We start from the raw sequence: 230686 nt of genomic DNA on the forward strand, positions 1-230686 counted from the left end.
AAATCAAATGATAACTGTTTGCAATTGGAAGAAAAAAGAAATTTGATTTATATAAATATACAGAAGTGGGTATGTCGCCACCTGAAAAAAGCAACTCCCTATTGAACATTGCTCCTGTAAAATAACAGCTTAATTCTAAAGTATATTTTTTTGTCTACATATAACAGGAGTATTTGGTGTTAATATGATGAACTGCACTATGATGACCATTCGATATTCATTAGCTTATCATGAATTAAAGATGTTTATTAATTGATATAAGAATTGCATAACCAGTTGATTCTAGGCTTTTGGGAGCTTCAACATGATTCCTTATATTCAGTTAAGGAGGAAGAGATGAAAAAAAAAGTAGATAAGAAAAATCTCTTTTTGTGGATACTATTGGGAGTTTATGGAATCACACTTGCTATAATTGCCGATGTCTATTTTGATTTTTTTCAAGCTAATAAACTTTTAGGTTTATTTTTAGCAGGTATTCTATTACTACTAATTTTTTTGTGCATTTTATCAGAGAGTAAAAAATACAATGGGTCCACAAAAGTAAATAAAAAAGTATTCTTTTCAGCATTATACGTTTTTATCGTTTTAATGTTGGTCATAAGTCTTACAAAAATTTAAAAGCACAAGGGAAGACTGTTTTGACGTAATAATAACTGGCTAATTGAAATAGTCCCCATTGAATTGTTATTTATAAAAAAATACAGAAGTAGGGTAAGTTGCCACCGGAAGAAATTCTAATAAACAAGGATCCTAAAATACAGCTTTATTCTAAAGTATATTTTTGTCTTCATACAGTATTAGAATTTGGTGTATGATGATGCACGCACTGCATTATAATGACCTTTTGATTGTCATCACCTTATCATGAAATAACGCTGTTTATTAACTGATATAAGAATTGCTTAACCAGGTGATTCTACGCTTTTGGGAGCTTCAACATGATTCCATAAATTCAGTTAAGGAGGAAGAGATGAAAAAAAAAGTAGATAAGAAATATATTTTATTGTGGGTACTAGCGGGAGTATATGGACTCACATTTGGTATCATTATGGATGTTTATTATGATTTTTTTCAAGCTAATAAACTCTTAGGTTTATTTTTAGCAGGTATTCTGGTTCTATTAATATTTTTGATCATTTTATCAGAGAGTAAAAAATACAATGGGTCCACAAAAGTAAATAAAAAAGTATTCATTTCAGCAGTATACGTTTTTATCGTTTTAATGTTGGTCATTAGTCTTACAAAAATTTAATAGCACAAGGGAAGACTATTTTGACGTAATAATACTGACTAATTGGAATAGTCCCAATTGAATTGTTGAAATCAATGATATCCATTTCAAATTTTAAAAAAAAGAAAGCTTTATTTATATAAAAATACAGAATTTGTATGTTGCCACCAGAAGAAATTTTTAATAAACAACGCTTCTAAAAAAACAGCTTAACTCTAAAGGCTCTTTTTTGTCTCCGTACAGTAGTATTCGGTGTTATTATGATGAACTGCACTATGATGACCTTTTTATAGTCATTACCTTATCATGAATTAAAGGTGTTTATTTACTGATAGAAGAATTGCTTAACCAGGTGATTCTACGCTTTTGGTAGCTTCAACATGATTCCTTATATTCAATTAAGGAGGAAGAGATGAAAAAAAGTAGATAAGAAAAATCTTTTATTGTGGGTAGTAATGGGAGTCTATGCACTTACACTTGCTATAATTGCCGATGTCTATTTTGATTTTTTTCAAGCTAATAAACTCTTAGGTTTATTTTTAGCAGGTATTCTATTACTACTAATTTTTTTGTGCATTTTATCAGAGAGTAAAAAAATACATGGGTCCACAAAAATAAATATAAAGGTACTTTTTTCAGCGATATACTTTTTTATCGTTATTATTTTAATCAATATTATTACAAAATTTTAACAAAATAACGTAGGAAAAAGAATGCTGATAGTCATTACTTTATAAAGAATTAGAGTTGTCAAATACTTTAATGTGAAACATTTGTATTTAAGGTTTCTGCAATAGTTCGTTTTATCAAAGCCTTTATGGTTCTGACAGCCAAATAGTAACAAAAGACTACATAAAATTTTGAAGAAAAATGATAAAATACGAGTTGGTATTGGTAGCAAGTGGAAAAATGTTCAATAAAATTGAATTTTTATAATGTTATTTCAGTTGCATTTTCTATTTTATTGAACAGATTCTCACTAGAAAAATCAGAAAATACGTGGAAGTATTTTGGGTATTGTAACATCATGCTTAGCTTGGATTCCTTTCTTAGGTATGATTATGCATATTATTACAGGTGTTCTGTTAATGGTTGATGCGTATAACACACAAAAAAGGAATAGTGAGGTATTTGAAAGTTCGACTTATTAAAGTGACTTTCATAAGAAAAATAATTAACTAAAGACTTATTCTAAAAAAAAGATACTGAATTCATTCGTATCTTTTTTTCTTTGAATGTCCCTTTTTGTTTTTAACTTCCATTATTTGATTGAAATAGAAGTAAATGTAGAAAAAATAAAAGCGTAGTAGGTGAAGGATTATGAATTTTACAATGAAAATGTTCCTATTACTAGGTTTCCTATACTTAACTGGTTGTCAATCCGCAATGGAATCTAGTGAAACTGAAAAAGAGGACCATTCTCTTACAACTAATGAAGAAATTAACGAAGAAGAAGAGTATTCAATTTTTGAGGAAGAAGTACATGATTTGGAGTTAGAAGGGGAAGAAAATCGTGATCCATATGCAAATTTACTTGAAAGAGCACCGGATGAACCGATGACGATAGAGGAACTGTTACACTATCCGACAGGTCCACTAGCTAGCAAAAATTGGCCAGAGGACAAAGAAGAAATCATGAAAAAAGTAAAAGAATTGTTACCTCCAATTGAAGAAGAAAGTACGGAAAATGAATTAGATGCTTGGTGGAAAGCACTTCGCTATTTGTTTTCTGAAGACTATCCGAATCCAGATGACTACTTCACGCAGTTTACTATTTCTAGTTTTGGCGCTGAGGATGTGATTGATGAACGATTTACATTTAAAGACCAAATCAACGTTCTAGTGATTCTAGATGTAAGTGGGAGTATGAAGAATGAAATCGACGGGAAAGCAATGATGGATATCGCAAAAGATGCGATCCGTGAATTCACCAGCAATTTACCAGAAAAAGTGAATGTCGGGTTACGAGTCTATGGGCATGAAGGGCAAAGCACAGGGGCAGATAAAAGCCAATCTTGTCAAAGCACGGAGCTCGTATTTGACATTCAACCCTTTGATAGCGATGATTTCAATCCAATCTTAAATCAATTTGAGCCAACAGGGTGGACGCCCATTGCACTATCATTAGAAGAAGCAATGAAAGACTTAGAGGCATTCCCAGGTGAGGACAATACAAACCTCGTTTATATTGTCAGTGATGGAATCGAAACATGTGATGGCGATCCAGTAGCTGCCGCCGAAGCGTTAGCGGACTCTAATATTCATCCGATTATTAATGTCATAGGCTTTAACGTTGATATAGATGGACAACGCCACCTCAGAGAAGTGGCAGAGGCTGGTGGTGGCCTTTATACAAATGCTGGTAATGAAGAACAGTTAAATATAGCGTTTGAACAAGCGGAAGAACTCTTGCGCAAGTGGGAACAGTGGCTCCTTGGTAACCAAGTCGATGTCAATAATCATCGCGCAATACTTTTAAATGAAAGTATGGGATTAGAAGCGGCATGGGGAAATTTAAATATGAGAGAAACTAGAATGCTAAGAGAAGTTTACGGAGTATTAAATTATGAAGATTATATTACATCGGACGCATGGAGCTACTTTCATTCTAAAGTAAATGAAAAGAATAGCCTTTATCAAAAATTTTCACATGAAGTTAGAGACCGATTTGTAGAAAGAATAGAACAATCCTACAACAAAACAATCGAAGAATTACAAGAAACTTATACTGAAAATATATCTAACTAATTAATGAAGGCAAAAGTCTTGAAGAAAATATTAATTTAGGAGTAAGGAGAAAACCAATGAAAAGGATAGTAATGTTTTTTTGTGTATTATCAGTCTTTATACATACAGGGTGTAGTTCAGAGGAACAATCAACAGAAGCACCTACACCTCAACCAACACAACAAGAAACAGAAGAAAAGGTAGAGCAATCGACTGAAACTGAACAAGATGTAGAAGAGCCACAATTAGATAGCGAGCAAGGGGAAATGCGGGACCCTTTCGAAAATTTATTGGAAAGGGCTCCGGAGGAACCAACAACAGTAGAGGAATTGTTGCACTATCCAACAGGTCCACTAGCTAACATGACTTGGCGAGATGACCGACAGGAAATCTTGATGAAAGTAAAAGAAGTGTTACCACCAATTGAAAAAGAGACTTCTGAGCAAGAACTCGAAGCTTGGTGGAGAGCTTTCCGCTATTTGTTTGCGCGTGAATACCCTAATCCGGATCAATATTTTACCGAGTTTACTATTTCTGGATTTGGTGGTGATGGTGTCATTGATGAACGGTACCAATTTAAAGAACAAATTAATGTGCTTGTTGTCTTAGATGTTAGTGGAAGCATGCGAAATGAAATTGATGGGAAACCGATGATGGACATCGCGAAAGAGGCAATCCAAGAGTTTACTTCAAACTTGCCAGAAAAAGCGAATGTTGGGTTACGAGTCTATGGTCATGAAGGGAAAAGTACAGGGGCAGATAAAAGCCAATCATGTCAAAGTACAGAGCTAGTTTATGATATCCAACCTTTAAAACAGTCTGAATTTGATTCGATATTACATCAATTTGAACCAACTGGTTGGACGCCAATCGCTTTGTCGTTAGAAGAAGCGATGAAAGATTTCGAGAAGTTTCCAGGAGAAGAAAATACAAACCTTGTCTATGTTGTGAGTGATGGGATAGAAACATGTGATGGAAACCCTGAGGCGGCAGCAAAAGCATTAGCAGACTCTAATATTCAACCCATTATTAATGTCATAGGCTTTAATGTTGATATGGACGGCCAACAGCATTTAAGAGAAATTGCAGAAGCAGGAAATGGTTTATATACAAATGCAGGAAATGAAGAGCAGTTAAAAGATGCATTTGAACAAGCCGAGGAACTAATCCGACAGTGGGAACAGTGGCTTAGTGGGAATAAAATTGATGCGAGAAATCAACGAGCCAGACTGTTAAATAAAGCTAGGGGATTACAGGCAACATGGACAAATGAGAACATGGGAGAAAACAGAGATCTAAGAGAAGTTAAGGTGGCATTAAGCACTGAGGGGTATATAACAAGGGAAGCATCACACTATTTTACTTCATTATTGAATGAAAAAAATAGATTATATCAAGGATTTTCAAATGAAGTTAGTGAGAGGTTTGAAGAAAGAGTAGAAGAGGCTTACGAAAAAACAATTGAAGAACTTGAAGAAACTTTCACTGAAAATACCCCAGATGAATAATGTGTGCAAAACATCACCAAACGTATCGATAGAGTTAAAAGGAGAGAGATAATGAAAAAAAGAATGTTGTTTATTTTGGTAATATCAATCTTTCTATATACAGGGTGCAGTTCAGAAGAACAATCAACAGAAGCACCTACACCTCAACCAACACAACAAGAAACAGAAGAAAACGCGGATCAACCTAATGAAAATGAACAAGATGTTGAGGAGGCTATTACAGATAGCGAGCAAGGGGAAATGCGGGATCCTTTCGAAAATTTATTAGAAAGGGCTCCAGAGGAACCAACGACAGTAGAAGAAGCCCTAAGTTATCCTGTAGGTCCATTGACAAATAACCTTAATCAACGTGACCGAGATTATCAAGCTTTAAAGGTAATGGAAATCTTACCACCGATTGAAGAGGGGGCGTCACAAGAAGAATTAGATGCGTGGTGGAGAGCATATCGATATTTGTTAGCTCATGAGTACCCCAACCCAGACCAATACTTTACCGAATTTAACATCGCAAGCTTTGGAGGGGCTGATGTGGAAGATGAGCGATATCATTTTAAAGAACAAATCAGCGATATCATTTTAAAGAACAAATCAACGTGCTTGTAATATTAGATGTCAGTGGAAGCATGAGAAATGAAATTGATGGGAAACCAATGATGGACATTGCGAAAGAGGCCATTCAAGAGTTTACTTCAAATTTGCCAGAAAAAGCGAATGTTGGGTTACGAGTCTATGGTCATGAAGGAAAAAGTACAGGGGCAGATAAAAGCCAATCATGTCAAAGTACAGAGCTAGTTTATGATATCCAACCTTTAAAACAGTCTGAATTTGATTCGATATTACATCAATTTGAACCAACTGGTTGGACGCCAATCGCTTTGTCGTTAGATGAAGCGATGAAAGATTTTGAGAAGTTTCCAGGAGAAGAAAATACAAACCTTGTTTATGTCGTCAGTGATGGAATTGAAACATGTGATGGCGATCCAGTAGCTGCCGCCAAAGCGTTATCGGAATCGAATATTCAACCGATTATTAATGTCATAGGCTTTAATGTTGATATGGACGGACAACGCCACCTCAGAGAAGTCGCAGAAGCAGGTGGTGGGATTTATACAAATGCCGGAAATGAAGAACAATTACATGCTGCGTTTAATCAAGCAGAAGAGTTAATGAAACAGTGGGAAGAATGGCTAAGCGGAGAAATGAAGGAAGCAACCGATCAACGAATTGACCTTTTAACAGATGTGTGGGCTCTAGAGGGAGTTTGGATGAATGTGAATGCAATAGAAACAAATACTTTTCAGGCAGTTCATTATGAGCTTTACGTCCTTGGTCATATTACAAAAGCAGCTACTGATTATTTTTATGTTAAGGCAACGGATAAAGATCAATTATATGATTCTTTTAGATTTGATCTTGTAGATATGTTTAAAGAAAGAGTAGAAGAGGCTTACCAAAAAACAATTGAAGAACTAGAAGAAACTTTCACTGAAAATATCACTAATGAATAATTGAATATTTTTTTATATACAATAAATATATTATGTTAACTAATATAACTTTTATTTTTTTGGTTTTCACTGTGTATATAAAGGAATATTTACTTCCCTCTATGCACAGTGAATTTGTTTTGAAAGGAAGAAAATCATTAAAAAACCAAAAAAATTGATTTATTTCATTCTGTTCTTAGTATTATATACATATTCACAATGGGAATGATAATTGCAAGTAACCCTGACTATTTCGCTCAAATATGATACTTGCAATATTCTTAACGATTACAATAGCAGTAAGCTTATTAATAATGGCTTTAATCTTTTCAAAACCAAAACTAGGAACAAAACTCAATTCGAAAGTCGTTGTATCAGCAATTTACTTCTTATTAATTGCTTTAACTGTTAACTTTGTTTTGAGATTGTAAAAAAAAAGCAAATGAAATTAATGAACAGAAAGCACCAGACACTACTAGACTCAACTCATTTTTGAATGGAACCAGATTTAAAATTAAACGTATAAATATTAGTACGTATGGAATCGTTGTTTATAGTATAATAACCATATATTAACAAAAACTTCATCTTTTATCGGTAGCGACGAATGTCCTTTATCGAGTAAACTAGTATACGGAGAGGAGTGAGAGAAATGAAATCATCAACAGTGTTAAAATGGATTTCCGGTGGATTAGAAGCATTTTTAGCCATTCCTGTTTTTGGAGCTGCGATTATTCTTGGGCTGTATTGGCTGCCACTCGCCTTTATGCTCGTTATGCATATTGTCACTTTAGTTAGTTCAGCCTCGGATAAACGAAATATTCACGGCAGTATTTTAGGAATTGTTACATCATGCCTTGGCTGGATTCCTTTTTTAGGGTGGACGATGCATGTGATTACAGCAACTTTACTTTTAGTAGACGCGTATAAAAGTCAAAAACGTGACAATGAAGTAGTTGAAAATATTAATTTTTAATGAAATGAAATTTTTTTGAAATCATGAAACCATTCCCTTCTTTTCTTCGTAAACAAATTATCTGCATGAAACTAGTAAACTAACTTTTTCATAAAAAAATCATAGTTTTTCATGTTTTGTTATGAGATTGTAATGGTAATCTATTAGATTTCATGAGAAAATAAAAGAAATCAATAGGAGGAAAGGGGGAATTATCAATGATGTTATGGTTAAAACGGGCCACTTTAGTGACTACTGCTGTCGTTACATTAGGTTTAGCATTACCAGCAGGTGTAACAAAAGCTGAGCAACTCGACATGCGGTCGGCCACGAAACCAGTAAGTGAAGTGCCTGACAAGCCGACGATATTAAAAGTTGAGCAAGGTTATGGATATAGCGACCCAGCCATTGATGGGGCGTTAACATATAAAGATTTCTTTAAAACCGAGTTTTTTCTCGAACATACATTACTTCAAGCGTATGAGCAAGGAATCGTGAAGTTTGGACCGAAAATCACCGAAAAAATTGGTGAACAGTATGAAGATTTTATTTTACCTCGATTTAAAGAAGTGCTAGAAGAAGTGACAGCGGATGTAGATACTACTGAAATAGATTTTCTTCGGATAAGCAATGACCCAGCAGCAGGAATGGGTGAAAAAATCTTGCATGTGTATGATGAAAGAGATGGAAGTGATTTCGTTCGTTTTCATGTACGGAGGGAAAATCCACCTCGACAAGGATATTGGTTTGATTTTCACTACCATTTAGCAAAAGATAATTTTGAAGAACATTATGAGTTAGGTAAAATTTATTGGGATAAAAATACTCCGCCTTTATGGCAAGCATAAGAAAAAAGTCGCTCATCTTTGAGTGGATTTTTTCTTTTTTTTCGTCTTTTTTCATCATATTGTCAAAAAATATTACAAGAAAATAAAACTTTTAATATAAAATGAGTCTAAAGACATGTTATAATAGTTTTACACTATATAAATGGAGGAAATATAATATGTGGAAAAGTTGGGTTATGGTAGGAGCTGCCTCAGTTCTATTATTATTTGTTTGGGGTGCTGTCATGGTTAGCTTTTTTTCTAACACGACTCAACAACAAGAACTGGCAGAGGAAGAAACTGTTTTAACGGAAGATGAAATTAATAATGAAAAAACAGTAGCATTGCAACCGAAAATTGAAGTTGTTGAATTTGTGGAAGTCGAAGAGAAAAAAGCGCTACCTGAAGAAGTGAATATTGCTAGTAAAAGCGAACAGAAAGCAACCTATAAAATCGACTTATCTCGCTTTGACTTTAGTGATGTTAGTTCTAAAGATGGAGTACCCATTGATAAAATTTTAACAAAAGTTGGATTAGAGGAGTAACAGTTCAAAATATGTTCGCATTCTAGATGCGCATCGTTCCCTTAGGTTTGGTACTATATAAGTATTGATGGTTCAGGAGGGAATATGATGAACAATAGCATCTTACAAAATCCAGTGATGAAGTATAGCATCCGTGTGGTTCTTGCTTACGTTGCGTTACTTGTACTCATTTTAGCAACTGCGATATTAGCGATTTTTGTGACGTTTACCTTTGTTGTGATTGATACGATTACCCATTCTGATACGTTAGGTGTATTTGCAGAGACGTATTTTGTTCCTGTATCAGAATTTTTATGGTCACTGTTTTTAAAATTAGTGCCATTTGTGTAGGTGAGTCGGAATGAATCATGATATGATATTGGTAATCGCAGGAATCGCTTTATTTTTTTTCACAGGGTTGTTAGGAATGGCAGGGATTTACTGCTTGATGAAGCAACAAATGAAAAAAGGAATTGTCTTTTTTTCCATTGGCTTTATTTGTATTATTATTTTTATCGTTTTATTTTTTGCGTTATTCTAGTACAGGCAGTCATTATCATAGGATGTAAGGAGAGATTCGGTGGTAACGGAACAACAGTTACAACAAATGATTGGTCGGTATGTGAGAGCTAGCTATAAAACCGGTTTGTATGTGGGAGAAGTTCTAGATGTTCATTCTGATAAAGTATTAGTCAAGGTTGTTTCAGTTCTTAAGCATCCTGATCAAGGAGACTTACACCAACCAAAACAAGCGGATGTTGCTTTTTTTCATCAACGGAAAGCGTTGGCTCAATATGAAAAAGTGTATGTTCCTCTTTCAACAGTGAAAGAGTATACAGATGAAATTATGGAGTATAAACAATCGTTAGACCTTGCGTTAACACGTGCGATTGAACAGCTTCAGGAAAAAAAGACGAGTTGGGCCGAAAAATCGATCGAACAACTTCAGGACTTACGACAGGATTATTCATTATAGGTCACAAAAAAAGAAGGCACCTTATGTGGGCCTTCTTTTTCTATCATAAAGAGAATTTTTATGGAAAGAGAGTGGTCCGAATGCAATTGACAGTGAAAGATATCATGGATTTTGATACGTTACTGGATGCCAAAGTGAGGACGGCAAATTCGGTTCTTCCTTCTCGCCCAGTTGAATGGGTTTCGATTACAGAAACACCTGTTGAAAATTTTGTGCGCAAGCATGAATTAGTATTAACAACAGGAATTGGTTGTTCGAATGATATGATGTTATTTGAACAATTTGTCCGTGATGTCATTGAATCTGAAGCTTCGGCATTGGCGATTGCGACAGGCCGTTATATTTTTGATCTTCCTCCTGAAATTATATGTTTAGCAGAGGAACATGATTTTCCGATTATTGAAGTGCCATGGGAAGTCCGATTTGCTGATATTACCCATGATGTGATGAAGGAATTAACAAAGCGTCAACAAACACAATCACGGAAATCAGAGGAAGTTCAACAACAATTGTTAACGATGATTTTACATGGGGAATCTTTAACGAAAGTAGCGAAATACATCGCCAAACAAATCGGCTATTCTGTTGTGATTACAGACAAAAAAGGCCATTGTAGAGGCCGAAGTGATACGAGTCGTTTATTTTTAGAGAAATGGCAAGATAATGTCGATAGGGAAGTCGTTCCTGATGAATCTTCTTTAACAGATTCTACAGCGCATCATCCATTGCATACGAAAATAAAGAAAATCATGAATGGGAAGGAGACGATGATTCAGCTACCCATTATTCAAGAATATAATCGTGTTCAAGGCTATTTATTTGTCGTAGCGGTTAATCAAAGTCCCATGCTAACGACATCAGTAGTCAATATTTTAGAGCACGGTGTGACAGCAAGTGCGTTAGCGTTTGTAAAAGAAAATGCGATTGAAGAAACAAAAATGCGACTCAGAGATGATTTTGTTTGGAGTTTAACGAAGGCACCATTGCAATCACTCGACCAAAGTAAAGAACGTGCTTCTTTATTAGGCTATGACCTTAGTGCTGATTATATTTGTATTGTTGGCTTTCCGGAAAACTTTCAGAAAATTTTTCAGAAAAAAGACTATGAATCGTATCAACAATGGGTAAATAGTATGATTCATTATATTAAAGAAGAGATGATTTACGCGGGAGAATCCCTTCATAAAAAAACGATGGTAACATACCAAGCCGAACATTTTATTATCTTTTTAGAAGTGCATGACCATCATGACGAATCGGTTCACCATTTCTTAGATTTACTTGAGCGCCGAATGACACATCTTTTACCCGAAGTCATTTTATCATATGGGATTAGTGATTTTCATCAGAATGAAGCGATGTTTACACAAAGTTATGAAAATGCTAATCTAGCTTTGAAAATCGGGCGAACTCAAAAAGGGGTCGGCTTTAGAGTCCACTATGCTGATACGAAAATGGAGCGGGCGCTTTTGTCGTTAGCAAGTAATGCCGAAATATGTATCATTGCAAAAGAAACAGTCACCCCTCTTGTAGAGTATGAATTCCATCGCGATGTGAGTTTAATTGATACAATAACTGTATTTAACGAACATCAATGTAATGTTAGTAAAACGGCTCGTGCCCTTTCGTTACACAGGCAATCTCTGTTATATCGGTTGCGTAAAATAGAGTCACTAACAGGGTTATCGTTAGTCGACCCGAATGATTTATTTTTATTAAATATGAGCTTGAAAATTTGGGGCTTACAAAAGGTAAGAGAAGAAAAGTAGTTTTCTATTTAAATAATGCCTTTCTGTTGTCCGAATTCAAGTAAACTAATGTACGGGTCCCCTTTTAATCCTAATATTTGTGCAAAGGCAGGTTCTGTTTTTATTCCTTTTGCTTTTAAGGATAGAATTTGCTCTTTTACAGCTGGGTTTGTTGTGAGAACATATTGCTCCACAAGCATATGCTCATAGGCCCGCTGTTTTTTTACGGGGATGGCTTGTCCGAATAGTTCGAAAGCAAAATTTTGAAATTGGAAGTTCACTTTTGTAACATAGGATCCATTAATTTCTTTTTGTTTAATCAAAAACGACTCCATATGTTTGTAGAAGGACGTTAGCTTCTGATAAAAAAGCTGATGATCGTGAACTTCCATGATGATGTCTAAATCAGAACTAGCCGTATAAATATCAATCGGAAATGTGCCACATAACGTCGGGGCATATTCTTTGAAGTCGTTCATCACATTTAACTTTTGAATAGCGGAATATGCTTGTTGTTGAAGGTCTGTTCCTAATTGTAATCGTTCAATCGACATGAGTAGTAAACTCCTTTCATCTGTAAAAATTTTCTGACGACACCTACTTGCGAAAACGGCAAGAGTATGGTGAAATAACGGTAATACATCATTACATATACATAAGGGGGCAATTCTATGAACATACCACATTATCCAGAAGATTTCCACGAATGTGAACGGGGAAAACGAGTAACTGATGAAGAATTAACAATTAAAATTAATGAAGAAATATCAAAGATGATTGAACATATGAAAAAGTTTGATACAACAAACCATTCTGTTTCCTTTGAGGATGTTTTGATTATTATTGACAAAATTGTTGAAGATGACCATAGTTATTTTGAAATTTCCGTATCAATGCAGCATAGCCGGGGAATTGTGACTTCATAATATTCTTTTAACTTGTACAAGCTACTCTTTCGAATGAAAAGGGTAGCTTGTTTGATTAATTGTACATAATGAGTCGGAAAGCGAGGACAACATTCGTTTATGTATTATTGATGAATCAAAAAGAGGGAGTATACATGCTAGCAATACTCCCGAAAAGAAGTAATATTGTTTTGCTTTGATTAATTTCTGACTTACACCAGTAGTGAAGAAGATTAACTGACTTTTAACAATGTATCTCCATTTTTTGACTTTAATCGTTTATCAATTCCTCTAGATAATGGGTTAAAAAATAATTTGATAGTATAGGAAGCAATGATGCATAATGCCATTGTCCATATGAATACAAGGAGAGGGCTATTTGGTAGAAAGGCCAATCCTGGGAACATCATTGTGTAGAAAAACATATGAGTTAACCAAATGTTAGTGGAATGGCTACTTATGTACTGTAATAATGCTGTTACCCATCTTTTTTTCGTCATTAAAGAAAATAAGACGATAAAGAAAATTCCGTTAACAGGAGCAATAATGGCACTTTCAACAAAACCATGAAAGATAATTAGTGAAAGAACACCCATCATACATAGTGCATTTTTGAATTTGATGTGATGTACGGTATTATAAATCTTTGTTAACCATTTGTATTTCGAAAATATAGCTCCTATGAAAAAGGAAAACTGAGAAGTTCCTATTAGGCAGAGTTGTGATTCGATTATTGTTAATGGACCAAAATCTAGAATGGATTTATAAAATTGTAAGTAACAAGCGGCATAAACGATTCCGCTTATAGGTAATAGTAGAGCAATCGGTGTATTTTTTACGATTTTAATGAGTAACGGGGAAAGAAGTACAATGATGATATAAATTTGTAGAAACCACCAAGCACCATTATAAGAATAATCAAGTAAAGTGAAATTTAACAGGAATTGCTGTAGGCTACCGAAAACGTCAATCCTTCCTATTAAAAGAGACAGGACTAAAAAAAGGAGCAACATAATCCAAAAGTTCATAAATAGTTTGAAAATTCGAATCATATTTTTGTTAATCGTCTGTTTAATGTCTCTATCAATAAACGTTAAATAAAAGGCATACCCGGTTACAAATAAATAAATGGGTCTACACGCATCGCCGAATAATCCAATATAATAAACTAATGGAATATCATTAATATAAAAACTCGTAGTGTAAAACCCTTCAATTTCCTTCCGACAAAATAAATGTAATAGGACCATTAATATAATGGCAATACCTTTAAGGATTTTTGAATCATCCTTTGTTAATTCCATAATCTCCTCCTTGTTTGCTATTGAGAACGTGTACTGTAATTATATTCTTAATAAAGGAGGAGATCAATGGATTTCTATCATTTTTGCCTATTTATTCAATTAATCCATATGAAGCAAATCTTGCTTTTACCCCTAAATACATCCATTCAACTGTCCCGTCTGTTTCCGTTCCTTCTGTATCGTTTGGTGGCGTTTCACCACTTACCCCTGCGCCAATACATTGATAAATTTTCCCATTTGTATGGATAACGTCTCCACTTTGAAATTCTGTTTCAGCAGACCAAGCAGTCTCAGTGGCATAACCGGACTTTGTACAAACCCAACCAATATAGGAGCCAGACTGCGGATTCGCATCGTAAATCCTTTCAGATTGTAAATAAAAACCTGAACGTGGCTCTGCTATAGCGTGAGTGTTAGGATTATACGCTCTCATTGTTGAAAGGTCAATTTCTGATAGGATGACGTTATTTAAACGATTATTGTAAAAGTCAAAAACGGTGCCATGTTCTTGATTATTAAATCCAAGTTGTAATGGTTGACTGCCTAAATAAGAGAACGTACTATTTTTATAGATAGCTTGTAAGCTTCTAGTTCCATGATGACTATGTGTTATTCGTTCAAAATCACTTTCTTCGTGTATGGTGATTGTCACGTTATCAAAAGTGACGGTAATCGCATCTAGTGTGTTTGATGGATTTTCGAGAAGATGCGTGAGAGTAAAATCTGCTGTTAGTTCAATCGTTGAATTCGTAATCGTCATTGACGTATGATGGGCCTCTTGGTTTATGGATTCAGGCTGAAGCAAGCTATCAATAAATGTACAATTAGAAAAGAAATTATGTTGAGATTGATTCCATACATCTCGAATGACACAATGGTCAAATTCACAATGACTAAATTCAAAGCTAGGGAGACCGTTTGTTGACACTTCTATGTTTGAAAAACGGCAGCTGTCAAAGTAGTTTGAAGTGATTTTTACTGTTTGGCTTGTCGTTCTTATATTTATAAATTGACAATTCTTTACGAGCCCTTGGAGTCTTATGTCTTTTTCACCTTCGCCATATTCAATGTAATTGATGATATTTCCTTCAAAAACAGTAAGTGAATGCGTTCTTACATTACTAGAGAAGAAAAAATTATCTTTTATTACCATTTGATAGCCTTCGTGCTGTGCTAGTAAATCGCCATAAAAATAATTATCTTTTACGGTTACGACCGCGGGTGTGTACGATGTTCCGGACATGAGCAAACAAACAGCTACTCTATCAATATAATTACCGAGTATTTGTGCGTAGGACATTCCATAAAGAATAATCGCATGTGAATCTAAATTGTATATTCGATTGTCTTTTATAATGACACTATGTGATCCGACAAGAATTCCATGAAACCCATCATAAATCACATTATTTTCAATTAAACTTTTATCACCATACCCATCTTCTTGGTTTATGGCATATCTAGTAGGGTCATTAAATGGAGGTTTTCCATCTAAAAAAGCAAGCGAGTTTTTTCCGTTTCCTCGAATGATATTATGACGAATGACATTGTAATTCCCAGCCAATGTGATTCCGCCACGATGACCATTGTAAAGTTCACAATGCTCAACAACATTATGGTGAGGATATCCTCCATATTCAAAAAATAATTGCATATCTTTATCTGGATTTGTTTCGTCCTTAAATAATAATCTCATTTTCGTAGCAGATAATGGAATTGTTACGTGGGTGTGTACTCTTCGATTTGGAACAGCACCGATAAATTGATCTTGGTCGTCATAGAAAAAAGCATCGGGATATTTATTGTTCAGCACAGTTACACGATTATAGCCTTGCCCACCTAATAAGAAAAAGGTGACATCATCTGGGATAGATAGCATCGGTGTGATTAGCGTATCAGTTGATTCGATTTCTACACCAGTCTCTTGATCTAACGAGGCTAATATAGAACCATGATTATATGCAGTTCTCTTAACGGAGGCCGAAACAAAGCTAACATTATCCCCCATAAAACCACTAATCTCACAATGAGAAACGGAGCAGTATTGACTTGAACCCGCAAATAAGATGCCATAACTTCCTTCAACTGCTCGTTCTCCTTCTTCTAGAAAACTTCGGTCGTAGCGGTCGCCTTCGATCATTCCATTTTTTATATGAGCGTGTTTGCAGTTAAAAAGCTCAATTGGAATGCCTTCAAATCGCCAAATATCTGTTGAGTCATCTCTGTCATCAAAGGGAGAACGACTTTCTGAGTCATACATCACTTTCAGCAAACTTCCATTTAAATTAAGCGTAATATAACTTTTCATTTGAATTCGATTCGGAAAGCAGAGCGAATATTGTCCCCTCGGTAAGACAACCTCATTGTAGTCATGTTGAAAGGCAAAGTCTATCGCTCTTGAGATCCCAAGGATATTTTGGTTTGCTTGTTCATAATCATGATGTTCATATGGTTTAGAGGGGAGCCCTTGGGTAATCCCATATCTTTCTATATCAATGACGTAACTTTTTGTCCCCATCCGTTCGTCGAATAATTTATCAGCAAATGTATAATCTTCCCTAATAAAAATCGCCTCTGGTACTGTAACAGGAAGAACACCACCGTCTTGATCTAATATTCTTTTGATTTTTCCATTCATATTACGCCTCCTCAATAAATGAAACATTATGCAGAAGTAAATCAGAGTTGTTTTGTAGAAGATCTTGCACAACATTTTCTGAAATTCTCGTGAAATCATAGTCCGAGTACAATATACTCGTTCCGTATTTATCGGTCGTAAACATTCGAATTCTTTGTAATATCGCTCCTGAGTGATTAAGGAATAATTGAAAATCTTTGTTTATTGTCCCTTTATCAATGATTAACATTTCAGATAAATTTGGATGGAGGGGGAGTGGAAAGTTATGAGGGGCAGAAACACCATTAAATAAAACATCTTCAAAACCAAAGTCATCTCGGATGAACCGAAGTCCATCAAATTGAGTATTGATTTTTTTTGTATTGTCTTCATTTGTTAAAATATTGTTTTCCCAGCTATTTTCGGTTGTTTTAATTTTTGATATGACGAGGAGGGCATCAAATCGAACGTTTTGTAATTGAATATAAGAGTCAGACGTTGTACTCACCTCGGCCCGATAGTTTCCTAATGTTGATATGGCTTTTGTAATCCCAACCGATCTTTTGTTTTCACTTGTTGATACAGACCTGACCGTCACTTCATAGGTTGTATTTGATTGTAATTCAGAAAGGGTGTATTCAAGATTTGTTGTCTCGCCAATAAGTGTACCGTCTACTTCAATTTCATAACGATCGACCGTATCATCAATACTCGCATGCCATGTCATGGTTATTTCTGTGTTAGCAATTTGTTTAGCATAAAGATGTCGTGGATTTGTTACGTGGTATCGGGTAATCGGTTCACCCGTATATAACTCCGTTGTCAATTGGCACTCAGCCTCATTTTGAACTTGACCTGAACCGTTCTCATTTCCCATATCATCCCTCCATCATTCAGTATGTCACCTTTCCATTTTTAAAAGATAAGAAAAATTTTGCTCTAGCAGTGAAGCTTTGAAAGCTTTCTCAAGAAGAGCGAAGGCTCCGCACTTCGCTTGAGATGAAAAGATGCTCCCGCGTTTTTCTTATCCTTGTATCAAAGATACCCCTTATATTTATTCACTTTTACATACAAATATTTATGTCTCATATAAAATTTGTAGCTCATTTTTTTCGGTTAGGAGAAAATGTGACAAAATTTTAAAAGTTGACTAATAAACAATCTGAAATTTCATACACTTTTGCGAATGTTTTTCCTTTTAGAAAAAGAATACGATAGCAGTAGAAAGAGAGAACGAAAGGAAAGGGGTGAGCGGCCCATGGTCACTTTTTCTTCAGAAGAATTTAAGCAAAGGGTAGAAAATACGAAAAAGCGGATGGACACGGCAGGAATCGACGTACTTCTTATTACAGACCCGGCAAATATGAATTATTTATCTGGATATGATGGATGGTCATTTTACGTCCATCAGATGTTAGTAGTCATTAGTGATGAAGACCAGCCAATTTGGATTGGAAGAGAGATGGATGCAAATGTAGCGAAAATGACAAGTTGGCTATTCCACGACAATATTATTCCGTATCCAGATGATTTTGTTCATTCTTCAATGAAGCACCCGATGGATTTTGTCGCAAATATTTTAAAAGAAATCGGTCAAAGTAATCGAACCATTGGAGTCGAGATGGATCAATATTATTTTACGGCTAAATGTTATGAGCGGCTTTTACATGGACTACCGAATGCGACATTTAAAGATGCCACAAATCTTGTGAACTGGGTTCGAATTATAAAGTCTGATACTGAAATTGAATATATGAAGCGAGCTTCTATCATTGTACAAAAAGCAATGGAAGCGGGTATTGATGAAATTGCAGCGGGTGTACGTGAATGTGATGTAGCTGCAAAAATATATGAAGCACAAATAAGTGGAACAAAAGATTATGGCGGAGATTACCCAGCGATCGTCCCCCTAATGCCGTCTGGAGATAAAACAGGTGCTCCTCATATGACATGGAGTGAGTGTCCGTATAAAGATGGGACGACAGTAACTCTTGAGTTAGCAGGCTGTTATCAGCGGTATCATTCCCCAATGGCGAGAACGATCAGTATTGGAAAGCCAGATGAAAAGGTGAGTGATTTAGCAAAAGTCGTCATCGAAGGAATGAATGCCACACTTGATGTCGTAAAGCCCGGTATGACTTGTGAAGAAGTTGAATCAGTGTGGCGGAAAACAATTGAAAAAAGAGGGTACAAAAAAGATTCCCGCATTGGATATTCTGTCGGTTTAAACTATCCTCCTGATTGGGGAGAGCATACGGCAAGCTTACGACAAGGAGACAAAACGATTTTACAGCCAAATATGACGTTTCATTTAATTCCAGGCATATGGTTTGAAGACTTTGGTGTGGAGCTTAGTGAATCCTTTCGTGTGACAGAAAAAGGCTGTGAAGTGTTCGGGCAGTTTCCTCGCCAGCTTTTTATTAAAGATGGGCGACTTACAAGCTGGAAAGATGATAAAGGCGCGTAACGATAAATAGGAGGGATTATGATGACGAAATCTTGGAACGAAACGCAAGCAGGCACAAAAGCAGTTTGGGCAGGAGAAAAAGACTATTTGGTTCATGGTGCAACACAAATTCCTGTTATTCCTAGTGTTGCATTCGGATATGATGACATGGATGAATGGTATGAAGTTGCTGTTGGTCGAAAAAAAGGACATATTTATGGCCGAAATACAAATCCAACGGTGCAAGCGTTTGAAGATAAAGTGAAAATTTTAGAAGGAGCGAATGCGGCGACAAGCTTTTCTACAGGGATGGCAGCAATAAGCAATACGCTTTATACGTTCCTAACGCCAGGTGATCGAGTTGTTTCCATAAAAGATACGTATGGTGGTACAAATAAAATTTTTACAGAGTTTTTGCCTAAAATGGGCATTGATGTTGTTTTATGTGATACAGGTGACCATGAAGCGATTGAAGAAGAAGTGGCGAAAGGTTGTTCGATTTTATATTTAGAGTCCCCTACAAATCCGACCGTTAAAATTACAGACATTAAACGAATGGCACAAGCAGGAAAAAAAGCTGGAGCGATTGTGGTTGTTGATAATACGTTCGCAACGCCAGTTAATCAAAATCCACTTGCATTAGGTGTCGATTTAGTCCTTCATAGTGCGACGAAATTTCTAGGTGGTCATGCGGATGCATTAGGAGGCGTTGTTTGCGGGTTAGATGAGCAATTGATTAAAAAAATCTATCATTATCGTGAAATTAACGGAGCAACGATGGACCCTTGGGCTGCGTATTTGATTGTTCGTGGAATGAAAACGTTATCGTTACGAATGAAAAAACAAGAAGAAAATGCACTAGCCCTAGCACAATATTTACAAAGTGTATCAGTAGTAGAAGGCGTCTATTATCCAGGATTAGAAACACATCCAAACCATGATATCGCAAAAGAGCAAATGAAAGGGTTTGGTGCGATGTTAAGTTTTGCAGTGAAAGGCGGAGTAGACACGGTTCGAGATTTATTACCTCGTCTACAGTTTAGTCATCGTGCTGCTAACTTAGGGGCAGTGGAGACAACGGTTGGGCCGGCAAGAACGACGAGTCATGTTGAATGTACGCCAGAAGAACGGGCAGCAATGGGAATTCCAGAAGGGCTTATTCGTGTATCTTGTGGGATAGAAGATACAACTGATATTTTAGATGACTTCAAACAAGCGTTTCAACCGATAAAACTGGAGCAATAGAAAGCTGGTGAGCTTTTTATGAAAGAAATGGAGCAACAAATTTTCGATGAAGCAAAAAAAATAGAAGCACAGCTCATTCATTGGCGCAGACATTTTCATGAATACCCGGAACTCAGTTTCAAAGAGTGGAAGACAGCTTTATGTGTTGAAGAACAGTTGAAGAGCATTCCGGGTATGATTGTTTCTCGACCGAATGCTATCATTCCAAATGTCGTTGGGAAACTAGTAAATGGAACAGGTCCGACGATCGCTATTCGTGCTGATATGGACGCTTTGCCAATTCAAGAAGAAAATGACGTCGTGTACGCTTCTAAACATCGGGGCATCATGCATGCATGTGGCCATGATGCCCACACCGCGATTGTGTTAGGGGTTGCGAAAGTCGTAGCGCAATTTCGGGATGAAATTCAAGGTACAATCATGTTTCTATTTCAAAGTGCTGAAGAAACGACAGATGAACAAAATAAATCAGGGGCATGTTATTTACTAGACGATGGTGTAATCGACGATGTTGACGCGGCAATTGCTCTTCATATGTGTCCATGGCTTCCTGTAGGACATATGCAAATCCATGAGGGCAGCAGTATGGCAAATGTCGATGTGTTTGAAGGAACGATAAGGGGAAGCGGAGGACACGGCGCCTACCCTCATGAAGGGTCAGATCCGATTTGGATGCTCCAATATGTTTTATCGTATCTTTATAGCATTCCATCAAGAAAAATATCACCGTTAGAAAAAGCCGTCGTAAGTGTTGGAGAAATTCAAGCTGGCACAAGTGATAATATCATCCCTACAAAAGTCAAGCTTCGTGGAACGATTCGAAGCTATGAACATGACATTCGCAAATGTTTAACAGAAGAAGTGACTAGGGCGTTTGCACTCGTGGCGGCGTTAGGGGGAGAGTATGATGTTCAGATTACTCGAAATGAACCGGCATTACAAAATGACTCACGACTAAATCAACTCATTGTTTCCTCCATTCATGACCTCTTCCCACAATCTCATATTCATCATCAGCCATTTGGTCTTGGCGGCGAAGACTTTGGCTATATTAGTGAACGAATTCCGAGCTCCATGTTTTTTCTAGGCTGTCAGCGTGAAAATGAAAAAAAACGAGAGTTACACACACCACAATTTGATATCGATGAACAATGTTTAGTTCAAGGAACTTCCATATTAGCGGCTACGGCATTCCGCTATTTAAATGAGGAAGGAGAGAAATAACATGAAATTGGCTTTATTAGGGTTTGGAACTGTTGGGCAAGGTTTGGCGGAAATAATAGAAAGAAAAAAAGAATCGATTCAAAAGGAGACAGGTGTCAATCTCGATATTGTGGCGATCTCCGATGTAATGAAAGGCGCTATTTATAATCCAAATGGGTTGAATGTAACGAAAACACTTGAAGCGATTAAAACAGGTGGTCACCTCTCTTATTACCCCGATGAAAAAAATCTTGTACGCGGAAAAGATAGTTTTGCGACAATTGAAGAAACAAATGCCGATGTTATCGTGGAAGTCACATATACCGATGTCAAAACAGGTCAACCTGCTATTGACCATTGTAAAACAGCGTTTCAATGTGGAAAACATGTGGTGTTAAGTAATAAAGGTCCTGTTGCGTTAGCGTTTCAATCATTAACAGAACTCGCTCAAAAGCACAATGTCCGATTTGGGATTGAAGGAACGGTGATGAGTGGAACACCAGCTTTACGAATGCCGTTAACATCGCTCATTGGAAACGATATAACTGAAATTCGTGGCATTTTAAATGGAACGACTAATTATATTTTAACGAAAATGGAGGAAGGTTTTCCATTTGAAGATGCGCTTAAAGATGCGCAAGAAAAAGGCTATGCCGAAGCAGACTCAACAAGTGATATAAAAGGATATGATGCAAAATATAAAGTCGTCATTTTAGCAAATACAGTATTAGGTTTTCCATTACAAGTCGATGATGTGGAGTGTATCGGAATTGATACTATCTCAATGGAAGATATCGAGCAAGCAAAAGAAGAAGGGTATCGTTGGAAGCTATTAGGGAAAATTACCAAACACAAATCTGGTGTTGAAGCGACAGTGAAACCAGAAAAAATAAGTGAAAATGACCCGTTAGCTTCGGCATATGGAGCAGTCAATGCGATTCAGTTTGACTGTGACTTAGCAGGTTCGATTACGTTAACAGGTGCTGGAGCAGGTCGATTGGAAACAGGCTACTCGTTACTAATCGACATTTTAAATATAGCGAGAAATCAACTGTAATGAAAGGAGGATGGCCATGTATACGAAAGTGTCAGGAAGAAAAATGTTACTTGGGGGCGAATGGGTGGACCGGGAACGAACAATTGAAGTGAGAAACCCTGAAGACAATCAATTCATAACAACAGTACCAGCAGCCTCCTCTTCTGATATGGAAAAAGCGATCGAAATCGCAAAAGAAGGAGCAAAGATGGCGTCAAACTTATCGGTTCATGAGCGAATGGACATTTTACGAAAAGCGGCTCATCTTATTGAGAAAGAAAAAGAAGCATTTGCATACACGATAGCAACAGAAGGTAGTAAAACGATAAAAGAAGCCCGAAAAGAAGTAGAGCGTTGTATTGAAACAATTCGGCTTAGTGGAGAAGAAGCACGACAAATTGGGGGCGAAACGATTGCGTTTGACCAAGCAAAAGGAAGTGAAAACCGTGTAGGCTATTTTTATCGGTTCCCAATTGGAATTATCGGAGCGATTACACCATTTAATGACCCTCTTAATTTAGTCGCACATAAAATTGGTCCAGCGATAGCGAGTGGAAATGCGATTATCGTAAAGCCAGCGAGTGTCACGCCTTTAAGTGCATTGAAGTTAGCCGAAGTTTTTTGTGAAGCGGGACTTCCGAAAAAAATCTTGTCCGTAATCACTGGGTATGGCCATGAAATTGGTGATGTGTTAGTTTGTCATCCAGATGTCCAAATGATTTCTTTTACCGGTGGTGTTGACGCAGGCTTAGCGATTACAAAAAAAGCGGGATTAAAAAAAATAAGTATGGAGCTCGGTTCAAACTCACCAGTTATTGTGTTAGAAGATGCGAATGTGGATGATGCGGTGAAAGCATGTGTTTCAGGTGCCTTTTGGGCTGCAGGACAAAACTGCTTAGGTGTACAACGGATTTTTATTGAGGAAAGTCGCTTTAAGGCGTTCTGTTCTCGATTTGTCGAACTAACAAAACGATACCATACAGGGTTAAAATTAAATGAAACGACAGACATGGGACCATTAATTACAGAAAAAGAAGCGATCCGCGTCAAAGCATTAATTGATAAAGGCATTGAAGAAGGAGCTACATTGCTTTGCGGCGGAGAAAGAAATGGTGCATTTTTACAGCCGACAGTTTTGACAGATGTTCATGAAAAAAGTGAACTTGCCACAGAAGAAATTTTTGGCCCGGTAGTCCTTTTGTTTCCTTTTACAAATCTAGATGAAGCAATTGAAAAAGCAAATGCGGTTAAATATGGCTTGCAAGCTGGTATTTTTACAGAAAATATAAAAGCGGCATTTAAAGCTGTCGCAAAACTCCACGTTGGTGGCATTTTAATCAATGATAGTAGTGATTATCGGATTGATGCGATGCCATTTGGTGGCGTGAAACAATCAGGAATTGGAAGAGAAGGGGTAAAATATTCGATTCAAGAAATGACAGAACCTAGAGTCGTTTGTTTTCAATTATAAAAATCATAAAGTGAACTTGTGTTTTATTAGACCGTAGATAAAAAAGCGGATGGGATGGGAGGGATGACGAAAGGTGTGCCTCATTCCAGGAGCAGATTTTATACAATTGATTACAGAAAAGCTCACGAATAACATCATACCTGTACTTTTATAAGTACAGGTTTTTTTGAAAGATAAGAAAGGTTTTGGTGTAGCAGTGAAGTTTTGAAGATTTATTCAAGGAGAGCGAAGGCTCCGCACTTCGCTTGAGACGAAAAGACGCTCCCGCGTTTTCTTATTGTATAGTAAGCGGCCATGAAAACCGTTATCTGTGAACATGGCTAGCGTTTTGGAACGTTGGTGGACACAGGAGCAGTTAATCATAAAATATCGTTAGGAATAGAGTAGCTTTTGCGTGAATAAGCGCTCCTGTGGTCGCCAAAAAACGGAAACCCGTATGATGTTCACAAAAAACGGCTGCTCTGACCGCAAAAATGAGAAGGTGTTTTGTCTACAGTTTAGCCTGTACTTATATAAGTACAGGTTCTTTTTTTGTAACGATGGAATGAATTTCATGTTAGGATAGAGATAGTTTGAGTGACGAAAGAAAGCTGGTGTCATCGTGAATAAGGAACAATTTATATTACTAGTCAGTATAGGGAGTTATGTCACAGCCTTCCTTTATCTCTTTTCCGTTTTTATTGAACAACAATGGCTTACGCTAACTTATAGCTTCATTGCCTTTTTTCTTGTTCTTTGTGCGATTCCGATAGTAGGAAAAATTAATCAAATGATCGCCTCGCTTTTAGTTTTGATTGGTTTTTTCATTTATTTTACTGAAGGCATATCCGTAAATGAAATCATGATCGGGTTTGGTGCGAATATTAATCTATTAACCTTATTTTTATTCGTTCCTTTTATAGGAGTATTTTTATCAAGTGCAGGTTATTTGAATAAAATAAAGCATTTGTTAGAAACGAGAAACGAAAATCATCCTTACCGTCTAAGTTCTTTATTAACAGCAACGATGGGGTCGGTATTAAATTTAGGATCGATGGCCATTGTTCATCGAATTGCAGAAGGGAGTTTTCGTTCGTTTGACCGCAGTAAATTATTGCTTGTTGTCTTGCGTTCGTTTGCTTTTTGTATGTTTTGGTCGCCATATTTTGTTAATGTTGGATTAGTGTTATCGTTGTTCCATGTCGAGTGGAAAATGATTGGTGCGCTTGGATTTTCTCTTGGGCTTGTCTACCTTCTTATTAGTGCGTTTTTCTTTTATCATATACGAATTCCACAAGATGAAGGAATCATTACAGAACCAACGACGTTAAAAGGGAACCAATCTCCATCGATCCGCCCAGTCATGTTCTTCTTTATTGGATTATTTGGGTGTTCTTTTTTATTTGATGCGTTGTCAGATGTGAATATGTTAACGATTGTTTCTATTCTTGCTTTAGCGTATCCGCTCTTATGGGCAATTACTACAAAACGTCTCCGTTTGTTTGTTCAAGATTCCGTTCAGTCGATGAAAACGTCGTTTGCGCGCTTAAAAAATGAGATTGTCATTTTTATTAGTGCTGGATTTTTTGGAGGAGCTTTATCTTATACAACGATAGGGACACAAATTTCCCAGTTTATTTTTGAACTTTCCTTTGGATCCATATTGGCCATGTCGTTTTTAGTCATTTTATTTGCGATTGCACTAGCGATGATTGGCATTCATCCTGTTGTCATTGTCATTGGAATCGGGAGTTCATTGTCTCCTGATGTTTTTGGTGTAAGTGCGGAATATATGGCGTTGTTATTACTTGTGGCATGGACATTAGCGACACAATTATCACCATTTTCTGGCTCCATATTAATGACGGCTGGGTTGGCGAATCGCTCACCGTTTTTGTTTATGAAACAAAACATATTGTTTGTGTTTACGAATGTCATTGTGTTACCGTTTATTTTATATTTATTTTTAGTTTTGCATCTTGTGTAACGAAAAGAAGGGAATTTTATGGAGACAAAAAGTTCAAATGTTAGTACATATTTGTTAGTGATGGTCGTCATGATTGCGTGGGGATTAAATGTAGTGTTTTTGAAAATATTAGTCGAGGCTTTTCCGCCGGTGACAATGACCGCTTTTCGTATTTTGACGGCTGGGGTTGTTGTAGGCTTAGTTGTGCTATGTTTTCGTAAATTTAAGAGAGTCACAAAGTCGGAATGGAAAAATATTGGGTTAGGGGCTATTTTTGGTGTTGTTGCACATCACGCTTTTCTATCCCAGGGGTTATCATTAACTACCGCTTCTAATGCGGTGTTAATTTTGGCATTACTTCCGTTAACTACATCATTATTAGCTGCTATGATGTTAAAAGATAAGCTTAGTCCATTACGAATCGTTGGTATTATTTTTGCGTTAATCGGTGTATCACTCATCATCTTGATGGGTTCATCTCAATTTGGGAAAATTGAGATAGGTGATCTTTTCATCTTGATGGCGATGTTTGTGCAAGCGTTAAGTTTTATTTATATAAAAAGAGGTACAAATACATTAGATTCTAAACAAATGACTGCCATGATGCTTCTCATTGGTTCAATTGGATTGTTTCTTGTTAGCTTTTTCTTTGAACCTCAAACCATGTCTGTCATGTATGAATCAACAACATGGCTGTTACTCGCAGTTTTTCTTTGCTCTGCCATCGGTGCTACAGCAATTGGTCATATTTTGTACAATGAAGCAATTCATAAATTAGGAGCAGGGGAGACGGCGATTTTTAATAATTTTGTTCCGTTTTTTGGGTTAATCTTTTCCGCTTTATTTTTAGGAGAAGAAATTCGATTTATTCAGCTATTTGGATTTGTTTTCATTATTATCGGTGTCCTTTTTGGAACAGGGTATGTTGATGAAAAACGCCGAAAACGACTTGCGAAAAAACAACAAGTATTCGAGAAAACAGGGTAAATAAAAAGCATCGGGACTCTTCCCGATGCTTTTTAACTCTAACTAACATAATACGTCATGGCTGGTTGAATAATGGCTTGAAGCTGTTGTACTTCTTCTTCTGTTAATGGGACGAGAGGAAGTCGAACAGAACCAACAGAAATTCCTTTTAATTCTAATGCCGCTTTTACTGGCGTTGGGTTTGGTGCGCTAAATAATGCTTTCATCGTAGGTAATAATTGTCTGTGCAATAAAGCAGCATGCTGTACATGGCCTTGTAAAAAGCTAGCTACCATATCTTGCATTTCATTTCCGATAATATGGGAAGCAACAGATACGACACCAGCGCCGCCGATAGAAAGAACTGGTAATGTTAAACTGTCATCCCCACTATATAAAGTAAAGTTGTCATCGGTTTCGGCAATAATGCGTGCCATCGCGTCTAAGTCGCCACTTGCTTCTTTAGTTGCAACTATATTTTTTATTTTCGATAAACGAACGGTTGTATCGACATCGATGTTTACAACGCTTCGACCTGGGATATTATAAATCATTATGGGAAGATCGGTTGATTCGGCAATTGCTTTAAAATGTTGATACATGCCTTCTTGAGAAGGTTTATTGTAATAAGGAGCAACAAGCATGACGGCGTCAACACCGGCTTCTTTTGCTGCTTCTGTTAGTGTAATGGACGCTTGTGTATTATTAGATCCTGTTCCAGCTATGACTGGAACTCTTCCTTGGACAACACGAACAACTTGATAAAAAAGCTGTACTTTTTCTTCCGTAGATAATGTCGGTGATTCACCTGTTGTGCCACCGACGACAATCGCATCGGTTCCGTTTGCCAATAAATGATTCACTAATTGTTCTGTTGCTTGAAAGTCGACGTGTCCGGCTTGGTCAAAAGGTGTGACCATCGCAGTGATGACTTTTCCAAAATTCATTTTCTTCACCCTCTATTCAAGATTTTTTTTCACAGATTATCTTTCACTCTGTTGTTTGAATAGAGCTTATCTTCTATTCTGCGCGAAGCAGAATACGCAAAAAAACAACAATGAGGCTCTCATTGTTGCAGGAATGATTCTTCCTTGCGTGAGATAGCCCTCCATATAGTCAGTTTTGACTATATGACAGTTCTGCACTTTTTCAGAACAGAACCAGCCTTTAGAACATGAGTTTCTATTGGCTTCGGCAAATCCCCCTTTTTCCAATCATCAACAGAGCTCATTCTCCTCCAATTAGATACTATTGGTCTTTGCGCCTCTACTCTCACTTCAAATGGTTGAAGTAAAGTAATTATCGATTTGTTGTGTCTACCTTATCAAATATAATTCATGATTGCAATGGTATTTCATAATTCTTTTTAATTTTCTCCTGATTTTCCTTGGGTATAACTAACAGTTTAAAAAATCGGCAATCCATTCAAGCTAATAAGAAAAAGGGGTGATAAGAATGAAGAAAATTGGATTTGTCGTTATCATGTCCATTGGACTTCTTTCGGCTTGTTTTAATCCAAGTGACCAACATCAGTTTTCACCACAAACACAAATGATTCCTAATGTACCGACGCAACAAGATGTGTATACAAGGGTAACGGAAGAATCCACGTATGATGTTGCCACACTTGATACGATAGCGGAAAAAGTAAAAACATTTGAAAACGTAGAAGATGTGCGAATTGTACTGTATGACGATTTCGTTCTCACAGGTGTTGTATTTAAAGAAGAACAAACCGACAAAGAACTTGTCCATCGAATACACAATGAAATTGCTGACGAAGTAGATGATGTCGATATATATGTTTTTGCCGACAATGATTCATACGACAAACTTAAGAAAGCGGACCATATATTACGAACAGGTGGAACAACAAAAGAACATCCACCACGAGGGACACAATTATTTCAAGAGTTTAATGAATATCGAGAGCAATATAAAAAACAGAACGGTCAGTAGCGAAACTGACCGTTTGTTTATAATAAGCTCGATGCGAACGAGAATTAAACTCGAAAAAATGAATGTTGGGCAATATTCAGCAGCTTGTCCAATTCTTGTGAACACTTTACGGTTAACTCAGAAGTATAGCCATATTTTTTGGCTAAGCCAATCATTTGATATCTTTTTGTTTCAATTGCTAAAACTAACATGTAAAACTCTCCACCTTTATTAATAATCGAAAAAGCACAACAAAAAATATTATAGCGAATTTTGAAAAATAATAAACAAGTTCCCCTAAAAAAGTCAGTACTTGCTAAAACTAGTGTAGTTTCGACATTTTTTATGATTCTTGTCAACAATGTCTGCATTTTTCATGAGTCGACAAAGTGAAATTACACAAACTAAAAAAAGAAAGGAGTCGTGAAAAGTGAAAAAATTAACCATTTTTTCAGTCCTATTTCTTTTAATCATTACGAGTAGTGGTTGTGTCATTGAACAAAAACAGCCATTGGGAACAAACAATAACCGGGATGAAGGTTTTAGTGGATTAGGGACAAATGAAGCGAGAGAGCTAGAAGGACCACTTTCCGATATGATGGTTCCAGATTGGGCTCCAAAAGGACGCACTGACCAAGCAGAAAACATTGCGAGAGAAAATGAATATGTACCGAAAGAACGCAATTTAGGGTTTGAAGAACAAGGAACGAATCGAGTCGGACCACGTATTTTTACGAATCGCCCTGGGACATTGCGTGATAAATATATGCTTAGCAATAAACCGCATTTAGAAAAACAATATGAGGCCAATATTGATGGGTTATCAAAAGAAGATGCGATTAAAGAGATTGTACGCTCATTTAAAGAAGTGGAAAATGTTCATGTCATTACACATGATGGGCAAACGCTTGTAGGCGTCCAATCTTCTGAACAAAATCGCAGAAAATTACATGATGATATTGAAGCAGAAATAGAGAAAGAAAACTTTGAACGTGTTCATATTGCAACAGACCGAAGAACGGTTTCTAGAATCCAAGCACTAGAACGAGGCATGAGCACTGCTGAACCATTTGAGGAAATAGGTGCTACATTTGCAGAAATTATGGATACAATTACAGAAGAATAAAAAGGAAGGGATACTCGTTTTATCTCGGAGTATCCCTATTTCCTTACTTCATTCCAACTTCTTCAATCACTCGGTTATATTCACGTTCCATCTGTTTTAAATTAATGACAACATTTTCATAATAAAGTCGATGTTGTTCAAACTCGTCACTTGCTGGTAGGTCTTGGTTTTCTATTTTTTCTTGAAAAAGATCTAATTCTATTCGAGTTGTTTCATGATTTAAATGGAGTCCTTGAAATACTTCTGGAACAGGCATTTGAAAGATGACATCACTTTTTTTCTTAATGGCCTGAAGTTCATTTTTTACAGTTTGAAGATGTTGTTGGTCCCCTTGCTCTTCATAAAAATACGGTTTCATATTTGTAATATGTCCATAAAACGTAGTTAAAAAATAGCCAAACTGATCAGCGTAAGCCACAGTCTCACCATCAACGGGTTGGCGTTCTCGGTTTTGCTCTTTAATAGAAGGCCGTTCTACGAAATCGAGTGGGTCTCCTTTTTGTTTTTCATCTTCCATACTACGGACAATATCACTTCCTTGGTCTTGGCCACAGCCAGATAAAAACGTAAGTGTTACGACGAGAGCAAACAATAATTGTACAATTTTCATAAATACCCTCTCTTTCAAGCTTTATCATTTAGTGTTAGTATGATGAATTTTTGGGTATTTATTCATTATTCCTAGTATGCTAACAATCGTTGGAACAAAAAGTGAATTTTTCATTGAGTGAATGCATCAATATCCGGTGATAATGTGAAGAGGAGTATGTTTGTTCTAATGAAGGAGGAAATCATGCGGGATTTTGTAAAACCCACTGTTGTAGTTAGCCGGTGCCTTGAATTTTCAGCATGCCGTTATAATGGAGATAAATTGTCTGATCAAACCGTTTGCCGCTTGAAGCCTTATGTCACGTTTGTTCCAGTTTGTCCTGAAATAGAAATTGGGTTAGGAACACCGAGGGAGACGATTCGACTTATTGCGGATGGTGAAGAAAAAAAGTTAATACAGCCAAAAACAGGAGTCGACTTAACAGCGGCTATGACGGAATTTTCGACCGAATTTTTACAAGAGCAAACAGATGTGGACGGATTTATTTTGAAAAACCGTTCGCCAAGTTGTGGGATTACGGATGCAAAAGTGTATCAGTCTGAAAATAAATCCGCTCATGTTGTGAAGACGGGAAGTGGTTTATTTACTACCCAAATCCTTCAAAACTATTCAGGTGTGGCGATTGAAGATGAAGGACGATTAAAAAATTTTCGTATTCGAGAACATTTCTTAACAAAGTTGTTCACGTTAGCTGAGTTTAAAAACCGAAAACGATCGATGTCAATGGATTTGTTAAATGAATTTCATAAGGAAAACAAATATTTATTTATGGCGTACAACCCTCAATTATTAAAAAAACTAGGACAAATTGTTGGGAATCAAAAGAAATTACCATTACAGTTTGTAGTAGAGCAATATGAGGAAACTCTCGTTGAATTATTTCAGAAAGCGCCAAAATACACATCAAATCTAAATGTATTTGAACATATATTCGGTTATTTTTCTGCTCATTTAACGACACAAGAGAAAGATTATTTCTTATCAGTACTTGAGAAGTATCGCGAAAAGAAATTGCCAATTAGTAGTGTTGTAAGTATTTTAAAGCTATGGGCGCATCGGTTTAACAATGAATATTTATTAAACCAAACGTTTTTTGAACCATATCCAGAAAGCTTAATTGATATTAGTGATTCGGGTAAAGGAAGAGATTACCGTTAATCATGTAGACTTAACTTTCTTCTCTTCCTTTTCTTTCGGTTCTGGAACGGGGTCAATGCCACCAGGGTGGAAAGGGTGACATTTCAATATCCGTTTTATCGTTAACCAACCGCCAATTATCACACCGTGCTTTTTAAGCGCTTCGATGCCATAATGAGAACAAGTTGGATAAAAACGACATGTTGGCGGGGTTAAAGGGGATATAAACCGCTGGTAAAAACGAAATATGCCAATAAAAAGCCATTTCATTTAAGATTCTCCTTTCTTTTTCTCAGAAAAAGCAACAGTGTTAAAATATGAGATAATTTCAACTAAGTTCTCCGCTAGTGTCAAATTCCGTTCGGATAAAATGGCTTTATGTTTATTATTGAATGATCTTGCTTCATCTTGAATTAATTTCACCCAAGCTTCCACTTGTTGTTGTTGGTCGTGCTGTAGTGTATCTTCTGCTGTAGGGCAAATGAAAGAACGACAAGTTGCATTTTTTAAAGCAGGGTGTAAAGAACATCCTTGATTTTTCTTGAAAAATTGACAAATAGAATAAGGTAATTTTCGTTCTTCTAGCTCACTATCTGATAAAGCACTGACATCAAGTGTGAAAAAAGATTCATCCACAATAGCAGGAACTTTAAATTCAAAGTCGTCAATGATAAAATTATATTGTAAATAAGGTTTGAACGACTCAAGCTTGTCTTCCTTAATCGCTTGATAAAGTTCAAACAGTGTAAATGTTGGACTGTAACTACAACAGCCAACATGGGGAATCCCGTCATGTGCGGGGGCAAAGTATCGTTCTGGACAATGAAAACAAAGAGGGGTTAGAATTTGTTTATATTGCTGTTCAAATGTAATCATAGATAACCTCTTCCTTACAAGTACTAGGCTTATTTTACATAAAATAAACAAACAATACTACAGGAGATGATGAGAATGATGAAAATGGTCAACTATTTTGGAGTAGGCTTATATGTGTTTTGTATTGCAGCATTATTGTTTCAACTAAACCTTTATAAGACAACCCAGTTAATCGAAGGCGTTATTTTTGTAACGTTAGGATTTATCATTTACTTTATTTTAACTTTTGTGTACTTTAAAGTAGGGAAAGGGAAAACCATTGTTCCAGTAACGCTTGCTGTTATCGGGGTAATATCACTTGTTGGTGCTGTATTAGTTGGAGGAGCACACTAATGGAAATTAAGGGGATTAATCATCTTTGTTTTTCTGTTTCTAATCTTGAGCGCTCGATTCATTTTTACGAAAACGTATTAAATGGAAAATTGCTAGTAAAAGGAAATACAACAGCTTATTTTGATGTGAACGGGATTTGGTTAGCTCTTAATGAGGAAGCATCAATTGATCGTAGTCACATCAACCCTAATCCATCTTATACTCATATTGCTTTTACGATTGCAGAAGCAGACTTTTCAGAATGGAAAAAACGATTAGTTGAAAATGACGTTATCATTTTACCAGGTCGTGCTCGAGATGAAAAAGATAAGCTGTCCCTTTATTTTCTTGACCCAGATGGTCATAAATTAGAACTACATACAGGTACATTAGAGGACCGGTTATCTTATTATAAAAAAGAAAAGCAGCATATGACATTTTATTAAGTGGTGTGTTGGAAAGATAGCAATGGCTCGGACATATGTTCCGTTATTGTAAGGAAAACTACTATATTTGGAATTCTTACGGACACTGGTTCCGTTGCTTTAGAAAAAATAGAGCTGATTTTCCCCTTTTTGAACATATAGCGGAACATAGGTCCGAACACAATCGGAAAAAGCGTATTTTTCATAGAATAGCGGAATAAATGACCGATATACGAAATGGGCAGTTAAAAAACACCTTTGAGAAATAAATGACACTCAAAGGTGTTTTTTTAAACTGTATATTTCAGTTTGTAGTTCTTTCTATATTAGCCTTTAATCCTAAAAAATGATTATTATTTCGGAAAACGATGTTTTTTGTCACATTTTCTTCGGATTATCTTGACTAAATGATTCAATAGTCATACTATTAAGATATTATTTTAATATAAAACATACAACAGAAAATAAGGGGGTCCGATATGAATGTAACATTGAAAAGGAAGTTGCTCTTTGCTTTTATTTTTGTTTCTTTGCTTTTTATGATTGGTAGTCTTCTTACATTTGTAAACGTATTGAAGATTAGTCAAACGAATCAAGACTTTCAAGAAGCTATGGAACTACGCTCAACTTCATTAGACATTGGAAGAAATGTAAGCCTACAAGTTAGTTCGATTCGGGGATTTTTGTTAGAAGGTACAATGGGTAATCACTTAGAAGGATTTGAACAAGCGAATGAGCAAGTAACAACACTAGCAAACTCTGGTATAGCGATGACAAATGATGCTGAAATTATTGAAAAATTTCAAATGATATTAGACATTAATACGCAAATCATTGAGCGCAGTGAAGTGGTGTTTGAGCTTGCGGCGAATGACCCTGAGGGAGCACAGCGACGAGCGGTCACAGGAGTATTTCCATTAGGACAGTCTATGGATAGAGTGACACAAGAGGTTGTTGTTGAAATTGAACAATGGCTTATGGCTGAACAAGCGGCAACAAAACAAAGTGAACAAATAGCCATGATTGTTATTGGTATAACGAGTATTATTGCGATTATCGTTGCCATTGCTTTTGGAATTGTAATCTCAAATCGAATTTCAAAGCCAATTATACAATTGTCTGCCGCGGCGGATAAAGTATCGAAAGGTGATTTAACCGTTAAAATTGATCAAAGTAAAACAAAAGATGAGATTGGCATATTAACAGACGCATTTACAAAAATGACAGAAAATTTAAAACTTGTTATCAATTCTATTAGTATGAATGCACAACAAGTATCAGCTTCTGCTGAACAATTATCTGCAAGTGCAGAAGAAACGTCAAGGGCATCAGAGGAAAGTGCATTATCTATTGAAGAAGTAGTAAAGGGTTCAGATGAACAAATGGGCGCTGCTGATAAGAGTGTACAAGCACTTCAAACAGTATCAGCAGGTGTACAAGAAATTGCTAGTAGTGCAGCTGCGATTTCAGCCAATTCAGATGGGTCATTTGCACATGCGAAAGATGGGGGACATCTTGTCGAGCAAACTGTCACTCGGATGACTTCGATTAATGAAACGGTGAATAAAATGGATGCGGTCAGCAAAGAATTGCTAGTCCAGTCTAACCAAATTGGCACGATTCTGCGTGTCATCAATGATATTGCAGACCAAACTAATCTACTAGCATTAAATGCTGCGATAGAAGCTGCTAGAGCGGGAGAACATGGGAAAGGCTTTTCTGTTGTAGCAGATGAAGTCCGAAAATTGGCAGAGCAATCTGGACAATCTGTTGTTCAAATTAACCATATCATTGAAAAAATCCAAGGCCAAACAACAGATACTGTTGATATGATGGGTGAAGTGAAAGCTGAAGTAGAATTAGGCCTATCAATTACGAAAGAAACAGAAAATAAATTTTCATTAATCATTGATTCTCTAAAAGATATTAAAGAGCAAATTGATGGAATGTCAACGACTTCACAACATATTTCAGCTCAAACCCAAGAAGCACATGCTTTAGTGGATAATATGAGATCACTATCTGAAGCTTCTTCCCAAAGTGTATTAACAGTAAGTGCAAGCTCAGAAGAAACATTAGCTGCTATGCAGGAAATTACATCGTCAGCAGAAGCTTTAACGAAGATGTCTGAAGAATTGTCTAGCATTGTAGAACAATTTAAAAAATAAAACGACATCATCATTCTCAAAAAACAAAAACGCCATGAGGAGGCTAGTCTCATGGCGTTTTTTCATTAAAGATTAGTTCATATCTTGGACAATAACTTGGAAGACAACTTCATTAGATGTTTTATTTTTAAAAGAGTAGTCGAAGTTGCTATGAAATCGAATCGCTTCAAATTGCTTTAGAAGGTGTTCTTCTTTATTAATTTGGACGGTTAATTCACCTTTCATAACCGTAATAATATGAACCGAAGTATTTGCTTGAATAACAGGTTTATAAACAGAATGAGGTTTAAAATAATAGCGAAACATTTCTGAACCGTCTATTGAAAACATTTGTTCTGTTACAAGCACATCATCCACACTCATTAGCGGTTGTTTATCTGTGATTTTAGCTAAAATGATTTCATCTTCATGTGTTAAGAGAGAAGAAAGAGGAACTGATAACGCACTGGAAATTTTCCAGATAACTGACAAGGAAGGGTTTGCGTCTCCGCGTTCAATATTTCCTAATGTTAGTTTGCTGACGTTTGTAATTTTTGCTAATTCTTCTAAGCTTAAATATTTACTTTGTCTTAGCCGACGTAAACGTTGGCCTAATGTAATTTTTAAATGTTTTTCATGGTTATCTGCTAATTGTGACATGCTAATCTCCTCATTTAAACATTCTGTTTCTACGGATTTTATAATATAATTTGAATACAAGGACTGGAGGTAAACATGAAAGGGATTTTATTAGGTATTTTAGCGTCTGTATTTTTTGCATTTACATTTATTTTTAATCGGTCAATGGAACTTTCTGGTGGGAGCTGGATATGGAGTTCATCATTGCGATTTTTATTCATGATTCCCTTTTTCTTTATTATCGTACTTTGGAGGGGAAACCTTAAGGGTTTATACCAAGAAATTAAAACCAACCCACTACAATGGGTTTTATGGAGTTTTGTTGGTTTTGTATTATTTTATGCCCCAATTACTTTTGCAGCAGCATATGGACCAGGGTGGTTACTCTCTGGTACATGGCAATTTACGATTATTGCAGGGATTTTAATTGTTCCGCTGTTTTTTCGAGAAGGTAACGGGATTCGGGCAAAAATTCCGATGAAATCATTAAAAATCTCGTTATTGATTTTTCTTGGAATCCTCTTAATACAACTCCACCATGTCCAAAGTGTTTCTATGACGATGGTATTGTTAGGGTTTCTACCAGTTATTGTAGCTGCCTTTGCGTATCCGTTAGGCAATCGTAAAATGATGGAAGTGTGTGGTGGACGATTAGATGTTTTCCAAAGAATACTAGGAATGTTACTTGCTTCACTTCCGTTTTGGTTAGTATTAAGTGGAATTGGCATAGCTACAGTAGGTTTACCAAGTCAAACTCAAGTCACACAAACCTTTATTGTTGGGTTGTGTTCTGGTGTTATTGCGACGACTTTGTTCTTTTTTGCGACAGATTTAGTTAGAAATGCTCCTGAAAAATTAGCTGCCGTGGAAGCAACGCAATCAACACAAGTGATTTTTGTAATTATTGGAGAAATGCTTCTTCTGTCTACACCACTTCCTAATTGGTTAGCATGGGGAGGGATTCTTATCATTATGATTGGGATGATATTCCATAGTCTTTCTTCAGCAAAAAGTGTAAATATAAAACAAAACAAACAACTAAAATCAAGTTAAACAGGAAGAAAGGAAATCATCTGAGATTTCCTTTCTTCCATAATTATAGTGGACTTTTATTTAGTAAAAAAAAGCCCTGTCGTATGCTGGATTTTTTGTAAAGTAAATAAACAAATAGGAGCAATGATTGTTACTAGACCAATTACGGTAAAGGCTGCACCCCAATGGAAGTGGTCAAGAACAACACCAAAAACGATTGGAGAAAAAATGGTGACAGTAAAACCGAACACAGATTGTACACCAAGTGCTATCGCAACAGAATCTGGGTCGGACACTTCAGTAATGGCGACATTGTAAATTGGTGAGTCTGCAACAATCGTAAATCCGTAAAGAAGAGCAATAAGAACCATGAGCCAAATCGGGGCTTGAAGCAACCATCCGATCGATAATGAACAAAAAATACTAATGAGTAAAAAGATGTTTGCGGCTTTAATTCGTCCGATAGCATCCGATAAACGGCCTCCATAATAAGTAGCAAACCCTCCAACCATAATGACAATAGCACCAAAAACATTGCCATATCGTATGGCACTTGAAGTCTCAAAACCTTGCGTGATGAGATAATAAACGAGAAATGGACCAATCCATGCCCACATCGCATACAGTTCCCAACAATGACCTGCATATCCACCGTTAACGAGCAAATTAGGCTTGCGAAACACTTTTTTTATTTTCGATAATCGTAACGGTTCACCACTTGAAGCAAATGCTTCTTGCGGTAATGCTAAAAAAGAAACAAGGATAGCAGCAAATAAGCAAAGAAGCGAAGTAACAGTAATGACACCATTCCACCCGACAGAATCTAAAAGCAAACCTGAAACAAGTAAAGAGGAGCCAGAGCCAACTACAAGTGCACCAACATAAATGCCAATCGCTTTGCCGCGTTGTTTTGGAGGAAAGATACTAGACAAGATTCGCATCCCAGGCACATAAATACCGGCAATGCCGATTCCTGATAATGTTCGCAATAACAACGCACTCCAAAACCCTGATGCAAAAAAACTAAAGCACAATCCAGAGAGTCCTGCTAAAATAGCCCCAAAGACAAACGAATATTTTGGATTATATTTATCACTTAACATACTATAGGCAATAATAGCGACAACATAGCCGACATGAAAAAAAGCAATGATAATACCAGATTGAGTCGGTGTTAGTTGCCATTCTTGTTCAACGACAGGGAGAACGGCAGAAAAGTTAAACCACACTTGCATCGCTAAAAATTGGGCAATGGAAAGGGTCCAAAGAATTTTTGTTTTTGTAATGGGAAAAACATCCTTTCTTATTGCAAAAGATTTCCTCTCCTATTATAATCGTTTTCAACACATTAAGGGAGAGTGTCGCTTATGAAAATGGAAGAAATCTATAATGATTTACCGACGATTGAAACTCCGAGACTACGATTAAGAAAATTAACTTTAGGAGACGCGGAAAATATGTTCTCTTATTGTTCAAATGAAGAGGTCGCAAAGTATGTGACATGGGACCGTCATGAGACAATTGATCATACTATTGATTTTATTATGTTTGTGCTTGAACAATATCAATCTCAAAAAATAGCACCTTGGGCGATCGAGGTAAAAGAAACGAACGAAATGGTTGGAACGATCGATTTTGTTTCATGGTCGATACATCATAACCATGCCGAAATTGGCTATGCACTCTCCCAACAATATTGGGGAAAAGGAATGATACCGGAAGCGGCAACAGCTTTATTAACGTTCGGTTTTGAAAATATGAACTTGGAGCGAATAGAGGCACGGTGTTTTGTTGAGAACACCGCTTCTGCAAAGGTAATGGAGAAGATAGGTATGACTCGAGAAGGAACGATGAAAAAGAAAATGTTTACAAAAGGAAAATTTTGGGATGTTCATTGTTATGCGATTCTAAGAGAACAATTTTACAGACTATAATCTCTCCTTTTTTTATAGTATACTTTTTTGTATTATGTTTTGTTTTGTGTAAAGTCACAGGAGATGAAAAGATGAACAAACGAGAAGACGTACAACCATTTTTAAAATGGGCTGGTGGAAAACGACAATTAATTCCGGTTTTATCTGAGCTTGCTCCAAAAGAGTTTAATCGTTATTTTGAACCATTTGTCGGTGCAGGTGCCATGCTTTTTCACTTTAAACCCGAAGCAGCCTTTATTAATGATGTGAATGAAGAATTGATCAATGTTTATGAAATGATAAGAGATGATATTGATGAATTGCTTGAAAGCCTAGAAAAACATCAAAATGATTCAGATTATTTTTATCATATCCGTTCGCTTGATCGACAGGATGGATTTCAAAAGTTATCCAAAATAGAGCGGGCCTCTCGCATTATTTATTTAAATAAAACATGTTTTAACGGATTATTCCGTGTGAACTCAAAAGGTCAATTTAATGTTCCTTTTGGTAAATATAAAAATCCAAATATAAAAAATGAACCCGTTCTCCGAGCTGTTCATCAATATTTAAATGAAAATGATGTTTTTATTTCAAATGAGGATTTTTCTACAGTAGTGCTACGAGAAGCGACTGAAGGGGATTTTGTTTATTTCGACCCACCATATGATCCTGTATCCACAACCTCTTCTTTTACAAGTTATGCATTAGAAGGCTTTGGAAAAGAAGAGCAACGACGATTGCGCGATGTTGTTGTCGAACTCGCCAACCGGGGCTGTTATGTAATGGTTTCTAATTCTTATACGGACTTTATTTGTGAATTATATGATCAGTTTACAATTAAAGCGGTTAAAGCAACGAGAGCAATTAATTCAAAAGCAGCAGGACGTGGGAAAATTGACGAGGCGGTGATCTTAACGTATGACAAAAAATGATCGCGCATGGGAAACATTATTTTCACGTCATCAAATTTTACACGATATTCAAACAAATGGGTATTCCCGGATAACAGCGGATATGATTCGAGAAGAACGAGAACCACGGTTAATGTGTAAATTTGACCACGAGTCAAACTTACCGAAACTGTTTCAACAACATGGGTTATCAATTTTACCGATTTCACGCTCTGAATATATCATTGGTCCGTTTTCGATATTTGAGGATGTATCTTATGAGACACAAACACCGATAAAGGTCACACTACCTTCCTATGTAGATACAGTTAACACGACTGACTTATACTCAGAAAGTGCTACCCTTCATGCGGCGTTTGTGAGTGGAATGTTTCATCAAGTATTAGGATTATCTCAAGATGCCCCTTTATTACAAACGGTTTCTGGACGAATGGGCTCAAAACAGTTTGATTATGAAGTAGCTGTTCGTGAAGGTACGTTTCCGATTGAAGTGGTAGGATCACAAATCGAAATTGATGGTGGATATGAGGGTGAAAAAGATTTTATCATTGTAGAAGCAAAAAAAGAAGCGGTTCGTGATTTTAATATTCGTCAGCTTTTTTATCCATATCGCGTATGGTCAAAGCGGACAAATAAAAAAATTACTCCGGTATTTTTTACGCATTCCAATGATATTTTTACTTTTTTTGTGTATGAGTTTCGAAATGCAAATGTTTTTAATTCGATTCGTCTCGTTAAGCAAATGAACTTTATGATTGATGGCGAAGCAATATCAATTCAAGACATTATTGAAGTAGCAAAACAAACTAAAGCTGATAAAGAAACGTATGAAATACCATTTCCTCAAGCAGATAGTTTTGAACGAGTCGTTGATTTGTTAAGTTTATTATATGAACAATCATTAACAAAAGATATGATTACGGAAAACTATGATTTTACAGCGAGGCAATCGGACTATTATACAAACATCGGTCGGTATTTACGGTTAATTGAAAAAGAAACGAAACAAGGTCAAATTCAATACAAGTTAAGTTCATTAGGTGAATCAATAATGGGGTTGCCATATAAACAAAAGTATTTAGAACTTACTCGATGTTTGTTTAAAAAAACAGTCTTCCAACGTGTTTTTTTAGAATGGGTTCCGACGATGGCGATTTCAAAAGACCGAATCGTGACAATAATGCAAGAAGAAAAGGTTGGGATATTAGCAGAATCAACTTTGTATCGTCGAGCACAAACGGTTATCAAGTGGATGGATTGGGTAAAGAGGTTATGTGAACGATAGAAAGAATAGGCCAACAGCCTATTCTTTTGTTTTACATCGTTGCAAAAATAAAAATTGAGAAAAAGAAAAGGAGTAAAATAATAGTAAAAATAGAGAGGATAATCCCAACAATACTACAAACTCGTCCTGCTATTGCTAAATTACGACCTTTCTCTCCTGTTAGCTCTAGTTCTTTTATACTTCTATTTGCAAGGAAAATACCAAAGATGCCTAAAATTAGTCCAAATCCTGACAGTAGTATAGATAAAATCCCTAGTATTAGGGCAGTGATGGCTTTCCCATTGGTAGGCATATGTTCATTCATATTCATTCCCCCTATAACTACTTTATGATAGCCAGCTGAATTCACATCAAAATAATACCATAAAATTGCAATTAGTGGACGAGTAGTCAAAAAAAAACGGAATAATTTTTTATTGTATAAAATGGTGTGGATACAAGGGTCTTTGTTTTTGTTTTTCTTCAAGCTTATGTATAATGGGAAAAAAACGTGGAGTGAACATCATGAAAGTTTTATTAATTCGGCACGGGAAATCTGAAAAAAGTGGTGGGGGACAAATCGATATCCCTTTATCTGAAAAAGGACTGTTACAAGCGCAAAAAGTGAGTCAATATTTAGCAAAACATCAACCGATTGATCGCATTTATTCAAGTCCATTAACAAGAGCATTGCATACAGCACAAGCGATAGGAGAAACAACAGGAACACCAGTTCAAGTAGATGTTCAAATGATGGAACGAACGAGTGGTATATTTGATGGATATACAAATGAAGAACGGGAAGAGAGATATCCGTCAGAATGGTTATATTTTTCTAATCATAGAGCCGAAGCGGCACCTAATGGGGAGTCGTTATTTCATTTAGATGAAAGAGTATCTCAAGTGATGGATCGAGTCGTTGATGCGAGTTCAAACGATACGATTGCGATAGTGAGTCATGGCGAGTGGATTAATTTATTTTTGCATAAAGTACTTGAAGTGCCATTGTATCATTACCCTATGTTTAAAGTGAAACCAGCAAGTGTTTCGCTATTATCATTTAAGAAAACAGGTCAAAAGGTTGTGCATTATCTCAATCGAGTGTATTAGGTGAGAAATGAAAGTGTATTGGGATTATACGAAAGATGATTGGTTGAAAAAAAAATCCAGCTCTAGTCCAGATGGCTGTTACGTTTTGTGAAAAAGAAAACATTAAAAAGTGGTCTCAAGATGGATATTTAGGTGTTGAGATGGAATGTGGAACGACGTTTGCTGTTTGTGCAAGCTTTACCAAGAGAGCGATTGGGTTATTTCAAGTCTCAGACCAGATCATTCATGGAGATTCGGTTCTTTATTCGAACGAAGAAAAAGACTTTATTAAAAGTGCCACAAATGAGGTTATTAGAAGACTAGCCTTGCATCTTACAGCAAAAGGATAACGAAGCAATTTGAATGTTACATTACGGACATATATTCCGCTATTTTTTGGAAAAACACACTATTTGTATTGTGCATGGACATATGTTCCGTTATTTGATGAAAATAGGAGTGGGAGTACTTATTTTTCTTAAAGTAACGGAACGAGTGTCCGATAGCTTTTGAAAAACATGGTTTTCAACTAAAATAACGGAACATATGTCCGAAAACCAACAACAAGTAAGCTGTCGATGTTAATCTCGACAGCTTACTTGTTGTTGGATTTTCCTTATTTCCTCGTCGTAACTTCAAAAATGGCAAATTTTAAATAATCACCTTCATCGGCCCCTAATAATTTTGGATGGTCATAACCTGCTCCGTCCCAATGAATTTGTCTTAAGATTTTTTTTGCATCAAATGCAGCATCAGTAAGCATGTCCATAAACATATGAGGATGGACGTGATACGAACAACTAGCCGTAACAAAATAGCCACCTTCTCTTACAAGTTTAAGTCCGTTTAAATTAATATCTTTATAACCACGTAGAGCTTTTTTAACTGCGTGTTTTGACTTTGCAAAGGCAGGAGGATCTACAATAACGACATCCCATTTCTTCTCTTCTTGAACACAATCACGTAAATAATCAAAAGCATTGGCAACGACAAAATCAACATTAGAAAAATCATTTAACGCTGCATTTTTTTTTGCCGTTTCGATAGCGTGTTCAGAAATGTCAACGGCTGTTACATGCTTTGCCCCGTATTTACATGCATTAAGCATAAATGAGCCGGTATGGGTAAAACAATCAAGAACCTCAGCATCTTCAGTAATGAGCGGTTGAATGGCTGCTCGGTTTTGACGCTGGTCAAAAAAGAATCCTGTTTTCTGGCCATTTTCAATATCGACAATGTAACGAACACCGTTTTCAACAATTTCAATTTCTGTAGGCGATTCACCATACCAAAATCCTTTTTCTTGTTCTAAACCCTCGAGCTCTCGAACATACACATCATTGCGGAGGTAAATTGCTTTTGGTTGAAAGACTTCTAATAATCCTTCCAATAACGATTCTTTTTGCACTTCCATGCCAAGAGCCATAATTTGTACTACGAGAACATCCTCATATTTATCAACAACAAACCCTGGTAGAAAATCAGCTTCCCCATATATCGCTCTACAAGAGGTAACATTAGGGATAAAACGTTGGCGATGTGCCCACGCTTGCTTAATTCGTTGAACAAAAAAAGAGGAGTCAATTTGTTCATCTTCTTGATGAGTTAAAACTCGAACCATCATTTGAGAGTTTGGATTAATGAAGCCTCTTGCTAAAAAAACATGATTATGGTTGTACACATCTACAATGTCACCAGGGGTAAAATCACCAATGACTTCATCGATTTCACTTTGGAAAACCCAAGGATGTCCTTGTTCTACTCGTTTCTTTCGTTTTCTATGTAAAATTACTTTTGCCTTCAATTTCGTCAGCTCCATTTCATTCGTATACCGTTTCTATAATACAGAACAATGAATGGAGAATCAATCGTTACACAACGATCGATAACCAGAAAAGGTGATAAAGGAAAATAACCGTATAAAGACTAACGGCGACCATAACCATCATTTGAATTTTTTTCTTTTGAAAAACATATGGTAAGAGAATAAATAAAAGCAGTGGTAAAGCAAGTTTAACAGTGTAAAAAACAAGAGTACTCGTGTCATAAATAATGGCCATGATCGGATTTGCTTCTTCAATGCCAAAGAAACGGATGCCGATATCTGTAAAAAAAGCATCGCAAAAACAGAGAAAGAGTAGGAATGCACTTAACAACATTATTTTTTTCTGTTTCGTTTTAATAAGACCACCTCAACTTCTAACAGTTAGTATGGATAAATTAATAACATTTAAAACATTTTAGTTTACGGGTCTTTTAAGTATTGTACAAACAGAAAAGAGCGGTTTATAAGTGACAAATGTTTTGTTTATAAATGTTCAATATATTGAAATAACACAGATTTGGTCGACGTTATGAGCATATAGAAGGAGGGAAATGGAGAGGATCATAATTTTATAAAAATATAAAGAAAAAATCTTGGGTGTGAAGTCATAATAAGAAGAAAAAATTTTGGAATTGAGCTAAAAAAACGAAGGGATGTAGGCCTTTTCGTAGTGAAATATATATAGTAGTTAACATAAAAAAAGAAACATGACATAATTAGGATTTTATAACTAGGAAAAAAATAGGGTATATTCTGTCCGTGAATGGTCATACTATCAAATGTCAAAGACAAGAACATTCACCTTTTATAAAGGTTATCCAACCGATATTTGATGTTCTTTATAATATGTGAATACCATTTAATAAAAGGGTTGCATATTATTAATATTTATTTTGGAGGTAATATAACGTGAAAGCACAAGGTTCAGTAAAATGGTTTAATGCAGAAAAAGGATTTGGATTTATTGAGGTAGAAGGCGGTAACGATGTATTCGTTCACTTTAGTGCGATTACTGGAGATGGTTTTAAATCATTAGATGAGGGACAGCAAGTTGAATTCGATATTGTCGAAGGAAACCGAGGTCCACAAGCTGAAAACGTAGTTAAGCTTTAATTCTCAATAAATAAAAACTGCCGATAAGGCAGTTTTTTTCATGATAAAAATATAAAAATTTTGGTCTAGCAGCGAAGCTTTGAAAGCTTATTCTAAAAAGATTTTTATTAAAAACCCATTTTCGTGTCTTCTGTTTCCCACTCTTGTGATTTACTTTTTTTGTTCGCTGATTTTAGTTCTTCGCAAATGCGGTGAAGGTCGACTGTATTTTCATAATGCCATTCAAGAACGACCGCGGTATACAGTTCATTCAATTGCGCAAACGAAAACCCATCAGTTAATAAAGAGGCTTCTGTAATTTGTTCTAAAGATAGCACTTGATTTAATTCCTTTTTCAACAAATAATCAAAGCGCATTTGCTCATTCGGTAATTTGATTTCATAAGCCCGGTCAAACCGACCAGCCCGGTTGATGAGAGCGGGGTCAATTCTTTCAGGATAATTTGTAGTGCCGATAATGAAAATTCCCTCTTTTGATGTGGCCCCGTCTAATGTATTTAAGAAAAATGAGCGAACTTCACGAGGCATGGAATCAATATCTTCTATAATTAAAGCCATCGGTGCCATTTTTGCTATAGCTGAGAAAACTTCCTGGATAGAATAGCTCGATGTGAACTCAGTAATTTGCCAGTATGCAACTGGTGCTGTAATGCTATTTGCGATCGATTTCACTAATGTTGTTTTTCCGTTTCCAGGTTTACCATAAAGTAAAATACCTCTTTTATAAGGTATATTAAATTTTGTGAAAAATTCTCCACTATTTAGGAAAAACTCATCAATCGATCGATAAATTTGTTGCTTCATATGTTCTTCAAGAAACACATCGTCTCTTGTCACTAACGTCGTAATTTTTTCTTTTTTGCTTTCAACACCATTTTCAGTATCTAAAAAAACAGTGACATGATTTTTAATATAGTCTCTTTTTCGTTTTAAAATATATTGTAAATATTGTTGTAGTGTAGTATTGTCTTTTGAAAAAATAAAATCATGAGTTACATCGCCATGCGCCTGAAAAATAGGGATTCGCACTAATGCAGTGGCAAAGTTCGGATAATAATAAAGACTGTTTATTAGTCTTGGTTTTATAATTAGTTCTAATGCTTTATCGGTATGGTTAGATGAAATTGTAGCGGTTTCAATCGTATCAAAAACAGGTGCTACTAACTCGACTTGAGTTTGATCTTCGAGTAAATCCTCTTCTAATATTTCCCACATTTCATTTGATGTTTCATCATCCGCATACATTGTAAATTCAAAGCCGGTTTCTTTCAACAACACTTCTTTAATTTTATGAACCGCAAACGCGTAATCACGGTACCGATTATACGGTTGATCGTCTAAAAAATGGATTAATGGTCGTTTTGACATTGATGTCCCTCACTTTTATGACAGTAGTTAAGAATATTTTACTGCAAGATAGTCAATACGGATAGTTTTTTTTCAACAATATTTCAATAAAATGGTTGCAAATGATACATTTGTTCAAGATAATGTAAGAAAACTGAGGAAATGAGCTGGTTACATGTCTTATCAATATATTGTTGGGACTTATGCGAAAAAAGAAGAAGAGGGCATATTCGTATACAATATTGACCCTTCAACAGGAAAAATGACATTCGTACAATCTATTTCAGGTATTGATCATCCATCATATGTTTTGGTAAATCACAACCAATCTCTCGTTTATGCAGTTAGTGAAACAGAAGAAGGAGAAATCGTCTCTTATCAATTGCAAAAAAACACGGGGGAGTTAATAGAGCTTGACCGAACGTCTACAAAAGGTACTTCTCCTTGTTTTATAAGTGAAAATGATAAAGACCCAAACTTTCTCCAAATTGCAAACTATGGGGGAAGTATATGTACGGTTTCAGTAGATGAACAGAACGGAAGATTTGAAAACATAAATTCTGTTCCACATACGGGAAAAAGTGTGAATAAAGATAGACAAGAAGGCCCACATCCGCATTCGATTGTGTCTATACCGAACACAAACTATGTGTTAGTCCCAGATTTAGGGGCAGATTGTCTTGTTGTATACGAAAAAAAAGGGAAGCGTCTTTTTTATTATAACAGCATTGCAGTTTCTCCTGGGGCAGGACCGAGACACTGTGCTTTTCATCCAAAGCTTCCTGTCGTATATGTAATGGAAGAATTAACCTCGACGATATCAATTTTTACATATGATGAAAATGGACAGTTTCAACTTATAAACAAGGTTTCAACGTTACCGAAGGATTGTAAAACTGAGAATACAGGGGCAGAAATTAAAGTGGATCGAGATGGTCATTTTTTATATGCTTCAAACCGTGGTCACAATAGCATTGCTTCGTTTTCTATTGCTAAAGACGGCTCTTTAATGAATATTGGGTATACAAATACTAAAGGTGAAACTCCTCGTCATTTTTCGATTACACCAGATAACAGGTTTGTCCTTGTTGCTAACCAAGATAGTGATTGTATTGTTGTGTTTAAAAAAGAAGAAAGTGGTTTGCTTCAGCACACACAGTATCGCTATCAAGTGAAGAAACCTGTTTGTTTACAGCCTTACTTTTTATAAATCAAAAGCAGACCATCTATTATGGATGGGGCTGCTTTTGACATTTAAGAAAGAAAAAATTTGCTCTAGCAGTGAAGTTTTGAAAGCTAATTCTAGAAGAGCGAAGGCTGCGCGCTTCGTTTGAAAAGAAAAGATGCTCCCGAGTTTTTCTTTAACGGAGGGCGTTTGAATTGTGTGTGATAGGCTTCTATTGGACAAAACAATAGTAAAATCGGAGAGAAGTGTCTAATAGGAAGGTTCTATTAGACAAAACGAGTGCAAAACCGGGAAGAAGTGTCTAATAGAAGGATTCTATCAGCTTTGATTGTTTAGTGTGTCATGAAAAGGAAAAGAAACCTTTTGATGTTGTAAGAGATACTGATTTATGGACGGTGGCGACCCGATGACACCACCACCAATTCTTTCCTGTGAAACTTGTGGAGAAGAAATTGATCCTGAGTATAAAGGGTACATGGATGACAGTACAGGCTTTCAGGTTTCCAGGAAACAAAAAAGGACGGAGTGAGGTAGGTTTCCTCACTCCGTTTTTCTTATTGAAGATAAGAGAGTATAAAAATTTTGGTGTAGCAGTGAAGCTTTGAAAGCTATTTCAAGAAGAGCGAAGGCTGCGCACCTGCGCGTTTCACCCCAGGAAGAGCACTTGGGGTTCACTGTCAAAAGCGGGCAGGGCTCCGCACTTCGCTTGAAAGAAAAAACGCTCAGCGTTTTTCTTATTTAATGGCTTCTTCAGCTAAAAGGTTTATCGTTGCATCATCCATCGGTGGATTATGAAGTCCAGCTCTTACATCTCGGTAATATTGTTGCAGGGGATTTTGTTGTGAGAGACTTCTTGCTCCGACAATTCGCATCGCCTTATCAACAATGGAAAGAGCGGCATTTGTTGCCGTATGTTTAACAGCAGCTAACTCAGGAATGAGCACTTCTTTCTTATCACTTTCCATGAATAACCGGGCAACGGAATATAAAAGATGTCTCGCTTGTTTTGTTTCGAGTTCCATTTCTCCAATCAATCGTTTTATATTTGGCAATTCACTAATAGGGTGTGTAAGGCTGTTTGGTGTATATGATTTGGCAAATTGAACCGCATAGTTTTTTGCGGCTTGTGCAATACCAAGATAACAAGCAGGAATATGAAGTAACCACCCGTTTGCTTTTTTTCTCCTTTTAGGTGTGACAAATTCTAACAGATACTTTTTAGCAATTCTCACATTGTGTAGTACTAAATCTTCACTGCCAGTTCCTTGCATCGCAATGCTATCCCATGTTTCTTCGATGGTCACTCCTTTAGTATCGCGATGAATTAAAAACTCTCCAATTTCTTCCGACCCTTCGATTGAAGCAGATACGAGAAAATAATCTAGAACAGGAGCCATTGTTGTAAATGTCTTTCTTCCATTAATGACCCAATAATCATCGTATTCCACAGCCGTTGTTTCTGGCTTTCCTCCTCTTGTTGGGCTTCCTGTAGCCGCTTCACTCGCGGCGCGATTTAACAGGGCACCGTTGTTAACCGCGTCCATCACTTCATCTAATACTTCTTCATTCCAATGATTTTCTTCATGAATATCGAGAATAATACCAAGGTGCCAACCGATTGAAAGTGCAGTAGAGCCACATCCTTGTGCCAGTTGTTCTTGTAAGAGTAAGAACTGATAAAGATCAGCTTCTTCACCACCCCATTTTGAAGGCAATGTTAAAGAAGTATATCTTATTTTTTGTAAATATTTAATGTTGTCATATGGGAATTGCTTCGTTGTTGACACATCCTTTTGTGTCAGAATTTGTTCAGATATTTTTATCATAGAAGCTAACTTAAACTTTTCGCGGTCATTCCTTGCAAACATGTAGTCCCCACCTTACGCATTGATTTGCTTTATAGTATATCAAAAATAATAAAGAACACATGAGAAATTAGCATGGAAGAAAAATAGAAAAATAAAGCTTCCTACACATAATAAAGTTGAACTTATCAATGCAACGAGCATAATTTGCTTTCCAGAATGGATCACGGTTTTACTTTGAATCGATAAGCCTAACCCAGCCATTGCAAATGCAATAAATAACGAGGAAAGCGTCGTAAATATTGGAATTAATACAGATGGTAATACACCAACTGTGTGCAGGATACTCATGAATAAAAAACCAAAAATAAACCAAGGGAATGGAGGCTTCCAATAAAATGTTGAGTTTGCTATTGTCGTTTTTTTCGAACGAAAATAGAAAAAAGCGATAATAAATGTGACTGGGATTAAAAATAACACCCTCGTTAGTTTTGTCACGATGGCGATATCACTCGCTTCTAGTCCAGCAGGTGCTGCTGCTGCAAGTACATGTGCGACTTCATGTAATGTGATTCCCGAAAAAACAGCAAATAAAGAAGAAGGGATAGGAAATAGTGAGTAAAGAACAGTATAAATGACTGAGAAAAAAGTACCTACAAGCGCAACGGTTGCTGCACTAATGGCGATATCTTCATGTTTTGCTTTAATTTGTGGGGCAACAGCCATAACAGCTGCTGCCCCACAAATCGCTGTACCGCAAGCTGTTAAAAGACTTAGTGTCTTATTAATTTGAAAAATCCTAGCCAAACCATATACAAACACTAAACTAATGATGACATAAATAGTTGCTAGGAGAAACAGTAGTTTCCCTGCATCATAAATGTCAAATAGGTTAATTCTCACCCCGAGAAAAACAATTCCGACTTGTAAAAAGATTTTCGTTAGTTTGGAAACCGTTTGAATACTTTCGGTCGAAAGCGTTTTGACGTAACGATATACCATTCCTAATAAAAGGGCCAAGACTAACATACCGATAGTTGAAAAAACAGGTAGCTTCGCCAAGAAAAAAGCCATAGCACTAATGGGAATAATGATAAAGATTATTTTTATATATTCTTTCGTTGAAATCATAAGTTTAACACACCTTACAAATTAGAATAATTCTACTTTATCGAAGTTTTTTTAATTAGTGAAATATATTATAATAATTGTTATCATTAAGAAAACTAATTATAGAGGTGCCATAATGCATTATGACGCGTTAAATACATTTGTCACTGTAGTTGAAATGCAGCATTTTACAAAAGCAGCACAAAAACTACGAATTTCACAACCTAGTGTAAGTTTACATATTAAAAATCTAGAAGAAGAATTTCAAACGACATTATTTATTCGTACACCAAAAAAAGTAAGTGTCACTCCAACGGGTAAAATTGTGTATGAACGAGCCAAGCAAATGATAAGTATATATGAACAAATGAAACGAGAGATCGCTGAATATCATCATGAAGTCCAAGGAGAATTAAAAATCGGGGCAAGCTTTACAATTGGGGAATATATTTTGCCTGCCATTGCAGCTACATTACATAAAGAATTTCCTAAACTTCAGCTCAATATCGTGATTGGCAATACCGAAGAAGTAGTATCGCAAGTACGAATGTTTCAAGTTGATATTGGATTAATTGAAGGACAAACAAGTGAAAAAGAAATTCATATTGAACCGTTTATGGAAGACGAACTAGGAATTGTCTGTCATCCATCCCATCCGTTAGCGAAAAAGAAAAACATTACGATCGAACAATTACAAGAAGAAACATGGGTGTTGCGAGAAAAAGGATCAGGGACGAGAGAATTCATGGAGCACGTCATCCGTTCAAATGGGATAAAAGTTCAGTCGCTATTAACGATTAGTAGTAATCACGGTGTGAAAGAAGCCGTCATGAACGGGGTTGGCCTTACCTTTTTATCCAATTGTGTTGTAAATAAAGAAATCGAAAATGGTAGTTTAGTTAAAATTGATTTTAATCACGCTCGATTTCAAAGGATGTTTTCTTATATTTATTCTCCAGCCATGCTTGAAAATAAAGCTGTACAATTATTTTTAAAACAATTACATAAATGGAGGTAATTTGAAACCTATTTAGTTCATACTCGTATATAATCAAGTAGAAGAAAAATGGTAAATGTAGGAGGAGAAATAATATGTCAGAAGTACATCAGTCTCATCAACTGGATGAGGACATTAAGAAACCATCGATTTTTGGTGTTATTGTAAACCCTGGGGAACAGTTTACAAGAATTAAGCACCAACCGAAAATAGTAGTCCCTTTTTTTATTGTCTTCTTCCTTTATGGAATTGCAGGTGCCATTGCGGCAATTGGTACGGATTTCAGATTATTAATTCCTGATGCTCCAGCCGAAGAGCTAGACCTTTTGTTGCAAATGGAGCCTTTTATTAGAGCTATTATGTTTGTTGGAATATTGGCTGTGCCTATTGTCGGAACGTTAATTGTCTCATTTTTATTATGGATTGTTGGAAAAATCGTTCATAGTGAAGCGGGGTTTGCTCATTTTGTTTCTATGAATCTATTTATTATGTTCGTAGCTGGTTTAGGAGTTTTATTTAATTCAATCATTGCCACTATGTTTGGTATGAACCCTGAGCATATCGTGACGAGTCTAAGTACAGTTCTACAACTAGAAGGAGCTTTAGGTGTGTTATTAAGTGGAATAGAAGTGTTTACGATTTGGGGTATTATTTTAACGGCGATTGGGTTAAAACGTACAGCTGATTTTAATGGGGCTCTTGCTTGGTCGATTGCGATTGCATTTACGCTCATTCCACTGTTGCTTAGTGCTGCACTTGTGACTGTTGGGGGAGGTATGTTTTAACATATGAATAAAAAGAAAATCGGGATCATCGTTGGTGTCGTTGTGTTAATTTCAACGCTGACATTTTTTGGTGTGTACCGTTCGTTAGCAGATCAAGCCGTCAGTGTTGAAGTCGAGTCGCCGCAATTGCAAACTATTTCTTCTGAAGTGATGATCCCAGGTACGGTAGAGTTGGAGCACCAACAAATTGTTTCTTTTTCACCTGAAAAAGGAAGCGATTATAAAGTGCTAGTCGATGTGGATGAGACTGTTGAAGAAGGAACACCGTTAGTGGAATTTCCCAATACTCAATACGGCTATGAACTTGAACAAATCAACATTCAAATTGAATCTGGTTATCTTCGTATCAATCAAGTGGAGAAACAGTTAGAGGCTGTAAAAGAACGAAAAAAAGAGCTTGAAAAAGAAGTTGGAAAAGAAGAAGCGGAAAAAGCGGTTCGAGCAGAAGAAGACCAATTAATACTAGAACGACGAATGGCTAATTTAGACTTGCGACAAATTCTTCTTCAAAAAGAAGCGCTTGAAGAAAGAGAAGAGGATCATATTGTCACGAGCACGGGAGAAGGAACAGTGTTATCGATTAATGAAGCAGCATCCGTCTCTACCTTTGAAGGAAATGAAACGATCGTTCACATTGCAAATAAAAATAGTGTCATAATTACAGGACATCTTTCAGAATACGATTCAGTCCAAGTCAAAGAAGGATTACGTGTCAATATATCGTCCGATGCGATCATTGAGGAGAACTGGAGTGGTGTTATTGATTCGGTTTCTTATTTTCCGAAGTCTACTGAACCGCTAGATGGGGGAGCGGCTGTTCAATATCCATTTCAAGTTGCCATTGAAGAAGGTCCTGTTTCAGTATTAAAGCCTGGTATGCAAATGATCATGCAAGTTGTCATGGAAGAAAAGGAAGCAGTAACGATTGATATGTCCGCCATTGTACAAGAAGATGGAGAAGATTATGTGTATGTTTATGAGAATGGCATTATTAGAAAAGTACCTGTTACGTTAGGGATTGCCGATGGAAACCGAATGGAAGTAAATGGATTATCGGAAGAAGATCGAGTCGTCGTTAATCCAACAAATCGACTTGTTGATGGAATGGAAGTGAGTCTTCATGATTAAACTTCAATCGATTACGAAAACGTATAAATTAGGAGCACAAGATGTTCCAGTATTGAAGGATATTTCGTTACAAGTCAATCATGGTGATTTCTTGGCCATTATGGGACCATCGGGGTCAGGGAAATCAACATTAATGAATATAATTGGGTGTTTGGACCGCGCAACAACTGGCACTTATGAATTGGACGGAGAAAATATAACATCATATAATGAATTTCAATTATCAAAAATCCGAAATCAATCGATTGGGTTTGTGTTTCAACAATTTCAATTATTGCCACGATTAACCGCACTCAAAAATGTTGAATTACCAATGGTTTATGCCGGTGTAAAAAAAGCAGAACGTCAAGAAAGAGCGTTAGAAGCTTTAGAAAAAGTTGGATTGCAAGACCGAGTCCATCATCTTCCGAATGCTTTATCTGGTGGACAAAAACAACGTGTAGCCATAGCAAGAGCGTTAGTGAATAAGCCGAGTATGATTTTAGCTGATGAACCAACAGGAGCACTAGATACGAAAACGAGCGCGCAAATTATGGATTTATTGACCCAACTAAATGAGGAAGGTACAACGATATTAATCGTTACGCATGAACAGGAAGTGGCTGACTATACAAAATCAACGATTGTCGTTCGAGATGGTGTTATTGTTGAACAACAAAATGGGCAAGGGTTATCGATATGAGTATACTCGAAAATATTTTCATGGCATTACAGTCCATTAAAGCTCATAAAATGCGGTCAGTATTAACGATGCTAGGGGTTATTATTGGTGTTGCGGCTGTCATTATCGTCGTGGCTATCGGACAAGGTGGAGAAGCGATGCTAACAGCGGAGCTCGCTGGAGAAGATAATACGATCGAAGTCTTTTATGTTCCGACTGATGACGATATGATGGATCCTAATTTTTCTTATAGTTCTGTATTTACATTGGAAGATATTAAAAACTTGCAAGAGATTCCTGAAGTGAAAAATGTCGTCACATCAAGTTATGAGTTTAGTCCGGTACGATACAGGACAGAGTCATTTGATGCTCGGGTCACGGGTGTAAATGAAGGCTATTTACAAGTGTATTCTTTTGAATTGGCAGAAGGTGTTTCTTTTACACAAGCTGATTTTTTTGGAGCTAGAAGAACAGCAATCATTTCAAAAACTGTAGAAGAAGAATTATTTCCGGATGAAGAAAGTGCGGTAGGTCAGATCATTCGAATCGGTCAGCAACCAGTTGAGGTGATTGGTGTCCTTGAACCTCCTTCTGGGATGTTTGCTTTTGGTTCAAATGAAGTTTTTTTACCATGGTCGACATGGAGAGCAATATTTATGAAGAGTGATGTAAGTCAACTTACATTACAAGCCAATCATCATGAAAATTTACAAGTCGTCGGTGAAAAAGCAGCAGAAATGTTAAACCGAACAAATAATAAAGAAGATGCTTATCAAGTGATGAATTATGAAGAATTAGCTGATATGATCGGTTCGATAACGGGAATTATGACGATGATTATTGGTGGTATCGCTGGTATCTCCCTGTTAGTTGGTGGAATTGGTGTGATGAACATTATGCTTGTGTCTGTCACAGAAAGAACGAGAGAAATCGGGATAAGAAAAGCATTAGGTGCAACAAAAGGGCAAATTCTTTTTCAATTTCTCGTCGAATCCGTCATTTTGACTTTAATTGGGGGAATGATCGGAATTTTGCTTGGGATTGGAATATCCTCATTAGTTTCGTTTTTTGCCGGCTGGCCATCTTTAGTTTCTGTACCGGTTATCATCGGTGGCCTATTATTTTCCATGTTCATTGGCATTATCTTTGGTTTATTACCTGCTAGTAAAGCGGCCAAGCTTGACCCGATTGATTCTCTTCGTTATGAATAATCAAAAAGTAAAGTGGTAAAAAAAGTTGTCTTCTTTCTTTACGAATGTTTTTTTCTCTTTGAGAAAAAAATAATCTCGGAAGGAGGGATGACATCATGACTCAAAATCAACAACCGAAACCAGATGACAGAAGTGACAATGTAGAAAAACTTCAAGAAATGGTTCAAAACACTATAGAAAATATTGAGGAATCAGAGGAAACGTTAAAATATACTGATTCTGAACAAGAGCGTCAAAATATCGAGGCGAAAAACGCTCGCCGCGAAGATTCAATTCAAGCGATGAGAGCTGAAATAAAAGATGAGGCTCATGACCGACAACAATAATCAATATGAGAAACGGATTGATGTTCTTAGTTGAACATGGAATCCGTTTTTTTTGTGTTCTTTTGCATTTGTTGATTTTTTTCAAGAATAAAATTTAATTTGAAACAAAACCTACGGATAGAATTGGCATGCTTTTTCTGGTGTAGAGAATTTCAAAATTCGGAAAAAGCCAATTGAAAAGAATAAGAAAAGGAGAAAACAATGATTACAAAAACAAAAAAACTTGCAATTTCTATGTTGATGTTTACGTTGCTTTTTTCGGGTTTACATTTGGCAAATGTAAATGCAGCGCCAGTAGAAAGAGTACCAAATGCTGGAGTAGCGATTAATGGAACAATGGTGAACGGAATTAATCCGATTCGAATTGATGGTGTTTATTTTCTACCCTTTGTTGATATTGCCAATATTCTAGGTTACAAACATATTCAATTTGAATCTGCGACAAAAACATACCAAACAACAGATGGATCAACAACGGTTCGCATTACAATGGGGGGCACAAGAGCAAGGAGAGGGGATGAGTTTTTAAATATTCCACCTCCACGTTGGATAAATGAAACGGCTTATGTTTCTTTAGATGCAGCGAGTGCCATTTTCAATGCAAATATTACATTTAAAGCGGAAAATGGTTCGATTCAAGTTCGAAAGCCAGCAAGTCATTATAAAGTTCAACCGGGTGATTCACTTTGGTTCATTGCTCAAGCTCACCATACAACCGTAGCGGCATTACGAGAAGCTAATAATTTAACAACTGATATTATTCGTCCAGGCCAATTATTAGTATTACCAGGACGTGCTCAAACACGAGAAGAAGAACCTGTAAGAGATCGGAATCCAGTACCTAATCCTCCTGCTACACCGCGAGCTCAATTACAAACAAATATTATCAATGAAGCACAGAAATATATAGGTGCCGGATATAAGTTTGGAGCAACATTAGCGGAAGCGCCACGACTTTTTGACTGTTCTTCTTATACTCAATTTGTGTTTGCGCAACATGGAATTACAATACCTAGAAATTCTCGTCAGCAGGCAAGTATCGGAACACCTGTGACAAATCTAGAAGCGGGAGATTTATTATTTTTCACGGATTCAGAACTCTATTCTGATGGACGTATTGGTCATGTTGGGATATATATGGGCAATGGGAATATGATTCATGCTTCTTCATCTAGAGGCGTTCATATTGTTACGAACGTTATGCAAAATCGTTACTGGAGCCGCAATTATGTGTTTGCTAAACGAGTGATAAATTAAAGGAGTGAAAAGCATCTACGTCATAGCTACGTTAGATGCTTTTCCATTTTAAAATGGCTAAGGCATGTTTATATGTTTATAATAGAGAGTAACATCGTCCAAAATGGGGGAGAAAGTATGGATTATAAAGAAGAGCAACAATTTAACGAGATTTATGAGGAAGAAATGAATGAAATTAACGCGCAACTTGATAAAGAAATAGTCTTTGCGCTCATTGGTGATGTGAATGCCGGTAAGTCGTCAACCGTCAACCAGTTACTTGGAGAAATCGTTGCTCCTGTGGGGGCACAACCTGGTGAGACCGTCATGGTGAAAAAATATAAATATAAAGATAAAATCGTTTTTGTTGATACACCAGGGTTAGATGATATAGAAACAAACCATTCCGAACAAACACTTTCTTTTTATAAAGAAGCCGACATCGTCTTGTTTTTCTTAAACGCTGCAGGAACAGTTTTTTCTGAAGGTGAAAAAAAGTTATTTGATATTATAACAAAGGTAAACAAGAAAGTGCTTATTGTTTTAAATAAAATTGATGCGGCTGATGATATTCCATTACTCGTAAAGTATGTTCAAGACCATACGAATTATCAGTATAAAGTTATTCCGATTTCGTCTAGAACGAATGAAAATATGGACATGCTCAGAAACGCCATTTTAGATATTCTCCACGAGGAAAAAAAAGATATTTTATTCGCTAAGCATTTAAAAGAAAAAGGAAAAACCGCGAATAAATGGATTATAGCTGCTGCAAGCTCGGCCTCTGCTGTAGGTGCATTGCCATTACCCGGTTCTGATATTGTACCGATAACTAGCATTCAAGTCGGTCTTATGGTGCGTTTAGCGACATTATATGATAAACCAATAACAAAAAAACGGGCAAAAGAAATGGCCATTGCGTCTGTCACAGGCAACATTGGTCAAAGTCTCTTTCGCCAAGTTATAAAATTGTTTCCAGGTGCTGGTTCTGTTGTAGGTGCCAGTGTAGCTGGAAGTGTAACGCTTGCCCTTGGATATGGAATTAAATACGCTTACGAACAAGATATAGAACTTGATGTGAAAAGCCTATCACTTATATTAGAAAAGCTAAAACAAAAAAAGCTGCCGCAAGCTTAGTAAATTTTTTAAATGCTACGTGTTATTAATGGAGAGGTGGTATGATATTCACGTATACCATCTTACATATTAATAACACGTAATACACCTAATATGACTGTTCCGACACTTAAACAAGTTCCAATCATCCATTTTATCATTGTAATTTGAATTTGTTTTGTAACATTATTGACATCTGTTTCGGTCATAAATCGTTTTGACTGTAGTGTGGAATAGATGATTGACTCGACATCTTCTTTGGAGACAAAGTCATCAGATTTATTTTGTTCGTTAATAATAACTTTTACTGCATTGACATCCGGTTTGGAGTCGATTCTAGCTTCAAGTGAGTTTAAATCATTTCTTAATTCTTCAAGTCTAACTTTCAATGCTTTTATCTCTTCTTCTCTTGAAGGATACATACTCCCCACCCCTTTTTTACTTGACATAATACAGTATATTTTTTTTTCTTTTTTCCGTGTGGACACCAGAACTACATATAATAAATGAAAATATATAAATTATAAGCATGAAAAAAAGAAAAATAAATAAACTTTATGAAAAGGCTTACATTTTCTGAATTTTCTTATATTATAATAGTAAGCAAAGAATATGCTGATAAAGAGGTGGTTAAAACATGCAAACGAAAAAATATCATCACTTATCAATACATGTAGAAAAAAAACAGTTAGATCAATTGATTCGAAATGTGTTAGCCGATGATTTTCGTATTTTTTGGGGATTTAACAGTGGTAAAATGATTTTAAATATTTATAACACAACATCAAACAATCAGTTATCATTTCTACGTCATAAAGGGTATTTAGAATTGACATATGCTGAACTTAATTGCCAAGATATTTTATCGCATTTAAATCATCAAATTAGCTTCTTATATAAAGTAGAGCAAGAACATGAAGAAAATCAAAAGCAACAACATAATGAGGTGTATGAACGAATTGATTTTTATTTATCGGAATTGCACGACTGTATGAATAAAGATGATCAAAAACGTGTGACAGAAATTAAAGAAAAATTGCTGATATTACATGAACAACTAGAAAAAGTAACATAATGAAAGAGGTACAAAAGTTCAATATGAATTTTTGTACCTCTTTTTTTACTTTTATTCCCTGCTATAGTTCTTCGTTTTAACATCATAATAAAAGCAAAAAGGAGATTTAAAAACATGAAAAAACAATGGTTAGGTTTAGTATTTTGCAGCTTCCTTTTCTTGCTCATCGGATGTAATGGTGATCAAGCATTGGATGCAGATAATGATGGAGTTATTGAAGGGGACCGTGTTCGTTATGGACAAATCTCGAGCGAAGCAACAGATTTATCAAGTGACGATTTTCCTCACACAAAAGCAGTACAAATTCAACATGCGAAATATGATTTTACGGTTTCCAATGATGCATCAAACCAAATTACTGTTCAATTGCCAGACCGTCAAATTCAATTAACAAAAGAACAGATTGCACAAAGGCTTCCTGGGAATATTTCACAACGCTTACCGGATGGTGATAGAAACTTAACACCTGAAGATATAGCAAGACTATTGCCAGAAAGATTATCTACAGAAGAAATCACAACAAGGTTACGCCAAAATCGTGCACAACCAGAAGAAGGAGCGCAACAACCAACAGATCAACAAAGGGAGGCACAACCAGCAGAGCACCCACAAAAAGAACAGGTTGAACAAACACCAACAGAAACTGAACAAGTACCTGAGCAACAGCAAGGGGAAGGACAAGAAATTTCTGCAATTGAAAGGCAAGTCATCGATTTAACAAATGCAGAAAGAAGACGTAATGGATTATCAGATTTACAAGCGGATACGAGTTTAAGCCATGTAGCCCGCCAAAAATCAAAGGATATGCAAGCAAATAATTACTTCTCTCATACAAGTCCGACATATGGTTCTCCTTTTGATATGATGAGAGATTTTGGGATTGAATATCGAGGAGCAGCGGAAAACATTGCGCAAGGACAAAGGTCAGCCGAAGAAGTTGTACAAGCTTGGATGAATAGTGAAGGACATCGAGCCAATATCATGAACGGGAATTTCACTCATATTGGTGTCGGTTATACAGAAAACGGACATTACTGGACACAAATGTTCATTACTAAATAAAAAAACAGACTATCGATTGATATGATGAAATCGATAGTCTGTTTTTTTTTTTTTGCTGGGCCAGTTTTAACGGAATATATGTCCGGAAAGTTTCACCCTTAAATTAAAAAAATTTCACGTACCGTATTAGGATTTTTTCTAAACATGATAATTACAAATGAATGTCTAGGGAAAATAGATGGATGTTGGTTTGTTATTCCTTTATTTTATGTTTCATTTTTTATTCGCTTTTGTGTATTCTTTTGATTTTGCCATTGCTCAAAAAAAGCTCATCATTCTACATTGACATAATGATATATGTATCACGTAAAAGATAAAGAAATTTGCTTTTATATCGATGATTAAGAATAATTTGGCCAAGTTAATAAAAAATAACGAGGAAAATAGAAAAAGGGAGATGACAATGTGAAAGCAAATGCTTATCAAATTAGTCTTGTTGTGCTTTTCATGATGGTTAGTTTTATTCCAACTGTATATGGAATCGAACAAGAAACAACAGATGTGGAACAACAGTGGTGGTGGAAGGATGACAAAAACAGTTCAAATCGCCAAAACGAGGAATTACCACAACCAGAAGGGGGTTCAGAATATACAGGAAGATTGAGAAATCCTGTATCAAATATCATACTACAACAAAAATACCCTGATACGGTTGTATTACGTGGGGATACAACTCAATTACAAGTTGCCTTAACATTTGACGATGGACCAGATCCGCGATTTACCCCGCAGGTATTAGATATTCTTAACCAATATAATGTTCCAGCAACTTTCTTTGTAATGGGAGCCAGAGCAGAAGTTTATCCTGATATAGTAAGAAGAATGGTGGAGGAAGGCCATATTGTCGGAAATCATACATATTGGCATCCGAATTTAGTTGAACAAGCCGATGTAGCTGTTCTTGAACGAGAAGTAAACCAAACTGAAGATTTATTAGAAAATATGATTGGTTATAGAACGAAATTGTTTCGTGCTCCATATGGGTTTTTATATGAGGAATTAGTCGAAAAGTTAGCTGAAATGAATTATTCAGTTATTGGCTGGTCTGTGGATTCGTTAGATTGGCGTGAATTACCATCCCAAGATACAGCTTTTAATGTATTGAGTAATGTTGAACCGGGTTCGATTATTTTAATGCATGATGGTGGAGATTGGGATGCAGACCGTACGAGTACAATTGAAGCGTTACATCAAATTATTCCAGCTTTACAGCAACAGGGGTTTGAGTTTGTTACTGTTCCCGAGTTAGTAGGAATTCCTTACCAAAAATAAATGTGAGCTATAAAACATTCATTTTTCATAATTACTATATAATCATCAAATTGTGTATTTTTTTTGAACAAAATGTTGTATAGTAGATGCAAGAGTATGTGAATGGATGGTGGTACTTTGAGTACATTACCTAACAGCAATATATCAATTGAATTAGACACAACAGACTTGATTATCATCATCGATCGTAATGGTTGGATAAAATTTTGTTCGACTGTCTTAAAAAGTATTTTTGGATATCAATCTGACAATTTTCCTTATAAAAATTTTTATGATTGGCTGCACCCAATGAATACGGATGCTTTTCGTGAATTAATAAAAGACGCGGAATCAAAATTTCATTCAATTGAAACAAATTGTAAAAGTAAACATCATAATGGAAATTGGTTACCACTAAACATAAAAATGACGCCGTTACAAACTGAATGTGGCAAAGTTAGCGATTTTGTATTGTTTGTTCAAAATCAATCTACAGATTCGATTTTTGAAGAACAGTTAAAACATTCGTTAAAAGAATTAATTGATATTAAACAAGCATTAGATGAATCTTCTATCATTGCAATTACTGACCCGAGAGGTAAAATCATTTATGTGAACGATAAGTTTTGTGAAATCTCACAATATACAAGAGATGAACTTATTGGAAAAGATCATAAAATTATTAATTCAGGTTTTCACAATAAAGATTTTTTCAAACAGCTTTACCGAACAATTGGGACAGGTAATGTCTGGAAAGGCGAAATCCAAAATAGAGCAAAAGACGGTTCATTATATTGGGTTCACACGACAATCGTCCCATTTTTAAATGATAAAGGAAAACCGTACCAATATGTATCAATACGAACAGACATTACAGATCGGAAAAAAGCAGAAGAAATGGTGATGCGTTCGAAAGAGTTGGCGATTATTGGTGAGCTGTCTGCCGGAATTGCACACGAAATTAGAAATCCGCTCACTATGCTAAAAGGGTATACAGAGTTTTTGAAAGATGAAACAAAAGAACAAGAAAACCTTGAATACTTCGACATTTTGCTAGAAGAAATTGACCGGATTGATTTTATTGTTGGTGAATTCATGGCGTTAGCAAAACCTAAAGCTGCTGAGTTTATGAAGAAAAATGTGAACACGATAGTCAAACAGATTACTTTATTCTTAAAGTCTGAGGCCAAATATAATAAAGTATCTATATCTATTGAGGAATCTCCTGAGCCGTTATTTATACACTGTGATGAAAATCGATTGAAGCAAGTTTTTTTAAATATCATGAAAAATGGGATGGAATCAATGCCAAAAGGTGGGCATTTATATGTTTCCATAAAGAAAGAAAATAATCATGCTGTTGTTACGATTCGCGATGAAGGAGTCGGGATTCCTCCTGAACAATTAAAAAAATTAAGTGAACCTTTTTTCTCGACAAAGAAAAAGGGGAATGGCTTAGGTTTAATGGTCAGTTATAAAATTATCGATGAACATCAGGGGACAGTTCAAGTAGAAAGCGAAGTCGATAAGGGAACTACATTTATAATTTCATTGCCAGTAATTAATTGAAAATGAAAAGAACGGCTCAAATGGTAGAGTCGTTCTTTTCATTTTTAATTTAATTTTATCAAATTAATAAAGAGTAAACGGAGTAACTATAAAGGTAGCGGTATAAAGTCCAGGAGTATACGTTTTTTTTATACAAAAGACTGCAAGATGTGAAATGCGGTAGGAAAACAAGCAAAAATAATACATACAAAACTGCGCTCTAAGTACTTCTTATGAAAAAAAGAAGAAAAGGAGAATAAGAAGTTTTAACCGAATAGTTTATAATAGAAAACAATAGCGAGTGGAGAATGGTATGGAACTATTTGTTAACGAAATAAAAGATTTAATATTAAATGCTTTTTTCATTTTTACCTTTTTGTTTGTATTTGTGAATTTTATTCAAAATAGAAAACATAGTGATATCATTTTATTTATGGTGTCTTCCCTTCTTATTATCATGTGTATGGTTTTTCCTATTACGTTAAGTGGAGATCATATTTTTGATATGCGTCATGTACCTTTTATTATAGGTGCTTTGTACGGTGGAAGAAAATACGCGGTTGCGTTATTCGTTGTTTTGACGGTTTTTCGTTTTTATATAGGCGGTGTCGGAGCGTATGGATCGTTTATAAATAACGGACTATTATTAGGGGTTCTATGGTTTGTTATTCCTTACTTTAAAAATACTGACATTGTCATCCGACGAGTATTTTTATCATTTTTAGCTTCTAGTTTTGGGTTGTTGTTTGTGTTTTTATCGTTCATACTGGTTTATCCTTTTATTTTGTATCCTGTTTTTCTTAATGAGGATTTTATCTTTCATTCTGGTTTTATAATCCCATTAGTCATTCTTTTTATCATTCAATCTTTATCGATTTTATTTTTTGTTTCCTTTATCGAAAGAGAAAGATGGAACAAACATATTCAAAAAGAATTTAATCGAATTGAAAAAAATAACACAGTGAGTGAAATTGCAGCAAGTATTTCTCACGAAGTTCGAAATCCATTAACAGTTACAAGGGGATTTCTGCAATTATTAAACGATGCAACGCTAACAGAGGATCAAAAAAAGAACTATATCGCTCATTCAATTGAAGAACTTGACCGTGCATCTACTATTATTACAAACTATTTAACCTATGCTAAACCTTCGTCATTACAAAATCATACGCTCGATGTATGCAAAGAAATTACATATATAATGAATATATTAAAACCATTTGCCACAATTAGAAATGTAGAAATGTTTATGAAGACAAGTGTCAATTCATGCTATGTCAACGGCAACGCGCAGCAATTTCAGCAATGTCTTATTAATATTATTAAAAATGGAATTGAAGCTATGCAAACGGGTGGGAAAATTTTTATTGACATGTATTGTGTCGAGCGTGACGTCGTAATTAATATACAGGATACGGGAAATGGGATGACCGACGAGCAAGTGAGAAAACTAGGAACTCCATATTTTTCAACAAAAGAAGAAGGAACTGGGTTAGGTGTTATGGTTGCTTTTAATATTATAAAAACATTAGATGGTCAGATTAAAGTGAAAAGTACAGTAGGCGAAGGTACTAGTTTTCTAATTGCACTACCATTAGCAGGACATAAGGTTGATAAAAAGTAGAATGTTTTTGTCGTGCTGTAAAAATATAGGTATTTAATGAATTATAAATGAGTCCATTTATTCTTTTTATATTAAATATAGTTCAATTAATGTTCTGGATAATGGAAATAAATAGTCATATAATAACGGTTAGTGCTTCAAATGTTGCTTTAAAACGGAAACTAATTCCTAATATTCTATTATTTTTTCAAAACCCTTTAATTAAGTAAAGGGTTTTTGTCGTTTCATCACTAAAATAGACTTAAAACCTAGTATAAGTTAGCTATTTTCTTTGTTTTTTTATTGTTTTATTTAGTGAGAATGATATATTTTTGTTCTGTGAGGACCTATTTTTGTCAAAAATTGCATATTTTACTCGATTATTAAGATATAATGACCTTGCTTTTGAATGTTAGGCAAGAGTAGGGGGATAAGAGAATGTCGAGCGAAATAAAAGAAGTAGACGTACAACAAGCAAGTTTTGTTCCGCGTTCCAGAAGAAGAAAAAAGAAAAAAAGACCAAATCTGCTATTCTCAGTAATCGTTGTTATTGTTACAACGATTAGTATTGGCTTAGCCACAACAACAATCATTGATGCTGTACAAGCTGACAAACAACCAAGTACTACGGTGGTTGATAATGAAAAAGGAGAGGAAATCGAAATAGAAGAAGCTATATCAAAACCTATAAGACAATCTTCTAATCATCAATTACTCAATCATAAACAGGTTATTCAAAAAAGTAATGAACTTTCACCTAATGAAACAAATACAGCTACTGAAAATAATAAAAATGAAGAAGAAAAACAACAGGGAAAAGAAAAAGTAGAACATAGCAATAATAAAGCTGAAAAAGAAAAAACAAAACCAAAAGAAAAACAACAACCGGTTGAAGAAGTTCAAGCAAATAAAGTTGTTGTTCATGAAGTAAAAGCAAAAGAAACATTGGAATCTATTACATTAGCTTATTTCAACTCAGCTGATAAACAAAAGAAAATTGCCAATTTTAATAATATTCAAAATCCAGAAAAAGAAATTCAAACAGGGATGAAATTAAATATTCCAGACCCGCAATTCCGTACGGAACATGATGTAGTGAAAGGTGAAACATTATTAAACATAACAAACCAGTATTATGGAACTACCGATTACGTTGTATCGTTGGCACTACATAATGGAATGAATAATCCCGATGATTTAAAGTATGGAATGAGATTGAAAATTCCACATCCTTCTGAACTAAAGAAAAATGAACAGTTACCTCAACAATCAGTTAAGCAAACAGAGAACACCGGTAAAGTAGGCTATAGTGTTACAGTCAACAAATCTAGTAATCAACTCGTCGTTTACAACAATAACGAAGTAATAAAAAGTTTTTCGGTAGGAACGGGCAAAGACCCTTCTTTTACTCCTGAAGGTGAATTTAAGATTATTAATAAAATCGAAAAACCGTGGTATAGTACAAAAAGCATTCCAGGTGGTGATCCTCAAAATCCACTAGGAAGTCATTGGCTTGGTTTAAATGTTCCAGGAACAAGTGGAACAACGTACGGGATCCATGGGACGAATGAACCGGGCTCTATTGGCGGTCATGTGAGTTTAGGGTGTATACGAATGCATAATGCTGATGTGCAATGGTTATATTCTAATTTACCAGTTGAAACACCTGTACTTATTGTTAGCAATTAATACAATATAAGAATAGAAGGTTGTCTCGAAAGATATCTTTTTCTTTCTGAGACAACCTTTTTTTGAAAGATAAAAATTTTGGTGTAACAGTGAAGCTTTGAAAGCAAAGAAAAGACGCTCCGCGTTTTTCTTATAGTGTTTTTAATTATGAACAAAACTTTGTATATTGGCTATACAAACTAGGATTATTATTGGTATAATTTATTTACTGAAAGCGATTTCACTATTGCTATGGAAGAATGAAAACCGATGACTTGAAGGTAGAAAGGGTTGACGCCTGTGAAAATACGGAGAAAATACAACAATCTTCGTAATCAAATCCTTGTCGTATATTTAGTAGCCATGGTCATCGTTTTAATGTTTGTTAGTCTGACCACATATAGCATTGTGTCTGAGCTAATAAAAGATAAAGCCGAAAAACAAATTCAACAAACAGCATTACAAGCCACAGGTCGAATTGACTCATTATATCAGCAACTAAAGACGGTAAGTATCCAAGCTGCGACAGATTCAAAGGTACAACAAATTCTCTTCAATCATACTAAGGGAGAAATGCCTAGTTTTAAAGAAAAGCAAACCCTAATGGATATAGTGAATAAAATTCAATCTTATACAAGTGGAGTCACTTCAATCGAAGTGTATACAAATGATTATAAAAAGCTTATACCTCTTGATGATGTTCAATTAACGAACCGAATCGATGAGCATTGGATAGAAGAAGCTGAACGTGCAAAAGGGGGGCTTGTCTGGATCGGAAACGATCCAAATCTACCTAACCATTTTTTAGCTATCCGGCAAGTTCGATTAATAAATGAATCTTTTAAAGATGGTGGTTATTTACTAATGCAAATTGACCCTCATTATTTTGCGATACATAATGAGAGAAAGTCCAATAAAGATGAATTTATGATTTTGCGAGATAAAAATGAACGTCCGATTACCTCTAGTTACCCTGGTGATATTGATGTTATTTTTTCGTATGAAGGTTCAATTATCCCTTTACATGAAAATGATTATATAAAAGTAAGACAAACGTCTAGTGAAACTGGTTGGGAGTTGGTCATTTTAACTCCTATTGATGCCTTGTTAGAAGGGGTGTCTGATTTGCGGACAGCTACATTTATATCAGGAGTGTTTGGTTTTTTCTTATTTCTCGTTATTTCTTACTTTTTATCCACTATGATTACTCGTCCGATTTTCAAACTAACAAGAGCGATGAAAAAGAGAAGAAAAGGAGAGTTGTTACTAAATTTAGAACACTCTTCAACGTTAGAGATTAATGAATTAAATACGACGTATAATCAAATGGTTGAGGAGATTAATCATTTAATTCAAGTTGTTTATGAAAAAGAAATTATTCGTAGCCGGACAGAATTAAAAGCTCTCCAATCCCAAATTAACCCTCATTTTCTTTATAACACGTTAAACGCAATATATTGGTCTTTAGATGCTAAAGGGGATCAAAAACTAGCAGAATTAATTATCACAATGTCTGATTTATTTCGGTATACAATTGACAATGATATGGAAAATGAGTGGGTTACATTACAAGAAGAAATCTCTCATATTGAAAAATATATGGAAATTATGAACTTTAGATTAGATTGCTTTACATGGGATATTCATATTCCAAATGTGTATGAAACTGTGAAAATTCCAAAGCTATTAATTCAACCTCTTATTGAAAATGCGATTATTCATGGGGTAGCCAACAAAGTTGGAAAAGGAAAGATCACAATGACTGTCCAAAAATCAAAGGATGCAAACACATTGCAACTTTTTGTTACAGATGATGGTAAAGGAATGGAACAATCGAAAGTAGAGGAAATCAATAAACATATGAGTTCGGGCATTACTATGGATTCAAGTGGAAGTGGTATTGGTCTTTCTAATGTTTATAAACGTTTGAAGCTTTATTATACAGACGTAGAGATACAACCGCTTATCATTTCTAGTGAGAAAAATATAGGGACTTGTTGTACTTTTGAATTACCGCTAAACGGAGGTGTTGGTGATGAATAAATCAATCTTAATTGTTGATGATGAACCGCTCACTCTACAAGGAATAAAAAAAACATTAGAGTCATGGTCTAATGGACAGTATGAAATCATTACTGCACCGAATGCAACAATGGCGATGGAATGGATCGATAAAAAAAAGGTCCACTTACTAATTACTGACATATGTATGCCAGAAATTACTGGATTACATATGTTAAAGCTACTAAAACAAAAAGGCTTGTTTCCTGTTACATTAATCGTTTGTGCTCACTCTGACTTTTCGTATGCGCAAGAGGCGATCGAACTTGGAGTTATTAACTATTTACTAAAGCCGATTTCAAAACAAAAATTAGTAGAGGAAGTAGAGAAGGCATTACAAGTTGAAGAAAAAAATGAAAAATTAACGATTATTGAAAAAGTGATGGATGCACAATTACTTCACTTAAAATTAAATGATCAATCGGATAAGCCTGTGAGCAAGGCTATGCAATATGTAAATGCAAATGTGAATAAACCAATTAACCTAAAAGAAGTAGCTCAACATGTTCATTTAAATCCGAGTTATTTTAGTGCTCTTTTTAAAGAGCAAACAAATCTAACCTTTAGTGAGTATGTAACGAGGATACGAATACAAAAAGCCAAAAATTTATTATTAACTTCGGATTTATCAATAGAAGAGGTGGCAGAAGCAGTAGGGTATAGCTCAGCTAAATATTTGATAAAAATCTTTCGAGAATATGAAGGTGTGACTCCTAGCAAATACAAACGAAAATAAAGATAACATCCAAAAATAGTGGAATTTTACCTAATCATTGTTACCTTACTCCTTAACCAAACTATTGATACACTTTACTTGTAAGGAAAAATAATAAACATTCAATTAGGGGGGCTTTTAGAATGACAAAAAAGAAAGCGCATTCATTATTAGGGATTCTTGTCTTATTTATGGCAATGGTCCTGATTGGTTGCTCAAGTTCAGAAGGAAATACGACCGAAGAGAATTCAGAAGGAAATAATCAAGAGCCGACTTCGAAAACTGAAGAGGAAGTGGTCGTTAACTTTATGCACTTATGGCCAGAGGGAAGTTCGAAGCAACACCATATGATCGTTGAAGACATCATTGCTGAATATGAAGGTAATAATCCTAATGTAAAAGTAAAAACTGAAATTCTGTCAAATGAACAATACAAAGAGAAATTAAAAATATTAGCTGCTTCAAATGAGTTACCAGATGTTGGGATGACATGGGCTGCAGGATTCCTTGAGCCATATGTCGATGGAAATAAGTTTGCTTCTCTTGATGATTTGATTTCAGGAGAGCTTGGAGAGTCCTTTATTGCTGGAACGACAGAAGCATATGCTTTAAACGGGACAACTTACGGTTTACCGTTAGAGCTTAATATTGCGCCAATTTATTATAATAAACAAATTTTTGCTGATAATAATGTAGAAGTTCCTGAAACATATGAAGAATTTGTAAGCGTTGTCAAAACACTTGCTGAAAATGGCGTTACACCGATTACATTAGGAAATAAAGACAGATGGACCGGTTCAATGTGGTATATGTACTTGGCTGACAGAATCGGTGGACCAGAAACATTAACTAATGCAATTAACAGAACTGGAACATTTGAAGATCCTGCGTTAATTCAAGCTGCAGAAGAAATCCAAAACTTAGTAAAGTTGGATGGGTTCCTTAAAGGGTTTAATGGTCTTTCAAATGACGAAGCAAAAGGTCCATTTATGAATGAGCAAGCGGCTATGTATTTAATGGGATCATGGGAGTTGCCAAACTACACAACAAATGAAGATGTACCGCAAGAATTTAAAGATAATATTGGATTCTTTAAATTCCCTCCAGTAGAAGGTGGTAAGGGAGACATTAATAGTTTTGTTGGTGGACCTGGTGTTGGGTTGTTTGTATCAGAAGATTCAAAGGTAAAAGAGGAAGCTAAAGCATTCGTTCAGTTTTTTGTTGAAAAATGGGGCGAACGTTCAGTTACTGATGCTGGTGTTATTCCTGCGACGAAAGTAGATACATCTTCAGTAGATTTACCTCAAATGTATATTGATGTGTTAAATGAGTTAAGCAATGCGAGTAATATTACGTTATATGCTGACGTACAGATGAGTCCTACAGTAGCACAAGAGCATTTAAATTTAATTCAATCATTATTTGGAGAACAAATTAGTCCAGAAGATTATGCAAAAAAACATGAGGAAGCACTATCAAGTGAAGAATAAGCAAATCTGCTAGCTCAAAGACCCCGCTAATAAAAGGCGGGGTCTTTCGTCTGTCTTTGGTTGAGGCTTAGTCTCAGCTATTGGACATCGATTCCGGTATTTTGATAAAAAGTTAGATTTTTCGAATGCTATCGGACACTGGTTCCGTTACTGTAGAAAAACAAGGTGATTTTGTTGTTTTATTGATAAAGTAACGGAACATATGTCCGTAAGAAATCGTAAAAAGCTTATTTTACATGGAATAGCGGAATAGATGTCCGTAACGATTATGAATACGACAATTAGTACATTCTCATTGGCAATAGAGACGAGAAAACCATTCACATGCGATTGAAAAGAAGTAAATATGAAAATAGTAACACGAATACGAAGTTCTTCGTTGTAAAAGTTGTGCGTTGATACGCTTTTTGTGTAACCAATATTATCTTTTTAATAAGTCTTTTATTTTTGCAGGAATCGAATGGAAGTAAACCGAAAATTAATTATTATCCAAATTTAATAGGGGGCCGGGATAAACGGATGAAGCTGTTTTCACTTTTTATTAAAGGACTACTCTTCTTTTTGTTGCTTTGTTTATATGGATGCAATCATAAAGAATTGAATGCGCTTACACATACATCTGAAATTATTCTAGCAACAACAACAAGCACTCAAGACAGTGGGTTATTAGATGAACTAATCCCTATTTTTGAAGAAGAATCGGGAGTAACTGTAAAAACGATTGCAGTTGGTACCGGTCAAGCGTTAGCCATGGCAGAACGGGGCGAAGCAGATGTGTTATTGACTCACGCTCCGGAAGCTGAAGAAAAACTGGTGAAAAGTGAAGATGTCATCAATCGAAAACGGGTGATGTACAATGATTTTGTCATTGTTGGTCCTCAAAGTGACCCAGCCGAAAGTAACAGAACATCACCTATAGCTGCTTTACAATCGATAGCTGATTCCGGAGCTCCATTTATCTCGAGGGGAGATGACTCAGGTACACATCAAAAAGAAATAGAATTGTGGGAAAAGGCTTCTATTGTTCCAAATACTGAAAAATGGTATATCGAAACAGGACAAGGAATGGGAAGCACACTACAGGTTGCTGCTGAAAAAGAAGGGTATACGTTAACAGACCGGGCTACTTTTTTATCACATCAACGAACGATGGAGCATATGCTTATCCATGTTGAAGGTGAAGAATTGCTCATGAATATTTATCATGTCATGCAAGTGAATGCCGATAAACATATATATGCAAATGAGGAAGAAGCAAAGCAATTCGTTGACTTTCTAGTAAGGAAAGATACACAACAAAGAATAAAACAGTTTGGGATTGAACAATACGGTCAATCATTGTTTTTCCCGTATACTGAATAAGCTTGTGGTGGTGTAACATGGACTTATTTTTTGAAGGGTTTCAAAAAGCGGTTGAAATGATAGTACAGGGAGATAAAGAAATCCTTCATATCACCTTAACTACATTAAGAGTATGTTTTACAGCTATTATTATTAGTACATGTATTGGCTTACCATTAGGTGTGTTTTTAGGTTTGACGCACTTTCCAGGGAGAAGAATCATATTAGTTCTAGTTAATATCGGAATGGGGTTACCGCCGGTTGTCGCTGGGTTATACATCACGATGTTATTATGGCGTTCAGGTCCATTAGGTCAGTTCAGTTTTTTATATACGGTTGAGGCGATAATCGCGGCTCAAGTGCTCGTTTCGTTACCGATTGTCATTGGATTAACGTCTGCCGCTTTTCAACAAATCGATCCTAAAATGCTCTTACAAATTAAAGCGATGGGTGCGACAAAACTGCAAATGGTCATTCTCCTTCTAAAAGAATTGAAACTGGCGATTTTAGCTGCGGTTATGGCTGGTTTTGGACGTGTCCTTGCAGAAGTAGGGGCAGCGATGATGGTAGGAGGGAATATAAAAGGAGAAACTAGAATTTTGACTACTGCGATGGTAATGGAAGTGTCTAAAGGAAATTTTGAAATTGCGATTGCCCTCTCGTTTATCTTGATGGCATTAGCCTTCCTTATTACATTTATTCTGACATCATTACAGCAAAGGAGTGCGTAATTTGAAAATTCTTGAGTTACATCAAATTAAAGTGGAGACGAAAAAAGATTGTTTATTACATATCGAATATTTTCCTTTAGATCAAGGGGATATCATTGGTGTTATTGGTCCTAATGGAGCTGGAAAAAGTACACTTGTGAAAGTCATGTCATTTCTACAAACACCAAGTCATGGGACGGTTTTTTATAAAGGAAAACAAAAACAAGCTTCGACTGTACCACTTCAATTACGACGAAAATTTGCCATTGTGATGCAACAATCACTATTGTTCAATAAAACAGTATATGATAATGTCGCGCTTGGATTACGGTTTCGCAACAAACCGAAAAAGGATATAGAGGAAGATGTATATTTTTGGTTGGAAAAATTTAATATTTTGCATTTAGCGAAAAAGAATGCGAAAACGTTATCAGGTGGGGAAGCCCAACGTGTGAACTTAGCAAGAGCCTTGATTTTATCTCCCGAAGTTTTGTTTCTAGATGAACCGTTCTCCGCATTAGATTTTCCAACTAAGGCAGTTTTACTAAGAGAACTAAAGGATATTTTACAGGAAACAAAGACGACCACTGTCTTTGTTAGTCATGACTTAATCGAAATTAAACACCTTACAAAAAAACTATGTGTACTTGTTGATGGAAAGATGAAACAATTCGGTAGTACTCATGACGTTTTACATTCACCAAACCGACAATCCACTCCTTTTCTTGAAAAATGGAAAGAGCTCTATTCTTTTTAATTTCCAATGAATTGAGAATAAAGCTTTTTTGCTAATCCTTCGTTTTGTGTTCCTTTTATTAGTAATCTACCATCTTGAAACAAAGTAAGTTGATAGTCTTCATAATAAAGCTTTATTAGAAAAGGGGTACGAATGACACGACCTAATTTTCTCCATCTTTGCTCCCACAAAGGAAAATTGATGTTCAATTCGGTCGTCGGAGTAATTTGAATACTATCTTTGCCACATAACTGTGCGAAATAATAGTTTTCACCTTTATTTTCGAGAAAAGGAAATTCGTTTTCTACACAACAAGGACAATTTGGATTTCGCTCAACGGGTAATTGGTCATAATCAAACTCCCATATGTCAAGCTGAGTTAAATGGACATTCACAAGGTCGTATTGCTTAGTCATTATTTTTAAAGCTTCTGTTGCTTGGTAAGTCCCGATTATATGAACTAGTGGTCCAAGTACTCCAACCGTATCACATGTTTCTCCGTGACTTTGATAGTTTCCTGGAAACAAGCAAACAAGACATGGAGTTTTCGTTGGAATGATGGAGCAAAACATTCCTCTTGATTGAATGGCCCCTCCATAGACCCAAGGGATATTATGTTTAATACTTACTTCATTAATAAGAAATCGGGTTTCCATATTATCTGTGGCATCAATAATAATATCACTTTTCTCCACTAATGATTCAATCGTATTGGCATTTACGTCTTGAATAAAAGGATGAATGGTTGTGGCACAGTTAATTTGTTCTAACTTATTTTTCGCTGCAATAACTTTCGGAATATGATCAATCACGTCTTGTTCATCAAATAACAGCTGTCTTTGTAAATTACTTTCTTCTACAAAATCACGATCAACGAGGCGTAGTGTGCCAATTCCTGCTCTTGTTAAGTGACTTGCAATGACCGTCCCTAATGCACCAACTCCAATTAACGTAACGGTTTTTCCAACGAATGGGGAGGATAAAAGCCAATCCATAAATAATTACTCCTTTTTAGAATAATTGGAAAATTCGACTAGTAATATTAGTATGAGAATATCATAATTCCTTCTTTATAACCATTATTATAACAATATTCTAAATATTGAAGGAATTGATAAGTTTTTGTAGAAATACAAAACAAAATTAGTGAAGGAGGGATATTGTGAAACTAGGTGGTTACAAAAACAAAGAAGCTTGGGTAGATTTGTCGAAAGGTTCAATTGAATACAAAAAAATCAACGAAGAAGATGCAAAAAAATATGTGGGAGCAAGAGGATTAGGTGTGAAGTACTTAATGGATCATCAAATCTATAACGTTGACCCACTTTCTCCAGAAAATATGCTATGCATCATGACTGGACCCTTAACAGGGACTAGAATTCATATGAGTGGACGTTTATGTACCGTAACACGCTCTCCGTTAACTGGCACAATTACAGATTCCCATATGGGAGGCTGGACTGCCGCACGTTTAAAGTGGGCAGGATTTGATAATTTAATTTTTACAGGTAAAAGTACAACCCCTGTTTATTTGTATGTGGAAGATGGCGAAGCACAAATCCGAGATGCATCTGAACTTTGGGGTAAAGGGGTAAGATCTACGGTAACAACCCTGCAAGAAAGATATGGAAAAGATACAAGTGTGATGGCGATTGGACCAGCTGGTGAAAACTTAGTCAAATATGCAAGTTGGATTAATGAACATGACCGTTCTGCTGGACGTGGGGGGACAGGAACTGTCGCTGGTTCCAAAAATTTAAAAGCTATCGTCATTAAAGCCGCGCAAAAAGGCAATATGCCAGAACCCGCTCAACCAGATAAATATCCAGCCGCCATTAAAAATGGATTAAAAGCGATTATGGAAGGGGCACTTACTGCTCCGAAAAAAGGTGGATTATCTGTATACGGAACAAATGTACTGATGAATATTGTAAATGAAGTTGGTGCACTTCCATCAAAGAACTCGCAAGTCACAACGTGGGATACGGCTGATCAGATCAGTGGTGAAAGCGTTAACATGGAGCTGAAAGTTGCAGACCCTACGTGTCACGCCTGTCCTGTTGCCTGTAAAATCGAGGTTGAAGTGAAAGAGGGTAAATATAAAACTAGAGTTGAAAGTTTTGAGTATGAATCCGCTTGGGCGTTAGGTCCAAATTGTGGCCATTCCAATAAAGAAGCGGTCGCGTTTCTCATTAATCTTTGTAATGAATACGGAATGGATACAATAGAACTCGGTAATGCGTTTTCAACTGCAATGGAAGCTTATGAGAAAGGATTAACTGAAGACCGGTTAGTCTGGGGTGATGTCGATACGATGATTGCTTGGGTTGAAAAAATCGTTAACCGTGAAGATATTGGCGATATTTTAGCTGATGGACCTGGGCATGCAGCAAAACACTTCGGTGATGTGAATATGGCAATGGTTGTGAAAAACCAAGCAATACCAGCTTATGACCCTCGTGGAATTCAAGGAATTGGTTTAGGTTTTGCGACGAGTAATCGTGGAGCCTGTCATTTGCGGGGATATACAGTAGCAAGTGAAATTGCTGGCATTCCCGAGCCGACAAACCGACTCGAACCAGAAGGAAAAGGCGAACTATTAAAAATATTCCAAGACATTCATGCTTTTTCTGATTCGTTAGATTTATGTAAGTTCTCGGCATTTGCAGAAAATCCAGATCATTACGCAGAACAGTATTCTGCTGTCGTTGGGATTGATGTAACTGGAGATGACATTTTAAAGATTGGCGAGCGGGTTTATAATTTAGAACGATATTTTAATAACTTAGCAGGGTTTGATGGCACAACAGATACATTGCCACAACGATTTTTAACAGAGCCAGCTCAAGGCGGTTCTGAAGGGGAAGTTAGTCATCTCGCCTTGATGTTAAAAGAATACTATGCTGCTAGAGGGTGGGAAGATGGAACGGTTCCCCCTGAAAAATTAAAAGAGTTAGATATTCCGCCTGCTGAGATTGGTGCTTAATGAAAGAATCGTGAGCAACGTTCATAACGCCCTCCTTTTAAAGAGAGGGCGTTATGCTACATCGTAACGGACAGTTATTCCGCTATTTTCATAGATTAAGGATCTTTTTCATTTCTTACGGACATACTTTCCTTTATTGAACCAAAAGGAGAGAGAGCTCACTGTATATTTCAACTATAGCGGAACAGATGTCCGTTAGCCTTTGAAAAATGACGGATTCTAATGAAATAGCGGAACAAAAGTCCGTAAAAGGAGCGTCAGCCACCAGCTCGAAAGGTTTTTAAACGAAATTTCTTTAAAATCGTTTCAAGAACATCTTTGTCATCTGACCAAAATGTAACAAAAACAACAGGAATATCAGATTGGAAGAATCGAATTGTTTTTTCTTTTGAAACGGTACATGTCCATGATGGACCTTGATAATGGTTAGGCTTTGATTCTTTTCCATGAAGCTGATAAATATAGTCGATAATATTTTGTCGATGGATGCCTCTTATTTCAAGTTGTTTCGTTGGCATATGTCGTTAGCCTCCGGCCACTGGTGGAAAAAGAGCAATTTTATCTTTTTTACTTACTGTCGTTTGAAGACCTTCTAAATACATAATGTTTTTTCCGTTAATAAAGACATGGTTCATCGGTTTTAATTCGTATTGTTCCGTAAATAGTTCATCTTTCATCTTCGGAAATAGGGTGATTAATTGTTTTAAAACAGCTAGGATGGAATCTCCATCTGTAGCGTTCACAGTGACAATCTTAGCCCCACATATTTCACGAAAGTTAGCGAAAACTTTAATTTCCAATGCATTCACCTCTTTTTTTCTCTATTAACTATGACTATAATGAATTTCTATTAATATTTCAATGATTTAGAATTTTATAAAAACTTATGGCCGAATAACGATTATACTAAATGAGCAAGGAGGTTCTTTCTATGTTATTTTATGATGTCAAAACAGTAGAAGAAACAAAACAAATCATGAAAGACACTGTTTTTCCGATCAGAGATATTATTTCAGTTTCTTTAGACGAGGCATTTGGATATATAGTAGCTGAGGACATAGTGGCAAAAGAAAATGTTCCAAGTTTTGCTCGTTCCACTGTGGATGGCTATGCGGTTTGTGCAAAAGATACATTTGGGTCATCAGAGTCTATGCCTTCGTTTTTAACGATTACACATGAAATTCAAATGGGAGAAGAAGTAACAATTCCTCTTCATCGTGGTGAAGCGATGTATATTCCAACAGGAGGAATGGTCCCAACAGGCTGTGATAGTATAATCATGGTTGAACATTGTGAAAACATAGACGGTTTATTAAATACTTATAAACAAGTAGCACTAGGAGAGAATATTATTTCTGTTGGTGAAGATGTGAAAGAAACAGATATCATAATTCAAAAAGGGTCGAGAATTCGCGCGCAAGAATTAGGGATATTAGGGGCTGTAGGAACCCGTTTTGTTTCTGTGTATCGCAAAGTGAAAGTCGGCTATTTATCTTCAGGTGATGAAATTATGCCGTATAATACAAAGCATTTACAAATTGGACAAGTAAGAGACATCAATGCCTTAACAATAACAGCACTAACAAAGGAATGGGGGGCTGATGTCATTTATGGGGGCATTGTCTCGGATAACTATGAATCTTTTTTTTCGAAAGCAAAAGAATTATTTGACCAAGTTGACCTACTAGTGTTATCTGGAGGAAGTTCGGTGGGAACAAAGGATTACACTACTGATGTTATACAAGCATTAGGAAGCCCGGGTGTGTTAGTGAATGGTGTATCAGTGAAACCTGGTAAACCGACGATTTTTGGAGTAGCACATAAAAAGCCGGTACTTGGATTACCTGGACATCCGGCATCAGCCGTCATTATTTACAAATTATTTGGACAGCTCCTTCTTCAAAGATTAAATGGTTCAAGAGAAAGAGAATTACCGACTGAAATAAAAGCAACGATAACCCAAAACCTCCCATCAAGCCCAGGACGATCAGATTATATTCGCGTGCGATTAGAAAAGCAAGAAGAGAAATGGATCGCTTACCCTGTGTTAGGGAAATCAGGACTCATATCTACATTGGTAGACAGTGATGGAGTTGTGGAAATTCCTTCTGAAAAAGAAGGTATAACAGAAGGTGAAGTAGCTTCTGTTTATTTATTTCGATAGGAGGTCATTCTTTTGCAAGAACAAATAAAAAGAATCATTTACTTAGAGGATAAACCAAGAGAACAGGCATTAGTAGAATTATTAAATAATTTTCAATATAAGAGAGACGTGGAATGGATTCCAACAGTAGAAGCGAGGGGACGTGTGACTGCAGAGCCTATATACGCTGCACTTTCCATGCCACATTTTCATGCTTCTGCGATGGACGGAATTGCAGTTCATGCTGAAACGACATACGGAGCTCATGAAAAAAATCCGAAACAGCTCATTGAAGGAATCGATTTTCATTATGTCGATACAGGCGACCCGATTCCAGATGAGTATAATGCTGTCATTATGATTGAGCATGTTCAAGAGCGTGGAAATAAGACAATCGAAATTATTGAACCTGCTGCGCCATGGCAACATATTCGTCCTGTCGGTGAAGATGTCGTAAGTGGTGAAATGTTATTTTCGCAAGGCCATACATTACGTCCTGTTGATTTAGGGGCACTGCTTGCTGGAGGAATGACGACGGTTGCGGTTGTCAAAAAGCCAATCGTTGCGATTATTCCAACCGGAAATGAACTTGTTGAACCTACATTACATGTGAAAAAAGGAGATATCATCGATTTTAACAGTACTGTTTTTCATAGTTATATTGAACAATGGGGAGGAACTGCTTTTCATAAAGGGATTATAAAAGATAATCCTGAGTTACTAAAAAAAGCGATATTGGAAGCTGTAGACATGGCAGACATTGTTATCGTAAATGCGGGGTCCTCTGCAGGGTCAGAAGATTATACGGTTCATATGATAGCGGAGCTTGGAGAAGTCTTTACTCATGGCGTAGCGACCCGTCCCGGAAAACCTGTTGTGTTAGGAAAAGTAAAAGATACGATTGTTATCGGGTTACCTGGCTATCCCGTTTCCGCTTATTTAACATTAGAGTGGTTTGTTCAACCACTGATTTGTGAGTATTTAGGTGTACAAGTGCCAAAGCGTGAGACATTGAGTGTTCAATTAGGAAGAAGGATTGTTTCTACGATGGGGTCAGAAGACTTTATTCGAATGAATATTGGATATGTAAATGGACGTTATATTGCAAATCCATTAAACCGAGGAGCAGGTGTCACGATGTCACTCGTTCGTGCGGATGGTCTACTCGTTGTTCCAAGTCAAAGTTTAGGGTTTGAGCAAGGAACTTCAGTTGAAGTTGAATTATATAAGCCGGTCGAGCAAATTAAAAAAGCGATATTATTTTCTGGAAGTCATGACCTTTCCCTTGATGTGCTCGCATCTTTTATAAAGGAAGACGATATACGAAACGAAGTTATATCGTCTCATACAGGAAGCATGGCGGGCATCATGGCAATAAAAAAAGGAGAAACCCATATCGCTGGTGTTCATTTACTTGATAGCGATACGGGCGAGTATAATATTCCATTTATTAAAAAATATTTAAAGCAAGACAATGTAGTCGTCGTTAAGTTTTTGCAAAGAGAGCAAGGGTGGATTGTACAAAAAGGAAATCCAAAACACATTCAATCCATTGAAGATATTGTTCGTCACAATTTGTTATATGTGAATCGCCAACGAGGAGCAGGGACACGGTTGCTGTTTGATTTTTTTCTTCAAACGATGAATATCCAGCCTGATTCCATCCATGGCTATAACCGAGAAATGTATACTCATCTAAGTATTGCAGCTGCAGTAAAAGGAGGCTCAGCTGATACTGGCCTCGGCGTTTATTCAGCGGCGAAAGCATTACAGCTTGATTTTATTCCTGTTGCTTATGAATCTTATGACCTTATTATGACGAAGGCTTTTTATGAGAGTGAACAAGGACAAATCTTACTACGTGTAATGAAGTCTGATTCATTTCGTCAAAAGCTGGAATCATTAGGAGGGTACCGCTTTGAGAATATCGGTGAAGTTATTTACGAAACGAGCGGGTAGTTGAGCGACTGTTTTCTAGCGTTATTAATCACTAAATGTGAACGTTTGTTCGAATGAATTTTCTTTTTTTCACGAGTTAGCCATCACTTTCTTCTCCGTTTACTTTAAAAAAGACCAAGAAAAAGATAAAGTATAGGTAAGAATGTTATGATGCTTGGAGTAAAAGGAGAGAAATATAGTATGGAAGAGAGAAAACCAATTGATGTAGAACAAGCGATACATAAAATTATGGAACGAACGAAACAAGGTGAAACAGAAATGGTTTCAATAGATGAGGCAATGGGGCGATATTTAGCTGAAGATGTTGTCGCAGATCATCCTGTCCCTTCTTTTGACCGCTCTTCGTTTGATGGTTTTGCAATTATTGCAGAAGAGACAACGAATGCTTCTTTTCAAGAGCCAATCTCATGTAAAGTTGTTGGCAGGATTGGTGCGGGTGATGTGACAGATACAATCGTTCAAAAAGGTGAAGCGATTCGAATTATGACAGGTGCACAAATGCCAAAAGGGGCAAATGCCATAGTTGCGTTAGAAATTGCAAAAGAAGAGCAAAAAAACGATGAAACATGGATTACCGTCAATCGTCCGATTGAAAAAGGGACAAATGTTGCGTTTGTCGGTGAAGACATTCAAAAAGATGTAGTTATCGTTCATAAAGGACGCCGAATAGCTGCAGGTGAGTTATCGATATTGGCGACGTTTGGATATGCCAAAGTGAAAGTATATAAACGTCCAGTAATCGGTGTTTTCGTTACAGGAACAGAGTTATTATCAGTGGATGAGCCATTAGTACCAGGGAAAATAAGAAATAGTAATTCATACATGTTGCTCGGTCAAATCGTAAGCGTAGGAGCGATCCCGAAGTATTATGGGATATTGCCAGATGATTATGAATTATGTTACACGTCTGTTGTTCAAGCTCTTGAAGAAGTGGATTACCTTGTGACGACAGGAGGCGCCTCTGTCGGTGATTTTGATTTTGTCCAAGATATTTTACGTGAGCTACAGGCAACAGTTTTATTTAATAAAGTAGCGATGCGACCAGGTAGTGTAACAACGGTAGCGACATGGAAAGAGAAATGGATTTTTGGATTGTCTGGAAACCCGGCCGCTTGTTATGTCGGTTTTGAACTTTTTGCAAGACCTGTTTTAAAAACAGCGTTAGGAGCTGAAATGGTGCATTTGCCTCGCTCAAAGGCAATATTAGAGCATGACATTACGATGGGTAACCCATTTGCGCGTTTTACAAGAGCAAAAGCTGAGATTCGCGGCAGTGATATTTTTGTTTCTTCAGTCGGACGAGATAAATCAGATATTATTTCTGCTTTAGTCGAAGCTAACGCCTTTTTATTCATTCCAGCTAGAACAAAATCTATAAGCAAAGGTGAAGAAGTGACGATATTGTGGTTAGAACAAGGATTGGAAAGAGCAATTGAACAATCACAGTAAACAGAGGAGACTTAGTAAATGGAAAACTTTTTAATAACGGATGAACCGATAATCATTGATGATGTCGTTCAAAAAGTGGCAGACCGAAATGCCGGAGCGATTAATACGTTTATTGGAACGGTTAGAGAATTAACAAAAGGAAAGAAAACATTATATTTGCAATACGAAGCATATGTACCAATGGCAGAAAAAAAACTAGCACAAATTGGCGAAGAAATTCAACAAAAATGGCCGGAAGCGAAAACGGCTATTACGCATCGAATTGGCCGATTAGATATTAGTGAAATTGCCGTTGTTATTGCTGTATCAACCCCGCACCGTGCGGATTCTTTTGAAGCATCAAGATATGCGATTGAACGAATCAAAGAAATTGTTCCTATCTGGAAAAAAGAACATTGGGAAGATGGAGAAATGTGGATTGGAGATCAAAAAGAACAAGTAGCCTATCCTAGCGGGAAGCCAGAGGAGTTGAAACATGATTAACGTATTATTTTTTGCCGGATTAGCAGAAAAAACAGGACAGCATGAAGTGGAGATTGCCGGTGTCGACATGACAGTGAATGATGTAATCGAACAAATTACGAAACAATTCCCTGCAATTGAAGCAGAACTTGCGAATTCAATGATTGCTGTAAATGAAGAATTAGTAGAACGAACTACCATTGTTAAAGAAAATGATACGGTTGCCTTTATCCCTCCTGTTAGCGGAGGATAATGTCCATGATTGAACGATACTCCCGGCAAGTATTCTATCGTCATATTGGTGAAGAGGGACAACGAAAGATTTGTCATAGTCATGTTGCGATTATTGGTTTAGGTTCGACCGGTTCTGTTGTGGCCAATCATCTAGCTAGAGCTGGAGTTGGTCGAATCACACTTTTTGATCCTGATTACGTGCGACCAATAGATTTACAACATAATTTGCTATTTAGCAAAGAAGATGTTCAGAACCGGCAATTAAAAGTAGTTTCCGCCAAACATAGCCTTAGCATGATTAACTCTACAATTTCGATTAAAGGCATTGAATCAAAGCTTTCCATCGAAACTTTACTTCATGAAGCTGATGATGTCTCCATACTTGTAGTTGGAAACACGAATCCAGAAGTTATTTGCGTTAGTAATGAATTTTGTTTTCTAAAGAATATTCCGTTAGTATTTGGGGGGATTATCGATGGGAAAGGCAGGAAAATGACTATTTTTCCCGGAGAAACGACTTGTCTTAATTGTGTACTTCATGAGTATCAGTGGAACGACTCGAAACAAAATGACTTTGTAACTTCAGATCTTATCGGGTCGTATCAAGCGATGGATGTTATTAAGTTCTTAGTTGAAAAAAATGCTGTTATTCGGAAACAGATTTTAACAATAGACCCTCTCAATAATATTCATGAAGAAATGTCCATTAATGAACTACAAGATCGGTGCGTAGATTGTGCATCAAAACATGGTTAATAGTATAACTCAACTTTCGCGGGCTAAAATGGGCAGGGTAGATCTTGATGTAGTGTATCTTTCTACTCCTTCTGATTCTCATTTAGACTACAATAAACGCCTTTGAATGTTTTTTACATTAAAAAGGCGTTATTGTATATTCTCTTAACGACAGTTCAGAAGGGCTTTATTCTTGGCACCTATTGAACTTAATTTAAGATAAAGAAAATTCGACTATAGTGAAAGTTTCAATCGTAATTTTTTGAGACATGACCCTATGTGAATCAATACTTTTAAATCTTCAAGACATCGATTCAATTGAAAAACCGAATGGGAAAGACCTCATTTATTCCTTTGGATTAATGACAATTTCTACTCTACGGTTTCGTTCTTGTCCTTCTTTATCCTCATTCGAAGCAATTGGTTTAGTTAGTCCATACCCTTTGGTTGTCATAGAAAGATGGCTCAAGTCCCCATACTCATTTAAATAGGCTTCCACAGTAGCTGCTCTTTGCTCTGATAGATCCATATTGTAATTGGGATCTCCTTGGTTATCGGTATGACCATTAATTTCAATTACTGTACCTTTATCAAGTCCTTGTAGGAGTTCAATCAGTTCGTTTAGAACATCCTGTGCTTCTTGCTTTAATTCACTTTTATCAAAGCCAAAAAGAACATCATCTGGCACTTGTACTTTAACTTCTTCATCTTCCGTTGTAATTTCAGCTTCATTTGGCACATTTATTTGTGGTAACTCTGGCGCAAAAGTAATTTCAATTTTTTGTGCACCATCTTCATGTGCGACCACATAGTCTCCTGATAAGTGTTCAAAATTTTCACCGTAGACTTCACGCACAGTGTTCCTAGGATTGTGTTGAAAATCCCCTCTGCTATGGATATAAATAAAGCCTTCTTCTGTGATATCCCGATACGCTACTCGAAGTAAGAATGTTCCATCAGGAAGAACGAATGTTAGATTTCTAAAAGTATCTTGAGGTTGAAGTCTAGTTGGATTAGAATAATAACCACCTTCTAGTTTTGTACCTTCCAATAAGTTTGATTTGCCTTTAACATAAAAAAAACGGTGGTCGTTTGTAATGTCAATGTCAATCCAAATTTCGGTTTCTCCATAATCATCAGGTAAAGGCTCCCAATTTGGAGCTGTTATTTCATATTCTGTAACATCGTCCCCAATAAAAACATGTACTGGCGCATATATTCTTTGCATGACACCATTCCTATATTGATATTGATGTACAAAAGGACCAGTGAAGTTCTCTCCATATTCACCGTAAACAGCTAATATTTCATCGTCTTGACGACTACCGCTACGCGTATGAACTTCAACTAATACTTCAATATCACTTTGGTCATATACTTCCAGAAAGTCTCGATGAGAAAATTCGGAAAAAAGAAAGTTCATCGCAAATGTACCATCAGCATTTACCGTAGTGAGTTCGTGTTTATTTGTTCTTGTAGACCCTCTTTTTGTATCAGAAAAAGGACTATGAAACAACCTCCCCATCAAAACGGTTCCTTCTTAAGATTGGTAGTACCTTGTACACGAATACGGTCTTCTTCAATGAAAACTTTGCCTTCGAGTGATATCTCTTCATCTATCACTTCTTTAGATTCATTCTCAAGAGCTTCCATTACAACTGTTCCCTCATCGTCAGCGGTAATCTCTTCCACTATCTTTTCCACAGTTTGCTCCTGTTCAGTTGTAGCAACAATGTTTTCATTATCACTTGAGCAAGCAACTAAAAGGCTAGTAAAAAATACGAGGTACATACAAAAACAAGTCTGACTATTTAACATTTCATCCTCCTAAACATTCTTATTCATTGTTATTTTTAGTAATAACAATCTCTACTAGTCGGTTCTGTTCGTGCTCTTTAAACCTTTTGGTAAATTCAACCATATTGATTATACACAATAATTATTATAAAAAAATCAATACTCTTGATAAAGATAAATTCCATTCAAAAGACCTAACGGACTGCATTTCATTAGAATTAATGAAGTTTTCTTTGTAATACAAGTTGATAGGACTATTGTTCGTATTCAACTTTCAGAGTTCAAAATGAGTATTGTAGTTTCAGTGTTTCGCAAGTGTTTTCTTAGCAATAATATACGAATGTTGAAGATTTTTTAATATGTAGGAAAGCATAAAAATTTGGTATAGTATAACAGTGAATCTTAGAAAGTTCATTTTAGAAGAGCGAAGGCTTTCGCACCTGTGTGTTTCTCCTCAAGAAGAGCACTTATGGGTTCACTATCAAAAGTGGGCAGGGCTCCGACCTTTGCTTGAAAAGAAAAGAGTCAAGTGACACATTCAACACTTGGGTCGGGTTTATTGCGGTTAGCGATTTTGTTGTTTATGATAAGTAAGCGGCCATGAAAACCTTTATCTGTGAACATTGCTAGCGTTTTGGAATGTTGGTGGACACAGGAGCAGTTAATCATAATATATAGCTAGGGATAGAGTTGCATTTTCGTGAATAAGCGCGCCTGTGGCCGCTAAAAAACGGAAACCAGTATTATGTTCACAAATAACGGCTGCTCTGACCGCAAAAATGAGACATGGGATGTGCACTTATGGGTTCACTGTCAAAAGCGGGCAGGGCTCCGCACGAAAAGGCGCTCCGCGTTTTTTTTAGGAACTTAATTGATAGAAGACATGTCCGTGATACCGAAGATATTACAATGAATATTTAAGATTAGAAAGTTGAGTTATACTAAAAAGACGAACAGGAAGTACGTCTTTTTTAGCGAGAATGGTATATAGTAAACGGTTTAAGGGGTTGTGATCGTGTTGGTACAACAAATTAAATTAAATGAAAAAGTAATCAATGCCACGCAATATAATTATGAGAAAAAAGATAATCGAATCACAATTTCGTTTGGGTTTGATGTGAAAAGTGAAGACTATCACGATGTCACAACATTGTTGTATGAACAGACGTTTGATGTTTATCTTATAGAAGAAAATATTAGTTTCCGAGGGTCAATTATTCAATACTCTACATCACTGACTAATTTATATAAATCCGGTGAAATCGGGAAGTTTACTTTATGTTTACAGGAAGCACCAACTGAAGAGGCGGAGGACAAATTGTGAAGCTAAGTATATTAGATCAATGTCCCATTTTTGATCGACAAACTGCGAAAGATGCGTTGTATGAAGCGTGTAAGCTAGCGCAACAAGCAGAACAATTAGGGTATGCAAGGTATTGGGTCGCGGAACATCATGATTTACGTGGATTAGCCTGTCCGGCTCCTGAAGTCTTGTTAGCCTTTATCGGAGCTCATACATCAAAAATTCGCATCGGAGCAGGGGCGATTTTATTACCTCATTATAAACCTTATAAAGTTGCTGAGCTTTTTAATATGTTAGCCACGCTTTTTCCGAATCGAATCGACCTTGGAATTGGTCGTGCTCCTGGTGGCTCAGCAGAAGCAACAAATGCTTTATCGGACCGATTTTTACAACAAGTATGGGACATGCCTAAACTCATAACTGAACTTCTTCTTTTTTTGGACAATGAGGCATTTGCTGAACATGATTATTCCAGTTTGTCAGCATCTCCTGTTCCCGATATTTCACCTGTTCCATGGCTATTAGGGACTAGTAAAAAGAGTGCGATATTAGCAGCTGAAAAAGGACTCGCATATAATTTCGGATTATTTATGAGTGACAAGGACGTACAGGAATGTATTGAACTTTATAAAAATCGATTTCGACCAAGGAAAGAAGGGGAAAAACAACAACTCCTTTTAACGGTGTCCGTTATTTGTGCTCATACGAAAGCGGAAGCAGAAGCAATTGCGACGAGGTCGTTACAGTTTGCCTCGCAAAATGTGAACACAAGTCAAAAAGAGCTAGAAGCGAAAAAGGAAAAAATGGTGATTGGTGACCCGGTGTTTGTGAAAGAAAAACTACAAAAGCTAGTGGAACAATATCAAGCAGATGAAGTGATGATTGTGACGAATACAGATAATCCATTGGACCGATTACAGTCATTCCAATTGCTTGCTAACGAATGTTTTGTAAAATGAAAAGGGAGCATTCCCTTTGCTGCTCGGACATTTGTTCCGCAAATTTCACAAAAGACAATATTTTGTTAATGCTTACGGACATCTGTAGTTATGTCTACCAAATAGAGTGGTTTTCTCACTCTTTCTCGTCAAATAGCGGAACGTATGTCCGTAAAAACTAAAAAAGACACGTATTTCAATGAAATAGCGGAAAAAATGTCCGATAAGATTAAGTACACGACATCCATTCCGCTATTCCTCTTTTCTTAAGACTTGAATATAGACGATACAATTTCGTAAGAACGAATCCGTTCAGTTTGGTCATACACATGGGTATTGATAATCATTTCGTCTGCTTCGGTTTCATTCAAAAATTGTTGTAGCTTTGTTTTTACAGTTGACGCATCGCCAGCAACAGAATAAGTGAGCATCTTTTCTACTAACGTTTGTTCATGTACATTCCACACTGTATCCATCTGCTCAACAGGCGGTTGGAGTTTTCCAGATTTTCCACGAATGATATTTAAAAAGGCTTGCTCTTGGGAAGAAGCTAACCATTTTGCTTTTTCTCCTGTATCTGCAGCTATAACGTTCACACCAATCATGACATAAGGTTTGTCCAATACGTCAGATGGTCTGAAGTTATCACGATATAATTGGAGTGCGGGAAGTAAATACTCTGGAGCAAAATGACTCGCAAACGCAAATGGTAGACCGAGTTGTCCCGCTAATCTTGCACTAAACCCACTTGAACCTAATAACCAAATGGGGATCGATAGTCCTTCTCCTGGAATGGCACGAACACGTTTAGGTTCCGTACTGAAAAAATCTCGCAACTCTTCAAGTTGTTCTGGAAAATCACTACCGTCACTGCGATGGTTTCTTCGTAATGCATGTGCAGTAATTTGATCAGTACCTGGTGCACGTCCTAAACCTAAATCAATACGTCCAGGATACATCGACTCCAATGTTCCAAATTGTTCTGCGATGACTAACGGCGCATGATTTGGTAACATAATCCCACCTGAGCCGACACGAATCTTTGATGTTCCCCCAGCAATATAACCGATAACAACAGAAGTAGCCGAACTTGCGATGCCAGGCATATTGTGGTGTTCAGCAAGCCAATATCGATGATAACCCAATTGATCAACCGCTTTTGCTAATTTCAAACTGTCTTGAAAAGAATCTGCCGCTGTATGACCTTCTAATATAGGAGCAAGGTCAAGTACGGAATATTTTGTTTGTTGTAATGTTTTATTCATGAAAATCCTCCTTATGAAGGTAAGCCCTCAACATAGAAAGTAGTATAACAGGTTCTTGAAATCAACGCATAAATGATGCTTATTAATTTTATCTTTTTACCTTTGCAGTATAACTTTATAGTTCATAATTTTTGATTGATTGGGGAGATTAACGGATAAGGAGGCGATAAAAATGCTTACGCAATATTTGAACAAAATCATTCGTTTTGTTCGGTTACTACGATTCCAAATCATGAGCTTTTTATTCCTCTTTAGACTTAGTCCTAGTCGTTAGAAAAGTCGAATAACTGGACTCTTTACGAGTCCAGTTATTATTTATTATTGGCTAAAGCTTGGCGATCAGAAGCCATAGGTGGCTGTTCCATCCATCCATTTTTTATTAACAGATTCGCCCCGTCTTCAGCATATAAACCGATTTCAGCCATGATTTTTAAATACTGTGCCATTAAATCGCGTCGTTGACATGATGATAAGGCAGCCCCGTAATATCCAACCGTAACAGAAACTAAAGAGACAATATGAAATAACATTAATTTATCAGAAAAAGGCGCCATCGTTGAATTGGTTACTTCAGAAATTAATGTTGCAGGAGATGAAAGGTGGTCCTTTTCTAAAAAGCCATTAAAGATGCCAATATGTTTTGTACAAATTTTTTCGCCACGTTGAAAATACTCCCGAAGCTCTTTTGATTTAGTAACTTGACTAAAGCCAATTTCTAGCACACTTTTTACAATCGTTTTTTGGTTGTTATAATATAAGTTTCCAATTTCAATTCCGTTTAATGGTCTTCTATGAAACCAACCAGATAAATAATGTTGGTCTTTTACGAAGTCAACAGTATCAGGCCGATGTATGGTGGGAGGGCGACTATAAATCCCTTTTTTTAACATGACATCGACAATTTTATCGTAAAGTTCCATTGCTTCTTTTCCACATTCTTTATAATAATTTCTTTGGTCTTCACGAGCAGATGTTCCTAAAGATAAAGAATAGGCGTTTAAGCCGTGAAGAGTCATCGCATAAAGGTAAGAAATCATAAATATTTCTGAAAATAAAGGTGGTGCATTAAGATTTACATCATTTTCATTAAACCCTATTGGGACCGGATAATCTTCCGCTTGAAGCTTCTTTTTTATATCCCGTACATGGGAAGTAGAAAGGGAAAGAGCATGGTCAAAAATCGCTCCAATTTCTGAATCGTTACATGTTTGTTGAAAATAGGACAGTACACAAATTGACATGCTATCGTTTACATACTGTGTCCATAAAGCAGAAATTTCTGGACCTGTTAACCGTGTAACATGTTGTGAGTTACTCATAACAACCTCCATAGTTTTTTTCAATATATATAGAATACACATCAACATACATAAATTATTAATGGTAAAATTATGTAAGGTATCGGTAAAATGAGAGAGGTGTTATAGTTGGAATATTTTTTCCACTACAATTGGCAAATAAGAGAAGAGTGGTTTGAATGGTGCGAGTCTTTATCAGAAGAAGAGCTTTTGCTAGAACGTGAAGGTGGTGTAAAAAGTTTTTTATATACATTTTTTCACATTATAGACGTGGAGTATAGCTGGCTTCGTGGCGTCTTGGGGAAATCAGATATAGCTTATACATTTACGGATTACAATACGTTAGAAAAAATAAAAATATTATCTCATCAAACACAAAAAGAAATATTACAATGGATGCCTCTACTAGCTTCAGTCGATAGAGCAAATAAAGTAAAAGTTCCATGGGATGAAAATCTGTATACAAAAGATGAAATTCTTCACCACGTCATCGCTCATGAAATACACCATATTGGCCAATTATCAGTTTGGGCAAGACAAATGGAATGTAAGCCTGTTTCTTCCAACTTTATTGGAAGAAACATTATGATGAAGCTAGAGCAAAAAAACTAGCTTTCGGATGAAATAAAAGGAATAGATTGGTACAAATCAAAAACTAGAAAAACAAACAAACATTCGCTACAATAGAAACAAGTAAGTAGCGGGAGGAAAACAATGTTTGGAAAGAAAACATTACAAGAACTTATTAATCAATTAAAGAACGATGATAGATTTAAAGAGAATATTTCATATTGGCACCAAACAGCTCCGACTGAAGCGAAATATTCATTGTTTCCAGATGAGGTAGATGAAAGAATTAAACAAGCTTTATTAAATAGAGGTATTACATCCCTTTATAGCCATCAACGTACAGCGTTTGATATGGCTTATAAAAAAAAGAACTTCGTTGCTGTTACACCGACAGCCTCTGGTAAAACATTGTGCTACAATTTGCCGGTTTTACAAGAAATTATAGAACGAGAAGAAAGCCGAGCGTTATACCTTTTTCCAACGAAAGCCTTAGCTCAAGATCAAAAAAGTGAGTTAAATGAAATGATTGAAGAAGTGGGTCTTGATGTAAAATGCTATACGTATGATGGAGATACAGCTCCGACAATCCGCCAAGCGGTAAGGAAGGCTGGACATGTTGTCATTACAAATCCAGATATGTTACATTCAGCGATTTTACCGCATCATACGAAGTGGGTCGCTTTTTTTGAAAATCTAAAATACGTGGTTATTGATGAGCTTCATACATATCGTGGTGTATTTGGGAGTCATGTTGCGAATGTCATAAGAAGATTAAAGCGAATTGCGGCATATTATGGTAGTTATCCTACTTTTATATGTACATCGGCGACAATCGCAAATCCGAAACAATTAGCTACAGAGCTAACAGGAGAACCGATGGAACTTATTAATAACAATGGAGCCCCACGAGGAAAAAAACATTTTGTTTTTTATAATCCTCCTATCGTAAATAAACCACTTCATATTCGGAAAAGTGGAACCGTTGAAGTGAATGACTTAGCTAAATTATTTTTAAAAGAACAAATCCAAACGATTGTTTTTGCGAAAAGTCGAGTTCGAGTAGAAATTATCCTCCGACATTTACAAGAAATTGTAAAAAAAGAGTTAGGAACAAAATCCATTCGTGGCTATCGAGGCGGCTACTTACCGAAACAAAGACGAGAAATCGAACGAGGCTTGCGACGAGGTGAAATTATAGGGGTTGTTAGCACGAATGCACTTGAGCTTGGTGTGGATATTGGTCAACTTCAAGTTTGTATTATGAATGGATACCCAGGGTCTATTGCGAGCGCATGGCAACAAGCTGGACGAGCTGGTCGAAGACAAGATGAATCTTTAATCATTATGGTTGCAAATTCAGCACCGATTGACCAATATGTCATTTCGCACCCAGAATACTTTTTTGAAAGATCACCAGAATCAGCGAGAATTAATCCAAACAATTTAATTATATTAGTTGACCATTTAAAATGCGCTTCCTATGAACTTCCTTTTAAGCAAGGAGAGTTGTTTGGTGGCGAAGAAATTGATGAAATACTAGAGTTTTTAGCTGACGAACAAGTGCTTCACCATAAAGGGTCCACTTTTTATTGGATGAATGACTCGTTTCCCGCTCATAACATAAGTTTGCGTTCCGCTTCACAGGAAAATGTCATTATCATTGACCAAACCGACGTTGCTAATATTAAAGTAATCGGAGAAATGGACCGATTTAGTGCGATGACATTGCTTCATGATGAAGCGATTTATTTACACGAGGGAGTCCAACATCAAGTTGAGTTATTAGATTGGGACGAAAAAAAAGCGTTTGTTAGGCAAGTGGAAATTGACTACTTTACAGACGCAAACTTAGCTGTTCAACTTAAAGTGTTAGAAGAAGATAAATCAGCTACACAGTCTAACGCATCACTTGGCTATGGGGATGTCATGGTCAATGCGATGGCGACCATTTTTAAAAAAATTAAACTATCGACTTTTGAAACGATTGGTTCAGGACCGATTCATCTTCCAGAAGAAGAGCTGCATACGAATGCGATGTGGATATCTTTTCCAGAATGCTTGGTATCTGAAGTGGGTAAAGAATCATTGGAACAAGCATTAACGGGGTTAGCGAATGTAATTCAGCATGTTGCACCTGTTTTCGTCATGTGTGATAGTCGTGACCTTCACGTTGTGCCACAAATTAAAGCGGTTCATTCTGAAAGGCCTACGATTTTCATTTATGACCGTTATCCTGGTGGGATTGGGTTAAGTGAGACCGTGTATAAACATTTTGATCTCATCCTTGAACGCGCAATGACCATTATTAATCGGTGTCCATGTGAAAAAGGATGTCCATCTTGCGTGGGGACGTTATTTGATTATCGTAAAAATCCAAAAACTGAAGTGAAACGTTTGATGAGATTCGTAAATAAAGGGTGAGTGCTGTGTCACTTAAAGGGAAATTATCACGATTAAAAAAAGATTTGGGGATATCTGAACACATAAGGAATGATGAACAACTCCAACGAGGAAGTGACGAGCTTTCTACGATACCATTTATCGAAAAGTGGGATAAGTTAGAAAGTAAACCTGCTTATTATGAATCGATGTATTGTATGATTCGCGAAAAGAACATCCCAATCCATCAAAATCATGGGCGTTATTCGTTTGTGCAACTCCATCCTGTAATGGAAAAGTGGAATGAACTTCGGACAAATCATCCTTTATCTGCTGCTTGTCGGAAGCAAAGCGACTTATTGTTTTTTGATACAGAAACAACAGGGCTAAGCAGCGGAGCCGGAAATTCAATTTTTCTACTTGGCTATAGTCAAGTCCAAGAACATTCTGTTGTGGTAAAGCAATATTTTCTACCTGGCCCGGAACATGAAGTTGCTTTTTATCATCATTTTTTAACGGATGTTTCTGACTTTTCAAATCTTGTGACTTATAACGGTAAAGCATTTGATTGGCCACAAGTAAAAACAAGACATACATTTGTTCGAAATGAAGTCCCGAAATTACCTTTATTTGGTCATTTTGATTTGCTTCATGGGGCACGACGGTTATGGAAAAATACGCTACCATCATGTAAATTATCTGTTGTTGAAAAAGAAATTTTACAATTTCAACGAATAGAAGATACACCTGGTTATTTAGCACCGATGCTATATTTTGATTTTATACATGAACAAGACCCTGACTTTATCGAGGGTGTACTAGAACATAATGAATGGGATGTCTTATCCTTAATTACGTTATATATTCATCTTTCAATTTGTTTGCAAGAATACGACTCGTTTTCCCTTCATCCAATAGAAAAGTTTGAAATCGCGCGTTGGTATGAGGCTGTTGGGGAACAATCTATTGCGCTCTTTTTATATAAATCCGTTTTAGAATCTGAAACAAGTGTTCAATATGACGCTGTATTACCATTAGCTAAACTATATAAAAAGAATCAGCAGTACCAAAAAGCGGTACATGTGTTAGAACACGCCATGACAACTGCTGCGTTTCCTAAGTATGGCTGGTGCCATGAATTGGCCATGTTATATGAACATCAATGGAAAGATGTAGAAAAAGCGTTACATTATGCAAAACAAGCTATGGAATTAGTGAAGAAAAGTAAAACTAAGAAAAGTGACCAGGAGCTACTCCAGCTTATGAAAAGAATTGAAAGGCTAACGAGAAAGCTTCAGCAATCGTCCTAACGAAATTGTGTTTTATACTTCCGCAGTTATTTCCAAGGGAAGCGCAAATTTAGCGGTGTTTCGTGGTTAAGTTCGAATTTCTTAGCGGAATATATTCGAAATACGTCGAAGGATGAAAGAAAATAAAAGAATTGTCGAAAATTGAAATTGAAAGTACAATAACAAGTAGGAATAATGAAAAATTAAAAAAGTGGAGATGACGATGGCCAAATACGTATTTTATTTATTTTTCATCATGATTGGTCTCACGTATTTTATCATGACAGGGATTAATTCTATGTCATAAAGGAATGTTATGCAGTCAGTTACCTGTAATGAAACCGTATATTTTAAAAAAAGACGTGAAAATTAGGTGAATCCACTAGTACATGATATGCCCTTCTAACATAGGTTAATATTGAATAACTTATAAGGAGGAATTATCACATGTGGCAAAAACCATGTACTCAAATTATGCCAGCTGTAGTACACCCAACAAAATGTAACGTAAGACAAAAGTGTTGCGAGTATATTGTACCAAACATTCATCCTAGTCATACAACTAACTTAACACATCACAATTATAAACATGTTCACACATTCCCTCACACGGAATCATTCCAACAAACGGTATCTCACCAAAATGTAATTGCACCACCAACTGCAGTACCAGGTGCAGGATTTGGTCCTGCTGGAGCACCAGGAGTAGCAGGTGCAGGATTTGCTGGACCTCGTCCACGTCGTCCATTCTTTTAATCCTCAAAACGGGTAAGCTGCTTATGCAGCTTGCTCTTACATAGGAAAGGTTGAAAATGATGACTAAAGTGTTAGCAGTAACTGGATATAAAGCACATGAGTTAGGAATTTTTGATGATAAACATAAAGGGATTTCTTACATTAAGAAAGCATTTGAAAAACGGATCATGTCATTTATTGATGAAGGGCTAGAATGGGTCATTATAAGTGGACAACTTGGTGTTGAGCTTTGGGTTGCAGAAGTCGTACTTCAGATAAAAAATCAGTATCCGATCCAACTTGGGATATTAACGCCTTTTTTAAACCAAGAAAAAAATTGGAATGAATCTAAACAACAATTATATAACTATATTATGGCAAACGCGGATTTTGTTGATAGCATTTCAAAAAAAGAATATGAAAACCCGATTCAACTACGGTTGAAAAATAAATACATTATTGAAAAAACCGAAGCTCTTCTGGTTCTATATAACGATGAAAATCCCGGGTCTCCCCGATTTTATATTGATGAAGCAATGAAAAAACAAGCAAGAAATCCATCTTATGAAATATATTATATAACACCGGAAGATATTGAAGATTTAGTGAGAGAAGAACTATATGAAAGCCCATCTGATTGGTAGTTATAAAGATCGAAATTGACAATTACCCGATATTCTGAAAAAATATACTAATAACGAATTTTTTCGCTATATGGACGAGGTGAATAAAATGGCAAATCAAACGATAAGATTAACAGCGAAAGACATTTTAGAAAAAGAATTTAAAACTAGTATAAAAGGATATAACCAAGATGATGTTGATAAATTTCTAGATACAATTATACAAGACTATGAACAATTTCAAAGTAAACTAGAAACATTAGAAAAGGAAAATCAACAACTTCGACGGGAAATGAAGAAATTATCTGAAACATCAACTAGACAAGTGACTCCTGCCGTTGGTAGTACAAATTATGATATTTTACAACGTTTATCCAATTTGGAAAAAAAGGTGTTTGGTAGTAAACTGTTTGATTAAGAAATCTTTTTCCGATAGGAGCGTTATGATTGATTGAAGTCTACATTGATGGAGCTAGTGCTGGAAATCCAGGTCCTTCCGGGGCTGGTATCTTTATGAACTATAAAAACGGTCAAGTCGAGCGTCATTCTATTTATCTTGGGGAAATGTCAAACCATGAAGCTGAATACATGGCATTAATTCATGCACTTACAATATGTGTAGAAAACGGTATTCGTGCAGCTTCTTTTCGGACAGACTCAAAACTCATTGATGATGCTGTTGAAAAACGGTTTGTCAAAAAAGAAAAATACAAATCTTTACATGAAAATGCGATGCGTTTAATTGACCAATTGGATTTGTTTTTTATGAAGTGGATTCCTAGCAATCAAAATAAAAATGCCGATGAGCTTGCACGACTTGCGATTAGGAAAAATCAGCAAACCTAACCTAATATTGTTACTTGATTATCTTCCGTAAAGATTATACAATTGTATTTGTCTCAGATGACATCCAATAACGTTTAGGTAGTCGCTACAGCAATGTAGAGGAAAGTCCATGCTCGCACGGTCTGCGATGACCGTAGTGTTCGTGCCTAGCGAAGTCATAAGCTAGGGTAATCTGGTTTTTTACTGGATTAACGGCGAAGTAAGCACCTACGTCTTTTGATATGGTGTGATGCTTCTGAAAAGTGCCACAGTGACGTAGTCTGTTTGGAAACGAACAGAGTGGAACGAGGTAAACCCCTCGAGCGAGAAACCCAAACTATGGTAGGGGCACCTTCTCAAAGGAACTGAACGGAGAGAAGGACAAGACATATGTCTTGTAGATAGATGATTACCACCGGAGTACGAGGCTCATCACCGTTTGAAGTACGAAGGAACAGAACATGGCTTATCAAACGTTTTGGCGATGACAAATGAATTTGAGCAAAATGAAAATCCCATCATTGGGATTTTTTTTTATAAGAAAAAATCTGAAAGCTTATTCTAGGAGAGTGAAGGCTGCGCACTTCGCTTGAAACAAAAAGACGCTCATCCGTTTTTCTTTATGTTTCGTTTGTGATTCTTTCAACTAAGCTCTATAATGAGAACTAGACATTTTTACAATAAGGGGATTTGGGTTATGGCAGTGACATTAATTGCAACGGCTACAATGGGATTAGAAGCCCTTGTTGCGCGTGAAGTTAAAGATTTAGGATATGAGAATGTAAAAGTAGAAAATGGTAAAGTTGAATTTACAGCAGATGAATCAGCGATTTGTCGCAGCAATTTATGGCTTCGTACCGCCGACAGAGTGAAATTAAAAATTGCGGAATTTGAAGCTTTTACGTTTGATGAACTATTTGAAAAAACAAAAGCATTACCTTGGGCTGATTTTATTCCAGAAAATGCAGAATTTCCTGTAATCGGTCGTTCGGTAAAATCAAAATTATTTAGTGTGTCAGATTGTCAGGCCATCGTTAAAAAAGCAGTCGTGGAAAGTTTGAAAAAAAAATATAAAACAAATTGGTTTAGTGAAGATGGTCCTTTATACCGAATTGAAGTGGCTCTGCATAAAGATGTTGCGACGTTAACAATTGATACGAGCGGAACAGGCTTACATAAACGTGGTTATCGGTATTTACATAATGAAGCTCCACTAAAAGAAACGTTAGCCGCAGCATTAATTATGCTAACAAATTGGAATGCTGACAAGCCGTTTATTGATCCCTTTTGTGGGTCTGGAACGCTTCCTATTGAAGCTGCTATGATTGGACAAAACATTGCTCCTGGATTTAACCGTGATTTTGTAGCGGAGCAATGGGGATTTATCGGGAAAGCGAAATGGGATAAGGCTCGAGAAGAAATTGAGGATGTCGCTAACTATGATCAACCGTTGTCGATTTTTGGTACTGATATTGACCATCGTATGATTGAGCTTGCAAAAAACAATGCAACTGAAGCGGGTTTTGGAGATTTGCTTACATTTAAACAAATGCAAGTTACCGACCTACGCACAAAGCAAGAATATGGGGTTTTAGTTGGCAATCCTCCTTATGGTGAACGGTTAGGTGAACGAGAAGAAGTTGAACAAATGTATAAAAAGATGGGTGAGCTGTTTAAAGAGGAGCTTGCAACATGGTCGATTTATATTTTAACATCTAATGAAAAGTTTGAAACCTTATATGGCAAGCCTGCATCCAAAAGGCGGAAATTGTACAACGGGAACCTAAAAACAGATTACTACCAATTTTTTGGTCCAAGACCACCGAAAAATGAAGCATAAGCTAAGGTAAAAGTCCATGGATAATCTACCATGGGCTTCTTATATGTACAATAATAATATTATGTTAACTTGTATGAGTGTATATAAACTTAAAATCGCGAACAAAATAACATTGTTTCATTTTAAATTTGGAGGGAATTAGGAATGTCAAACTACCAATATGAATCCGGTTATAACGATATTAAGCAAGTGGAAATGGCAATAAAAGCTGCACAACGGATGGTTGGTCAAGCAACAATGAGCATGGATGAGGAGCAATTACAAGCAGCAACTGATGCATTAGAACAAGCAAAACAACAATATCATCATGCAGCCGCGCATCAAACAGGTGTGGATGAAGCCTTTTTTGAAATGTCTTCGGAGCTACTTGACCGAATCGACCACCAGTTACTAGAAGCAAAAAAATAAAAAGAAATAGTCCCATTAGATTGGCTTCTATTGGGACTATTTTAAGTATGTTACTCTTTTTTGTCTGGATGATCAATATTAGTCCAGTTCGGATTATCGAACGTCATTAAGTTAATGTCTTCGTTATAATCAATTGTCATTCCATCGATATACCAAAAATCATCCTCATTGACGAAAAATAAAATGCCTTCCTGAACAATGGTATAGGAAGTAGGTTGAGGGACATCTTTTTGGACACCGACTGAAAAGCCACCAGAACCAACTCCTCCTACACGAACAAATAAGCGGAGGGCATCATCTTTTTGTAAAGGAATTTCATTTATATAAAAGTTAGCTGCTCGCTTCGTTATTGTTAATTTCATTTACTGTAAACACCTCCGAAAAAAAGCTTATCTTTATCTTATCAAAAAAAAAGAAAAAATGATAAAATAGAAAAGGTTAATTATTTCAAGTGTCGAAATAATTAACAGGACAGTTATTGAAGGGATGAGAAAAATGACAAATATGGAACAAAAATTTATGGATTATGTTAAAAAGATTCAGAATTATACGGAAGCTGTTATGCTTATGGCGTGGGATTCAAGAACAGGAGCTCCGAAAAAAGGAGTTGAACAACGTGCAGAAGTAATTGGGACCTTATCATCAGAAGTTTTTGCGATGAATACATCTGACGAAATGAAAAGTTACATAGATGCTCTTTCTGGAAAAGAGGATATATCAGAATTAACAAAACAAACATTAGCAGAATGTAAAAAAGTATATGAACGCGATAAGAAAATACCCGAAAACGAATTTAAAGAATTTATTATTTTGCGAGCTAATGCCGAATCAGCTTGGGAAGATGCGAAAAAGAACGCTGACTTTGCGAGCTTCCAGCCTTATTTAGAAAAAATCGTGGACTTTCAACGAAAATTTGTTGAGTATCGTGGGTATGAAGGTAATAAATACAATACATTATTAGATGATTATGAGCCTGGTATTACAGTTGAAATTTTAGATGATGTCTTTGGTAAATTGAGAAATGAGTTAATTCCTTTAGTCGAAGCAGTAAAAAGTTCTACAAATAAACCAGAAACTGATTTCCTCTTTAAGCATTTTCCTAAAGACAAGCAGCGTCAATTTAGCTTAGATATTTTAAAACAATTAAAATATGATTTTGATGCCGGTCGTCTTGATGAAACAGTTCATCCTTTTGCGATTGGATTAAACCCTAATGATGTAAGGGTAACGACAAAATATGATGAAAATGATTTCCGTACAGCTATTTTTGGAACAATTCACGAATGTGGACATGCTTTATATGAGCAAAACATCTCAACAGATTTGATTGGTACTCCTTTATGTAGTGGGACATCAATGGGGATTCATGAGTCTCAATCGTTGTTCTTTGAAAATATTGTCGGTCGTCACCCGTCATTTTGGAAGAAAAACTATGAGTTGTTACAATCTTATGCACCAGAACAGTTTGGTGATGTAAGCTTTGATGATTTTTATCGTGGTATAAACGTGGCAGGACCATCCCTCATTCGAATTGAAGCTGATGAAATGACATACGCACTTCACATCATCTTGCGTTATGAAATTGAAAAAGGCTTAATCAATAACGAAATTCAAGTAAAAGACTTGCCACAAATTTGGAACGATAAGATGGAAGAGTATTTAGGGGTTAGACCTTCACATGATGGAGAAGGTGTTCTTCAAGATGTTCACTGGTCAGGTGGTTCTTTTGGTTATTTCCCTTCGTATGCATTAGGGTATATTTATTCTGCGCAATTAAAACATGCAATGGACAAAGATATTCCAAACTTTGGAGAGCTTCTAGAAGAAGGAAACTTAACACCAATTACAGAATGGTTAACAAAACATGTTCACCAATTCGGGAAAACTAAACAACCAGTTGAAATCTTAAAAGATGTTACAGGAGAAGGTATTAATCCAAGCTATTTAGTGAACAATCTTCGTGAAAAATATAGCAAATTATATCAATTTTAAGATAGTCTAAGAACAAGCCCTGGCAAAGTACAACGGTACTTTGCCAGGGCTTTTTTTAAAAGATAAGCATGAATACTTTAGTATACCAGTGAAGCTTTGAAAGCCACTTCTTGAAAGAAAAGACGCTACGCGTTTTTCTTATGGGACAACTAAATATGTGTTTTTTATTGGACATATATTCCGCTATTTTTGGAAATTTAATGACTTTGACTGCTGTTACGGACATTTGTTCCGTTATGCCTCAAAATCTAAGTTCGTTTGGTTAGGTAACTAGTCAAATAGCGGAACGTATGTCCGAACTAGATGAGGAAAACGGCAAATATCACATAAATAGCGGAATATATGTAAGTAAGCGCTTTGTTGTTAAAGCAAAAGTGCAACGAATCATCTGTTACAACTTATATTTAGGTAAGGGGGTGAGTCATGAGAAAAATGGCCTTACTTATTCTTATTATTGTCGTATTACTTTTAGTTAGCTATACTGAACAAACATCAGTTGAGAAAACAAATTAGTTTTAATATGGTCAGGCACAGCCTTTAGGTGAGGCGGATAACCTTTTGTACGATTATAATGAAAATGAAGAAGAATTACTAGATGAAGTACTTGATACTTTGGGTTGACGCGTACGTGGTAAAAGAAGAATCATGACCTTCATTGAAAATCATATAAAAAATTAGAATTCTGATTTGACGTTTTTCTATAATTTTTCACATGAATCGACTCGCATTCTCCTGTATGATGAATAAAGGAGGGTGAATTATGTCAAATCAAACAAAAAAAACATCAAGAACACGCAAAATAACTTGGATATTCCGAGGTCTTATTATTCTCCTTATACCAGTAGTTGCTGTTGTGTATTTTTTACTTCCTTCTTCAGAGCAAGTGTTTCTGACACAGACAGAAAACCGTTTAATTTATAAGGGTGAAATCTATGAAAATATGATACTAATGAAAGAGAATACACCATATATTTCGGTAGAGTTTATAAAAGCAGAGATTGATTCAGCGCTTCTTTTTGATGAAAAAAGTGAATCGATTATTATTACAACACGAGAAAATGTCGTTCAAATACCAGAAGAAGAATTAGAAATATTTATTAATGAAGAACCATTTACGTTTGAAGTTCCTACGGTAGTTTCTGAAAATGGAAAATCTTATATAAATCTAGAGCCATTGCAATCGGTTTATCCCTTTTCTGTAATCGTAGAACAACCTGAAACTGTGTTTTTATTTGCTGATGGGGATATGGTGACATCTGGTCAAATAAAAGACGGGCTTTCTATAAGTGAGTCTAGACTTCGAACAGGTTTGAGTTTACGGACTCCATTTACAGCGGAAGTTAAAGCCGGAGAAACGGTATTTCTGGAACATGAAGAGGATAAATATGCTTTTGTAAGAAAAATGAATGGTGATGGCGGATTTATCTTAAATAAGCATATTGAATCTTTAGAGGAAAAAGAAATTGTTGTTGAGATTGAGCCTCGTGAACAACAGGAAAAACCTTTAATTGAAAAGCCAATTAATTTAACGTGGGAAGCGATTTATACAAAAACACCAACCCCTGATCAATTGCCTGATTTACAAGGGGTTAATGTTGTGTCACCGACATGGTTTAAATTAAAAAATGAAAAAGGCGATGTGTCAAACCTTGGTACATTAGAATATACGAAATGGGCAAAAAACAATGATAAACAAGTATGGGCCTTATTTTCTAATGATTTTGACCCTGATTTAACTCATGAAGCGCTTAAAGATTTTGAAACGAGACAGACGATTATCCGTCAACTGCTGCAATACAGTCAAATGTATGAACTGGATGGCATTAATTTTGATTTTGAAAATGTATATTTACAAGATGGTGAACTCGTTACCCAATTTATGAGAGAAATCACACCGTACCTTCATCAACTTGGACTCATCGTTTCCATGGATATTACATTTATTTCAACGAGTGAAATGTGGTCAATGTTTTATAATCGTGAGGCGTTATCGGAAATTGTTGATTACATGATTGTCATGGCGTATGACGAACATTGGGCAAGTTCCCCTGTAGCAGGAAGTGTTGCAAGTATTCCTTGGGTAGACCGTAACACAAACAGGATTCTTGAAGAAATTCCAAATGAAAAATTAATATTAGGTATCCCATTTTATGCACGGCTTTGGCAAGAAGAAGAAACGGATGGTGGCAATATTGAAGTTTCTTCTCGGGCACTATCCATGGACCAAACGGCTGCATGGCTGAAAGAGCACAACATTTCTTATAATTATGATGAGTCAAGCAAACAAAATTATGCTGAATATTATGATAAGGAAGAAGGAATTACGTATAAACTGTGGCTTGAGGACTTCCATTCCATTGAAGAACGCGTAAACATAATGGAACAATATGATTTGCCTGGAGTAGCAAGTTGGGCTCGAAATTTCGCAAATGACGCAGCATGGGAACATCTCGCTTCCCTTCTGTCAAATGAAAAGGAGACGGAGAAATAACCAAGGCGCTGGCTTTGGTTATTTTTTTCAATTGCTATAAATCCGTGATGTAATTGGAGCTGTTCATTTTGCGAAAAATTGGTACTGTATTTTCAAAATAGAAACATGCTCTGGGGATCATAATAAGTTTCGTCTTCCCATTTAGGGTCGAGACATTAAGCAGACAAAGGAGGTGCATTACCATTAATGGGATGTTAATCTTCCTACTCTTTCTGCTTATCGCTGTGGTTGTAGGGGTAAGTTTCTTGGCTAGAACTCGTTCTGAACCAGAACCGGTTTTTGTTGCAGAAGAATTATCACGAAATTACGGAGACCAATTTAAGGAGGAATTTGCTATGGAAAGAGACTATGAAGAACTAATTGAACGTGAAGCTGCTGAAGAAGTTGATGAGGAAATTGGTGAAGAGTTATATCCATTGAAAAATCATTTAGAGACGATGCAATCCACTTTAAATCAGTTACAATCTTCTCAAATGAACAATAACCAAAGCTCTTCAATGCAAATGCAAAATCCGCAACAAGCAAATCAACTTTTACAGCAAATGCAACAATTTAGTTCACAAGCGCAACAACAACAACAAAAAACTTTCCAGCAACTTCAACAATCGATCCAACAAGCGACACAAATGCTTGGAAATGTTGGTCAAACGCTACAGTCTTTCAACGTGTTAAATCAAATGACGCAACAAATTAACCAATCTCAACAACAGTTGCAACAACAACAACAGCAACAACAACAGCAACAACAACAATTACAACAGTTGCAACAAACTCAACAACAGGGACAGTCTCAAATGGGTCAGAACCAGAATAACCAGTCAAGCGACTATCAATCTTACCAATAATCACAGGGAAGCTGTTGACGCCACTGTCAACAGCTTCTTATTTATTTGTCAATAGTGCCAAATTTTGAATAATGCAATCGAAATGTTTAGTTTCTAGTGACATCGGATAAAACTAGGTAGAACAAAAACGGAATGTTCAGTGTAAAATGGTAAAGGAAAAGAAGGGAATTCACAGTCTCTTGTTGAATGTTAGTAAAATAGAACGATTGTTGTTATAGGAGGAAAAGAAGATGACGATTGAAAATCCATCTAGAGAAGAAATTAAAGATATCTTAAAAAAAGCGAAGCGAATAGCGGTTGTTGGATTGTCGGCTAATCCTGATCGTACGTCTTATATGGTTTCAGAAGCAATGCAAAATGCAGGTTACGAAATTATTCCTGTAAACCCAAGTGTTGACGAAGTTTTAGGAGTAAAAGCTGTCAAAACCCTTCAAGAAATCGACGGACATGTCGATATTGTAAATGTATTCAGAAAAAGTGAACATTTACTCGAAGTTGCAAAAGACACTGTAACGATTAAAGCAGATGTGTATTGGGCGCAACTCGGATTAGAAAATGAAGAAGCATATGCGTACTTACAGGAGCATGGGATTAAAACAATTATGGACCGTTGTATAAAAGTTGAACATGCAATGACTAAATAATGAACTTTGTCCTTAGCATATCTTCATGTTAAGGACTTTTTTCGTCAATGATTTATGATAAAATATGGCTTTGCTTTCTGAATTATTTGGTTAAAAGCTCTGTTGTTAAAAATGCCTAATTTTAAAGTTTGACGAAAAAACGGTTGCTAAATCGAAATATAAAGATAAAATGTAAAAGAAGCGATGTAGAGAGAAAAACGTGATTAGATAATTAAACGTTAGGGAAAGGAGTCGCAATTTTGGCTACAAAACAAACATTCGACTACAATGATGATGCGATTCAAGTATTAGAGGGACTTGAGGCGGTTAGAAAGCGCCCGGGGATGTATATTGGTTCAACTGATAGTCGTGGTTTACATCACCTCGTCTATGAAATTGTCGATAATGCCGTTGATGAAGCATTAGCAGGTCATGGCAATCATATAACTGTCACTATACATAATGATAACAGCATTAGTGTATCTGACCAAGGCCGTGGTATGCCTACGGGAATGCATAGTACAGGAAAACCGACACCGGAAGTAATTTTAACGGTGTTACATGCTGGTGGGAAGTTCGGACAAGGGGGATATGCGACAAGTGGAGGATTACATGGTGTAGGTGCTTCCGTTGTTAATGCATTGTCTGAATGGCTCGTCGTTGAAATCAAACGAGATGGAAAAGTATATAAGCAACGTTTTGAACAAGGTGGAAAGCCTGTTACAACACTTGAGGTAACGGGAAACAGTCGAAAAACAGGAACTACCCTTCATTTTAAACCAGACCCGTCAATTTTTAGTGTGACAACGTATAATTTTGAAACATTATCAGAACGGCTTCGTGAAGCGGCGTTTTTATTAAAAGGATTAGAAATTGAGTTGGTCGATAAACGAAAAGATAAAGAACAACAAGAATCTTTCTGTTTTGAAACCGGAATCGAAGCATTTGTTGATTATTTGAATGAAGATAAAGAAACCCTTCATCCAGTTGTTTCTTTAAGCGGGGAACAAAATGGAATTGAGATGGAGTTTGCTTTCCAATGGAATGATGGTTACACGGAAAACGTACTATCTTTTGTTAATAATGTCCGTACAAAAGATGGTGGTACTCATGAATCAGGTGCAAAATCTGCAGTTACACGAGCGGTGAATGAGTATGCAAGGAAAATTAAACTGTTAAAAGATAAAGATAAAAATTTAGACGGATCAGACATTCGTGAAGGATTTACAGCGATTGTTTCGGTACGTGTACCAGAAGAAAAACTTCAGTTTGAAGGCCAAACAAAAGGGAAACTTGGGACACCAGAAGCAAGATCTGCTGTTGATGCGATTGTCTCTGAAAAGTTGAGCTTCTTTTTTGAAGAAAATCCAGACATGAGCGCGATGCTAATTAAAAAGGCAGTTAAAGCCGCACAAGCGAGAGAAGCGGCAAGAAAAGCAAGGGAAGAAGCGCGAAGTGGCAAGAAAAACAAACGAAAAGATGTGTTATTAAGTGGAAAACTAACACCTGCTCAATCGAAAAATCCGAGTCGTAATGAACTTTATTTAGTTGAGGGTGACTCAGCAGGTGGGTCAGCAAAACAAGGTCGTGACCGGAAATTCCAAGCGGTTTTACCGCTTCGAGGAAAAGTCATCAATACCGAAAAAGCAAAAATCGATGATATTATGAAAAACGAAGAAATTCGTACGATTATTCATGCGATTGGTGCCGGGGTAGGTGCTGATTTTACCATTGAAGATATCAATTATGATAAAGTCGTTATCATGACAGATGCAGATACAGATGGAGCACATATTCAAGTATTGTTGCTAACCTTCTTTTATCGGTATATGAAACCGTTAATTGAAGCGGGGAAAGTGTATATTGCCTTACCACCTCTTTATAAAATTAGTAAAGGATCAGGGAAAAAAGAAATTATTGAATATGCATGGGATGAACGTGGCCTTCAAGAAGCGATTAATAAAGTTGGGAAAGGCTATACATTGCAACGCTACAAAGGTCTTGGTGAAATGAATGCGACCCAATTGTGGGAAACGACAATGGATCCAGAAACAAGAACGCTTATTCGTGTGAAAATAGACGATATTGCAAGAGCAGAAAGACGAGTCTCTACTCTTATGGGAGATAAGGTTGAACCTAGACGTAAATGGATTGAATCACATGTAGCGTTTGGGTTGGAAGAAGACTCCAATATTCTTGAAAACGAAAATCTAATCGTAACGGAGGAGGAATAATACATGACACAGTCAGAACGTTACTTAGATCTTCCTTTAGAAGAAGTCATTGGTGATCGTTTTGGTCGCTATAGTAAATACATTATCCAAGACCGAGCACTTCCAGATGCTCGGGATGGGTTAAAGCCTGTACAACGGAGAATATTATATGCCATGTTTAGCGACGGAAATGTCGCGGACAAGCCATTCCGTAAAGCCGCAAAAACAGTCGGTAATGTTATCGGTAATTACCATCCACATGGTGATTCTTCTGTTTATGAAGCTATGATTCGAATGAGTCAAGATTGGAAAGTTCGGAATGTCTTAATTGAAATGCATGGGAACAATGGTTCGATTGATGGTGACCCACCAGCAGCGATGCGTTATACAGAGGCACGGTTATCAGCGATTTCTTCTGAATTACTCCGAGATATTGATAAAGAAACGGTTGAGTTTATACCGAATTTTGATGATACACAAAATGAACCTGTTGTTCTTCCTGCGATGTTTCCGAATTTACTTGTCAATGGTTCAACAGGGATTTCCGCTGGTTATGCGACAGATATTCCCCCACATCATTTAGGTGAAGTCATTGATGCGGCCATTTTACAAATGGAGAAGCCAGACTGTACGGTTTCAGATATTATGAAATATGTAAAAGGTCCAGACTTCCCAACCGGTGGCATTGCGCAAGGGATTGATGGTATTCGACAAGCGTATGAAACAGGAAAAGGAAAAGTTGTACTCCGAGCGAAAGCAGAAATCGAAGACATCAAAGGTGGAAGACAACAAATTATTATTACTGAAATTCCATATGAAATTGTTAAAGCGAATCTTGTGAAAAAGATGGATGAATTACGTTTTGATAAAAAAGTAGATGGCATTGCAGAAGTTCGTGATGATACGGACCGTACAGGGTTAAGAATTGTTGTGGAACTTAAAAAAGAAGCTGATGCAAACGCGATTTTAAATTATTTATATAAAAATACAGACCTTCAAGTCACATATAGCTTTAATATGGTTGCGATTTTAAATCGGACACCACAACTTGTCGGCATTAAAAAGCTGTTAGAGGCTTATGTAGGTCATCGTAAAGAAGTCGTGACAAAACGAACGGAATATGAACTCCGTAAAGCGAAAGAACGTGAACATATTGTCGAGGGTCTTATTAAAGCGATTTCGATTTTAGACGAGGTGATTGAAACCATTCGCGCCTCAAATGATAAGCGCGATGCAAAAAACAACCTCATCAATAAATTTGATTTCACTGAAGCGCAAGCAGAGGCGATCGTCACCTTACAGTTATACCGCTTAACAAATACTGATATTACAACACTGCAACAAGAAGCGGATGAATTAAAGAAGAAAATTCAAGAGTTAGAAGCTATTTTACAAAGTGAAGCCATTTTAATTAAAGTGATTAAAAAAGAATTACTGGATATTAAAAAGCGTTTTGCTGATGAGCGAAGAACTGTCATTGAAGATGAGATTGAAGAAATCAAAATTAATTTAGAGGTTCTTGTTCCATCTGAAGATGTTATTGTATCTGTTACAAAAGACGGCTATGTAAAACGAACGAGTATTCGCTCGTTTACCGCTTCAAATGGAGAAGACCCAGGAATGAAAGAAGATGATTATCTCCTTGGTCAATTTGAAACAAATACAACGGATACATTATTAGTCTTTACGAAACAAGGAAACTACCTACATTTGCCTGTGCATCAACTACCTGATATACGGTGGAAAGACAATGGGCAACATGTAGCGAACTTAGTTAGTATTGATCGTGATGATGAAATCCTTTCAGCTATGACGGTCTCAGAGTTTAGTGATAATGAGTTTTTGCTTTTCATTACAAAATATGGCATGGTCAAACGGTCACAGCTTTCGCTTTACAAAGCACAGCGGTTTACCAAACCTTTAGTGGCTGTAAAAGTGAAAGAAGATGATGAAGTTGTCAATGTCATCAGAACGTCTGGAAACAGTGAGATTATTTTAGCAACACATACGGGTTATGGATTATGGTTTAGTGAAGAAGAAATTAATGTGGTCGGTCAGCGAGCAGCTGGTGTTAAAGGCATTAATTTAAAGGCTGAAGATTTTGTTGTTAATGGCCATTCTTTTAGTCTTGATGATGATGTGAATTTATTTGTTCTTACTCAACGTGGTGCGGCCAAGAAAATGTCAATTACAGAGTTTGATAAATCAACAAGAGCAAAGCGTGGGTTAATTATGTTACGTGAATTAAAATCAAACCCACATCGTATCGTTGGATTTGAACTTGTTCATGAAAAAGATACGTTTGTCATTGATACTAAAACACAAACTGAGGAAACAGTAGTTCCGTTTGAGTTGAAGAAAAGTGACCGTTATAGTAACGGCTCCTTTATTTTAGATGCTGCTAAAGATGGGGAAGTTATAGGACTACGTCGGAAGATTCAAAATAAAGACGAATAATAAACAATTTTAGCATTTGGGCTGTCGAGGTTTTCTTGACAGCTCTTATTCATGCATACAAGTATTCCACTAAATATGATATATCAAGAGAATCAGTTACAAAATTCATCAAATAGCTGAACATATGTCCGATAGTCCATTTCAAGACGAGTTTTTAGTGAAATAGCAGACTACATATCTTTAACTAACAATCGCTATAATTTTATTATGTTAACTAAGTAAAGTTCATATTATTGGCAATAGATTAGAAAAACTTCCTTTGAATCCTTTCAAACGATATGGTAAATTATTAGAGAAAGATAGAAAAAAGATCTCGGAAAAGGTGGGAGAAGAGTTGGAACTGGAAAAATTACAACAGTTTTTTAATACAAAGGTGTCAGAGGCAAAAGTTCAATTTGAACGAACGATTGATTGTAAACATACAGAATTTGATAATTTGTATCCGTATATGAGCGAGCAACCTCAATTTTTCTGGTACAAACGATATGTAGCGTGGCAAGAATTGCTTACGATCATAACTCTTGCTGATGAATTAGGAATCGAATGGAAAGCAGCCTTTTTAGAGAAACAAGTTGGATATATTGAAGATAAAGTGTTAGATGCAAAAGTGCTTGATAACTGGTATGAACAAATTGAGTCAGAAGAGCACTCTGAACGTACAAATTAATTATGAATCCTTCCCAATTCATGTTGAGTTGGGATTTTTCTTTGTGGAAATATATATAAGATGTTCTATATTTATTACTAATCCTATTTTATCAATAGTAGTCGTTTTGCTTAAAAAAAATGGAAAAAACACAGTTCAATAGAATGAATTTTTACAATATTTAAAAAAATAGCAGAAAAATATGTTATAGTAGTTTGCGAAAACGTTTTCATCATGTAAACTACCTTGTTTTAAAGGAAGGGGTGAAAAAAAGGAATTTTTTTTAACCAACAGTGCAAGCGATTGCGCAAAAAAAGAAATGGGGATGAGAAATGAACGTTGTAAAAAATCGAGTGTCAATGTGTTTGTTTTTTGTATTGGTTTTAGTTGTTTCATCAATAATGCCTTATGTACAACCAAGTAATCTTTCTTCTGTACAAGCAGCAGAACAATCAGACAATTTTACTTGGGATAATGCTACTGTGTATTTTGCGATGACGGATCGTTTTTACGATGGCAATCCTTCAAACAACAATTCATATGGCAGGCCACAACAAGATGCATGGGGGCAAAATATAGGGACATTCCATGGTGGTGACCTTCAAGGGTTAACTGACAAATTAAATGAAGGATATTTTACCGATTTAGGGATTAATGCGATTTGGATTACCGCACCGTATGAGCAAATACACGGATGGGTTGGCGGTGGGTCAGATGGTGATTTTGCCCATTATGCTTTTCATGGGTATTATGCCCTTGATTACACGACAGTGGACCAAAACATGGGAACTGTAGAAGAAATGCGAGAATTTGTTGATACCGCACATGAAAATGGAATCCGAGTTGTCCTTGATGTTGTAATGAACCATCCTGGCTACAATACATTAAAAGATATGGAGCAATACGGATTTGGTACGCAACAATTAAATTCATCTTGGACACCTGGACAAGGCCAAACTTGGCATAGCCACCATGAACAAATTGATTATAATAATGCGAATGCATGGAGAAATTGGTGGGGAGATTGGATTAGAGCTGATATTGGTGGGTACGAGAAATGTGGTAACAGTGAAATTACAATGTGTTTAGCTGGTTTACCTGACTTCCGTACCGAGTTAACTCATAGTATCGGCTTACCTCCATTATTGCAAACAAAATGGCAACAAGAGTCAAGTGGATTTGACAATTGGATTGTACCTGCTGCTAGCGATTTACGACAAGACTTAGGGATTGCTCCTGCTGATTACATTGTAAAATGGCTATCCGCTTGGGTGGAAGAATTTGGTATAGATGGATTCCGTGTCGATACGGCCAAGCATGTTGAAATGGATCGTTGGGACCAATTGAAACAAGCCGCAAATGAAGCGCTCTGGACATGGAGAGACAACAATCCAGATAAACCGGGTGCAAATTGGGATGATGACTTTTGGATGGTTGCAGAAGTATGGGGCCACGGTGTAGGAAGAAGTTCATACTTTGATAACGGTTTTGATTCTGTCATCAACTTTACATTCCAAGGTGAACATGGCAATGGTCCAGCATATAGTTTAGCGACAATGGAATCAACGTTTTCTCGTTATGCGCGCGAAATAAATACTGACCCTACATTTAATGTATTAAGTTATATATCGCAACATGATACGATGTTGTATCCTAGAAATCGTCTCCTTGATGGTGGAACATATTTAATGTTGTTACCTGGGGCCGTTCAAGTATTTTATGGAGATGAAACAGCTCGTCCGTTTGGTCCAACAGGCTCTGATTCTCATCAAGGTACCCGTTCTTCAATGAATTGGGATTCGGTTAATGAACAAGTTCTTGAACATTGGCAAAAGATGGGGCAATTTCGTAATAATCATGTTTCGATAGGAGCAGGAAAACACCAACAAATCGGAAGCAGTCCATATACATTTAGTCGTGTACATGATGAAGATCGAGTCGTTGTTTCTGTAGGTGCAAATGGTTCTACTACAATTGATGTCTCGTCTGTATTCGCTAACGGAGTGGAATTACGGGACTTTTATACAGGGCAAACAGCAACTGTTTCAAATGGTCAAGTAACATTTGAAGCACACGCTAACGGAGTTATTTTAATAGAAGAGCTTCAATCTGAACTTCCGATTCTTTCTGCAAATCCAGGTGGTGGGGAATTTGATGCAGAGGAAATTGATGTGGAATTAACGGTTTCTGGAGCGGAACAAGGTTATTATACGATTGATGGTTCTGACGCAAGAGGAGAAGGGATTGCCTTTTCTGACGGAGATGTGATTTCCATTGGTTCTGATTTAGCTGTTGATGAATCACTCACATTGAAATTATTTGCTGAAAATGAACTAGGAATTGCAACAGAAGAATATACATTTACAAAAACACCACCATATGTAAGCGTTTCAGCGACGCCTCCTGGTGGAACATTCACAACAGAGTCTGTTGAAATCAAATTAAAGTCAACAAATACAACGGATGCTTATTATAGTATTGATGGTAGTAATCCAAAGGATGACGGTATTTCATTTGAGGATGGGGAAACCATTGTTATCGGTGAGGATGCCATTCATGGAGATGAGATAACATTAAGGCTTTGGGGTCAAAACGGATACGGTGAAACAGAAGAACAGTATACGTATACAAAAATTGAAGGGTTAACGATTCACTTCAAAAAACCATCTTCTTGGGGCGAACCACAATTATATTACTATGGTACAAATCCAACTGTAACTGAACCAACATGGGCCAACGCTCCGAATATGAAACATACTGGTGGGGATTGGTATAAGTATACCATTAGTGGTGTTGAAGAAGCCTTTGTTATTTTTAAAGACAATCAAGGAAATCAAACACCAGGTCAAAGTCAACCAGGGTTTTTCCGTGATAAAGAAGGATGGTATGACGGCTCTTGGCATAATCAAAATCCAGAAGAGCCAACAAAACCTGCCTCCCCTAGGAATATAACCGTTCATGAGGTCACTGCCGCAACCGCGATTATTTCATGGGATGCTGTAAGTGGTGCTGTCGAAGGCTACCGGTTATATGATGAAGATAATAATGTTGTACAAGAAACAACAAACGAATCGATTACACTAGAAGATCTCACTTCGGAAACAGACTATTCTTTTTACGTAACGGCTTTTAATTCGATTGGGGAATCAAATCGAAGTGAAAAAATTTCGTTCACGACAAAAGGAACAAACATGGGAGAAAATGAAGTGACTATCTATTATAATGGATTTGAGTCTCCTTACATTCATTATAAACGAGTGGGAGGAACGTGGACGACACCGCCTGGAGAAGCTTTGTCTCCTTCTGATAAGCCTGGATTTTCAAAAATTACAATTAATGTAGGTGATGCTGAAGGAATCGTCGCTGCCTTTAATAATGGTCATGGTCAATGGGATAATAATCAAGGACAGGATTATACGTTTGGTTTAGGAACATTCACCGTAATGAACGGTAAAATTAGTGAAGGCGAACCTTCGAATCAGTTCACTCTAATTTATTACCAAACAGGATGGTCGAATCCGCATATTCATTATGCTATCAACGGTGGTCAATGGACACAGTCTCCTGGTGTCAGAATGCAGCGCTCTTCTGAATACACAGGCTATTCTGTTGTAACGATCGATGTAGGTTCGCAAAATGGTCTTACGGCTGTTTTTAATAATGGAAGTGGTCAATGGGATAATAACCAAGGTCGAAACTATCAATTTGGGACAGGTGTTTACACACTATCCTCTGGTCGAATCGTAGACGGAACACCGAAATAACTGAAACAAACCGCCTCCTCATTTCGAGGAGGCTTAAGATTATATTTGACAAAAAGATGAAAACTAAGTAACATGGAGATGAAATGGTATGTATAGCAACTATTTGTGAGGGATGAAGATGCTGTCTTTGCAGGAATATATTAGCATTAAACTACATAAAGTTGATTTGAAATTAACCGGTTACATTAAAGCTAAGTTGGAACCGTTTAATATTGCACCAGAACAAAACTTAATTATGATGTTGTTGTGGGAGCAAGACGGCCTTACTCAGTCTCAAATCGCAGCAAAATTAAATAAAGATAAAACGAATATTGCAAGAATGGCTTCTAATCTCGAACAAAAAGGTTTTATTACAAGACAAGCCTGTCCTCATGACAAGCGTTCGATTAAGTTATTTGTCACCGAAAAAGGGGAGGACCTAGGTAAAAAAGTAATTCCAGTCGCTGAACAGTTTAATGAATTAGTGAGTGGTGGATTTACAAAAAAAGAACTGGAAGAATTAGATCGGTTACTTACAAAAATAAGTTATAACCTAGATTAGTATTTTTATTTATAATAGTTGCTATATCAACTATTAATTGTTAACAACGAGAAGGGTTTAACCTTCTTGTTGATATATAATCTTTAAATTTTTTCGGGAGGTTATCGTTTATGTATGATATCGCAATCATTGGTGCTGGTCCAGCTGGTGCAAGTGCCGCTATTTTTGCTGCAAAAGCAGGAAAAAAAACAGTTCTTTTTGATCATGGGAAAAGTATGACAAGTCGCGCTTGGGTTGAAAATCACTATGGAGTTACTGAAATCAGTGGTCCTGACTTACTAGAAACAGGGAAAAATCAAGCGACTAGTCTTGGTGCAGAATTAGTGACTGATGCCGTTGTTTCGGTTGAAAAAACTGATAAGGGTTTTGTTGTAAAATCAGAAAATCAACAATTCGAAGCTAAACATGTTTTATTTGCTTCAGGTGTATTATCTGATGTAGCTGAAAACGCAGGAGTTAAATTAGTACCAGGTACAGAACCAAGAATTAAAACGATTATTGAAGTTGATAATGATGGAAAAACAAATGTTGATGGCATTTGGGCAGCTGGTACCGTCGCTGGTGTTAGTGTACATACGATTGTAACAGCAGGTCATGGTGCGGCTGTTGCTATTAATATCATCAGTGAATTAAATGGCGAGCGTTATGTCGATCATGACGTATTAAAAGCATAAATTGAACTTGTGGGACAACAATATTACTTTGTTGTCCTTATTTTTTTGTTTTGTCTCACTATTTAAGTAAACTTTTGATTATGAGATAAAAACTTTGCTTTTTAACAACTTCCTATAATATATATTATGTTAACTTCTTTAAAGGAAATGAAAAGAGGGTTAGTTTTGAACGTTCTCTTTTATTTAATAAGACAAAAAAGTGTGTACAAATTTTGATTAATCCCTCGTCTACTACCCTTCTAATATATAGTCCTTAAAATATTGCAGAGGTCTTGTTGCACCATCTTTAAGTCTACTTGTAAAAACCGTTACCAATTGATAGTCTGGTGCTACAATAATATATTGTCCTTCATGACCAATCGCCAAAAAAATTCTACCTACTTGATTGTTGGATGTTAGGTTCCACCAATGATATGCGTATGAATAATTACCATCAATTTTGACCTTTGAACTTGTAGATTCCTCAATCCAATGATATGGAACGATTTGTTTGGATTTCCATACTCCGTTTTTTAAATATAGCGTACCAATTTTTAATATATCAACCGTTTTCATCGTTAATCCGAATCCACCAATGGCTATACCTTGAGCATCACGGTTCCACTTATAATCTGTTATTCCAAGAGGTGTAAATAAATGCTTTTTAGAGAAAACTTCTGTATTTAATCCGGTAGTCTTTTGTATGATTGCACTTAATAAGTGTGAAGAACCACAGCTGTAGACCATTTCATTTCCCGGAGGATGATCAATGTCCTGCTGGAGTACAAAATTGATCCAATTTTTGCTGGGAATCATACCATTATTACCCGGCCAGTGTAATCCTGAAGTCATTGTCAGCAGATGCTTAATTGTAATTCTCTCATTTTCTTTATCTTTGTTAAATTCCGGAAAGTAATGAATGATTGGAGTGTCAACATTTTCGATAAACCCTTTGTCAATTGCAATTCCAATCAGTGCTGATAAGATACTTTTTGTAACAGAATATATTTTATGTTGTTTTTCTTTCATTTTTTTGTTTCGATAATATTCAAAAATCACGGTATTATTCTTCTGTACAAGGACACTATCAATTTTGTCTTTTTTTATGACTTCTTCAAAATCGGTTAAAGATATCATTCTCTTGGGGATCCCCCTTATATATTTATCCAAAATCTCTTTTCTTCTTTTATAATTTCAAATCCAATGGATTGATATAGTTTTAATGCAGATTCATTTTTTGTTTCAACGAGAAGCTGCATGTAATCAAGATTGCATTTTTGTAAATGACGGATTCCTTCAGTTATTAAATGTTTTGCAAGACCATGACTTCTCCAATCCAGCTTAACAAGAACATTTTCTATTGTGCCGTATTCTCATCTTACCAAAATCAGAGTGTTTGGCTTGAGTTTTTTCTCTAATAACGGAACATGATATGCGTTCTTGTCTCCCATACTGTTTCCATTTTACAAAAATCACTGATGTCCTAATAGAATAAAAAAAGCTCCTATCTAGGAACCTCGAAAATGAATTGATCAATTGTTATTATGTATCCATTTGGACTTTCAGTTTCTTTGTTTTAAAGCACTTATTCAACAGCATCCTTTTTAGTTTTCAAACTATATGCTATGAACGTCTTCTAATTTCATTTACTATTCTCATAGTTTCATTGATTTTTTTTTCGCGCTTCTCTTTTTTCTTTTTAAAACATCATCCATAGTAGGTTGCGGCACAGTTCTTGGCCACTTCTTTAAATCCACTACTTTTTTCATTCGCTCACTTTCCCCACATTTGATTAGTACAAGTACGGTATTCCAAAAAGAAACAACAATATGTATAAAGCTTATGCTGCCCCCCGTCGGTACAGTAGGGAAATATCAAACTGTGTATTAAGAATCTTTATTATGATTTTTAATAACCAAAAATAATATCAATACAACGACTATCATTGAAAAGACCGCGGGAAATATAGTATTTTCCCCAAATAAATTTTCTAATACAATATCAAACGTTGGAACACCTAATGCATAAAGTAAGGGTATTATAAAAAGAGCCACCACAATTCCTGCAAAGAATGTGAACCAGTAATTTTTTTTCTTTTTATCCATCAAATTCCTCCTCTATTTGTAATTTTATCTTAAAATGTTCTTTGTAATTTAAACAAGAAATAACGTTTATAACGTAAATCTAGATAATCTAAGTGTATCATATGTTTCCAGACTCTTTATTAAATTTCCTGTATTTATCAAGTCATTCTTAGTATAAGTCATTCTTAGTATATTGAATGGATTCTAATAATAGAAAACAAGCAAGGTAAAATATTTGCAACTGAAAAAGTATGGATATTTATCAATTCAAGTCTTTTGGCAAATTCGTACAAAGGCTCTCTATATCAGTTGTGCTCACGTTCATTAGCCTTGCAAATATATCCACAATTGATGAAGAATATTAATCAAGGTTCACTCTGATTTAATAATATAGAAAGTATGTATAAATTTCACATTTGTCTTTATGAAATGAGCAAAAAATTAGAGGGGGTAGTATTTAAGCTACTTGTTATTTAGAAATTGAAAATTGAATCACTTTTTATACTTTGTGGTTATTGAACATTTTACTCCCACTGGTTTTACAACAGCCGCACCGCCATCATTTAACGGTTCTGGACTTCTTGGTTGATTCGTTTTTTTACATCCTTGTGAGGTTTGTTTTGGTTGCCGGTGGAAGTCTTTTGAAAAATCAGCCCAAGTATCTTTAGAATAGGTCCGAAGAAATCGTAAAGTACTCCAAAGAGTCTTTCTCTTTTTTTATGTACAAAACTAAACAGTAGGCTGTCATGGCAAATAAAATTTGATTCCCAATCCCTTACGTCTTAGTGCTTTGTGTTTTCTTCAAATTTTGACGTTTTAATTTGAACCTTATAGCTTAAAAATATTGTGATTCCACCTAGTGAAATGAAGCGAAAGCCACTCGACTCCTGCGGGAAAGAGAGGATAGGCGAGACCCCACAGGCGTTAGCCGAGGAGGCTCGCCACCTCCTTAGCGAGCGCGAGTGGCTGTAGCGCAATGGAACGGATATGTTATTTGTGCTAACTAGAAGCTAGGTAAGATTTAAACCTGTGGATATATTTGCAACGCCAGTGAGCTACGTTCCGTTATCTTACCAAAATCCAAGGTATGTGACATGAATTTTCCCCTAATAACGGAACAGATGTCCGCTGCGAATTTATTGTTACTTAAATTCAATAGGAATTGGCACGGTTTTTATGTCATCGTCTTTTTTTATCCGAATTTCTAATGTATTGTCTTTATGGTATGCTGTTGCTTCGTAAATGGAAATGCCGCTTGGTAGCTTTATCTTTTGTTCTTCTCCCGTTTCAAGGTGACGTACAAGGATACTGTTTCCATGTAAAAAGAATCTTAGTTGGTCCGCCTGTTTTTTAGAAACGGAAATAAGTAAAATGATATGGTCAATGGTTTCGAATGTTTCTGGTTGTATTTTTGCAATTGCCTGCCTTTTAGTATTAACTGTGTTGTTACGATTCTCATTAACACTTGATTGCTTTGTTTGAGACGAGTACGCAGTAGGTACCCTCTCCTCTTCTTTCTCTTCCTTTCCCAGTTCTTCATCGTCAATATGGATTACGTTATTTGGAACCGAATTTTAATAATATGTTCTACATATTGGTTAATCCACGACATATCCATATTATTTAAAGTCACTGTTTCTTTATCGACGCCAAACCGTTGTAGAACTTCCTTACGAAAATGATCCCAATGGAAAAGCGGCTCTTGTTTCTCCATTTATGTCCTCTCCTTTAAAAAAATGATAATAAAGCATCATTAATTCTAATAAGCTATTAATAGATATTTACGCTAAAGGGGTGTATTTGGTGAATGTAAAGCTAAATGATATTACCATTAATCATATTTCTAATTCATCGGGGTTCTTTTATGGCAATGACAATACACAAATTAACTTTACTCATCAAGCCGCCGATAAAGAAGGCTTAGGTTCTGTTTCAGGTGATTCCAATCTTGTTTTGAAAAGTCATTTCAGTGTAAAGCCGCTACATCAATCCACTAATTTTAAAGAGTAATGTATGTTCGCCTTTCGCAAAAAAAATCGTGAAAAGGACTTACTGTTAGTTCAAGCAATTGAACAATTATCGGAGCGCCTTGACAGTATTGAAATGACAATGAACGAATCTAAAAATCGTAAATTAGTGGAAACGATTCATATTGAAAAGGTCGTACTAGATAAGCCGACTTTGGAGCAACTAACATTAAAGCTGGAAAGTCTTGATATCGAAGAGTTAAGCGGTGCATTAAATATAGGAAACAATTTTGGAATAACCGTTGATAAAAAAGAAAAAGAAGAAGAACCTCTCCTTCAATTTCAAACATCCAAAAAACAAACTGATAAGTCAAAGAATGAACAAGGAGTGATGAGCGTTAATAAAACAAAAAAAGGATATAGCTTTACATTTGATACGGAAACCAGCTAAGGAGGAATTTGATGTCTATTTTATCCCCTAATATCGAAATTGGAACTTTACGTATAGGTACAATCGAGGGTGCCTCTTGTTTAAACATAGGAAACAATTTTCCGATAAATTTCCGGAGTCAAAAAAAACACACGCAAGGATTTGGCACGATTGGTGGCGATCAAAATAAATTGGAACATGCTAAAGCCGTTGTGATTGACTCAGATGTACTGGAAGCAATGAATATTCCTGAAAGTGAAATTCCAAGTTGGGTTAAAGACTTAGCAGCTAAAACGACCTAATCTGTAACGATACTGTTGTTATTTACAATGAAATTATTATTTCCCGATATCGTTCCTAAGCCTGTTTTCGTTTGACTAGTTGTAGTGAATGTATGCTGGACATTGCTTCCAATAAAAACTCCTGAGCAATTCGAAAGATTCATGACATTTACATTATTGAGGACAATGGTGTTTCCTTTCATCGTATCCTCCTATTTGTTATAGAACTTGGTTTTGTAGTGATGGTTGAATATCTGGATCGGCACTTGGATTATCGACTCCATCCGGATCATTTACGATTCCAAGGTTTCCAGAAATAATATTCCCTTGACCATTTGATGCGATAATTTGATTTAGTTTTTGGGGAGAGTTCCAACCTGTAGCATTATTTGTACCAAAAAATATCCCACTACCACTTTGGAATTGCCCAACATTTATCCCGTTAAATAATACGTTTACGGCCATGAATTAAAACCTCCATTCAAGATGCCAGCCAGACAAACAACATTTTTTTCACTTAGGCTATCTTATTCTTGTAGTGGGCATTGTGTGAATTAGTTATCTTCAAGTAATATAGAATCTTCTAGTTTCTTCGCAATATCATAGGCTCCATCTGATTGATTGCAACAAACGACGACAATGCTATTTTGTTCCGGATAATATGCCGAATGAAAGCTCACTCCAGGATCATAGCCCATCACATGATACTTGATGATGTCACCTCGATGTTTTTTAATCCACACGCCATAGCCATAATAGTCTTCTTCCCCATCTTCATCTTTTACATGATAAGTGAGCAAACGTTGCGTTTGTTTCTCATTTAACAATTTATGCTGTATTAAACCTTCCCATATCATAACCATATCCTCTGTTGTGACAAATGCTCCTCCATCCGCCCCACCTTTTACAGGGACTGAATATATATTTGTCCGCCATGTTCCATCCGGATTGTCGATATAACCGAGAGCTGTGTTTGTTGGGAGTGCATCTAATTCAAAATATCCTGAGTCTTTCATGTTCAGTTTTTTAAAGATATGCTCAGTAACGTATTCGGTAAAAGGCATTTGTGTCACTTGTTCGACAACTAACCCAAGTAATATAAAACCAGCATTATTATAATGGAATCGCTCCCCGACTCTTCCCTTCATTTTTTTATTTTGAAAAAGAGGTAAAAAATCAGTTAGCTTTCGCAAGTGATACATCGGCGTGTCGACCCATAATTGTTCAAAATCATCCATTTCCTCTTCATCAAAATAATCAGCAATACCAGACGTATGTGTGAGCAAATGATGGATGGTGATTTCGTTATCAAAATGGGGAAAATTGAAATGGAGACAATCGCTCAGTCTTGTTGTAAAGCTAAGTTTTTTATTTTGTACGAGTTGGCAGATGGCAATTGCCGTAAATAATTTACACCCAGATGCAATGCCAAACCGCGTATTTGTTTGGTTTTCTCTTTTATCTGAACGATTTGCATAACCATTACTATATTGATGTGATTTATTGTATTCTTTTACAATGACTGAACCGGAAAATGTTTTATCTTTGGTCATCGTATTTTTGAAATCTTTTTCTATATTCTTTGTCATTTTTATCACCTCGGTATAAAGTCAAATGGATTATTTGATTCTTCATTTTCTAATCGTAATCGATATAAATTTAATATCCGGTATTGTTCTTCTGTCATAGCTGTTTTGTCCCAATACATATGCATTAAATTATATTCGAACACTTCTTTTAATTTAAATAACAGCGGAAAATAACAGAACATATTTGTAGGAATGTCATGTTCCTGAGTATAGCCTTCAAGCAACGCTTCCCATATAGACTTGCTATAGTCATTCATATTTTGATTGCCGTAAAATGAGAATTCAAGAGCTGAATATATTGGAATGACTAAGTCATATATATAAAAGTGTTTTTCGCAATCTTGAAAATCAATAAATGATACACCGAGTTCCCGTGTAACAAGAGTGTTTTCCAACCAAATGTCCCCATGGATTAAGCCATAATTGTCCTGATTTTTTGGGATGTTTTGGATTTCTTGAACGACATCGGCACAGATTTTATGGATAGTTGTTTCTTCCTTTGGTATATACTTTGAAAACTGATATTCCTCATGTTTAAACCAGTCTTTAAGGTGTGTGACAGGATATTGGTGCTCGTAATTCAAAGTGACTCGGTGCAGTTTTCCAATTTCTTTTCCTACTTTTTTAAAAACTTGGGCATTCCACTTTGACTTAGGAAGATGAATACCAGGAGCTGCTTGAAATAAAACGATACCTACTTCTTTATCTAGCCAACCTTGTTCAATTTGGTGATAGTCGTTCGATAAGACAACAGGAGCAACACCTACTCCTTCTTTTAACAAATACTGAGTCCACTGTAATTCTTCCTCTTGTTCTTCTAATGTTCGATAATTCGTGACACGGGCAAAATAAACGTGCTGTCCTCCTTTACACTTGTACATCTCATTTGTTACTTGTTCGATTTTTTCGATATGAACAGAATATTTTTCATTTATCATATGTTGGATTTGTTGTAGCTTCTTCGTCATTATGTTTCACCTTATTTCATGGTTTCTTTTTTTACTTTACCATGTTGACAGGTGTGTTTGTTGCTCAAAAATAGATGTGATTTGTTTTTGAGCAGTAAGAGTTTGATTAGGAGATTTATGTTAAAATAAAAGGAACTTATGTCGACTTTAGAAAAGATGTTAAAATGGTTTGAAGGGGGTAAAAAGTGGATTTATTACTTTGGATTACGGTTAGCTTTATCATAATCGGATTTGTTACTCTCGTGTTGATGAAAAAAAGGATGGAATGTAAGTTAGTGCTTATCAAAGAAGATCCGGAAAATAACGAACAGGCAGCTACATCGATTATTAGGTGGATTAGGGTAACTACAGTTTGGGGTACAGTAAGTATTTTTCTTATTGTGTGGTGTTTTCATGTGATCTGAATTCATCGACCTTTTGTTTTTGTCTATGTAGCTTATTGATGTGAACACAAAAAGGCACAAAGTTATCGTGCCTTTTTGTGTTCTTATATCTTTTTTCCTAACCGAATAATTCGTTGGATACTTTTTTCAGAAAGAAAATAACGTTTGGCTAAGTCTGAAACAGAAAGTCCACTAGAGTACTCTTGAAAAATAGCTTTATTTCTGTTCTGTAATTGGCTTTTTGTTCCGTTTTTTTCTCCCCATGCTTTTTTGTTTGTTTCTTTTCTTGGTATATAAAGTGGTTTCCCGTCAACGTATTGCTGAATTAATTGAATCACTTCTTCTGGTAAAACATCTTCTGCATTCAAATAACTCATCATCTTTGCTCCTTTCGATTTTAGAAATCTTAGTAGAGCAAAGATATTAATTCATGACGTCACCTGTTCATACGATTCACACTAGCAAAATCATCGTTCATTCCTCCCTTTTTAGACTAAAAGTCTGCTAAATTCATTATGGTATGTTTTGAATATCGTCTTGAAAGTGGTCCAACAGCTCAGGGCGATATGTCCTTGGGCCAGCTTGATGTTTCACTTTATTCCATAATAAGGCGGCTACTTTCATTTTATTTTTATAAACCTTTGTTCGATTGTCCTTGTTAAAGTCTTTCACAAATTGATTCCACTCGTATGTTTTTTCTTCCGCATTTTGTTTTTTGTCTGTGACAGTTGACCCTGCTTCATATACTTTTAGTAAATCAGCAACAGTCATCTCGTAATCTCCCGTTCTTTCTGCTTCTCTTAAGGCTGCAGCCATTTCTTTCGTAAAGGAGAACGTAGAGACTTGGTAATACTGTTTAAAAAACTCACGTGCTTGCTTGTTAAATTTAAACCCATCTGGAATTAGTTTGGTCTGTAAAGTAAGGGTAGATGATTTTTTATTTTTTCGAACTTTCGTATTCTTGTTCCTCATATCAGTAGTTTTTTTTCCGTTAAGAAAATCAATAATTCTACTTTCAAGTTCCGCTTTCGTTCCTTCGGGGGGAAGTTCGTGTTGTTTACAAATCGTTATTAATTCGTCTTTATACCAATAGTATTGAGTAAATTGTTCGACTGGCATCCTTCTTGAAAAATCTGGTCTCTCCAAAACATCACCACTTTTATAAACCTTTATCTACCATAATTATATAGAGGTTAAGCTACTACTTTCAACCTTATATTACCATTATGTAGCTTTTTTACAAATAAAAATAAGTCGAGGCGATGTTTCTATGTCAAATGGTTTTGCATCATAGTTTCCAAGAATAGCTTCAATGGCAAACCCATTTTGCTGTAACATTTTCCTAAGTTCAACAATAGAATAAAGTTTGATGATTTCCTTATACTTTCTTTCACCAACTTCGTCCATAATTACAATTGACTTTTGGACAAATCCATCGATGATTTTTCGGTGTTGAATAATTTGCGTAGCCCCAATCGTATCTTTTGAAAACGGGGTAAGGTAAGATTGTACATATGTAGAATTTAAATAATCAAAGATAAAGTAACCTCCTGGGATTAATGCTTGATATACCCCTTGAATCACCTTTTCGTTCTCATCATCCGTATTAAAATATCCGAAACTAGTAAACATATTAACGATTAAATCCATTTCTTCGGTGAATGGTAGATTTCTCATGTCGCATCTCATATATTGGATCGGTTCATTTAAAGAAAGTGCAATGGCTTCTTGCAGAAGAGGAGCAGATAAATCTACCCCTGTCACTCTCCAGCCTCTTTGGGCTAAATAACGAGTATGTCGTCCATAACCACAACATAAATCAAGGACAACCATGTTTTGTTTTAAAGGAACGAATGGGAGGAGCTTTTCTAACTCACTACTCGCCTTCTCATTCCGATGTTTATATATCATTAAGTAATCTGTTTGAAAATGTTCTTCATACCATAGAGTCATGTTTACTCCCCTTTCTTATAAAGTATGATTGTTATGAAGAAATCAATTGTTCAAATTGTTGTTCAAACCAACGTTGGTCTAACTCTTTCCCTATAATAACCATTTCACTTTGACGTTTCTCATCATGATTCCATTCTCGATCGAGTGTACCTGCAAACAACATATGTACCCCTTGGAATACCACTCTATTGTTTACATTCTCAATTTGAAGGATCCCTTTATAGCGATACATATTAGGCCCGTAGTCTTGTAAAATCGAACCCATCCATCTTTCTACTTTTTCTAGATTTAACGGCTTGTCCGTCCGCAAAACAAAGGATTTCACGTGGTCATCATGGTGATGGTGGTGATCGTCAAGAAAGTTTGGTGCAATTTCAAGTTTTGTATGTAAATCAAAGGAGTATAAGTTTAATATGTCATCTAAGTTAACTTCTCCATAATTTGTTGACACGATTTTGGCAGAATGGTTTATTCTTTTTAAACGAGTGCTTAATTCGCTAAGTGATTTTTCTGTCACTAAATCGGCTTTATTTAATAATAAAATGTCAGCAAAGGCTACTTGTTCTTGAGCTTCATGTGAGTGATCCAATTGCTTTTGGGCATGGTAGGAATCAACAACAGTAAGAATGGAATCCAATTCATACGTTTCGGCCAAATCAGGCTCAACAAAAAAGGTTTGTGCGACTGGACCGGGATCAGCAAGTCCTGTCGTTTCGATGATGACTCGCTCAAAATCAAATTGTTTTTCAAGTAATTCATAAAGGATACGAATTAAGTCACCTCTTACGTTACAACAAATACACCCATTATTCATTTCAAAAATTTCTTCTTCAGCACCAACGACGAGTTGATTATCAATCCTCACATCTCCAAATTCATTTACGATTACCGCAATTTTATGACCATGGTTTTCTCGTAAAATATAATTCAACAAAGTGGTTTTTCCAGCACCTAGAAAACCAGTTAGAACAGTAACAGGTATTCTTTTCTTTTCTGACATGATAGATATTCTCCTTTGTAATAGAATTTCATCTATATTATAATCGTAATGATTACGATTTAAACAACAAAAAATAAATGTAAATATTATAAATCGGAATCATTCTTAATTATATCACCAGTTGGAAGGAGTAACAATGAAAATGGAACAATTACCATCAAAAGCGGAACGATATAAGAGATTCGGTTCTGTCTCGCCTATTCTAGGAGAAAAGCCAGTAGTTAAAGAAAAAATGGTTGACCTTCAAAATATACCAAACGATTTTCTTTTCGCACTTGACCAGGTAGGGGTCAGCAAAATAAAACACCCTATTATTGTTTGTTCAGATTATTCCCCTATTGAACAAACATCGATCGGCTCCTTTTCCCTCACAACAAACTTACCTAAGATGAGCAAAGGAATTAATATGAGTCGATTACCTGAATTGCTACATCATTATTATGAAAAAGGCCTTAAGATGGACTTTGATACGCTCTACTCGTTTTGTCATGAGATGACACTGAAAATGGAACAACAGCAAGCTCATATTTCCGTTGAATTTCCATGGTTTTATGAACGTAAAAGCCCAGCATTACATAAAGTCGGTTTGTCTCATGCTCAAATTGGAATGAGTGTTCATTATGAGGAAGGAAAAGGTTTTTCTCATGAGGTAGAATTGCTTGTGGCGATTACAACCCTATGTCCATGTTCAAAAGAAATCAGTGAGTATAGTGCACACAACCAGCGGGGCTTTGTCAAAATGAAGACACAGTTTTTTGATCCGACTGAACTTAAACAAGATTGGAAAGTCATCTTGCTTGAAGCGGCGGAATCCAATGCGAGCTCTGTTTTATTTCCAGTTTTAAAAAGACCGGATGAAAAGGCTGTAACGGAAAAAGCTTATGAAAACCCTCGTTTTGTTGAAGATATTGTTCGATTAGTTGCGGCTGATTTATATGAGAACGAAACAATCCAAGCCTTTACAGTCGAGTGTCGAAATGAAGAATCCATTCATATGCATGATGCGATAGCGTCATTTTCCTATAATAAAAACAGCTGATGGATTTCCTTCAGCTGTTTCTTGTCGTATTCACCGTTGTTATGGACACTTGTTCCGCTAGTTTCATAATTTTTGCTGTTTGTCGACTGCTACCGGACATCTGTTCCGTTAATGTAACAAAATAGTGTTCCTAAAGCTATTTTTGTTGAAATAGCGGAATAGACGTCCGATAGAAATGAAAAACCGTCGTTTTAGAAGAGATAGCGGAACGTATGTCCGTAACGTCACCGGTCTTTTTGTTTTTAATTCTCGTGATAAACATGACTGTTATTTTTACTATCTAACTGACCTTGTATCGCTGATTTTTTAACATGGCTAAAATGAACCCACTCTAAATCTTGGATAAAACGGTGATTATAAGGGTTAGGATAAGCTTTCGAAAAGACGATGCGCTTTATTCCTGCTTGCGCTAGTAATTTCGTACACGTTTCACATGGTTCATGAGTAACATAAGCTGTTCCCCCGACCACATCTTCTCTTGCATGTAACAACGCATTTTGTTCAGCATGAATCGTTCGGATGCACCGGCCTTGTTCATTTAAGCATTGCTCGTCATGTGTACAATGTTCATGACCATGAATAGACCCGTTATACCCTGTTGCAACGATTCGATTATCTTTCGTTAACACACACCCGACTTGGGCTCGACAGCAAGTAGATCTTTCGGCTAGTACAGTTGCTACTTCTAAAAATGTTTCATCCCAACTCGGTCTCATTGAAGCTTCTTCCTTTCCACCTTCAGTTTTTCAAGTGATGATAGAATGTCGTCTTTGTCCATGTTTTCGCCAATAAAAACGAGTACGGGGTCACAATAACTTGGCCATTTTTCAAACAATGCACTCTCATACGAATAGTTAAATAAAAAAACATCATGTTGACCTTCAAGCTGCACAAACCCCTTCACCCTAAATATATTCGGCCCGAGCGATTGGATAAAATCTAAAAATGATTGTTTTTCAAGCGGATAAGGAAGCTTAACCGTAAAAGTATGTATATGCAACTGGTCATGAACATGAGCTTTTTCCAATGGTTCATTTAATCTTCTTGTTCTTGAAAGAAGGGTTTCTAATGTGGATAACTCTTGTTCTGAGCGAGAAAGCAATACAGCGTTTGGATTCGTTGCTTTTAAGCTTTCGAAGACACTATGGTGTTGCTCTTCATGAACTAGGTCTGTTTTGTTGATAATTATAACATCAGCATATTGGACTTGAGCTTTTAACAGTTTTTTCAGTTTAATACTCATCTTTTGTTCATACCACTGAATTGCATTAACAACTGTGATGACAGCTTTAATCCACAAATTGGAGGTTAATAGCGGATGTGTACAAGCGTCCATTACGTCTACTGGATGCGCGGCCCCTGTTGTTTCTATAAAGATAACGTCTAATGTATACTCTTCTACTAGTGTTTCTAACTGTTTGCTCAATTCACCTTGAAGAGTACAACAAACACAGCCATTCGCCATTTCTTTCATAGGAGTCCCTTCTGGAATTGAAAATGAATCAATACTCGTTTCTCCTAATTCGTTCATAACGACTCCAACTTTATGTCCAAGTGCTTGTTCTTTTTGGATCAGTGATTGTAAGATTGTCGTTTTTCCACTTCCTAAAAACCCGTTTAGTATAATAATAGCCGTTTGTTTCCTTGTCATTTCTTTCAGTCCAATCTATAAATCGTAATCATTATTATTTATATAGTAATGGAATTCATTCGTTATGTAAACCATCAAATGTTCTTTTGTATTTTACGGAAGAAAAACAACAACCATACTCCGGTTGAAAGCAAACCGCCAACAAATAAGAAAAACCAATGTGAAACGAAGCCATAATAAGAACTAGTAATAGAAGCGAACATTAGTTCTGAACCCCATGTAAAAGGAACAAGATAAGTAAAAGCGGTCCAAGGTCCATCAAACATATAATTGATAACAGGTGCCCCTAATAAAATATTAATCAGTTTTGCATACGCAATCCCCTCCACTTTATTTTGACAGAATGTCGCTAAGAACATCGTAAGTAACGGCCCATAACAAGAAAATAAGAATAATGCTATTAAATAGATTCCAACATGGAGTTCCAGCCCATTTACAAGTAAAAACGATAAAATGACCGTTATGATACTTGACAGCAAGAGCGGAAAAACTATTCGATATACGATATAACCGATTTTTTTCAAAGGGGTAATTTCGATATATTGAAAAATTCCATCATCTTTTTCATCTAATAATAAAAACCCTGTAAGCATCCCAACCATCATCGGTGCCATGGCGATACTCATGATTATAATAAAAGATAAATGGTCAGTTAGTGAAAAATGAGTGATCTTTTCTAGCTGACTATCAATAAAAGGAATTCCATAATGAACAAGGAAAAACATATAAAGAGGAATGGTTAAAACAAGCAACATAAAAGGGTCACGGAATATGTTTTTTATATCACCTAACAAAAATATTTTCACGTTATACGGTTGCTTATGATGAAATAGCTTCATAGTGAGATCCTCCTATTTCCACCAGTATTGAGTAAAATATATCGGCTAAACTGCTGATACGCAACAAAAAAAGAAAGTAGTCCCCACATCGTTAATAGACAAACATGGAAAACATAACTTGCATTATACAAAGAAGTCGATTTTCCGATGGATGCTTCAATTAACCATAAAGCAGAATAACTTGGAAAGACCTCAAATAATTTAAAAGAAACCCAATTCACATATTGTAAGAGAGGGATAAACATGATAAGCATAAATAAAATGGCTCTAACTAAAAAGGAATTAAGAGAATGAGTATGAATCGATATCGCTAACCCGCATGAGGTAAAGAAAAAGCTTGCTAGACAGATAGCCATTGTTAATGAGACAAAAGAGATTGAATGATTCAAAGAGAAATAAGCTATACACATACTTGTCACCCACGCGATGACAGTAAGAGACAAAATTTTGCTACATAAATACATGGATAGCCGGATAGGAGTAATAAAAAGATATTCGATAATTTGTTGATTTCGCTCTAACATGATAATCGTTCCGACGAAAAAGAATCCTAGTGTACTAGGGTCAGTTAATAGGACAATCGCACTCCAAAAATCTCGATACTCGGCTGGGATGATCAGTAAAATGCCAATATAGATAACGGTGACAAAAGCATAAATATAATAAAAACCATGTTTAATCTGAAAGTGAATATCGTGTTTTAACAACCGGAAGTTCATTGCAATGTCCTCCCCGTTAATTCGAGAAAGATATCTTCTAACGTTTTTTCCTCTGAATGAATGGCCAAGATTTCATTTTGAGTTAATAGTTGTGTAAACCTATTGTTTTTTCCGAGATGTTTTAGTTCAAATGTTTCATCTACAATTTTATTATGCTCCGTATGTGTGACTGTTACATAAGTAGCTGGATATTGTCGTTTTAATTGTGCAGGTGACGCGATTACTTTAATTTCCCCGTCTACGACAAATGCAACACGGTCACAAAGACTATCTGCTACAGCCATATTATGAGTCGTTATTATAATCGTCTTCCCTGCTTCTTTTTGCTCGACGATTAATTGTTTCACTTTATTAATATTAGCCGGATCTAATCCCGACGTTGGTTCATCTAAAAACACGATGTCGGGTTGATGTAAAAATGCACGACACACATTTAATCTCATTTTCATCCCTTTAGAAAAGGCTGAAACACGTGTATCGGCAAATGGTTGAAGGTCAAGTTTATCAAGTAAGCTATAAATTTCGTTTTCATTGTTCTTATAAAATGATTGAAAAAATTTCAAATTTTCAACTGCTGTGAATTTTTGATAAAAATTTGGCATTTCAAATGCGACGCCAAGTCGTTGATAAAAGGATGAATCAGCTTGTTTTACAGTTTGATTCAGCACTTGAACATCTCCTTCATAGTCCTTTAAAACACCAATTAATATTTTTTGAAGTGTGCTTTTTCCAGCACCAGACGGCCCAAGGAAGCCAAATATCTCCCCTTTTGTAACGGTTAAGTTTACATCTTTTAATGTCGGGTTTATCTGGTTAGGGTAGGTGAAATTCAAATGCCGAACATCAATCATCACTTGCCTCCTTAAAGATTTTATATGCAATTGCTTCAGCCATAAACAAAAGTGTGTCCATATATACCGCTTCTCCAATTTCTTTTTTGTGTAAAGGTAACAAGAATAAGGCACGTAATGCACCAGAAACAACATCAAAATTAATGGACATATGTACTTTCCCAGCTTGTTGTAAATGTTGTAACAATGGTGTGAGGCTAATCGTATCTTCTTGGCCATGAGTGTCAAGAACTTCTTTCGGTAGCTTGCGAACGACATATTCATATTCATCCGTTGAATATAACCGGTATAGCAATGGGTATGATTGAATTTGTTTTACCGCATATACGATGACATTAGCAAATTGGGATGGCCCCATTTCTTCAAGATTTGAAAACTGGGACATAACCTCTTGCTTTATTTCAAGTTCATCCTCTTCTAATAAAACAAAATATAAGAGCTCCTTTGATTCGAAAAATTTATAAAAAGACCCTTGAGCAATGCCGACCTTTTCTGTTATCTCCTTAATGCTTGTTTTTTTTACACCTGTTTGTGAAAACAGTTCTCTTGCAACAACTTTTATTTTTTCAATAATTTGCTTTTGTTCCATTTCATCAAAGCCTCGTGGCATTTCGACTCCTCCATCATTATGAACTTATGAACATTTTTATTAATTATTCATACGTTCATAATAGTGTGAGAGTAAATAATTGTCAATAAAATTATTCGTCCTCTTTTTTTCTTTTGGTCATACTAAACGTGAAAAATATGATGAAAAGAGGTTTTTTGAATGAGAGATATTTTACAGCAAGTGAAAGAAGATTTAGAAAAGGCGTATGATAACCCTGAATCTATTGATTTAGAACAAAGTATCCAATCTCTGCAACAGGCAAAAGAACAATTCGGAGATAAAGGAACATTAATTGAAGACGTTATCCATTCATTAGAGCAAGCGAAAAATGCGAAAGACCAACGAATGCAAGCAGGAGATATTTCTTCAGCGGGGGCATTTGGAGAAGCGTATAATGGTCTTCAACAAGCGATTAAGTCGTTTCAATAAAAAGTGGGAATATTGCTGTCGACTTTCACATCGACAGCTTTTTCAATGCGGTATGGACATTCATTCCGCTATTTTTAAAAAAAAATAACGACTTGCAAAAGTATCGGACATTTGTTCCGTTATAGTATAAATTTTCATATCTTTTGTTGTCGATTTGGTCAAATAGCGGAACGTATGTCCTATAAAGTCGGAAAAACATCTAGTTTTTAAGAAATAGAGGAATAAATGTCCGTTACGAAAAAAAAGCCCTCAATTAGAGGGCTTTTTAATTAAAAGTTACGAAATTGACCGAATTGGTTTTGATTTCTAATTTGTTGTGTATTCGAGCCAGAAAATCCAGGTTGGAAGTTCGGTTGTTGATTGATCTGACCAAATTGAGCTTGTTGTTGTTGTGGTTGATATTGTGATTGTGCCGATTGCGCATTCTGTTGTCTTACATGCTGAATATCAGTACCAGCAAAAGATGTTTGCGCACCAGGGTAAGAACCGAAATTGTGTTGTTGGTTTTGTTGGATTTGTTGTTGATAGCCAAAATAAGGCTGAGCCGATTGCGCGTTTTGTTGTCTTACTTGCTGCACGTTTGTTCCTGAAAAGTTCGGTTGCCCTTGGCCGACAAAGTTTTGCTGAGAGTTAAAACTTTGTTGTCCAAACGGTTGGCCGTATTGTCCTTGAGCGGATTGGGCATTTTGTTGCCTTACTTGTTGAATGTTAGTTCCCGCCATTGTTTGTTGATTTGATTGTGAAATAGGTTGCTGGAATCCATATTGTTGTTGAATTCCACCGAATTGCGTTTGTGCATTTTGCTGTCTGACATGGTTTACATCGGTATTTGCAAACCCTTGTTGAAACGCAGATTGTTGTCCATAAAATTGATTTTGATTATAGTTTGTCATATAACACACCTCCTACCGCTTACTATTTACCAACAATAAAATAATATTTATTGTATTTTTACGGTAGGAGGAAAAATCTATTGAAAAATACGATCAAAGGCTTGCCACGGCATTAATGCACAATTATGACGAGCTTTTAGTTGATGAACACCTTTTAAAGCAATCGCATCTCCAAGATCTATCGATTCTGGCTCAATTCCTTTCCGAATCATCGTTTCCATTGCTTCACGTAACTGAAAAGCTTCTTCTAGAGTAACGCCTTTAAGTCGTGTGGTCATCATCGAACATGAAGCCATACTAATACTGCAACCCTCGCCAACAAATGAAATATCACGGATGGTATTTTCCTCACTTACGTTCACATATAATGTCATGACATCACCACATGTTGGGTTTTTATAATGTTTGACGAGTGTATTGTTTCCATTTGTTTTTCGATGGTTTCGTTTTGATTTTGCATGGTCCAACACTACGCTGTGATATAGATTGTCGAGCATATTTTCCCTCCTAGTCTGTTTATGCCTGTTGTCTTTGTACATCCCATGTAAACGGGTCTTCAAACGAAATCCAATCCTCAATGATTTCTGAATCCGTTAGTAAACACTCATCTAACTCTTTTATGATTTTGTCTTTTTCGAGTTCAGTTCCAATAAAAACTAACTTTGTATGGCGATCACCGTATTGTGGATCCCACTGTTGTTTAATATGAGGGTTTTGTTTTAAAATTTGTTGTTTTTCTTTTTCTGGTAAACTAGCTACCCAATACGAAATCGGCTCAAGAGAAACAGATGGCCCCGCTTGTGATAAGAGTAAAGCAAGATTGTTGCGAGTTGCACACCAAACAATACCTTTCGCTCGTACAATGTTTTTTGGCATCGACTGAAGCCACCGTTGAAATCTGACAGAATGAAACGGCTCTCTTCGACTATAAACAAAAGAGGAAATTCCGTATTCTTCTGTTTCAGGGGTGTGTTCTTTATGGCCACCCCCTTCTAATTCTCGCAGCCAACCGGCAGATTGACTTGCCTCGTGAAAATTAAATAAGTGGGTATTTAAAATTTCTTTCGATTCAACCTTTCCGTTTGAAGTTCGTATAAATTTAGCAGAGGGCTGTAGCTTCCTTAAGACTTGTTCTAATTTAGTGATTTCTTCTTCAGTGACTAAATCACATTTATTAATGACAATCACATCACAAAATTCAATTTGGTCAATCAATAAATCAGCAATTTCTCTCGTATCTTCATCACCAAGTGCTTCTTTTCTGTCTAGCAATGATTCTCCCGATTGAAAATCATGCCAAAACCGATTCGCGTCAACAACCGTAACCATCGTATCCAAACGACAGAATTGAGTTAAGTCGATGTTGAGTTCTTCATCTATGTATGAAAACGTTTGGGCAACAGGAACAGGTTCGCTTATTCCGGTTGATTCGATCACGATATAATCAATATTGCCGGCTTTCGCTAATTTTTCTACTTCGATAAGCAAGTCCTCTCTTAATGTGCAGCAAATACATCCATTTGACATTTCGACTAATTTTTCTTCCGTTCTTGAAAAATCTCCCCCCTGCTCAATTAAATCAGCGTCAATATTAATTTCACTCATGTCATTGACAATTACCGCCACCTTTAGCCCGTCGCGATTTTGTAACAAATGATTTAGTACCGTTGTTTTTCCTGAGCCTAAATACCCGCTTAATACTGTAATTGGAATGATGCTCATTTTTATTTCCTCCTTATAAATCGTAATGATTACTATTTGTGTATTGTAACGAGGATTTTTCATTCTGTCAAAGAATTATTTTCTAAAATAAAAAAGCCCCACGTAAAACGAATATCGTTCACGTGGGGCTTAAAACATAAAAACTAAGCAAGAAAGAGTGCAAAAGTGACTCCTATGACTCCGAGTAAAGCTAAAACATATACAGGTTTGTTTGGCATATGTCCGTCGCGCTCCATTGCTTTTCCAAACATATAAAAGACTAATGGATGAACTAAAAATGGCATAGAAAAGATAAATGGGATTAGCAAGGCTGCTTCTGTACCAAACATCTCTCCTTGTATAGCTGCAAATAAGCCAAAATGAGAAATCGCTGACGTTTGGGCCATCGTTGTGTATTCAAATGACATTGTACTTAGACTTAATAACATCAGTCCGCCAAATACCGCGCAAATTTGCCAGCCAAAAGAAAATTGCATTAAAGCTTTGACTTCTTTTCTATCATCATCATTTGCTTTTCGTAAATTAAATAGAGCAAGAGCTGTCAGTCCAACACCAATGGCAACAATAATCGCAGTAGGTCCTATCCAAAGTGAGCCTCGTTCCGCACTTATCGCTAACACTGAAAATACAAATACATGGCCGAAAAATGGGATGTTAATCATAATCGGGGCACGTTTTGCAGCGATACTCCCAAAGTCACCTGCCGTACAAGCTCCGGTTAACCCTGAGTGTGATAAGGAACCCGCCATTCCTGGAGCTAAATTCCGCGCATGTGAGGTTCGTGCAATGAGCATCACGAGGGCAATTCCACCAAACATCCATAATAATTGACCGAAAAACCCGTACGCTAAAACAGCGTTCATTCCTTCAATCGCAAAAGCATCGCCAATGCGGGAGCCACCGACCATGAAATTAGCAGCTAACACAACTGGGATTCCTGCAAATAAAAGAGCTCGTATTGTTGGGCCAAATGTCCAGTTATAAAAAATTGCTCCGAGTGCGGCTGAAATCATCATCGCAAAGAAGATTTGCGGAAGCGCAATAACGGAACTGATTGCTTGTGCAATATGATAAGAAAGGTATAAAACAACAATAATGAGTGCAAGCTCTAGAAGCCCTTTCCGTATATATTGATGTTTATTTTTGATTTGTGCGCGATTATCAATCAGAATAACAGCAAAGACAATTCCGATATAAGCAATCAGTGGATTATAAGCAGCTAAACCTTCTGCTCCTTGCCCATGCAAAATCATTCGAACAAATGCTTCAATCCCTAATAATAAGAAAAAAGCACGAATGATAAAAATAAATTGAGTACGGCTTGTCCCTAAAATAGTTTCTTCATCGCAAGGAACAACAATATCATCAACTTCTAATTTTTTGTTTCCTAAAATTTTGCGAAGCTCTTGTCCCCCAACGAAAAATGAGACAATTAACGCAATAATCGTAGTTCTCGCCATAAAATCAACAAAAGGAAACTCAACGAGACCTGGTGATGCAATTCCAACATTCACGAGTATAAAGCCGAGCAAAAGCCCAAAAATAACGATGATTAGAATTGGTGAAAACCTAGTTCCTGCAACAACGGTTCGTGAAATTAACACCATTGGTATGAGGAAAAATAATAAAATCCAAAATTGGTTTAACACTTGCAAGTGCGTAATTTGTTCAATAATTTCCAACGTTCTATCCCCTTATTCAAATATACTGATAAAGTGTACCTTAAGTATGGAAAAGAGTAAATGGATGTAAGCCTATACATCTAGTACACAGAATAGTAAATGATTTCAGAACACTTACTATTTATGGTATACGATTATTAGGATAAACACATAGTGGACACTTTATGACGAAAAAGAGAAGGTGTTTGTCACACCTTCTCTTTTATCGTTCGTTTACTATGAACTCTTCTTGTACAGGTTCAGATGAATACAATTGGATGCAATTACGACCATGATGTTTTGCCTCGTAAAGTGCTTTATCGGCTTGTTGGATTAGGGTTGTTAATAAAAGAGGTGGTTGGTCAAAAGAAAAGCTTTCCGTCGTTATTCCAAAACTTGAAGTAACCCGGATGGCGTCGTTATTTATCGTGATTGTTGCTTCATATACTTGGCTACGAATGTCATTTGCGATTAAGCTAGCATCTAGCACCGACGTATTTGGTAAACAGATAATAAACTCTTCTCCACCGTATCTGCCAATAATGTCAGTATCACGTAAGCAAGTTTTGGCTGCATGAATAACTTCCACTAACACTTTATCGCCAGCTTCATGGCCGTACGTATCATTGACCATTTTAAAGTGATCGATATCAAACATAATAAAAGAAACGGTCCCCTCTTGTTCTTTCAAAGTGGTGATGGTTTGCTCGGCTTCTTTCATAAAAAATGTCCTGTTTAAAATTTGGGTTAAGCCATCCATACTTGCTAATATCGTTAATTGCTCTTCTAATTTTACACGTTCTGTAACATCAATAAATGAAATAACTCGACCAACAAACGATTTATGATTACGATAAACAGGGGTAAATCGAATATGGTAATGGTGAGTAGTTCCTGTTTGCACTGAATGATAATCAGAGTCTTTATCAGACATTATAATAGTCTTTAATTCAAGTTGATGTTGTAACACTTCAGCAATGGACCGCCCAAGTACATGATTTCCTAAAGAAGGAATAATCTGTTTCATTGCTTGATTATAGTCGATAATCCTATAGTGTTGATTAATGACGATAACCCCTTCTTGCATATTTTCAAAAACAGTTTCACGAGCTATAGGAACAACATTAAACATTTGCAAGGAAAGAATAGCAGCTCCATGAAATAAAAAAGCAACACTCATTGAAATCGGGCCTGTGTCAATCCCATATGGGCTAGTGCCAGTTAAATAAAAAATACTTCCGATGACCGGAATTACAAGTCCGATGATCATTAGGAAAATTTGCATTTTAAATCGGAATCGAACTTTTTTCATATGAATAAGCAATATACATAAGCTTGCGGCTATACATACATAAAGGAAAATCGAATGGACGTAAAACCAAAGCCCTCCTTCTAACACTAAAAGCGGAAAAGGTCCATCTGTTGAAACGGTAACTGAAGTATAGTAATAGTGGTGCAAGTCGTTTGTGAAATGAAAAAAGATCGTTAGTTGCGGTATGAAATATAAAAAAAATAAGAGAATTGGAGGCAGTTTTCGACCGACATACTCTACACACATGAGCAAAATAAATACGGGAATAAAAGGCAAAGCTAAATACTCAACTTTTAACCATAACTTCATCGCATCTAGCGTTGTACTATTTAATTCAAGAACATAGGAAAATGAAAAAATAGCACACATTAGAGTAGCAAAGATATAATATCTTCCACCTGGCGCAGATTTAAATGTAAATAAAGCATACATACATAAAAATAAACAAAGTAAACTTCCAAATACTCCAACAACCGTAAATATGAATAATTGCTCAGCCATACCATCTACTCCATATAGTAAAAAAGTTTTAAGTCTTTTCATTATAATGGTAATCAGATATGCCGACTAGCTTTTTTTTGGAGGGAAAGACGGAGGAAGTCGGTAGTGTTTCCTTTCTAATAAAAAAGCTAGGATACGAACTGTGTATGCTTTAAGCACACTTTCGTTACGTCCTAGCTTTATAAAATCCTATTTATTTTGCTAAATGGAATATTTGTAACACATCTTCTTCTTTTAATTTCACGAAGTTTCCTAGTTCCCATCGTTCTGTTGCTTTTTTTGCCATTTCCTTAAAATGCGTTTCATCAATCTCAACCTCTGTTAGTGTAATCGGCATACCGATAGATTGTAGAAATTGCTCGAATCGTTTTATTCCTTCTCTTGCTGTTTTTTCGATATCATATAAATCAATTTCGACATCCCAAACACGGTTAGCAAATTGGGCAAAACGATTGATGTCATGTTGATACACATATTTCATCCAAGCTGGAAAAACAATCGCAAGTCCTGCTCCATGAGCAATGTCATATATGCCACTAATTTCATGTTCAATATCATGGCTAGCCCAATCACCGATTCTCCCAGTACTTAATAAGTCATTATGAGCGATTGTACCAGACCACATAATCTCAGCACGGGCATGATAGTTCGTAGGGTCCTCTAACGCCGTTTTCGCATTTGAAATAATCGTACGTAATGTCGACTCACATAATCGGTCTGTTAAATCTACATGCGTTTCATTTGTAAAATAACGTTCTAATATATGAGCGATCATATCAGTAATCCCACATGCTGTTTGGTATGGCGGTAATGTATATGTAAGCTCAGGATTTAATATCGCAAACACCGGTCGCATCGAAGGATGACCCATTGCTCGTTTATATAAGCCATCTTCATTTGTAATGACTGTTCCTGCACTACTTTCACTTCCTGCAGCTGGAATCGTTAAAATCACTCCAATTGGTAAACAATCACTCACATGGGCTTCTCCTGTGAAAAAGTCCCATACGTCGCCATCATATTTCACCCCAGCTGCTATCGCTTTGGCAGAATCGATGACGCTTCCTCCTCCAACTGCGAGGATAAAGGGAATATCATGTTCTTTACAAAGTGAAATCCCTTCTCTTACTAGGCTGACCCTTGGATTTGGAACAACGCCACCCAATTCAAATATTTCGATCCCTTGTTCAGTTAATGAAGCCACAACTTTGTCATACAGCCCACTCTTCTTTATACTTCCACCGCCATAATGAAGTAATAATTTTTTCCCGAACGGAACAGACTCTTGTCCTACTTTATGTTCTGTATCTTTACCAAAAATAATTTTTGTAGCATTTTGGAACTCAAAATTTTGCATGATTATGCCTCCTTTCTCTCATCTTAGTCTGAATAAAATAGAAACGCAAGTGATTGCAATTTGAGTGATAGCAAGACTGTTTATTGGAATCAATTACTCGTCTTGAATTAGTAAAGTCAGGTGATACTACGGGAGAAAGGAGGATTTCACATGACAAATATAATGGATGGAATGGATGCTGTACGTTTCCGTTCGGGGAATCCGATTACAGGTAAACGTAAAACACAACAAAATAGAAACAAGAAAAAAATGCCACTCGTTTTAAAAAAATTAAAAAATGGTTCATAAAAGAGATTGCTCTATAAGGCAAGGTGCTTTATAGAGTCATATTTCAACGTATGGAGGTTGGACACTTGAAAAATGAATTCGTGCAACATATAAAAGATAATGCCATTCGCTTTGACTCGATCGATGATTTACAACCTATGCTAGAAAAAGCAAGTGAAGCCCAATTTGTATTGTTAGGTGAAGCAACCCATGGTACGTCTGAATTTTATAGATTGCGAACGGAAATATCGAAATGGTTAATTGAAAAGAAAGGTTTTCAATTTATAGCTGTAGAAGGTGACTGGCCTGCCTGTTATGAAGCAAACCGCTACATAAAAGGGTATAGTTCAGTAGATAATGCTAGAGATGCATTACAACAGTTTAATCGTTGGCCAACTTGGATGTGGGCAAATGAAGAAGTGGCTGAGTTATTAACATGGCTTCGATCTTATAATGATTCCATTCAAAAAGCAAAAGTTGGATTTTATGGAATTGACATTTATAGTTTGTGGGAATCAATGCAAGCGGTCGTTCAACATTTGGAAGAAATCGGCTCTCCTGTTGCTGCCGATGCGAGAAAAGCTTTTCATTGTTTTGAACCTTTTCACCGAGAGCCACAACTGTATGGCGTATCCGCTTCCCTATATGGAGAAGATTGCTTAGAAGAACTTTTACAGCTTTTAGATGAGCTCCAAAAAGCAAAACACAACTTTCCAAAAGACAATGAAGCAACGTTAAACTTACAAGTGAATTCAATCGTAGCTGATAACGCAGAACATTATTACCGCGCCATGGTGACAAATGATAATGAATCATGGAATATTCGTGATCGTCATATGGTTCAGGCTTTGGATGAAATTTTAACCTTTTACCGGAAAGGAAAAGGAATCATTTGGGAACATAACACCCATATTGGTGATGCAAGGGCAACAGATATGGTGGCAGATGGTATGGTCAATGTCGGACAACTCGCTCGGGAACGGTATGGACGAGAAAACGTCTATTCAATTGGGTTTGGTACGTATGAAGGAACCGTAATAGCGGCTGACCGTTGGGGAGAACCAATGAAAGTTATGGCTGTTCCAAAAGCTAGCCCCCATAGTTGGGAAGCATATTTACATGAAGCAGGTGCATTTAATAAATTTATACATTTTCATGATAAAAATGAGGCATTGTTTTCCAATACAATGGGTCATAGGGCGATTGGCGTCACATACAATCCCCATTATGAGCAATATGGAAATTACGTCCCTTCTCAACTATCTAAACGATATGATGGATTTATTCATGTCGAAAAAACAACAGCACTCCATCCATTAGTGAAGTCGAACACAATGTTGTAGAAAAAAACATAACATAAGAAGACCGTAGAACAATATTCTACGGTCTCATATTTTTTTACTTTGATGTTTGTTGTGTATTTTTAGTCTTTTCTTCATTTTCTAAACCTTTGTCACTAAAATCCATTATCACTATGTAAGCCATCGCTAATTGGCCCACCTTGTATTTCCATTTTAGTGTTGTTCCGCTTTTTTTGTTCCAATTTTCACGCTCCCTCTTTACTTCGTTTCCCCAGGATTTTCATCCCAAGACATTGTAATGACTCGAGTCGCTTCTCCTTCTTTTATCTCTTCTTCAGTTGCTTTTTGACTTAACTCTTCGTCATTATCAATGCCTGGTGCAATTGTCGGTTTATTCTTTTCCTTTTCTTTCATGTTCTCACCTCTTTGTCTGCTTGGAATCCTATTTTATTGTTGACTATCTTTTGAAGAATTATTTTGAGTTTGTTTGTTATTTTTTAACTGGTCCCTAATGACGAAAAACATCACTATAGCAATGACAAGTTGTAAAAACAATCCTAAACTAGCCCAAGAGTGAATTTTAAATTCATATATATCATTTTTATCTTCAAATAATAGTAACGATAACATGCCCATTAATAATGTAAGTGGAATTAATGTTACTTTATTTTTACTATTCGTTATCATATTCACAGTCCGGTTTAAACCATATAACATTAGAGCCAACTTTGAAAAAATAGTTGGAAAATATAAAGAAACAAGGAAAAAATCTAAACGGTCCAAAAATTCTGTAAGTCGGATTTGCTGAACAAGTGTGTAACTTGGGTACGTTGTGAAGCGAACAATTTCAGGGCTAATCACTGCTGTTTGACTAAAAATTAAAACAAACAATAAAAATAACCCTAATCCCCCACCTAAAATTAAGGACATTTTTGATTTTTGATAAGACTTTGTCGTATTCAAAATTAAAAACACAATAATAATTTCCCCAATCCAAGCAAAGCCAATAAAGCTAGACTGAAGTAAAGAAGGAATCACATGAAATCCCATAACTGGTTCAAAATTAGATAAACTCATTTCTTCAAGCAAAGAGATAGGAATAAAGATAATCACGATAATAAATAACACATAAATGATTTCATTAAACCGAGCAATGACTTCAATACCTGCCCATGCTATATATAAACTCGTTCCGATAAATAGCATCGTTACAACAAATGTTGGTGTTAACGGTAAAAGCGTTGTATCGACAAAACCAGTTAAAATACGAATATCTCGAATTAAAATATGAGCTATGAAAATAAACATTAACAGAGCAAAGCCTTTTATTTTCCAGCTTTTCGAATCGAAATCGAGCACTTGTAATTTTTGTATGCCAAACATACCAATGCTAACGATAATAACAACATAAACAAATAGGATAAGAGGTACAACCCAAGTGTTTTGTAATGACAAATCCGTTAACGATTGTGGCAACACAACTAAGCTACTAGCAATTGTCATATTAGCGGCTAAAAATCCAAGTTGTCGATGTGAAATATGAACTTTCATCTTCCAATCACCCAACTCGTAAACGCACCAAATGTTTGCAGTATGAAGTCTATGTACAAGTTCAAGCCGATCTTGAACTCAAGAAAAACTGCTACGGTCGCTGTTACAATGGAAAAAGTGATATAAAGTTTTTTTAGTTTGCTATCTTTTTTTATCACGTCGAATTGAAGTATATAAGTTGCAATTAAAACACACCAAATAAATATAACTTGCAACACTCGCCATCACTCTCCTACACCAATCCCTTTAGTCGTTAGACCTGTCCATTCGATATCACTGTTAACGTGCACTTCATATTCCAAATCTGGTAAGTTTTCACGCCAACTGTCCTTCCATTCGTTATGCCAGCGTTCTCTTTCTCTTCGTTTAAGTAGCCAGCCAAACCCAAATGAATCCATGTTCCGTGCAAAGGTTTCTTCAAGAATCGAATTTACTTCTGCTTTCACATCTTCTTTTATTTTCTCATTCACCCGTTCCAATGAATTATGTTCTTCGAAGTTGATTTCCGTTTCATTTTCAATAATCGACCCAGTCAAATCGATTGTCACGATAAAGACAGGTTTGTCATTTTCAATCTTGTACGAAAGATTTCCTGATTGTTGTTTTATACGCGTATTAATCGATTCAGTTTCTGTCCAATCAATGGCATATGATTTCCCTTCCATTTTTCCCAAAATCCATTTAATCGCTTTAGTTTGATTCTCATCTGTAAAAAACTCAACTTTATCATCTTTAAACATCGCTACTTTATTTATCCCTATTTGTTCTTCTATTAATTCAGGGTCAGGGCTTAAGTTGTCGACAAGAGATAACACAGGTAAAAAAGGGTCACTTCCTTTTTGTTGAAATTCAATAAGGAAGTCTCGTAACGTAATTTCAAAATGATTGACACCGAGCTCTCGAATTGCCTCTGACGTTAAGTTTTCTAGATGGGGCTTCGCTGCAAGTATTTTATTTGCATCACCTTCAGCCACAAATAGTTGAGTCGCTAATCGAGCTTCCCTTGTTCTAGTTAACACGTCTAATGTTTTTCTTACTCCTTCTCTAGCTAATCCTTCACCAAATACGGCGACACGACGATGTCCAAAAATTAATTGTCTTGATAAACGTTGTTGAAGCTCAGCATTGGCTTCGCGAACATTCCGTCCAACTCCAGCATCTAAAAGAAACATCGCCCCGCCTGAGGTACCACCTCCACCTTCGCTTCCAGTCCCACCCATTTCACCAGGTAATGGTATTTGTGTTGTGACTATATATTCCGTTTCATTTAATTTGTCATATGTAGTTGCAGTTACAATGGCAATATCGTTTATTTCTTTTCGGTCCCAACAACCAGTAGAAAAAAGTAGTAATAAAAGGCTTGCAATGACAGACCATTTTTGTTTCATAATTTCCTCCTATAAATTAGGATGGTTGTTCTGGCGACGGTTTTAAATCTTGTTTTTGTCGCTGTTGATTTTCTTTTACAAATTCTTTCTCCCTTGTATCCGACATCCACTTAGGAACTCTTACAAAGACATCTTTTAGCCTAGAAAACCTCATAGGGGCAAGCGGTTCAAAATAAGGAACACCGAATGACCGTAACTTACATAAATGAGTAATTAACAAAATCATTCCGATAACGATTCCAAACATTCCAAACATCGCTCCTAAAACCATTAATGGAAAGCGAAGTAAGCGTATCGAAATGGCTAAGCTAAATTTAGGAATCGTAAACGATGCAATTCCTGTTAAAGATACAATTATAACCATTGGGGCAGAGACGATGCCTGCTTCTACTGCCGCTGTTCCAATAACAAGGGCACCAAGAATACTGACGGCTTGTCCGATCGTTTTAGGTAAACGAACACCAGCTTCTCGTAAAGCTTCAAATGAAATTTCCATAATTAACGCTTCAACGATAGCTGGAAAAGGAATCGCTTCACGACTAGCAGCAATACTTAACAGTAAATTTGTCGGAATCATTTCTTGATGATAAGTTGTTATGGCCACATATAAAGCAGGCAATAATAACGCGACTCCTAAAAAAAACAATCTGATAAATCTAAGAAATATAGCAATATAAAATCGTTCATAATAATCTTCACTCGCTTGAAACTGTTGCCAAAAAGTTGCAGGAATAATCATGCAAAACGGTGTGCCATCACACAAAATCGCAATCCGACCTTCTAGTAGATTAGCGGCGACCGTATCAGGTCTTTCTGTGATTTGGATTTGCGGAAACAAACTCCAAGGTTCGTCTTCAATCAGTTCCTCAATATAACCAGACTCTAAGACCGCATCAATTTTTATTCGGTCAAGACGGTTATTTAACTCGGCTAATACCTTTTTATCTGTGAGCCCATCAATATAGGCAATATTGATACTTGTTTTTGTTTGTTCTCCGATTTTTCTTGATACGATTTTAAAGTCAGTCGTTTTAATTTTCCGCCGTAACAGCGAAGTATTGACTCTTATATTTTCGATAAAACCTTCACGGGGCCCACGTATGGCCGTTTCTGATTCAGGTTCTGAAATCGCTCGCGTCTCAAATCCTGAAACAGGATAAATAATTGCTTTATCATATTGGTCTATCAACAATACCGCATTACCGTCTAAAATATCTTTGGTAATGTTATCGATGACATTATTTTCAGATACATCCGCTACCGCGGTAATTTGTTGTTTAATTTTTCGCCATGTAACATTGTCATACGAATTTTGGTGTTGAAGTTCTTCGATAATATGAGCTTGCATATCTTCGGTATTAACTAACCCATCAATAAAAAGTAGATAGCCAACTCGGTCATCTAGCTTCACTTTTCGATATACAAGATCTGAACAATCGGAGAAGGCCGCTTTAAAAGTGGCAATATTCGTTCCAATATCTCTAGATAATTGTTCTTTTTGTTTTGTTCGATTCATAGTAAAACCCCTTTTCTGACTGCTCCTAATTTTCCCTCGTTTCCCTTCTTTATTCTTGTTCATCAAAGTTTGCAAAATTATTAACTATGAATTACATTTGTTAAATGGATGGATAAAAACAAAAAAACACATCTAGTAAAAATACTAGACGTGTTTTTTTATTTGCTTTCATTTGCAGGGTTTAAAGAAGTCTCAGCCATATCAGCTAGGTCTTGTGCATTTTTACTCATTTCTTGAATGGTTGCTGTAAATTCTTGAATGGCACCCGCTTGATTATCTGTTAATTTATTAATATCCGTAAAGGATACATTAAGCTGTTGTAGCAATTGTTGAATAGTATTTGTAATCTCATTAATTTGATTTACATTTTCTTTGGAGTTAGTTGCTAGCTTTCGAATTTCATTGGCGACAACAGAAAAACCTTTCCCAGCATCGCCAGCACGAGATGCTTCAATCGCGGCGTTTAAGCCGAGTAAATTACTTTGGTCTGAAATGCCTTTAACAACAGAAGAAATTTGACCAATTTGCTCAGCACTCGTACTGACATTTTTCATTTGTGTTGAAACATCTGTTACTTGTTCCGCTAGAATCGAAACAGAATCACTAATATCTTCAATCGAAGCTGCTGTTTGTTCAACAATAGCTGAGAAGCTTTCAGCCATTTCAAATAATTTATTCGCTTTTTCAAGACTCGACCCTAACCCGATTCCTCCAATCACCTTGCCTTTTTCATCATGTATAGGAATAGCACGGGCAATTAAAGGAAATCCGAATATTTCTTTTGGAACAAGCGCTGTTTTTTCAGTATTTCTCCGAATTGCTTCTGTAATAATATCCCCTTCAGCAAGTGGATCACCAGGTTTCACATTTAACGAAAATGTTTTACCGGGAATATTAATGAGTAATTTTTCTGTATCATATACTCCAACTGTAATATCATCTTGCACGAGCTTATTTAAAAATGGTGCAACTTGCACAAACGCTTCGAGGATATTATTTTTTTCTACTTGTATATTTGTCATTTGAACACCTTACCTTATCATTTTAATATGGGAATCTTCGTTGTCCATAATGGATAGAAATCCATTTAAATGTTGTAAACTCATCTAAACTCCATTCGCCATTTAAGCGACCGATTCCAGATTGTTTCTCTCCACCAAATGCAATAATCGGCTCATCATTTATGGTGATATCATTTACATGAATCATACCCGTATGAACTTTTTTCGCCATTTCTACGCCTCGCTCTATATTAGCTGTATGAATGGCACCGCTTAGACCAAAGCGTGTATCATTTGCAAGTTCAATTGCTTCCTCTTCCTTTTCAAACGGCATAATACAAACGACCGGTCCAAAAAGCTCTTCTTGTGCGATTGTCATCGTTGGTGTGACATCTGTAAAAATTGTTGGTTCGACTAATCGGCCTTCTATTTTTCCTTTTAATGCTATTTTTGCACCTGATTCAATTCCTGTTTCAACTAGATGTCTAAGTGCATCCGCTTGTCGATTATTGATAACTGGACCAATAACAGTGTTTGGATCTTTCGGGTCTCCGACTTTAAGTGAAGCAACTTTTTGTACAAATTTTTCAACAAACTTATCATACACTGGCTTTTGGACTAAAATTCGATTAGCCGACATACAAATTTGTCCCTGGTGTGTAAAGCGACTAAAAGCAGCCGCATTAACAGCGTAATCTATATCCGCATCATCCATAATGATAAATGCACTGTTCCCACCTAGTTCTAATAAAGGCTTTTTAAAATGTTTCATTGCAACTTGTCCGATATAACTACCGACTTTTGTAGACCCTGTAAAAGAGATAATTCTTGGAATTGGATGTTCAACAAAAGCATCGCCAATTTCACTAATATCTGTAATGACTACATTTAATAAACCTTTAGGTAAACCAGCTTCTTCAAAAATTTTCCCTATTAAAGTTCCACCTGTAACAGGAGTATCTTCATGTGGTTTTAATACAACACCATTTCCTGCACCGAGAGCTGGAGCAACGGATTTCATAGATAAGAAGAAAGGGAAATTAAAAGGACTAATGACCCCAACAACACCTATAGGTGAACGGTACAAGCGATTTTCTTTGTTATCTTCAACCGATGGTAATATTTTACCTTCCATACGAAGTGGGAATGTTGCGGCTTCCTTAATCATATTTTTCACTAACCATATTTCAAAGTTGGCTTTCACCCGAGTTCCGCCTAACTCTTCCATAATAATTGTGACAATCGCTTCTTCATTTTCTTCAATATAGCGAACGGCATTTTCTAAAATATCACGTTTCTTGTAGGCATTGACTTTATCCCATTTAGCTTTCGCTTCAAATGCTGATTGATACGCCAAGTCTACATCTTCAGTTGTGGCGATATTTACAGTTGCCAATACTTCATCATTATAAGGATTTATATTTTGAAGTTTATTTGAACTCTTTCCTTGTCTCCATTCTCCATTTATAAATTGTTTGTTTAATGTACTAAAGTTTAACATAGATGACCTCCGCGTTTTAAAAGACTAATTAACCAATACTAACGAACTACACTTAAAAATTTTAACATAAAACAAAAAGAAGATAAATACATTTTTTAGAATTCACATAAAAGGAGATATATAGTAAGGTGAAGATAGACCTAGGTATTTAAAATGAAAAAACGTATTGGATAGGATATATCCAATACGTTTTTAGTCGTTTACGGATTTGTAGACCAGAGCCCTGCTGATTTAATAAAGACCCTCGGGTGCAGTTTTAATTGCGCAACGATAAACTCCGCTAAATCTTCTGGTTGCATGACTTTTTCAGGATTACCGTCTGTTAAGTTTTCTTTAAAGGCAAGTTCTGTCGCTACTGTACTTGGTGTAAGTGCGGTAACACGGATATTATGCTTGCGTACTTCAAGGGCAAGGGATTCCGTAAGTCCTAGTAAGCCAAATTTAGATGCACTATACGCACTTGTAACTGGTGCCCCTTTTTGTCCGGCAGTGGAGGAAATATTAATAATATCCCCACCATTTTTTTCGATAAGTTGTGGAAGAACTGTTCGAGTAACATAATAGACACCCATTAAATTAATATCAATGATGTTTTTCCACTGTTCTGGTGTTAATTCAAGAAATCCTCCAAATGTTCCGGTTCCTGCATTATTTATAACGATATCAAAAGCGCCTAGCTCTGCAGTTACCTTTTCAATCGCACCCTCTACTTGTTCAAGTGATGAAACGTCTGCTGTCGCGTACGCCACTTTAGCGCCTAATGCTTTAATTTCATCAGCGACTGCTTGTAAATCACTTTCTGTTCGAGCAAGTAAAGCAACATGAACGCCTTCTTTAGCTAATGCGATCGCTGTTGCTTTTCCAATTCCTTTACCTGCACCTGTGACAAGAGCTGTTTTTCCACTAATTGTTTGTCCCATAAGAAAATCACCCTTTCTTTTCATCCATATACTAACATTATGTATGATGAGGATTTTATCATACAAAACCGAAATACGAATGTCAAAAGAGATGCTTATGAAGTTTTTCTACTCTTCCCCATATTTAATTTTATATATTTTCGTCATGGCTTGAACACGGTCAGTCACGTTCAATTTTTTAAATATGTTTGTCACGTGATTTTTTACGGTATGGACACTAATCGTTAACGTATCTGCCACTTCTTGATTATTTAATCCATCTAGAATAAGTTTTAATATTTCTTTTTCCCTTGATGTTAATGCTGTCAGTTTTGTGATTACACTCGATAAGTCAGATAACTTTTCGATTTCTTTTTCACTGATGTCCTTTGTTCCTTCTGTTGCTATTATAGATTTGTCTATCATCTTCACTTTTGAAGGTTCTACTACTGTATTTAAAGAATTGATTGTATTAATCTCGTTGGTAATGTTTCGTGTGTGTTGTGGATTCATTTTAATCAAACCGGCAATCATTTCAATGGTAACAATGGTTTCATTGATGAAAGTATCGTTTACTAATTCTACTGACAGTAAGCCGTATAAAGAACCTTCATAATATAGAGGTTGATGAATCCATTGTTTATCCACGTTTCGTGAAAAAGTCGTGTTTTTTTTGAGCTCGTCTAAAACTTTTTCATGAGAGAGAGCTAAATCATCATTAATACGACCACGGTAGATTCGTTCGCCAGACAAAAATGTAAAACAACAAAAATGACCTTTAGTTAAAGTTGAACAAAAATCAACTATTTTATAGATAAAACCTTTCAAGTCAGACGAATGTATATATACATCGATTAAGTCAACCCAACTATCGAAAACAATTTGTTTGTATTCTGCGTTTGAAATCTTAGATAAGGTTGTAATTTTATCAGAAAAGAAAGTTGGAAGTAGCTTTAAAATGTTGCGTTCGTATGTGGAAAAATCCCTCATAACCGATGTCCCGCAAAAAAATAGTCCGACGACTACGCCTTCATTAAAAATCGGAGCGCAATAGATCACTTTTGGTTTTACTTGATGACGTAGAAAAAAGTTAATTTTATGTTCATCGCCATTATTCGTCCAGTGAATTTCTTTTCCAGTAATAATGGCATTTCCTAGAAGCCCTTCTCCAATGTAAAATGATTTTCCTTCCAACAATGGAGCATTAGGTCCTTTTATCGTATTAATAGAATACATGCCTTCTGTATTTTCGGTCGCATACCCAAAGAAATCATAGTCTAATAAAGGAACAAGTTGTTTACCAATATTTGAAATATATTCATTAATATTAACAATGCCAGCTGCTCTTTTCGCAGATAAAAACGTTTCGATTAAAGTTTGTTCAATCTTTTCTTTTTTCTCTTGGTCAGTCAGTAAAGAAAGAAATTCATGTAACGATGCAAGTTTTTTTAATGAAAATTCTTGTTGCTCAACAAGAGTTTGATTCATTTTTGTACTGTGAATTAGCGTATTCTCATTAAAAGGACCTGCTAAAAGAAACAATTGGTTTTGAATAAATGGTGTTACAAAATAACGGTATTCTCCATCTAGTCCATTTGCAATTGTCGGCTTTTTAATATATTTGGCAATAGCAATGAACTCCTCTATTTTATCTAAAGAGGTTTCATGAGAGTGTGAGCCACCAAATTCTTTGATACCGTTACGGTTTATTCCATAAATAGGAAGATTCAGAACGGTAGAATATGTTTCGATTAATTCGTTCATTTGATGTTTCATGTAAAGAAGCCTCCAAAACCTAATTGTTATCCTATATATCGGGATGTTTAGCATATAATTGACTGGAAACAGAAAGAAAAAGAGTCGTGCCAAATGTCACACCTTTATCCTTGGCATTTGGCCGCGAAGGAAATCGCTCATTTCGACTCAAAATACTGTTCTGCTTCTTCTAACGTCTGAAATAAACTCATAAACGTATCAAACTTTACGATTTCAAATATTTCACTTATAGGTGGCTGAATGCCAGCTATAACAAGCTCTTTATCGTTTTTCTTTGCGTTCATCGCAGCATGAGCAATAATACCTAAAGCTGAACTATTTAAATACACAACATTGCTTAAATCGATAATAATGTAAGGTTTGACATCAGTAACGACACCTTCAACTAATTGTCTGAATTTTTCTGTATTTTTTATCGTAATCTCTTTTTTTACATGGACGATATTCGCTTTTTCTTTTTGAATGACGATCATAGTTATACCCCATTTTCTTTTATAATCAACAACTCTACATCCTCTTTGTCTTTGCGGATTTCGACTAAGTCTACAAATTGTTGGATAAGAAATAACCCTCTCCCACGAATTCCTGTATTTACCTCTTCTTGTTGAGCAAGTGTAAATTCGCCACCCTTTTGTTTCACACTCAACTCAAAGCGGTTGCTTTTTACTTTCCACTTGACTTTAAAAAAGGAAATATTTTGGTGCTGACAATATTCCAAAGCATTTGTACATGCTTCCTCTGTTACAAGCTGTAGTTTTAAAATCATAGTGGTAGGAAAGCCATATTTTTTTGCTAAGTTAGCAGTGCAGTGCATTGCCTCGATGATTTGTTGTTCTGTTTTTATCTTTTTCTCTATAATAGTCAAAAGCCCCACTCCTACCATCCTTACTTCTATACGATGTCCATCATCCTGTCAAACATCAGATGAAGTGGTACTTGTTTATCTACAAGCCCCGCTTCAACAACAACCTTTGGCATTCCGTATACAATACAGGTTTCCTCAGATTCGGCTAATATAGTACCACCATGTGATTTTACCGATTTACATCCGCGCAAGCCATCATCCCCCATTCCTGTCAGAATAACTGTTAGAAGTTGGTCTTTTGTTTGGTGTGAGACAGAAAGTAAAGTGACATCAACGGACGGTTTATATAATGTCTCAATGACGGAGGATATTTTTAATTTAATGGTATAACAATCTTTATCTAATTTTTGTATTGTTGTTTGCAACCCTGCTGGCGCAATGTAAACTGTCCCTTTCTGAAGGATTTCATTATGTTCAGCTTCTTTTACATGTAATTGACATAAATTGTTAAAACGTTCAGCTAATGGTTTTGTAAACCCTGGAGGCATATGTTGAACGACAACAATAGGGATATCAAAATCGGCAGGGAATCTTGTTAAAATGGTTTGAAGAGCAGATGGCCCACCTGTTGAACTTCCAATTAAAATCAATTGTTTTTTTAAAGACCTTTGCTTTTTTGTTAATGTCGTCTCCATCGTTTTTTCTGTTCTTACAATCGGCTTAGGAAGCTTGGCTTTAGCCGCGATAAATAATCGCTCATAAAAGTCTTTTTTTATCTCGATGTTTTTTTCTTGAATTAACGATTCTTTTATAACGAAGTCAACCGCCCCTAATTCAAATGCTTCGAGTGTCGATTCCGCCCCATTGCTTAACATGACTACAGGTATTGGAAATTCTGTCATGATGACTTGTAATGTTTCTAAGCCATCAAGTTCTGGCATTTCAATATCTAATGTAATAATATCAGGCTGCAATCTTTTTATTTTTTCAATGGCATCAATGCCATTCCGTGCTTTTCCAATAACATAAAAGTTTGGGTTTTCTTCAATAATGACCCCAATTGTTTTTCGCATGAAAGCGGAGTCATCCACAACCAACACACCATATTTTTCTTTCATTCATGTTACCCCTTTCGATAATAGAAGGTTCCATTTGTGCTGATTGTTTCAAAACCAATTCCCATTGTAGATATATTTTCAGCATGCCCTAAAAATAGAAGTCCTCCTTGTTTTAATGAGTGGTAAAAAGAGGTGGCGACCTTCTTAATCGTTTCCGTATCAAAATATATAAGGACATTTCTGCAAAAAATCACATCAAACTGTTGTTGTTGTTTCATGCTATTTTCATCAAGTAAATTTAAATATTGAAAAGAAATTCTCTCTTTAATATGATCAGCAACTGTATAGTCAGTTTCATTTTCAATAAAATAGTCTTGTAACCACCTTTGTGGGATGCGGCGGAATGAGAGTGAGCTTTTACTATATTTCCCTTTATTTGCAATTTGTAAAACGCGCTTATTAATATCAGTTGCTACAATCTGAATTTGATGTAAAGGAAATACGGCTGAATCCAAACTCGTCATCGCTAATGAATACGGTTCCTCTCCCGTTGAACAAGCAGCACTCCAAATTTTAATTGGGCGTTCTTCTTTTACTAATGTAGGGAGAACCACTTCTTGAAATACAGAAAGTTGCTTATCTTCTCGATAGAAATACGTTTCATTAATCGTTAGCAGTTCTACAATAATATCCCACTCTTTTGGGGTGTTTTCTATAAATTGCATATAATTCCATAATGACATATTCATTTCCTGTAAACGTTTTGCTATTTTAGTTTGCAATGAAGGTAAGTTTTGCAAATAATTTAAACCGCAATACTGATAGACAAGTTGTCCAAATTGGTTAAGTGCAAAGTTTTCCATATCACTTCTTCCTTTATTTCGTAAATTTTTGGAGGAGGCCGTGACTTTGTCCCAGCCTCACTCATTCTTTTACCTATTTAATCGCATGAATATAAGTTTCTAGTTGTGATTTCTTATCTTTCATCTTTTTCGCTATGCTAGCAAAAGCTTCTACTTCTTTGTTGCTTCTCGTAAACAAATGATTCACTTCTCGAATCGACATTTCGATGTTTCGAACTTCATCTTCTTGTACTTTAGTCGCATCTGTGACTTCATCAGCTTGCCGTTTGACAGACTCAATAAGTTTTACAACTGCTTCACTATCTGATGTTAACGCTTTTGTTGATCCTGTTACATTTGTCATTTGTCTTGCGATATTACTAATGCTTTTTACAACTTCTTCAACCCCAACTGTTTGCTCTTTCGTTGATTGTGTTACAATATCAGCTTGGTTTGTTATATCTGATACCATATTCACGATTGAACCAGCTTCTTTCGCTTGTTGCTCAACAGCTTGGTTAAGTTGTAACATTTGTTCTTTTGTTTTCTTAATTTCAGAGGCAATTTCTTCTGCCCCTGCTGCTTGCTCAACAGTTGCTGTAGAAACTAATTCTGCTTGATGTGTTACACTATCAACAGCTTTTACGATTTCTTCGGCTTGTTTTGCTTGTTCTGTTGTTGCAACAGTCATTTGTTTTACTTGCTCGCGGGAATCTTCTACGCCGCTAATAATTTCTTCTACACTTGTCGCCTGTTCAATGACCGAATTTGTTACTTGACTTGCTTGTGATGTCACATTTTCAACAGCTTTTACAATTTGTTGAGCTTGTTTTGTTTGCTCTTCTGTTGCAACTGTAATTTGCTTGACTTGCTCTCTTGCATTGACAACACCTTTTATCACTTCTTTGGCACTTGCACGTTGTTCTTCTGTTGCTTGAGAAACTTGTTCCGCTTGTGACGTTACATTGGCCATGGAAGAAACAATGCTTTCAGACTGCTTTGCTTGTTCTGATGTTGCTGCTGTAATTTGTTTGACTTGTTCTCTTGCATTAACAACACTTTTTATAATATCTTCCACACCAGCCGCTTGTTCTTTCATCGCTTGGGTCACTTGGTTTGTTTGATTAACCATGCTAGCTACGTCACCAATAATGGATTGTGCTTGTTTCGCCTGTTCCGTTGTCGCAACGGTCATTTGTTTCACTTGTTCTCTCGCGTTTTGAATGCCAACGATAATTTCGTCAGCAGCTACCGTTTGTTCTTTCGTAGCTGTCGTGACAAGCTCGGCTTGTTTTGTGACATTCGAAACGAGTTCTACAACATTTGTTGCTTGTTTCGCTTGTTCTGTTGTCGCAACGGTGATTTGTTTGACTTGTTCTCTTGCATTTGTAACGCCTTTAATAATTTCTTCGACACCAGCCGCTTGTTCTTTTACTGCTTGTGTGACTTGTTCTACTTGAACTGTCATATTTTCAACAGAGGAAACAATTTGTTGGGATTGTGTTGCTTGTTCCGTTGTCGCATCTGTAATTTGTTTGACTTGTTCTCTTGCGTTAATAACGCCTTTAATAATTTCTTCCACACCAGCCGCTTGTTCAACTGTCGCTGCAGTTACTTGTTCTGCTTGATTTGTGACATTTTCAACTGATTTTACAATCGTTTGTGACTGTTTCGCTTGTTCCGTAGTTGCTGTTGTAATTTGAGACATTTCTGTCGTTATATTTTCAACACCTAATACAATTTGAGTAATGGCTTCACTTGCTCGGTCTGAAAGTTTATACCCGTGTTCTACTTTTTGTTCGCCTACTTCAATCGCTTTAATCGCATCAAATGTCTCTGCTTGAATTCCTTTAATAAGTCCTGCAATTTCTTTAGTTGCAGACGCTGTACGCTCAGCTAATTTTCGAACTTCATCAGCAACGACACTAAACCCTTTTCCATGTTCCCCTGCTCTTGCGGCTTCAATCGCTGCATTTAAAGCAAGTAGATTTGTTTGTTCTGCTATGTCATCAATGACTTCAATAATACTTCCAATTTCATCAGAGCTTTTTCCTAAACTTTGCATCACTGTTGATGCTTGTTGTACGACTTCTCCAATTTCCTTCATTCCGTCTACGGATTCCATAACGGATTCTTTTCCTTTTTGTGCATCGACTGCAACGGTTGTCGTTAACTTATTTACATTTTCCGCATTCCCGGCGACTTGTTGAATGGAAGCGGCCATTTCTTGAATAGAGCCATTTGTCTCTTTTGCTGATTTTGTTAGGCTTTCTGCGTTAACAGATACTCCTTTGACCGATTTTCCCATTTGTTCGATGGAAGCTGATACTTGCTCAATCGAACTTGCTGTGTTTTGTGCATTTCCAGCGACTTGTTGAATGGAAGCGGCCATTTCTTGAATCGAAGCTGATACTTCAATAGACGACAAATTTAATGAATCCGCGTTTGTAGCTACTCCTTTTACTTGACTGCCCATTTCTTCAATGGCTGCAGACACTTCTTCAACAGAACCAGCAGTGCTACTAGAATTCGCTGCGACTTGTTGAATGGAAGCCGCCATTTCTTGAATAACATCATTTGTTTCTCTCGCTGATTCGGTTAAGCTTTCGGCATTGGTAGAAACTCCTTTAATAGAACTGCCCATTTCTTCAATGGAAACAGATATTTGTTCCACTGAACCAGCGGTACTTTGAGCATTTCCAGCAACTTGTTGAATGGAAGCGGCTAATTCTTCGATAGAAGCACTTGTGTTTTCAACAGAGACAGCCAATGTTTCGGCATTGCCTGCAACTCCTTTTACTTGGCTGCCCATTTCTTCAATGGCGGCAGAGACTTCTTCGATAGAGCCTGATGTACTAACGGCGTTTTTTGCAACTTGTTCGATTGAAGCGGCCATTTCCTGCATATTTTCATTTGTTTCTACTGCTGAAACTGTTAAACTTTCTGCATTTTTTACGACTTGTTCAATGGAAGCAGCCATTTCTTCGATGGCAGCGGATACTTCTTCTACAGATGCTGTAGTACTTTTTGCATTACCAGCGACTTGTTGAATCGAGGCCGCCATTTCTTGCATTGCATTACTAGTTTCTTTCGCCGAGGAAGTTAAACTTTCTGTATTTTTCGATACGTCTTTAATCGAACTTGCCATTTCTTGAATAGAAGCAGAAATTTGTTCAACTGATGCTGCTGCTTTGCCTGAGTTTCCAGCGACTTGTTGGATGGAAGCGGCCATTTCTTGGATCGCTTCACTTGTCGTTTTCGCCGAAGATGTCAAGCTTTCTGCATTTGTCGCCACACCTACAATTGATTTACTCATTTGTTCCATTGCGGCTGTAATGTTTTCAATTGATAAAGAAGTATTCGTTGAATTTCCTGACACTTGTTGAATGGAAGCGGCCATTTCTTGAATGGAGCTTGAAGCACTTTTCGCCGAAGATGTTAAACTTTCTGCATTACCAGCAACTCCTTTTATTTGTCCAGCCATTTCTTCCATTGCAGCAGTAATTTCTTCTATTGATGCTGAACTACTAGTTACATTTGTATCTAAACCGGTAATAGACTTTAAGATTCCTTCCAATGAAAGGAAAGAGCGACTTGTAGTTTCTCGCAAACTTTCTGCATTTTTTACTACACCTGAAATAGACTTTGAAAGAGATGACATCATAGAACCTGTTTGTTCAAGCGAAGATGCTTGAAGATCATTCCCTTTTGACATTTGGTTAATCACTTCTAGAATATGGAGAAGTTCTTGATCTAACTCGTTTGTTGTTTGTAATAACGGACCTTTTTCAACTTTTGATCTAGTAAAAAAACTCATAATTTTTTCCTCCCAATTTGTATTCTCATATTGTTTATACTTCAATTTTTTCTTCGATGAGTTGTTTATGAACTTGGTTATGAATTTCATCAAATTCTAATATTAAAACAACACGATTATTCAATCGACTTATTCCTTTTATTAAGTTTGCCTCGTTGTACTGGTTCTCTTTTGGTGGTGTTTCGATCGATTGTTTATTTGTTTTTAACACTTGAGACACTTCATCCACGAGGAATCCAATGTCTTGTCCTTTATTTTCAACAACGATGACACGTGATTTTTTCGTTAATGGTTGTAACGGTAAGTTGAATCGTTTTCGTAAGTCAAATACAGGTAACATTCTTCCTCGTAAATTAATAATTCCAAGTAAATCTTCACTTGCATTTACGACTTTTGTAATCGTTGGAACAGAAACGATATCTTTTGCACGATGAATTTCAATTCCATATTCTTCGGTATCGAGTTTAAAAGTAACAAATTGCTGTTCTTCATCTGTTTCCGTTTTTCTTATATTTTCAGTACTTTCAAGATCCTGTGTTCCTTGTTCTCTTACAATAAACGAAACATCGAGAATTAAAGCGACACTACCATCCCCCATTATTGTTGCACCAGCAATGTAAGCTGGGGAACCAATATAAGGACCAAGTGATTTAATAACAACCTCTTGATTTCCTATCGTTTTATCTGCAATAATCCCAATTCGTTTATCTGCTATTCCGACAACAATGACAAACTCTCGCTTTTTCGTTTCATCATGAGAATCTTGGTCGGTTATGCCTAGTTTTTCTTTCATTCTGATTAAAGGGAGAACTCGTCCCCTCACAAGCCCAACTTCCTGTTCTTTAATTGTTTGAATATCGACTTTATTAAGACGGATGATTTCCAACACGTTGACAAGTGGAATAGCAAATGTCTTATGGCCAAACTTGACGAGTAGTGAGCGAATAATCGCTAATGTAAGTGGTAGTTTAATCGTAAATGTTGTTCCTACACCTACCGTTGAGTCGATATCGATAATTCCATTCAACTTTTCAATATGTGCTCGAACAATGTCCATTCCGACACCTCGACCAGAAATATCCGTAACTTTTTCTGCTGTTGATATTCCAGACTTGAAAATAAGGAATATCGCATCTTTCTCATTTAATTTACTAGCTTCTTCTTCTGTAATAACGCCTTTTTCAATGGCAGTTTGTTTAATTTTATCTGGGTCGATCCCTTTCCCGTCATCACTAATCGAAATGACAATATGGTTTTCCTCATGTGCGGCACGAAGCTGAATTTTTCCTTTTGGTGGCTTTCCTTGTCGTTGCCTTATTTCATGTGGCTCTATTCCATGGTCAATCGAGTTTCGCAATAAATGAATAATCGGGTCGCTAATCTCTTCGATTAATGTACGATCTAATTCGGTTTCTTTCCCTGTCATGATAAAGTCGATTTCTTTGTTTGCCTTTTGAGCTGTATCTCTAACCATTCTTGGGAACCTGTTAAAAAGTTGTTCAATTGGCAACATTCTCGTTTTCATCATCCCCTCTTGCAGCTCGGTAATGACTCGACTTAAATGGTTCGTTACTTCATCAAGAACTTCAATATCATCTTCGTGTTTTGTATGTCGGTCGGATAATCGCCCTCTTACATCAACAAGTCTTGTTTGATCAATGACAAGTTCACCGACTAAATTCATTAAATGCTCTAGTTTATCTACATCAACGCGCACGGTTGGATTGATTTTTGTTTTTCCACTTTCCAGTTTTTCTGTACTCTCTACTCTCGTTTCTTCTTGTTCGTTTCCTGTAGCTTCATGAGTATTCTCTATAATTGGATGGGATAGGTTTTCTTCTGTTATTTGATTAATGTTCACGGACTTTATATCTGAAATTTGATTGATGATTTGCATAACTTCTTGCTTTGTTTGCATCGTTAAAAGGATAAAACGCATTTTCCCATCAAAATGTTGGTTGTTCTCGATATCGTCAACAGAAGGGGTGGAAGCGATAATCTCTCCCGCTTCTTTTAAGTTATTATGAATGAGTAAGGCACGTACGTTTTTCATTAACGCATCATTTACAAGAGAAATCGATATTTCTAATGAGTTATGTCCTAACTCAAACCCACTTAAAATCACATTTTTTTCGATTTCATTAAATGGGTAAGTTAACTGATCTTCTTTCCTTCGTTTCTTTTTTTGTTTTGGTCCCACTTGGTCATCAGTGAAGACGGTTAATTTTGCGATATTCGGTTCAATCTTTATCGATTCTAATTCGCCGTTGATTATCGCTTCTTTCATGACTTTAATAAAATCGATACTTTCAAATATGACGTTAATAAGCTCTTGACTTACGTCTAGTTTTGATTGGCGCACTTGCTCAAACACATTTTCTAAATGATGTGTAAATTCTTTCATCTGCTCAAATCCCATGGAAGCAGATGAACCTTTTAATGTATGAGCAGCTCGAAATATGTTTTGAATCGTTTTTTCATTTTTCGGTTCTTTCTCTAGAGTAAGAATTTCTGAGTTTAAGACTTGAAGTTGCTCTTCGACTTCATCTAGAAAAACACCAAGGTAAGCTGATAAATCAAAATCGGTCATAATGCACCTCCTATCCTATTTGTTGCTTTTCATATAAAACCTTTTCGAGGTTTAAAATTCCAATGACTTGTCCATCTTCCTTTGCGAACCCCATAAAAATATCTTCATCTAGCTTTTGACCTGGTGTCGGCTCTACATTTGTTTCATCAAACTTTGTTACCATTCGAACTTCCTCTACCATCAGTCCAATATTTTCGTTTTTTCCTTGGACAATGACTACTCTGTTTTTCTTATGTTTAGTTGGTATCGGTAAATTAAAACGCTTATGCAAGCTGACAACAGGAATAATTGATCCTCTTAGATTGATGACACCTTCAATCATTTCGTCAATCCCTGGAATAGTTGTTATTGTAGGTACTCTAAGAATTTCAACAACTTCTTTAATAGACAATGAGTACAATTGTTGATTGACGGAAAACACTACAAATTGAACTCCACCTATGTCGGTAGTGACTATCAATTTGAACGCCTCCTTTACGATAGTATTTTTCTTTTGTATATATGTATTGTGAAGTAAACAAATAAAAAAAACTATCGTAAATGATTCCTAAGACCTATACGTTCAACATGGTCCAAGATAGTTTTGAGGTACTATTTAACTAGTGAATAAATTGACAACTTCTAGGAATGGATTCCTTTACTCCTTTGTATAGATAAAGTGAATATAACAATGAAAAAAACTGCTATACCCCTACTATGTTCCTATGTGTTTTTAGTGCCCTAACAAATCATATTTTCCTACATAAGAATAGAATGAGGAATTTTTTATGAAGGGGGTCAACATGAGAGCATTTAACTATACAGCATTAGGTGATTCATTAACTGTAGGAATAGGAGCTTATCTTTCAGCAGGATTTGTAGAACGTTTTGCAAAAATGTTGGAAAGAACAATAGCATTCCCCGTCTTAACCGAAAAATATGCCAAAAATGGCTTAACATCACAAGAGCTTGTTACTATGATTCAATCATATGAAATTACAAATAAATTGCCCTTTTCAGATGTAATTACGATTTCAATTGGAGGAAATGATTTAATTGCTGCAAATAAAGCTTTTACTCAAACAAGCGACCCACATTATTTTGTAGAAGCTTTAGAACAATTCCAAAGAAATGTTAGTTTTATTAAAGAGCATATTGAGGCAGTCCAATCTGTTCAAAGACATTCCAAAGCGCAAATTCGATTTATTGGATTATACAATCCTTATCGTAATTTGCCCCATAGTGATTATTGGGTTCAGCAATTTAATAGTGTATTACAATCTATGTCTTCCCCAACTGTTCAAATTGTTACGATATACCCTGCTTTTAAACAATACGGGTCAAAGGTATTATCCTTTGGGGGAATTCATCCAAATGGAAAGGGCCATCAACTCATCGCAAATGAACTGATGCGATCATTGTCATGACTAAATAGCTGACTCCATTGAGTCAGTTATTTTGCATGTCCGAATGAAAATATAAAACGAAAGCTAGTGACGAAGTTTCACTTCCTACAAAAAAAGCTGACTCAATCGAGTCAGCTTTCTCTTCTTAATCTTTAAAAGAACGGACGTGGCCTTACACCTGGTTGAGCGAAGCCGTGGTGACCATATCCACCAAATCCTGCTCCTGGAAATGCGCCGTGTCCTGCAAACCCTGCTCCTGGATGACCAGCAAAGCCACCGTGCCCTGCTCCAAAACCAGGTCCATACATAGGTGCACCACCGAATCCAGGACCAAAACCAGGACCGAATCCACCTGGACCAGATAAAAGACCGCCACCTAAAAATCCTAATCCTGCACCAAGTAATCCTGCACTTAATGGGCTAAATCCAGCTCCAGCAAATCTTGCTTGGTCTGCTGGTACGTGATAGTCATATCCATACATTTGTAAATCTCCTCCTATAGCGAATTATGCCATAATGGCGTTATTAATTTTGTTTACATTGTAGCCTATGGGAAAATAACTACTTTTGTAATAGACAAACGCCTTTATTTGCATAATTAATGAAAGAGCCTATACAAGTACAAATAAATCGGGACATGGGTATATTTTATTGAGATATTATATCTCGATATCAACACCAATACTGTCAATTCGTCCTACTTCTTTAATAAAAGAAGCAACAGCTTGATGGTCTGGATTCGAAATGTAATGTTGTAATGCTTCTTCATTTTCAAAGCGGACCGATAAGACAACTTGGTAGTCCTTACTTTTCTCTTGCAAATTAAGACCAGCATGGATTTCAATAATGCCAGGAAGAGTATGTAAGGCTTTAAAACGAGTGATTACTTCATGCAATTGTTCTTTTGTTGTTGTTTCAGCAAATTTAATTAAAACTGTGCGGTTTATCATTTGTGGAACCTCTTTTCATTATAGTTTCGACAATATTCTATCTTAGATTGCAAGAGGTTGCAAAGAAAACCCTCAAACACTATGTTTGAGGGTGAATTTTATGACTCGTTCGCTTGTTCTTTTGCAATCGAAACAACATTTTCTTTTCCGTCAGCTTGATTCGTTTTCATGAAACTTTCTCCACGGAAATAACCGTTTTCTTCTATAATAATTGTCTTCATCTCTGCCGTACCATTTAATCGACCCGTTTCAAAAATATGAATTTTTTCCTCGATGTTCACATTTCCTTTTACTTCTCCGGCAATTAATAAGTTTCGTGCTGATATTGAATGTTCAACATAGCCACCTTTTCCTATCGTAACGTCACCTGTACATTTAATTTCTCCAAGGACTTTTCCATCAATCCGTATACTTGATTGAATTTGCAACGTCCCTTCCACAATTGTATCCGCACCAATAATGGTTGATAATTCATTCACTTTTTTTTCATCTTTTTGTTGTTTTGAAAACATGATGACTTGCCACCTCTTTTCTTTTATTTATCTTTTTCATGAAAAGTCATATAGTCGTACGGGTCGATCACTTCTCCATTGCGGCGAATTTCATAGTGAAGGTGAACACCGGTACTTCGCCCAGTCGTCCCCATTCCAGCAATCGTATCCCCTTTTGTTACTTCATCTCCGACTTCAACATCAATTCGGTTTAAATGTGCATACAATGTCTCATATGTATCATCATGTTTTATCCGAACGACTAGTCCATAACCACCATCACGTCCAGCATATGTCACTTTTCCATCTGCTGCGGCAAATATAGCTGTATTTAAAGGTGCTGCAATATCTGTGCCTGAATGAAAAGCGGTCCATCTTGTAAAAGGGTCTTTCCTATTTCCAAACTGTGATGTGATTCTTCCATCTGCTGCCGGAAACAATGTCGGTACGGTCCTTAACTGTTCTTGATACTCTAATAATCGGTCATAAGTATCTTCAAAATTAGCGATCAAATCTGGGAGTTCTTGTTTAATTTCAATGAGACGACTAGATGTTTCTGTTGGATTTTTCGTATCGATATCATACTTTATGCCACCACTACCGCCATTTTGCGTTGTGTCTGAAGAACCAGGCATATCTAAATTTAGTTCACTAAGCTGTTCTTCAAACTCTTTAAATTGTTCAATTGATGATTGAACCGCTAAAGCGTCTTTTTCCAACTGATTATATTGTTGTTGTATGAGTGCAATTTCTTCGTCTTTTGCTTGAATCGTTTGGTCTTTCGATTCAAGTTCCCCTGTTAATTGTGCTTTTTGGTGTGTCATCAGCCCGATACTCGAACTTAAACCAATAATGGTAAAAATAAGGATGATAGGGCATGCGATAGTAACATAGACTAATAGTTTTGTTATACTAAACTGTTTAACAGGTGCTAGTGGATCAGCTGTCACGGTAATTGTCCATGCTTTTTTTTGTTTCTTTTTCAATGTATTCCTTCTTTTACTACGGAGTAAAAGAATTAACCTCCTTCCCTACGCACAAAATAGTCGTTATGAAACCATAACGACAGAAATCTTCTTTATTCTATCAAAAAAATCATAATACAACAAAATCAGTTTTTGGAAATAAATATAGGACTCATTTCTTATAAGTGTGATCAGTATGACTTACGAGAAAAGAAATTGTGAGAAAAGATGTAGAAATTACGAAATAAAGTTGGTCAATAACAAAAAATTCCTAATCTTAATCGAGTTGGTATGTATAGTTTAACAAAATAATTAGTGATAAAAGACTAGCAGTTATTTTATAATTCTCAAGAAAATTGTCATTTTAAGCCGTTGTTTCTATCTTACAATTGTTTCAGACATAGTCTACTATTTCACACATATAGTATATAAAAGATTTGTAATATGGAGGGGCATGATGTGAGAAATCAAACAAGCTATACGATTACGTTTATAACGATTCGAAATACGATCGTGTCTTTTGTAGTTGGGATGGTTTTTATCTTTGTTATAACCGGGTTTATCGCTACAAATGCTTACTCTAGTTCGATGAACAATGCTTCTTCAAATATATCTGGTGAGCTATTAACGTACGTGTTATCATTTGAAAACTCCTATTTTGGACAAGCGCTACCAGAACAATTTGAACCCCCTTCCACGTTAACTCTTGGATTTGAACTAGCTACAAATATAAAGCCTGATGATATTCGAACATTAATTGGAAATGAGATTCCTGGTCTTTCAACTTTTAATACACGAATCATTGTTGCTGGGGAAGGAACCGATATTACAAATATGCCGATAGAATCACCACCGGCGTTAGAAGTGTTAATGGAAGAACGAGAAGCGTCCATGATAGATTTGGAGGAATTAGAGAAGTTAAAACCGAAAGAAACAGTGCAAGAAAAAGGACATCAACAAGTGTTTATCCATCATACTCATAGTTGGGAATCCTTTCTTCCTCATCTTCCTGGCGTGAAAAACCCTGACCGTGCAACACATAATGAAATGAATATTACGTTAGTGGGCGAACGACTTGGAGAAGAGCTAGAAGCTAGTGGTATTCCTACCATTGTAGACAAAACAGACATGACGTCAAAGCTTCACAGTCGAAATATGAAATCTGTTCAATCGTACCGTTTATCTCGTGAAATTGTAGAAGAAGCCATTACAGAAAATAATGATATTATGTTTATATTTGACTTACATCGAGATTCATTAAGAAAAGATAAAACAACGGTCACGATAAATGGCGAGAAATATGCAAGAATATTATTTGTCATTGGTGAAAGTCATGAAAATTATGAGTTAAATGAACAGTTTGCGAAGGAATTACATGATAAACTTGAAAAGAAATACCCTGGCCTTAGTCGCGGTGTTTTTGGAAAAGATAAAACGACAGGAAACGGTGTATACAATCAAGACTTGGCCGAATCCTCAATTTTAATTGAATTTGGTGGTGTTGATAATTCTCTAGAGGAAAATTATCGTGCGACAGCAGCTTTTGCGGAAGTGTTTAGTGAAGTGTACTGGGAGCAACAACAAAACTAACAAATAAAGCGTGAGAAGTTCAAAAGAATGTTTCTTATGAACTTCTCAAATCCCTTACCGATACCGTTCTTCTTTAAATGGATTTGCTGTCATTGAATAACCTAACTCTTCCCAAAAGCCGGCTTCATCTTCTTTCATAAACCGAATACCAGATACCCATTTCGTTCCTTTCCATAAATAAAAAGAGGCTGGTGGTATAAAACGAAGTGGGTAACCATGTTTTGGGCTAATATCTTGCCATGGGTGATTATCATCTTTCCACCGATAAACAAACAACGCATCATCACCTAAAAGTGGAGCGATTGGCAAATTCGCTGAGTAGCCAAAACGGTCACCATTGTAATAGCCAAATATTTGAATAAAGTTTACATTTTCCTTTACGTTCACAAGATTGAACAACTCTTTAAATGCAATTCCTTCAAATGTTGTTCCGAACTTTGACCATGTTGTCACACAATGCATATCAATGGTCGATATTGTTTTTGGTAATGTCATTATTTCGCTATAGGATAATGTTTTCTCCTCTTCTACTTCACCAAACAACTTGAAATCCCAAGTTTCTTCATTAAATTTATAAACATCTCCTTGATGAAGGACTGGCCAGCTCTCTGTTTCAAATTGCCCTGGCGGCAATGTTTTTTTCATATGTATGAAACCTCCTTTTTCCTGTTGTTCTCTTTCCATCATAATGATTTTTCATAACAGTAGAAACCGTTTTCTTTCCCTTGATAATGCATTTCTCCTACGTTAGTGTAGCCATTTTTAAGAAAAAGTTGTTGCGCTTTTTTGTTGAGTGAGTACGTATCAATTTTCATATATTGAACCCCTATTGATTTTGCGTAGTTTTCAGCAAACTGAATAAGTAAAGTGGCAAGTCCACCTTTACGAGAAGATGGGTTTACACATAACCGATGAAAAACAACCGCTTTCCGGTTCGGATATGTCCATGATATCGCATTGTATTCCTCAGCTTCGTTTTGGTCAATTGTAATTGAACCAACAATTTGTCGCTCTTCTTCTTTTACATATAAGGACCCTTGTTCAAGATCCTGTTGAAATATTTGAGAAGTTGGGTACTGCTCATTCCACTGGTCATTCCCTTCTTCCTTCATGACAATAATCGTATCGTTTACTATTTGTAAAATATGAACCAAATCATCTTTATTTGCTTTTCTTATCATTTGTTTCCCTCCAGTTAAAGCTACCTTGATTATAGCAAATGCTATTAAAAAAAGGTTGTATACTGTTTTCCTGGACATAGGAAAAAAATATGATATAAAATAAAGAGTAAACAAACAATAATACATCTACATAATAATATAATATCAAGTTTACGTGCCGTCACGTTTTCACCGTCCACTATCAAATGAAAATAGGTGATTTTTATGTGGTTAACCGTAAAAGAAAAACAATATTTGGCTCATTTATTAGCAAAACAAAAAAAGAAATTGTTTTTATCAAAACAAGAAAAAGAAACGATTCATACATTACAGCAAAAATTCAAACAAACAACAGCAAATCAAACGGTCAATGAAATTAAAAAGCCGAAACTATAACTCTTTTGATTTTTAAAGACAAAACCGCCTTTAAAGTCAATTCTTCAAAGGCGGTTTGTTAATATATAAGAAAGCATAGTAATTTTGGTATAGGAATGAAGCTTTGAAAGCTTATTCTAGAAGAGCGAAACTATAAAATAGTCGACTTGTGTATAACATTGCTCTAATAAATTCTAAGAATCAATTAGGGATTTGGAGTACTATGAGACAAGTTAGAAAAGGCGCAAGTAAATCATTCAACACTTGGGTCGGGTTTATCGTGTTAGCGATTTTGTTGTAGATGGTAAGTAAGCGGCCATGAAAACCGTTATTTGTGAACATTGCTAGCGTTTTGGAACGTTGGTGGACACAGGAGCAGTTAATCATAATATTACGCTAGGAAGAGAGTGGCTTTTGCGTCAATAAGCGCTCCTGTGGCCGCTAAAAAACGGAAACCCGTATCATGTTCACAAATAACGGCTGCTCTGACCGCAAAAACGAGATATGTTCGCGTGTCCCAACCTTGAATTTGTTCTTTTTATTGTTACATTTTCCTAAACTGTTGGAGGTGCTTTTTTGCGTCTTCAATAAAAGGGTCTTTCGTCTCTTCAAGTAGAATATTGATATATGGTTTTTTTTCATTTAACCAGGAGAATATATATTCGTAATTTAACAATCCTTTACCGACGGGAACACCTTTGATTGTATCGTTTTCAATAACAAAATCTTTCGCGTGTAAGATGATCATCCGATCGCCAAATAAATCAAACACTTCATCAATAACTTCTTCCTGGTTTTTATAGTTAGAAACCGTTAAATAATTGACAGGGTCGTAAATGACTTGAAGATTATGAGAAGGAATGGCATCTAATAATCGTCGCATCGCCCGAGGTGAATGAATAGGGTGACAAACTCCCCCTTCAATTCCAACAATAACTCCGAATTTTTCAGCTTCCTTCACTAGTTCTTGAACACTTGCCACAACCTTTTGGAACACCTCATCCGTAAAATTCTTTTCTGTGTATTGAATATCAGCAAACACATTGCCTGTCTCTGTTCCAACGATACTACAACCGAAGTCTCTTGCGAATCTAAGATGCTCTTTAAACCGTAATAGACTATTGTTTCGTTCTTTTTCATCTGGATGGATTATATTAATATAGCAACCTAATACGGCAATTTGTATATGATGCTGTAAAAAAGTTTGTCCGATATAATGGGCCAAACCTGGGCTTAAACTTCCAACGCTTGTGTTTATGGATGGAAAAGATTTTGCTAACGCTAGTTGAATACTTGAAAACCCTTTTTTTTCGATTATTTTAGCTAATTCCTCGACATTTTGACTGTCAATATCATGTGCTCGAATCCCTATATTCATTTGCTCACCTTACCTTTATTAAAGACTTGGTTTTGTGTTTTTAGTGTAGTTTGAAAAAACAGGAACGGTCAACATAAACAGTGATAAATTAGTAATAATAAAAGGATTTTGTTGAAATTCAAAAAAGAGCTGACCCATAAGGTCATGCTCTCGTTATCATTAATCGTAATCAACATAAATGATTTCTCCTGTATAGGCATCCACATAGATTTCAACATCATCATTACTGTTCTCAATTTCTACCTCATATACGAGTTTGCCATGTTTCGTTTCTAGTTCAATATCATCAATATATCCATTCCCTATATGTTGTAACGCAAGCTCCCCTGCTTTTTTGGCTGTGATCTTTTCAGAATGAGGAGATCCATTTGACGCAGATTTATTATTTTCACCGGATTGGTCATTATTTTTCACGGTGTTTCTCTCATTTTTACGAGTAAAATCATCATCGGTATAAACCACTTCACCTGTCATCGCATCAATATAAACGTCAATATCATCATCTTTAAACTCTAGCTCAATTTCATACACGTAGCGGCCAAACTTAATCTCTAATTCAATGTCATCCACCACTCCTCCACTAACAAATTCTATTGCTAATGATATGGCTTTCTCTGGAGAGATTTTCATATTGCTAAGAACGGGTGTTTTCATTAGATTATCGTCAATGGATAAAATTTCGCCAGTGTACGCATCAATTTCAAAATCAAAGTCGTCATCATGATATTTTACTTCGACCTCATAATATAGACGTCCATCATCTTTCTCCAATTCTACTTCTTCTACTTTTCCATTTAATACATCTAATGCAATTTGAATCGCTTCATCCTTTGACAGAATGCTCTCAGAATCATTTTTATTTTCCATTTGTGATTGCATTTCTGGTACGCTAGCATTTGAAGCTGTGACCATTTGTTCACGAATTTGAATGGGATTCCCAGATGCAAATGTGACGGCAGCCCCGCCTAGTACAAATAGTCCTGTCATGACAATAATGGATTTTTTCATTTTTGTCTCCTCCTTGTTTTTTGATTACAGTTATATCTTATACAAGAAAGATGAAAACCCCATTAAAGGAAAATGAGAATTTGATGAGAAAACAAAGAAATATTTCTTAATCCCATTCAATTCCAATAACTTCCCCTGTCAATGCGTCAATATAAATATTGGCTTCTATATCTAACTCATCATTTTCAATTTCAACTTCATATACGAGTCGTCCCTCTTTTTCTTCTAGTTCAACATCATCAACTTCTCCTTGCACGTGGTGTAACGCAATGTCAATCGCTTGTTCTCGTCCAATGGGTTCGGTATTTTTGATTGTGTCTTCTTTTGTACTAACAGAATAAAGTAATACATCCCCTGTAATCGCGTCAATTTCATATTGACCTATTCCATCAGGTTGATTGACTTTAACAACATATATTTGTTGTCCGCTTTCTTCCTTTGTTACAAGGTTAATAATTTCAGAATTTGGCCCGATTAGCTCTCTTACAATCTCTTTAGCTTCTTCAACATTTAGCGGAGAATGCTCAGCACTTGGTTGTTCTATTCTCTCGTCAGTTGCTGATATTTGTGTCATTGATTGAATAAAACCAGTGACAGCATCTAACACAATGGAATATGTACCAAATGCGGATTGTAATTCAACTTCATAAATAGGAGAATCATCATCATGAACAGGATGTATAGTAGACACATATCCAGAAAAGCGGTCTTCGAGTATCATTTTTACTTCTTCTTCTGCTAATACGGGATCGTCTGAACGAGAAAAAAAAGAAAAAAGCAATATAATGAGGACACTAATACTTACGATAAAGGCAATAACATACAATTTTTTCATCTCTACTCACCTTCTCCTCGGGGGAATACAACAATAAACGTAGTGCCTTTTCCTTCTTCACTTTCTACCGTTATCGTTCCTTTATGAGCAGCAACAATCGATTTTGCAATGGATAAGCCAAGACCAGATCCACCTGTTTTCCTACTCCTCGCTTTATCTACTCGGAAAAATCGTTCAAAAATATGAGGGACATCTGATTTGGGTATTCCAACACCGAAATCACTCACAGATAGTTCTACTTTATCTTTAATTGCGCTAATATACACTTCAACTTCTTTGTCACTATACTTTAAACCATTTTCTAAGAGGATAAAAAGCAGTTGGTTAATTTTCCCTTCATCTCCTATAAAGGATGGTACATTTTTTTCCTTATACACGAAAATGTTACGCTGATATGCGGTGGCTAATCGATTGGCAGTTTCTTCTGCTAGTATATTTAAATTAATTTGTTTTAGATTTATATTAGTTTCATTTTCGCCTGTTGCAAGTGCCAGCATTTGATTTGTCATGTCTTTCATTCGCTGTGCTTCAGAATGGATCGCATGTACTGCTTCTTCTAACACATCAGCTTTTTTCATCCCCCATCTTTTTAATAACTTGGCATAGCTTTCAATGACGGTTAATGGTGTTTTCAACTCATGTGAAGCATCCGACACAAATTGCTGTTGTTTTTCAAAGTTTTCTTTTAATAAATCCATCATATGATTAAATGAAATCCCCATTTCGTCTAGCTCATCTTTTGATGTTTTATTTACTTCGATTTTTTTGAATTCACCACTCTGTTGTATGTCATTCATCGTTTGAACTAACGCTTTAATAGGAAGTAGTATAAATCGACTTAACGCTTGACCAGCGAAAAACGAAGGAACGATAATACACAATGAAGCAATAACAAGAATATATTGTAATCGACTAACTGTTTCTTCATAAATAACCATTGGCTCATTTATTTCTAATGTCACAATTGAACCGTCCACCCAAATCATGGGAGTACGAGCGACTGCATAATGATTTCCTTGAAATTCAATTTTTTTTATTTCATCTTTGATGGCATACTGCGTTGCTATATTATTTAAAGGGATTTGTTTCGTTAACGAAACAACCGTTTGGTCTTGTTCATTAATAATTCGAAGCATCCCATCATTTGGCACAAAAGCTCGTAGAAATTCATTCGGATTTGTATTTTCGACATTCTCAAGTTGAATCGATTCGACAATGGCATGTGTGCTTGCTACTGTACGATCCAATTCTGCTTTTGTTGTATAACTTTCGAAAATAAAATAAATACTTGTGTTGACGATAATTAATAATAAAAGTAAGAAAAAGGTTGAAACAAAAGAAATTCGATGCGAAAGCTTCATGATTCAAGCTCCTTTAGTACATATCCTACCCCTCGCACTGTTTGAATGTATGGTGATGTAAACGGTTTGTCGATCTTTTGTCGTAAATAACGAATATATACATCAACGACATTTGTGTCGCCAACATAGTCAAATCCCCATACTTTATCAACAATTTGTTCTCGCGTTAGCACCTGATTTGGGTGTTGAAGCAAATAAATCAGAAGGTCAAATTCCCTTGGTGTTAATTCAATTTTCACTCCATTACGCTGAACATCTCTTGACCCAATAGTTACTTGTAAGTCTTGAAATGATAGGAGTTTCGTTTCGTTACTTTCTTGTTCTTTTCGAACAGAAAGCCGTATACTTGTGCGAATTCTTGCTAGTAATTCTTCAATTTCAAATGGTTTTGTCACATAATCATTTGCGCCTTGATCAAGTCCTGTAACTTTATCAACAACTGTATTTCTTGCCGTCAGCATAATAACAGGGGTAAGATCACCAGCACCTCTTAACCTTCGCAAAACCTCCATACCACTTAATTGAGGTAACATTACGTCTAGTAATACTAAGTCCCAAGTTTCTTTTTGAAGCTTTTGCCACGCTTCTATCCCATTTTCTGCAATGTCAGTTTCATAGCCTTCATATTCAAGCTCTAGTTTAACGACCCGAGCAATATTAACCTCATCTTCTATAATTAAAATCCGTTCTTTACCCATTGTAAACATGTCATCCCTTCTGTCTTTTACAATATTACTATTACATGATTTTTAAAAAGAGTAAATAAATATGGTTAACAAAAAATATAGGAAAACGAGGGAGTGTCTTTTCGTTACGCGCAAGTGCGCAGCCTTTGCTCTTCTAGATTAAATTTTCAAAGCTTCACTGCTATTATATTTTTATACTTCCATGTATGTAAAAAAACGAACTAGGCCCTGACCTAGTTCGTTTTTCCATTATTCTTATAGAATATCTAATTCTACTAATAATGCGAGTAATACTTGAAGCAGGAGTTGAAGGTTTAATGCTACTTGTGTGTCAGTAGTTGTTACTTCTACGCCTTGGGAATTATCGATTACAATTTTTTGTGATGTTTCTTGACGTGTTTTTGTATATTGCATCAATTCTTGAATAATTGATTCTGCTTTTGAACTGTCTGCTACAGTAATGCTAATAACAACAGCTATCGCAGCTTGGAGTGAAGCTTGTAGAGATATCGCAGCTTTTGTATCTGTTGTGCTAACAGTAACATCTGAAGAGTTCATAATATGAATTAATTCTTCAGAAATTTGAATTTCTTTATTTGCTTGTAGTGCATCTTGCTCGACTTGGTTATTCATTGAAAAATCCTCCTTTAGCCGTGATACTTTACCCTATGTATTTTAATTACACGATGATTGGACAGTTGCACTACTTTTGAAATATTTTTAAAGAAAAAACCACTTCACAAAATTCGTAAAGTGGTTAACACGATTAAATAGGCCAGTCTTCTAACGTATAGGCCATTTCCCAAAACATATATTCATATTTACTGCTTGTTATAAAAATAGATTCCATTTGCCGTTTTTCTTCTTCTGATGCTTGTTCTGCATACGCATCCATTCGTTCAATTTGCTCTTTCACTAAGGAGCCAAACCATTCATTTCCATATGTATCTATCCATTTTTGATAAATCGGAACACCAGGACTAGAACCTTTAAACTTTTCACCAATTTCCCAGTATAACCAATAACATGGGAGAATGGCTGCAAGGACATCCCCAAGCGAACCTTTGTATGCTGCTGAAAACAGATGATTTGTATAAGCGAGTGCGGTAGGTGCAGGGTTGTCAACTACAATGACTCCATCTTTTGAAATGCCTAATTCTTTTGCAAACCCTTCATGAAGCATATGCTCTGCTTCATATGAGGTAGTAGCATGATAAGCCATTCGACTCGTCGTATAAAAATCTTTTGCTTTTGCAGCACCTATCGATTGTACTTGAGCAAATTTCGAGAGATAATATGAATCTTGCTGCACATAATAGCGAAAACATTCAATAGGTAAAGACCCATCTGCAACACCAGTCACAAATGGATGGGAAAAACTACCCTCCCATATTGAATCAACTTTTTTTCGTAAATGCTCAGAAAATTTCATCGCTAACCATCCTTTCCGTAATCATGGTAAAGAGACTCCATTAATTGTCCTTTTAATCGTAAATAGTTAGAAGACAATAATACCTTCTTCTCTCGTGGTCGTGGCAAATCTACTTTAAATTCTGCTAAAACATTTGTTGGTTTAGGGGATAATACATAGATGCGATCGGACAAATAAATGGCTTCATCGATACTATGTGTTATAAATAAAATTGTCCGTTTCATAGTCATCCAAATATTCAAAAGCCATTCTTGCATTTTTTCTCTTGTTAAAGCATCGAGTGCTCCAAAGGGTTCATCAAGTAATAATAAATCTTTTTTATGAAAAAATGTTCGCAATAACGCGGCTCGCTGTTTCATTCCCCCAGATAATACTTCTGGATAATGATGCTCATACCCTTGTAGACCAAACAATGAAAATAGCGACAATGCTTCTTTTTCAGCTTCTTTTCGATTTTCTTTTGCTAAAGTTGAGCCGAGTAACACATTTTCAAGTACAGTTTTCCACGGAAACAACAAATCTTTTTGCATCATATAGCTACAATGATTTCTTTCCCCATTAATATTTTTATTATCAAGTAAGACCTCACCGCTATCAGGTGTTTCTAGTCCAGCAATAATATTAAATAACGTACTTTTCCCACAACCGCTCGGACCAATTAAACTAACAAATTCTCCTTTTTGAATGTCAAACGACAAATCATGAATAATTTTAGAAAAATAAGGTCCATTTTGAAACGAATAATGAAGATGATTGATTGATACGTACATAAGTCTCACCCTCGTTTATGGAAGAAATTGTGTTGTCATTGCATCTTTCGCATCGACTTGTTCTTCAATTACACCATGTTCTAACATCCACTCAGAGAAATTATTCCAAATTGTTTCCGATTGAATCCCCCATTTTTCTGCATCCCCTTTGTATTTTTGACTTAACCATTTTTGAGAAGCAATAATGAGCTCTTCATTTGCTTCTGGAGTAGCTTCAATTAAAATCGCTGCTGCTTCTTCTGGGTCAGCAATGGCAAAGTCATATCCTTTACTAACTGCTCGTAAAAACTTCTCAACTAACTCTGGTTTGTTTTCAATTACAGCTTCACTAGTCATAATAACAGGAGCATAATAATTAAAAACAGGATCAATGTCTGTTAAATAAATCATATGAATGTCTTCGTTGCGAGTTTCAGCCTCTACACCAGTCCATCCGTAATAAATCCATTGAAAATCAATGTCTCTTTTCGTATTTACAAAAAAATCTGCTGTTCCCACCGTTATATTATTTACAGTAGACGGATCGGCACCTTCAGCTTCCATTAATGTTGAAATCATTGCTTCTTCTAAAGGAGATCCCCATCCACCGTATGTTTTACCTTCGAAATCTGCCGGTGACATAATCCCTTTTTCTACTGGGGACGCAAACCCAGAAGTGTGATCTTGAATAACTGCAGCAACAGAGACAATAGGAATTCCTGTTGAACGAGCTACCGTCAACTCATCTTGTGAGCTGATCCCAAACTCTGCTTTTCCGGACGCGACAACTTGTGAAGCGCTTTCCATCGCAGGTTCAATAATCGTTACATTTAATCCTTCTTCTTCAAAAAAACCTTTTTCTTTGGCAACATAAAGTCCGGTATGATTTGTGTTCGGTACCCAATCTAATATAAAGGTAACATCGACTTGTTCTTCTGCTTCCTTTCCCCCACCATTACAAGCCGTACTAATGGCTAAAACAAAGACTAAAATCATCACTACAATCCACTTTTTATTCATCTCTACTACTCCGTTTCTTATATTGTTTGTATTTCCATGGCATCGCAAGTCGACTGATTAGGAGGACAACTAAAAAGAGCAGGCAACTCAGTAACGAAATTAATGCGATAATGACGAACACTTTGTCAGTGGCAAATGCACTTTGTGCTTTCACTAAATAAATTCCTAATCCTTTACTTGCTCCTACCCATTCTGATATAACAGCGGCTAACACACTATATGTCGCACCAATTCGCAGTCCAGTAAATAAATATGGTAAAGCGGAAGGAAATCGAACATTTGTAAATACTTGCCACTGGGTCCCGCCCATAGAGCGAACAAGTCGAATCATATCTTTGTCACTTGACTGTAACCCCTCAATGACGTTGACGACGACAGGGAAAAATGTTACGAGTGCTACAACTAAAACTTTTGGTAATAAGCCATATCCAAACCAAATAATAAGCAAAGGAGCTATCGCTATGATTGGAATGGTTTGGGAAAATAACAAAATCGGATAAATGCTTTTTCGTAAAAGTGGAGACCAATCTAGGAAAAATGCCAAGATGAGGGCAAATGATATGCCTAATAAAAAACCTAAAACCGCTTCTATTGTTGTCATCCATATATGTTCAGGATAAGTGTGCATCGATTGAATAAACGTTTGAATAATGCTGCTTGGGGCAGGAAGAATCCACATCTCAATTCCCCATATTTTAACAGCTAGTTCCCAAATGATGAGACTTAGCAAGATGGCAACAATGGAAGGTAAAACAACGGTCCCCCCTTTTTTTAACATGTTCATCTTTGACATCCTTTCAGCACATAAAAAAAGACTACATGACAACGGCATGTAGACATACATTTTAATAGATTTGTATATCCTCCCTCCGCTGGCATTATCCAGATCAGGTTATCGGGTCGATATCTTCATCAGGATATCCTCTCAGCCAACCTCATAGCTCCCCATGACTTTTCTAATTTAGTAAAGAATACCATAGCTAATTCATAGGAACAATACTTTGTTTGAATGTTAGAGGGAATTTAACGAAAAAATATCATTTGAACAAGTAAAAAAAATCGAATAATATTAAAGAAGAATAGAAGAGTTAGAGTCAGTAGACGAAGGAGTACACAATCGATGAAAAAACAATTTGCCGTCATTGGTTTAGGACGTTTTGGGAGCAGTGTTTGTAAGGAGTTATATAAATTAGGGAATGAAGTACTAGCCATTGATATGAATGATGAACGTGTAAATGCCATTACAAAACATGCTACACATGCAGTTATTGCAAACGCTACAGATGAAAACGCATTAAATTCGCTTGGGATTCGAAACTTTGATAATGTCGTTGTTGCGATAGGAGATAATATTCAATCTAGTATTTTATGTACGTTATTATTAAAAGAAATGGGAATATCACAAGTATGGGTGAAAGCCCAAAATCACTATCACCATCGTGTTCTTGAAAAAATAGGAGCAGACCGAATCGTTCACCCAGAAAAAGATATGGGCATTCGCATTGCTCAGCATCTCGTTTCCGAAAAAATAATCGATTATATTGAGCTATCTGATGAATATAGCATAGTAGAACTGATTGCATCAGATAAAGTAGCAAACCGCTCTATTATTGATTTAAACATCCGGGCAATTTATGGATGTACAATCTTAGCGATTAAGCGAAATGAAACGATTAATATCACCCCATTACCACATGAGATTATTGAAAAAAATGATATTTTAATAATGATTGGACATAAAAACGATTTAAAGCGGTTTGAAGATGGTGGATTATAAAGGGGAAGATCCTTTTTAAAAGATAAGAAAAAATTTAGGATAGCAGTGAAGCGTTGAAAGCTATTTCAAGAAGAGCGAAGGCTCCGCACTCGCTTTTAAAGATTGGCCGATGGACAGACTGGTTGGTAACTCTTACGGACATAGGTTCCGCTATTTTAAGAAAAAATAGCGTTTGTTACATCCTAAAGGACATACGTTCCGTTATATGAGCAGAAACGAGGGATTTCGTTGCTGTTTTTAGTTACATAACGGAACGTATGTCCGTTATGTGAAGTGCGGAAAGATAAATCCATGAGAAAACTTGTTTTTTGTTAAGATATAAGAAAGCATAAAAATTTTTGGCCTAACAGTGAAGCTTTGAAAGCTTATTCTACAAAAAAATGAGATGTTCAAACAAATTTTCATCATTTGAACATCTCAGAAAGTTTACCATTATTCCTTTTTGTCTTCTTCCTTTTCTTTTTGTTGTTCAGCTGCTGGCTCGGACTTTGGTTTCATTGGTCTTCCGAACATAAGTGCATCCCAAGGGTCCATAACGACTTTTTCTTCTTTCTGAACTTGTTGTTCTTGCTTATCAGTCATTTTTTCTCCTCCTGGTTTATAATTTCGTAATATCCTATTCTTCTAATCTTGAATGTGTGTGGGCATATGAATAAAATCCATTGCTCATTAACATTACTTTACAATTAACACAGGACACTGAACATGTTTCGCTACTTTATGACTTACACTTCCTAAAACCATACTTTGAAAACGATTTAAGCCACGGCTTCCAACAACAACACAATCGTAAGCGCTTTCATTTACGTAGTTCACGAGCTTTTTACAAGGGTCACCATACAAAATGGTTACTTTATAATGTATATTTGACTTTTTAAAAAGTTGAATTGTTGTTTCTAGTTTTTCTTTTCTGTTTTTTTCAATTTCAAGTGGATTGTTATGATGCAAAACATCCGCTTTTGACGTAGACTCATCGACTACATAAACAATGTCAACGATAGCACTTTCATACCTCTTTAATAACTCAATTGCTTTTTCAGCTGCACGAAATGAGTGTGTTGAACCATCCGCTGCTAAGACAACATGTTTGAACATAACAATCCCCCATTCATAATTTCTTGTATTATTTTTACTATATTCCCGTTTCCACGGAAAAGTTCCTGTTTATTGCAAAAAAAAACGCCACAAATAAGTGACGTATTTTGTATAAAAATTTTGGTATAGCAGCGAAGTTTTGAAAGAAAGACGCTTCCGCGTTTTTCTTTAATGACCAGATGCTTTTGAGAGTCCGCCAATCTTATCCATTAATTTTGAGCTTTCTTTATTTAATCCTATAAATTCAACTTTTACTTTGTTTTGCGCGAATTTATACTCGATTTTATCAATTGCTCCAACTGCTGAATCATCCCATAGGTGAGCTAACGTTAAATCAATTTTTACATGTTGAACAGTCGTATCTTTGAAATCAATTTCTTCTAAGAAATCTGTAACGGAAGCAAAGAATAATTGTCCCTCTACTCGATAAACATGTGTATGATCTGTTACGGTTTTTACCACTTTCACCTTTGAAATTTTAGCGGCAAAGAAAATGGCACTTAACACAACACCAGCAAGAACACCTTTTGCCAAATCATGTGTAATTACAACGGTCCCAACTGTCACAACCATAACGGTAGCATCGGTTCTCGGGATTTTATGAATGTTTTTTAATGAATTCCAATCAAATGTACCGATTGCAACCATAATCATGACACCTGCTAGGGCAGCCATTGGGATTTGGACAACGATATTCCCTAAAACCAAAATTAAAAACATTAAAAATGCGCCAGCTACTAATGCAGATAGTCGACCACGACCACCAGACTTAACATTAATAACCGATTGGCCAATCATTGCACACCCTGCCATACCTCCAAAAAACCCAGTCACAACGTTGGCGATTCCTTGACCACGACTTTCTTTATTTTTATCACTTTCTGTATCTGTCATATCATCAACAATCGATGCCGTTAACAGAGACTCTAAAATTCCAACAATCGCAAGAGCTAACGAGTATGGAAAAATAATCATAAGCGTTTCAAATGTGAGTGGAATAGAAGGAATCATAAAAATTGGTAGTGTCTGAGTTAGTGTACCCATGTCACCTACTGTGCGAATGCCGATATTACCGAAAATAACAATTGCCGTGACTACGATAATCGCAACTAAAGTCGACGGTACGGCCTTTGTAAATCGCGGTAAAATATAAATGATTGCTAGCGTTAATGCAACTAAAGCGTACATAATCCATGTTTCATCAACAAAATGTTGCAACTGTGATGTGAAAATTAAAATCGCTAAGGCGTTAACAAAGCCAACCATTACAGAACGTGGAATAAACTTCATGTATCGAGCGAGTTTAAACACGCCAAATAATATTTGTAAGATTCCACATAAAATGGTAGCTGCTAATAAGTATTGTAATCCATGGTCAGCAACTAACGTAATCATGAGTAACGCCATCGCTCCAGTTGCAGCAGAAATCATTCCTGGTCTTCCACCGACAAAAGCAATAACAACGGCAATACAAAATGAGGCGTATAATCCGACCATTGGATCTACTCCAGCAATAATTGAGAAAGCAATCGCTTCAGGAATTAACGCTAAGGCGACTACGATTCCAGCAAGCACATCTCCTCTTACATTGCTGAACCACTCTTGTTTAATTTTTTGAACGTTCAATGTTGCACCTCTTCCTATAAATTTTTTAATGTTGACTTTCGACTCTCACGAAAGTCAGGACCGTTTTTCACTATTTTGCATTGTAGCATGAAATTAAACATAGGAAAATTCGCATGTAAGCGTATATCATTCTTGTTTTTCTTCTTAATACTAGTCATTTCTCTTATTTAATACTTTTTTCACAATATAGACAAATATATGATTAATTTTTTGCGAAATAATTGTTAAGGGTGTAGATATACCTATATAAAGGACTAATAACCGTCCTCCCTAAAGAGAGGACGGTTTTAGTAGTTATGTGTCCATAAAAAAAGTTTTACTACCTTTTTTGTAAGATAAGAAAGTATAAAAATTTTGGTATAGCAGTGAAGCTTTGAAAGCTATTTCAAGAAGAGCGAAGGCTGCGCACCTGCGTGTTTCACCCCAAGAAGAGCACTTGGGGTTCACTTTCAAAAGCGGGCAGGGCTCCGCACTTCGCTTGAAAGAAAAGACGCTCCCGCGTTTTTCTTAGTCAATTTGTAACAGCTTCTTTTTATGACACTTGAGTTATCTTTTCTTTACTTCTATTTGGTTTATTTGAAATAAAAGCAAAAATCATACCAATAAATGGGAATAACATCATCAAATATAAAATTTCTTGATAACTAGAAAAATAATCATAGGCTAAGGCAAACGGTAATGGACCAAAAGCAGACCCGATGACCATCACAGTCATCGATGCTCCTTTAATACTGCCAATATTTGCTCGACCAAAAAAATTCGGCCATACTATCCCAAGACTTATCGCCTCAAATCCACCAACAATGCCACGAGCAATTCCAAAAATGATTGCCCCTGTATACGAGTCGGTGTAAACAAGAATAACCATAATTCCGATTTGACCAAGAAATGATAAAGCTATCATATAGTTTACTTTCATTCGTTCTACTAAAAACCCTGCTAAAAATGTAACCGGGAAAGAAACAATAGCCATAATACTTAACACAAAGGCTGCTTGTGTTCTTTCAATCCCGCTTTCAGCAAGAATGGGTACAAAATGAAATACAATACCTGTATTCACCATGGATGGCACAGATACGCAAAATAATAAAAGCCAAAACTGTTTTGTTTTCATTGCTTCTTGCATCGTCCATCGTTCTTCTGAAACATCGTTCGAGTTTTTACTGTCAAGTGTTTCCTTAACCGCATTATCTGGTAATAACCCAACATCTTCAGGCTTATTTCTTATAAAAAAATACGCTAAAGGAACGAATAGAAAAAATAGAAAAGCAGCCCATACTAGCCAAGACATTTGCCAACCAACTTGGTCAATTAACCAAGCATTAAAAGGTGGTAAAGCAGCAGCACTTAAAAAGCTTCCAAATGCCATAAAGCTTAGAGCACGTCCTCGTTTACTAACAAACCATTGCGGGACTAAAGTTCCTGGAATTAATGTCATTGAACCTTGACCAAAAAGTCTGAGCATAAACAAACCAAAAAATAACATAACAGGTCCTAACAAAAAACTATTAAACACACAAGTGATTCCTAATATAACGGCAATAATGACGGTCATTTTTCGCTGTCCATACTTATCTACGAGTCTGCCAACAAGAAATAATAGAAAACCAGCCAATAATGTAGCAAATAAATACATTGTTGAAACAAGTGTACTACTCCAACCAAAATGTTCAAGATAAGCATCAATAAAGATGGAAATAGAATATGTTTGGCCTGGTCCAGAGAAAAACACCCCCATAGCTGCAATAGCAACAATGACCCAACCATAATAAAAGCGGGTTTGCACTGGGAGTTTATTATTATGTATCACATTTTCCACTCCTTCATGATGTTGTATATTTGATTATTTTACCATGTATAAGAAACAAAAAGAAATTATTTCACTTTTCGAAATAATAAAAAGGACACCGTTAAGGTCTCCTTTTTATATAAGGCAAACAAGTATCTTTCAACTACTATGAGTGAAGACCAAGTGTTTTTATTAAAGAAAATTTACAAATCAGACAATAGCGAGATAATGTGGTCCTCGATTTCTTTTCCATCCGTCTCTTTTAACTGGTTAATTAAGATGGAGAAAATAAGCTTTTCTTCATTTCGGGTAGTAACATAACCAGAAAGTGAGCTTACCGTTGATAATGTTCCGGTTTTCGCAAATACATTTCCTTTTGTTTGGCCATGTTTCATTCGGTCAGAAAGAGTTCCGCCTATAGTTTCATCTTCAAGCCCTGCCACTGGTAATGTGTGAAAAAAAACGTCAAACCACTCTTCTTTCTGAATCACATAAAGAAGGTTCGTTATTTCATTTGCTGGAATCCCGTTAACATGAGAAAGTCCTGATCCATCTCTTAAAATCATTGTGTTTGAATTTATCCCGAAAGATTCGAGTGTTTCATGAACAACATCGATTCCATTTTCCCAATTCCCCTCCCCTCTTTTTACCTTCCCTAACTCTTTAATAAGCATTTCCGAAATTCCATTATTACTATGTTTCATTAAAGACGTAACAATGCTAGATAAAGGTGGTGAAGTTTGCCGAAGAATAACAAGTGAATGAGTAGGAGTTTTCCCTTTTTTAACTTCCCCTTTTACTGAAATCCCTTGTAATTCTAATTGTTCTTTTAATAATAAACCGGTCATATAAGTTGGATCCCAAATGGCGATTTGTATTTGCTCGTTTTCGTTCGCCAGTCCAATTTCTCCCTTAACAATAATCGTATCTGAACCGTGATTTCGCTGTACTGTTATTCCTTTGTTTTTGCTTGTATCTACTGTTATTGTTTCGTTTATTATCGGAGGATATGATGCTCTAGGTTCGCTTTTTACGATTGCTTTTTTACCGACTTTTTTGTTTGGACTAATATCAATAAAAATAGTGCCAATATCCAAATCACTATTTGGTGTGAATGTTAATGCTGAAATACTAGGTGCATATTTCATCTCTTCGTCAGACCATGGTAAGTCTACGGGATATCGGACTGAGTCATAAGAGGTATCATCGACAATTAGATCTCCCTTTACTACTTCAATACCAGACATTTTAACTTTGCGGGCCATTTCTTCTAACACTTCTATTGTAATAGTTGGATCTCCATTTCCTTTTACATATAAGTGGCCATCAAGTGTGTTTTTTTTCATTCGTCCGTCTGTTTGAATCAATGTCTGAAATGTATAACCTTTACCGAGTTGATGGAGCCCGCTAGCCACGGTTAATAATTTCATGTTTGATGCAGGTCTCATTCTTGTATCCCCAAAATAGTTATATAATAGCTTTCCATCTTCACTATCGCGTATGCTAATACTCGCAATAGCACCGTTAGAAGTGATTTCTTTATCAATCATTTCGTTTATTTTCTTCTCAAGCTCCCATACGTTTTCAATAGCAGAAACGGATTGAAAAGAGGAACCAAATAAAAATATGAAAATGAATAGTAATTGGGTAAAAAATTTATTCATTGTATCCTTCCTTTCCATCCTATGAATTTTTACTGTGTCCCATTTTGGGGTAAAGTACTATGAAAACATTAATTTTACGATTTTCGCAAATTTTCAGAGTGTTACCTATTTTCTATCTCTTTATGCACATGATGAAGTATAATGAGAAGAGTAAACATACGAAGGAGGGTTATAGATGAGAATAAGCAATTTATATCAAGACATTTCTAACATCATCTACGTTAATGAAAACCATTCATTAAAAGAGGCATTAACAACACTCGAACAGTCAGGGTACCGCTGTATTCCAATTCTTGATAGAAAGGCAGAACGTTTTTTAGGAAACATTTACAAATCACAAATATATGAGTACATGGTTAAAGAAAACGGGGATTTATCTTTGCCAGTAACTACGTTAGCGAAAGATCAAAATGCGATTATTCATAAAAATTCATCTTTTTATGAAGCCTTTCTAACAGTCAAACGCCTTCCCTACTTAACAATTTTAGATGAAAAAGAACACTTTGTTGGGATTTTCACACATAGCCGAATCATGGAAATATTAGAAGATAGTTGGGGTGTTGGACAAGGAAGCTATACATTATCAATTATTTGTATGGAATATAAAGGGGCTTTAAATAAAGTAACAGGAATTATTAATAAATATACGGACATAAAAAGTCTCCTCACTTTAGACAATCAAAAAACTGTGTCCCGTCGAATTGTCGTTACTTTACCTAAAGATGTAGATGAAACCCTTTGTAAAAAAATAATTAAAAATCTAAATAAAAGCGGATTTCGTGTGTTTGATATTGAGGATGTATCTGAACTGGAAATGTAAAAACACGTTGGGTCAAAGATGCATCTTTGACCCAACGTGTTTATTTTAACATATAAAAAAGCAAACAAATTTTGGAATAGCAGTGAAGCTTTGAAAGCTATTCCAAGAAGAGCGAATGCTCCGCACTTTGCTTGAAAGAAAAGACGCTCCCGCGTTTTTCTTATTTTAATAATTTCATATCGAATGATGGAACGAACCCTTTCTCTTGGGCACGTCCTAATAATGAATAAATCGCTTCATATCCTTCTTCTCCTAAATTAGCAGTAAATGAATTCACATATAATTGAATGTGATTCTTTGCCACCTCCTCAGACATTTCTTGAGCATGGTCTAATATATACGGTTTCGAAATGTCAGGATTAGCCCAAGCATATTCGACAGATTGCTGAATCGTTGTAGTTAACGCCTGTAAATCAAGTGAACGCCGAGCAATAATTGCCCCTAATGGAATCGGGAATCCCGTATCTGTCTCCCACCAGTTTCCGAGGTCACATATCATGTCTAATTCATATTGCTGGTATGTAAAGCGTGCTTCATGAATAACTAAACCGGCGTCAATGATTCCGTCTCGTACCGCAGGCATAATTTCGTGAAACGGCATGACTATAATTTCCCCAACACCGCCAGGGACATTTTCTTCAGCCCATAACCGAAACAATAAATAGGCTGTTGACCGTTCGCTAGGAACAGCCACTCTTTTTTTTGAAAGGGCACTGGCCCCAAACGACGAGTCGGTTTTTCTTGTTAAAACAAGCGGACCACACCCTCGCCCTAAGGCTCCGCCGCAAGGAAGTAGCGCATACTCTTTCAAAACCCATGGTAATGCCGCATAGGATATTTTTAACACATCTAACTCATTTGGTTTCGTCGCCAAATGATTCGTAATATCGATATCTGCATAAGTCACATTCACTTTAGGTGCGTCAGGAAGCAATCCGTGTACCCAAGCGTGGAATACAAATGTATCGTTTGGACAAGGGGAAAACGCGATATTTATTGTCATGTATACAACTCCTTTAATACAGAACTAACTTTCGTCAGTTGCTGTAATGCTTCTTTAATTTTCCAGTCCTCTTTATTGCGAGGACCGACTTGATTCGAAATGGCGCGAATTTCTAACATTGGCACTCTAAGGATGTTAGCTGCAGTTGCTACACCAAACCCTTCCATCGCTTCTGCAACCGCGGAAGGAAATCGTTTTTTTAGTTTTTCACTTGTTTCTTTAGTTCCTGTCGTTGTAGATACCGTTAAAATCGGACCTAACCGAGTTGCATATCGCTTATCATCTAGTCCATTTTTTATGATGGAGCGATGATGAGGATCAGACGTAAACATACTTGCTCCGAAACCAAGCTCTTCTAGGGTTAGAAACCCATCTTTTGTTTCTGAACCTAAATCTCCAGCGATAATCGATGTGCCAATCACGATATCCCCTATTTCGGCTTCATGCACAAAGCCACCAGCAATTCCTACATTTATAAGTAAATCATAATTTTGGCTCATTAATAATCGTGCTGTATGTACAGCAGCTTGCATTGGACCAACGCCAACGATCTCAACGGAAACTTGATTCGAATGACCTAAGCCACTTAGAATAGCTTGCTTTTCTGCTTCAACAGATGTTACAAGTAAAATTTTTTGACTAAGCATAAAAAAACCCCTTTATTCTCCTTAAAAACACTTTATATTTTAACACAATGACTTCAACGTGAGAATAATTTGAGTTTCTCCTATAAGCATGGTTTATATATTTTTTACATCGTTTTACACTTTCGTTTTTTTACCATATGGTGATATATTTATCGTAATCTTTGAAATGAGGGTGAGAAAAGTGAGAAGAAATCGTTTTATTTTAAGCTTTTTATTGCTTTTAATATTCATTCACTTTTCCAATATTCATAGCCTTGAGCGATTTCACCAAACCTATATGCATGAGCATTGGCTTCTTCCTTCTCCAGAAATCGACGATGGGAACCAGTTATATAGTTCAAAACAAATAGTTAGTTCATTACTGTTCCTTTCATTTTTTGCCTTGCTTATTGTAGAAAAGTGGAATCGGTATATAAAAGCTCAAGCAAGTATTCTACTTTTAAAGTCTTTTTTACTATCAATCTTTTACCAATCTAATAACATGTTGTCTTTTCATTTTTCCTCATATAAAACATGAATTGGTAAAGGAGGAGAATGAAGATGATATGGCTTCGAATCATTATGATTGGCTTATTATCAACGAGTGCGATTAGTATTTTTTTATTTCAAGCAATTGAATTTACAAATGCAATCGTTGGTCTTTATAAAACAAAATAGACGGGTATTCACCACTTCCCTTTTATTATCAAATTGCGATTTCAAAGTTGTGAATATTAAGTCAAGAAAGATTCTTTATTCACAAAGTAAAGAGGGACCATTGGTCCCTCTTTTTTATTAAGAAGAAAGTATAAAAAATTTAGGTGTAGCAATGAAGTATTGAAAGCTATTTCAAGAAGAGCGAAGGCTCCGCACTTCGCTAGAATCGAAAAGACGCTCCCGCGTTTTTCTTATGTTAAATAATTTTCTTTTCCTTCTCAACCCTGTCATCAATCGCATTTTGTGCGTAATAAATTTCGGATTGCAAGTATTCCTTGTGCCTTTTTGTTTGTTCATCATCCCATTGGAATTCTTCTTTCATATAGGCAATAACCGCTTCTTTCCACTGTAGTACCCAATCAATATTGAAGAATAACGCTGCCGTACGCCGGTTGAAAAAATCGATAGGACTTGATGCCATTTCTTCTTCGATAGCGTATGTTAATTGAGCAAATACTGTTGGAGTTAATGGCTGTTCTGTTTCATTTGCCTGTTGTATTCGTACAAAGATCGAATCAACATTAGACCCGTATAAAGAGACTAATCGCTCTGCTTCACTTTCTGTTAATCCAATGGAAATCCCTTCTTTTGTTTTCTCCTTTTTAAATTTTTCAAACGAAGGTCCAACATCTCCACCAGAAAGAATGATTTGGTCTGTTGTACAACGTTGTTCATTTCCTAATTCTTTCGCTACATAATCAACAATCCGCTCCGCCATTTTTCGATAGCCCGTTAATTTACCGCCTGCAATCGAAATTAAACCGGAATTTGAAAAGAAGATCTCATCTTTTCTCGAAATTTCTGATGCGCTTTTTCCTTCTTCATGAATAAGTGGGCGTAAACCTACCCAACTCGATTCAATATCGGTTTTTGTAAGGTTAATTGACGGAAACATATAATTGACAGCATCAATAATATAATCACGATCTTTTTTTGTCACTCGTGGGTGGGCGATGTCACCTTCATAAAATGTGTCTGTTGTTCCTACATATGTTTTCCCTTGCCTTGGAATGGCAAAGACCATTCGTCCGTCATGTTCAGTATCAAAATATACAGCTTGTTTTAACGGAAATCGTTTTCCATCGATAACAAGGTGGATACCTTTAGTTAGATGAAGATATTTTTGTTTTTTAGATTTATCTTTTTCTCTTAACGTATCAACCCATGGTCCTGCCGCATTTACTATTTTTTTCGCGTAAATCTCATGTTCTAAATTGTTTAAAGTATCCAATACTTTAACACCGACAACTTGATTATCACGGTAAATAAAATCAAGTGCTTTTACATAATTAATTGCTAAAGTTCCACGTGCCACCGCCTCTTTGATCACTTCCAATGTCAACCGAGCATCATCGGTTCGATACTCGACATATATTCCGCCACCTTTTAATTTATCTTCGCGAATTAATGGTTCCTTTTGTAACGTTTCTTCTCTTGAAAGCATTTTTCTTCGTTCGTGTTTATGAACACCAGCAAGTGCATCATATACTTTTAACCCGATCGATGTTGCTGTTTTCCCAAAGGTCCCTCCTTTAATCATTGGGAGTAACATCCACTCTGGTGTTGTAACATGTGGTGCATTTCGATAAACAATCGCTCGTTCTTTTCCGACTTCTGATACTAGCTTAATTTCAAACTGCTTTAAATATCGAAGTCCCCCATGAACTAATTTTGTTGAGCGACTAGACGTTCCTGCTGCAAAGTCTTGCATGTCAATGACTCCAGTTTTTAACCCTCGTACTTGCGCATCTAGTGCTATACCAGCACCAGTAATTCCACCACCGATTACTAATAAATCGAGTTCATTTGATTTCATCTCTTCCAAATATGTTGAACGCTGTTTGCTTGAAAATCGTTGTTTCATGATGAACATCCTCTCTCATTTAAAATCCCATGTGGATACAAAAAGAGACCACAACATCTCAAAATGAAATTCAGTTTGAGTGCTGTGGTCTCTCATATGCTCCGGACCAATTATTAACCTACCTTTATTATACTTGATTTATATAATTAATCAATAAAAAAATTAGTATTAACATGCATTACTGCATTACTAGTCATATAATAACGGGGCATATGTCATATTTTTAGTCATATCTAGTCATAAATCCAAAAATTTTACTAACGAATATAACCATCACATGATAGAATAATAGTATTATTTACCGAAAAATGTCGTTTAATGAAGAATGAAAAAGGAGAAAGACACCGATGAATATGAAAATGCCAACGATATTTAAACCAGTTGAAAAACCGCCACGACCAAAGCGCTATATTCCCGTCAGTCAAAAGTTTACGTACAGTCATATTGTTGCGATGATATGGATGATAACTTCCATCGCCATATCATTGCCGTGGGTTTATCAATTAGGGGCTTATATCACCGTTCCTATTGCCCTACTAATAATCGCAGGAATTGCTTATATCCCTGGATATTTTAATGCGTTTATGGTTTCAAGTTTGTTGTTTGATAAACAGCCTGTTATTAAAGAATCATTTCCAACCGAGCCAATTACGATTTTAATTGCTTGTTATAATGAAGAAAAAGGAATTGAAATGACGTTAGAATATATAAAAAAACAAGATTACACTGGTGATGTTCGAGTCATTGTCATTGATAATAATTCATCAGATAAGACAGCAGAAATTGCAATGTCAGCCGGGGTTGAACTTGAAATGAATGTTAAAGTTATTCAAGAACCAAACCCTGGAAAGCATCATGCATTAAACACAGCGCTCAACTACGTCGACACAGATTTAGTCATTACATTAGATGCTGATACACTACTTCAAAAATCAGCTGTACGAAAAATTGTAGGAAGAATGATTAGTTCCCCTTCCGATGTTTGTGCTGTGGCAGGTACAGTTTTAGTCCGCAATAGTCGAGGGAAATTTTTGGCAAAAATGCAAGAGTGGGATTATTTCTTAGGTATTGCAAGCATTAAACGCCTTCAAGGGTTATTTCAAGGAACTCTTGTTGCTCAAGGTGCTTTCTCGATTTATGAAACGAATGCTGTACGGTTAGTGAATGGTTGGCCAGATGCTATCGGCGAAGATATCGTGTTAACTTGGCGCCTGCTTTCAAATAATCGAAAAGTATATTTTGAACCAATGGCGGTTGCTTTTACAGAAGTTCCAGAATCATTTCGTCACTTTTTCAGGCAGCGTAGTCGTTGGGCAAGAGGGATGGTCGAAGCATTAAAAGTCGTAAAACCATGGCAGCAATCTTCTCCTTATACAAAGTATTTAACTGGTGCAAATTTAGTAATGCCATACTTAGATATTGTGTACACATTAATATGGATTCCAGGATTAGTATTAGCGTTGTTTGGTTACTATTGGATTGTTGGAGCTTATACTCTCCTCGTTTTACCTTTAGCAATGCTAGTTAATTATATTTTGTATCGCTACCAAAAACATGTATTTGAAGAATTGAACCTGTATATTAGAAAAAATATATTAGGCTTTATAGCGTTTGTGTTGTTTTATCAAATCTTGATGAGTCCAATATCAGTTTGGGGCTATTGTCAGGAAGTATTTAAACTAAAACGAATATGGAAATAAGAAAAAAAGGAGTCCGACGATACAAAGTCAGGACTCCTTTTTTCTTATCGAAACTTAATGAATCATTTTCTTGCAATGTGGGCATAAGCATTTGTCCGGGTTACGAGCAACAATGACCCCACAATGTGTACAAGCATTTGGTTTTGGTGTCGCAAGCTCTTTTGGACCACCGAATAACCTGTAATCTGGCCTCATGACATGACCGAGAGCAAAGTAAACACAAACTGCCGGGATTAGTGAAGCAATCAGAATTGCAATTGTAAATGCCAATTCACTCTTCCTCCCTGCTGACCTTATATCGTTAGTATCTATAGTATACCTAAATTACAGTTGTTGTGCCATTCGCTACTCTATAGAAAAAGTTGTTTCGTATACGATGCCAAGATGACGATATGTAATCATAACTTCGTATATGGTTTCGTTGTGGATTAATGTTAATCCGTAAATCGTGTCATCTTCTGTTATAGTTCCAGCTTCGATATGATTAAAATGTTCAGCTGCGATTGTATTTGGTTTAATTGTGACCTCAGACAAATCTTTAAACGTATATTCGGTTTCTTCCTGACCCTCAAATTGTTCAGGAATCATAAATCCTTTAGGATGGTAACTCTCTTGAATTTTCATTTGGGCTGGCGTAACATTGTGATTGACGAAGACTTCCTCTATTTTAATCTGGCCGAATGAACTTTTATTGCCGAGTCTTATAAGCTGTACATCTCCATCTAACGAAGAACCATTTTGAATCGTTTCTAATGGTGGGTTTAATTTTAAAAATAAGAAAATGCTTGCGACTATGATAAGTAAAATGATAATGAAAATCATTACTTTTTTCAAAACAATTCCTCCTCAATTTCTCCAAGTTGATGTTTTTTCCTTTTATATTACCATATAAAATGGTAATTTCCTTAAAATCCCACAAATTTTCCTGTTTTAAAATAATGTCCTACGATTTTTGAGGTAAATTATAATAAAAACACCTACCAAATAAAAAACGATAGGTGTTTGTGCACTATTTATTATTACAGTCTTTTGGCCATATTGCGAGCGATCCAAACTCCGGCCGCTCCTGCTTGAGCAAGTCCTCTCGTAATTCCTGCTCCATCACCACCACAATATAATCCTTGAATTTCCGTTTCAAATTCCTCTGTTAGTTTCGGTCTGGCTGAGTAGAATTTTGCTTCAACACCATAAAATAAAGTATGTTCTGAAGCTAGTCCTGGCGTCACTTTATCTAACGCTTCGACCATTTCAACAAGGCTTTTCATCGTATTGTAAGGAAGCACAAGGCCTAAATCACCTGGAACCGCTTCTTTTAATGTCGGCTCTAGGAAACCCTCTTGAATTCGCTTCTCCGTTGAACGTCTTCCTTTCATAATATCACCAAATTTTTGAACGATAACGCCGCCGTTTGATAAATCATTGGCACGTTTACAAATTTCTCTAGCATATTCATTTGGTTTATCAAATGGTTCTGTAAATTTATGAGAAACAAGTAAGGCGAAATTTGTATTTTTTGATCCTAACGCAGGGTCTTTATAAGAGTGTCCATTCGCTGCCATAATGCCACTATGGTTTTCTACTACAACATGGCCAGAGGGATTGCTACAAAATGTTCTGACTTGTGTCCCGACAGATGTGTTAAAAATGAATTTTCCTTCATATAAATGTTCATTGATTTCTCTCATGACAACATCTGATGTTTCTACACGTACCCCAACATCCACTTGATTATTGTACATTTTTAATTTTCTCTTTTTGAGAATGTTCGTTAGCCATGCTGAGCCGTCTCTTCCTGGTGCAATCATGACATAATCACTGAAAACCTCGGTTTCGTTTTTTAAGGCGATTCCATATATTTTATGCTTTCCGTCGATTTTTTCCGTTAAAATATCTTTTACTTCTGTTTTGTACATCATGTCGATTTTATCTTTTAAATATTCATAAATCGATTTTAAAATTTCTAAGTTTTGTTCTGTTCCTAAGTGACGAACTTCTGCTCGCAATAATTTTAACCCTGCTCCATACCCTTTTTGTTCAATTTCTCTTACCTTTTCCGTTGTAGGGTCTGTAATGGTATTTGTTGCGCCATGTTTTAAATTGATCTCATCGACATATCGGATTAATTCGACGACTTTGGATGGTTGTAAATAATCGGTCATCCAACCGCCAAATTCTGTAGTAATATTAAATTTTCCATCACTATATGCCCCAGCCCCACCAAAACCATTGGTGATCGAACAGGCAGGCAAACAGCCAGCAAAGTCTTTTTTACCTGCTGGAGGTGGACAAAATTGAATTTTCTCTTCTAAGATCGGACAATTTCTTCGGTAAATATCGTGTCCTTTATCTATAAGTAACACTTTTGCATTTGGTTTTTTTTCTAATAGTTCATAACTAGCGAAAATCCCAGCTGGACCAGCTCCAACAATAATAGCATCATATTTGTTCATTTTAATTCCCCCATGAATGTTGATCTACTTTTGGACAGCAAAAAACCTAACGTAAACGGAGCATTCCTGTCCCGTTCGTAGTTAGGAATTATCGGTTCCTTCTAGAGACCCTCAAACCTTATTATTGAGGATATACGAACTATCACAATTTTTTATTATAAACGAAATTTTATAAGTGTCAATATCAATTTATGGTTTTTATTCGTGTTTTATATTGATATTTTGTAAAAAAGTAAAAAATCTCACTGCGATAACATTAAAATCCGAACATTGGTGCATTTTGATTTAATTCTCATTCCTATATGGTATGATGAAAGAAAAATGTGGAAGTGAAAACATGGCTAGTCAATATTCTGTTATTCGTTGTTCATATGAGAATTTTTCTATACGAAAAGATGAAGAATTCGTATTGATTCATGAATTAAAGGTGCATCTTTATGTAAATGGCGAAAAACTAACAATTACTTATAGCTTGATAAAGGAAGATAAATGCTGGGGGTTTACAGATGCATTTGATTGTGACAATCAAGCTAGGCCTGGAATCCTATCGTTTTCTGAAATTGAAGATTTACTTCTTTATGAACCAAATATAAAACGAATGAAGGAAGAAATTGAAATGAGGTTGTATAATCGAACACTGCCGCTTACAAAAATATACGAGCCACAGAATTATTCTCCATATGACTTTGTCGATTTTCAAAACAAATGCAAACACATTGCGCAATCTTATAAACTACCCTATACGGTGCTCACGTTTGAACAATTAGGTTATACAAGTTTTAATACAGTCAAACTTCACTTTCGCAAAGGTCCACTTTATCTTTTATGTAACCATTATCGTGTTGCTTTCGTAAAGGACCTTGACAATTATCCGTTTGTATTCTTTGACGATAGTGAACTTGCTAAATGTTTCGGTCTGCCATATGAAGTATTATCTGTCCAATTTTTAAATCAACCTTTGAACATAGAGGATATTGTTACAGGGGTTGAGGAGTTTGATGTGGAGTATTATGTTTCTCATTTTTTACCGAAAACAAATGGAGAGTTTTTATTTAATTTTTGGGATTAACGTCTTATTAGTAAAAAGAAGTTTGAGCTTTTCAAAAGCCCAAACTTCTTTTTTAAAAGATAAATAAGTATAGAATTTTTGGTCTAGCACCGAAGCTTTCAAAGCTTATTCAAGAAGAGCGAAGGCTGCGCACCTGAGCATTTCACCCCAAGAAGAGTACTTGTGGTTCACTGTCAAAAGTGGGCAGGGCTCCGCACTTCGCTTGAAACGAAAAGACGCTCCGCGTTTTTCTTATTTTTTTAGTAATACTTGTTCTTCCAAACGTTTCCACACTAACTCAACAAACTGTTTACACTTCACTTTGTCAGTTTCTTGTAGGAGCAATTCTACTTTTAGTGTGACGGCTAAATTTGTTTTGGCATGTAACAAATCCTTGAAACGATCAACAGCTCCACAAAAATGAGGATAAAAGCGGTCACCGGTCCCTGCTATTCCGGTCACTAGCCTTTTTCTTTCCTGTTTGTTTAATTCCTCAAATAACGGCACCATTTCTTTCGGAATATCGCCGTTTCCCCATGTATATGTTCCAATAACAATAACATCATAAAAATCAAGGAAAGAAAAAGTAAATTGCTGAATTGGAAAGATATCAACATGCTGAAATTTCTTGTGACATTCTTTGGATATCTCTTCGACCAAATCTTTCGTATTCCCTGTCACGGAACTATAGATGATCGCAATCTTCATTATAAACTCCTATAGCTCATCAAAGCCATTTGATTGGGTTACTTTTGTATAGGTTCTTGATTTTTGTTCAAAGAAATCAGATTTTGTTTCATTAATCATTTCATCACTAAAAACATGGATCCACGGCATTGGATTTTCTTTTTCTTCAAATAAATTACTTAAACCTAGTTGACGTAGACGTTTGTTCGCCAAATATTCAACATATTGTTCAAACTCTTCTAATTCAATGCCGTCAATATCAGCGAGTATATAGTGAGCCCATTCTTTTTCCAATTGAACAGCTTCATGAATGCAGTCGTATACATATTGAATATTTTCCTCATTGTTTAACTCAGGGTTTTCACTTAATAGAATTCGCACAAACTGACACACAAAATAAGCATGCTGCATTTCATCACGTTGAATATAACTAATCATCGTACTTGTTTTTAACATTTTTTGTTGGCGCGCTAAGTTATAGAAAAACGCAAAACCAGCATAAAAATAAATTCCTTCTAAATTAATAGAGTTAATCGCTAGTTTAAACAAGTGTTGTGGTGTTGGGCTCTGTCTGAATTGTTCATATGCATCTAAAATTAATTGATTTCTTTTTTGAACAATTGGATCTTCTTTCGCTTGATTAAAACGGTCATTTTGCTCTCGTAGTGGAACAAGAGAACTCAAAATGTAAGAATACGACTCATTATGCACAGCTTCTTGTTGAGCAATGACCGCAAAAATGGCTTTAAAACTAGAATCAGTAACATAATCCATTGCTTGCGTCATAGTAGGTGTTTGTAAGCTATCTAAAGAAGCGAGCTGAGTATTAATCCGCAAAAATACATCTTGTTCTTTTTCTGATAAATGGTCCCATTGTTTAATATCATCTTGCATATTAATCTCCTGGGCTTTCCAAAAATTTGATAGTAATGTTTGATATAAATCATACATTTGCGGATAAGCAATATCGTTCCAATTTAACAATCCTGATGATTGTCCATTAATGATACCTGTTGATTTATTTGGAAACTCTGGGTTGAGTAATTTAATTTTAGATAATGGTGCTTGAATATTCATGGAGAACCTCCCTATATTAACTATGGCATGCTTCACACTCTTCAATTTCGGTTTGAGAAGTGCTTCTGACGTAATATGTTGTTTTTAGTTTATGCTTCCAAGACTCTAAGTGGAGATGTAACAAGTCTTTTGCTTTTATATCATGGCGAACATATAAGTTAAAACTAATCGCTTGGTCGATATGACGTTGTCTTGCTGCGTTTTGTTTAATACTCCATACTTGATCAAGCTCATGTCTTGCCCTGCGATAATAATTATACGTAATATGGTTTAAGTCAGGAGCTGTTACTTTAAACTTAAAGTTTTTCTTTTCTTCTGCATATTCAACCGCGTACAACGGGTCAATTCCATCTGTTGATCCCCCGATTTTTGCAGTCGATGAATTTGGTGCAACCGCCATTAACCAGCCATTTCGAATGCCGTGGGTTTGGATATCTTGTTGTAACTGTTGCCATCTTTCTGATGTGTAATGTTTTCTTTTAAAGTAGTCACCGGTTTGCCATTCTGATCCTTCAAAGGCACGATAAGCCCCTTTTTCTTTCGCTATCGTCATAGATGCTTGTATCGTATAATACGCAATGTTTTCATAAAGATCATCGGCATATTGAACAGCTTCGTCTGATTCCCAATGAATGTTTTCGAGTGCTAAAAGATGATGCCATCCAAATGTCCCTAATCCGACTGCTCGATATTTTTGATTTGTGACTTGAGCTTGTCCTACTGGAATTGTATTTAAGTCAATGACATTATCTAACATACGAACTTGAATTTTAATTACTCTTTCTAGTACTTGAGAACGGACTGTTTTTGGTAAATTAATAGAAGATAAATTACAAACAACAAAATCGCCTGGTTTTCGAACGATAACTAAGTTTCCATCCTCATCCTCATATTCTTTTGTAATCATCGTAGAAGACATGTTTTGAGCAATTTCTGTACAAAGATTACTACAATAAATCGAAGTTCTTCCGACACCACGCAAATGTTTATTTGGATTTTGGCGGTTAACTTCATCTCGGTAGAACATGTATGGTGTACCTGTTTCAAGTTGTGCTACCATAATTCGGGCCATAATATCCATAGCTCGATATGTTTTACGTGGCAATAGCGGATGATTGACCGCTTCCTCGTATTTTTCTGTAAAATATTTACGATCTTCTTCATCATAAAAGTCTTCAAGTCCTAATAACTGACCATTTTCATCTTTCCATCCCATTACTTGTTTCACTTGATGTGGACAAAAGGTGTGCCATTGACCGATACTTCTTCCTTGCTCATCAACCTCTTCTAATTTGTGCATGAATAAGTCAGGTATAGAAACCCCGGTAAAAATATCATGGGCTTTTCTTCGTTCATCCCCATTATTTGTTTTTAAGTCAAGAAATCCGTTCATAATATCTTTATGGAATAAATCAAGATAAATCGCGATGGCCCCTTGTCGTTGTCCAAGCTGGTCAACGCTTACTGCTGTATCATTAATTAAACGAATCCATGGAACAACACCAGAAGAATTGCCTTTAAACTTTTTAATATCGGACCCTAACGCACGGACTTTTCCGTAGTAAATTCCAATGCCACCACCGTCTTTACTTAGTCTAGCAATATCCCAATTGTTTAAATAAATCCCATCAAGCGAATCATCAACTGTATCAATGAAACATGATGAGAGTTGGCCAAAGGATTTTCCTGCATTTGATAATGTTGGTGTAGCGACAGTCATATATAAATGACTTAAAGCCCAGTATGCTTCTTTTACAAGTTTTAATCGTTTCGCTTTTTCTTCTTGTTGCATTAACGTCATCGCTATTATCATAAAACGCTCTTGTGGAAGCTCAAACACATTACGATCATGATCAGTGGCTAAATAACGGTCTGCTAACAAAAATAATCCTATGTAATTAAATAACTCATCTCGATCTGGGCAAATTTCTAATCCTAATTCTACGATTTCTTCTTTTGTATATGCAGCCATTAGTTCAGGAGAATAAATCCCGGCTTCGGTTAAATGTTGAAGCAATGGATAGAAATCGCCATACTTCATTGTCCATTCATAGTGTCTATTTTCTGCAGCCTTTTTATATAAATCTTGTAAATATAATCGTGCAGCCATAAACGTCCAATTTGGCTCATCCATTGCAATTTTATTCAATGCGTAAAACAAAGCTTGTTGATTTTTGTCTTTTGTTGTACCATTTATTTCCTTTACCTTTTCAATCATTTTTGTTGCATCAAGCTTATAAACCTCTGCTGCTTCTTCGATTGCATGAACGACAAATTGAAGTTCAGATTGAACTTGTGTACTCATGTGAATCCCCCTTAAAATAAAAAAATCCGCTCATGATTTGAGCGGATGAAACGATAACACCTAAAAGTGAATTTAGAATAAATTCAATTCTCAAGTAGCCACCGTTTCATCTTCCCAATCCCCGAGAAAGGTGAAACATTCTTAAATAAGATAGGTCTCCTGACTTATGCTTCATCCTACTATAAGACCTTCCCGTATTAGGACCTATATGACTATGTCCTTTTTACAGTGGATTTCTTATTTCGTCAGCATTTACAGTTGCGGGGGCAGTTCTGGATTTGCACCAGATTCCCTATTAAGCACTACGGCATCTTATTTAAGGTAAAATACTATATACAGTTGGTCACTGTTTAATTAGTTTCCATATATTGATTAGATTACCTATTATATTATCTGAATCTTTGAAAATGATCAAGACAAGATTCAACAATTTTTTCATTGACATTTTGAAAGTTTCATTTTTATTAGAAGGACATCAGATTTGAATCCGATGTCCTTTATTTGTAATGTGGATAATAATCATAGTCATCATCGTAATCATAGTACTTTCGACGGTACTTTTTTCCGTGGCAATGGTCGCATATTGCATATTCAAAATCTAGGCTTAATTTTTTCCCACACTGCCTACATTCTTTTTTTAATGTAGAAATATCATTTTTTAATCGCTCATGGACCTCATCACTTATTTCGGTACGGACTCTTTCCCAATACAATGCTTCTGTCCCCCGATTTAAACGATATAAAAACAATAAATGAAGACCGACTGCTTTATAGGCCAGTTCAGCTTCTTCTAAATTACTCCTCTTTATTATCGGTTCTGGTAATTCTTTCCCTTTAATAATGGCCATCATCGTTTCACGCCATTGTTTCATTAATTTTGGTTCCTTTGTTGAAAATGGCAGATGCAAAAACCCATACAAATCAAGCATAGAAAGACGAGCTTCGATTTCGGTATCTTTTATTGTAGCATAGAGTTCCCGTTCTTCCGCTAAACTAGCTTTTTTTGTTCCGTGCGGGCTTTCAAATTTCTGCCATAAGTCAAAGAATACACCTAAATTTCGTGAATACTTTTGAAAGCGTTCGAATACCGCTGTTGTGGGTGCGATCGCAAATGAGGAAATTAGTGTATCCTCTTTTTCAAGTAATCGTTTCATTAATTTAATTTCTTTTGTGAAAGCGACTTTTCCCACATTATAAATTCCTTTTCTTCCTGCTCGACCTGCAATTTGTTTGATTTCTTGTGAAGATAAACGGCGTTTTCGTACACCGTCAAATTTTTCATTTTCTAAAAATACGATGCGGCGAATCGGTAAGTTTAACCCCATTCCAATGGCATCTGTTGCGACAATGACATTGGTTTCACCTGATATAAAACGATGCATTTGTTTTTTTCTTGTTTCAGGAGGCATACTTCCATAAATCATACTGACGGAATATCCATTTTGTTGGAGCTTTGAGGCCGTTTCTAACACTTTTCTTCTCGAAAAACAAACGAGGGCATCGCCTTTACTCGTATGTTTCATACTAAATTCTTTTCCTTCCACTTGTAAAGGAATGTCTCGATAATAATGGTGGATCGTTATGTCAGAGTCCCCTAAAAGCTGTAAAATCATTGATTCTGAACTACGACTTCCTATGATGTGTACTTCCTTTGCGTTTGCTTTTGTAATCGCCTTATACCATGAAAATCCACGGTCCTTATCTGCAATCATTTGTGCTTCATCGATAACAACAACTTCGTAATAATCTTTTTCATAAAACATTTCAACCGTACAAGATAAATGGGAAGCTGTTTCAACTTCCTTTTCTTCTTCCCCTGTTTTTAATCCACAAGACACGCCGTCTTGTTTTAATTTATCGTAGACCTCTAACGCTAACAATCGTAAAGGAGCTAAGTATATTCCTGTCTCAGCCGACTTCATTTTCTCCAGAGCATGATGTGTTTTCCCTGTATTTGTTTCACCGATATGCAAAATATATTGGATTTTCCTTCCGATATTTGGCCGATATTCTCTGCCGAAAATATCATCAATCATTCTTTCTTCTTCTATTTTTTTCTTCTCGATCTCCGCAAGTTCTTGTGCTTTTCTTTGTTCTCTTGTTTCTACCTGTTCTTCGTACATTGATTTATGTACGGTGACTTCAAATGGAACTGCTGAAATGAATAATAAATCAGAGATATATTCATTTTCAATTTCTGTAAAGAAATCAGCACAAAGGTCATTGATCCTATCGGAGAGGAAGGAGGTAATTTTCGAATCACTTAACGGTTTCCCAAATACATTTTCAAATTGATGGAAAAGAAATTCAGGTAAGTCCTCTTTGATTTTATGAACCACAATTTCCGCTGTAAGTTCATAGATAATTCGTTCGTATTTATAGTAATAGGTCTCATATTCCCAATCGAATAATTTATGAACAACACCAGTTAGTTCATAAAAAAAAGTAGAAAGTGTTGTGTAGTTACTCGAATTAAAATTCCCTTCTGGCGTTAGTTTTTCTTCAATTTGAAAAGCATCAATTAATTTATATTTCGTGTTCTGTTTTAAATCAGCCGCAAGTAAACAAGCAACTTTATATCTTAGCTGTAAATAAAACAATTCTATATTATCTTGAATAATATGTTCGCCTTGTTTTTCAATTTCAAACTGAATTTCCCATTTTCTTTGCCGTTCTCGCTCTTCTTCTTGTTTACTTAAATATTTTAAACGAACTTTTTCATAACGTTCTTTCCATTCTTCTCCGTCTTGTGAGAATCGTTGATTGACCCATGAAAAAACATCAAACGGACAATAGTCTCGAATTTCATTTCGAAAAAGTCGGTTGATTAATTTTTTATCGACACCTTCGACAACATAACCCTTCTTTTTTAAAAAGTCTTTTTTTATTAATTTAGGTATACTGTTTGTCGCTTTGTTTAACCAGACATTCACCCATATTTGTTCCAAATACATTTTTCTATCGGTTATATATTGTTCAAAAGATGGCATTTCCGCTTTTGTTTCAAAATATGAATCGAGGTCTTCATGGATTTTCTTCTTCGTTTGTTCTACAACTTGAGGATAAAGAGCAGTAATTTTGTCCATGACGCCCTCCTTTCCCTAATATCCATTAGTTTTTCCTGTTCTGTATTTTTTTATGATGTGTATGGTGTTGATTTCATTGTACCTTCCTCTACACATTCGCTATAATTAATTCATTACCTTCTTGAGGAGAGTTATTATGGATGAAAAAAAGATTGAAAAACAAGTTATCGAATCTTATCAACAAGATGAACAGATGATGATACTTATCTTTTCGCAATGGTGTATTAACAATAATCTCAACCCTGTGAACGTGTATGAAAAAGCATATCCTACGCAAGGAAAAAATCAAATCTTAACCCAAGTATTGGAACTTACTGTACCAAAGGAAGAAGCTGGTCTTATTCATGATGATACATTATTAAATGTGTTAAGTCTTTTTGGAAACGAAGACTTGGCGTTTGTGGTTAGTGGAGAGATTGAAAAAAGAAACAAAAACTAGCATTTGGTTTTCATACCTTCAGTTTCCATTGCGCACTTCTAAACCGTCGTGATACGATGTGAATATAAAGAAATGCTTATATTGTTTCTTGCCATAGGGACAATCTTCAAACGAAATTTTTCCTGCGATGTACGATGTTCTTTATGTCTTAAACCGATACGAATGAATAGGGAGTTACTCGTCTAGGCACAACAACACGCCTTTGTATAAGAGAAGGACGTTGAAAGGCTAAGAAAGGACACCCACCTACGAGAGTAGGTTTTAAGACATCTTGAATACCGGCAAAGTGGGTCTACATATAAAAAACCTCTCAACAAAATGAGAGGTTTTTTAACATATAGAGGCTCCGCGTTTTTCTTATTTAAACCGAAACACGATTTCTTCCTTGTTGTTTGGAATGGATCAATAAATTGTCAGCTAATACACAAGCTTTTTCAACCGGAGTTTCATCTTTATAAGATAAATAATACATTCCAAACGATGCGCTATATTCAATTTCTACCGTTTGTTCTTCATATTCCACAACAGCCCTTGTTTTATTTAAGTCCTTCCGGATGGTTTCTAATAAATCCAAGCAAGTCGTATCAGAACGGTGTTTTAAGAATATCGTAAATTCTTCCCCACCAGTCCGACATAGGACATCAGATTCTGTTAAATACGATGATAAAAATTCGACATAGTGTTTAATAACTTGATCTCCTACACTATGGTTATATGAATCATTTATCTTTTTAAAATGGTCAATATCAGTAATTACAACACCAATGTTTTGGCGGTTTTCATTTAAATGTTGAATTTCCTTTTCTAAAAAATTGCGATTATATGCCAACGTTAATTGGTCATGATATGCTTTTTGTTCAAAAATATCTCGTTCCACTTTGTTTTTAATGTTTTGTATATTCATGTTATAGGAGTTGTTAATGAGGAAGTTTAACAAAAATATAAAGATAACCATAATCCAATCTTGAACAAAAATAAAGTGGATAAAAAGAATATTTGAAATGGCTGCCATTAGTCGCGATGACCAATTCCCTGCTTGTATTACTCCAATGAGCTCATCTCTTGTTCGTATTTGTCCCCCTAAGACAAATAAGATAACTATAAATGAAGTCGATACCAAACCTGATACATACATTAAACAAAACATAAATAAGAAATACCAAATGGATAAGGGATGCAGAGAGTCTGGAACAAATGTTAAAAAAACGAAAAGGGCTCCTGAGTTATATATAACAGAAGTAGATATATTATACAAAAAGGCCCACCACGTATGTGGTTCACTCATTTTTTTATGCTTTCGGTATAAGACAGTACCAAGCTCATTTAACGTTTCTAGTAGAAATAAACCAAAAGGACCAGCAAAAACTGAAAATGAAAATCCATAATTCGCCGTACTAATCATTGACGTTTGGTCATGCATCCGAATAATAATCGTTAAACGGTTATATAAAAACATAAACATGGCATACAAAAAGAGGAGTAAAAAGATATGGAACTCAAAAGGGAAGATGTGAAAAGTGGAAATAGCGATAACGACCCCAATGATAAATAAGCTAAAGATGTAGACTTTCTGCACCGTTTTCATTATTACCCTCCCCCTTTTCCATCAATTGTTTTCTATTATGGCACTAATAAATCACTGACGACACGGTTTTTGCCTTGTTTTTTTGCTAAGTACAATAAGTTATCAGCTTGAACACAAGCTTTTTCAAAGCGAATGGCACGACTACGCGTATAAAAATAGAAACCAAATGAAGCAGAATACGAGATGTTTACGATCTGTTCCTCGAAATGAACAGGCACAATTGTATTTTCTAATGTTTTTTGAATCTCGTTCACTACGTCAAGACATTCGCTACGAGACATTTTCTTTAATAAAATCGTAAATTCCTCTCCCCCTGTTCGAATCAAAATATCATCATCATCAAGAAAGGAGGAAAGAAACTGAACATAATGTTGAATGACTTGATCACCTACACTGTGATTGTAAGAATCATTCACTTTTTTAAAATTATCAATATCAGTCACAACGATTCCAATATCCTCCACAGATTCTTGCCATAAATTGAGATTAGACTGGAAGTAATTTCGGTTGTATGCTCCTGTTAACTTATCTGTATAAGCCATTTCTTCAAATAAATCTCGTTCAACTTTATTTTTAATCGTTTGAACACTCGTATTAAACGAAGAATTAATTAAAAAATTAAATATAAATAAACAAAAAAGCATTAACCACTGTTCATTTATTATAAAATGAATGAACAAAACATTAGATATAGCCGTCATAAGCCGAGGAAGCCATTTTCCCATAAATGTAAAATGAATCGCTTCTTTAAAAGTTGTGAATTCATTTCCGAATAGAAGGTATACGGCAATAAACCCCATTGCCATTATCCCGGTCACATATAATAAAACACCCATAAACAGAAAATAATATATAGAATGTGGTGACAGTACTGTTGGAACGAGTAAAAAGTAAAAATAAAGAGCAATTGAGTTAAATAGCACACTTGAGCCAACATTATATACTGTATCCCACCATGGATTTGGTTCATATATTTTCTTTTTCTGTTTATAAATCGTTTGGCATATTTCCTTTAATGATTCCAACAATAATAAGCCAATTGGCCCAGCAAATACACCGAAGGAAAAACTATAGTTTGCGACAGTGACAACGGAAATATTGCCTTGTTGAAAGATAATATGTAAGTTCGTATATAAAAACATAAAAAACAGATAAGAAAACAGTAAAATCCAAATTGTTTTCGAAAATGGAAACAACGGAATTGTATAAAAGGAAATGATAATAGATATAGATAAAAGAGAGAGTGTATAAAGTTTTTGTAATGAATTTAATGTCATCGTACTCTCCCTAATCTTCTTCAAATTGACGAACCGATACTCTATTTCTTCCTTCTTCCTTCGATTGAAATAGGAGATTATCGGCTTGTACACAAGCTTTTTCAATCGAGATTTTATCAGCTTTCCGGTAATAAAATAACCCGAATGAAGCGGTGTACGTTAAACTGACTTTCTTTTCCTCATACTCTACATTAATTGATGTTTTTTCAAGTTGAGAACGAATTTTCTCTACTAATTCTTCGCATTGTTCAGGGGTACGATGTTTTAAAAATAAAGTGAATTCTTCTCCACCTGTCCGAATTAATACATCATCATTTTGAATGAATTTCTTAAGAAAGTGAACATAATGTTTTATGACTTGGTCTCCAACACTATGGTTAAAGCTATCATTAATTCGTTTAAATCGGTCTATGTCTGTAACAACAATCCCAATATTTTCTTTATCTTGGTGTTGTTTCGTTATTTCTTTTTCTAAATAGTTACGATTAAACGAACCAGTTAGTTGATCAGTGTACGCCATTTTTTCAAACATATCTCGTTCGACTTTATTTTTGACACTCTCTACATTTGTGTTATAAGAAGATGTAATTAAGAAATTTAAAATAAAAATCGATACGACCATATACCAATATTCAAGAGAAATAAAATGCATAATAAAAATAATAGAAATGGACGTCATCATTCTTGAAGTGACTTTCCCCATTTTGATTAACTGAAGTGCTTCTTGCAATGTTTGGATATCTTTCCCCAAATATAAATAAAACGCAGCTAAACACATCGAAAGAATACCTGCAATATAGATTAAAAGAAAGATTAAAATGAAATATACCCATGAATGTGGGTTAATCACAGTAGGTACTAATAAATAGTATAAAAATAATGCTAAAGAGTTATATAGAACGCTTGTGCCTATATTGTAAAACGTCGTCCACCATAAATTTGGTTCTTCATCTCTTTTTATTTTATTATACACCGTTAATGATAATTTCGTTATGAGTTCTAACAGTAACAAACCTGATGGTCCAGCAAAAACACCATAGGCAAAACTATAGTTTACTGATGATACAACGGACGTGTTGTTTTTCTTTAAGATTATATTTTGCAATCTTGAAAACAAAAAGATAAAAAAACTAAATAAACATAATAAGAAAAGGTTTGAGGAATTCAAAGGAAATAAATGAATGTTAGCAATTCCAATTGCACTAGCTATTAGTAGAACGGTAACCACGAATATTTTTTGTGATGTTTGCAAAATAACAATTCCCCTCCCTTACATTAAAATCAGTAAAGTGAAAATACATATTCATCTTTAAAAAACTAATACTAATATACTACAAAAATTGCTTCCCGTGTACCATATTTTGAAAATACATACAATTTAAAAGTTTAGGACTTATTTTTTACCCTTTTAACTAGTTTCATTTTTTCTTTAACATTTGGGGAAGCTACGAACAAAAGGAGGAATGTAGCGCTATGCTCGAACAAATGAAAAACCTTACAAAACATATTGGGGAAGAAATCCAACACTTTCTTGCACATCGTCACGATAAAAAGATTGACGTTCGAGAAATGATTTGGCTTATGCACGTTATGGGTGAACATCGTCAGCATACATTATTAGGATTGACGTTTAATCAGTACAAATTAACGATCGACGATTTTACAGTTAAAATGGAAACAAAAGGACTAAATGATGAAGAAATAACAGAAATTGATGTTTACAGTAAAGAGGAACAACTGTATTCTTATCGCTTATACGATGAATCTCCCCTTCAAGACTCGATTAGTTTACCTGAAGCGACATGGGAATCCATTCGAATGGATGTCAGACGCCTACAACATTAATGATTGTTAAATATAGAGGCGGAAAACCTTATTTGTAAGGTCTCCGCCTCTGTCTTTGTTTTTTAGACAAATCATTACTGTAGTTAAACTCTATAGATGAACAAAACCTGAAATCGTTTTAACTGCCGCGCCACCTATTTTCACCGTTGGTTGATTTCCGTTGTTTTCAATTGTAACGTGACAGTATCCAGGTCTTCCGACTTTATGTCCTTGAGCAATGATGTACGAATTTCGGTTTACTTGTTCGAAGGCTTCTAGTGCTAAATATCCAGCTAATGCGCCGTTAGCTGAACCAGTAAATGGATCTTCATCGATTCCGACAGCAGGAGCAAAGTCTCGAGTATACAATAAACATCCTTCAATATCACAATCAAACGTAAATAAGTGCGTGGTAATAATGTTCTTGTTTTCATTATGCTTCCTAAGTAACGAAAAATTTGGAACAGCATTTTCAATGGCTTTTCTCGTTTTTACAGGTACAAGCAAATGCCAGTTACCAGTGCTAGCTAATTTTATCGGTATCGTTTGGTCAAAGTCTGTTTTTTGCAGCCCAAGAATCGAAGCTAATTCATCGATGTCAATTTTTAAATCCTTTGTTTTCGGTTTGGCTTGCGTCATATAAGCTTGTAGTAGCTTTTGATCTTCAAATGTGAACTCAACAGGAACAATTCCAATATTGGTTTCAAAACGAACAGATTCTTTTTGCCACTCTGTTTCTGTTGCGACTATCCAAGCCGCGGCTAACGTAGCATGTCCACAAAAATCGATTTCGGTTTGCGGAGTAAAATATAAAATACGAAAATCTGCGTTTCCATTTGTTGTAGGCATTAAAAAAGCGGTTTCTGATAAATGGACTTCACGTGCAATTTGTTGCATTTGATTTTTTGTTAATGTTGTCGCCTCTGGTACTACACCAGCTGGATTTCCACTGAACTTTTCTTCTGTAAATGCATCTACATGAAAGACTTTCATTTTCTCACCTTCTGTTAGAAAATATAGGAAAAGCAACGTCTGAAACGTTGCTTTTATTTAAATCAAAATGTTACGATTGTTCGTTTCATTAGCGATTGCTGGCATTTTGTTAAGGCAATCATATTTTTTACTATTTTCTCAGAAGAATAAACGGGCTGTTCATTGTTGATGACACTTTGAGAAAAATGCTCAATTTGTAACTTGTATTGGTCACCTGCAATTTCTTCTGTACGACTAGTATCTTGCGTAGTTACAATGATTTTGCCGATATGGTCGTTTTTATCTGGTCGGAATGCATCAGTAACATGAATTGTTCCATTTGATCCAATGACAGCATAATCATTTATTGGATGTTGTTGAAAACTACTATCGAAAGTCGCCATGACATTGTTTGGAAAACGGATGATTCCGTGAGCGCTTAGATCGACTTTTTGTTCAGAAAAAACACCATCACAATAAACATCAATTGGCTCTTCACCTAATAGGTTTCGGAATGTATGAATGCAATAACAACCAACATCAAATAAGCTTCCTCCTCCTAGCTCTGGATTTAAACGAATATTGTCTTGGGATAAATCCATTGTAAAACTAAATGTCGATGTTAAACGTTGTACCGTTCCAATTTCACCTGAAGCGATAATTTCCTTTACTCTTTCATGTTGTGGATGAAACTGATACATAAACGCTTCCATAAATAAAACACCGTTATCATTACAAGCTTGAACCATCGCTTCAACATCTTCAACTGTAATCGCAGCTGGTTTTTCACATAAAACATGCTTTTTATGCTCCGCTGCTTTAATAACCCATTCTTTATGTAATGCATTTGGTAAAGGAATATACACAACTTGTATTTCTTCATCTTGTAATAAATCATCATAAGTTCGGTATACTTTTGGGATCGAAAATTTATCAGCGGTTTCTTTTACTTGGTCTCCTCGACTCGCAATCGCTGAGATTTCCGCATTTTCTGCTCTTAATATCGCAGGCAATATTTCTTTTTTTGCAATCCCTGCATTTCCTAATACGCCCCATTTAATCATAACAACATCTCCCTTTATTCATCATTTACATCTTATCCAAATGATTAATTAGCCTTTTCCGGTGGGCCGAAATCGAACCCAAATGTTTCAACAGTTACCGTTTTCATTCGTTGGTCTTGTAGTGGTTTATCTTGTGGTGAACGTTCAACAGAAACAATATTGTCCACGGTTTCCATACCATCAATAACTCGTCCAAACCCAGCGTAATCTCCATCTAAGTGAGGCGAATGTTTTACCATAATAAAAAACTGTGACCCCGCAGAATCGTTTGCCCGCGATCGTGCCATTGAGATGACTCCTCGTTCGTGGACAAGAGGATTTTCAAAACCATTAGAAGCAAATTCTCCTTTAATGCCGTATCCAGGTCCTCCTGTACCGTTTCCAATTGGGTCTCCACCTTGTATCATAAAACCAGGAATGACACGGTGAAAAATAAGCCCATCGTAAAAGTTTTCTTCAATTAATGAAATAAAATTCTTTACTGTATTTGGTGCGACTTCAGGATATAATTCAATCGTTATGACTTCATCATTTTCCATTGTTATCGTCACGATTGGATTTTCTCCATCAAACTCGAAAGAACTTTGATTATCTTCAGCTATTTCTCCACCTGTACCACAACCTGAAAGTGTAAAAATCAACAGTACAAGTAAGGATGCAAATTTTCTGTACCCTATCATTAATTCAATCCCCTTTCATTATTCAATGTTATAATTCTACACGAAACCGTATGTCCCTGCTAGAATCAAGCTTAACAAAAAAAAAGCAGCTCATAATGGCTGCTTCAATTGTATAGATCCTACTGTTTCTAAATGGTGTGAAAAGGCTTGTAATGACTCTACAGTATAAATATCTTCTTCAAACAACGGGATTTTTATTATTTTTTGGGTAGAAAATGTGTCTTCAATTTGCTTTATATATTCTTTTTCAATGGTCCGCCGTTTTTTTAAGAAGTCACCATCAGCATTGACTGGCAAAACTTTATTTACAATGATCGTATCAATATGAATATTATTCTTTGCTAATAGCGTAACAGCTTTTTCTGTTTCAACTATCGGAAGTCTTTCAGGGAGTAACACAAAAACATAACTTGTTATATTTTGGTCTAATAAAACCGTTCTTACGTTTGAAAACTTTTCTTTTCGCTTTTGTAATACATCATAGATTGGATCTTCAATCGGTTCACCATCATTTAATAAATGGGTGTAATTTTCATTGATTTTTCTTCTCTTTTTTATCATGCCATCAATCCAAACACTCATAAGCTCTGGCAAAGATAATAAACGAATCGTATGTCCGGTTGGAGCGGTATCAAAAATAATTTTATCGAAATGTTGCTGTTCCTCTAAAATGATTTCGGTCATCGCATCGAATAAAGCCGCTTCATCCGCACCTGGTGTCGCAGCGGCAGTGTCAATTTGGCGGTACACTTCTTCTAGTAACGTTGATTTAACTAAACCTCTGAGATTGTCTTTGACTGAATTTATATATTTTTTTGTTTCATACTCTGGGTTGATTTCAAAAACATATAAATTTTCTTTCATTTTCTTTTTTTCTTTTCCAAGTGAAATATGAAATAAATCACCGATATTATGAGCAGGATCTGTAGAAATTAATAATGTTTTACATTGTTTTTCAGCACACAATAACGCAAACGCTGCCGCTGTTGAAGATTTCCCTACCCCTCCTTTTCCACCAATAAAATAGATCTTCTTTTCTTTGTCGAAAGTCATATATATTCACCCTCTATTTTTGTTAGCAACACCTGACTCCCGCTAATGGAGATTTTTCCATGCCCATCCGTAAATGCCATTCGTGAAAATGTTCAATAATATAAGGATATAACTCTAACGTATAATAAAATGCAGGATTAGGAATTCCGAGCATATCTGAATAAACTAATAAAAGAAACAAATCATCTTCATCTTGTAACTCCCGATAAATCTCGGCTTTATGTGGTACTTTAATCATTTCATCATAAAGTTCAAATAATCGTTTGAGTGTGAATTTCGTCATTAACATCCTCTCTTTTTAGTGTTTTTTATCAAACTTTACAAATAGTTATGCACTTTTGTCGATATCGTCATAGTCCCGGTTATTCGCCAATGTAGAAAACGAGACGAGAAGAATCCAAATGGCAAATACTAAAATTATTGAACCAAATACAAAAAGTAAAATATTAGCTTCCCCTCCAGACAATCCGGACCAATCAAAGATAACTTGTTTTCCCATTGCCCATAGCGTCATTGCTAATATAAATAGCATAGGTAGGAGTGTTGGAAGGAAGTTCCGTTTTTGTATTTTTAACCAAATCGTAATTAAGAGAAGGGTAATACCAGCTAATAATTGATTTGCCGTTCCAAATAGAGGCCATAACAGATATCCACCTGAACCAAACCCATTCGGACCTTCTGGTAAAAGGACCAATGCTGCACTAGAAACAACAGCAATAGATGTTGCGACATGTGTTTTAGAAATGGCCGGGATTTTATATTCTGTTCCTAGTTCTGCAATAATATATCGCATTAAACGAACAGATGTATCTAATGTCGTAGCGGCAAAACTTACGACGATCACAGCAACAATTGTAGAAGCGATATCAGCTGGAATAGCTAATCCAGTCGCAAGTTGCCCCGCAGCCGCAATGAAATTTCCAAGACCACCTGAGCTTGCAGCGCCGAAGCTATTATAAGTTGCTAAAAAATCACCAGAAGTAGCAAAAAACGTGGAAACGGCAATAATCACTATTAAGGCAAGAGCCCCTTCTCCTACAGCCCCTAAATAACCGACGAAACGAGCATCTGTTTCTTTATTCAATTGTTTTGACGTCGTTCCTGAGGAAACGAGCCCATGGAATCCAGAAATGGCTCCACATGCAATCGTTATAAACAATAACGGAAACCAGGAAGTATCTGTTGTTCCATTTGTCATTGGCGCTGTCACTTGTGGATTGGATAATAATAAACCTAAGTATAAAATGAGTAAGCCAACAACTAATTGATGAGAGTTAATATAGTCACGTGGTTGTAATAGCTTCCACACAGGTAAAGTTGAGGCGATATACACATAGACCATCAAAATCATAATCCAAACGAAAAATGCCATGGCAACTCCATCTAAACCAAAAGCAACAACATTCCCTTCCCCACCAAAATAACTGACAAGGTCAATTTGTAGAGCAGGAACGCGGCTTGCAATAATCGCTGTCGCATACATAACAACCAACGCAACTACGGATGGTAACAACATACTTCCTTGTTTTTTATAAACATGATACCCAATCCAAATAGCGAGTGGGATTTGAATAAATACAGCTAATACAGCTGATGGGAATAAAATGAATAAATTAGAGATAACCCACGCAAATACAGCGTTAACCATTAGAACTAAAATTAATATGATAAATAAAAATAAAAGCTTGGCATTTCGACCAATGAGACGATGAGCCAAAGTCCCAACCGATTGCCCTTTGTTTCTAACAGATAACACAAGCGCTCCAAAATCATGAACACCAGCAGCAAAAACAGTCCCTAATAATACCCATAATAATGCAGGTAACCAGCCCCAATAGACAGCAATGGCTGGACCAACGATAGGAGCAGCTCCAGCAACAGAAGTAAAGTGGTGACCCCATAAGACGAATTTATTCGTTGGAACAAAATCTTTCCCATCTTTGTATTGATGGGCAGGTGTAACAAAATCTGGATCAAGTCGGTATATTTTTTCTGCGATAAATTTTGAATAATACCGATACCCTAATATAAATACCGCAATACCAATGACAACCAGTAAAATCCCACTCATGTTATTTTCACTCCTTCCAAATGTTAGGGAACTCCTATTTCATTGTAAATGATTCTGAAAAGTCCGACTATAGAAATCGCTTACAAAATAAAAATCTATACTTTATCACCTGAACTATAGTACTATCTCTTCAAAAGAAAACAACGCCTACCATATTGGAAAGGCGTTGTTTTCTTTTGAATGATAGTCTTATTTAAAGATAAGAAAGCATAAAAGTTTTGGTCTGGCAGTGAAGTTTTGAAAGTTGATTCTAGAAGAGCGAAGGCTCCGCAACTGCGCGTTTCAACCCAGGAAGAGCACTTGGGGTTCACTATCAAAAGCGGGCAGGCCTCCGCACTTCGCTTGAAAGAAAAGACGCTACGGTTTTTCTTATCCTACATGAAGAGCGTCAAATTGTGCTTGAACAAGATGATAGTATCGTCCTTTTTGTTTCATAAGTTCGTCATGGTTTCCTTGTTCCATAATTTCACCATGATCTAACACAATAATATTATCTGCCTCACGGATCGTTGATAAACGGTGGGCGATCATAATAGCTGTACGCCCTTTTAACAAAGTGTTTAATGCTTTTTGAATAATTTGCTCTGTTTCTGTATCAATGCTTGCCGTTGCTTCGTCTAATATTAAAATTTGCGGGTCGGCCAACAATGCACGAGCAAACGACAATAGTTGTCTTTCTCCGACCGATAATATATTACCTCTCTCTTCGACTTCTGTTTGATAGCCATTTTTTAAGCGGGTAATAAATTGGCTTGCCCCAACCATTTCTGCAGCTTGAATGACTTCCTCATCCGTCGCATCCGGACGACCAAACCGTATATTTTCCATAATTGTCCCTGAAAAAATAAACGTATCTTGAAGAACGATGCTCACTTGCGATCGGATACTATCCAAAGTGATATCTCTTAAATCTTGGCCATCGATTTTTACTTTCCCACTCGTCGGATCATAAAATCTAGTAATCAAGTTCACAATCGTTGTTTTCCCAGAGCCTGTATGTCCCACTAAAGCAACCGTCTCCCCAGCTTTCATTTCTAGATTAATATTGTTTAAAGCTTTTCGATTTTCATCATAAGCAAACTCAACATTTTCAAACTGAATATGACCGGTAATTTTTTGTAAATCGACAGCATTCTTTTTTTCTGGAACTGAAGGCTTTTCATCTAGAAATTCAAATATTCTTTCTGAAGACGCCATACCAACAAGAAGTTGATTGTACACTTGGCCTAAACGAGAAATCGGCTCCCAAAACATCCCTAAATAAAATGCGAATGTGACAAAGATTCCAACATTAATATTGCCTGTTTGAATTAAATGGACGCCATACCAAATTAAAATAACCGTACCAAATGCATTGGACATCTCGACAAACGGTCGAAACAAAGCATTTTGCTGAGTCGCAATTCGCCAAGCTTGGAAGTTTTTTTCATTCATATCATTAAAGAAACTCATGTTTTCTTTTTCTTGCGTATACGATTGAGTAACTCGGATCCCTTGGATACTCTCATTTAAATGCGAATTAATATGAGATTGTATCACCCTCACATTTTGCCATGACCGTCGAATTTTTCTTCGTAGTTTCGTAGAGATAAAAAACATAACCGGAAGAATGACCATAATAGCTAATGTGAGCTCGGGGCTATAGAAAAACAAGATGACAATAATACCAATGAGCAATAAAATATCCATTAATAAATTGATAACTCCATTGGTAAATAAATCTTGAAGCGAATTTACGTCATTTGTTATTCGAACTAAAATCGAACCAGCTGATCTTTGGTCAAAAAAGCGGTGTGATAGCCGTTGAATGTGTTTAAATAAGCTTTGGCGTAAATCATATATGACATTTTGACCTAGCTTATTCATCCAACGAATTCGAAATGTATTTGCAATCCAAGATAATATATACAATGCAGCAATAAGCAATACGACATTTCGCAAGCTATCTAGATTTCGTTCATAAATGACATTATTTAAAGCATAAACCCCGATTAATATTGGTGTAATTAAGCGAACGACTGTTGAAATGACCATCGCAATAATCGCCAAGGGTAATAAATTTGTTCGATATGGTTTTAAATAACTAAACAATCGCATCATTTGTAGCCAGTTAAACGGCTTTTCAATTGCTGAATCAACGGAATAGTGGAACCGATGTCTTGGCTTTTCCTTCTTTATCATTGGCTCACCCCCGCTACAACATGTTGGTCTTGAAATTGAATATCATAAATTCTTCGATACGTGCCATTGTCATTTGTAATTAATTGTTTATGTGTGCCTCGTTCAGTAATTTCCCCTTTATCTAACACTAATATTTCGTCTGCGTGTTTTAAAGAAGAAATCCGATGAGCGATAATAAACGTTGTACGACCTTTCATCACTTCACGAAATGCTGCTTGGATTTTTCCTTCTGTTTTCATATCAACCGCACTTGTTGCATCATCTAAAATAAGAATGCTAGGGTTGATTAAAATCGAACGTGCAATCGCAATTCGTTGCTTTTGACCACCTGATAACCCCATTCCTCTTTCTCCAAGTATCGTATCATAGCCATCATCTAGTTCCATGATAAATTCATGTGCTTGCGCCCTCTTAGCAGCTTTTATAATGTCTTCTAAAGAAGCATTTGGATTTCCGTATGCAATATTGTCACGAATAGAAGAAGAGAATAAAAATGATTCTTGAAGGACAACACCTATATTTTGGCGAAGCGAATTCAATGAGTAGTGTTTAATATCTTGACCATCAATTAATATTTGGCCATCATTTGGTTCATAAAATCGCGAAATAAGCTGAGTTATACTCGTTTTCCCGGAACCCGTTGCCCCAATTAATCCAATAATCTTACCTGGAGGTGCATCAAACGAAATATTATTTAACGCTACTTCTTCTTCTTCATCATATTGATGTGTTACATTCTTAAATGTAACATGACCTTGTAAGCGAGGAAAATCAAGAGCATCTTTGCGATCTTGGATGTCTTCTTGTTCATCCAGTAATTCTAACAATCTTTCTCCAGAGGCTTTCGACTGGGAAAAAGTATTAATGATAAAGCCTAAATTCATTAATGGTCCGATGATATACCATACTAATGAGAAAAACGCGACAAGTTGGCCAGGTTGAAGTGCACCTTGTATGACTAACCAACCACCATACCCTAATAATACAACGACACAGATTTGCCCAATGAGTTCCATTATTGGGAAATATCGTGCCCATATATTTGAAGTATGAATAAAACGATCTTTATAATCTTTGTTTTTATCAACAAACTTATCAATCTCAAAATCTTCTCGTGACAACGATTTAACTGTATTCATACCACTTATGTTTTCTTGTACTTTCGTTGTTAATCTTCCAAACGATTTTCTGATTTGGGTAAAAGCAGGATGGACTTTTTTGTCAAAACGATACACGGTAATAATTAAAAAAGGCATAGAAGCTAATGTGACTAATGCTAAAGGGACACTGTAAAACATCATGATTCCAAAACTAAACCCAACTAATAAGATCAAATTAAAAAGTTGGGCAAATCCGAATGATAAAAAGAACCGGAACCCTTCTACATCAGCTGTTAATCGAGACATTAAGTCCCCGGTTTTTGCGTTATCATAATAACGAAAAGGCAAGTACTGTAGTTTTTTATATAACGCATTCCGTAGTTCATAGACGGCCCGTACGCCAAATAAATCTCCTAAAAACTGATGCGAATATGTAGCAAACCCTTTTATTATCATTAATGCAATGAAACCAAAAGCAATATAAGGAATAATGTGGTATTGCCCGTCAATGACGGCATAATCAATTGTAATTTGCAATATGATTGGATAGATTACGGTAATAGCCGTTACGAGTAACAAAAATAAAATGGATCCAAAAAAATATTTTCTGTAAGGCCAATAAAACTCTTTGAGCCTTTTAAATGTATTCATCCAACTCCCCCTTTAATTTATAGTTCCCACCTTTTTTAGGGAATAGTAATAATATATCGGTTTTCGAAATAAATTTCTACAACTTTTTAATGAATAACTTTGTAAAAACAATGATATTTAACTGAAACCGTCTAATATGTAAAGAAAATACGATTATATTTAAAAATTACGCCCATTCCCAAAATCTTTCCTTCGATTTGAATAGTTTATGTTGATATTGCTTGGATATATAACAACAAAAAAAAGATAAAGTAGCCTTAGTGGAAACTTGTCCATCAAAATGCCATAAATTACAAAGCAATAACACTTGACCTCTTCCTTACATATACGGTATAAATAGAGTTGGATTTTATATACAACAAAATAATACTATCAACTCGATTTAGTTTGGGGAGCGAAAAGCATTAGTACATTGTGTGAGGCTGACAACCTTTGATCACTTTAGAAAGGGCTTTTTGCCGAAATAGAAAAGACGTCATGCTTTTTTATTGGGGTTGTCCTTAATAGGGCCAACACTGTCATTACAATAGTAATGGAGAACGTACTGATCGTGTCTACAAATGAAACAGAGTTATGATAGTCATCCTATCTTAGCTCTGTTTTTTTGTCATTTTGTTGTCATTTTAAGGAGGAAATTTTTTTGGAAGGTACAATTTATTCTTTAATCCCCCCGGTTGTAGCGATCGTTATGGTGCTATTAACGAGAAAGGTCTTACTTTCATTAGGGGTTGGAATCATATCTGCAGCACTATTACTAGAACAGTTCTCACCAATCGAATCATTACAAACACTCGTTAATTCTTTTTATACTATTTTCGTATCAGACGGGGCAATAAATACATGGAACGTTTATATTCTTTTGTTTTTATTACTTTTAGGAATGATTACGGCCTTTATTACTGTTATTGGTGGGAGTCGTGCCTTTGGAGAATGGGCTCTTCGTCGTGTGAAAACAAGAGTTGGCGCACAAATTGTTACAGCAATATTGGGGGTCATTATTTTTATTGATGATTATTTTAATGCTTTAGCAGTAGGACAAGTTAGTCGTCCTTTAACAGATCGGCACAATGTTTCTCGGGCTAAGCTAGCATACATTATCGATTCCACATCAGCCCCTATTTGTGTTGTTTCACCAATATCAAGTTGGGGTGCCTATATTATCGGAATTATTGGTACGATATTAACCTATCATCACATTAGCGACTATAGTTCATTTACCGCTTTTATTCAAATGATTCCAATGAACTATTATGTTATTCTTTCGATTTTGTTTGTTTTTGTCACAGCTACATGTAATATTAATATCGGTCCAATGAAAAAACATGAACTGCGAGCAATTCAAACAGGACAAACGTTTTCAACCGAACGAGGCAAGGTTCCAGGAGAATTAAAAGAAGATTTACCAGTAAGTCAAACAGGTTCTGTACTTGGCCTAATCGTACCAATTATGACATTAATTGTAGCAACCGTTACATCAATGATTTACTTAGGCTATCAAGAATCAGGTAGTGGGGCTACGATTCTTGATGTGTTTGCGAATACGGACCCAGCTGCTGCACTCTTGTACGGAGGAATTGTCACAGTTGTTATCACGTTTCTATTCTTTGTATATGAGGTCTCTGTAAAAAAAGCACTTCCTTTTCAAGTGTCATCGAAGGCGTCATGGCAAGGCATTCAATCGATGTTACCAGCTATATACATTTTAATTTTAGCTTGGATGATCGTTGATTTAATTGACCAACTTGAAACGGGAACCTTTTTAGCATCAATTATTGAACAGTCTAACTTTTCTGTTGCTTTGCTTCCTGTAATTTTATTTATCCTAGCAGGAATAATGGCTTTTTCAACCGGAACTTCTTGGGGAACATTCGGTTTAATGTTGCCGATCGCAGGACAAATTATGGTTATTGTTGAACCAAGCTTATTACTTCCTTCACTAGCAGCTGTTTTAGCTGGTGCAGTATTTGGAGATCATTGCTCTCCTATCTCAGATACGACGATATTATCTTCTACTGGGGCTGGTTGTCACCATATTGACCATGTTGTCACTCAATTACCTTATGCGATTATTGCTGCTATATTATCAAGTGTTGGCTATATTGTTCTTGGTGTCACAGGTTCTGTATGGTTTGGTTTAATCATATCACTCCTACTCTTTGGTCTTATTATAGGATTTCTCATTCGTTATTCTAAACATTCATAATGAACACACATTAAGTTCATATCATAATTTGAAAAACCGAGTTCAATTTTATGGATTGAATTCGGTTTTTTGTTTAAAGATAAGGATGTAGCGGTGAAGCTTTGAAAGCTATTTCAATAAGAGCGAAGGCTCCGCACTTCGCTTGAAAGAAAAGACGCTCCGAGTTTATTGCATTAAACGAAGTTGCTTATTAATGAATAAAATCGTTTCTTTATCTGATGTTGTTGGTAAACAAAAAGATTCTTTGTAACTTTCAGGACCTTTTCCTGTAATTAAAATATAATCGTCACCTTTTGCATTTTCTAACGCAGATTGGATCGCTAACGTTCGGTCCGGAATAATACGACCTTTTCCATTCCCATATTGCTTTTGGTACATTTCTAATAAAGAAATCATCTCTTTTTGTTTCACACCATTTAAATCATCAAATGTTAAAATATACTCTCCACTCCATTTTGAGGAAATTTCAAGCATTTCTGCGCGCTTTGTCGGATCGCTATTTCCTCTAAATCCAAAGATATGGGTTATTTTTTTTGCGCCTACGGAATGAAGGGTTTGAAAACAGTGTGTAAGTGCATCTGGTGTATGAGCATAATCGATAACCATTGTTACACCATTACCCAGAGGATACATTTCAAATCTGCCTGGTACTCCTGGAAAGGAGCGTAGGCTTTGAATGATTTTTTGACTTTTAACTCCCATTCGTTTCGCAGTGACAAAAGATAATGAAGCATTCCATGCATTATGAACACCTGTTAAAGGGACATTAACTTTATACGAGTCAGCACCATCGTGTAATTCAAAATCGGTAGAAAATTCTACATTAACATTTTGAACATTCATATTATCCACTTCATTGTAACCGACAGAGTACACGTTCTTTTCTTCATTGATTAATTTATCAATTAATCTTGTTCCCCATTCACTTGATGTACTTATAATCGCTTCACCAGTTGGAGCTAGAAAATCAAAAAGTTTGGATTTCGCTTCAAAATAACGATAAATGGAACCGTGATAATTTAAGTGATCATGACTTAAGTTTGTGAATAAGGCATAATGAAATTCAAGCCCTTCTACCCTACCTTGTTCTAGACCGTGAGAGGACACTTCAATAATGATGACGTCATCATGGCTTTCAGAAATCAACTTGTGTAATGTTAATGTATCTGGAGTTGTATTCTCAGAGGCAAAGCTTATGCCATTGATAATGTGTGATACAGTACCTATTAACGAACAGCGGAAGCCTGCTTCTTCCAATATATGACGTAACATATATGTCGTTGTTGTTTTTCCGTTTGTTCCTGTAACACCTATTAAAACAGGCTTTCTTTCATTTTTGTAGAATTGTTTGGCCAATTGTGTCAATGCTAACCGACTGCTTTGAACTTGAATATATGGTACGTTAAGATTCCTTAATGGTTTTTCTCCGATAATAGCAACCGCTCCTGCTTTTATTACATCATTTATATAATCATGACCATCGTGTTCATGACCTGAGATTGCAACAAACACGGATTGGTCCGTAACTTTTTTGGAGTGAAACTGGATATTTAATATAGATATATCTTCAAGATCGTCAGGTTTATGTATGATATGTAAAGGTTCTAACAAAGAGAAAAGCTTCATATTGAACTCCTTTAAATGAGATAAAAAGGGTAGAAAACATATACTTCTTGTATTCTGCCCTTTTCCTAAAAGATATATAATCCAATCATGAAATAACTTTTTTATAAGGAGTTATACTATGCGAAAAAAGCTGAGACAATAGGTGTTTACAACACACCTATTGTCTCAGCTACTTACTTTTACTTCTTTTATTATTTTCTTCGTTCGAAATGTTTTCGTAATCCTTCTCCAAACATCTGTAGTGAAAATATTGTGTAGGCAATCATAAAGGCTGGAAATAATGGAATCCAAATATCCGAACGTAAATATTGACGCGTGTCAGCTAACATTGTCGGCCATATTTCAAGATTATTTCGAACAACGATTCCTACCGATTCATCGTATAGCCAATCTTGTGATAAAAACATCGATAAAAATCCAAGTTGTCCTAATAATAACATCACCTTAGCAGCATCTAAGAAAAACATTATAATGACATGGGATCTAACATGCCGCCAATAATAAAATCTTCCCACTGTCAATTTAGAACTCCCATTCACAATAGCACCTTCCATATAGCTAGATTCATATATTTGACGGACGTGATTTTGTACAGCCACGGCAATGGCTCCACATTCTAATAATGCAATCAAGACGACAGAAAGTAAAAGTCTGTGTTCGGCCACTAAAACCATCGGTAAATTTAACACTAAAATGGCAATAAATAAAATTGGAACCATTGAAAAAAAACTATTAAATCCATGGATAATGGAATGACTGATCCCTTTTCGTTTATAAGCAAGTATTCCTAAAGGAACAGCAAATACAAAACGAATGAGAGAAATAACAAAAACGATAAGAAGCGTATTAAGCCCACCCTTTACTAGATAAGTAAAAATGTCCCTTCCATTCTGATCTGTACCAAGCCAAAATTGTTCAGATGGAGGATATGGTGGAATAAGGATTTGACCGTCATCTTTTAATATGTATTCTAACCGTTCCTCTTCTGGCTGAAGGATCGGATCGACAAAACTTAATAAACAAAAACAAAAGAGTAACCCTAGCAAAACTATGGCAATTTTTAATTGATTATTCATGTTGTCCTCCTTTCAATAAAGGAGAAAAATGCATAAATAACTTACAAAGCAAATGAATGAGGGCAACAAAACTAATAAATACGGCTAACAATGCAATAACAAGCTCAGGCTCAAACATCATTTCATTAAAAGGTGTCCGATTTCGGCCACCAGTAATTTGTGCCTCAGCAAATCCTAACGCTTGATAAAGTCGATAGGCGCCACCTCTAAAATACATTAAATATTCAATGATAACAAGGTTTGACATAACATATAAAAATATCGTAGGAATATGTGGTATAACATGAATTAACCCGTTTGTGAATTGATGTTTCCACAGGACAAAGAAATTAGACAACCCTTTACTTCTAGCCGTTGTAAGATAAGGTAATCCCTCTTCTAACATTAAAGATGAACTAACAATTCTCGCCATATACATCATTGGAAATATAGAAAGTAAAGAACTAGCTAATAAGAAGTGATGCCAACTTTCATTTCCGAATAAACTAATGTTTGGTAATCCTAAACTAATCAACCATAACATAATAAGCTGAAATACAATAACGACAAAAAAGTCTGGAAAAGATTGAAGAGTAAATGTTGTCGGACCTCCTAACATTCGCACTTTACTTTTTCTAACTATAAAGTCGAAAAAACCTTTCGCTGTCCCAAAAACAATGGCAAATAAAAAAGCAATAGCGATGACAATTGAACTCCGACCACCATACATCATAACTTCTTCAAAAACAGATGTTCCAAATCTAGTTTTTCCTAACGTATGTTCAAAAAACACCATATTCAAATAATTCTTAATATTTTCCATATAGAATTCATAAGGAATCGAATAAGATGTAATTAGCTCATATTCGCTATACTCTACTTCGATTGTTCTTGGTAGTAATGCGAATAAAATGATGACAACCATCGCTAGGAACCAAACGAATAATGTTTTTAATATTTCTTTTGCAATGACCAAAATTATCCCTCTTTTTCTAATTCTTTCATCCATTCTACCATAGATTAACAGTTTTAGATGATAGATGTTTAATTATGAGAGAATATGAAATACAAAAAAGAGTCCCACAATTAGGACTCGTGATCAAGAGATACGGTTACTTTACTTGTTAAGCCACCTTGCTTTCCAATAATAAACGTTATTTCTTCTGAATGCTCTGTAGCGATAAGCAATGATCCGATAATTGGTTTCCCAAACTCTACTTTATCTGTTAAATGTAACAACTGTAAAGTCGTTTCCTCCTTATGGTCACCTACTATTTCTTCCAATTTCCCACCATCAATAAGAGTAGAATTTAGTTTTTCTTCGTCATGAACAACTTCTACATGAAAAACGTTTGCAAGCGAATACTTGTCCGATGTAGTAATATGATGCTTTGTAAAGTAAGGTGTTAATTCGAAGTCTAATAGAAAAAAAGTCTGTTCTTCTTTGTTTTCTATAGGAGCATCAATTTCATCTAGAGAGTGGATTGTCATATCGACATAACCTAATATACTATAATAGCTTGCGCCTTCTCTAAGACGAATGGTCCGATCAAGAGAATCTCTTTCTTCTTTTGTGAGAAGTTTTGTTTCTCCTGTTGCTACCGCTTCTTCAATCTCTTCAATTAACTCGATTTGCTCCTCTGTATAATATGAAAGCCTTGGATCTTTATCTTCTTTTTTCTCTTCTAGTGAACTTGTTTGCTTACTGCACGCTGTCATAATGACTACACTACACAACAAAATCACGATTCCTTTTTTCAACATTGACCCCATCCTTACGATTAAAAATAATGCATAGTTCATCTTATTGAGTAAGGATGGAAAATATGTACAATTTATAATATGATGGTAGCCAATGAAAATACTTTTAACGGCCAGTACTCGAGTGTTCTATTTCAATTAGATATAACAATAAATCTAATTAGGATAAAATTAATGCGAGGATTTGACAAGAAACAGCAACAAATATGAGCGCAATTGGATAAGCAGCGGCATAGGCAATGGCCGCATCTTCGGTATCAACTAGTTGGTTACAGGCACCTAGGCCAGGAGTGCTCGTTAACCCTCCACAAATGGACCCTAAAGAATGGATAATACTTAAACGGAATAATTTCCGAGCAAGGAAAAATGCAAGCAACATTGGAACGATAGTAATGATTGCACCTCCTAATATTAAGCCTATTCCTTGATTTGCAATGACATCTACTATCCCACTGCCAGCAGTTGTTCCCGCACCGGCTAAAAATAAAACCATTCCGACATCACGAATGACTCGATTTGATGGTTGAAAAAAACGTGCTTTAATAGGTCCAATTTTCCCAAAATGGCCAATAATTATCGCAATAAACAATGGGCCTCCAGCGACACCAAGCGTCATACTTCCTAGACCAGGAATATAAATCGGAATTTTTCCAATCAATATACCAATTAACAAAATCAAACTTAAAGAAAAAATATGAACGTTTGTTTCTGATAATTGTTTGGCTCCAAAAAGTTTTCTGACTTCTTCCATTCTTTCTTTACTACCGACAATCGTTAGAACATCACCTCGTTCTAATCGCCATGTTGGGCTTTGACTAAATTCATAGCCATCACGTTCCATACGTGTAACCGTTACATCATAATTTTCTCTTAAATGAATGTCACGAAGGCTTTTTCCGATTAAATCATGTGAATCGACAACAATCCGATGCAATTTTAAATTTTCCCTTATATTGACACCATTTTTGGCCAGAAATCCAACATAATCTTTAAATTGAATTAACTCAGATGGATAACCAACTGCCACTAATTGATCGCCTTTAAGAAGAACGGTATCATTTCTCCCTAAGAAATTTCGATTCCCACGAATGACCCGACTAATAACGACTGGACTTTTTACTTCTGTTTGCAATTCTTTGATTGTTTTTTTATGGACGAGATCATTAGCAACTTCGATCGGCATCGTTTGAAGAGAACCTTTTGGTTTAATTGTTTTTTCTGAACGCTTTAAATCAGCTTTTAAATCTACTTTTAGAATTCTAGGAAGAAGTTGAACAAATAAAACTACCGCGATTACCCCAAACGGATAGGCTATACCATATCCAACAGAAACAAGTGGGTCGTTTGTTGCTTCAATCGCAGCTGCTAAACCAGGGGTGCTCGTTAAAGCTCCTGTCATTAAACCAATACTTAATGGAGCAGATAGATCAAAAAGATAAGCAACTATTACCGTTGTGACAGATGCAACAACTACAATAAAAAGGCCTATGATAGCAAAGATAAGACCACTACTTTTTAACATTCGGAAAAATCTAGGACCTGCTTGTAAACCGACGGAAACGATAAAAAGACTTAAACCTAAATTTTGAACAACAGTAGGAACTTGATATCCTAAATGACCAAAAATCATCCCTACCAGTAAAACACCTGAAGCCCCAATATTTAACCCTTTAAACTTTAGCTGTCCAATAAAAGAACCAATAAATAAAATGATAAAAATAAGAATTAAAGGGTCACTTAAAAATACACTCATAACAAAAGACTCCCTTCAAAAATAAAAAAACATAAATAAGAAAAACGCGAAGCGTCTTTTCTTTTAAAGCGAAGTGCGGAGCCCTGCACTCTTTTGACAGCAGTGAACCCCAAGTGCTCTTCTTGGGGTGAAACGCGCAGGTGCGCAGCCTTCGCTCTTCTAGAATAAGATTTCAAAGCTTCACTGCTACACCAAAATTTTTCTTTCTTATCTTTTAACAAATGGATGTCCTTAGGGAGAAGGACATCCTGTTTGTTATTGACAGTTACAAAGTAATATACACGTTTTCGTTTGAAATTTCGACTTCAAATGTACGAATTGATCCTTCATCAGGTGTTTGTACTTCACCTGTTTTTAACGATATTTTCCAATCATAGAGTGGACAAAATACAAATTCTCCACTTACGAGACCTTCAGAAATGATACCACCTTTTGGATGTGGACTTCTGTTTTCAAGAGCATATACTCTATTATTATCTAGCCGAAAAATAGCAATCTCCTCATCACCAATTTTTATTGATTGACCAATTTCGACTGGAAAAGAACGAAGTGACCCGATATTAATTTTCGTTTTCGTCATCATGAAAGCCCCTCCTATTAAAATGAAAATTCACGTTTTGTATAGTATTGTTCACGAATATCTTGTTGTGTAATTGCTTTTTCCCAAGGTTCTTCATATCGTTGTAATGTTTCATTTAAACGTTCGTTTAATTCTTTGCACATTTCTTCATTGCTTAGTACTTCTTTAATATGGTCTAAGCCTATTCGCTCCATCCAAGTGGATGTTCTTTCTAAATAATGTGCCGTTTCACGATAATATTGAAGATAAGCACTGACAATAAACATAAGCTCAGTTTCAGTCTGCACCTTGCATAACATGTCTCCCGCACGTAAATCTGTACCACCGTTTCCACCTATATAAAGTTCCCAACCACCTTCAACTCCAACAACTCCAACGTCTTTTATTCCAGACTCGGCACAATTTCGCGGACAAGCAGATACGCCCATTTTAACTTTATGTGGGGTATCTAACCGTTCAAACCTCTTTTCTAACTCAATCCCTAAACTCATTGAGTCTTGTGTACCAAAACGGCAAAACGTTGATCCAACACATGTTTTTACTGTTCGTAATGTTTTGCCGTACGCGTAACCCGAAGGCATATTTAACTCTTCCCATACTGAAGGAAGTTGATCTTTAGTTAAACCAAATAAACCAATACGCTGCCCACCTGTTAATTTTACAAGAGGGACTTCATATTTCTCGGCGACGTCAGCTAGTTTACGTAAGTCTTTTGCACTTGTTACCCCACCATACATTCTTGGAACAACTGAATACGTTCCATCCTTTTGAATGTTGGCGTGCATTTTTTCATTCACAAGACGTGAATTTCTGTCGTCTACATAATTTGGATACAACATACCTAAATAATAATTAATTGCTGGGCGACATTTCGAACATCCTTGTTCTTGACTCCAATTGAGTACATTCATCACTTCTTTAAGAGTTGTTAACCCTTTTTCTTTTATTTCAACTAATAGTTCTTCACGGCTTAGTGTTGTACAACTACAAATCGTTTCTTTTTCGTTTGCCCCCTTAAACTCATCACCTAATGTATATTCTAATAAATCTGCAATTACCGGTTTACAACGTCCACAAGAACGTCCGGCATTTGTACAACCACCAATTTCAGCTACTGTCGTTACTCCTTTTGTATGAATCGCTTCAACAATTGTTTCTTTTGTAATACCGTTACAGCCACACACGATTTCATCATTTGGCATAGAAGCGATGTCTTGAGGCTCATCGTCACCTTGAGCTTGTAAAAAAGCAATTGATGTTAAATCAGAGATATTTTCTTTTTGAAGAAGCATTCGATATAACCTAGAACTATCTTTTGTATCTCCGTATAAAACAATGCCAACAATGTGTTGATCTCGAACGAGTACTTTTTTATAAATTCCTTCCCACTCATTATGAACTTTAATCGCTTTAGTAGAGGTGTCCTCGTATATTTCACCTGCTGAAAACAAGTCAATACCTGCCACTTTTAATTGGGTTCCTAATATTGAGCCCTCGTAACCGTTCGTTTTGACCCCACAAAGACGTTGAGCTAATACTTTTCCTTGCTCATATAAAGGAGCAACAAGTCCATATACAATTTCACGATGCTCGCAGCATTCACCAACCGCATAAATATGTGGAACATTCGTTTCTAGTAAATCATTAACGACAATACCGCGATTGACAGTTATAGGTGTGCCGAGTGCCACATTTACATTTGGCACAATCCCAGCAGCCATGACGACTAGGTCTGTAGAAATAGATGTGCCATCACTGAATGTAATTCCTGTGACTCTGTCATGACCTGTAATTTCTGTTGTTTGTTTTTGCATGAGAAATTGCAGTCCTTGCTCCTCAAGCTCTTCTTTTAACATTGAACTAGCGACTGGATCTAATTGTTTTTCCATCAAGTGTTCCATAAGATGAACAACATGAACGTCCATCCCTAAATGAGCTAGCCCTTTTGCCGCTTCTAAACCTAGTAATCCTCCACCAATGACAACTGCTCTTTTATAATGTTGGGCTGTTTCCATCATCGTCTCACAATCAGCAATATCACGAAACCCAATGACTCCTTTTTTATCTGCTCCTGGGATTGGTAAGATAAACGGAACAGAACCTGTAGCAATGATTAACTCATCATAACAAACGGTTTCTCCAGTAGATGTAGATATCGTTTGCGTAGTCGGTTCAATTCCAGTTACTTCGACACCTGTATATAAATGAATATTATTTTCTTCATACCATAACCAATGGTTCATAATTGTATCTTCAAAATCAGTTTCCCCTTGTAACACATTCGATAATTGTATTCGATTATAGTTAGGATGTGGTTCTTTCCCAATAATAATAATGTCATATAGGTTTGGATTCATGTTTAAGATTTCTTCTACTACTCGAACTCCTGCCATTCCATTTCCGATCATGACGAGTTTTTTCTTCATCGTTGTTCCCTCCACTTGCTCACCGTTTCACATGGGAGCTTGCTTTATTTGTGTTTCTCTATACATTTATTGTAATCATGACTTGGCACTATCGTTGTGATTTTTGTCACAGTTCGCATTTCTTTTTGTTCGAAAGTCATAATTTTGACACAACCTTAATTTCACCTTTGTTTTACGACTTCGACATTTTTCTGATGACTTATCCTCTTATTTTTTCATCTGTTTTCTTAATGGTATTCCTGTTATATCAAGGTTTTTCACTTTTGTGTCCTTTTTGTGAAGTTGGAAAATAGTTTTTTTCTACGTTGTGATCATTGTCACACTCATTTTTTTTTCATGATTGTATGATGAGGTTGTAAACAACTTAGTAGTCTAAAAACTACAACACTGGAGGAATTACAATGGCACGAATAAAGGAATGGAATCCTGAAGATGAAGTATTTTGGGAAAAAGAAGGAAAACGTCATGCAAGAAGGAATTTATGGATCTCAGTACCTACATTAATGTTAGCATTCATCGTCTGGCAAATATGGTCAGTTGTAGCCGTACGATTAAACGATATTGGCTTCCAATTCACGGCAGAACAATTATTTACATTAGCTGCAATGCCAGGTCTAGTCGGTGCATCCTTACGTTTTATTTACACATTTGCTGTAGGGAAATTTGGTGGTCGGAACTGGGTCGTGTTTTCAACAGGGGTACTTGCGATACCGGCAATCGGTATTGGATTTGCGGTTCAAAATCCAGATACACCATACTCTGTCATGTTATTATTAGCTGCTCTTTGTGGTTTAGGTGGCGGAAACTTTTCATCAGCTTTAGCTAATATTAGTTTCTTTTATCCGAAAAAAGAAAAAGGAACGGCCCTAGGTATTAATGGTGGTTTAGGTAATATGGGGGTATCAGTCGTTCAGTTTGTTACTCCACTAGTCATTACAATTGGAACATTTGCTTTTATCGGTGGCGAAGGTCAAGTATTACCAGACGGTTCGCAAATTTGGTTACAAAACGCTGCTTTTGTATGGGTATTACCCATAATCATTATGACGATCGTTGCTTATTTTGGAATGGATAACTTACCAACAGCAAAACAGTCAGTTAAAGACCAATTTGTCATTGTAAAAAGAAAACATACTTGGATTATGACCATTTTATATGTAGCAACATTCGGTTCATTTATTGGGTATGCAGCCGCATTTCCACTATTACTAAAATCTCAGTTTCCTGAGTATGTTTCTCTCGCATTTTTAGGAGCTTTTCTAGCTGCTGCTTTCCGCCCTGCTGGTGGTTGGCTATCAGATAAATTTGGCGGAGCTTTAGTAACGACCGTTGTTCTTATCGTTATGGGCCTAGGCGCCTTCTCTGTTATTTTCTTTATTGGACAACAAGCATTCTTAGGCTTCCTAATTTCATTTTTAATTTTATTTATTGCTGCAGGAATGGGTTCTGGTTCCACATTCCAAATGATACCAATTATATTCCCTGTTAAAGAAGCAGCTCCTGTTTTAGGATTTACAGCAGCTTTTGCAGCTTACGGCTCATTCTTTATTCCGAAACTTTTTGGTTGGTCTGTTTCTACAACAGGAACTCCAATAACAGCCCTTTACTACTTTATTGGATTTTATGTTATTTCAATCGCTTTAAACTGGTATTATTATCAACGAAAAAACGCAGAAGTAAAGTGTTAATCATGAAACGACCGGAAAACTTATCCGGTCGTTTTTAACGCTCTTATAGACAGGTGAGCCCTTAATATTACAAAAAGTCACGTTTCTCAAACGCTATAGGACATATGTTCCGTTATATAGAGAAAATCCTAATCATTCTCGATTTTACAGTCTAATAACCGTAAGACTCATTTGGAGGTTATTCCCACGGTTTTCTTGTTGTCATAAACTCGGCTAATTCCCTACTCTTTTTTCTTCTTTCCTTTCTAACCGTAGCTCTTTCAGCTCCTGTTTCGAACAATTTTTTCTCCTCTTCTGTTTCTGGAATGATTCCTGGAACTTGAACAGGTTTCCCTTTTTTGTCCATAGCGACAAAAGTTAGAAACGCTGTTGCTGCTATTTTTCTTTCCTCCGTATTTAAATCTTCCGCTATAACTTTTACAAATACTTCCATTGAAGTTGTTCCTGTCCATGAAACAAATGCTTCTAAGCAAACTGAATCTGTTTGCAATATCGGATGTAAGAAATCAACCGAATCTGTTGAGGCCGTAACAACTTCTGTCCGACAGTGTCTCCTAGCAGAAATCGATGCCACTTCATCCATATTTCGCATTAAAATTCCACCAAATAAACTTGCATGATTGTTTGTGTCATTTGGTAACACTAAATGAGTCTTTACGACTCGAGATTGTTTTGTATATTTTGCATTCACAGATCTCGTACTCCCTTTTTTCATAATCTATCTACCATTATAAGCAAAAAATATCTTGAAAGGAAATCCAACAAAAATAATACATAATCACCATTAGAAATTCAAACAATATTCACCGTAGGAGGATGCTTATGAAAACTAATTCAGGTGAACAAAAAGAAAAGCCGTTAAAGTGGTGGCAATTATCATTACTTGGTGTAGCCTGTACAATTGGTACAGGGTTTTTTCTAGGATCAAGTATCGCCATTAGTATTGCTGGACCATCTGTTATTTTTGCTTTTATCATCGCCGGGTTAGGGACTTATTTTGTTTTTGAAGCTCTCGCAAAACTAACAGTCGCCGATCCACAAAAGGGGTCGTTTCGTTCCTATGCAAAAAAAGCATATGGCCGATGGGCTGGATTTAGTAGTGGTTGGGTGTATTGGTTGTCTGAAATGTTAATTATCGGAAGCCAAATGACAGCCCTTTCTATATTCACTCAATTTTGGTTTCCAAATGTACCATTATGGGTATTAGCAAGTATTTATTCGGTTCTTGCAGTTATTGTTATATTAATGGGACCAAAAGGGTTTGACCGTGTAGAAAACTTGCTTGCTGTTCTTAAAATTGCGGCTATTTTAATGTTTATCATCTTAGCCATTTTAGCACTAGTAGGTGTATTTGGTGGTGGGAATAACCAAGTTTCGGTTCCAACAACCTATTCTCAACTCTTCCCTCAAGGGGTAACTGGGTTTTTCCCTTCCCTAATTTATGGGTTTTATGGTTATGCTGGAATTGAAATTATGGGTCTACTTGCCGTACGTTTAAATAAAATGGAGGAAGTCCATAAGTCAGGTAAGGTCATGTTATCTGTCTTAACATTAATTTATGTTACTTCTGTTGGGTTAGCGTTAATAATGGTGTCATGGAATACATTTAATACAGAAAACAGCCCGTTTGTTACAGCGCTTGAAAATTATAATATTGATTTTATACCACATATCTTTAATGGCGTATTTATTATCGCCGGATTTTCTACAATGGTTGCTTCGTTTTTTGCTGTCATTCGTATTTTAGTGACTTTAGCAGAAGACCGTGATGCCCCTCGTTTTTTTTCAAAACGAGTCGCAAATAAGTTTGCAGTCCCAGCGATTTTGTTAACAATGGGGGGTATTATTGTTTCTATTGTATTATCTGTCGTGATGCCTGACCGAATTTATGAGTATATTACAACAGCTGCAGGGCTTATGCTTTTATATAATTGGTTTTTTATTTTAGGGTCATACGGTCGGTTATTGGATGTAACAGGGTTTGATAATGTAAAGCGCTGGTTTGGATTTTTGCTTGTCTTCCTTGGTGTTGGTGGAACAGTATTTCACCAAACAAGTCGTCCGGGGTTTTATGTAAGTTTGCTTTTTGTTATCGTTATTGCGGTAATTACGTTAATCATGCGTCACTTTTGGAAGAAAGCAAAAAAGGAAGAGGCGAAAACCCCTTCCGTTTTTACGAAAATAAAACGCTAGCTGCTTCAATTCCAAAATAAACACCAAAGCCGATTAACGATATCCCAGATAAAATTGAAATCGTGCGTAATAATCGAGTCGATAAGTACTTCCGCAACGTACTTGCAAGTGTGGCCATTGTAA

Annotated in this window: 221 protein-coding genes, 2 other RNA genes, 1 pseudogene and 5 riboswitches (1 of these 229 cut by a window edge); of the genes and pseudogenes, 105 read left to right on the forward strand and 119 right to left on the reverse strand. The window is 36.0% G+C overall.

What is annotated here, in order from left to right; genetic code table 11:
• Positions 1-336: 336 nt before the first annotated feature.
• The 13 genes from T323_RS0102200 to T323_RS0102265 all read left to right on the forward strand — a co-directional run bounded on the left by T323_RS0102200 (position 337) and on the right by T323_RS0102265 (position 12004).
• Positions 337-618: a hypothetical protein gene (locus tag T323_RS0102200; RefSeq protein ID WP_026671831.1), complete on the forward strand. Its 282-nt coding sequence runs from the start codon at positions 337-339 to the stop codon at positions 616-618.
• A gap of 352 nt (positions 619-970) precedes the next feature.
• Positions 971-1252: a hypothetical protein gene (locus tag T323_RS0102205; RefSeq protein WP_026671832.1), complete on the forward strand. Its 282-nt coding sequence runs from the start codon at positions 971-973 to the stop codon at positions 1250-1252.
• Between the two features lie 1299 nt (positions 1253-2551).
• Positions 2552-3979: a vWA domain-containing protein gene (locus tag T323_RS25690; protein ID WP_051556307.1), complete on the forward strand. Its 1428-nt coding sequence runs from the start codon at positions 2552-2554 to the stop codon at positions 3977-3979.
• 56 nt (positions 3980-4035) lie between these two features.
• A complete protein-coding gene (locus tag T323_RS25695) occupies positions 4036-5466 on the forward strand; it encodes a VWA domain-containing protein (protein WP_051556308.1) in 1431 nt (476 codons plus the stop codon).
• 51 nt (positions 5467-5517) lie between these two features.
• Positions 5518-6069 (forward strand): YajG family lipoprotein, encoded by a 552-nt coding sequence (locus T323_RS27735; protein WP_051556309.1) that lies wholly within the window; start codon positions 5518-5520, stop codon positions 6067-6069.
• Positions 6060-6974 (forward strand): VWA domain-containing protein, encoded by a 915-nt coding sequence (locus tag T323_RS25700; RefSeq protein ID WP_051556310.1) that lies wholly within the window; start codon positions 6060-6062, stop codon positions 6972-6974. The genes T323_RS27735 and T323_RS25700 overlap by 10 nt, the downstream gene beginning before the upstream one ends.
• 631 nt (positions 6975-7605) lie before the next feature.
• A complete protein-coding gene (locus tag T323_RS25705; RefSeq protein WP_035177429.1) occupies positions 7606-7929 on the forward strand; it encodes a hypothetical protein in 324 nt (107 codons plus the stop codon).
• Between the two features lie 197 nt (positions 7930-8126).
• Positions 8127-8756: a YpjP family protein gene (locus tag T323_RS0102240; RefSeq protein WP_026671834.1), complete on the forward strand. Its 630-nt coding sequence runs from the start codon at positions 8127-8129 to the stop codon at positions 8754-8756.
• Positions 8757-8914: 158 nt separating this feature from the next.
• Positions 8915-9280 carry a hypothetical protein gene (locus T323_RS0102245; RefSeq protein WP_026671835.1) on the forward strand — a complete coding sequence of 122 codons (366 nt, stop codon included), beginning with the start codon at positions 8915-8917 and terminating at the stop codon, positions 9278-9280.
• Positions 9281-9367: 87 nt separating this feature from the next.
• Positions 9368-9610: a hypothetical protein gene (locus T323_RS0102250; protein WP_245613669.1), complete on the forward strand. Its 243-nt coding sequence runs from the start codon at positions 9368-9370 to the stop codon at positions 9608-9610.
• Between the two features lie 10 nt (positions 9611-9620).
• Positions 9621-9800 carry a hypothetical protein gene (locus tag T323_RS0102255; protein WP_026671837.1) on the forward strand — a complete coding sequence of 60 codons (180 nt, stop codon included), beginning with the start codon at positions 9621-9623 and terminating at the stop codon, positions 9798-9800.
• A gap of 39 nt (positions 9801-9839) precedes the next feature.
• Positions 9840-10235 carry a kinase-associated lipoprotein KapB gene (gene kapB, locus T323_RS0102260; protein ID WP_245613670.1) on the forward strand — a complete coding sequence of 132 codons (396 nt, stop codon included), beginning with the start codon at positions 9840-9842 and terminating at the stop codon, positions 10233-10235.
• Positions 10236-10315: 80 nt separating this feature from the next.
• Positions 10316-12004: a PucR family transcriptional regulator gene (locus T323_RS0102265; protein WP_026671839.1), complete on the forward strand. Its 1689-nt coding sequence runs from the start codon at positions 10316-10318 to the stop codon at positions 12002-12004.
• Positions 12005-12012: 8 nt separating this feature from the next.
• Here the strand turns inward: T323_RS0102265 and T323_RS0102270 are convergent, their stop codons facing one another.
• Positions 12013-12537 (reverse strand): DUF4269 domain-containing protein, encoded by a 525-nt coding sequence (locus T323_RS0102270; protein ID WP_026671840.1) that lies wholly within the window; start codon positions 12535-12537, stop codon positions 12013-12015.
• A 117-nt stretch (positions 12538-12654) separates the two neighbouring features.
• On the opposite strand from T323_RS0102270, the gene T323_RS0102275 reads away from it, so the two are divergent.
• Positions 12655-12909, forward strand: a complete 255-nt coding sequence (locus tag T323_RS0102275) for a hypothetical protein (protein ID WP_026671841.1) — start codon at positions 12655-12657, stop codon at positions 12907-12909.
• Positions 12910-13121: 212 nt separating this feature from the next.
• Here the strand turns inward: T323_RS0102275 and T323_RS0102280 are convergent, their stop codons facing one another.
• The 3 genes from T323_RS0102280 to T323_RS0102290 form a co-directional block, all read right to left on the reverse strand.
• Positions 13122-14192 (reverse strand): acyltransferase family protein, encoded by a 1071-nt coding sequence (locus tag T323_RS0102280; RefSeq protein ID WP_026671842.1) that lies wholly within the window; start codon positions 14190-14192, stop codon positions 13122-13124.
• Between the two features lie 91 nt (positions 14193-14283).
• Positions 14284-16830, reverse strand: a complete 2547-nt coding sequence (locus tag T323_RS0102285; RefSeq protein WP_026671843.1) for a right-handed parallel beta-helix repeat-containing protein — start codon at positions 16828-16830, stop codon at positions 14284-14286.
• 1 nt (position 16831) lies between these two features.
• Positions 16832-17686, reverse strand: coding sequence for a fibronectin type III domain-containing protein (locus tag T323_RS0102290; protein ID WP_026671844.1), 855 nt, complete (start codon positions 17684-17686; stop codon positions 16832-16834).
• Between the two features lie 381 nt (positions 17687-18067).
• Here T323_RS0102290 and T323_RS0102295 point away from each other — a divergent pair, with 381 nt between their 5' ends.
• The 7 genes from T323_RS0102295 to T323_RS25715 all read left to right on the forward strand — a co-directional run bounded on the left by T323_RS0102295 (position 18068) and on the right by T323_RS25715 (position 27142).
• Positions 18068-19276, forward strand: coding sequence for a M24 family metallopeptidase (locus T323_RS0102295; RefSeq protein ID WP_026671845.1), 1209 nt, complete (start codon positions 18068-18070; stop codon positions 19274-19276).
• A 21-nt stretch (positions 19277-19297) separates the two neighbouring features.
• On the forward strand, positions 19298-20500 hold the full coding sequence (locus tag T323_RS0102300; protein WP_026671846.1) for a cystathionine gamma-synthase family protein: 1203 nt from the start codon (positions 19298-19300) through the stop codon (positions 20498-20500).
• 18 nt (positions 20501-20518) lie between these two features.
• Complete coding sequence (locus tag T323_RS0102305) at positions 20519-21724, forward strand: M20 metallopeptidase family protein (RefSeq protein ID WP_026671847.1); 1206 nt, start codon at positions 20519-20521, stop codon at positions 21722-21724.
• A gap of 1 nt (position 21725) precedes the next feature.
• Positions 21726-22760 carry a homoserine dehydrogenase gene (locus T323_RS0102310; protein ID WP_035177434.1) on the forward strand — a complete coding sequence of 345 codons (1035 nt, stop codon included), beginning with the start codon at positions 21726-21728 and terminating at the stop codon, positions 22758-22760.
• Positions 22761-22776: 16 nt separating this feature from the next.
• Positions 22777-24210, forward strand: coding sequence for an aldehyde dehydrogenase family protein (locus T323_RS0102315; RefSeq protein WP_026671849.1), 1434 nt, complete (start codon positions 22777-22779; stop codon positions 24208-24210).
• Positions 24211-24811: 601 nt separating this feature from the next.
• Complete coding sequence (locus T323_RS25710; RefSeq protein WP_051556311.1) at positions 24812-26176, forward strand: transporter permease; 1365 nt, start codon at positions 24812-24814, stop codon at positions 26174-26176.
• 18 nt (positions 26177-26194) lie between these two features.
• A complete protein-coding gene (locus T323_RS25715; protein ID WP_035177437.1) occupies positions 26195-27142 on the forward strand; it encodes a DMT family transporter in 948 nt (315 codons plus the stop codon).
• A 38-nt stretch (positions 27143-27180) separates the two neighbouring features.
• Here T323_RS25715 and dapA read toward each other — a convergent pair whose 3' ends face one another.
• On the reverse strand, positions 27181-28068 hold the full coding sequence (dapA, locus tag T323_RS0102330) for a 4-hydroxy-tetrahydrodipicolinate synthase (protein ID WP_026671850.1): 888 nt from the start codon (positions 28066-28068) through the stop codon (positions 27181-27183).
• Between the two features lie 146 nt (positions 28069-28214).
• Positions 28215-28398, reverse strand: a riboswitch (Lysine riboswitch).
• A gap of 178 nt (positions 28399-28576) precedes the next feature.
• On the opposite strand from dapA, the gene T323_RS29095 reads away from it, so the two are divergent.
• On the forward strand, positions 28577-29080 hold the full coding sequence (locus tag T323_RS29095) for a YhcN/YlaJ family sporulation lipoprotein (protein WP_026671851.1): 504 nt from the start codon (positions 28577-28579) through the stop codon (positions 29078-29080).
• 44 nt (positions 29081-29124) lie between these two features.
• On the opposite strand, the gene T323_RS28250 is transcribed toward T323_RS29095, so the two are convergent.
• The gene (locus T323_RS28250; RefSeq protein ID WP_084309045.1) at positions 29125-29271 is read right to left on the reverse strand and encodes an aspartyl-phosphate phosphatase Spo0E family protein; all 147 of its coding nucleotides are present in this window, start codon (positions 29269-29271) and stop codon (positions 29125-29127) included.
• Positions 29272-29489: 218 nt separating this feature from the next.
• Here T323_RS28250 and T323_RS0102350 point away from each other — a divergent pair, with 218 nt between their 5' ends.
• A complete protein-coding gene (locus T323_RS0102350; RefSeq protein ID WP_026671852.1) occupies positions 29490-30185 on the forward strand; it encodes a YhcN/YlaJ family sporulation lipoprotein in 696 nt (231 codons plus the stop codon).
• A gap of 43 nt (positions 30186-30228) precedes the next feature.
• Here T323_RS0102350 and T323_RS0102355 read toward each other — a convergent pair whose 3' ends face one another.
• The gene (locus tag T323_RS0102355; RefSeq protein WP_026671853.1) at positions 30229-30795 is read right to left on the reverse strand and encodes a hypothetical protein; all 567 of its coding nucleotides are present in this window, start codon (positions 30793-30795) and stop codon (positions 30229-30231) included.
• Positions 30796-30978: 183 nt separating this feature from the next.
• Here T323_RS0102355 and T323_RS0102360 point away from each other — a divergent pair, with 183 nt between their 5' ends.
• Entirely contained in the window at positions 30979-31953 is a 975-nt protein-coding gene (locus T323_RS0102360) for a YbgA family protein (protein ID WP_026671854.1), read from the forward strand.
• Here T323_RS0102360 and yidD read toward each other — a convergent pair whose 3' ends face one another.
• Complete coding sequence (yidD, locus tag T323_RS0102365; protein ID WP_026671855.1) at positions 31954-32202, reverse strand: membrane protein insertion efficiency factor YidD; 249 nt, start codon at positions 32200-32202, stop codon at positions 31954-31956.
• Positions 32203-32808, reverse strand: a complete 606-nt coding sequence (locus T323_RS0102370; RefSeq protein ID WP_026671856.1) for a hypothetical protein — start codon at positions 32806-32808, stop codon at positions 32203-32205.
• 75 nt (positions 32809-32883) lie between these two features.
• Here T323_RS0102370 and T323_RS0102375 point away from each other — a divergent pair, with 75 nt between their 5' ends.
• The 3 genes from T323_RS0102375 to T323_RS0102385 all read left to right on the forward strand — a co-directional run bounded on the left by T323_RS0102375 (position 32884) and on the right by T323_RS0102385 (position 35713).
• On the forward strand, positions 32884-33141 hold the full coding sequence (locus tag T323_RS0102375) for a hypothetical protein (RefSeq protein WP_026671857.1): 258 nt from the start codon (positions 32884-32886) through the stop codon (positions 33139-33141).
• Entirely contained in the window at positions 33141-33566 is a 426-nt protein-coding gene (fosB, locus tag T323_RS0102380) for a metallothiol transferase FosB (RefSeq protein ID WP_026671858.1), read from the forward strand. The genes T323_RS0102375 and fosB overlap by 1 nt, the downstream gene beginning before the upstream one ends.
• Before the next feature lie 458 nt (positions 33567-34024).
• Entirely contained in the window at positions 34025-35713 is a 1689-nt protein-coding gene (locus tag T323_RS0102385) for a methyl-accepting chemotaxis protein (protein WP_026671859.1), read from the forward strand.
• Between the two features lie 72 nt (positions 35714-35785).
• Here the strand turns inward: T323_RS0102385 and T323_RS25720 are convergent, their stop codons facing one another.
• On the reverse strand, positions 35786-36352 hold the full coding sequence (locus T323_RS25720; RefSeq protein ID WP_051556312.1) for a helix-turn-helix domain-containing protein: 567 nt from the start codon (positions 36350-36352) through the stop codon (positions 35786-35788).
• A gap of 75 nt (positions 36353-36427) precedes the next feature.
• Between T323_RS25720 and T323_RS0102395 the strand changes: the two genes are divergently transcribed.
• Positions 36428-37384, forward strand: coding sequence for a DMT family transporter (locus T323_RS0102395; protein ID WP_026671860.1), 957 nt, complete (start codon positions 36428-36430; stop codon positions 37382-37384).
• A 56-nt stretch (positions 37385-37440) separates the two neighbouring features.
• Here the strand turns inward: T323_RS0102395 and T323_RS0102400 are convergent, their stop codons facing one another.
• On the reverse strand, positions 37441-38670 hold the full coding sequence (locus T323_RS0102400) for an MFS transporter (protein WP_308417641.1): 1230 nt from the start codon (positions 38668-38670) through the stop codon (positions 37441-37443).
• A gap of 60 nt (positions 38671-38730) precedes the next feature.
• On the opposite strand from T323_RS0102400, the gene T323_RS0102405 reads away from it, so the two are divergent.
• From T323_RS0102405 to T323_RS0102415, 3 genes are all read left to right on the forward strand, one after another.
• Complete coding sequence (locus T323_RS0102405) at positions 38731-39297, forward strand: GNAT family N-acetyltransferase (RefSeq protein WP_026671862.1); 567 nt, start codon at positions 38731-38733, stop codon at positions 39295-39297.
• A 71-nt stretch (positions 39298-39368) separates the two neighbouring features.
• The gene (locus T323_RS0102410; RefSeq protein WP_026671863.1) at positions 39369-40211 is read left to right on the forward strand and encodes a DNA adenine methylase; all 843 of its coding nucleotides are present in this window, start codon (positions 39369-39371) and stop codon (positions 40209-40211) included.
• Complete coding sequence (locus tag T323_RS0102415) at positions 40198-41475, forward strand: type II restriction enzyme (RefSeq protein WP_026671864.1); 1278 nt, start codon at positions 40198-40200, stop codon at positions 41473-41475. The genes T323_RS0102410 and T323_RS0102415 overlap by 14 nt, the downstream gene beginning before the upstream one ends.
• 31 nt (positions 41476-41506) lie before the next feature.
• Here the strand turns inward: T323_RS0102415 and T323_RS25725 are convergent, their stop codons facing one another.
• Positions 41507-41779, reverse strand: coding sequence for a DUF4190 domain-containing protein (locus T323_RS25725; RefSeq protein WP_035177442.1), 273 nt, complete (start codon positions 41777-41779; stop codon positions 41507-41509).
• Positions 41780-41979: 200 nt separating this feature from the next.
• Between T323_RS25725 and T323_RS0102425 the strand changes: the two genes are divergently transcribed.
• Both T323_RS0102425 and T323_RS0102430 read left to right on the forward strand, forming a co-directional pair.
• A complete protein-coding gene (locus T323_RS0102425; protein ID WP_026671865.1) occupies positions 41980-42564 on the forward strand; it encodes a histidine phosphatase family protein in 585 nt (194 codons plus the stop codon).
• A gap of 71 nt (positions 42565-42635) precedes the next feature.
• Positions 42636-42893 carry a phosphorylase family protein gene (locus T323_RS0102430; protein WP_026671866.1) on the forward strand — a complete coding sequence of 86 codons (258 nt, stop codon included), beginning with the start codon at positions 42636-42638 and terminating at the stop codon, positions 42891-42893.
• A 266-nt stretch (positions 42894-43159) separates the two neighbouring features.
• Here T323_RS0102430 and T323_RS0102435 read toward each other — a convergent pair whose 3' ends face one another.
• Positions 43160-44347 carry a class I SAM-dependent rRNA methyltransferase gene (locus T323_RS0102435; RefSeq protein WP_245613671.1) on the reverse strand — a complete coding sequence of 396 codons (1188 nt, stop codon included), beginning with the start codon at positions 44345-44347 and terminating at the stop codon, positions 43160-43162.
• Between the two features lie 67 nt (positions 44348-44414).
• Positions 44415-44699: a DUF5658 family protein gene (locus tag T323_RS25730; RefSeq protein WP_218971028.1), complete on the reverse strand. Its 285-nt coding sequence runs from the start codon at positions 44697-44699 to the stop codon at positions 44415-44417.
• Between the two features lie 578 nt (positions 44700-45277).
• Between T323_RS25730 and cspD the strand changes: the two genes are divergently transcribed.
• The gene (gene cspD, locus T323_RS0102445) at positions 45278-45481 is read left to right on the forward strand and encodes a cold-shock protein CspD (RefSeq protein ID WP_026671868.1); all 204 of its coding nucleotides are present in this window, start codon (positions 45278-45280) and stop codon (positions 45479-45481) included.
• A gap of 107 nt (positions 45482-45588) precedes the next feature.
• On the opposite strand, the gene T323_RS0102450 is transcribed toward cspD, so the two are convergent.
• Positions 45589-46848, reverse strand: a complete 1260-nt coding sequence (locus T323_RS0102450) for an ATP-binding protein (protein ID WP_026671869.1) — start codon at positions 46846-46848, stop codon at positions 45589-45591.
• A 154-nt stretch (positions 46849-47002) separates the two neighbouring features.
• Between T323_RS0102450 and T323_RS25735 the strand changes: the two genes are divergently transcribed.
• Positions 47003-48037: a lactonase family protein gene (locus T323_RS25735; RefSeq protein WP_051556315.1), complete on the forward strand. Its 1035-nt coding sequence runs from the start codon at positions 47003-47005 to the stop codon at positions 48035-48037.
• Between the two features lie 710 nt (positions 48038-48747).
• Here T323_RS25735 and T323_RS0102465 read toward each other — a convergent pair.
• Positions 48748-49881, reverse strand: a complete 1134-nt coding sequence (locus tag T323_RS0102465) for an acyl-CoA dehydrogenase family protein (RefSeq protein WP_026671870.1) — start codon at positions 49879-49881, stop codon at positions 48748-48750.
• A 39-nt stretch (positions 49882-49920) separates the two neighbouring features.
• Positions 49921-50949 carry a YeiH family protein gene (locus tag T323_RS25740; RefSeq protein WP_051556316.1) on the reverse strand — a complete coding sequence of 343 codons (1029 nt, stop codon included), beginning with the start codon at positions 50947-50949 and terminating at the stop codon, positions 49921-49923.
• 115 nt (positions 50950-51064) lie between these two features.
• Here T323_RS25740 and T323_RS0102475 point away from each other — a divergent pair, with 115 nt between their 5' ends.
• From T323_RS0102475 to T323_RS0102510, 8 genes are all read left to right on the forward strand, one after another.
• Positions 51065-51946: a selenium metabolism-associated LysR family transcriptional regulator gene (locus T323_RS0102475; RefSeq protein WP_026671871.1), complete on the forward strand. Its 882-nt coding sequence runs from the start codon at positions 51065-51067 to the stop codon at positions 51944-51946.
• Positions 51947-52020: 74 nt separating this feature from the next.
• On the forward strand, positions 52021-52710 hold the full coding sequence (gene yknW / locus T323_RS0102480) for a YknW family membrane protein (protein ID WP_026671872.1): 690 nt from the start codon (positions 52021-52023) through the stop codon (positions 52708-52710).
• Positions 52711-52713: 3 nt separating this feature from the next.
• On the forward strand, positions 52714-53838 hold the full coding sequence (locus T323_RS0102485; RefSeq protein WP_026671873.1) for an efflux RND transporter periplasmic adaptor subunit: 1125 nt from the start codon (positions 52714-52716) through the stop codon (positions 53836-53838).
• Positions 53831-54520 (forward strand): ABC transporter ATP-binding protein, encoded by a 690-nt coding sequence (locus tag T323_RS0102490; RefSeq protein WP_026671874.1) that lies wholly within the window; start codon positions 53831-53833, stop codon positions 54518-54520. The genes T323_RS0102485 and T323_RS0102490 overlap by 8 nt, the downstream gene beginning before the upstream one ends.
• Positions 54517-55710 (forward strand): ABC transporter permease, encoded by a 1194-nt coding sequence (locus T323_RS0102495; protein WP_026671875.1) that lies wholly within the window; start codon positions 54517-54519, stop codon positions 55708-55710. The genes T323_RS0102490 and T323_RS0102495 overlap by 4 nt, the downstream gene beginning before the upstream one ends.
• A 95-nt stretch (positions 55711-55805) precedes the next feature.
• Positions 55806-56036, forward strand: coding sequence for a small acid-soluble spore protein Tlp (gene tlp / locus T323_RS0102500; RefSeq protein ID WP_026671876.1), 231 nt, complete (start codon positions 55806-55808; stop codon positions 56034-56036).
• 201 nt (positions 56037-56237) lie between these two features.
• Positions 56238-57293 (forward strand): C40 family peptidase, encoded by a 1056-nt coding sequence (locus tag T323_RS0102505; protein WP_035177447.1) that lies wholly within the window; start codon positions 56238-56240, stop codon positions 57291-57293.
• Between the two features lie 117 nt (positions 57294-57410).
• Positions 57411-58409 carry a GTPase gene (locus tag T323_RS0102510; protein ID WP_026671878.1) on the forward strand — a complete coding sequence of 333 codons (999 nt, stop codon included), beginning with the start codon at positions 57411-57413 and terminating at the stop codon, positions 58407-58409.
• Positions 58410-58471: 62 nt separating this feature from the next.
• Here the strand turns inward: T323_RS0102510 and T323_RS0102515 are convergent, their stop codons facing one another.
• Positions 58472-58810: a hypothetical protein gene (locus tag T323_RS0102515; RefSeq protein ID WP_026671879.1), complete on the reverse strand. Its 339-nt coding sequence runs from the start codon at positions 58808-58810 to the stop codon at positions 58472-58474.
• A 215-nt stretch (positions 58811-59025) separates the two neighbouring features.
• On the opposite strand from T323_RS0102515, the gene T323_RS0102520 reads away from it, so the two are divergent.
• From T323_RS0102520 to T323_RS25745, 4 genes are all read left to right on the forward strand, one after another.
• Positions 59026-59463, forward strand: a complete 438-nt coding sequence (locus tag T323_RS0102520; protein ID WP_026671880.1) for a hypothetical protein — start codon at positions 59026-59028, stop codon at positions 59461-59463.
• Positions 59464-59577: 114 nt separating this feature from the next.
• Positions 59578-60525 (forward strand): CAP domain-containing protein, encoded by a 948-nt coding sequence (locus T323_RS0102525; RefSeq protein WP_051556317.1) that lies wholly within the window; start codon positions 59578-59580, stop codon positions 60523-60525.
• 405 nt (positions 60526-60930) lie between these two features.
• On the forward strand, positions 60931-61797 hold the full coding sequence (locus T323_RS0102535; protein WP_026671882.1) for a polysaccharide deacetylase family protein: 867 nt from the start codon (positions 60931-60933) through the stop codon (positions 61795-61797).
• Between the two features lie 102 nt (positions 61798-61899).
• Entirely contained in the window at positions 61900-63345 is a 1446-nt protein-coding gene (locus T323_RS25745; protein WP_051556318.1) for a PAS domain S-box protein, read from the forward strand.
• A gap of 63 nt (positions 63346-63408) precedes the next feature.
• Here T323_RS25745 and T323_RS29710 read toward each other — a convergent pair whose 3' ends face one another.
• Complete coding sequence (locus T323_RS29710) at positions 63409-63531, reverse strand: HXXEE domain-containing protein (protein WP_156942372.1); 123 nt, start codon at positions 63529-63531, stop codon at positions 63409-63411.
• A 106-nt stretch (positions 63532-63637) separates the two neighbouring features.
• Here T323_RS29710 and T323_RS27740 point away from each other — a divergent pair, with 106 nt between their 5' ends.
• The 8 genes from T323_RS27740 (at position 63638) to T323_RS25760 (ending at position 73669) form a co-directional block, all read left to right on the forward strand.
• Positions 63638-64948 carry an ATP-binding protein gene (locus T323_RS27740; protein ID WP_026671883.1) on the forward strand — a complete coding sequence of 437 codons (1311 nt, stop codon included), beginning with the start codon at positions 63638-63640 and terminating at the stop codon, positions 64946-64948.
• Between the two features lie 417 nt (positions 64949-65365).
• A complete protein-coding gene (locus T323_RS27745; protein WP_051556319.1) occupies positions 65366-66616 on the forward strand; it encodes a L,D-transpeptidase family protein in 1251 nt (416 codons plus the stop codon).
• 279 nt (positions 66617-66895) lie between these two features.
• Positions 66896-68638 carry a sensor histidine kinase gene (locus T323_RS0102560; protein WP_026671884.1) on the forward strand — a complete coding sequence of 581 codons (1743 nt, stop codon included), beginning with the start codon at positions 66896-66898 and terminating at the stop codon, positions 68636-68638.
• Positions 68631-69392, forward strand: a complete 762-nt coding sequence (locus tag T323_RS0102565; protein ID WP_035177451.1) for a response regulator transcription factor — start codon at positions 68631-68633, stop codon at positions 69390-69392. Before T323_RS0102560 ends, T323_RS0102565 begins: the two co-directional genes overlap by 8 nt.
• A gap of 122 nt (positions 69393-69514) precedes the next feature.
• A complete protein-coding gene (locus T323_RS0102570; RefSeq protein WP_026671886.1) occupies positions 69515-70861 on the forward strand; it encodes an extracellular solute-binding protein in 1347 nt (448 codons plus the stop codon).
• A gap of 519 nt (positions 70862-71380) precedes the next feature.
• Positions 71381-72223: an ABC transporter substrate-binding protein gene (locus T323_RS0102575; protein WP_026671887.1), complete on the forward strand. Its 843-nt coding sequence runs from the start codon at positions 71381-71383 to the stop codon at positions 72221-72223.
• Positions 72224-72240: 17 nt separating this feature from the next.
• Complete coding sequence (locus T323_RS0102580) at positions 72241-72933, forward strand: ABC transporter permease (RefSeq protein ID WP_026671888.1); 693 nt, start codon at positions 72241-72243, stop codon at positions 72931-72933.
• 1 nt (position 72934) lies between these two features.
• Entirely contained in the window at positions 72935-73669 is a 735-nt protein-coding gene (locus T323_RS25760) for an ATP-binding cassette domain-containing protein (protein ID WP_373279314.1), read from the forward strand.
• Here the strand turns inward: T323_RS25760 and T323_RS25765 are convergent.
• Positions 73666-74643 carry a ThiF family adenylyltransferase gene (locus T323_RS25765; RefSeq protein WP_051556320.1) on the reverse strand — a complete coding sequence of 326 codons (978 nt, stop codon included), beginning with the start codon at positions 74641-74643 and terminating at the stop codon, positions 73666-73668. The two genes, T323_RS25760 and T323_RS25765, sit on opposite strands and share 4 nt — an antisense overlap.
• Positions 74644-74810: 167 nt before the next feature.
• On the opposite strand from T323_RS25765, the gene T323_RS0102595 reads away from it, so the two are divergent.
• A complete protein-coding gene (locus tag T323_RS0102595) occupies positions 74811-76634 on the forward strand; it encodes an aldehyde ferredoxin oxidoreductase family protein (protein ID WP_026671889.1) in 1824 nt (607 codons plus the stop codon).
• Positions 76635-76891: 257 nt separating this feature from the next.
• On the opposite strand, the gene T323_RS0102600 is transcribed toward T323_RS0102595, so the two are convergent.
• Positions 76892-77152 carry a MoaD-like domain-containing protein gene (locus tag T323_RS0102600; RefSeq protein WP_026671890.1) on the reverse strand — a complete coding sequence of 87 codons (261 nt, stop codon included), beginning with the start codon at positions 77150-77152 and terminating at the stop codon, positions 76892-76894.
• Between the two features lie 6 nt (positions 77153-77158).
• Positions 77159-77434: a ubiquitin-like small modifier protein 1 gene (locus tag T323_RS0102605; protein WP_026671891.1), complete on the reverse strand. Its 276-nt coding sequence runs from the start codon at positions 77432-77434 to the stop codon at positions 77159-77161.
• 131 nt (positions 77435-77565) lie between these two features.
• Here T323_RS0102605 and T323_RS0102610 point away from each other — a divergent pair, with 131 nt between their 5' ends.
• The 6 genes from T323_RS0102610 to T323_RS25770 all read left to right on the forward strand — a co-directional run bounded on the left by T323_RS0102610 (position 77566) and on the right by T323_RS25770 (position 83637).
• Positions 77566-78798 (forward strand): molybdopterin molybdotransferase MoeA, encoded by a 1233-nt coding sequence (locus tag T323_RS0102610; protein ID WP_026671892.1) that lies wholly within the window; start codon positions 77566-77568, stop codon positions 78796-78798.
• A gap of 12 nt (positions 78799-78810) precedes the next feature.
• Positions 78811-80736: a molybdopterin biosynthesis protein gene (locus T323_RS0102615; protein WP_505579016.1), complete on the forward strand. Its 1926-nt coding sequence runs from the start codon at positions 78811-78813 to the stop codon at positions 80734-80736.
• A 180-nt stretch (positions 80737-80916) separates the two neighbouring features.
• The gene (locus tag T323_RS0102620; RefSeq protein WP_035177455.1) at positions 80917-82185 is read left to right on the forward strand and encodes a molybdopterin molybdotransferase MoeA; all 1269 of its coding nucleotides are present in this window, start codon (positions 80917-80919) and stop codon (positions 82183-82185) included.
• A gap of 18 nt (positions 82186-82203) precedes the next feature.
• Positions 82204-82668 (forward strand): molybdenum cofactor biosynthesis protein MoaE, encoded by a 465-nt coding sequence (locus T323_RS0102625; RefSeq protein WP_026671895.1) that lies wholly within the window; start codon positions 82204-82206, stop codon positions 82666-82668.
• Positions 82661-82900 (forward strand): molybdopterin converting factor subunit 1, encoded by a 240-nt coding sequence (moaD, locus tag T323_RS0102630; RefSeq protein WP_026671896.1) that lies wholly within the window; start codon positions 82661-82663, stop codon positions 82898-82900. The genes T323_RS0102625 and moaD overlap by 8 nt, the downstream gene beginning before the upstream one ends.
• Before the next feature lie 5 nt (positions 82901-82905).
• Complete coding sequence (locus T323_RS25770) at positions 82906-83637, forward strand: ThiF family adenylyltransferase (protein WP_051556321.1); 732 nt, start codon at positions 82906-82908, stop codon at positions 83635-83637.
• Between the two features lie 325 nt (positions 83638-83962).
• Here the strand turns inward: T323_RS25770 and T323_RS27750 are convergent, their stop codons facing one another.
• Positions 83963-85141 carry an OmpA family protein gene (locus tag T323_RS27750; protein WP_051556322.1) on the reverse strand — a complete coding sequence of 393 codons (1179 nt, stop codon included), beginning with the start codon at positions 85139-85141 and terminating at the stop codon, positions 83963-83965.
• Positions 85141-85434 (reverse strand): hypothetical protein, encoded by a 294-nt coding sequence (locus tag T323_RS0102645; protein ID WP_026671897.1) that lies wholly within the window; start codon positions 85432-85434, stop codon positions 85141-85143. Before T323_RS0102645 ends, T323_RS27750 begins: the two co-directional genes overlap by 1 nt.
• A 994-nt stretch (positions 85435-86428) precedes the next feature.
• On the opposite strand from T323_RS0102645, the gene T323_RS0102650 reads away from it, so the two are divergent.
• Both T323_RS0102650 and T323_RS0102655 read left to right on the forward strand, forming a co-directional pair.
• Positions 86429-86737 carry a DUF3219 family protein gene (locus T323_RS0102650; RefSeq protein WP_051556323.1) on the forward strand — a complete coding sequence of 103 codons (309 nt, stop codon included), beginning with the start codon at positions 86429-86431 and terminating at the stop codon, positions 86735-86737.
• Positions 86734-87675, forward strand: coding sequence for an LLM class flavin-dependent oxidoreductase (locus T323_RS0102655; protein WP_026671899.1), 942 nt, complete (start codon positions 86734-86736; stop codon positions 87673-87675). Before T323_RS0102650 ends, T323_RS0102655 begins: the two co-directional genes overlap by 4 nt.
• A 245-nt stretch (positions 87676-87920) precedes the next feature.
• On the opposite strand, the gene T323_RS0102660 is transcribed toward T323_RS0102655, so the two are convergent.
• Together T323_RS0102660 and T323_RS0102665 are read right to left on the reverse strand one after the other, a co-directional pair.
• Positions 87921-88919 carry an LLM class flavin-dependent oxidoreductase gene (locus tag T323_RS0102660; RefSeq protein ID WP_026671900.1) on the reverse strand — a complete coding sequence of 333 codons (999 nt, stop codon included), beginning with the start codon at positions 88917-88919 and terminating at the stop codon, positions 87921-87923.
• Positions 88920-89230: 311 nt separating this feature from the next.
• The gene (locus T323_RS0102665; RefSeq protein ID WP_026671901.1) at positions 89231-90238 is read right to left on the reverse strand and encodes a DUF3231 family protein; all 1008 of its coding nucleotides are present in this window, start codon (positions 90236-90238) and stop codon (positions 89231-89233) included.
• 108 nt (positions 90239-90346) lie between these two features.
• Between T323_RS0102665 and T323_RS0102670 the strand changes: the two genes are divergently transcribed.
• The 10 genes from T323_RS0102670 (at position 90347) to T323_RS0102715 (ending at position 98886) form a co-directional block, all read left to right on the forward strand.
• Complete coding sequence (locus T323_RS0102670; RefSeq protein WP_026671902.1) at positions 90347-90829, forward strand: DinB family protein; 483 nt, start codon at positions 90347-90349, stop codon at positions 90827-90829.
• A 102-nt stretch (positions 90830-90931) separates the two neighbouring features.
• Complete coding sequence (locus T323_RS0102675; RefSeq protein WP_026671903.1) at positions 90932-93208, forward strand: DEAD/DEAH box helicase; 2277 nt, start codon at positions 90932-90934, stop codon at positions 93206-93208.
• 5 nt (positions 93209-93213) lie between these two features.
• On the forward strand, positions 93214-94476 hold the full coding sequence (locus T323_RS0102680; protein WP_026671904.1) for a ribonuclease H-like domain-containing protein: 1263 nt from the start codon (positions 93214-93216) through the stop codon (positions 94474-94476).
• Positions 94477-94902: 426 nt separating this feature from the next.
• Complete coding sequence (locus T323_RS0102685) at positions 94903-95211, forward strand: spore coat protein (protein ID WP_026671905.1); 309 nt, start codon at positions 94903-94905, stop codon at positions 95209-95211.
• A gap of 59 nt (positions 95212-95270) precedes the next feature.
• On the forward strand, positions 95271-95834 hold the full coding sequence (locus T323_RS0102690; RefSeq protein WP_035177568.1) for an SLOG family protein: 564 nt from the start codon (positions 95271-95273) through the stop codon (positions 95832-95834).
• Positions 95835-95922: 88 nt separating this feature from the next.
• Positions 95923-96231 (forward strand): cell division regulator GpsB, encoded by a 309-nt coding sequence (gene gpsB / locus T323_RS0102695; RefSeq protein ID WP_026671907.1) that lies wholly within the window; start codon positions 95923-95925, stop codon positions 96229-96231.
• A 29-nt stretch (positions 96232-96260) separates the two neighbouring features.
• Positions 96261-96659, forward strand: a complete 399-nt coding sequence (locus tag T323_RS0102700; protein ID WP_026671908.1) for a reverse transcriptase-like protein — start codon at positions 96261-96263, stop codon at positions 96657-96659.
• Positions 96660-96729: 70 nt separating this feature from the next.
• An RNA gene (gene rnpB, locus T323_RS28255) (RNase P RNA component class B) lies at positions 96730-97112 on the forward strand.
• A 223-nt stretch (positions 97113-97335) separates the two neighbouring features.
• Positions 97336-98478 (forward strand): THUMP domain-containing class I SAM-dependent RNA methyltransferase, encoded by a 1143-nt coding sequence (locus T323_RS0102710; RefSeq protein WP_035177459.1) that lies wholly within the window; start codon positions 97336-97338, stop codon positions 98476-98478.
• A gap of 144 nt (positions 98479-98622) precedes the next feature.
• Positions 98623-98886: a DUF2564 family protein gene (locus tag T323_RS0102715; RefSeq protein ID WP_026671910.1), complete on the forward strand. Its 264-nt coding sequence runs from the start codon at positions 98623-98625 to the stop codon at positions 98884-98886.
• A gap of 50 nt (positions 98887-98936) precedes the next feature.
• Here T323_RS0102715 and T323_RS0102720 read toward each other — a convergent pair whose 3' ends face one another.
• A complete protein-coding gene (locus T323_RS0102720; RefSeq protein WP_026671911.1) occupies positions 98937-99248 on the reverse strand; it encodes an iron-sulfur cluster biosynthesis family protein in 312 nt (103 codons plus the stop codon).
• 133 nt (positions 99249-99381) lie between these two features.
• Between T323_RS0102720 and T323_RS0102725 the strand changes: the two genes are divergently transcribed.
• The 10 genes from T323_RS0102725 to T323_RS0102775 all read left to right on the forward strand — a co-directional run bounded on the left by T323_RS0102725 (position 99382) and on the right by T323_RS0102775 (position 115132).
• Positions 99382-100878 (forward strand): carboxypeptidase M32, encoded by a 1497-nt coding sequence (locus T323_RS0102725; RefSeq protein WP_373279315.1) that lies wholly within the window; start codon positions 99382-99384, stop codon positions 100876-100878.
• A gap of 760 nt (positions 100879-101638) precedes the next feature.
• A complete protein-coding gene (locus T323_RS0102735; protein ID WP_026671913.1) occupies positions 101639-103369 on the forward strand; it encodes a glycosyl hydrolase family 18 protein in 1731 nt (576 codons plus the stop codon).
• Positions 103370-103614: 245 nt separating this feature from the next.
• Complete coding sequence (locus tag T323_RS25780; protein WP_051556324.1) at positions 103615-104214, forward strand: hypothetical protein; 600 nt, start codon at positions 103615-103617, stop codon at positions 104212-104214.
• Between the two features lie 230 nt (positions 104215-104444).
• Positions 104445-104858 (forward strand): CoA-binding protein, encoded by a 414-nt coding sequence (locus tag T323_RS0102745; RefSeq protein ID WP_026671914.1) that lies wholly within the window; start codon positions 104445-104447, stop codon positions 104856-104858.
• 239 nt (positions 104859-105097) lie between these two features.
• The gene (gene parE / locus T323_RS0102750; RefSeq protein WP_026671915.1) at positions 105098-107071 is read left to right on the forward strand and encodes a DNA topoisomerase IV subunit B; all 1974 of its coding nucleotides are present in this window, start codon (positions 105098-105100) and stop codon (positions 107069-107071) included.
• A gap of 3 nt (positions 107072-107074) precedes the next feature.
• Positions 107075-109507 carry a DNA topoisomerase IV subunit A gene (gene parC, locus T323_RS0102755; protein ID WP_026671916.1) on the forward strand — a complete coding sequence of 811 codons (2433 nt, stop codon included), beginning with the start codon at positions 107075-107077 and terminating at the stop codon, positions 109505-109507.
• A 334-nt stretch (positions 109508-109841) separates the two neighbouring features.
• Complete coding sequence (locus T323_RS0102760; protein WP_026671917.1) at positions 109842-110174, forward strand: hypothetical protein; 333 nt, start codon at positions 109842-109844, stop codon at positions 110172-110174.
• A gap of 311 nt (positions 110175-110485) precedes the next feature.
• Positions 110486-113917, forward strand: coding sequence for a carbohydrate binding domain-containing protein (locus T323_RS27755; protein WP_051556325.1), 3432 nt, complete (start codon positions 110486-110488; stop codon positions 113915-113917).
• A 118-nt stretch (positions 113918-114035) separates the two neighbouring features.
• Entirely contained in the window at positions 114036-114458 is a 423-nt protein-coding gene (locus tag T323_RS0102770; RefSeq protein WP_308417639.1) for a MarR family winged helix-turn-helix transcriptional regulator, read from the forward strand.
• A gap of 110 nt (positions 114459-114568) precedes the next feature.
• Positions 114569-115132: an FAD-dependent oxidoreductase gene (locus T323_RS0102775; RefSeq protein ID WP_026671919.1), complete on the forward strand. Its 564-nt coding sequence runs from the start codon at positions 114569-114571 to the stop codon at positions 115130-115132.
• A gap of 231 nt (positions 115133-115363) precedes the next feature.
• Here the strand turns inward: T323_RS0102775 and T323_RS0102780 are convergent, their stop codons facing one another.
• The 6 genes and pseudogenes from T323_RS0102780 to T323_RS28685 form a co-directional block, all read right to left on the reverse strand.
• Positions 115364-116248: a serine hydrolase domain-containing protein gene (locus T323_RS0102780; protein WP_035177462.1), complete on the reverse strand. Its 885-nt coding sequence runs from the start codon at positions 116246-116248 to the stop codon at positions 115364-115366.
• A 17-nt stretch (positions 116249-116265) separates the two neighbouring features.
• Positions 116266-116472, reverse strand: coding sequence for a GNAT family N-acetyltransferase (locus tag T323_RS29715; RefSeq protein WP_084309053.1), 207 nt, complete (start codon positions 116470-116472; stop codon positions 116266-116268).
• 525 nt (positions 116473-116997) lie between these two features.
• Complete coding sequence (locus T323_RS0102790) at positions 116998-117216, reverse strand: hypothetical protein (RefSeq protein ID WP_026671921.1); 219 nt, start codon at positions 117214-117216, stop codon at positions 116998-117000.
• Positions 117217-117282: 66 nt separating this feature from the next.
• Positions 117283-117424, reverse strand: a pseudogene (locus T323_RS29350) (IS1595 family transposase); the annotation flags it as partial.
• A 913-nt stretch (positions 117425-118337) separates the two neighbouring features.
• On the reverse strand, positions 118338-118748 hold the full coding sequence (locus T323_RS29840; protein ID WP_505579017.1) for a hypothetical protein: 411 nt from the start codon (positions 118746-118748) through the stop codon (positions 118338-118340).
• On the reverse strand, positions 118748-118909 hold the full coding sequence (locus T323_RS28685) for a hypothetical protein (protein WP_156942377.1): 162 nt from the start codon (positions 118907-118909) through the stop codon (positions 118748-118750). The genes T323_RS29840 and T323_RS28685 overlap by 1 nt, the downstream gene beginning before the upstream one ends.
• Positions 118910-118998: 89 nt before the next feature.
• On the opposite strand from T323_RS28685, the gene T323_RS0102800 reads away from it, so the two are divergent.
• The 3 genes from T323_RS0102800 to T323_RS0102810 are packed head-to-tail and all read left to right on the forward strand — an operon-like array spanning position 118999 to position 119894.
• The gene (locus tag T323_RS0102800; RefSeq protein ID WP_026671922.1) at positions 118999-119205 is read left to right on the forward strand and encodes a hypothetical protein; all 207 of its coding nucleotides are present in this window, start codon (positions 118999-119001) and stop codon (positions 119203-119205) included.
• 3 nt (positions 119206-119208) lie between these two features.
• Positions 119209-119613, forward strand: coding sequence for a hypothetical protein (locus T323_RS0102805; protein ID WP_026671923.1), 405 nt, complete (start codon positions 119209-119211; stop codon positions 119611-119613).
• An 11-nt stretch (positions 119614-119624) separates the two neighbouring features.
• Positions 119625-119894 (forward strand): hypothetical protein, encoded by a 270-nt coding sequence (locus T323_RS0102810; RefSeq protein ID WP_026671924.1) that lies wholly within the window; start codon positions 119625-119627, stop codon positions 119892-119894.
• Here the strand turns inward: T323_RS0102810 and T323_RS0102815 are convergent.
• The 4 genes from T323_RS0102815 to T323_RS0102835 all read right to left on the reverse strand — a co-directional run bounded on the left by T323_RS0102815 (position 119891) and on the right by T323_RS0102835 (position 122430).
• Positions 119891-120076 (reverse strand): hypothetical protein, encoded by a 186-nt coding sequence (locus T323_RS0102815; protein WP_026671925.1) that lies wholly within the window; start codon positions 120074-120076, stop codon positions 119891-119893. The two genes, T323_RS0102810 and T323_RS0102815, sit on opposite strands and share 4 nt — an antisense overlap.
• 16 nt (positions 120077-120092) lie before the next feature.
• The gene (locus T323_RS25790; protein WP_035177465.1) at positions 120093-120338 is read right to left on the reverse strand and encodes a hypothetical protein; all 246 of its coding nucleotides are present in this window, start codon (positions 120336-120338) and stop codon (positions 120093-120095) included.
• 89 nt (positions 120339-120427) lie between these two features.
• On the reverse strand, positions 120428-121462 hold the full coding sequence (locus T323_RS0102830) for a serine hydrolase domain-containing protein (RefSeq protein WP_026671926.1): 1035 nt from the start codon (positions 121460-121462) through the stop codon (positions 120428-120430).
• A 5-nt stretch (positions 121463-121467) separates the two neighbouring features.
• Positions 121468-122430 carry a phosphotransferase enzyme family protein gene (locus T323_RS0102835; RefSeq protein WP_026671927.1) on the reverse strand — a complete coding sequence of 321 codons (963 nt, stop codon included), beginning with the start codon at positions 122428-122430 and terminating at the stop codon, positions 121468-121470.
• Between the two features lie 185 nt (positions 122431-122615).
• Here T323_RS0102835 and T323_RS0102840 point away from each other — a divergent pair, with 185 nt between their 5' ends.
• Complete coding sequence (locus T323_RS0102840) at positions 122616-122834, forward strand: hypothetical protein (protein ID WP_026671928.1); 219 nt, start codon at positions 122616-122618, stop codon at positions 122832-122834.
• 83 nt (positions 122835-122917) lie between these two features.
• Here the strand turns inward: T323_RS0102840 and T323_RS0102845 are convergent, their stop codons facing one another.
• The 4 genes from T323_RS0102845 to T323_RS0102860 form a co-directional block, all read right to left on the reverse strand.
• The gene (locus T323_RS0102845; RefSeq protein WP_026671929.1) at positions 122918-123190 is read right to left on the reverse strand and encodes a CD3324 family protein; all 273 of its coding nucleotides are present in this window, start codon (positions 123188-123190) and stop codon (positions 122918-122920) included.
• Positions 123191-123326: 136 nt separating this feature from the next.
• Positions 123327-123959, reverse strand: coding sequence for an SAP domain-containing protein (locus T323_RS0102850; protein WP_026671930.1), 633 nt, complete (start codon positions 123957-123959; stop codon positions 123327-123329).
• Positions 123960-124037: 78 nt separating this feature from the next.
• On the reverse strand, positions 124038-124766 hold the full coding sequence (locus T323_RS0102855; protein ID WP_026671931.1) for a class I SAM-dependent methyltransferase: 729 nt from the start codon (positions 124764-124766) through the stop codon (positions 124038-124040).
• 31 nt (positions 124767-124797) lie between these two features.
• Positions 124798-125766: a CobW family GTP-binding protein gene (locus tag T323_RS0102860; protein WP_026671932.1), complete on the reverse strand. Its 969-nt coding sequence runs from the start codon at positions 125764-125766 to the stop codon at positions 124798-124800.
• Positions 125767-125902: 136 nt separating this feature from the next.
• On the opposite strand from T323_RS0102860, the gene folE2 reads away from it, so the two are divergent.
• Positions 125903-126805, forward strand: coding sequence for a GTP cyclohydrolase FolE2 (folE2, locus tag T323_RS0102865; RefSeq protein ID WP_373279317.1), 903 nt, complete (start codon positions 125903-125905; stop codon positions 126803-126805).
• Between the two features lie 242 nt (positions 126806-127047).
• Here folE2 and T323_RS25795 read toward each other — a convergent pair whose 3' ends face one another.
• From T323_RS25795 to T323_RS0102895, 6 genes are all read right to left on the reverse strand, one after another.
• The gene (locus T323_RS25795; protein WP_084309055.1) at positions 127048-127521 is read right to left on the reverse strand and encodes a deoxycytidylate deaminase; all 474 of its coding nucleotides are present in this window, start codon (positions 127519-127521) and stop codon (positions 127048-127050) included.
• Positions 127518-128456, reverse strand: a complete 939-nt coding sequence (locus tag T323_RS0102875; RefSeq protein ID WP_035177468.1) for a CobW family GTP-binding protein — start codon at positions 128454-128456, stop codon at positions 127518-127520. The genes T323_RS25795 and T323_RS0102875 overlap by 4 nt, the downstream gene beginning before the upstream one ends.
• 74 nt (positions 128457-128530) lie before the next feature.
• Positions 128531-129295, reverse strand: coding sequence for an Rv2686c family ABC transporter permease subunit (locus tag T323_RS0102880; protein ID WP_026671935.1), 765 nt, complete (start codon positions 129293-129295; stop codon positions 128531-128533).
• Positions 129292-130014, reverse strand: coding sequence for a fluoroquinolone export ABC transporter permease subunit (locus T323_RS0102885; protein ID WP_026671936.1), 723 nt, complete (start codon positions 130012-130014; stop codon positions 129292-129294). Before T323_RS0102885 ends, T323_RS0102880 begins: the two co-directional genes overlap by 4 nt.
• Positions 130011-130865 (reverse strand): ABC transporter ATP-binding protein, encoded by an 855-nt coding sequence (locus T323_RS0102890; RefSeq protein ID WP_026671937.1) that lies wholly within the window; start codon positions 130863-130865, stop codon positions 130011-130013. The genes T323_RS0102885 and T323_RS0102890 overlap by 4 nt, the downstream gene beginning before the upstream one ends.
• Entirely contained in the window at positions 130858-131475 is a 618-nt protein-coding gene (locus tag T323_RS0102895) for a TetR/AcrR family transcriptional regulator (protein ID WP_026671938.1), read from the reverse strand. The genes T323_RS0102890 and T323_RS0102895 overlap by 8 nt, the downstream gene beginning before the upstream one ends.
• A 159-nt stretch (positions 131476-131634) precedes the next feature.
• Between T323_RS0102895 and T323_RS0102900 the strand changes: the two genes are divergently transcribed.
• Positions 131635-131904 carry a hypothetical protein gene (locus T323_RS0102900; RefSeq protein ID WP_026671939.1) on the forward strand — a complete coding sequence of 90 codons (270 nt, stop codon included), beginning with the start codon at positions 131635-131637 and terminating at the stop codon, positions 131902-131904.
• Between the two features lie 269 nt (positions 131905-132173).
• Here T323_RS0102900 and T323_RS29355 read toward each other — a convergent pair whose 3' ends face one another.
• The 6 genes from T323_RS29355 to T323_RS0102930 form a co-directional block, all read right to left on the reverse strand.
• Positions 132174-132797 carry a hypothetical protein gene (locus T323_RS29355; protein WP_051556326.1) on the reverse strand — a complete coding sequence of 208 codons (624 nt, stop codon included), beginning with the start codon at positions 132795-132797 and terminating at the stop codon, positions 132174-132176.
• A gap of 77 nt (positions 132798-132874) precedes the next feature.
• Positions 132875-133294 carry a Fe-S cluster assembly sulfur transfer protein SufU gene (gene sufU / locus T323_RS0102910; protein WP_026671940.1) on the reverse strand — a complete coding sequence of 140 codons (420 nt, stop codon included), beginning with the start codon at positions 133292-133294 and terminating at the stop codon, positions 132875-132877.
• A 19-nt stretch (positions 133295-133313) separates the two neighbouring features.
• A complete protein-coding gene (locus T323_RS0102915; protein ID WP_026671941.1) occupies positions 133314-134519 on the reverse strand; it encodes a GTP-binding protein in 1206 nt (401 codons plus the stop codon).
• 143 nt (positions 134520-134662) lie between these two features.
• Positions 134663-136201, reverse strand: a complete 1539-nt coding sequence (locus tag T323_RS0102920) for a hypothetical protein (RefSeq protein WP_026671942.1) — start codon at positions 136199-136201, stop codon at positions 134663-134665.
• Between the two features lie 202 nt (positions 136202-136403).
• Positions 136404-137993, reverse strand: a complete 1590-nt coding sequence (locus T323_RS0102925; RefSeq protein WP_026671943.1) for a histidine kinase N-terminal 7TM domain-containing diguanylate cyclase — start codon at positions 137991-137993, stop codon at positions 136404-136406.
• A 193-nt stretch (positions 137994-138186) separates the two neighbouring features.
• Complete coding sequence (locus tag T323_RS0102930; RefSeq protein WP_026671944.1) at positions 138187-139350, reverse strand: iron-containing alcohol dehydrogenase; 1164 nt, start codon at positions 139348-139350, stop codon at positions 138187-138189.
• 150 nt (positions 139351-139500) lie between these two features.
• Here T323_RS0102930 and T323_RS28690 point away from each other — a divergent pair, with 150 nt between their 5' ends.
• Both T323_RS28690 and T323_RS0102940 read left to right on the forward strand, forming a co-directional pair.
• Positions 139501-139638: a hypothetical protein gene (locus tag T323_RS28690; protein WP_156942378.1), complete on the forward strand. Its 138-nt coding sequence runs from the start codon at positions 139501-139503 to the stop codon at positions 139636-139638.
• A 50-nt stretch (positions 139639-139688) separates the two neighbouring features.
• A complete protein-coding gene (locus T323_RS0102940) occupies positions 139689-140960 on the forward strand; it encodes an erythromycin esterase family protein (RefSeq protein WP_035177475.1) in 1272 nt (423 codons plus the stop codon).
• Positions 140961-141176: 216 nt separating this feature from the next.
• On the opposite strand, the gene T323_RS29100 is transcribed toward T323_RS0102940, so the two are convergent.
• The 15 genes from T323_RS29100 to T323_RS0103025 all read right to left on the reverse strand — a co-directional run bounded on the left by T323_RS29100 (position 141177) and on the right by T323_RS0103025 (position 160122).
• A complete protein-coding gene (locus T323_RS29100; protein WP_169737867.1) occupies positions 141177-141332 on the reverse strand; it encodes a hypothetical protein in 156 nt (51 codons plus the stop codon).
• Positions 141333-141365: 33 nt separating this feature from the next.
• Positions 141366-142469, reverse strand: a complete 1104-nt coding sequence (locus T323_RS0102955) for a GerAB/ArcD/ProY family transporter (protein WP_026671946.1) — start codon at positions 142467-142469, stop codon at positions 141366-141368.
• A 224-nt stretch (positions 142470-142693) separates the two neighbouring features.
• On the reverse strand, positions 142694-143857 hold the full coding sequence (locus T323_RS27765; protein ID WP_051556327.1) for a Ger(x)C family spore germination protein: 1164 nt from the start codon (positions 143855-143857) through the stop codon (positions 142694-142696).
• Positions 143858-143873: 16 nt separating this feature from the next.
• On the reverse strand, positions 143874-145373 hold the full coding sequence (locus T323_RS25810) for a spore germination protein (RefSeq protein ID WP_245613672.1): 1500 nt from the start codon (positions 145371-145373) through the stop codon (positions 143874-143876).
• Positions 145374-145531: 158 nt separating this feature from the next.
• Complete coding sequence (locus T323_RS0102975) at positions 145532-146395, reverse strand: methyl-accepting chemotaxis protein (protein WP_026671948.1); 864 nt, start codon at positions 146393-146395, stop codon at positions 145532-145534.
• Positions 146396-146417: 22 nt separating this feature from the next.
• A complete protein-coding gene (gene yfmT, locus T323_RS0102980) occupies positions 146418-147875 on the reverse strand; it encodes a benzaldehyde dehydrogenase (protein ID WP_026671949.1) in 1458 nt (485 codons plus the stop codon).
• 200 nt (positions 147876-148075) lie between these two features.
• Positions 148076-148795 (reverse strand): 3-ketoacyl-ACP reductase, encoded by a 720-nt coding sequence (locus tag T323_RS0102985; protein WP_026671950.1) that lies wholly within the window; start codon positions 148793-148795, stop codon positions 148076-148078.
• Between the two features lie 108 nt (positions 148796-148903).
• The gene (locus tag T323_RS27770) at positions 148904-150550 is read right to left on the reverse strand and encodes a LuxR C-terminal-related transcriptional regulator (protein WP_026671951.1); all 1647 of its coding nucleotides are present in this window, start codon (positions 150548-150550) and stop codon (positions 148904-148906) included.
• Between the two features lie 137 nt (positions 150551-150687).
• Positions 150688-151023, reverse strand: coding sequence for an STAS domain-containing protein (locus tag T323_RS0102995; RefSeq protein WP_051556328.1), 336 nt, complete (start codon positions 151021-151023; stop codon positions 150688-150690).
• A gap of 2 nt (positions 151024-151025) precedes the next feature.
• Complete coding sequence (locus T323_RS0103000) at positions 151026-151415, reverse strand: ATP-binding protein (protein WP_051556329.1); 390 nt, start codon at positions 151413-151415, stop codon at positions 151026-151028.
• 26 nt (positions 151416-151441) lie between these two features.
• Complete coding sequence (locus T323_RS0103005; protein WP_026671954.1) at positions 151442-152473, reverse strand: protein-glutamate methylesterase/protein-glutamine glutaminase; 1032 nt, start codon at positions 152471-152473, stop codon at positions 151442-151444.
• Positions 152474-152478: 5 nt separating this feature from the next.
• A complete protein-coding gene (locus tag T323_RS0103010; protein WP_026671955.1) occupies positions 152479-153276 on the reverse strand; it encodes a CheR family methyltransferase in 798 nt (265 codons plus the stop codon).
• Between the two features lie 73 nt (positions 153277-153349).
• Positions 153350-157072, reverse strand: a complete 3723-nt coding sequence (locus T323_RS25820) for a methyl-accepting chemotaxis protein (RefSeq protein ID WP_051556330.1) — start codon at positions 157070-157072, stop codon at positions 153350-153352.
• A gap of 34 nt (positions 157073-157106) precedes the next feature.
• Positions 157107-159662, reverse strand: coding sequence for a chemotaxis protein CheW (locus T323_RS0103020; RefSeq protein ID WP_026671956.1), 2556 nt, complete (start codon positions 159660-159662; stop codon positions 157107-157109).
• Between the two features lie 10 nt (positions 159663-159672).
• Positions 159673-160122 carry a chemotaxis protein CheW gene (locus tag T323_RS0103025; RefSeq protein ID WP_026671957.1) on the reverse strand — a complete coding sequence of 150 codons (450 nt, stop codon included), beginning with the start codon at positions 160120-160122 and terminating at the stop codon, positions 159673-159675.
• 322 nt (positions 160123-160444) lie between these two features.
• Between T323_RS0103025 and T323_RS0103030 the strand changes: the two genes are divergently transcribed.
• Complete coding sequence (locus tag T323_RS0103030) at positions 160445-161068, forward strand: GDSL-type esterase/lipase family protein (protein WP_026671958.1); 624 nt, start codon at positions 160445-160447, stop codon at positions 161066-161068.
• 131 nt (positions 161069-161199) lie between these two features.
• On the opposite strand, the gene T323_RS25825 is transcribed toward T323_RS0103030, so the two are convergent.
• The 4 genes from T323_RS25825 to T323_RS27775 all read right to left on the reverse strand — a co-directional run bounded on the left by T323_RS25825 (position 161200) and on the right by T323_RS27775 (position 163474).
• Positions 161200-161529 (reverse strand): hypothetical protein, encoded by a 330-nt coding sequence (locus tag T323_RS25825; protein WP_180320837.1) that lies wholly within the window; start codon positions 161527-161529, stop codon positions 161200-161202.
• A 177-nt stretch (positions 161530-161706) separates the two neighbouring features.
• Positions 161707-161997 carry a Dabb family protein gene (locus T323_RS0103040; RefSeq protein WP_026671959.1) on the reverse strand — a complete coding sequence of 97 codons (291 nt, stop codon included), beginning with the start codon at positions 161995-161997 and terminating at the stop codon, positions 161707-161709.
• 98 nt (positions 161998-162095) lie between these two features.
• Complete coding sequence (locus T323_RS0103045) at positions 162096-162509, reverse strand: bactofilin family protein (protein WP_026671960.1); 414 nt, start codon at positions 162507-162509, stop codon at positions 162096-162098.
• Positions 162510-162532: 23 nt separating this feature from the next.
• A complete protein-coding gene (locus tag T323_RS27775) occupies positions 162533-163474 on the reverse strand; it encodes a M23 family metallopeptidase (protein WP_051556332.1) in 942 nt (313 codons plus the stop codon).
• Between the two features lie 438 nt (positions 163475-163912).
• Between T323_RS27775 and spoIIP the strand changes: the two genes are divergently transcribed.
• Positions 163913-165043, forward strand: coding sequence for a stage II sporulation protein P (gene spoIIP, locus T323_RS0103055; RefSeq protein WP_245613673.1), 1131 nt, complete (start codon positions 163913-163915; stop codon positions 165041-165043).
• Between the two features lie 54 nt (positions 165044-165097).
• On the opposite strand, the gene T323_RS0103060 is transcribed toward spoIIP, so the two are convergent.
• The gene (locus T323_RS0103060) at positions 165098-165688 is read right to left on the reverse strand and encodes a molybdopterin-dependent oxidoreductase (RefSeq protein WP_026671962.1); all 591 of its coding nucleotides are present in this window, start codon (positions 165686-165688) and stop codon (positions 165098-165100) included.
• Between the two features lie 38 nt (positions 165689-165726).
• Positions 165727-166224: a GNAT family N-acetyltransferase gene (locus T323_RS0103065; protein ID WP_026671963.1), complete on the reverse strand. Its 498-nt coding sequence runs from the start codon at positions 166222-166224 to the stop codon at positions 165727-165729.
• Between the two features lie 204 nt (positions 166225-166428).
• On the opposite strand from T323_RS0103065, the gene T323_RS28695 reads away from it, so the two are divergent.
• On the forward strand, positions 166429-166599 hold the full coding sequence (locus tag T323_RS28695; protein WP_156942380.1) for a hypothetical protein: 171 nt from the start codon (positions 166429-166431) through the stop codon (positions 166597-166599).
• 523 nt (positions 166600-167122) lie between these two features.
• On the opposite strand, the gene T323_RS0103075 is transcribed toward T323_RS28695, so the two are convergent.
• The 10 genes from T323_RS0103075 to T323_RS0103120 form a co-directional block, all read right to left on the reverse strand.
• Entirely contained in the window at positions 167123-167956 is an 834-nt protein-coding gene (locus T323_RS0103075; RefSeq protein ID WP_026671964.1) for a sugar phosphate isomerase/epimerase family protein, read from the reverse strand.
• Between the two features lie 159 nt (positions 167957-168115).
• Entirely contained in the window at positions 168116-168964 is an 849-nt protein-coding gene (locus T323_RS0103080; protein WP_026671965.1) for a PepSY domain-containing protein, read from the reverse strand.
• A 106-nt stretch (positions 168965-169070) separates the two neighbouring features.
• On the reverse strand, positions 169071-169799 hold the full coding sequence (locus T323_RS0103085) for a PepSY domain-containing protein (protein ID WP_026671966.1): 729 nt from the start codon (positions 169797-169799) through the stop codon (positions 169071-169073).
• Positions 169800-169801: 2 nt separating this feature from the next.
• Complete coding sequence (locus T323_RS0103090; protein WP_026671967.1) at positions 169802-171160, reverse strand: sensor histidine kinase; 1359 nt, start codon at positions 171158-171160, stop codon at positions 169802-169804.
• Entirely contained in the window at positions 171157-171858 is a 702-nt protein-coding gene (locus tag T323_RS0103095) for a response regulator transcription factor (protein ID WP_026671968.1), read from the reverse strand. Before T323_RS0103095 ends, T323_RS0103090 begins: the two co-directional genes overlap by 4 nt.
• 243 nt (positions 171859-172101) lie before the next feature.
• Positions 172102-172479, reverse strand: a complete 378-nt coding sequence (locus T323_RS25835) for a spore coat protein (protein ID WP_051556334.1) — start codon at positions 172477-172479, stop codon at positions 172102-172104.
• Positions 172480-172612: 133 nt separating this feature from the next.
• Positions 172613-173278: a thiaminase II gene (tenA, locus tag T323_RS0103105; RefSeq protein WP_026671969.1), complete on the reverse strand. Its 666-nt coding sequence runs from the start codon at positions 173276-173278 to the stop codon at positions 172613-172615.
• Between the two features lie 2 nt (positions 173279-173280).
• Entirely contained in the window at positions 173281-174048 is a 768-nt protein-coding gene (locus tag T323_RS25840) for an ABC transporter ATP-binding protein (RefSeq protein WP_035177482.1), read from the reverse strand.
• A gap of 15 nt (positions 174049-174063) precedes the next feature.
• Positions 174064-175047 (reverse strand): ABC transporter substrate-binding protein, encoded by a 984-nt coding sequence (locus T323_RS0103115; protein WP_026671970.1) that lies wholly within the window; start codon positions 175045-175047, stop codon positions 174064-174066.
• Complete coding sequence (locus tag T323_RS0103120; protein ID WP_026671971.1) at positions 175040-175831, reverse strand: ABC transporter permease; 792 nt, start codon at positions 175829-175831, stop codon at positions 175040-175042. Before T323_RS0103120 ends, T323_RS0103115 begins: the two co-directional genes overlap by 8 nt.
• A gap of 63 nt (positions 175832-175894) precedes the next feature.
• A riboswitch (TPP riboswitch) is annotated at positions 175895-176005 on the reverse strand.
• A 162-nt stretch (positions 176006-176167) separates the two neighbouring features.
• On the opposite strand from T323_RS0103120, the gene T323_RS0103125 reads away from it, so the two are divergent.
• The gene (locus T323_RS0103125; protein ID WP_026671972.1) at positions 176168-176824 is read left to right on the forward strand and encodes a potassium channel family protein; all 657 of its coding nucleotides are present in this window, start codon (positions 176168-176170) and stop codon (positions 176822-176824) included.
• A gap of 432 nt (positions 176825-177256) precedes the next feature.
• Here T323_RS0103125 and T323_RS28700 read toward each other — a convergent pair whose 3' ends face one another.
• From T323_RS28700 to dacB, 5 genes are all read right to left on the reverse strand, one after another.
• Positions 177257-177406 carry a hypothetical protein gene (locus T323_RS28700; protein ID WP_156942381.1) on the reverse strand — a complete coding sequence of 50 codons (150 nt, stop codon included), beginning with the start codon at positions 177404-177406 and terminating at the stop codon, positions 177257-177259.
• Positions 177407-177499: 93 nt separating this feature from the next.
• Positions 177500-177919, reverse strand: a complete 420-nt coding sequence (locus T323_RS0103135) for a universal stress protein (protein WP_026671973.1) — start codon at positions 177917-177919, stop codon at positions 177500-177502.
• A 168-nt stretch (positions 177920-178087) separates the two neighbouring features.
• The gene (locus tag T323_RS0103140) at positions 178088-179545 is read right to left on the reverse strand and encodes a SulP family inorganic anion transporter (RefSeq protein WP_026671974.1); all 1458 of its coding nucleotides are present in this window, start codon (positions 179543-179545) and stop codon (positions 178088-178090) included.
• 532 nt (positions 179546-180077) lie between these two features.
• Complete coding sequence (locus T323_RS0103145) at positions 180078-181355, reverse strand: MFS transporter (RefSeq protein ID WP_245613674.1); 1278 nt, start codon at positions 181353-181355, stop codon at positions 180078-180080.
• Between the two features lie 182 nt (positions 181356-181537).
• Entirely contained in the window at positions 181538-182998 is a 1461-nt protein-coding gene (gene dacB / locus T323_RS0103150; RefSeq protein ID WP_051556335.1) for a D-alanyl-D-alanine carboxypeptidase/D-alanyl-D-alanine endopeptidase, read from the reverse strand.
• Positions 182999-183173: 175 nt separating this feature from the next.
• Here dacB and cbpA point away from each other — a divergent pair, with 175 nt between their 5' ends.
• Positions 183174-183818: a cyclic di-AMP binding protein CbpA gene (gene cbpA, locus T323_RS0103155; RefSeq protein ID WP_026671977.1), complete on the forward strand. Its 645-nt coding sequence runs from the start codon at positions 183174-183176 to the stop codon at positions 183816-183818.
• Positions 183819-183978: 160 nt separating this feature from the next.
• On the opposite strand, the gene T323_RS0103160 is transcribed toward cbpA, so the two are convergent.
• From T323_RS0103160 to T323_RS0103180, 3 genes are all read right to left on the reverse strand, one after another.
• Positions 183979-184815 carry a 1,4-dihydroxy-6-naphtoate synthase gene (locus T323_RS0103160; RefSeq protein ID WP_026671978.1) on the reverse strand — a complete coding sequence of 279 codons (837 nt, stop codon included), beginning with the start codon at positions 184813-184815 and terminating at the stop codon, positions 183979-183981.
• 2 nt (positions 184816-184817) lie between these two features.
• Entirely contained in the window at positions 184818-185468 is a 651-nt protein-coding gene (locus T323_RS0103165) for a futalosine hydrolase (RefSeq protein ID WP_026671979.1), read from the reverse strand.
• Positions 185469-186360: 892 nt separating this feature from the next.
• Positions 186361-188028 carry a glycerol-3-phosphate dehydrogenase/oxidase gene (locus T323_RS0103180; protein WP_026671981.1) on the reverse strand — a complete coding sequence of 556 codons (1668 nt, stop codon included), beginning with the start codon at positions 188026-188028 and terminating at the stop codon, positions 186361-186363.
• A gap of 353 nt (positions 188029-188381) precedes the next feature.
• On the opposite strand from T323_RS0103180, the gene T323_RS0103185 reads away from it, so the two are divergent.
• On the forward strand, positions 188382-189728 hold the full coding sequence (locus T323_RS0103185) for a glycosyltransferase family 2 protein (RefSeq protein WP_026671982.1): 1347 nt from the start codon (positions 188382-188384) through the stop codon (positions 189726-189728).
• A 54-nt stretch (positions 189729-189782) separates the two neighbouring features.
• Here the strand turns inward: T323_RS0103185 and T323_RS0103190 are convergent, their stop codons facing one another.
• From T323_RS0103190 to T323_RS0103200, 3 genes are all read right to left on the reverse strand, one after another.
• Complete coding sequence (locus T323_RS0103190; RefSeq protein WP_026671983.1) at positions 189783-189998, reverse strand: hypothetical protein; 216 nt, start codon at positions 189996-189998, stop codon at positions 189783-189785.
• Between the two features lie 75 nt (positions 189999-190073).
• The gene (locus T323_RS0103195) at positions 190074-190562 is read right to left on the reverse strand and encodes a hypothetical protein (protein WP_026671984.1); all 489 of its coding nucleotides are present in this window, start codon (positions 190560-190562) and stop codon (positions 190074-190076) included.
• Between the two features lie 185 nt (positions 190563-190747).
• Positions 190748-192178 carry an NAD(P)/FAD-dependent oxidoreductase gene (locus T323_RS0103200; RefSeq protein WP_026671985.1) on the reverse strand — a complete coding sequence of 477 codons (1431 nt, stop codon included), beginning with the start codon at positions 192176-192178 and terminating at the stop codon, positions 190748-190750.
• A 58-nt stretch (positions 192179-192236) separates the two neighbouring features.
• A riboswitch (purine riboswitch) is annotated at positions 192237-192336 on the reverse strand.
• A gap of 179 nt (positions 192337-192515) precedes the next feature.
• On the opposite strand from T323_RS0103200, the gene T323_RS0103205 reads away from it, so the two are divergent.
• Positions 192516-193247 carry a hypothetical protein gene (locus T323_RS0103205; RefSeq protein WP_026671986.1) on the forward strand — a complete coding sequence of 244 codons (732 nt, stop codon included), beginning with the start codon at positions 192516-192518 and terminating at the stop codon, positions 193245-193247.
• 231 nt (positions 193248-193478) lie between these two features.
• Here the strand turns inward: T323_RS0103205 and T323_RS0103210 are convergent, their stop codons facing one another.
• The 4 genes from T323_RS0103210 to T323_RS0103225 form a co-directional block, all read right to left on the reverse strand.
• Positions 193479-193934, reverse strand: a complete 456-nt coding sequence (locus tag T323_RS0103210) for a flavodoxin domain-containing protein (RefSeq protein ID WP_026671987.1) — start codon at positions 193932-193934, stop codon at positions 193479-193481.
• Positions 193935-193943: 9 nt separating this feature from the next.
• A complete protein-coding gene (locus T323_RS0103215; protein WP_026671988.1) occupies positions 193944-194990 on the reverse strand; it encodes a ribonucleotide-diphosphate reductase subunit beta in 1047 nt (348 codons plus the stop codon).
• A 16-nt stretch (positions 194991-195006) separates the two neighbouring features.
• On the reverse strand, positions 195007-197295 hold the full coding sequence (locus T323_RS0103220) for a ribonucleoside-diphosphate reductase subunit alpha (RefSeq protein WP_026671989.1): 2289 nt from the start codon (positions 197293-197295) through the stop codon (positions 195007-195009).
• Positions 197296-197427: 132 nt separating this feature from the next.
• Positions 197428-197625, reverse strand: a riboswitch (cobalamin riboswitch).
• A 167-nt stretch (positions 197626-197792) separates the two neighbouring features.
• Positions 197793-200381 carry a helicase-related protein gene (locus T323_RS0103225; RefSeq protein ID WP_026671990.1) on the reverse strand — a complete coding sequence of 863 codons (2589 nt, stop codon included), beginning with the start codon at positions 200379-200381 and terminating at the stop codon, positions 197793-197795.
• Between the two features lie 136 nt (positions 200382-200517).
• Between T323_RS0103225 and yxiS the strand changes: the two genes are divergently transcribed.
• Together yxiS and ssrS are read left to right on the forward strand one after the other, a co-directional pair.
• Positions 200518-200820, forward strand: a complete 303-nt coding sequence (yxiS, locus tag T323_RS0103230; protein WP_026671991.1) for a protein YxiS — start codon at positions 200518-200520, stop codon at positions 200818-200820.
• A 116-nt stretch (positions 200821-200936) separates the two neighbouring features.
• Positions 200937-201117: non-coding RNA, 6S RNA (gene ssrS, locus T323_RS28270), on the forward strand.
• 64 nt (positions 201118-201181) lie between these two features.
• Here ssrS and T323_RS0103235 read toward each other — a convergent pair.
• Genes T323_RS0103235 through T323_RS25845 form a run of 3 tightly spaced genes read right to left on the reverse strand, consistent with a single transcriptional unit; the run spans position 201182 to position 204934 of the window.
• Complete coding sequence (locus T323_RS0103235; RefSeq protein WP_026671992.1) at positions 201182-202405, reverse strand: GGDEF domain-containing protein; 1224 nt, start codon at positions 202403-202405, stop codon at positions 201182-201184.
• Positions 202406-202440: 35 nt separating this feature from the next.
• The gene (locus T323_RS0103240; RefSeq protein WP_026671993.1) at positions 202441-203682 is read right to left on the reverse strand and encodes a GGDEF domain-containing protein; all 1242 of its coding nucleotides are present in this window, start codon (positions 203680-203682) and stop codon (positions 202441-202443) included.
• Between the two features lie 10 nt (positions 203683-203692).
• Positions 203693-204934, reverse strand: a complete 1242-nt coding sequence (locus T323_RS25845) for a GGDEF domain-containing protein (RefSeq protein ID WP_051556336.1) — start codon at positions 204932-204934, stop codon at positions 203693-203695.
• A 221-nt stretch (positions 204935-205155) separates the two neighbouring features.
• On the opposite strand from T323_RS25845, the gene T323_RS0103250 reads away from it, so the two are divergent.
• On the forward strand, positions 205156-205527 hold the full coding sequence (locus T323_RS0103250) for a hypothetical protein (protein WP_026671994.1): 372 nt from the start codon (positions 205156-205158) through the stop codon (positions 205525-205527).
• Positions 205528-205617: 90 nt separating this feature from the next.
• Here the strand turns inward: T323_RS0103250 and T323_RS0103255 are convergent, their stop codons facing one another.
• The 8 genes from T323_RS0103255 to T323_RS0103290 form a co-directional block, all read right to left on the reverse strand.
• On the reverse strand, positions 205618-206499 hold the full coding sequence (locus T323_RS0103255) for a PhzF family phenazine biosynthesis protein (RefSeq protein WP_026671995.1): 882 nt from the start codon (positions 206497-206499) through the stop codon (positions 205618-205620).
• Positions 206500-206561: 62 nt separating this feature from the next.
• The gene (locus T323_RS0103260) at positions 206562-207542 is read right to left on the reverse strand and encodes a Gfo/Idh/MocA family protein (RefSeq protein WP_026671996.1); all 981 of its coding nucleotides are present in this window, start codon (positions 207540-207542) and stop codon (positions 206562-206564) included.
• Between the two features lie 44 nt (positions 207543-207586).
• On the reverse strand, positions 207587-208222 hold the full coding sequence (locus tag T323_RS0103265; protein WP_026671997.1) for a peptidylprolyl isomerase: 636 nt from the start codon (positions 208220-208222) through the stop codon (positions 207587-207589).
• A gap of 90 nt (positions 208223-208312) precedes the next feature.
• The gene (locus tag T323_RS0103270; RefSeq protein WP_026671998.1) at positions 208313-209275 is read right to left on the reverse strand and encodes an ArsA family ATPase; all 963 of its coding nucleotides are present in this window, start codon (positions 209273-209275) and stop codon (positions 208313-208315) included.
• Positions 209276-209297: 22 nt separating this feature from the next.
• On the reverse strand, positions 209298-209558 hold the full coding sequence (locus T323_RS0103275; protein ID WP_035177488.1) for a cory-CC-star protein: 261 nt from the start codon (positions 209556-209558) through the stop codon (positions 209298-209300).
• A 45-nt stretch (positions 209559-209603) separates the two neighbouring features.
• Complete coding sequence (locus T323_RS0103280; protein WP_026672000.1) at positions 209604-211346, reverse strand: carbon starvation CstA family protein; 1743 nt, start codon at positions 211344-211346, stop codon at positions 209604-209606.
• Positions 211347-211715: 369 nt separating this feature from the next.
• The gene (locus T323_RS0103285; protein WP_156942382.1) at positions 211716-213527 is read right to left on the reverse strand and encodes an ABC transporter ATP-binding protein; all 1812 of its coding nucleotides are present in this window, start codon (positions 213525-213527) and stop codon (positions 211716-211718) included.
• Positions 213524-215278, reverse strand: a complete 1755-nt coding sequence (locus T323_RS0103290) for an ABC transporter ATP-binding protein (RefSeq protein WP_026672002.1) — start codon at positions 215276-215278, stop codon at positions 213524-213526. Before T323_RS0103290 ends, T323_RS0103285 begins: the two co-directional genes overlap by 4 nt.
• Positions 215279-215657: 379 nt before the next feature.
• A riboswitch (Lysine riboswitch) is annotated at positions 215658-215829 on the forward strand.
• 89 nt (positions 215830-215918) lie between these two features.
• On the opposite strand from T323_RS0103290, the gene T323_RS0103295 reads away from it, so the two are divergent.
• Positions 215919-217481, forward strand: coding sequence for a Na+/H+ antiporter NhaC family protein (locus tag T323_RS0103295; protein WP_026672003.1), 1563 nt, complete (start codon positions 215919-215921; stop codon positions 217479-217481).
• 165 nt (positions 217482-217646) lie between these two features.
• Here the strand turns inward: T323_RS0103295 and T323_RS0103300 are convergent, their stop codons facing one another.
• The 7 genes from T323_RS0103300 to nirB form a co-directional block, all read right to left on the reverse strand.
• A complete protein-coding gene (locus T323_RS0103300) occupies positions 217647-219107 on the reverse strand; it encodes a UDP-N-acetylmuramoyl-L-alanyl-D-glutamate--2,6-diaminopimelate ligase (protein WP_026672004.1) in 1461 nt (486 codons plus the stop codon).
• Positions 219108-219298: 191 nt separating this feature from the next.
• Entirely contained in the window at positions 219299-220183 is an 885-nt protein-coding gene (locus T323_RS0103305) for an ABC transporter permease (RefSeq protein ID WP_026672005.1), read from the reverse strand.
• On the reverse strand, positions 220176-221138 hold the full coding sequence (locus tag T323_RS0103310) for an ABC transporter permease subunit (RefSeq protein WP_026672006.1): 963 nt from the start codon (positions 221136-221138) through the stop codon (positions 220176-220178). Before T323_RS0103310 ends, T323_RS0103305 begins: the two co-directional genes overlap by 8 nt.
• A gap of 110 nt (positions 221139-221248) precedes the next feature.
• Positions 221249-221926: a hypothetical protein gene (locus tag T323_RS0103315; RefSeq protein ID WP_026672007.1), complete on the reverse strand. Its 678-nt coding sequence runs from the start codon at positions 221924-221926 to the stop codon at positions 221249-221251.
• Between the two features lie 157 nt (positions 221927-222083).
• Positions 222084-223676, reverse strand: coding sequence for an aspartate:alanine exchanger family transporter (locus T323_RS0103320; RefSeq protein ID WP_026672008.1), 1593 nt, complete (start codon positions 223674-223676; stop codon positions 222084-222086).
• Positions 223677-223941: 265 nt separating this feature from the next.
• Positions 223942-224259 (reverse strand): nitrite reductase small subunit NirD, encoded by a 318-nt coding sequence (gene nirD / locus T323_RS0103325; protein ID WP_035177493.1) that lies wholly within the window; start codon positions 224257-224259, stop codon positions 223942-223944.
• Positions 224260-224273: 14 nt separating this feature from the next.
• Positions 224274-226682 carry a nitrite reductase large subunit NirB gene (nirB, locus tag T323_RS0103330; protein WP_026672010.1) on the reverse strand — a complete coding sequence of 803 codons (2409 nt, stop codon included), beginning with the start codon at positions 226680-226682 and terminating at the stop codon, positions 224274-224276.
• A gap of 401 nt (positions 226683-227083) precedes the next feature.
• Between nirB and T323_RS0103335 the strand changes: the two genes are divergently transcribed.
• A complete protein-coding gene (locus tag T323_RS0103335; RefSeq protein WP_026672011.1) occupies positions 227084-228370 on the forward strand; it encodes a NarK family nitrate/nitrite MFS transporter in 1287 nt (428 codons plus the stop codon).
• 178 nt (positions 228371-228548) lie between these two features.
• Here T323_RS0103335 and T323_RS0103340 read toward each other — a convergent pair whose 3' ends face one another.
• On the reverse strand, positions 228549-229061 hold the full coding sequence (locus T323_RS0103340) for an acyl-CoA thioesterase (protein ID WP_026672012.1): 513 nt from the start codon (positions 229059-229061) through the stop codon (positions 228549-228551).
• A gap of 125 nt (positions 229062-229186) precedes the next feature.
• Here T323_RS0103340 and T323_RS0103345 point away from each other — a divergent pair, with 125 nt between their 5' ends.
• Positions 229187-230563, forward strand: a complete 1377-nt coding sequence (locus T323_RS0103345) for an amino acid permease (protein ID WP_026672013.1) — start codon at positions 229187-229189, stop codon at positions 230561-230563.
• Here the strand turns inward: T323_RS0103345 and T323_RS0103350 are convergent.
• On the reverse strand, positions 230544-230686 hold the 3' end of the coding sequence (locus T323_RS0103350) for a LysE family translocator (RefSeq protein ID WP_026672014.1). 487 nt of this gene lie beyond the right edge of the window; the window shows 143 of its 630 coding nt (coding positions 488-630); its start codon lies off the right edge, out of view; its stop codon occupies positions 230544-230546. The genes T323_RS0103345 and T323_RS0103350 overlap by 20 nt on opposite strands.

It is taken from the genome of Alkalihalobacillus bogoriensis ATCC BAA-922 (assembly GCF_000621445.1).
GTDB lineage: Bacteria > Bacillota > Bacilli > Bacillales > Bacillaceae_F > Bacillus_AO > Bacillus_AO bogoriense.

Excerpts from the sequence above, each read along its gene's own strand:
- T323_RS0103115 (WP_026671970.1), bottom strand. The coding sequence starts at position 175,047 with ATGAATAAAAAGTGGATTGTAGTGATGATTTTAGTCTTTGTTTTAGCC.
- T323_RS27740 (WP_026671883.1), top strand. The coding sequence starts at position 63,638 with ATGGAACTATTTGTTAACGAAATAAAAGATTTAATATTAAATGCTTTT.
- T323_RS0102885 (WP_026671936.1), bottom strand. The coding sequence starts at position 130,014 with ATGAACTTCCGGTTGTTAAAACACGATATTCACTTTCAGATTAAACAT.
- T323_RS0102815 (WP_026671925.1), bottom strand. The coding sequence starts at position 120,076 with ATGAAAGGAAACACCATTGTCCTCAATAATGTAAATGTCATGAATCTT.
- T323_RS0103220 (WP_026671989.1), bottom strand. The coding sequence starts at position 197,295 with ATGAGTACACAAGTTCAATCTGAACTTCAATTTGTCGTTCATGCAATC.
- T323_RS0103200 (WP_026671985.1), bottom strand. The coding sequence starts at position 192,178 with ATGAACAAATATGATGCTATTATTGTTGGAGCTGGTCCAGCTGGGATT.
- T323_RS25840 (WP_035177482.1), bottom strand. The coding sequence starts at position 174,048 with ATGTACGTATCAATCAATCATCTTCATTATTCGTTTCAAAATGGACCT.
- T323_RS0102775 (WP_026671919.1), top strand. The coding sequence starts at position 114,569 with ATGTATGATATCGCAATCATTGGTGCTGGTCCAGCTGGTGCAAGTGCC.
- T323_RS0102660 (WP_026671900.1), bottom strand. The coding sequence starts at position 88,919 with ATGAATAAAACATTACAACAAACAAAATATTCCGTACTTGACCTTGCT.
- T323_RS0102995 (WP_051556328.1), bottom strand. The coding sequence starts at position 151,023 with ATGATCGTCATTCAAAAAGAAAAAGCGAATATCGTCCATGTAAAAAAA.
- T323_RS0102665 (WP_026671901.1), bottom strand. The coding sequence starts at position 90,238 with ATGAGTAACTCACAACATGTTACACGGTTAACAGGTCCAGAAATTTCT.
- T323_RS0103065 (WP_026671963.1), bottom strand. The coding sequence starts at position 166,224 with ATGATAAGAAAAGCAAATAAAGATGATTTGGTTCATATTTTACAAATA.
- T323_RS0103180 (WP_026671981.1), bottom strand. The coding sequence starts at position 188,028 with ATGAAACAACGATTTTCAAGCAAACAGCGTTCAACATATTTGGAAGAG.
- T323_RS0102570 (WP_026671886.1), top strand. The coding sequence starts at position 69,515 with ATGACAAAAAAGAAAGCGCATTCATTATTAGGGATTCTTGTCTTATTT.
- T323_RS0102240 (WP_026671834.1), top strand. The coding sequence starts at position 8,127 with ATGATGTTATGGTTAAAACGGGCCACTTTAGTGACTACTGCTGTCGTT.
- T323_RS25735 (WP_051556315.1), top strand. The coding sequence starts at position 47,003 with ATGTCTTATCAATATATTGTTGGGACTTATGCGAAAAAAGAAGAAGAG.
- T323_RS0102295 (WP_026671845.1), top strand. The coding sequence starts at position 18,068 with ATGGTCACTTTTTCTTCAGAAGAATTTAAGCAAAGGGTAGAAAATACG.
- T323_RS0103040 (WP_026671959.1), bottom strand. The coding sequence starts at position 161,997 with ATGATAAACCGCACAGTTTTAATTAAATTTGCTGAAACAACAACAAAA.
- T323_RS0102845 (WP_026671929.1), bottom strand. The coding sequence starts at position 123,190 with ATGAGTTATTTGAATGCAGAAGATGTTTTACCAGAAGAAGTGATTCAA.
- T323_RS0102515 (WP_026671879.1), bottom strand. The coding sequence starts at position 58,810 with ATGTATCCTTCAAGAGAAGAAGAGATAAAAGCATTGAAAGTTAGACTT.
- T323_RS28250 (WP_084309045.1), bottom strand. The coding sequence starts at position 29,271 with ATGTTAGTTTTAGCAATTGAAACAAAAAGATATCAAATGATTGGCTTA.
- T323_RS0102510 (WP_026671878.1), top strand. The coding sequence starts at position 57,411 with ATGGATTATAAAGAAGAGCAACAATTTAACGAGATTTATGAGGAAGAA.
- T323_RS0102255 (WP_026671837.1), top strand. The coding sequence starts at position 9,621 with ATGAATCATGATATGATATTGGTAATCGCAGGAATCGCTTTATTTTTT.
- T323_RS0102575 (WP_026671887.1), top strand. The coding sequence starts at position 71,381 with ATGAAGCTGTTTTCACTTTTTATTAAAGGACTACTCTTCTTTTTGTTG.
- T323_RS28685 (WP_156942377.1), bottom strand. The coding sequence starts at position 118,909 with ATGGAGAAACAAGAGCCGCTTTTCCATTGGGATCATTTTCGTAAGGAA.
- T323_RS0102925 (WP_026671943.1), bottom strand. The coding sequence starts at position 137,993 with ATGGCTGAGCAATTATTCATATTTACGGTTGTTGGAGTATTTGGAAGT.
- T323_RS29355 (WP_051556326.1), bottom strand. The coding sequence starts at position 132,797 with ATGACAAACTATAATCAAAATCAATTTTATGGACAACAATCTGCGTTT.
- T323_RS0103060 (WP_026671962.1), bottom strand. The coding sequence starts at position 165,688 with ATGAAAAAAACATTGCCGCCAGGGCAATTTGAAACAGAGAGCTGGCCA.
- T323_RS0102610 (WP_026671892.1), top strand. The coding sequence starts at position 77,566 with ATGTTATTTTATGATGTCAAAACAGTAGAAGAAACAAAACAAATCATG.
- T323_RS25745 (WP_051556318.1), top strand. The coding sequence starts at position 61,900 with ATGGATGGTGGTACTTTGAGTACATTACCTAACAGCAATATATCAATT.
- T323_RS0102200 (WP_026671831.1), top strand. The coding sequence starts at position 337 with ATGAAAAAAAAAGTAGATAAGAAAAATCTCTTTTTGTGGATACTATTG.
- T323_RS0102735 (WP_026671913.1), top strand. The coding sequence starts at position 101,639 with ATGTCAAATCAAACAAAAAAAACATCAAGAACACGCAAAATAACTTGG.
- T323_RS0102720 (WP_026671911.1), bottom strand. The coding sequence starts at position 99,248 with ATGAAATTAACAATAACGAAGCGAGCAGCTAACTTTTATATAAATGAA.
- fosB (WP_026671858.1), top strand. The coding sequence starts at position 33,141 with ATGGAAATTAAGGGGATTAATCATCTTTGTTTTTCTGTTTCTAATCTT.
- nirB (WP_026672010.1), bottom strand. The coding sequence starts at position 226,682 with ATGAAGAAAAAACTCGTCATGATCGGAAATGGAATGGCAGGAGTTCGA.
- T323_RS0102275 (WP_026671841.1), top strand. The coding sequence starts at position 12,655 with ATGAACATACCACATTATCCAGAAGATTTCCACGAATGTGAACGGGGA.
- yfmT (WP_026671949.1), bottom strand. The coding sequence starts at position 147,875 with ATGTTAAACTTTAGTACATTAAACAAACAATTTATAAATGGAGAATGG.
- T323_RS0102205 (WP_026671832.1), top strand. The coding sequence starts at position 971 with ATGAAAAAAAAAGTAGATAAGAAATATATTTTATTGTGGGTACTAGCG.
- T323_RS0103165 (WP_026671979.1), bottom strand. The coding sequence starts at position 185,468 with ATGCTTAGTCAAAAAATTTTACTTGTAACATCTGTTGAAGCAGAAAAG.
- T323_RS0102780 (WP_035177462.1), bottom strand. The coding sequence starts at position 116,248 with ATGATATCTTTAACCGATTTTGAAGAAGTCATAAAAAAAGACAAAATT.
- cbpA (WP_026671977.1), top strand. The coding sequence starts at position 183,174 with ATGAGAATAAGCAATTTATATCAAGACATTTCTAACATCATCTACGTT.
- T323_RS0103215 (WP_026671988.1), bottom strand. The coding sequence starts at position 194,990 with ATGAATATTCAAGCACCATTATCTAAAATTAAATTACTCAACCCAGAG.
- T323_RS0103205 (WP_026671986.1), top strand. The coding sequence starts at position 192,516 with ATGGCTAGTCAATATTCTGTTATTCGTTGTTCATATGAGAATTTTTCT.
- T323_RS27745 (WP_051556319.1), top strand. The coding sequence starts at position 65,366 with ATGTCGAGCGAAATAAAAGAAGTAGACGTACAACAAGCAAGTTTTGTT.
- T323_RS25835 (WP_051556334.1), bottom strand. The coding sequence starts at position 172,479 with ATGAATAACCAAGTCGAGCAAGATGCACTACAAGCAAATAAAGAAATT.
- T323_RS0102715 (WP_026671910.1), top strand. The coding sequence starts at position 98,623 with ATGTCAAACTACCAATATGAATCCGGTTATAACGATATTAAGCAAGTG.
- yxiS (WP_026671991.1), top strand. The coding sequence starts at position 200,518 with ATGGATGAAAAAAAGATTGAAAAACAAGTTATCGAATCTTATCAACAA.
- T323_RS0102890 (WP_026671937.1), bottom strand. The coding sequence starts at position 130,865 with ATGATTGATGTTCGGCATTTGAATTTCACCTACCCTAACCAGATAAAC.
- T323_RS0102725 (WP_373279315.1), top strand. The coding sequence starts at position 99,382 with ATGACAAATATGGAACAAAAATTTATGGATTATGTTAAAAAGATTCAG.
- T323_RS0102250 (WP_245613669.1), top strand. The coding sequence starts at position 9,368 with ATGAACAATAGCATCTTACAAAATCCAGTGATGAAGTATAGCATCCGT.
- T323_RS28700 (WP_156942381.1), bottom strand. The coding sequence starts at position 177,406 with ATGACTGATAAGCAAGAACAACAAGTTCAGAAAGAAGAAAAAGTCGTT.
- T323_RS0102525 (WP_051556317.1), top strand. The coding sequence starts at position 59,578 with ATGAAAAAACAATGGTTAGGTTTAGTATTTTGCAGCTTCCTTTTCTTG.
- T323_RS0103185 (WP_026671982.1), top strand. The coding sequence starts at position 188,382 with ATGAAAATGCCAACGATATTTAAACCAGTTGAAAAACCGCCACGACCA.
- T323_RS0102880 (WP_026671935.1), bottom strand. The coding sequence starts at position 129,295 with ATGAAGCTATTTCATCATAAGCAACCGTATAACGTGAAAATATTTTTG.
- T323_RS25705 (WP_035177429.1), top strand. The coding sequence starts at position 7,606 with ATGAAATCATCAACAGTGTTAAAATGGATTTCCGGTGGATTAGAAGCA.
- T323_RS0103315 (WP_026672007.1), bottom strand. The coding sequence starts at position 221,926 with ATGTTGAAAAAAGGAATCGTGATTTTGTTGTGTAGTGTAGTCATTATG.
- T323_RS29095 (WP_026671851.1), top strand. The coding sequence starts at position 28,577 with ATGAAGAAAATTGGATTTGTCGTTATCATGTCCATTGGACTTCTTTCG.
- T323_RS0103345 (WP_026672013.1), top strand. The coding sequence starts at position 229,187 with ATGCTTATGAAAACTAATTCAGGTGAACAAAAAGAAAAGCCGTTAAAG.
- T323_RS0103210 (WP_026671987.1), bottom strand. The coding sequence starts at position 193,934 with ATGAAGATTGCGATCATCTATAGTTCCGTGACAGGGAATACGAAAGAT.
- T323_RS0103290 (WP_026672002.1), bottom strand. The coding sequence starts at position 215,278 with ATGAATACATTTAAAAGGCTCAAAGAGTTTTATTGGCCTTACAGAAAA.
- T323_RS0102315 (WP_026671849.1), top strand. The coding sequence starts at position 22,777 with ATGTATACGAAAGTGTCAGGAAGAAAAATGTTACTTGGGGGCGAATGG.
- T323_RS0103270 (WP_026671998.1), bottom strand. The coding sequence starts at position 209,275 with ATGACTTTCGACAAAGAAAAGAAGATCTATTTTATTGGTGGAAAAGGA.
- T323_RS25820 (WP_051556330.1), bottom strand. The coding sequence starts at position 157,072 with ATGAGTTTTTTTACTAGATCAAAAGTTGAAAAAGGTCCGTTATTACAA.
- T323_RS0103095 (WP_026671968.1), bottom strand. The coding sequence starts at position 171,858 with ATGGGTAAAGAACGGATTTTAATTATAGAAGATGAGGTTAATATTGCT.
- T323_RS25795 (WP_084309055.1), bottom strand. The coding sequence starts at position 127,521 with ATGAGACCGAGTTGGGATGAAACATTTTTAGAAGTAGCAACTGTACTA.
- T323_RS29100 (WP_169737867.1), bottom strand. The coding sequence starts at position 141,332 with ATGAAAGAAAAGGAAAAGAATAAACCGACAATTGCACCAGGCATTGAT.
- T323_RS0103045 (WP_026671960.1), bottom strand. The coding sequence starts at position 162,509 with ATGTTTTCAAAACAACAAAAAGATGAAAAAAAAGTGAATGAATTATCA.
- T323_RS0102265 (WP_026671839.1), top strand. The coding sequence starts at position 10,316 with ATGCAATTGACAGTGAAAGATATCATGGATTTTGATACGTTACTGGAT.
- T323_RS0102465 (WP_026671870.1), bottom strand. The coding sequence starts at position 49,881 with ATGTTTGCAAGGAATGACCGCGAAAAGTTTAAGTTAGCTTCTATGATA.
- T323_RS0102360 (WP_026671854.1), top strand. The coding sequence starts at position 30,979 with ATGCGGGATTTTGTAAAACCCACTGTTGTAGTTAGCCGGTGCCTTGAA.
- T323_RS0102285 (WP_026671843.1), bottom strand. The coding sequence starts at position 16,830 with ATGAATGGAAAAATCAAAAGAATATTAGATCAAGACGGTGGTGTTCTT.
- T323_RS0102895 (WP_026671938.1), bottom strand. The coding sequence starts at position 131,475 with ATGCCACGAGGCTTTGATGAAATGGAACAAAAGCAAATTATTGAAAAA.
- T323_RS0102600 (WP_026671890.1), bottom strand. The coding sequence starts at position 77,152 with ATGCCAACGAAACAACTTGAAATAAGAGGCATCCATCGACAAAATATT.
- T323_RS0102580 (WP_026671888.1), top strand. The coding sequence starts at position 72,241 with ATGGACTTATTTTTTGAAGGGTTTCAAAAAGCGGTTGAAATGATAGTA.
- T323_RS28690 (WP_156942378.1), top strand. The coding sequence starts at position 139,501 with ATGACAAATATAATGGATGGAATGGATGCTGTACGTTTCCGTTCGGGG.
- yknW (WP_026671872.1), top strand. The coding sequence starts at position 52,021 with ATGTCAGAAGTACATCAGTCTCATCAACTGGATGAGGACATTAAGAAA.
- T323_RS0102770 (WP_308417639.1), top strand. The coding sequence starts at position 114,036 with ATGCTGTCTTTGCAGGAATATATTAGCATTAAACTACATAAAGTTGAT.
- T323_RS0102565 (WP_035177451.1), top strand. The coding sequence starts at position 68,631 with ATGAATAAATCAATCTTAATTGTTGATGATGAACCGCTCACTCTACAA.
- T323_RS0103260 (WP_026671996.1), bottom strand. The coding sequence starts at position 207,542 with ATGATTAAATGGGGCGTATTAGGAAATGCAGGGATTGCAAAAAAAGAA.
- T323_RS0102485 (WP_026671873.1), top strand. The coding sequence starts at position 52,714 with ATGAATAAAAAGAAAATCGGGATCATCGTTGGTGTCGTTGTGTTAATT.
- T323_RS27765 (WP_051556327.1), bottom strand. The coding sequence starts at position 143,857 with ATGAAACAAAAATGGTCTGTCATTGCAAGCCTTTTATTACTACTTTTT.
- T323_RS0103080 (WP_026671965.1), bottom strand. The coding sequence starts at position 168,964 with ATGAAAAAATCCATTATTGTCATGACAGGACTATTTGTACTAGGCGGG.
- T323_RS0102410 (WP_026671863.1), top strand. The coding sequence starts at position 39,369 with ATGAACAAACGAGAAGACGTACAACCATTTTTAAAATGGGCTGGTGGA.
- T323_RS0102955 (WP_026671946.1), bottom strand. The coding sequence starts at position 142,469 with ATGAAAGTTCATATTTCACATCGACAACTTGGATTTTTAGCCGCTAAT.
- T323_RS0102280 (WP_026671842.1), bottom strand. The coding sequence starts at position 14,192 with ATGGAATTAACAAAGGATGATTCAAAAATCCTTAAAGGTATTGCCATT.
- dacB (WP_051556335.1), bottom strand. The coding sequence starts at position 182,998 with ATGAATAAATTTTTTACCCAATTACTATTCATTTTCATATTTTTATTT.
- T323_RS0102375 (WP_026671857.1), top strand. The coding sequence starts at position 32,884 with ATGATGAAAATGGTCAACTATTTTGGAGTAGGCTTATATGTGTTTTGT.
- T323_RS0102645 (WP_026671897.1), bottom strand. The coding sequence starts at position 85,434 with ATGTTAAATAGTCAGACTTGTTTTTGTATGTACCTCGTATTTTTTACT.
- T323_RS0102490 (WP_026671874.1), top strand. The coding sequence starts at position 53,831 with ATGATTAAACTTCAATCGATTACGAAAACGTATAAATTAGGAGCACAA.
- tenA (WP_026671969.1), bottom strand. The coding sequence starts at position 173,278 with ATGAAATTTTCTGAGCATTTACGAAAAAAAGTTGATTCAATATGGGAG.
- T323_RS0102685 (WP_026671905.1), top strand. The coding sequence starts at position 94,903 with ATGTGGCAAAAACCATGTACTCAAATTATGCCAGCTGTAGTACACCCA.
- gpsB (WP_026671907.1), top strand. The coding sequence starts at position 95,923 with ATGGCAAATCAAACGATAAGATTAACAGCGAAAGACATTTTAGAAAAA.
- sufU (WP_026671940.1), bottom strand. The coding sequence starts at position 133,294 with ATGCTCGACAATCTATATCACAGCGTAGTGTTGGACCATGCAAAATCA.
- T323_RS0102975 (WP_026671948.1), bottom strand. The coding sequence starts at position 146,395 with ATGACAAATATACAAGTAGAAAAAAATAATATCCTCGAAGCGTTTGTG.
- T323_RS25720 (WP_051556312.1), bottom strand. The coding sequence starts at position 36,352 with ATGTCACAATTAGCAGATAACCATGAAAAACATTTAAAAATTACATTA.
- T323_RS0103320 (WP_026672008.1), bottom strand. The coding sequence starts at position 223,676 with ATGAGTGTATTTTTAAGTGACCCTTTAATTCTTATTTTTATCATTTTA.
- T323_RS0102395 (WP_026671860.1), top strand. The coding sequence starts at position 36,428 with ATGAAAGGGATTTTATTAGGTATTTTAGCGTCTGTATTTTTTGCATTT.
- T323_RS25825 (WP_180320837.1), bottom strand. The coding sequence starts at position 161,529 with ATGTATGGATATGACTATCACGTACCAGCAGACCAAGCAAGATTTGCT.
- T323_RS0102620 (WP_035177455.1), top strand. The coding sequence starts at position 80,917 with ATGGAAGAGAGAAAACCAATTGATGTAGAACAAGCGATACATAAAATT.
- T323_RS0103030 (WP_026671958.1), top strand. The coding sequence starts at position 160,445 with ATGAGAGCATTTAACTATACAGCATTAGGTGATTCATTAACTGTAGGA.
- T323_RS0102710 (WP_035177459.1), top strand. The coding sequence starts at position 97,336 with ATGGCAGTGACATTAATTGCAACGGCTACAATGGGATTAGAAGCCCTT.
- T323_RS0102475 (WP_026671871.1), top strand. The coding sequence starts at position 51,065 with ATGCATTATGACGCGTTAAATACATTTGTCACTGTAGTTGAAATGCAG.
- T323_RS0103225 (WP_026671990.1), bottom strand. The coding sequence starts at position 200,381 with ATGGACAAAATTACTGCTCTTTATCCTCAAGTTGTAGAACAAACGAAG.
- T323_RS0102830 (WP_026671926.1), bottom strand. The coding sequence starts at position 121,462 with ATGACAAAGAATATAGAAAAAGATTTCAAAAATACGATGACCAAAGAT.
- T323_RS0102430 (WP_026671866.1), top strand. The coding sequence starts at position 42,636 with ATGGCTGTTACGTTTTGTGAAAAAGAAAACATTAAAAAGTGGTCTCAA.
- T323_RS0103090 (WP_026671967.1), bottom strand. The coding sequence starts at position 171,160 with ATGAAGCTTTCGCATCGAATTTCTTTTGTTTCAACCTTTTTCTTACTT.
- T323_RS0103280 (WP_026672000.1), bottom strand. The coding sequence starts at position 211,346 with ATGAGTGGGATTTTACTGGTTGTCATTGGTATTGCGGTATTTATATTA.
- T323_RS0103265 (WP_026671997.1), bottom strand. The coding sequence starts at position 208,222 with ATGATAGGGTACAGAAAATTTGCATCCTTACTTGTACTGTTGATTTTT.
- T323_RS0102805 (WP_026671923.1), top strand. The coding sequence starts at position 119,209 with ATGTTCGCCTTTCGCAAAAAAAATCGTGAAAAGGACTTACTGTTAGTT.
- T323_RS0102495 (WP_026671875.1), top strand. The coding sequence starts at position 54,517 with ATGAGTATACTCGAAAATATTTTCATGGCATTACAGTCCATTAAAGCT.
- T323_RS0102900 (WP_026671939.1), top strand. The coding sequence starts at position 131,635 with ATGAGAGATATTTTACAGCAAGTGAAAGAAGATTTAGAAAAGGCGTAT.
- T323_RS0102370 (WP_026671856.1), bottom strand. The coding sequence starts at position 32,808 with ATGATTACATTTGAACAGCAATATAAACAAATTCTAACCCCTCTTTGT.
- T323_RS0102355 (WP_026671853.1), bottom strand. The coding sequence starts at position 30,795 with ATGAAAATTGTACAATTATTGTTTGCTCTCGTCGTAACACTTACGTTT.
- tlp (WP_026671876.1), top strand. The coding sequence starts at position 55,806 with ATGACTCAAAATCAACAACCGAAACCAGATGACAGAAGTGACAATGTA.
- T323_RS0102290 (WP_026671844.1), bottom strand. The coding sequence starts at position 17,686 with ATGGGAAATGAGAACGGTTCAGGTCAAGTTCAAAATGAGGCTGAGTGC.
- T323_RS27770 (WP_026671951.1), bottom strand. The coding sequence starts at position 150,550 with ATGAAACATCAAATGAACGAATTAATCGAAACATATTCTACCGTTCTG.
- T323_RS0103125 (WP_026671972.1), top strand. The coding sequence starts at position 176,168 with ATGAAAAAACAATTTGCCGTCATTGGTTTAGGACGTTTTGGGAGCAGT.
- parC (WP_026671916.1), top strand. The coding sequence starts at position 107,075 with ATGACACAGTCAGAACGTTACTTAGATCTTCCTTTAGAAGAAGTCATT.
- T323_RS0102305 (WP_026671847.1), top strand. The coding sequence starts at position 20,519 with ATGAAAGAAATGGAGCAACAAATTTTCGATGAAGCAAAAAAAATAGAA.
- yidD (WP_026671855.1), bottom strand. The coding sequence starts at position 32,202 with ATGAAATGGCTTTTTATTGGCATATTTCGTTTTTACCAGCGGTTTATA.
- T323_RS0103255 (WP_026671995.1), bottom strand. The coding sequence starts at position 206,499 with ATGAAAGTCTTTCATGTAGATGCATTTACAGAAGAAAAGTTCAGTGGA.
- T323_RS29710 (WP_156942372.1), bottom strand. The coding sequence starts at position 63,531 with ATGTATTATTTTTGCTTGTTTTCCTACCGCATTTCACATCTTGCAGTC.
- T323_RS0102875 (WP_035177468.1), bottom strand. The coding sequence starts at position 128,456 with ATGACAAGGAAACAAACGGCTATTATTATACTAAACGGGTTTTTAGGA.
- T323_RS25725 (WP_035177442.1), bottom strand. The coding sequence starts at position 41,779 with ATGAATGAACATATGCCTACCAATGGGAAAGCCATCACTGCCCTAATA.
- T323_RS0103135 (WP_026671973.1), bottom strand. The coding sequence starts at position 177,919 with ATGTTCAAACATGTTGTCTTAGCAGCGGATGGTTCAACACACTCATTT.
- T323_RS0103010 (WP_026671955.1), bottom strand. The coding sequence starts at position 153,276 with ATGGAAAACTTTGCACTTAACCAATTTGGACAACTTGTCTATCAGTAT.
- T323_RS0103250 (WP_026671994.1), top strand. The coding sequence starts at position 205,156 with ATGCTCGAACAAATGAAAAACCTTACAAAACATATTGGGGAAGAAATC.
- T323_RS0102810 (WP_026671924.1), top strand. The coding sequence starts at position 119,625 with ATGTCTATTTTATCCCCTAATATCGAAATTGGAACTTTACGTATAGGT.
- nirD (WP_035177493.1), bottom strand. The coding sequence starts at position 224,259 with ATGATGACGAAAACGAAAATTAATATCGGGTCACTTCGTTCTTTTCCA.
- T323_RS0102985 (WP_026671950.1), bottom strand. The coding sequence starts at position 148,795 with ATGGGACAAACAATTAGTGGAAAAACAGCTCTTGTCACAGGTGCAGGT.
- T323_RS0102405 (WP_026671862.1), top strand. The coding sequence starts at position 38,731 with ATGAAAATGGAAGAAATCTATAATGATTTACCGACGATTGAAACTCCG.
- T323_RS0102930 (WP_026671944.1), bottom strand. The coding sequence starts at position 139,350 with ATGCAAAATTTTGAGTTCCAAAATGCTACAAAAATTATTTTTGGTAAA.
- T323_RS0103285 (WP_156942382.1), bottom strand. The coding sequence starts at position 213,527 with ATGATAAAGAAGGAAAAGCCAAGACATCGGTTCCACTATTCCGTTGAT.
- T323_RS0103235 (WP_026671992.1), bottom strand. The coding sequence starts at position 202,405 with ATGAAAACGGTGCAGAAAGTCTACATCTTTAGCTTATTTATCATTGGG.
- T323_RS27735 (WP_051556309.1), top strand. The coding sequence starts at position 5,518 with ATGAAAAAAAGAATGTTGTTTATTTTGGTAATATCAATCTTTCTATAT.
- T323_RS0102415 (WP_026671864.1), top strand. The coding sequence starts at position 40,198 with ATGACAAAAAATGATCGCGCATGGGAAACATTATTTTCACGTCATCAA.
- T323_RS25810 (WP_245613672.1), bottom strand. The coding sequence starts at position 145,373 with ATGAATCGAACAAAACAAAAAGAACAATTATCTAGAGATATTGGAACG.
- T323_RS25695 (WP_051556308.1), top strand. The coding sequence starts at position 4,036 with ATGAAAAGGATAGTAATGTTTTTTTGTGTATTATCAGTCTTTATACAT.
- T323_RS0103005 (WP_026671954.1), bottom strand. The coding sequence starts at position 152,473 with ATGAAAGAAAAATATGGTGTGTTGGTTGTGGATGACTCCGCTTTCATG.
- T323_RS0103085 (WP_026671966.1), bottom strand. The coding sequence starts at position 169,799 with ATGAAAAAATTGTATGTTATTGCCTTTATCGTAAGTATTAGTGTCCTC.
- T323_RS0103300 (WP_026672004.1), bottom strand. The coding sequence starts at position 219,107 with ATGAAGCTTTTCTCTTTGTTAGAACCTTTACATATCATACATAAACCT.
- T323_RS25715 (WP_035177437.1), top strand. The coding sequence starts at position 26,195 with ATGGAGACAAAAAGTTCAAATGTTAGTACATATTTGTTAGTGATGGTC.
- T323_RS0103075 (WP_026671964.1), bottom strand. The coding sequence starts at position 167,956 with ATGAATATAGGGATTCGAGCACATGATATTGACAGTCAAAATGTCGAG.
- T323_RS25740 (WP_051556316.1), bottom strand. The coding sequence starts at position 50,949 with ATGATTTCAACGAAAGAATATATAAAAATAATCTTTATCATTATTCCC.
- T323_RS0102520 (WP_026671880.1), top strand. The coding sequence starts at position 59,026 with ATGCAAACGAAAAAATATCATCACTTATCAATACATGTAGAAAAAAAA.
- T323_RS25770 (WP_051556321.1), top strand. The coding sequence starts at position 82,906 with ATGATTGAACGATACTCCCGGCAAGTATTCTATCGTCATATTGGTGAA.
- T323_RS0103120 (WP_026671971.1), bottom strand. The coding sequence starts at position 175,831 with ATGAACATGTTAAAAAAAGGGGGGACCGTTGTTTTACCTTCCATTGTT.
- T323_RS0102450 (WP_026671869.1), bottom strand. The coding sequence starts at position 46,848 with ATGTCAAAACGACCATTAATCCATTTTTTAGACGATCAACCGTATAAT.
- T323_RS0102915 (WP_026671941.1), bottom strand. The coding sequence starts at position 134,519 with ATGAGCATCATTCCAATTACAGTATTAAGCGGGTATTTAGGCTCAGGA.
- T323_RS0102940 (WP_035177475.1), top strand. The coding sequence starts at position 139,689 with ATGGAGGTTGGACACTTGAAAAATGAATTCGTGCAACATATAAAAGAT.
- T323_RS0102790 (WP_026671921.1), bottom strand. The coding sequence starts at position 117,216 with ATGGATAAAAAGAAAAAAAATTACTGGTTCACATTCTTTGCAGGAATT.
- T323_RS27755 (WP_051556325.1), top strand. The coding sequence starts at position 110,486 with ATGAACGTTGTAAAAAATCGAGTGTCAATGTGTTTGTTTTTTGTATTG.
- T323_RS0102425 (WP_026671865.1), top strand. The coding sequence starts at position 41,980 with ATGAAAGTTTTATTAATTCGGCACGGGAAATCTGAAAAAAGTGGTGGG.
- T323_RS0102675 (WP_026671903.1), top strand. The coding sequence starts at position 90,932 with ATGTTTGGAAAGAAAACATTACAAGAACTTATTAATCAATTAAAGAAC.
- folE2 (WP_373279317.1), top strand. The coding sequence starts at position 125,903 with ATGAAAATGGAACAATTACCATCAAAAGCGGAACGATATAAGAGATTC.
- T323_RS0103275 (WP_035177488.1), bottom strand. The coding sequence starts at position 209,558 with ATGACGAAATTCACACTCAAACGATTATTTGAACTTTATGATGAAATG.
- moaD (WP_026671896.1), top strand. The coding sequence starts at position 82,661 with ATGATTAACGTATTATTTTTTGCCGGATTAGCAGAAAAAACAGGACAG.
- T323_RS0102385 (WP_026671859.1), top strand. The coding sequence starts at position 34,025 with ATGAATGTAACATTGAAAAGGAAGTTGCTCTTTGCTTTTATTTTTGTT.
- T323_RS0103335 (WP_026672011.1), top strand. The coding sequence starts at position 227,084 with ATGGCACGAATAAAGGAATGGAATCCTGAAGATGAAGTATTTTGGGAA.
- T323_RS0102245 (WP_026671835.1), top strand. The coding sequence starts at position 8,915 with ATGTGGAAAAGTTGGGTTATGGTAGGAGCTGCCTCAGTTCTATTATTA.
- T323_RS0102690 (WP_035177568.1), top strand. The coding sequence starts at position 95,271 with ATGACTAAAGTGTTAGCAGTAACTGGATATAAAGCACATGAGTTAGGA.
- dapA (WP_026671850.1), bottom strand. The coding sequence starts at position 28,068 with ATGAATTTTGGAAAAGTCATCACTGCGATGGTCACACCTTTTGACCAA.
- T323_RS0102745 (WP_026671914.1), top strand. The coding sequence starts at position 104,445 with ATGACGATTGAAAATCCATCTAGAGAAGAAATTAAAGATATCTTAAAA.
- T323_RS0102625 (WP_026671895.1), top strand. The coding sequence starts at position 82,204 with ATGGAAAACTTTTTAATAACGGATGAACCGATAATCATTGATGATGTC.
- T323_RS25790 (WP_035177465.1), bottom strand. The coding sequence starts at position 120,338 with ATGGCCGTAAACGTATTATTTAACGGGATAAATGTTGGGCAATTCCAA.
- T323_RS25765 (WP_051556320.1), bottom strand. The coding sequence starts at position 74,643 with ATGGATTGGCTTTTATCCTCCCCATTCGTTGGAAAAACCGTTACGTTA.
- T323_RS0102505 (WP_035177447.1), top strand. The coding sequence starts at position 56,238 with ATGATTACAAAAACAAAAAAACTTGCAATTTCTATGTTGATGTTTACG.
- T323_RS0102855 (WP_026671931.1), bottom strand. The coding sequence starts at position 124,766 with ATGACTCTATGGTATGAAGAACATTTTCAAACAGATTACTTAATGATA.
- T323_RS28695 (WP_156942380.1), top strand. The coding sequence starts at position 166,429 with ATGTGGTTAACCGTAAAAGAAAAACAATATTTGGCTCATTTATTAGCA.
- T323_RS27750 (WP_051556322.1), bottom strand. The coding sequence starts at position 85,141 with ATGGGGAGGTTGTTTCATAGTCCTTTTTCTGATACAAAAAGAGGGTCT.
- T323_RS0102310 (WP_035177434.1), top strand. The coding sequence starts at position 21,726 with ATGAAATTGGCTTTATTAGGGTTTGGAACTGTTGGGCAAGGTTTGGCG.
- T323_RS0102270 (WP_026671840.1), bottom strand. The coding sequence starts at position 12,537 with ATGTCGATTGAACGATTACAATTAGGAACAGACCTTCAACAACAAGCA.
- T323_RS0103305 (WP_026672005.1), bottom strand. The coding sequence starts at position 220,183 with ATGAATAATCAATTAAAAATTGCCATAGTTTTGCTAGGGTTACTCTTT.
- T323_RS25690 (WP_051556307.1), top strand. The coding sequence starts at position 2,552 with ATGAATTTTACAATGAAAATGTTCCTATTACTAGGTTTCCTATACTTA.
- T323_RS0103020 (WP_026671956.1), bottom strand. The coding sequence starts at position 159,662 with ATGACCGATTTTGATTTATCAGCTTACCTTGGTGTTTTTCTAGATGAA.
- T323_RS0102300 (WP_026671846.1), top strand. The coding sequence starts at position 19,298 with ATGACGAAATCTTGGAACGAAACGCAAGCAGGCACAAAAGCAGTTTGG.
- T323_RS0102860 (WP_026671932.1), bottom strand. The coding sequence starts at position 125,766 with ATGTCAGAAAAGAAAAGAATACCTGTTACTGTTCTAACTGGTTTTCTA.
- T323_RS0103240 (WP_026671993.1), bottom strand. The coding sequence starts at position 203,682 with ATGACATTAAATTCATTACAAAAACTTTATACACTCTCTCTTTTATCT.
- T323_RS0102835 (WP_026671927.1), bottom strand. The coding sequence starts at position 122,430 with ATGACGAAGAAGCTACAACAAATCCAACATATGATAAATGAAAAATAT.